215 protein-coding genes, 7 pseudogenes and 2 riboswitches (1 of these 224 only partly in view) are annotated in these 225,216 nt (G+C 68.3%); of the genes and pseudogenes, 104 read left to right on the plus strand and 118 right to left on the minus strand.

Features of this window, described 5'->3' with window-relative positions:
- Positions 1-136: 136 nt before the first annotated feature.
- A pseudogene (locus tag BRW65_RS32640) lies at positions 137-1,120 on the minus strand (PPE family protein); the annotation flags it as partial.
- A gap of 331 nt (positions 1,121-1,451) precedes the next feature.
- Between BRW65_RS32640 and BRW65_RS09645 the strand changes: the two are divergent.
- Together BRW65_RS09645 and BRW65_RS09650 are read left to right on the plus strand one after the other, a co-directional pair.
- Positions 1,452-2,627, plus strand: coding sequence for a glycosyltransferase (locus BRW65_RS09645; protein WP_073873951.1), 1,176 nt, complete (start codon positions 1,452-1,454; stop codon positions 2,625-2,627).
- 107 nt (positions 2,628-2,734) lie between these two features.
- Entirely contained in the window at positions 2,735-3,727 is a 993-nt protein-coding gene (locus tag BRW65_RS09650) for a class I SAM-dependent methyltransferase (RefSeq protein ID WP_073873953.1), read from the plus strand.
- Positions 3,728-3,736: 9 nt separating this feature from the next.
- On the opposite strand, the gene BRW65_RS09655 is transcribed toward BRW65_RS09650, so the two are convergent.
- A complete protein-coding gene (locus BRW65_RS09655; protein WP_073873955.1) occupies positions 3,737-5,248 on the minus strand; it encodes an FAD-dependent oxidoreductase in 1,512 nt (503 codons plus the stop codon).
- 59 nt (positions 5,249-5,307) lie between these two features.
- Complete coding sequence (locus BRW65_RS09660) at positions 5,308-6,132, minus strand: hypothetical protein (RefSeq protein ID WP_073873957.1); 825 nt, start codon at positions 6,130-6,132, stop codon at positions 5,308-5,310.
- Between the two features lie 6 nt (positions 6,133-6,138).
- Between BRW65_RS09660 and BRW65_RS31700 the strand changes: the two genes are divergently transcribed.
- The 4 genes from BRW65_RS31700 (at position 6,139) to katG (ending at position 10,349) form a co-directional block, all read left to right on the plus strand.
- Positions 6,139-6,288 carry a hypothetical protein gene (locus BRW65_RS31700; RefSeq protein WP_167374026.1) on the plus strand — a complete coding sequence of 50 codons (150 nt, stop codon included), beginning with the start codon at positions 6,139-6,141 and terminating at the stop codon, positions 6,286-6,288.
- Positions 6,269-7,549, plus strand: coding sequence for a L,D-transpeptidase (locus tag BRW65_RS09665; RefSeq protein ID WP_073873959.1), 1,281 nt, complete (start codon positions 6,269-6,271; stop codon positions 7,547-7,549). The genes BRW65_RS31700 and BRW65_RS09665 overlap by 20 nt, the downstream gene beginning before the upstream one ends.
- An 84-nt stretch (positions 7,550-7,633) precedes the next feature.
- Positions 7,634-8,074: a Fur family transcriptional regulator gene (locus tag BRW65_RS09670; RefSeq protein WP_073873961.1), complete on the plus strand. Its 441-nt coding sequence runs from the start codon at positions 7,634-7,636 to the stop codon at positions 8,072-8,074.
- A gap of 34 nt (positions 8,075-8,108) precedes the next feature.
- Positions 8,109-10,349 (plus strand): catalase/peroxidase HPI, encoded by a 2,241-nt coding sequence (katG, locus tag BRW65_RS09675; RefSeq protein WP_073873962.1) that lies wholly within the window; start codon positions 8,109-8,111, stop codon positions 10,347-10,349.
- Between the two features lie 165 nt (positions 10,350-10,514).
- On the opposite strand, the gene BRW65_RS09680 is transcribed toward katG, so the two are convergent.
- Both BRW65_RS09680 and BRW65_RS09685 read right to left on the minus strand, forming a co-directional pair.
- On the minus strand, positions 10,515-11,294 hold the full coding sequence (locus BRW65_RS09680) for a glycerophosphodiester phosphodiesterase family protein (protein WP_208611785.1): 780 nt from the start codon (positions 11,292-11,294) through the stop codon (positions 10,515-10,517).
- A 40-nt stretch (positions 11,295-11,334) separates the two neighbouring features.
- Positions 11,335-12,141, minus strand: a complete 807-nt coding sequence (locus BRW65_RS09685; RefSeq protein ID WP_073873964.1) for a DUF1906 domain-containing protein — start codon at positions 12,139-12,141, stop codon at positions 11,335-11,337.
- Positions 12,142-12,540: 399 nt separating this feature from the next.
- Between BRW65_RS09685 and BRW65_RS09690 the strand changes: the two genes are divergently transcribed.
- Genes BRW65_RS09690 through BRW65_RS09700 form a run of 3 tightly spaced genes read left to right on the plus strand, consistent with a single transcriptional unit; the run spans position 12,541 to position 15,621 of the window.
- Positions 12,541-13,806, plus strand: coding sequence for a glycosyltransferase family 4 protein (locus tag BRW65_RS09690; protein ID WP_073873966.1), 1,266 nt, complete (start codon positions 12,541-12,543; stop codon positions 13,804-13,806).
- Positions 13,800-14,558 carry a class I SAM-dependent methyltransferase gene (locus BRW65_RS09695; RefSeq protein WP_073873968.1) on the plus strand — a complete coding sequence of 253 codons (759 nt, stop codon included), beginning with the start codon at positions 13,800-13,802 and terminating at the stop codon, positions 14,556-14,558. Before BRW65_RS09690 ends, BRW65_RS09695 begins: the two co-directional genes overlap by 7 nt.
- Positions 14,545-15,621 (plus strand): prenyltransferase, encoded by a 1,077-nt coding sequence (locus tag BRW65_RS09700; RefSeq protein ID WP_073873970.1) that lies wholly within the window; start codon positions 14,545-14,547, stop codon positions 15,619-15,621. The genes BRW65_RS09695 and BRW65_RS09700 overlap by 14 nt, the downstream gene beginning before the upstream one ends.
- Here BRW65_RS09700 and BRW65_RS09705 read toward each other — a convergent pair.
- Positions 15,602-16,297 (minus strand): class I SAM-dependent methyltransferase, encoded by a 696-nt coding sequence (locus tag BRW65_RS09705; RefSeq protein ID WP_073874344.1) that lies wholly within the window; start codon positions 16,295-16,297, stop codon positions 15,602-15,604. The two genes, BRW65_RS09700 and BRW65_RS09705, sit on opposite strands and share 20 nt — an antisense overlap.
- A 102-nt stretch (positions 16,298-16,399) precedes the next feature.
- Here BRW65_RS09705 and BRW65_RS09710 point away from each other — a divergent pair, with 102 nt between their 5' ends.
- Entirely contained in the window at positions 16,400-17,071 is a 672-nt protein-coding gene (locus tag BRW65_RS09710) for a cutinase family protein (RefSeq protein WP_073873972.1), read from the plus strand.
- Between the two features lie 273 nt (positions 17,072-17,344).
- Here BRW65_RS09710 and BRW65_RS31250 read toward each other — a convergent pair whose 3' ends face one another.
- Entirely contained in the window at positions 17,345-17,551 is a 207-nt protein-coding gene (locus BRW65_RS31250; protein ID WP_139272971.1) for a hypothetical protein, read from the minus strand.
- 257 nt (positions 17,552-17,808) lie between these two features.
- On the opposite strand from BRW65_RS31250, the gene BRW65_RS09715 reads away from it, so the two are divergent.
- Positions 17,809-18,657: a glycoside hydrolase family 16 protein gene (locus tag BRW65_RS09715; RefSeq protein ID WP_073873974.1), complete on the plus strand. Its 849-nt coding sequence runs from the start codon at positions 17,809-17,811 to the stop codon at positions 18,655-18,657.
- Positions 18,658-18,663: 6 nt separating this feature from the next.
- Here BRW65_RS09715 and BRW65_RS09720 read toward each other — a convergent pair whose 3' ends face one another.
- A complete protein-coding gene (locus tag BRW65_RS09720) occupies positions 18,664-19,509 on the minus strand; it encodes a class I SAM-dependent methyltransferase (RefSeq protein WP_073873976.1) in 846 nt (281 codons plus the stop codon).
- 29 nt (positions 19,510-19,538) lie between these two features.
- The gene (locus BRW65_RS09725; RefSeq protein ID WP_244168053.1) at positions 19,539-20,201 is read right to left on the minus strand and encodes a hypothetical protein; all 663 of its coding nucleotides are present in this window, start codon (positions 20,199-20,201) and stop codon (positions 19,539-19,541) included.
- A gap of 61 nt (positions 20,202-20,262) precedes the next feature.
- On the opposite strand from BRW65_RS09725, the gene BRW65_RS09730 reads away from it, so the two are divergent.
- Both BRW65_RS09730 and BRW65_RS09735 read left to right on the plus strand, forming a co-directional pair.
- Positions 20,263-21,273: an NADP-dependent oxidoreductase gene (locus BRW65_RS09730; protein WP_073873980.1), complete on the plus strand. Its 1,011-nt coding sequence runs from the start codon at positions 20,263-20,265 to the stop codon at positions 21,271-21,273.
- A 170-nt stretch (positions 21,274-21,443) separates the two neighbouring features.
- A complete protein-coding gene (locus BRW65_RS09735) occupies positions 21,444-21,698 on the plus strand; it encodes a hypothetical protein (protein ID WP_073873982.1) in 255 nt (84 codons plus the stop codon).
- 68 nt (positions 21,699-21,766) lie between these two features.
- On the opposite strand, the gene BRW65_RS09740 is transcribed toward BRW65_RS09735, so the two are convergent.
- The 5 genes from BRW65_RS09740 to BRW65_RS09760 all read right to left on the minus strand — a co-directional run bounded on the left by BRW65_RS09740 (position 21,767) and on the right by BRW65_RS09760 (position 26,405).
- Positions 21,767-23,221 (minus strand): aldehyde dehydrogenase family protein, encoded by a 1,455-nt coding sequence (locus BRW65_RS09740; protein ID WP_073873984.1) that lies wholly within the window; start codon positions 23,219-23,221, stop codon positions 21,767-21,769.
- A gap of 146 nt (positions 23,222-23,367) precedes the next feature.
- Positions 23,368-23,778, minus strand: a complete 411-nt coding sequence (locus BRW65_RS09745; protein ID WP_073873987.1) for a VOC family protein — start codon at positions 23,776-23,778, stop codon at positions 23,368-23,370.
- A 4-nt stretch (positions 23,779-23,782) separates the two neighbouring features.
- Positions 23,783-24,229, minus strand: coding sequence for a helix-turn-helix transcriptional regulator (locus tag BRW65_RS09750; protein WP_073873989.1), 447 nt, complete (start codon positions 24,227-24,229; stop codon positions 23,783-23,785).
- A 9-nt stretch (positions 24,230-24,238) separates the two neighbouring features.
- Entirely contained in the window at positions 24,239-25,141 is a 903-nt protein-coding gene (locus BRW65_RS09755; protein ID WP_073873991.1) for an NAD-dependent epimerase/dehydratase family protein, read from the minus strand.
- Between the two features lie 79 nt (positions 25,142-25,220).
- Positions 25,221-26,405 (minus strand): acyl-CoA dehydrogenase family protein, encoded by a 1,185-nt coding sequence (locus BRW65_RS09760; protein WP_073873993.1) that lies wholly within the window; start codon positions 26,403-26,405, stop codon positions 25,221-25,223.
- Positions 26,406-26,539: 134 nt separating this feature from the next.
- On the opposite strand from BRW65_RS09760, the gene BRW65_RS09765 reads away from it, so the two are divergent.
- Positions 26,540-26,920 carry an NYN domain-containing protein gene (locus BRW65_RS09765; protein WP_073873995.1) on the plus strand — a complete coding sequence of 127 codons (381 nt, stop codon included), beginning with the start codon at positions 26,540-26,542 and terminating at the stop codon, positions 26,918-26,920.
- Entirely contained in the window at positions 26,917-27,864 is a 948-nt protein-coding gene (locus BRW65_RS09770) for an NAD(P)H-dependent flavin oxidoreductase (protein WP_073873997.1), read from the plus strand. Before BRW65_RS09765 ends, BRW65_RS09770 begins: the two co-directional genes overlap by 4 nt.
- On the opposite strand, the gene BRW65_RS09775 is transcribed toward BRW65_RS09770, so the two are convergent.
- Both BRW65_RS09775 and tpx read right to left on the minus strand, forming a co-directional pair.
- Positions 27,845-28,156 (minus strand): DUF4333 domain-containing protein, encoded by a 312-nt coding sequence (locus BRW65_RS09775; RefSeq protein WP_073873999.1) that lies wholly within the window; start codon positions 28,154-28,156, stop codon positions 27,845-27,847. The two genes, BRW65_RS09770 and BRW65_RS09775, sit on opposite strands and share 20 nt — an antisense overlap.
- Before the next feature lie 160 nt (positions 28,157-28,316).
- Complete coding sequence (gene tpx, locus BRW65_RS09780; protein WP_073874001.1) at positions 28,317-28,811, minus strand: thiol peroxidase; 495 nt, start codon at positions 28,809-28,811, stop codon at positions 28,317-28,319.
- A gap of 112 nt (positions 28,812-28,923) precedes the next feature.
- On the opposite strand from tpx, the gene BRW65_RS09785 reads away from it, so the two are divergent.
- Positions 28,924-29,883 (plus strand): GlxA family transcriptional regulator, encoded by a 960-nt coding sequence (locus tag BRW65_RS09785; protein WP_073874003.1) that lies wholly within the window; start codon positions 28,924-28,926, stop codon positions 29,881-29,883.
- Between the two features lie 17 nt (positions 29,884-29,900).
- Positions 29,901-30,638 carry a DJ-1/PfpI family protein gene (locus tag BRW65_RS09790; RefSeq protein WP_073874005.1) on the plus strand — a complete coding sequence of 246 codons (738 nt, stop codon included), beginning with the start codon at positions 29,901-29,903 and terminating at the stop codon, positions 30,636-30,638.
- A gap of 10 nt (positions 30,639-30,648) precedes the next feature.
- Here BRW65_RS09790 and BRW65_RS09795 read toward each other — a convergent pair whose 3' ends face one another.
- Positions 30,649-31,125, minus strand: a complete 477-nt coding sequence (locus BRW65_RS09795; RefSeq protein ID WP_073874006.1) for a nuclear transport factor 2 family protein — start codon at positions 31,123-31,125, stop codon at positions 30,649-30,651.
- 58 nt (positions 31,126-31,183) lie between these two features.
- Between BRW65_RS09795 and BRW65_RS09800 the strand changes: the two genes are divergently transcribed.
- Positions 31,184-31,954 (plus strand): SDR family oxidoreductase, encoded by a 771-nt coding sequence (locus BRW65_RS09800; protein WP_073874007.1) that lies wholly within the window; start codon positions 31,184-31,186, stop codon positions 31,952-31,954.
- A gap of 1 nt (position 31,955) precedes the next feature.
- Here the strand turns inward: BRW65_RS09800 and BRW65_RS09805 are convergent, their stop codons facing one another.
- The 5 genes from BRW65_RS09805 to BRW65_RS09825 all read right to left on the minus strand — a co-directional run bounded on the left by BRW65_RS09805 (position 31,956) and on the right by BRW65_RS09825 (position 37,813).
- Complete coding sequence (locus BRW65_RS09805; protein WP_073874009.1) at positions 31,956-32,729, minus strand: YqjF family protein; 774 nt, start codon at positions 32,727-32,729, stop codon at positions 31,956-31,958.
- Complete coding sequence (locus tag BRW65_RS09810) at positions 32,726-33,385, minus strand: hypothetical protein (protein ID WP_073874011.1); 660 nt, start codon at positions 33,383-33,385, stop codon at positions 32,726-32,728. The genes BRW65_RS09805 and BRW65_RS09810 overlap by 4 nt, the downstream gene beginning before the upstream one ends.
- A gap of 117 nt (positions 33,386-33,502) precedes the next feature.
- Positions 33,503-34,735: a serine hydrolase domain-containing protein gene (locus BRW65_RS09815; RefSeq protein WP_073874013.1), complete on the minus strand. Its 1,233-nt coding sequence runs from the start codon at positions 34,733-34,735 to the stop codon at positions 33,503-33,505.
- 71 nt (positions 34,736-34,806) lie between these two features.
- On the minus strand, positions 34,807-36,642 hold the full coding sequence (locus BRW65_RS09820) for a fatty acyl-AMP ligase (RefSeq protein ID WP_073874015.1): 1,836 nt from the start codon (positions 36,640-36,642) through the stop codon (positions 34,807-34,809).
- Positions 36,643-36,745: 103 nt separating this feature from the next.
- A complete protein-coding gene (locus BRW65_RS09825) occupies positions 36,746-37,813 on the minus strand; it encodes a serine hydrolase domain-containing protein (protein WP_073874017.1) in 1,068 nt (355 codons plus the stop codon).
- A gap of 157 nt (positions 37,814-37,970) precedes the next feature.
- On the opposite strand from BRW65_RS09825, the gene BRW65_RS09830 reads away from it, so the two are divergent.
- On the plus strand, positions 37,971-38,438 hold the full coding sequence (locus tag BRW65_RS09830; protein WP_073874019.1) for an SRPBCC family protein: 468 nt from the start codon (positions 37,971-37,973) through the stop codon (positions 38,436-38,438).
- A 22-nt stretch (positions 38,439-38,460) separates the two neighbouring features.
- Here BRW65_RS09830 and BRW65_RS09835 read toward each other — a convergent pair whose 3' ends face one another.
- From BRW65_RS09835 to aceA, 5 genes are all read right to left on the minus strand, one after another.
- Positions 38,461-38,799: a hypothetical protein gene (locus BRW65_RS09835; RefSeq protein ID WP_073874021.1), complete on the minus strand. Its 339-nt coding sequence runs from the start codon at positions 38,797-38,799 to the stop codon at positions 38,461-38,463.
- A gap of 74 nt (positions 38,800-38,873) precedes the next feature.
- Complete coding sequence (locus tag BRW65_RS09840) at positions 38,874-40,037, minus strand: LLM class flavin-dependent oxidoreductase (protein ID WP_073874023.1); 1,164 nt, start codon at positions 40,035-40,037, stop codon at positions 38,874-38,876.
- A gap of 181 nt (positions 40,038-40,218) precedes the next feature.
- On the minus strand, positions 40,219-40,617 hold the full coding sequence (locus BRW65_RS32015; RefSeq protein WP_208611778.1) for a hypothetical protein: 399 nt from the start codon (positions 40,615-40,617) through the stop codon (positions 40,219-40,221).
- Positions 40,618-40,774: 157 nt separating this feature from the next.
- Positions 40,775-40,966 carry a hypothetical protein gene (locus BRW65_RS31705; RefSeq protein ID WP_167374025.1) on the minus strand — a complete coding sequence of 64 codons (192 nt, stop codon included), beginning with the start codon at positions 40,964-40,966 and terminating at the stop codon, positions 40,775-40,777.
- Positions 40,967-41,391: 425 nt separating this feature from the next.
- Entirely contained in the window at positions 41,392-43,683 is a 2,292-nt protein-coding gene (aceA, locus tag BRW65_RS09850) for an isocitrate lyase ICL2 (RefSeq protein ID WP_073874025.1), read from the minus strand.
- 323 nt (positions 43,684-44,006) lie between these two features.
- Here aceA and BRW65_RS09855 point away from each other — a divergent pair, with 323 nt between their 5' ends.
- The gene (locus BRW65_RS09855; RefSeq protein WP_073874027.1) at positions 44,007-44,387 is read left to right on the plus strand and encodes a hypothetical protein; all 381 of its coding nucleotides are present in this window, start codon (positions 44,007-44,009) and stop codon (positions 44,385-44,387) included.
- Here the strand turns inward: BRW65_RS09855 and BRW65_RS09860 are convergent.
- Positions 44,384-45,106 (minus strand): MBL fold metallo-hydrolase, encoded by a 723-nt coding sequence (locus BRW65_RS09860; RefSeq protein WP_073874028.1) that lies wholly within the window; start codon positions 45,104-45,106, stop codon positions 44,384-44,386. The two genes, BRW65_RS09855 and BRW65_RS09860, sit on opposite strands and share 4 nt — an antisense overlap.
- A gap of 139 nt (positions 45,107-45,245) precedes the next feature.
- On the opposite strand from BRW65_RS09860, the gene BRW65_RS09865 reads away from it, so the two are divergent.
- The 3 genes from BRW65_RS09865 to BRW65_RS09875 are packed head-to-tail and all read left to right on the plus strand — an operon-like array spanning position 45,246 to position 47,391.
- Positions 45,246-46,250, plus strand: coding sequence for a zinc-binding dehydrogenase (locus BRW65_RS09865; protein WP_073874030.1), 1,005 nt, complete (start codon positions 45,246-45,248; stop codon positions 46,248-46,250).
- A 35-nt stretch (positions 46,251-46,285) separates the two neighbouring features.
- Positions 46,286-46,732, plus strand: a complete 447-nt coding sequence (locus BRW65_RS09870) for an SRPBCC family protein (protein WP_073874032.1) — start codon at positions 46,286-46,288, stop codon at positions 46,730-46,732.
- A 50-nt stretch (positions 46,733-46,782) separates the two neighbouring features.
- Positions 46,783-47,391 carry a YbhB/YbcL family Raf kinase inhibitor-like protein gene (locus BRW65_RS09875; RefSeq protein ID WP_073874034.1) on the plus strand — a complete coding sequence of 203 codons (609 nt, stop codon included), beginning with the start codon at positions 46,783-46,785 and terminating at the stop codon, positions 47,389-47,391.
- A 3-nt stretch (positions 47,392-47,394) separates the two neighbouring features.
- Here BRW65_RS09875 and BRW65_RS09880 read toward each other — a convergent pair whose 3' ends face one another.
- Positions 47,395-48,957, minus strand: a complete 1,563-nt coding sequence (locus tag BRW65_RS09880) for a phytoene desaturase family protein (RefSeq protein ID WP_073874036.1) — start codon at positions 48,955-48,957, stop codon at positions 47,395-47,397.
- Between the two features lie 110 nt (positions 48,958-49,067).
- Between BRW65_RS09880 and BRW65_RS09885 the strand changes: the two genes are divergently transcribed.
- Positions 49,068-49,667: a TetR/AcrR family transcriptional regulator gene (locus tag BRW65_RS09885; RefSeq protein ID WP_073874038.1), complete on the plus strand. Its 600-nt coding sequence runs from the start codon at positions 49,068-49,070 to the stop codon at positions 49,665-49,667.
- A 45-nt stretch (positions 49,668-49,712) separates the two neighbouring features.
- Here the strand turns inward: BRW65_RS09885 and BRW65_RS09890 are convergent, their stop codons facing one another.
- Positions 49,713-50,582, minus strand: a complete 870-nt coding sequence (locus BRW65_RS09890; RefSeq protein WP_073874040.1) for a LysR family transcriptional regulator — start codon at positions 50,580-50,582, stop codon at positions 49,713-49,715.
- Between the two features lie 94 nt (positions 50,583-50,676).
- Between BRW65_RS09890 and BRW65_RS09895 the strand changes: the two genes are divergently transcribed.
- The 7 genes from BRW65_RS09895 (at position 50,677) to BRW65_RS09925 (ending at position 55,710) form a co-directional block, all read left to right on the plus strand.
- Positions 50,677-51,069, plus strand: coding sequence for a tautomerase family protein (locus BRW65_RS09895; RefSeq protein ID WP_073874042.1), 393 nt, complete (start codon positions 50,677-50,679; stop codon positions 51,067-51,069).
- Positions 51,066-52,043 (plus strand): NAD(P)H-dependent flavin oxidoreductase, encoded by a 978-nt coding sequence (locus BRW65_RS09900; RefSeq protein WP_073874044.1) that lies wholly within the window; start codon positions 51,066-51,068, stop codon positions 52,041-52,043. Before BRW65_RS09895 ends, BRW65_RS09900 begins: the two co-directional genes overlap by 4 nt.
- Positions 52,044-52,349: 306 nt before the next feature.
- Entirely contained in the window at positions 52,350-52,832 is a 483-nt protein-coding gene (locus BRW65_RS09905; RefSeq protein ID WP_073874046.1) for a carboxymuconolactone decarboxylase family protein, read from the plus strand.
- A gap of 15 nt (positions 52,833-52,847) precedes the next feature.
- On the plus strand, positions 52,848-53,477 hold the full coding sequence (locus BRW65_RS09910; protein ID WP_073874048.1) for a nitroreductase family protein: 630 nt from the start codon (positions 52,848-52,850) through the stop codon (positions 53,475-53,477).
- A complete protein-coding gene (locus BRW65_RS09915) occupies positions 53,477-53,971 on the plus strand; it encodes an SRPBCC family protein (protein WP_073874050.1) in 495 nt (164 codons plus the stop codon). The genes BRW65_RS09910 and BRW65_RS09915 overlap by 1 nt, the downstream gene beginning before the upstream one ends.
- Before the next feature lie 94 nt (positions 53,972-54,065).
- Positions 54,066-54,683: a hypothetical protein gene (locus BRW65_RS09920; protein WP_208611780.1), complete on the plus strand. Its 618-nt coding sequence runs from the start codon at positions 54,066-54,068 to the stop codon at positions 54,681-54,683.
- Positions 54,684-54,726: 43 nt separating this feature from the next.
- Positions 54,727-55,710 carry an FAD-dependent oxidoreductase gene (locus BRW65_RS09925; RefSeq protein ID WP_073874055.1) on the plus strand — a complete coding sequence of 328 codons (984 nt, stop codon included), beginning with the start codon at positions 54,727-54,729 and terminating at the stop codon, positions 55,708-55,710.
- A gap of 4 nt (positions 55,711-55,714) precedes the next feature.
- Here the strand turns inward: BRW65_RS09925 and BRW65_RS09930 are convergent, their stop codons facing one another.
- Positions 55,715-56,116 carry a phage holin family protein gene (locus tag BRW65_RS09930; protein WP_073874057.1) on the minus strand — a complete coding sequence of 134 codons (402 nt, stop codon included), beginning with the start codon at positions 56,114-56,116 and terminating at the stop codon, positions 55,715-55,717.
- A 131-nt stretch (positions 56,117-56,247) separates the two neighbouring features.
- Complete coding sequence (locus tag BRW65_RS09935; protein ID WP_073874060.1) at positions 56,248-57,315, minus strand: amidohydrolase family protein; 1,068 nt, start codon at positions 57,313-57,315, stop codon at positions 56,248-56,250.
- 141 nt (positions 57,316-57,456) lie between these two features.
- Here BRW65_RS09935 and BRW65_RS09940 point away from each other — a divergent pair, with 141 nt between their 5' ends.
- The gene (locus BRW65_RS09940) at positions 57,457-58,740 is read left to right on the plus strand and encodes a sialate:H+ symport family MFS transporter (RefSeq protein WP_139272973.1); all 1,284 of its coding nucleotides are present in this window, start codon (positions 57,457-57,459) and stop codon (positions 58,738-58,740) included.
- 102 nt (positions 58,741-58,842) lie between these two features.
- On the opposite strand, the gene BRW65_RS09945 is transcribed toward BRW65_RS09940, so the two are convergent.
- Complete coding sequence (locus BRW65_RS09945) at positions 58,843-60,117, minus strand: competence/damage-inducible protein A (RefSeq protein WP_073874062.1); 1,275 nt, start codon at positions 60,115-60,117, stop codon at positions 58,843-58,845.
- Positions 60,118-60,226: 109 nt separating this feature from the next.
- Positions 60,227-60,532 (minus strand): MTH1187 family thiamine-binding protein, encoded by a 306-nt coding sequence (locus tag BRW65_RS09950; RefSeq protein ID WP_073874065.1) that lies wholly within the window; start codon positions 60,530-60,532, stop codon positions 60,227-60,229.
- A 51-nt stretch (positions 60,533-60,583) separates the two neighbouring features.
- Between BRW65_RS09950 and dtd the strand changes: the two genes are divergently transcribed.
- Both dtd and BRW65_RS32240 read left to right on the plus strand, forming a co-directional pair.
- On the plus strand, positions 60,584-61,015 hold the full coding sequence (gene dtd / locus BRW65_RS09955) for a D-aminoacyl-tRNA deacylase (RefSeq protein WP_073874067.1): 432 nt from the start codon (positions 60,584-60,586) through the stop codon (positions 61,013-61,015).
- A gap of 60 nt (positions 61,016-61,075) precedes the next feature.
- Positions 61,076-61,855: pseudogene (locus BRW65_RS32240) on the plus strand (SAM-dependent methyltransferase); the annotation flags it as partial.
- A 3-nt stretch (positions 61,856-61,858) separates the two neighbouring features.
- On the opposite strand, the pseudogene BRW65_RS09965 reads toward BRW65_RS32240, so the two are convergent.
- The 3 genes and pseudogenes from BRW65_RS09965 to BRW65_RS09975 form a co-directional block, all read right to left on the minus strand.
- Positions 61,859-63,017: pseudogene (locus BRW65_RS09965) on the minus strand (alcohol dehydrogenase catalytic domain-containing protein); the annotation flags it as partial.
- Positions 63,018-63,027: 10 nt separating this feature from the next.
- Positions 63,028-64,959: a flavin-containing monooxygenase gene (locus BRW65_RS09970; protein ID WP_073874074.1), complete on the minus strand. Its 1,932-nt coding sequence runs from the start codon at positions 64,957-64,959 to the stop codon at positions 63,028-63,030.
- Between the two features lie 108 nt (positions 64,960-65,067).
- Positions 65,068-66,435: an HNH endonuclease signature motif containing protein gene (locus tag BRW65_RS09975; protein ID WP_073874076.1), complete on the minus strand. Its 1,368-nt coding sequence runs from the start codon at positions 66,433-66,435 to the stop codon at positions 65,068-65,070.
- 221 nt (positions 66,436-66,656) lie between these two features.
- Between BRW65_RS09975 and BRW65_RS09980 the strand changes: the two genes are divergently transcribed.
- Entirely contained in the window at positions 66,657-67,121 is a 465-nt protein-coding gene (locus BRW65_RS09980; protein WP_073874079.1) for a hypothetical protein, read from the plus strand.
- A gap of 111 nt (positions 67,122-67,232) precedes the next feature.
- Complete coding sequence (locus BRW65_RS09985; protein WP_067276101.1) at positions 67,233-68,363, plus strand: nitronate monooxygenase; 1,131 nt, start codon at positions 67,233-67,235, stop codon at positions 68,361-68,363.
- 22 nt (positions 68,364-68,385) lie between these two features.
- Here the strand turns inward: BRW65_RS09985 and BRW65_RS09990 are convergent, their stop codons facing one another.
- From BRW65_RS09990 to BRW65_RS10000, 3 genes are read right to left on the minus strand one after another with little or no spacing between them, the layout of a single operon-like run.
- The gene (locus BRW65_RS09990; RefSeq protein ID WP_073874081.1) at positions 68,386-68,613 is read right to left on the minus strand and encodes a hypothetical protein; all 228 of its coding nucleotides are present in this window, start codon (positions 68,611-68,613) and stop codon (positions 68,386-68,388) included.
- A gap of 56 nt (positions 68,614-68,669) precedes the next feature.
- Positions 68,670-68,960: a hypothetical protein gene (locus BRW65_RS09995; RefSeq protein ID WP_073874083.1), complete on the minus strand. Its 291-nt coding sequence runs from the start codon at positions 68,958-68,960 to the stop codon at positions 68,670-68,672.
- Positions 68,961-68,971: 11 nt separating this feature from the next.
- Entirely contained in the window at positions 68,972-69,370 is a 399-nt protein-coding gene (locus tag BRW65_RS10000) for a hypothetical protein (protein ID WP_073874085.1), read from the minus strand.
- Positions 69,371-69,581: 211 nt separating this feature from the next.
- Here BRW65_RS10000 and BRW65_RS10005 point away from each other — a divergent pair, with 211 nt between their 5' ends.
- The 3 genes from BRW65_RS10005 to BRW65_RS10015 are packed head-to-tail and all read left to right on the plus strand — an operon-like array spanning position 69,582 to position 72,451.
- Positions 69,582-70,865, plus strand: coding sequence for a cytochrome P450 (locus BRW65_RS10005; RefSeq protein WP_073874348.1), 1,284 nt, complete (start codon positions 69,582-69,584; stop codon positions 70,863-70,865).
- Between the two features lie 10 nt (positions 70,866-70,875).
- Positions 70,876-71,889 (plus strand): alcohol dehydrogenase catalytic domain-containing protein, encoded by a 1,014-nt coding sequence (locus BRW65_RS10010; protein ID WP_073874087.1) that lies wholly within the window; start codon positions 70,876-70,878, stop codon positions 71,887-71,889.
- Positions 71,890-71,902: 13 nt separating this feature from the next.
- The gene (locus BRW65_RS10015) at positions 71,903-72,451 is read left to right on the plus strand and encodes a YceI family protein (protein WP_073874089.1); all 549 of its coding nucleotides are present in this window, start codon (positions 71,903-71,905) and stop codon (positions 72,449-72,451) included.
- An 11-nt stretch (positions 72,452-72,462) separates the two neighbouring features.
- On the opposite strand, the gene BRW65_RS10020 is transcribed toward BRW65_RS10015, so the two are convergent.
- The gene (locus BRW65_RS10020) at positions 72,463-73,563 is read right to left on the minus strand and encodes a DUF7159 family protein (RefSeq protein WP_073874091.1); all 1,101 of its coding nucleotides are present in this window, start codon (positions 73,561-73,563) and stop codon (positions 72,463-72,465) included.
- A 635-nt stretch (positions 73,564-74,198) separates the two neighbouring features.
- On the opposite strand from BRW65_RS10020, the gene ag85B reads away from it, so the two are divergent.
- On the plus strand, positions 74,199-75,191 hold the full coding sequence (ag85B, locus tag BRW65_RS10025; protein WP_073874093.1) for a diacylglycerol acyltransferase/mycolyltransferase Ag85B: 993 nt from the start codon (positions 74,199-74,201) through the stop codon (positions 75,189-75,191).
- 73 nt (positions 75,192-75,264) lie between these two features.
- Here the strand turns inward: ag85B and BRW65_RS10030 are convergent, their stop codons facing one another.
- Entirely contained in the window at positions 75,265-75,945 is a 681-nt protein-coding gene (locus BRW65_RS10030; protein WP_244168054.1) for a hypothetical protein, read from the minus strand.
- On the opposite strand from BRW65_RS10030, the gene BRW65_RS10035 reads away from it, so the two are divergent.
- From BRW65_RS10035 to BRW65_RS10075, 9 genes are all read left to right on the plus strand, one after another.
- On the plus strand, positions 75,938-76,519 hold the full coding sequence (locus BRW65_RS10035; protein ID WP_073874095.1) for a chorismate mutase: 582 nt from the start codon (positions 75,938-75,940) through the stop codon (positions 76,517-76,519). The genes BRW65_RS10030 and BRW65_RS10035 overlap by 8 nt on opposite strands.
- Before the next feature lie 93 nt (positions 76,520-76,612).
- Positions 76,613-77,062, plus strand: a complete 450-nt coding sequence (gene rpfC, locus BRW65_RS10040; RefSeq protein ID WP_208611781.1) for a resuscitation-promoting factor RpfC — start codon at positions 76,613-76,615, stop codon at positions 77,060-77,062.
- A 37-nt stretch (positions 77,063-77,099) separates the two neighbouring features.
- A complete protein-coding gene (locus BRW65_RS10045; RefSeq protein WP_208611787.1) occupies positions 77,100-77,573 on the plus strand; it encodes an SRPBCC family protein in 474 nt (157 codons plus the stop codon).
- A gap of 6 nt (positions 77,574-77,579) precedes the next feature.
- Positions 77,580-78,413, plus strand: coding sequence for an SDR family oxidoreductase (locus BRW65_RS10050; protein ID WP_073874101.1), 834 nt, complete (start codon positions 77,580-77,582; stop codon positions 78,411-78,413).
- A gap of 26 nt (positions 78,414-78,439) precedes the next feature.
- The gene (locus BRW65_RS10055) at positions 78,440-78,859 is read left to right on the plus strand and encodes a lipoprotein LpqH (RefSeq protein ID WP_073874352.1); all 420 of its coding nucleotides are present in this window, start codon (positions 78,440-78,442) and stop codon (positions 78,857-78,859) included.
- Between the two features lie 54 nt (positions 78,860-78,913).
- Positions 78,914-80,245: a cytochrome P450 gene (locus tag BRW65_RS10060; protein WP_073874103.1), complete on the plus strand. Its 1,332-nt coding sequence runs from the start codon at positions 78,914-78,916 to the stop codon at positions 80,243-80,245.
- Positions 80,246-80,321: 76 nt separating this feature from the next.
- Complete coding sequence (locus BRW65_RS10065) at positions 80,322-80,777, plus strand: nuclear transport factor 2 family protein (protein ID WP_073874105.1); 456 nt, start codon at positions 80,322-80,324, stop codon at positions 80,775-80,777.
- A 578-nt stretch (positions 80,778-81,355) separates the two neighbouring features.
- A complete protein-coding gene (locus BRW65_RS32645) occupies positions 81,356-81,490 on the plus strand; it encodes a hypothetical protein (protein WP_279627659.1) in 135 nt (44 codons plus the stop codon).
- Between the two features lie 33 nt (positions 81,491-81,523).
- Positions 81,524-82,633 (plus strand): DMT family transporter, encoded by a 1,110-nt coding sequence (locus BRW65_RS10075; RefSeq protein WP_073874109.1) that lies wholly within the window; start codon positions 81,524-81,526, stop codon positions 82,631-82,633.
- Here the strand turns inward: BRW65_RS10075 and BRW65_RS32760 are convergent.
- From BRW65_RS32760 to BRW65_RS10115, 8 genes are all read right to left on the minus strand, one after another.
- The gene (locus BRW65_RS32760) at positions 82,569-82,817 is read right to left on the minus strand and encodes a DUF3761 domain-containing protein (protein ID WP_073874111.1); all 249 of its coding nucleotides are present in this window, start codon (positions 82,815-82,817) and stop codon (positions 82,569-82,571) included. The genes BRW65_RS10075 and BRW65_RS32760 overlap by 65 nt on opposite strands.
- Positions 82,818-82,928: 111 nt before the next feature.
- Positions 82,929-84,914 (minus strand): adenylate/guanylate cyclase domain-containing protein, encoded by a 1,986-nt coding sequence (locus BRW65_RS10085; protein ID WP_208611782.1) that lies wholly within the window; start codon positions 84,912-84,914, stop codon positions 82,929-82,931.
- A 76-nt stretch (positions 84,915-84,990) separates the two neighbouring features.
- A complete protein-coding gene (locus tag BRW65_RS10090) occupies positions 84,991-85,425 on the minus strand; it encodes an SRPBCC family protein (protein ID WP_073874116.1) in 435 nt (144 codons plus the stop codon).
- The gene (locus tag BRW65_RS10095) at positions 85,425-86,258 is read right to left on the minus strand and encodes a lysophospholipid acyltransferase family protein (RefSeq protein WP_073874118.1); all 834 of its coding nucleotides are present in this window, start codon (positions 86,256-86,258) and stop codon (positions 85,425-85,427) included. The genes BRW65_RS10090 and BRW65_RS10095 overlap by 1 nt, the downstream gene beginning before the upstream one ends.
- Positions 86,259-86,289: 31 nt before the next feature.
- Positions 86,290-87,399 carry an amidohydrolase family protein gene (locus BRW65_RS10100; protein ID WP_073874120.1) on the minus strand — a complete coding sequence of 370 codons (1,110 nt, stop codon included), beginning with the start codon at positions 87,397-87,399 and terminating at the stop codon, positions 86,290-86,292.
- 10 nt (positions 87,400-87,409) lie between these two features.
- A complete protein-coding gene (locus tag BRW65_RS10105; protein WP_073874354.1) occupies positions 87,410-88,762 on the minus strand; it encodes a glutamine synthetase family protein in 1,353 nt (450 codons plus the stop codon).
- Between the two features lie 41 nt (positions 88,763-88,803).
- Entirely contained in the window at positions 88,804-89,694 is an 891-nt protein-coding gene (locus tag BRW65_RS10110; RefSeq protein WP_073874122.1) for a TIGR03854 family LLM class F420-dependent oxidoreductase, read from the minus strand.
- A gap of 142 nt (positions 89,695-89,836) precedes the next feature.
- Positions 89,837-90,331, minus strand: a complete 495-nt coding sequence (locus tag BRW65_RS10115) for a carboxymuconolactone decarboxylase family protein (protein ID WP_073874356.1) — start codon at positions 90,329-90,331, stop codon at positions 89,837-89,839.
- A gap of 34 nt (positions 90,332-90,365) precedes the next feature.
- Between BRW65_RS10115 and BRW65_RS32900 the strand changes: the two genes are divergently transcribed.
- The gene (locus BRW65_RS32900; RefSeq protein ID WP_432206414.1) at positions 90,366-90,680 is read left to right on the plus strand and encodes a hypothetical protein; all 315 of its coding nucleotides are present in this window, start codon (positions 90,366-90,368) and stop codon (positions 90,678-90,680) included.
- Positions 90,681-90,984: 304 nt separating this feature from the next.
- On the opposite strand, the pseudogene BRW65_RS10120 reads toward BRW65_RS32900, so the two are convergent.
- Positions 90,985-92,433 (minus strand): annotated as a pseudogene (locus BRW65_RS10120) (MDR family MFS transporter); the annotation flags it as partial.
- 83 nt (positions 92,434-92,516) lie between these two features.
- A complete protein-coding gene (gene bfr, locus BRW65_RS10125; RefSeq protein WP_007170080.1) occupies positions 92,517-92,996 on the minus strand; it encodes a bacterioferritin in 480 nt (159 codons plus the stop codon).
- Between the two features lie 358 nt (positions 92,997-93,354).
- Here bfr and BRW65_RS10130 point away from each other — a divergent pair, with 358 nt between their 5' ends.
- Entirely contained in the window at positions 93,355-93,540 is a 186-nt protein-coding gene (locus BRW65_RS10130; protein ID WP_068077255.1) for a (2Fe-2S)-binding protein, read from the plus strand.
- Between the two features lie 13 nt (positions 93,541-93,553).
- Here the strand turns inward: BRW65_RS10130 and BRW65_RS10135 are convergent, their stop codons facing one another.
- From BRW65_RS10135 to BRW65_RS10150, 4 genes are read right to left on the minus strand one after another with little or no spacing between them, the layout of a single operon-like run.
- Positions 93,554-94,306, minus strand: a complete 753-nt coding sequence (locus BRW65_RS10135; protein WP_073874126.1) for an enoyl-CoA hydratase/isomerase family protein — start codon at positions 94,304-94,306, stop codon at positions 93,554-93,556.
- A gap of 18 nt (positions 94,307-94,324) precedes the next feature.
- The gene (locus BRW65_RS10140; protein ID WP_073874128.1) at positions 94,325-94,768 is read right to left on the minus strand and encodes a TIGR03618 family F420-dependent PPOX class oxidoreductase; all 444 of its coding nucleotides are present in this window, start codon (positions 94,766-94,768) and stop codon (positions 94,325-94,327) included.
- Entirely contained in the window at positions 94,765-95,475 is a 711-nt protein-coding gene (locus BRW65_RS10145; protein ID WP_073874130.1) for an EthD domain-containing protein, read from the minus strand. Before BRW65_RS10145 ends, BRW65_RS10140 begins: the two co-directional genes overlap by 4 nt.
- A gap of 26 nt (positions 95,476-95,501) precedes the next feature.
- Positions 95,502-96,437, minus strand: a complete 936-nt coding sequence (locus BRW65_RS10150) for a hydrogen peroxide-inducible genes activator (protein ID WP_073874132.1) — start codon at positions 96,435-96,437, stop codon at positions 95,502-95,504.
- A gap of 101 nt (positions 96,438-96,538) precedes the next feature.
- On the opposite strand from BRW65_RS10150, the gene BRW65_RS10155 reads away from it, so the two are divergent.
- Genes BRW65_RS10155 through BRW65_RS10165 form a run of 3 tightly spaced genes read left to right on the plus strand, consistent with a single transcriptional unit; the run spans position 96,539 to position 98,987 of the window.
- Positions 96,539-97,126: a peroxiredoxin gene (locus BRW65_RS10155; protein ID WP_073874134.1), complete on the plus strand. Its 588-nt coding sequence runs from the start codon at positions 96,539-96,541 to the stop codon at positions 97,124-97,126.
- A gap of 39 nt (positions 97,127-97,165) precedes the next feature.
- Entirely contained in the window at positions 97,166-97,702 is a 537-nt protein-coding gene (locus tag BRW65_RS10160) for an alkyl hydroperoxide reductase (RefSeq protein ID WP_073874136.1), read from the plus strand.
- A 4-nt stretch (positions 97,703-97,706) separates the two neighbouring features.
- Positions 97,707-98,987 (plus strand): alpha-amylase family protein, encoded by a 1,281-nt coding sequence (locus BRW65_RS10165; RefSeq protein ID WP_073874138.1) that lies wholly within the window; start codon positions 97,707-97,709, stop codon positions 98,985-98,987.
- Here the strand turns inward: BRW65_RS10165 and BRW65_RS10170 are convergent.
- Complete coding sequence (locus tag BRW65_RS10170; protein WP_073874140.1) at positions 98,973-99,410, minus strand: DUF1810 domain-containing protein; 438 nt, start codon at positions 99,408-99,410, stop codon at positions 98,973-98,975. The two genes, BRW65_RS10165 and BRW65_RS10170, sit on opposite strands and share 15 nt — an antisense overlap.
- Positions 99,411-99,429: 19 nt before the next feature.
- Here BRW65_RS10170 and BRW65_RS10175 point away from each other — a divergent pair, with 19 nt between their 5' ends.
- The 8 genes and pseudogenes from BRW65_RS10175 (at position 99,430) to BRW65_RS10210 (ending at position 106,601) form a co-directional block, all read left to right on the plus strand.
- Positions 99,430-100,689 (plus strand): alpha-hydroxy acid oxidase, encoded by a 1,260-nt coding sequence (locus tag BRW65_RS10175; protein ID WP_139272979.1) that lies wholly within the window; start codon positions 99,430-99,432, stop codon positions 100,687-100,689.
- A gap of 186 nt (positions 100,690-100,875) precedes the next feature.
- Entirely contained in the window at positions 100,876-103,197 is a 2,322-nt protein-coding gene (gene lon, locus BRW65_RS10180; protein WP_073874142.1) for an endopeptidase La, read from the plus strand.
- Between the two features lie 66 nt (positions 103,198-103,263).
- Positions 103,264-103,751 (plus strand): annotated as a pseudogene (locus BRW65_RS10185) (hypothetical protein).
- 151 nt (positions 103,752-103,902) lie between these two features.
- Positions 103,903-104,391, plus strand: coding sequence for a hypothetical protein (locus BRW65_RS32245; protein ID WP_244168055.1), 489 nt, complete (start codon positions 103,903-103,905; stop codon positions 104,389-104,391).
- Positions 104,392-104,475: 84 nt separating this feature from the next.
- Positions 104,476-104,859 carry a nitroreductase family deazaflavin-dependent oxidoreductase gene (locus BRW65_RS10195; RefSeq protein WP_432206412.1) on the plus strand — a complete coding sequence of 128 codons (384 nt, stop codon included), beginning with the start codon at positions 104,476-104,478 and terminating at the stop codon, positions 104,857-104,859.
- Positions 104,860-104,867: 8 nt separating this feature from the next.
- Positions 104,868-105,200 (plus strand): TfoX/Sxy family protein, encoded by a 333-nt coding sequence (locus tag BRW65_RS10200; RefSeq protein ID WP_073874144.1) that lies wholly within the window; start codon positions 104,868-104,870, stop codon positions 105,198-105,200.
- A 43-nt stretch (positions 105,201-105,243) separates the two neighbouring features.
- A complete protein-coding gene (locus BRW65_RS10205; RefSeq protein WP_073874146.1) occupies positions 105,244-105,879 on the plus strand; it encodes an endonuclease in 636 nt (211 codons plus the stop codon).
- Entirely contained in the window at positions 105,876-106,601 is a 726-nt protein-coding gene (locus tag BRW65_RS10210) for a DUF72 domain-containing protein (protein ID WP_073874148.1), read from the plus strand. The genes BRW65_RS10205 and BRW65_RS10210 overlap by 4 nt, the downstream gene beginning before the upstream one ends.
- On the opposite strand, the gene BRW65_RS10215 is transcribed toward BRW65_RS10210, so the two are convergent.
- The 3 genes from BRW65_RS10215 to BRW65_RS10225 all read right to left on the minus strand — a co-directional run bounded on the left by BRW65_RS10215 (position 106,598) and on the right by BRW65_RS10225 (position 112,760).
- Positions 106,598-108,709, minus strand: coding sequence for an NAD-dependent epimerase/dehydratase family protein (locus BRW65_RS10215; RefSeq protein WP_073874150.1), 2,112 nt, complete (start codon positions 108,707-108,709; stop codon positions 106,598-106,600). The genes BRW65_RS10210 and BRW65_RS10215 overlap by 4 nt on opposite strands.
- A 110-nt stretch (positions 108,710-108,819) precedes the next feature.
- Positions 108,820-110,307 (minus strand): acetyl-CoA acetyltransferase, encoded by a 1,488-nt coding sequence (locus BRW65_RS10220; RefSeq protein ID WP_073874152.1) that lies wholly within the window; start codon positions 110,305-110,307, stop codon positions 108,820-108,822.
- A 59-nt stretch (positions 110,308-110,366) separates the two neighbouring features.
- The gene (locus BRW65_RS10225) at positions 110,367-112,760 is read right to left on the minus strand and encodes a CaiB/BaiF CoA transferase family protein (protein ID WP_167374027.1); all 2,394 of its coding nucleotides are present in this window, start codon (positions 112,758-112,760) and stop codon (positions 110,367-110,369) included.
- A gap of 158 nt (positions 112,761-112,918) precedes the next feature.
- On the opposite strand from BRW65_RS10225, the gene BRW65_RS10230 reads away from it, so the two are divergent.
- Positions 112,919-113,833 (plus strand): undecaprenyl-diphosphate phosphatase, encoded by a 915-nt coding sequence (locus BRW65_RS10230; RefSeq protein ID WP_073874156.1) that lies wholly within the window; start codon positions 112,919-112,921, stop codon positions 113,831-113,833.
- Between the two features lie 135 nt (positions 113,834-113,968).
- Here BRW65_RS10230 and BRW65_RS10235 read toward each other — a convergent pair whose 3' ends face one another.
- Positions 113,969-114,478, minus strand: a complete 510-nt coding sequence (locus BRW65_RS10235) for a GNAT family N-acetyltransferase (protein ID WP_073874158.1) — start codon at positions 114,476-114,478, stop codon at positions 113,969-113,971.
- Positions 114,479-114,576: 98 nt separating this feature from the next.
- Here BRW65_RS10235 and BRW65_RS10240 point away from each other — a divergent pair, with 98 nt between their 5' ends.
- The 3 genes from BRW65_RS10240 to BRW65_RS10250 all read left to right on the plus strand — a co-directional run bounded on the left by BRW65_RS10240 (position 114,577) and on the right by BRW65_RS10250 (position 118,946).
- Entirely contained in the window at positions 114,577-115,425 is an 849-nt protein-coding gene (locus BRW65_RS10240; protein WP_073874160.1) for an SDR family oxidoreductase, read from the plus strand.
- Between the two features lie 212 nt (positions 115,426-115,637).
- On the plus strand, positions 115,638-118,040 hold the full coding sequence (locus BRW65_RS10245) for a phosphoketolase family protein (RefSeq protein ID WP_073874162.1): 2,403 nt from the start codon (positions 115,638-115,640) through the stop codon (positions 118,038-118,040).
- A gap of 144 nt (positions 118,041-118,184) precedes the next feature.
- Positions 118,185-118,946: a CPBP family intramembrane glutamic endopeptidase gene (locus BRW65_RS10250; protein WP_073874164.1), complete on the plus strand. Its 762-nt coding sequence runs from the start codon at positions 118,185-118,187 to the stop codon at positions 118,944-118,946.
- Positions 118,947-118,952: 6 nt separating this feature from the next.
- Here the strand turns inward: BRW65_RS10250 and BRW65_RS10255 are convergent, their stop codons facing one another.
- The 5 genes from BRW65_RS10255 to BRW65_RS10275 form a co-directional block, all read right to left on the minus strand.
- Positions 118,953-119,981 carry a zinc-binding alcohol dehydrogenase family protein gene (locus BRW65_RS10255; RefSeq protein ID WP_073874166.1) on the minus strand — a complete coding sequence of 343 codons (1,029 nt, stop codon included), beginning with the start codon at positions 119,979-119,981 and terminating at the stop codon, positions 118,953-118,955.
- 49 nt (positions 119,982-120,030) lie between these two features.
- Positions 120,031-120,336, minus strand: a complete 306-nt coding sequence (locus BRW65_RS10260) for a GlsB/YeaQ/YmgE family stress response membrane protein (protein WP_073874168.1) — start codon at positions 120,334-120,336, stop codon at positions 120,031-120,033.
- Between the two features lie 134 nt (positions 120,337-120,470).
- A complete protein-coding gene (locus BRW65_RS10265; protein WP_073874170.1) occupies positions 120,471-121,517 on the minus strand; it encodes an alanine and proline-rich secreted protein Apa in 1,047 nt (348 codons plus the stop codon).
- Between the two features lie 108 nt (positions 121,518-121,625).
- Complete coding sequence (locus BRW65_RS10270) at positions 121,626-122,723, minus strand: sulfate/molybdate ABC transporter ATP-binding protein (RefSeq protein WP_073874172.1); 1,098 nt, start codon at positions 122,721-122,723, stop codon at positions 121,626-121,628.
- 8 nt (positions 122,724-122,731) lie between these two features.
- Complete coding sequence (locus tag BRW65_RS10275; RefSeq protein ID WP_208611788.1) at positions 122,732-123,529, minus strand: ABC transporter permease; 798 nt, start codon at positions 123,527-123,529, stop codon at positions 122,732-122,734.
- 127 nt (positions 123,530-123,656) lie between these two features.
- Between BRW65_RS10275 and BRW65_RS10280 the strand changes: the two genes are divergently transcribed.
- Positions 123,657-126,314: an ATP-binding protein gene (locus tag BRW65_RS10280; protein WP_244168056.1), complete on the plus strand. Its 2,658-nt coding sequence runs from the start codon at positions 123,657-123,659 to the stop codon at positions 126,312-126,314.
- Here BRW65_RS10280 and modA read toward each other — a convergent pair whose 3' ends face one another.
- Positions 126,315-127,085, minus strand: a complete 771-nt coding sequence (gene modA / locus BRW65_RS10285; protein WP_073874178.1) for a molybdate ABC transporter substrate-binding protein — start codon at positions 127,083-127,085, stop codon at positions 126,315-126,317.
- 234 nt (positions 127,086-127,319) lie between these two features.
- Between modA and BRW65_RS10290 the strand changes: the two genes are divergently transcribed.
- From BRW65_RS10290 to BRW65_RS10305, 4 genes are all read left to right on the plus strand, one after another.
- A complete protein-coding gene (locus tag BRW65_RS10290) occupies positions 127,320-127,997 on the plus strand; it encodes an SDR family oxidoreductase (protein WP_073874180.1) in 678 nt (225 codons plus the stop codon).
- A gap of 59 nt (positions 127,998-128,056) precedes the next feature.
- The gene (locus BRW65_RS10295; RefSeq protein WP_073874182.1) at positions 128,057-128,974 is read left to right on the plus strand and encodes an LLM class F420-dependent oxidoreductase; all 918 of its coding nucleotides are present in this window, start codon (positions 128,057-128,059) and stop codon (positions 128,972-128,974) included.
- 110 nt (positions 128,975-129,084) lie between these two features.
- Positions 129,085-129,456, plus strand: coding sequence for a DUF4189 domain-containing protein (locus BRW65_RS10300; RefSeq protein WP_073874184.1), 372 nt, complete (start codon positions 129,085-129,087; stop codon positions 129,454-129,456).
- Positions 129,457-129,663: 207 nt separating this feature from the next.
- Positions 129,664-131,052: an NAD(P)/FAD-dependent oxidoreductase gene (locus BRW65_RS10305; protein WP_073874186.1), complete on the plus strand. Its 1,389-nt coding sequence runs from the start codon at positions 129,664-129,666 to the stop codon at positions 131,050-131,052.
- 86 nt (positions 131,053-131,138) lie between these two features.
- On the opposite strand, the gene BRW65_RS10310 is transcribed toward BRW65_RS10305, so the two are convergent.
- Positions 131,139-131,537, minus strand: a complete 399-nt coding sequence (locus BRW65_RS10310) for a PaaI family thioesterase (protein ID WP_073874188.1) — start codon at positions 131,535-131,537, stop codon at positions 131,139-131,141.
- Between the two features lie 253 nt (positions 131,538-131,790).
- Between BRW65_RS10310 and BRW65_RS10315 the strand changes: the two genes are divergently transcribed.
- From BRW65_RS10315 to mbtN, 7 genes are all read left to right on the plus strand, one after another.
- Positions 131,791-132,210 (plus strand): BlaI/MecI/CopY family transcriptional regulator, encoded by a 420-nt coding sequence (locus tag BRW65_RS10315; protein WP_073874190.1) that lies wholly within the window; start codon positions 131,791-131,793, stop codon positions 132,208-132,210.
- Between the two features lie 14 nt (positions 132,211-132,224).
- Positions 132,225-133,175: a M56 family metallopeptidase gene (locus BRW65_RS10320; protein WP_073874192.1), complete on the plus strand. Its 951-nt coding sequence runs from the start codon at positions 132,225-132,227 to the stop codon at positions 133,173-133,175.
- A gap of 99 nt (positions 133,176-133,274) precedes the next feature.
- Positions 133,275-134,732 (plus strand): NADP-dependent phosphogluconate dehydrogenase, encoded by a 1,458-nt coding sequence (gndA, locus tag BRW65_RS10325; RefSeq protein WP_073874194.1) that lies wholly within the window; start codon positions 133,275-133,277, stop codon positions 134,730-134,732.
- Positions 134,733-134,774: 42 nt separating this feature from the next.
- Positions 134,775-136,211, plus strand: a complete 1,437-nt coding sequence (locus tag BRW65_RS10330; protein WP_073874196.1) for a GuaB1 family IMP dehydrogenase-related protein — start codon at positions 134,775-134,777, stop codon at positions 136,209-136,211.
- 54 nt (positions 136,212-136,265) lie between these two features.
- Positions 136,266-136,517 (plus strand): acyl carrier protein, encoded by a 252-nt coding sequence (locus BRW65_RS10335; protein WP_073874198.1) that lies wholly within the window; start codon positions 136,266-136,268, stop codon positions 136,515-136,517.
- Complete coding sequence (gene mbtM, locus BRW65_RS10340; RefSeq protein WP_073874200.1) at positions 136,510-138,066, plus strand: long-chain-fatty acid--ACP ligase MbtM; 1,557 nt, start codon at positions 136,510-136,512, stop codon at positions 138,064-138,066. The genes BRW65_RS10335 and mbtM overlap by 8 nt, the downstream gene beginning before the upstream one ends.
- Positions 138,067-138,109: 43 nt before the next feature.
- Entirely contained in the window at positions 138,110-139,252 is a 1,143-nt protein-coding gene (mbtN, locus tag BRW65_RS10345) for a mycobactin biosynthesis acyl-ACP dehydrogenase MbtN (RefSeq protein WP_432206415.1), read from the plus strand.
- Here mbtN and BRW65_RS10350 read toward each other — a convergent pair.
- Positions 139,219-139,845, minus strand: coding sequence for a GNAT family N-acetyltransferase (locus BRW65_RS10350; protein ID WP_073874204.1), 627 nt, complete (start codon positions 139,843-139,845; stop codon positions 139,219-139,221). The genes mbtN and BRW65_RS10350 overlap by 34 nt on opposite strands.
- A gap of 290 nt (positions 139,846-140,135) precedes the next feature.
- On the opposite strand from BRW65_RS10350, the gene BRW65_RS10355 reads away from it, so the two are divergent.
- The 6 genes from BRW65_RS10355 to BRW65_RS10380 all read left to right on the plus strand — a co-directional run bounded on the left by BRW65_RS10355 (position 140,136) and on the right by BRW65_RS10380 (position 149,568).
- The gene (locus BRW65_RS10355; RefSeq protein WP_073874206.1) at positions 140,136-141,500 is read left to right on the plus strand and encodes a hemolysin family protein; all 1,365 of its coding nucleotides are present in this window, start codon (positions 140,136-140,138) and stop codon (positions 141,498-141,500) included.
- Positions 141,497-142,537: a hemolysin family protein gene (locus tag BRW65_RS10360; RefSeq protein WP_073874208.1), complete on the plus strand. Its 1,041-nt coding sequence runs from the start codon at positions 141,497-141,499 to the stop codon at positions 142,535-142,537. Before BRW65_RS10355 ends, BRW65_RS10360 begins: the two co-directional genes overlap by 4 nt.
- 280 nt (positions 142,538-142,817) lie before the next feature.
- Entirely contained in the window at positions 142,818-145,022 is a 2,205-nt protein-coding gene (locus BRW65_RS10365; protein ID WP_073874210.1) for a malate synthase G, read from the plus strand.
- A gap of 108 nt (positions 145,023-145,130) precedes the next feature.
- Positions 145,131-147,185, plus strand: coding sequence for a substrate-binding domain-containing protein (locus BRW65_RS10370; protein ID WP_073874212.1), 2,055 nt, complete (start codon positions 145,131-145,133; stop codon positions 147,183-147,185).
- A gap of 227 nt (positions 147,186-147,412) precedes the next feature.
- On the plus strand, positions 147,413-148,666 hold the full coding sequence (kasB, locus tag BRW65_RS10375) for a 3-oxoacyl-ACP synthase KasB (RefSeq protein ID WP_073874214.1): 1,254 nt from the start codon (positions 147,413-147,415) through the stop codon (positions 148,664-148,666).
- 41 nt (positions 148,667-148,707) lie between these two features.
- Positions 148,708-149,568 (plus strand): haloalkane dehalogenase, encoded by an 861-nt coding sequence (locus BRW65_RS10380; RefSeq protein WP_073874216.1) that lies wholly within the window; start codon positions 148,708-148,710, stop codon positions 149,566-149,568.
- A 9-nt stretch (positions 149,569-149,577) separates the two neighbouring features.
- Here the strand turns inward: BRW65_RS10380 and gcvP are convergent, their stop codons facing one another.
- The 12 genes from gcvP to BRW65_RS10440 all read right to left on the minus strand — a co-directional run bounded on the left by gcvP (position 149,578) and on the right by BRW65_RS10440 (position 163,050).
- The gene (gcvP, locus tag BRW65_RS10385) at positions 149,578-152,403 is read right to left on the minus strand and encodes an aminomethyl-transferring glycine dehydrogenase (protein WP_073874218.1); all 2,826 of its coding nucleotides are present in this window, start codon (positions 152,401-152,403) and stop codon (positions 149,578-149,580) included.
- Between the two features lie 45 nt (positions 152,404-152,448).
- Positions 152,449-152,572: riboswitch (glycine riboswitch) on the minus strand.
- 2 nt (positions 152,573-152,574) lie between these two features.
- A riboswitch (glycine riboswitch) is annotated at positions 152,575-152,673 on the minus strand.
- 41 nt (positions 152,674-152,714) lie between these two features.
- A complete protein-coding gene (locus BRW65_RS10390; RefSeq protein ID WP_067757112.1) occupies positions 152,715-153,320 on the minus strand; it encodes a MerR family transcriptional regulator in 606 nt (201 codons plus the stop codon).
- Between the two features lie 280 nt (positions 153,321-153,600).
- The gene (locus BRW65_RS10395) at positions 153,601-154,095 is read right to left on the minus strand and encodes a bifunctional nuclease family protein (protein WP_046184273.1); all 495 of its coding nucleotides are present in this window, start codon (positions 154,093-154,095) and stop codon (positions 153,601-153,603) included.
- A gap of 105 nt (positions 154,096-154,200) precedes the next feature.
- The gene (gene ftsR, locus BRW65_RS10400) at positions 154,201-154,956 is read right to left on the minus strand and encodes a transcriptional regulator FtsR (protein ID WP_073874220.1); all 756 of its coding nucleotides are present in this window, start codon (positions 154,954-154,956) and stop codon (positions 154,201-154,203) included.
- Positions 154,956-155,417, minus strand: a complete 462-nt coding sequence (gene garA, locus BRW65_RS10405) for a glycogen accumulation regulator GarA (protein WP_276038948.1) — start codon at positions 155,415-155,417, stop codon at positions 154,956-154,958. The genes ftsR and garA overlap by 1 nt, the downstream gene beginning before the upstream one ends.
- 262 nt (positions 155,418-155,679) lie before the next feature.
- Positions 155,680-156,078: a glycine cleavage system protein GcvH gene (gene gcvH / locus BRW65_RS10410; RefSeq protein WP_073874222.1), complete on the minus strand. Its 399-nt coding sequence runs from the start codon at positions 156,076-156,078 to the stop codon at positions 155,680-155,682.
- 28 nt (positions 156,079-156,106) lie between these two features.
- Entirely contained in the window at positions 156,107-156,946 is an 840-nt protein-coding gene (locus BRW65_RS10415) for a DUF881 domain-containing protein (protein WP_073874224.1), read from the minus strand.
- A 66-nt stretch (positions 156,947-157,012) separates the two neighbouring features.
- Positions 157,013-157,345, minus strand: coding sequence for a small basic family protein (locus BRW65_RS10420; protein ID WP_007170008.1), 333 nt, complete (start codon positions 157,343-157,345; stop codon positions 157,013-157,015).
- 55 nt (positions 157,346-157,400) lie between these two features.
- On the minus strand, positions 157,401-158,327 hold the full coding sequence (locus tag BRW65_RS10425) for a DUF881 domain-containing protein (RefSeq protein WP_073874226.1): 927 nt from the start codon (positions 158,325-158,327) through the stop codon (positions 157,401-157,403).
- On the minus strand, positions 158,320-158,949 hold the full coding sequence (locus tag BRW65_RS10430; protein ID WP_073874228.1) for a CDP-alcohol phosphatidyltransferase family protein: 630 nt from the start codon (positions 158,947-158,949) through the stop codon (positions 158,320-158,322). Before BRW65_RS10430 ends, BRW65_RS10425 begins: the two co-directional genes overlap by 8 nt.
- 89 nt (positions 158,950-159,038) lie before the next feature.
- On the minus strand, positions 159,039-161,363 hold the full coding sequence (secA2, locus tag BRW65_RS10435) for an accessory Sec system translocase SecA2 (RefSeq protein WP_073874230.1): 2,325 nt from the start codon (positions 161,361-161,363) through the stop codon (positions 159,039-159,041).
- A gap of 34 nt (positions 161,364-161,397) precedes the next feature.
- Entirely contained in the window at positions 161,398-163,050 is a 1,653-nt protein-coding gene (locus tag BRW65_RS10440; protein ID WP_073874232.1) for an acetolactate synthase, read from the minus strand.
- 93 nt (positions 163,051-163,143) lie between these two features.
- On the opposite strand from BRW65_RS10440, the gene BRW65_RS10445 reads away from it, so the two are divergent.
- Positions 163,144-165,069: an ABC transporter ATP-binding protein/permease gene (locus tag BRW65_RS10445; protein ID WP_073874234.1), complete on the plus strand. Its 1,926-nt coding sequence runs from the start codon at positions 163,144-163,146 to the stop codon at positions 165,067-165,069.
- A 61-nt stretch (positions 165,070-165,130) separates the two neighbouring features.
- Here BRW65_RS10445 and BRW65_RS10450 read toward each other — a convergent pair whose 3' ends face one another.
- The 3 genes from BRW65_RS10450 to BRW65_RS10460 all read right to left on the minus strand — a co-directional run bounded on the left by BRW65_RS10450 (position 165,131) and on the right by BRW65_RS10460 (position 167,948).
- Positions 165,131-166,594: an FAD-binding protein gene (locus BRW65_RS10450; protein ID WP_073874236.1), complete on the minus strand. Its 1,464-nt coding sequence runs from the start codon at positions 166,592-166,594 to the stop codon at positions 165,131-165,133.
- Between the two features lie 49 nt (positions 166,595-166,643).
- Complete coding sequence (locus BRW65_RS10455) at positions 166,644-167,144, minus strand: VOC family protein (RefSeq protein ID WP_073874238.1); 501 nt, start codon at positions 167,142-167,144, stop codon at positions 166,644-166,646.
- A gap of 120 nt (positions 167,145-167,264) precedes the next feature.
- Positions 167,265-167,948, minus strand: a complete 684-nt coding sequence (locus tag BRW65_RS10460; RefSeq protein WP_208611783.1) for a TetR/AcrR family transcriptional regulator — start codon at positions 167,946-167,948, stop codon at positions 167,265-167,267.
- A gap of 113 nt (positions 167,949-168,061) precedes the next feature.
- Between BRW65_RS10460 and BRW65_RS10465 the strand changes: the two genes are divergently transcribed.
- Positions 168,062-168,517 carry a nitroreductase/quinone reductase family protein gene (locus BRW65_RS10465; RefSeq protein ID WP_073874243.1) on the plus strand — a complete coding sequence of 152 codons (456 nt, stop codon included), beginning with the start codon at positions 168,062-168,064 and terminating at the stop codon, positions 168,515-168,517.
- Positions 168,518-168,522: 5 nt separating this feature from the next.
- On the opposite strand, the gene BRW65_RS10470 is transcribed toward BRW65_RS10465, so the two are convergent.
- Together BRW65_RS10470 and BRW65_RS10475 are read right to left on the minus strand one after the other, a co-directional pair.
- Positions 168,523-169,203, minus strand: coding sequence for a hypothetical protein (locus tag BRW65_RS10470; protein WP_073874246.1), 681 nt, complete (start codon positions 169,201-169,203; stop codon positions 168,523-168,525).
- 94 nt (positions 169,204-169,297) lie between these two features.
- Positions 169,298-170,236 carry a sterol desaturase family protein gene (locus BRW65_RS10475; RefSeq protein ID WP_432206413.1) on the minus strand — a complete coding sequence of 313 codons (939 nt, stop codon included), beginning with the start codon at positions 170,234-170,236 and terminating at the stop codon, positions 169,298-169,300.
- Positions 170,237-170,330: 94 nt separating this feature from the next.
- Here BRW65_RS10475 and BRW65_RS10480 point away from each other — a divergent pair, with 94 nt between their 5' ends.
- Complete coding sequence (locus BRW65_RS10480) at positions 170,331-171,527, plus strand: NAD(P)/FAD-dependent oxidoreductase (RefSeq protein WP_073874251.1); 1,197 nt, start codon at positions 170,331-170,333, stop codon at positions 171,525-171,527.
- On the opposite strand, the gene BRW65_RS10485 is transcribed toward BRW65_RS10480, so the two are convergent.
- From BRW65_RS10485 to BRW65_RS10565, 17 genes are all read right to left on the minus strand, one after another.
- On the minus strand, positions 171,524-172,234 hold the full coding sequence (locus BRW65_RS10485) for an MgtC/SapB family protein (protein ID WP_073874362.1): 711 nt from the start codon (positions 172,232-172,234) through the stop codon (positions 171,524-171,526). The genes BRW65_RS10480 and BRW65_RS10485 overlap by 4 nt on opposite strands.
- A gap of 158 nt (positions 172,235-172,392) precedes the next feature.
- Positions 172,393-172,713: a DUF732 domain-containing protein gene (locus BRW65_RS10490; RefSeq protein WP_073874253.1), complete on the minus strand. Its 321-nt coding sequence runs from the start codon at positions 172,711-172,713 to the stop codon at positions 172,393-172,395.
- Positions 172,714-172,803: 90 nt separating this feature from the next.
- Positions 172,804-173,127 (minus strand): DUF732 domain-containing protein, encoded by a 324-nt coding sequence (locus BRW65_RS10495; protein WP_073874255.1) that lies wholly within the window; start codon positions 173,125-173,127, stop codon positions 172,804-172,806.
- 96 nt (positions 173,128-173,223) lie between these two features.
- Positions 173,224-174,636, minus strand: coding sequence for a PPE family protein (locus BRW65_RS10500; RefSeq protein ID WP_073874257.1), 1,413 nt, complete (start codon positions 174,634-174,636; stop codon positions 173,224-173,226).
- Between the two features lie 65 nt (positions 174,637-174,701).
- Positions 174,702-175,961, minus strand: coding sequence for a PPE family protein (locus BRW65_RS10505; protein ID WP_073874259.1), 1,260 nt, complete (start codon positions 175,959-175,961; stop codon positions 174,702-174,704).
- Positions 175,962-176,579: 618 nt separating this feature from the next.
- On the minus strand, positions 176,580-176,864 hold the full coding sequence (locus tag BRW65_RS10510) for a WXG100 family type VII secretion target (protein ID WP_073874261.1): 285 nt from the start codon (positions 176,862-176,864) through the stop codon (positions 176,580-176,582).
- Positions 176,865-177,268: 404 nt separating this feature from the next.
- Positions 177,269-179,101, minus strand: coding sequence for a type VII secretion AAA-ATPase EccA (gene eccA, locus BRW65_RS10515; protein WP_073874263.1), 1,833 nt, complete (start codon positions 179,099-179,101; stop codon positions 177,269-177,271).
- On the minus strand, positions 179,098-180,294 hold the full coding sequence (eccE, locus tag BRW65_RS10520; RefSeq protein WP_073874265.1) for a type VII secretion protein EccE: 1,197 nt from the start codon (positions 180,292-180,294) through the stop codon (positions 179,098-179,100). Before eccE ends, eccA begins: the two co-directional genes overlap by 4 nt.
- A gap of 19 nt (positions 180,295-180,313) precedes the next feature.
- Positions 180,314-182,161: a type VII secretion-associated serine protease mycosin gene (locus tag BRW65_RS10525; protein ID WP_073874267.1), complete on the minus strand. Its 1,848-nt coding sequence runs from the start codon at positions 182,159-182,161 to the stop codon at positions 180,314-180,316.
- Positions 182,139-183,650, minus strand: coding sequence for a type VII secretion integral membrane protein EccD (gene eccD / locus BRW65_RS10530; protein ID WP_073874269.1), 1,512 nt, complete (start codon positions 183,648-183,650; stop codon positions 182,139-182,141). The genes BRW65_RS10525 and eccD overlap by 23 nt, the downstream gene beginning before the upstream one ends.
- Positions 183,651-183,909: 259 nt before the next feature.
- Positions 183,910-184,812, minus strand: a complete 903-nt coding sequence (locus BRW65_RS10535) for an ESX secretion-associated protein EspG (protein ID WP_055405688.1) — start codon at positions 184,810-184,812, stop codon at positions 183,910-183,912.
- A gap of 87 nt (positions 184,813-184,899) precedes the next feature.
- The gene (locus BRW65_RS10540) at positions 184,900-185,184 is read right to left on the minus strand and encodes a WXG100 family type VII secretion target (protein WP_046184805.1); all 285 of its coding nucleotides are present in this window, start codon (positions 185,182-185,184) and stop codon (positions 184,900-184,902) included.
- Between the two features lie 50 nt (positions 185,185-185,234).
- A complete protein-coding gene (locus BRW65_RS10545; RefSeq protein ID WP_007168951.1) occupies positions 185,235-185,531 on the minus strand; it encodes a WXG100 family type VII secretion target in 297 nt (98 codons plus the stop codon).
- Between the two features lie 286 nt (positions 185,532-185,817).
- Complete coding sequence (locus BRW65_RS10550) at positions 185,818-186,117, minus strand: PE family protein (protein WP_047324320.1); 300 nt, start codon at positions 186,115-186,117, stop codon at positions 185,818-185,820.
- Positions 186,118-186,529: 412 nt separating this feature from the next.
- Positions 186,530-187,747, minus strand: a complete 1,218-nt coding sequence (locus BRW65_RS10555; protein WP_073874271.1) for a PPE family protein — start codon at positions 187,745-187,747, stop codon at positions 186,530-186,532.
- A gap of 342 nt (positions 187,748-188,089) precedes the next feature.
- Positions 188,090-189,328, minus strand: a complete 1,239-nt coding sequence (locus BRW65_RS10560; RefSeq protein ID WP_073874273.1) for a PPE family protein — start codon at positions 189,326-189,328, stop codon at positions 188,090-188,092.
- Between the two features lie 496 nt (positions 189,329-189,824).
- Positions 189,825-190,019: a ferredoxin gene (locus tag BRW65_RS10565; RefSeq protein ID WP_067748007.1), complete on the minus strand. Its 195-nt coding sequence runs from the start codon at positions 190,017-190,019 to the stop codon at positions 189,825-189,827.
- A gap of 251 nt (positions 190,020-190,270) precedes the next feature.
- Between BRW65_RS10565 and BRW65_RS10570 the strand changes: the two genes are divergently transcribed.
- Complete coding sequence (locus tag BRW65_RS10570; RefSeq protein ID WP_073874275.1) at positions 190,271-191,443, plus strand: cytochrome P450; 1,173 nt, start codon at positions 190,271-190,273, stop codon at positions 191,441-191,443.
- Positions 191,444-191,476: 33 nt separating this feature from the next.
- Here BRW65_RS10570 and eccCa read toward each other — a convergent pair whose 3' ends face one another.
- Together eccCa and eccB are read right to left on the minus strand one after the other, a co-directional pair.
- Positions 191,477-195,640, minus strand: coding sequence for a type VII secretion protein EccCa (gene eccCa / locus BRW65_RS10575; protein WP_073874277.1), 4,164 nt, complete (start codon positions 195,638-195,640; stop codon positions 191,477-191,479).
- Positions 195,637-197,154 (minus strand): type VII secretion protein EccB, encoded by a 1,518-nt coding sequence (gene eccB / locus BRW65_RS10580; protein WP_073874279.1) that lies wholly within the window; start codon positions 197,152-197,154, stop codon positions 195,637-195,639. Before eccB ends, eccCa begins: the two co-directional genes overlap by 4 nt.
- A gap of 426 nt (positions 197,155-197,580) precedes the next feature.
- Between eccB and malQ the strand changes: the two genes are divergently transcribed.
- The 4 genes from malQ (at position 197,581) to BRW65_RS10600 (ending at position 201,702) form a co-directional block, all read left to right on the plus strand.
- Positions 197,581-199,773: a 4-alpha-glucanotransferase gene (gene malQ / locus BRW65_RS10585; protein ID WP_073874281.1), complete on the plus strand. Its 2,193-nt coding sequence runs from the start codon at positions 197,581-197,583 to the stop codon at positions 199,771-199,773.
- 4 nt (positions 199,774-199,777) lie between these two features.
- The gene (locus BRW65_RS10590) at positions 199,778-200,659 is read left to right on the plus strand and encodes an LLM class F420-dependent oxidoreductase (protein WP_073874283.1); all 882 of its coding nucleotides are present in this window, start codon (positions 199,778-199,780) and stop codon (positions 200,657-200,659) included.
- Between the two features lie 4 nt (positions 200,660-200,663).
- Complete coding sequence (locus BRW65_RS10595) at positions 200,664-201,131, plus strand: nuclear transport factor 2 family protein (protein ID WP_073874285.1); 468 nt, start codon at positions 200,664-200,666, stop codon at positions 201,129-201,131.
- Positions 201,132-201,432: 301 nt separating this feature from the next.
- Positions 201,433-201,702 carry a hypothetical protein gene (locus BRW65_RS10600; RefSeq protein WP_073874287.1) on the plus strand — a complete coding sequence of 90 codons (270 nt, stop codon included), beginning with the start codon at positions 201,433-201,435 and terminating at the stop codon, positions 201,700-201,702.
- Between the two features lie 29 nt (positions 201,703-201,731).
- Here BRW65_RS10600 and BRW65_RS10605 read toward each other — a convergent pair whose 3' ends face one another.
- Both BRW65_RS10605 and BRW65_RS10610 read right to left on the minus strand, forming a co-directional pair.
- A complete protein-coding gene (locus BRW65_RS10605; RefSeq protein ID WP_073874288.1) occupies positions 201,732-202,160 on the minus strand; it encodes a type II toxin-antitoxin system Rv0910 family toxin in 429 nt (142 codons plus the stop codon).
- Positions 202,161-202,280: 120 nt separating this feature from the next.
- Positions 202,281-202,838, minus strand: coding sequence for a hypothetical protein (locus BRW65_RS10610; protein ID WP_073874289.1), 558 nt, complete (start codon positions 202,836-202,838; stop codon positions 202,281-202,283).
- Between the two features lie 199 nt (positions 202,839-203,037).
- Here BRW65_RS10610 and BRW65_RS10615 point away from each other — a divergent pair, with 199 nt between their 5' ends.
- Entirely contained in the window at positions 203,038-204,801 is a 1,764-nt protein-coding gene (locus BRW65_RS10615; RefSeq protein WP_073874290.1) for a DUF4407 domain-containing protein, read from the plus strand.
- Positions 204,802-204,817: 16 nt separating this feature from the next.
- Here the strand turns inward: BRW65_RS10615 and BRW65_RS10620 are convergent, their stop codons facing one another.
- Together BRW65_RS10620 and BRW65_RS10625 are read right to left on the minus strand one after the other, a co-directional pair.
- A complete protein-coding gene (locus tag BRW65_RS10620) occupies positions 204,818-205,627 on the minus strand; it encodes a DAPG hydrolase family protein (RefSeq protein WP_073874291.1) in 810 nt (269 codons plus the stop codon).
- Positions 205,627-206,967 carry an FAD-binding oxidoreductase gene (locus BRW65_RS10625; protein ID WP_073874293.1) on the minus strand — a complete coding sequence of 447 codons (1,341 nt, stop codon included), beginning with the start codon at positions 206,965-206,967 and terminating at the stop codon, positions 205,627-205,629. The genes BRW65_RS10620 and BRW65_RS10625 overlap by 1 nt, the downstream gene beginning before the upstream one ends.
- Before the next feature lie 67 nt (positions 206,968-207,034).
- Here BRW65_RS10625 and BRW65_RS10630 point away from each other — a divergent pair, with 67 nt between their 5' ends.
- Positions 207,035-207,781: an IclR family transcriptional regulator gene (locus BRW65_RS10630; protein ID WP_073874295.1), complete on the plus strand. Its 747-nt coding sequence runs from the start codon at positions 207,035-207,037 to the stop codon at positions 207,779-207,781.
- Between the two features lie 214 nt (positions 207,782-207,995).
- On the opposite strand, the gene BRW65_RS10635 is transcribed toward BRW65_RS10630, so the two are convergent.
- From BRW65_RS10635 to BRW65_RS10660, 6 genes and pseudogenes are all read right to left on the minus strand, one after another.
- Complete coding sequence (locus BRW65_RS10635) at positions 207,996-208,283, minus strand: ANTAR domain-containing protein (protein ID WP_073874297.1); 288 nt, start codon at positions 208,281-208,283, stop codon at positions 207,996-207,998.
- Between the two features lie 230 nt (positions 208,284-208,513).
- Positions 208,514-209,878, minus strand: a complete 1,365-nt coding sequence (locus BRW65_RS10640; protein WP_073874299.1) for a wax ester/triacylglycerol synthase domain-containing protein — start codon at positions 209,876-209,878, stop codon at positions 208,514-208,516.
- 117 nt (positions 209,879-209,995) lie between these two features.
- A pseudogene (locus BRW65_RS10645) lies at positions 209,996-210,211 on the minus strand (CoA transferase); the annotation flags it as partial.
- 70 nt (positions 210,212-210,281) lie between these two features.
- Positions 210,282-211,721: an amidase gene (locus BRW65_RS10650; protein WP_073874301.1), complete on the minus strand. Its 1,440-nt coding sequence runs from the start codon at positions 211,719-211,721 to the stop codon at positions 210,282-210,284.
- 92 nt (positions 211,722-211,813) lie between these two features.
- Positions 211,814-212,401: a TetR/AcrR family transcriptional regulator gene (locus BRW65_RS10655; RefSeq protein ID WP_073874302.1), complete on the minus strand. Its 588-nt coding sequence runs from the start codon at positions 212,399-212,401 to the stop codon at positions 211,814-211,816.
- Between the two features lie 166 nt (positions 212,402-212,567).
- Positions 212,568-213,160: pseudogene (locus BRW65_RS10660) on the minus strand (CoA transferase); the annotation flags it as partial.
- 305 nt (positions 213,161-213,465) lie between these two features.
- On the opposite strand from BRW65_RS10660, the gene BRW65_RS10665 reads away from it, so the two are divergent.
- Genes BRW65_RS10665 through BRW65_RS10700 form a run of 8 tightly spaced genes read left to right on the plus strand, consistent with a single transcriptional unit; the run spans position 213,466 to position 222,083 of the window.
- Complete coding sequence (locus BRW65_RS10665) at positions 213,466-214,329, plus strand: mycofactocin-coupled SDR family oxidoreductase (RefSeq protein ID WP_073874303.1); 864 nt, start codon at positions 213,466-213,468, stop codon at positions 214,327-214,329.
- A gap of 4 nt (positions 214,330-214,333) precedes the next feature.
- Entirely contained in the window at positions 214,334-215,317 is a 984-nt protein-coding gene (locus BRW65_RS10670) for a thiamine pyrophosphate-dependent dehydrogenase E1 component subunit alpha (protein WP_073874304.1), read from the plus strand.
- Positions 215,314-216,330 carry an alpha-ketoacid dehydrogenase subunit beta gene (locus BRW65_RS10675; protein WP_073874305.1) on the plus strand — a complete coding sequence of 339 codons (1,017 nt, stop codon included), beginning with the start codon at positions 215,314-215,316 and terminating at the stop codon, positions 216,328-216,330. Before BRW65_RS10670 ends, BRW65_RS10675 begins: the two co-directional genes overlap by 4 nt.
- Positions 216,323-216,559, plus strand: a complete 237-nt coding sequence (locus tag BRW65_RS10680) for a lipoyl domain-containing protein (RefSeq protein ID WP_073874306.1) — start codon at positions 216,323-216,325, stop codon at positions 216,557-216,559. Before BRW65_RS10675 ends, BRW65_RS10680 begins: the two co-directional genes overlap by 8 nt.
- A 20-nt stretch (positions 216,560-216,579) precedes the next feature.
- On the plus strand, positions 216,580-217,452 hold the full coding sequence (locus BRW65_RS10685; protein ID WP_073874307.1) for an enoyl-CoA hydratase-related protein: 873 nt from the start codon (positions 216,580-216,582) through the stop codon (positions 217,450-217,452).
- A gap of 8 nt (positions 217,453-217,460) precedes the next feature.
- A complete protein-coding gene (locus BRW65_RS10690) occupies positions 217,461-218,993 on the plus strand; it encodes an acyl-CoA synthetase (RefSeq protein ID WP_073874308.1) in 1,533 nt (510 codons plus the stop codon).
- Positions 218,994-218,997: 4 nt separating this feature from the next.
- Positions 218,998-220,389, plus strand: a complete 1,392-nt coding sequence (locus BRW65_RS10695; protein WP_208611784.1) for an aromatic ring-hydroxylating oxygenase subunit alpha — start codon at positions 218,998-219,000, stop codon at positions 220,387-220,389.
- Positions 220,386-222,083, plus strand: a complete 1,698-nt coding sequence (locus BRW65_RS10700; protein WP_073874311.1) for an FAD-binding protein — start codon at positions 220,386-220,388, stop codon at positions 222,081-222,083. Before BRW65_RS10695 ends, BRW65_RS10700 begins: the two co-directional genes overlap by 4 nt.
- 64 nt (positions 222,084-222,147) lie before the next feature.
- On the opposite strand, the gene BRW65_RS10705 is transcribed toward BRW65_RS10700, so the two are convergent.
- Both BRW65_RS10705 and BRW65_RS10710 read right to left on the minus strand, forming a co-directional pair.
- Positions 222,148-222,984, minus strand: coding sequence for an enoyl-CoA hydratase-related protein (locus BRW65_RS10705; protein WP_073874313.1), 837 nt, complete (start codon positions 222,982-222,984; stop codon positions 222,148-222,150).
- Positions 222,985-223,083: 99 nt separating this feature from the next.
- Entirely contained in the window at positions 223,084-223,644 is a 561-nt protein-coding gene (locus BRW65_RS10710; RefSeq protein ID WP_073874315.1) for a class I SAM-dependent methyltransferase, read from the minus strand.
- A 102-nt stretch (positions 223,645-223,746) separates the two neighbouring features.
- Between BRW65_RS10710 and BRW65_RS10715 the strand changes: the two genes are divergently transcribed.
- Entirely contained in the window at positions 223,747-224,310 is a 564-nt protein-coding gene (locus BRW65_RS10715) for a TetR/AcrR family transcriptional regulator (RefSeq protein WP_073874317.1), read from the plus strand.
- A 34-nt stretch (positions 224,311-224,344) separates the two neighbouring features.
- On the opposite strand, the gene BRW65_RS10720 is transcribed toward BRW65_RS10715, so the two are convergent.
- Positions 224,345-224,581, minus strand: coding sequence for a hypothetical protein (locus tag BRW65_RS10720; RefSeq protein ID WP_073874319.1), 237 nt, complete (start codon positions 224,579-224,581; stop codon positions 224,345-224,347).
- Positions 224,582-224,684: 103 nt separating this feature from the next.
- Between BRW65_RS10720 and BRW65_RS10725 the strand changes: the two genes are divergently transcribed.
- On the plus strand, positions 224,685-225,216 hold the 5' portion of the coding sequence (locus BRW65_RS10725; RefSeq protein WP_073874321.1) for a TetR/AcrR family transcriptional regulator. Its footprint extends 140 nt past the window's final position; only the first 532 of its 672 coding nucleotides appear in the window; the start codon lies at positions 224,685-224,687; its stop codon lies beyond the right edge, outside the window.

A 225,216-nucleotide genomic window follows, 5' to 3' on the forward strand; every position in this document is an offset into this window, starting at 1 on the left:
AAATAGAAGAGAAAAACAGAAACAAGCAGAAAGCAAGAGAATAAGAAAGAGAATGATACCAGATATATTAACAAGAAGAAGAAGGCATACGAGATGACGTAGAGCACAGTGGGGTCGAAGATGAGAATAAGAGACAGGTCCAAGCGGGCGGCACCGTCAATGCGCCGACGGTGTTGGCCTCGCCGAGGGCGGCCGTCGCCGCCGAGCCCCCCGCTTCATTGGTGATGACCGGGAAAGGCGTCGGGGGTACGGGCGCCCAGCCGGGCCAAGACTGAACCCCGGCCCAGCCGCTGACGATGTCGTCGGTGTGGAAACCGGTCAACGCGCCGGAGACGTCGTAGGGAAGCGCCACGATTGCGGCGGCAAGCCCCGCGCTCCCGACTTCTGGGTCGATGAACACCGCACTCAGGTCGGCCGCCAGCCCCAGCAGGTCCCGCCCGCCGAAACCGAAGTCGAGGGGGCTCGCGAGGTTGAGCAGCGCATTGGGCGCTGCGGAGAAGGCCTGCTGTGTCGACGAGAGGGCGTTTTGCACCTTTCCGGCCGACGTGCCGGCAGCCTGGGTGAGCGCGGCGGCCTGCCGCACCGATCCGCCCGAATCGGTGCTCGGCTCGGGCGCGGCGAACGGCGTCAGCCTCGTTGCCGACGCTGACGCCGCCGCGTAGGCGTACATGGCCCCGGCGTCTTGGGCCCACATCTCCGAATACTGCGCCTCCGTTGTCGCGATCGCGGGCGTGTTCTGACCGAAGATGTTCGTCGCGATCAGGGACACGAGCAGGGTGCGGTTGGCCGCGACGACCGGCGGCGGCACCGTCTCGGCGAACGCGGCCTCGTACGCCGCCGCGGCGGCTTTGGCCTGGTTGGCGGTCTGTTCGGCCTGCGCCGCCGCGGTGCGCGTCCAAGTCACGTAAGGGGCGGCCGCGGCCGCCATCGCCTCCGCGGCCGGCCCGAGCCACGGCCCGCCGGTCAGCGCTGCGACCTCCGCCTGGTAGGAGGTCGCAGCGGAATGCAGCGCGCCGGCCAGCGCGTCCCAAGCCATCGCGGCGGTGAGCAGCGGCGCGGCCCCGGGGCCGGTATACATCCGCGCGGAGTTGATCTCCGGAGGCAGTGCTGCGAAGTCCATGTCGTCGTTCCCTCCGGACGGGTTAACGGGTAGCCACGGCGTTAACGGCTCATTGCAGGCGGTAGGGGGATTGCCCAACGGACAGCAAACAAATCTCGTTTCCTTTTAGTAGTACAGGTTCGGCACCGGCGCATAACCGAGTGCCGCCCCCTCGCCCCCGCAGTGTCCGTCCCAAGAACACCGATAAATTACCCCCGCAGCGCAACGGAGCCTGCCAACGCCACGGAGCGGCCTTCGGAGCCTTCCCGTGCGAGCTCGGCCAATCGGAGCGGACCGTCCCCCGTCACTTGGTCTGCTTGGATCGACTCCATCACCGCGAGTTAGGTCGTCCATGAAATTTGTGCTGGCAGCCTACGGAAGCCGGGGCGACGTCGAGCCGTGTGTCGCCGTCGGCCGCGAGCTGCTCCGCCGAGGCCACGACGTGCAGATGGCGGTTCCGCCTGACAGGTGCCGATTCGCTGAATCGGCCGGACTCGCCGCCGCCGGCTATGGCCCGGACACGCGAGAGCAGATACACCAGGCCACGGAATTCGTTCGCCGCGTCCAGGATCCGATGAGCGCGCTGCCGCAAGTCACGGAGCAAGTCACCCGGGTGTGGGCGGAGAAGAGCACGGTGCTGGCTGCTTTGGCAGAGGGCGCCGACCTGCTGGTGGCCGGCATGAACGAGCAGCGGCTGGCCGCCAATGTCGCGGAGTCCTGCGGCCTGCCGTTCGCCGCGCTGCACTTCTTTCCCGCGCGCGTCTTGGACCTCGGCGTTGCCCAGGCGCATGTCACGAGCGTGGCCGAGCGCGCGCAACGCTTGGCGCTTGGCTTGCCGGAAGGCGGTCGGTCGTCGAAGAGCCCGACGCTGGAAATCCAGGCGTACGAAGAGTTCTGCATGCCCGAGCTCGCGGCCGAGTGGGCGCGACCTGGGTACCGACGGCCGTTCATCGGTTCGCTGACGTTGGAAATGCCGACCGATGTCGACGACGAGGTGCTGTCGTGGATCGCCGACGGACCGCCGCCCATTTACTTCGGCTTCGGTAGCACTCCGATCACCTCGCCCGCTGAGACGGTCGCGGTGATCAGCGGGGCATGCGAGCAGTTGGGCGAACGAGCCTTGATCTGCAGCGGGTCCAACGATTTCGCCCGCCTGACCCGCTCGGGTCATACGAAGATTGTGGAGGCGGTCAATCACAGCGCGGCCTTTCCGGCATGCCGCGCGATCGTGCACCACGGAGGCGCGGGTACGACCGCCGCGGGCATGCGAGCCGGAGTCCCCATGCTGGTGCTCTGGCTCTGGCTCGATCAGCCGATCTGGGCATCCGCGGTAAGCCAGTTGGGCGTCGGCATCGCAAGGGCATTCTCGGAGTCGACCTACGATTCACTGGTCGCGGACCTGCGCGCCCTGCTCGCCGCGGATTACGTCACGGCAGCAGCCCGAGAGGTGGCCGCTCGGATGACCAAACCCGCCGAAAGCGTTGCCAAGGCCGCCGATTTCCTCGAAGACGCCGCTCGCTCAGGGTGATCGGCGCGTGGAATCGATCGGTGGTGCAAATCCGCCGGGTCGTGTAGAAGGTTCTGGTGCAGGGTCCGCCTTCTGAGCCTCTCGATCCGTCGATCCGCTACGAGGCAATGATCAGGCGGTGGTATCGCCGGACGTCGGCCGAGGGGCACATCAGAGTGCCGGCCGTCCCGAGCCTGATCGACGAGTACGTACAGTTGTGCGGCAACATCTGCGCCACCCTGGGCGTCTGGCACACGCCCGAACAGTCCGCTCAGCTGCGGAGCTCGCTCGAGACCGAGCTGGCGAAGGGCTTCAAGGCCTCCCCCCGCTCGGACATCCTGATCTCGTTCGACGCCCCCTTCGGGACGAGCGTCAACATCCGCGTCAAGGCCGAGTGGCGGACGCTAGACGCCGACTACGACGAATGGGTGGCCGTGCGCCCGGCGCCGCTGTTCGGCAACGAGCCCGATGCGCGGGTGCTGGCTCTGGCCGCCGAAGCGCCCGACCCGACGGCCTACCGCGTGCTGGATGTCGGGGCGGGCACGGGGCGCAACGCGCTACCGCTGGCCCGGCGCGGCCACCCGGTGGATGCGGTCGAGATGGCCGCGAAGCTTGCCGACGTCATGCGCGCGGAGGCGCAGAGGGAATCGCTGGCCGTGCGGGTGATTCAGAGCGACGTCTTCACCGCGATGGAAAGTGTCCACGACGAATACCAGCTGATGGTGCTCTCCGAGGTGGTGCCCGACTTTCGCACGGCCCAGGAACTGCGGGGCGTGTTCGAACTGGCGGCCGAATGCCTGGCTCCCGCAGGACGATTGGTCTTCAACACGTTCCTGCCCCGCGGTGGTTACGTGCCCGACGAAGCCGTGCTGCAATTCGGTCAGCAGTGCAACACCATGATCTACACGCACGACCAGATGGCGAGCGCGGTGGCGGGACTCCCCCTCGAACTCGTCGCCGACGATTCCGCGTACGAATACGAAAAGGCGCACTTGCCCGCGGGCGCCTGGCCGCCCACCGGCTGGTTCGAGGGTTGGGCCAGTGGGCTCGACGTCTTCGACGTCGACCGCGAGCACTCACCGATCGAGTTGCGCTGGCTCGTCTACCGCAAGACGGACTGAGCCCCCCTTCTAGGCGGACACGGACAAGTCGCGGGTGGCCGGCCCCTCCAGCAGGGTGCCGTCCGGGGCGAAGCGCGACCCGTGCAGCGGGCATTCCCAGGCCTTGTCGGCGTCGTTCCAGTTCACAATCCCGCCGAGGTGGGGGCACACCGGCGAGACACGATGCTCCGTGCCGTCGACGCGGCAACGCGCCTCCAGATGCCACGGTGGTCCGCTGACCACGCCGCCCTCGTCCGCGCCGGGGCTCCGGCGGCCCGCGCGCAGCAGTGGGGTGATCCAGCCCTTGGCCAGATCGAATCCGACCTCGGCGTTGAACTGCATGGCGGTCGGCAGCCCGGACAACTCGTGGGGGCTCCAGCTGGCGAACGCCTTGGCCCAATCCATCCGCCCGCCCAGGATGCGGCTCGACAACGCCAACGCCGCGGCGGCGCCGTTCGTCATCCCCCACTTATTGAATCCGGTTGCGACAAAGATGGTTTGGGTGTTCGGCAGGATGGGCCCGACGTAAGGCAACTGATCAATGGGGGTGTAATCCTGCGCCGACCAGAAATGCGTCTGCTCGGCCCCCGGGTAGTGCGTGCGGGCCCATGACGCCAGTTCCTCGAGCCCCTTGGTCGGGCTCTTCTTGCGACCCACCGTGTGGCCGGCGCCGCCCACGATCAGCCGCTCCCCGTCCGCGACCGGCGCATAGCGCACGGAGCGGGTCGGCGAGTCGGTCGAGATCATCATCGGTCTGGTGATGTTGCCGGGGACCTTGAACGCTAAGCAATAGGACCGGCTCGGCTTCACGCGCGCGAAATATCCCCCGCGGTCCAGGATCGGGATGCCGGTGGCGAGTACCAGCTGCGCGGCCACGAGTTCCACGTCTTGCTGAGCGGCGTCGTTGACGTGCACACGCACGCGGTCGCCGCGGCTGGATACCCGCCGGACCCGCGTGTGCTCGACGAGGCGGCCGCCGCGGCCGAGCAGCTCCGTCGCCAGCGCGTCCAGGAAGGGCATGGGATCGAACTGCGCCTGATCGGGCAGCCGCACCCCGCCGTGGTACGGGAACGGCACGCCGGCGTCGTCGTCCCAGACCGCGGGCAGCCCGACCGCCCGGCAGGCCTTGAGCTCCAACTGCGCGGACGGCACCCCCTTGGCGGACTGCGCGTAGGTGTAGGCGTCCTCGCGCTGCACGGCGATGCCATGCGACTCGCAATAATCGACCACCCAGTCCTGGCCTTCGCGGTTCCCGTCCACGTAGGCACGGGCGAGGTCCCTGCCATGCCTGGGCACGATCTTCGACAGGTGAGTGCCCTGCAGCAGGCTGATCTTCGCGGTGGTGTTCCCGGTGGCGCAGGCCCCCACGGTCCGAGCGTCGAGCACCAGCACGTCCTTGCCGGCGCGGGCCAGCAGCACCGCGGTCATCAGCCCGGTGATGCCGGCACCCACCACGATGACATCCGCGGAGCGGGGTCCCTGGTCAAGCTGGCTCGCGGCCCACGGCTGTTCGCCTCGATTGGCCAACCATAAAGACGTCACGGCTGGGCTAATACCCCTGCCCACCCCAGGGAAACACCGACGCGGCCCGGCGGCCGGCGTCAGCCGCGCCTCAGCTGCGCTTTCGCCTCCCTGACCGCCTCCTCCGCGGCGCGGCCGGCTCGCTTCGCGCGGTCGTAGCCCGCTTCGGCGCGTTCGAGTTCCCGCTCGGCGGTCCGCAACGCCGCGCGCGCCTCGTCGCGACGCTCTCGGGCCGCATCCCGCTCGGCGCGGCGCGCGGCCAGCGCGGCGTCGGCCTCGGCCCCCTTGCGCTCGGCGGCCGTCACCGCCGCCGTCAGTTTTTCGAGACGCCGCTGAGCGGCGGCGTCGCGCATGGACCGCTTGGCCGGCCGTGGGCGGGACTTCGCCGCCGGCTCGTTGGACTTTGCGGTGCGGGCGGAGGCCGTCGCTACCGTGGTCGCGGCGCCGAAGTCACCGAAACCCGACCACTGTTCGGGCCGGGCCAACCGGCCGAGCCGCTGCCTGACCTCCGGTTCGGCGATGGCGGCTTGCAGCGTGCTGGTGATGTCGTCGCGCATGGTCGAGGACGGCTGTTTGACGTCGGCGGCGTGGAATGCGGCCCGCGTGAGCTCGTCGATGAGCCGGTGCTGCCGGGCCGACAACTCCCGGATGCGGGCGCCGTCCATCGCGGCGTGCGCGGCGCGCAACTCATCACCCAACTCCGCCAGGCGCTCCGCGGTGTCCCGGTGCCGCAGCGCGAGCCGGTTGACGATCCACGCAGCCGTAGTTGGCTTGTTGCAGGAGGAAATTCGCTTGGCCGCCGCGTCGTCCCCGCGGCGTTTGGCCGCGGCGGTCAATCTGGCGCGCTCGGCGGTGAATTCCTTCGGCGGGGCCCAAAAAAGACTGTCGAGTTCGTCGTCGGCCATGACGCCATGATCCACGCGCCCGGCACCGCCGGTTTAAAAACCGCACCTCTGTGGCACCTGAAGGACAACATCGTCGCGCCGGGGCAGCAAGCGATTTCGACCCGGCACCAACAGAACGCAAGGATCCGCCAGATCAATGATGTCCAAGAGCAGTGATCGGCCCGTCCACCGGATCCTGCGGGATCGCCGGTTACTGATCGCCGTGGTGGTGGTCGTCGCGCTGGTCGGCGGAGTCCTGATCGCGGCGTCCCTCGGTTGCTTCGGCGGCGGGTGCGGTCACCGCGGCGCCTCGTCCAAGGCGTCGGGGCCGGCGCAGGTGACGATCACGCCTGGCCCCAACGCCCATGACGTCGATCCGGTCGCCCAGGTGATGGTCAAGGCCGACACCGGAACGCTGACAGAGGTCCGGATGGTCAACGAAAGCGGCAGGTCGGTGCAGGGCGTGATGACACCCGACAACACGGTATGGAAGCCGACCGTCCCCCTGGGTTACGGCCGCACCTACACCCTGACGGTGACCAGCCGGGGCCCCAATGGCATTGCGTCAAACCAGGTTTCGTCCTTTTCGACGGTGAAGCCGTCCAACCAGACCAAGGTGTCGTTCACCACCACGTCGGAGGCCGCGCTCAAAGAAGGCGGCACCTACGGGGTCGGGACGGTGATCGTGGCGCACTTCGACGAACAGATCGCCGATCGCGCCGCCGCCGAGCGTCAGCTGGCGGTGAGCACCAACCCCCGAGTGGAGGGTTCGTGGTACTGGGTCGACGACCAGAACGCCCACTGGCGCCCGGAGCGCTACTACGCGCCGGGCACGACCGTCACGGCCGAGGCCAAGATCTACGGAATCTCGTTGGGAGACGGCCTATTCGGGCAGGACGACACCAAGGTGTCGTTCCGGATCGGCGACGCCCACGTCTCCGTCGCCGATGACGCGACCCATCAGGTCAGCGTCTTCGACAACGGAGCCCTGGTCCGCACGATGCCCACCTCGATGGGGATGGGCGGGACCGAAGACGTCGGCGGCAAGAGCATCTCGCTCTGGACTCCCCCGGGCGTCTACACCGTGCTGGACAAGGGCAACCCCGTCGTCATGGACTCCTCCACGTTCGGGCTGCCGAAGAACTCCCGCCTGGGCTACCGCGAGACCATCAACTGGGCCACCAAGATCAGCACCGACGGCATCTACCTGCACGAGCTGGACGCTACGGTGTGGGCTCAAGGCCATCAGGACACCTCGCACGGATGCCTGAACCTCAACGCCGACAACGCGAAATGGTTCTACGACTTCTCCGTACCCGGCGATGTGGTGGAGGTCCGCAACAGCGGCGGCCCGCCGCTGACCCTGGCGCAGAACGGTGACTGGACGATCAGCTGGGACGACTGGCGCAAAGGTAGCGCCCTGAAGCCGCAGACGTGACGCAGCTCATTCGTCACCAGCGATTGTGCCCCAGTTCACAGTAAAGTCTTGACTCGTTCCAAATAAGTGCGTCATATTGGTGCGGTGTCATCGACGGCCGATTACGCGGAACGACTGCGCATGGCCGATCTCCGGGTGACCCGGCCCAGGATCGCGGTGCTCGAGGCCGTCGACGCCCATCCCCATTCCGACACCGAGACGATCTTCTCGGCCGTCCGCGTGGGCCTGCCCGACGTGTCCCGCCAGGCGGTATACGACGTCCTGAACGCGCTGAGCACGGTCGGGTTGTTGCGCAGGATCCAGCCCTCCGGGTCGGTGGCCCGCTACGAGTCGCGCGTCGGCGACAACCACCACCACGTGGTGTGCCGTGTTTGCGGCGTGATTGCCGACATCGACTGCGCCGTCGGCGAGGCGCCCTGTCTCACCCCGTCCGACGACAACGACGTTCTGGATGGCTTCGTCCTGGACGAGGCCGAGGTCATCTACTGGGGCGTCTGCCCCGACTGTTCGACTGCAGGTTCCTAGATCGCAGCCCATCACCCCCCAAGAAAGGAATGCTGTGTCTTCCGATATCTCCCAAGGCCGGCCGCCCCACGAGGACAGCAAGACGGCTAGCAGCAGCGAGAGCGAAAACCCCGCAATCCCCTCGCCCAAGCCGAAATCGCACGCGCCGCTGACCAACCGGGACTGGTGGCCCGATCAGGTCGACCCGTCGACGCTGCAGCCGCACAACCCGCGGTCCAACCCGCTCGGCGACGACTTCGACTACGCCGCGGAGTTCGCCAAACTCGACGTCGACGCGCTCAAGGCGGACGTCATCTCGGTGATGACCACGTCGCAGGATTGGTGGCCCGCTGACTACGGCCACTACGGCGGCCTGTTCATCCGGATGAGCTGGCACGCCGCGGGCACCTACCGCATCTTCGACGGCCGCGGAGGCGGCGGCCAGGGCATGCAGCGGTTCGCCCCACTGAACAGCTGGCCGGACAACGTCAGCCTCGACAAGGCCCGCCGGCTGCTGTGGCCGGTCAAGAAGAAGTACGGCAACAAGATCTCCTGGGCCGACCTGATCATCTTCGCCGGCAACTGCGCCCTGGAGTCGATGGGCTTCAAGACCTTCGGCTTCGCCTTCGGCCGCGAGGACGTCTGGGAGCCCGAGGAAATCCTCTGGGGTGAGGAGGACACCTGGCTGGGCACCGACAAGCGGTACTCGGGCAAGCGTGACCTCGCCCAGCCGTACGGGGCGACGACGATGGGTCTGATCTACGTCAATCCTGAAGGGCCCGAAGGCAAACCGGACCCGATCGCGGCGGCCATCGACATCCGCGAGACGTTCGGCCGGATGGCGATGAACGACGAGGAGACCGCGGCGCTCATCGTCGGCGGGCACAGCTTCGGCAAGACCCACGGCGCCGGCCCCGGCGACCTGGTCGGGCCCGAGCCGGAGGCCGCCCCGATCGAACAGCAGGGGCTGGGCTGGAAGAGTTCGTATGGCACCGGCGTGGGCAAGGACGCCATCACCAGCGGCCTCGAGGTGGTGTGGACGCCCACCCCGACCAAGTGGGACAACACCTTCCTGGAGACGCTGTACGGCTACGAGTGGGAGCTGACCAAGAGTCCCGGCGATGCCTGGCAGTTCGTCGCCAAGGACGGCGCCGGTGCGGGCACCATCCCCGACCCCTTCGGTGGGCCGGGCCGCGCGCCGACGATGCTGGTCACCGACATCTCGATGCGAGAGTCCCCGATCTACCGGGACATCACGCGCCGTTGGCTGGACCATCCCGAAGAGCTGACCGAGGCGTTCGCCAAAGCCTGGTACAAGCTGCTACACCGCGACATGGGGCCGATCAGCCGCTACCTCGGGCCGTGGATCCCCGAACCGCAGCTCTGGCAGGACCCGGTTCCCGCCGTCGACCACGAGCTGGTGGACGACAACGACGTCGCGGCGCTGAAGAGCAAGGTTCTCGAGTCGGGCCTGTCGGTTTCCCAACTGGTCAAGACCGCCTGGTCGGCGGCCGGCAGCTACCGCAACACCGACAAGCGCGGCGGCGCCAACGGCGCGCGGCTGCGCCTGGAGCCGCAGCGAAACTGGGAATGCAACGAGCCCTCCGAGCTCGACAAGGTGTTGCCGGTCCTGGAGAAGATCCAGCAGGACTTCAACGGCTCGGCGTCCGGCGGCAAGAAGATCTCGCTGGCCGACCTGATCGTGCTGGCGGGGTCCGCGGCGGTCGAGAAGGCGGCGAAGGACGCGGGCTACGAGATCTCCGTGCACTTCGCGCCCGGTCGCACCGACGCCTCCCAGGAGAACACCGATGTGGAGTCGTTCGCGGTGCTCGAACCGCGGGCCGACGGATTCCGTAACTACATCCGGCCCGGCGAGAAGGCTCCGGTGGAACACCTGCTGATGGAGCGGGCGTACCTGCTGGGCGTGACCGCCCCGGAGACGACGGTGCTCATCGGTGGGCTGCGTGTCCTCGGCGCCAATCACGGCGGCACCAAACACGGGGTGTTCACCGACCGGACCGGCGCGTTGACCAACGACTTCTTCGTCAACCTGCTCGACATGGGTACCGAGTGGAAGCCGTCGGAGACCGGCGAGAACGTCTACGAGGGCCGCGACCGGGCCTCGGGCGCGGTCAAGTGGACGGCGACCGCGAATGACCTTGTCTTCGGGTCGAATTCGGTGCTGCGCGGGCTGGCCGAGGTCTACGCCCAGGATGACAACCAGGGGAAGTTCGTGGAGGACTTCGTCGCGGCGTGGGTGAAGGTCATGAACAGCGACCGGTTCGATCTGAAGTAAGACCGGAATATCGAGCGGCGCCCCGCGGGCCATCGGCTCGCGGGGCGCCGTGCGTCAGGTCGGCGCGCGGATACGGGCCCCCCGTTCCGCGACACATAAACCACGTACCCGACGCGCGAACGATCGCCAAGGTTTATGTCTCGTGTTCGTCGACGGCGTCAAGCATCAGTTGGCCTGGCGCGGTCGCCACTCGTTGCGGGCGACTAGAACCTCACGGAGAACATCGGCCCGATCCGTGATGATGCCGTCGACGCCGATATCGAAAAGTGCGTGCATGGTCTCCGGGTCGTCGACCGTCCAGGCGTGCACCTGACGTCCGGACTCATGAAGGGCCCTGACCAGTCCACGCGTGATGATCGGTAACCGGCCTAGCCGTGGCGGCAGTTGCAGGCAGTCGCTGTCACGCAACACCTGCCAGGCGTAGGCCCGGCCGGCGGGCGTCTGCGCCGCCGGCAACGCCAGGAACGCGCCGAGACCCGCCGAGCTGGCGACCCGTCTGGACAGCAGCCTCAACGCACGACGCCGACGGCGTTCGGAGAACGATGTGATCAGCACCCGGTCGTGCGCCTTCATGCGCTCGATCACGTCGACGGTGGGAACGACGGCGGACGGCGATTTGATATCGATGTTGACCCGCATGTCCGGCAGCGTCTCGAGGAGTTCCTCCAGGGTCGGGATCGATTCTCCCGCACCCAACTGCAGGTGGCGGACCTCGCGCCAGTGCCGGCGGTCGATGGCGCCGGCTGCCCCCGATTCCGACCGGAAGTTGCGGTCGTGCAGGATCACCGCGACGCCGTCGCGTGTCGCCCGGACGTCGGTCTCGACGTAACGAAACCCGAGCTTGGCCGCCTCGCGGAACGCCCCCATGCTGTTCATCGGCCATTTGACCGACGTAAATCCCCTGTGCGCCATGGCGATTCGCCCGGCGTCACGCAGAAACTGCACGGTGGATACGCCGCGATCAGCCATCAGCCGCCCGCTCGGCTCACCGATCCAGGCTCCACTGGCCATAGTCGGCGGCCAGCACCTCGTCGATGTCGACGTTGATCCCGCCGAGGAGCGGGCTGGGGTTGGCCGGGCTGTTGACCACGGACTGGTAGAGCACCGCTGCGGGTTCGCGCGCGCCGCGCGACCACGACTTCGTCTGCCACGCCCACCGGTGCCCGGGCGTGGTCGAGTTCCCGACGACGCCGTCTCGGATCGCCCAGCCGCACGCGTTGGCATGCCCATAGATGCCGGTGCGGCCCACGCCCAGTGCCGAGTTGATGCCCCGAAACCATTGCACCGCAATGCTGTTCCAGGTGTTCTCGTCGATGTCGTCGTCGACGCTGAAGAATATCGGGGCCGAGCCGGGGCCCCCGGCGGCGGCGTGCAACCGCTGCGCCGTCCGGGCATCCGCCATCCCGCCGTCGTAACCGCGGGTGTAGTCCGACGGGTCCGGCCACCCGGGTTTGCCGTACTGGAAATTACTGACGATCTGCAGACCCGCCGCGCGCAGCGCGTCGGCGTACTCGCGGGTGATCGGCTTCGCCTCGAAATTCGCGCCCGGCCGCGACTCGGAGACGTAATTCACCACCCCGGCATAACCCGCCGCCTTGATCTCGTCCGGCGAAATCCTGCGCTCGGCGAAATCGATCAGCCGCACGTCGGCGGCGAACGCCGTCGGCGCCGCGGAGTTGGCGGCCGACGTCACGAAGCTGAGGAACGCGGGCGCCACGGCAAGTTTCAGGACGTCGCGTCGCGACGCCGATCGCCGTCCGCGGCATGCGCCTGACGCAGCCGAACCCTGCACCGCGCGATGGTAACAAAACAGCTCAGAACTGGTGGTCGGCCTTCTACGACCTGGGCGGTGCACTCTCGCGGTCGGCTTCGGTCGCCGGCAGCGGGCCGCGCTAGGTTCGGCAGCCGGGCGACGACGACGCCGACCCGGCGTACGCCGGTTGCGCGGGCGGGTGGCCGAACGGTTCAACTCAACGCACTTTTTGGCCGGGTGGCATGATCCTTGGATGCCGGATTTCCGCGAGACCGTTTACGCGGGGGCCGGTGATGTCCGAGCTCGTTGCGCTCGATTAGGTGATCGAACTATAGTCTGGACACATGTCCAGTTTGCTGTCACGGAGTTCGGGAGTCCGTTGACCGCGATGGGTTCGGCGCTGTTCCGCGGTCATTCACCAGCAAAGAAGAGTTGAGTATGCGAATTGCCTTGCTGTCCTACCGTAGTAAGACCCATTGCGGCGGACAGGGCGTCTACGTGCGCCATCTCAGCCACGGGCTGGTGGAACTCGGTCATGACGTCGAGGTGTTCTCCGGCCAGCCCTACCCCGATCTGCTCGACCCGCGGGTGCGGCTGACCAAGGTGCCCAGCCTGGACCTGTATCGCGAGCCCGACCCGTTCCGTGTGCCGCGGCCCAGCGAGATTCGTGACTCGATCGACCTGTTGGAACTGCTCACCACGTGGACCGCGGGGTTCCCGGAACCGCGGACGTTCACCATGCGCGCCGCCCGGCTGCTGGCGGGCCGGACGGCGGATTTCGACGTCGTCCACGACAACCAGAGCCTGGGCACCGGACTGCTCACGATCGCCGGCGCGGGCCTGCCGGTGGTGGCCACCGTGCACCACCCGATCACCCGCGACCGGGTGCTCGACCTGGCCGCCGCGCGGTGGTGGCGAAAACCGTTGGTGCAGCGATGGTATGGGTTCCTCGGCATGCAGCAGCAGGTGGCGCGCCAGGTTCCTGACCTGCTGACGGTCTCCTCGTCGTCGGCCGCGGACATCGTCAGCGACTTCGGCGTTTCCCCCGATCAGCTGCACGTCGTGCCGCTGGGCGTGAACACCGAGCTGTTCAAGCCGGGCCCGCGGCCCCGGCAGGCCGGACGGATCATCGCGATCGCCAGCGCCGATACCCCGCTCAAGGGTGTGCGCACCCTGCTGCACGCGGTCGCCCGGCTGCGCACGAGCAGGGATCTCGAGCTGCGCCTGGTGGCCAAGGTGGAACCCAACGGTCCCACCCACAAGCTCATCGCCGAGCTCGGCATCTCCGACATCGTCCACATCACCAGCGGGCTTTCCGACGCCGAGCTCGCCGCGCTGTTCGCCTCGGCCGAAGTCGCCTGCATTCCGTCGCTCTACGAGGGGTTTTCGCTACCCGCGGTGGAGGCCATGGCCAGTGGGACGCCGATCGTGGCCAGCCGGGTGGGTGCGCTGCCCGAAGTCCTCGGCACCGACGGCGCATGCGCCGAACTGGTGCCGCCCGCCGACGTCGACGCGCTCACCCGCGCCCTAGGTGACCTGTTGGACTCACCGGAGAAGCGACGGAATCTGGGCAAGGCGGGACGCGCCCGCGCCGTCAGCGTCTTCAGCTGGGAAGCCGTGGCCGCTCAAACGGTTCGCGTGTACGAGCGGGCAATCGCTCGCAACGCTGCTTCGGCGGCGACCGAGGGGGAAGCGCAGTGCTGACAGTCGATTTCGACCGGCTGCGGATCGGGCCCGCGACCAAGGTCATCGACGTCGGTTGTGGGGCCGGCCGGCACGCCTTCGAAGCGTATCGGCGCGGTGCCGACGTAATCGCGTTCGACCGCGACGAGGCCGAATTGCGTTCGGTGGACACCATTTTGCGCGCCATGGCGGAAACCGGTGAGGCGCCCGCCGGGGCGTCGGCCAAGGCGGTGCTCGGTGACGCGCTGAAGTTGCCGTACGCCGACGAGACGTTCGACTGCGTGATCGCGTCCGAGATCTTGGAGCACATACCGCACGACGACGCCGCCATCGCCGAGCTGATCAGGGTGCTCAAGGTCGGCGGCACCCTGGCGGTCAGCGTGCCGCGTTGGCTTCCGGAGCGGGTGTGTTGGTTGCTGTCCGACGAATACCACAGCAACGAGGGCGGCCACGTGCGCATTTACCGGGCCAGTCAATTGCGCGCCAAGATCCTTGGTGGCGGGATGGAATTGACGCATGCCCACCATGCTCACGCGTTGCATTCGCCATTTTGGTGGTTGAAATGCGCCGTGGGAGTGTCGAACTCCGAGCACCGTGCCGTGTCCGCCTACCACAAGCTCCTGGTGTGGGACCTGATGCGGCGTCCGAAGGTGACGCAGCTGGCGGAATCGCTGCTCAATCCGCTGGTCGGCAAGAGCGTGGCCATGTACTTCGTCAAGCACCCGGCGGCGCAAAGCCGGGCGACGGTGGGATATTCAGTTGCGTCGGTCTAACCCACCATCGGTCGCGGGCGTCCTAACCCCCGAGCAATGCCGTCAAACCGCGCTGTCCATCGCTGCCACACAGGAACCCTCGGGAGCCATCCCGTGGTCCGAGGGCGGTCACACCGATCCGTGGGACCACGTGGAATGCGCGATGGCGCTCACCACCGCCGGACTGCTCGAACCGGCGCGCGCCGCGTTCGACTGGAGCCGTCGCACCCAGCGGGCCGACGGATCCTGGCCTATCCAGTTCCGCGACGGCGTCGTCGAAGACGCCAACAGCGACAGCAACTTCTGCGCCTACATCGCCACCGGCGTCTGGCACCACGTGCTCGTCACCGGTGACCGGCGCTTCGCCGCTCGGATGTGGCCGGTGGTGCACAAGGCGATCGACTTCGTCATCGACCTGCAGGTCGGCTATGGCGAGATCTGTTGGGCCCGAAGCGAAGCCGGTCCGTTGGAGGAAGCCCTGCTGACCGGTTGCGCGAGTGTGTTTCACAGCATCCGGTGCGCCCTCGCGCTCGCTGCCCTGGTCGGCGAGCCGCAGCCGGAGTGGGAACTGGCGCTGGGCCGGCTCGGCCACGCGATAGTCGCACACCCCGAGGCGTTCACCGAGAAGGAGCGCTACTCGATGGACTGGTATTACCCCATCCTCGGCAGCGCCTTACGCGGACCCCAGGCGGCCGCGAGAATCAAACAGCGCTGGGACGACTTCGTGGTCGGCGGCCTGGGCATTCGCTGCGTGGCCGACCGGCCCTGGGTGACCGGCGCAGAGACATGCGAACTGGTGATGGCGCTGGACGCCATCGGCCAGCGGTCGGCCGCCTACCGGCAGTTCGGCGCGATGCAGCATCTCCGCGAGGGGGACGGCTCGTACTGGACGGGTTTGGTGTTCGCGGACGGGAAACGGTGGCCCGAGGAGCGCACCACCTGGACCGGAGCGGCGATGATCCTCGCCGCCGACGCGCTGTCGAACACTACTGCCGGCGCCGGGATCTTCCGCGGTGAGGGCTTGCCGATGGGCCTGCAGACGGACTTCGACTGCGAATGCGTCGCTACCGGCCCCGGTTGGTGACCTGAGTGTCTGGTTGGATCGGCGCGCCCGGCTCGCCCCCGACCCGTTCGAGCACCCGCAGCGACCCGGTGGCCGTAACTTCCCGGAACTGGCCGGAAGCGAGCGCTCGGCGGTAGATGTAGTAAGGTGGCCGCCCGCCATCCCGGGGATCCGGGAACACGTCATGGATGGCCAGCGCTCCGCCGACGGCGACCCACTTCGCCCAGCCGTCGAAATCCTGGTTCGCCGCCGCCTCGCTGTGGCCGCCGTCGATGAACAGAAACCGCAGCGGCGTGCGCCAACCGGCGGCCACGACCGGCGACTTGCCCACGATGGCGACGACGTGGTCGTCCAGCCCCGCGGCGTCGAGTGTGCGACGAAACGTCGGCAGGGTGTCGAACATGCCCGTGACCTCGTCGACCAGCGAGGCGTCGTGGTACTCCCAGCCGGCCTGGTGTTCCTCGGAGCCGTGGTGGTGGTCGACCGTGTAGAGCACGCTTGCGGTTTGTTGGGCTGCCGCACCGAGCAACAGCGTGGATTTGCCGCAATAGGTGCCGATCTCGACGCCGACGCCGCCGCCGAGATACCGCAGCGCGGCGTCGTAGAGTGCGCGCCCCTCGTCGGCGGGCAGGAAACCCCGCACCTGCTCGGCCAAAGCAAATAGGCGCTCGGTTGAACCGACGTCGGTGTGACTCACACCGAAGAACCTATCGGTAACCGGCCTCGCCCGATCGGCGTGGTCGATGGTGGCCGGCAACGTTGACCAGCGGCCGAGTCGCGATCGCTCTACGATCATGCTGTGTTCGCCCGCAGACTCGGTGGCATCGCCCTGGCGGCGGTTCTGGCCGCGGCCGCGCTGGCGCTGCCCGCTGCGCTGCCGTCGCCCGCAATTCCCAACGCCACGGCCGCCAACTGTCCCCCGGTGCAGGTGGTGTTCGCCCGCGGCCGAATGGAATCGCCAGGAGTGGGAACGCTGGGCAACGCGTTCATCAGCGCGCTCCGGTCCAAGGTCAACAAGAACATCGGTGTCTATGCCGTCAATTACCCCGCCGACACCGAGGTCGCTCAGGGCGCCAACGACATGAGCCGCCATGTTCAGGACATGATCACCAATTGCCCGGACACCCGGCTGGTGCTGGGCGGCTACTCGCTCGGCGCGGCGGTGACCGACGTGGTGCTCGCCGCGCCGATCAGCGCGTTCGGCTTCGACAGCCCCCTCCCGCCGGGCGCCGACCAGCACATCGCCGCCGTGGCGCTATTCGGCAACGGCAGCCAGTGGGTGGGCCCGATCACGAACTTCAGCCCGATCTACAACGACCGGACCATCGAGCTGTGCCACGGTGCCGATCCCATCTGTAACCCGGCGGACCCGAACACCTGGAAAGCCAACTGGCCCCAACACCTGGCCGGTGCATACATCGATGCCGGGATGGCCAACCAGGCCGCCGACTTCGTCGCCGGCAGGCTCTGATCCGTCGGGCGACGCACCGCTGCGCCAGCGCACGGGCGGTGTGCGGGCGGAAACCGATTGTTGGCCATCGCTTCTCGCGACCGACTTCGCTTCCGAACGCAAAAAAGGCGACGGGCGGCAATGCGAAAAATCGCGGAACGCGAACGGGCTTCGAGCGACCGATGGGTCGTGCGTCGAACGGGCAGCGTTATCGGATCGTTTTTGCGTGGCCATTAACTCGGCCGGCGAGTAAGACCGCTCGGCACTTTTGAAGCAATTTGCGGCCGGGAATTCTCAGGCCGGCGTGTTCGTGCTCGAGTACAGCTTGAAGTCGCGCACGAGCGGGACCACGTCGCCGCCCGACGCCGCGGCGCGCTGACGGGCGCGGAAGGCGGGATGGCGGCGCATCGCCTCGTTGCGTTCGCGCTCCTGGCGCTGGGCCGCAGTCCATAGCGGGTGGGACTGAAGGAAAATAACCGTCGCTCCCGGTGTATTAGCCACGATCGTTAACTCCTCTCAGCGCAACCCGCAAAAGCTCTACGACTTGTGGTTATCGGCTTGTGATTCCAGAATGCCCGGACGATCCTGAGACCAAACCATCCACAAAGTTGAGAATTAGCCATGAATTTGACTAATCCTTCAGCCGCTTCACGCCGCCGTCCGCGCTGGCCCGCCGGCGATCCGAAACGTTAGCGGCAGCCACCGACAACAATTCCCGCTTCGGCCGCCGGGGCGGCGGCTGCTATGGTCCCTTGCGTATGCCCAAGATGGATCGCCGCCGCATGATGTTGACGACCGGGATCGGCGTGCTGGCCGCCGCGCTGCCTGCGCCGGAAGCCCGGGCCCGCCCCTCGGGACGGGACCTGCCGGCGGATCGCCCGCCCGCTCCCGAGGCGCCCAGCGGCCAAGCCGGCACCTACATTTTCCAAGATGAATTCGAGGGCCCAGCCGGCTCGGCGCCCGACGCGTCGAAGTGGGCGGTGGCCAAGGCCCGCGAGACGATCAAAGACCCGACGTACTGGGAGCAGCCCGAGCGGATCGGGCAGTACCGCGACGATCGCCGCAACGTCTTCCTGGACGGCAACTCCAACCTGGTGCTTCGGGCGGCGAAGGACGGACCCACCTACTACAGCGGCAAGGTTCAAAGCCTCTGGCGCGGCGGCGTCGGCCACACCTGGGAGGCCCGCATCAAGCTCAACTGCCTGACCGCCGGGGCGTGGCCGGCGTACTGGCTGGGCAACGACGACCAGGGCGAGATCGACGTCATGGAGTGGTACGGCAACGGCAGCTGGCCCTCGGCCACCACCGTCCACGCCAAAGCCAACGGTGGAGAGTGGAAGACCCACAACATCGCGATGGACAGCGGCTGGCACACCTGGCGAACCCAGTGGGATGAGGCGGGCATCCGGTTCTGGAAGGACTATGCCGACGGCGCACAGCCCTACTTCGACGTGCCGGCCAGTTCCCTGCCGGACTGGCCGTTCAACGGGCCCGGCTACACGGTCTACCCGGTGTTCAACCTGGCGGTGGCGGGTTCCGGTGGCGGCGATCCCGGGCCGGGGAGCTATCCCGCTGACATGCTCGTCGACTGGATCCGCGTCTGGTAAGCGCGCTCAGCGCGTGAGCAGGGCCGTGGCACTCCACGCTCTGCCGCCGGGATGCCGCGGGTTCGGCGGGGGCAGCCAGGTGAGTGGGCGCATCCACACCGGCAAGCGATGGAACCGGTGGGCGGCGAGATAGAGCGCCTGCACGTCGACGGTGCGCCAGCCCAGGTTTTCGAAGTAGGCCAACCCGTTCTCGGGTGCGAATTTGAACGGCGCGTTCTGCAGCATGCCGGCCATCTTCTTGTTCATCATCTTCTTCAGTCCCGGGCCGGCGAAGTCCAGCATCCACCACCCGACCTCGGGTCGCGTGATCGCCGCTGAAAGCGCGGCGACGTCACCGTCCTCCAGGTACATCAACAGGCCTTCGGTCAGCACCAGGGCCTTGGTTGCGCCGGCCAGGGCCTCGTCCAGGAAGGAACCCCGGGCCGCGGGGTCGGCCAGGTCGACGGCCATGCGCGTCAGCCGGCAGCGGGGCATCTCGTCGGCGAGCAATTGCGTCTTCTCGGCGAGCAACGCCGGCAGATCGGCCTCCACCCAGGTGAAGTCGGCGGGCAGGTCCAATCGGTAGGGGCGGGTGTCCAGGCCGGCGGCCAGGTTCAGCACGCGGTCACAGCCGGCGGCGATGGCTTCGGCGATGGCGTCGTCGATGATCTTGGTGCGCGCGACGAGCCACCAGCCGTTGCGGGTGGACCGCGGCACGTTGGCGACGATCTCGCGGCCGTGTTCGCCCGCGAGGCGCTCGGCCAGCGGGTCGTTGAAAAGCGCGTCGGGACGGGCGGTTTCGGTCGCCCGGTGCAACGCGGTCCAGCGGGCGGTGTCCGAAACGTGGGTGATCGTGCGTCTGGGGGCTGACATACGTGCGTTATAGCAGCACCCGCGCCGGCCTATTGGCCGGCCTTGCCTCCGGCGAACCACGCTTCCGCCACCGTCCGGGTTTGGGGCGGTGGAAAGGCGGTGCCGGGCGCGCCCAGCTGGCCGACCTTGACGGTCCATGCCGCCGACGAGCGGTCGATGCACGTCCCCGGACCCTGGCTGGGCAGCCACAGCACCGAAAGGTTTGCGTGCGGGTCTCCGCACCAGTAGGCGCCCTCGTAGCCGTCGGCGCGCGAGCCCCATGCGCCGCCGTTGCGGAGCTGGCAATGGGTGCCGTCGTCGAGGCTCAGCGCGAACGGGTCCGGGGTCGCGGTCGGATGCACCGGCGGGAGAGAACCCACGTAGTTCGCCCGATGCAGCCGCCGCTCCCACGGGTCGTCCACGCACAGCAGGGAGCCGGGCGTCGAAGGCCAGCACGTGCCGGCGCCGGCCGCACTGGGCGAGCAGGAGTACACGTTGTCGTCCACCGCCGACGGCGATGCCGTGTCGCAGGTGACGGTGACGATGTTGCCCTCCGGGGGCGACTCCCGGTAGCCGTTGATCGGTTGGCCATCGGGACCGACTGCCATGACGGTGATCTGCTGGGTGGGGGGCGGATCGGCAGTGGCCGACCCGGGCGGCGATAGGGCCGCGACGGTCAGCGCGGCGACAGGGACAGCGACGATTCGCGACATCACGTTCACCGTGCAAAACCCTTCGTTCGGCGGGCCCCTTGCTGAAGGGTACGGTGCGCATATGGCCGATCGAAACCGCCGTTTCCTGCTTCGCGAACGCCCCGCCGGCCGCATCGGCCCCGGCACATTCGAACTGGGCGAAGAGGCGATCCCCGAGCTCGGCGACGGTGAGGCGCTGGTGCGCGTCGACTGGATTTCGCTCGATCCGACCAACCGCACGTGGATCAACGACACCCCCACCTACCTCCCCCCGGTCGGGCTCGGTGAGGTCATGCGCGCCGCCGGGATCGGCGAGGTGGTCGCGTCCAAGAGCCCTGCCTACCCGGTCGGGCAGCAGGTGCAGGGCCTGCTCGGCTGGCAGGAGTACGCGGTCATCACGGACACGTCGATGGTGAACCCGGTGGACGTGGCACCCGGTATCTCGCCGAGCGCCTACCTGGGCGCGCTCGGGATGACGGGCCTCACCGCGTGGGTCGGGATCCGCGACATCGGCAAGCCCCGGCCCGGTGAGACCGTCGTCGTCTCGGCGGCGGCCGGCGCGGTGGGCTCGGTCGCCGGGCAACTCGCCAAGGCGGCCGGCGCTCGTGTCGTCGGGATCGCCGGTGGTCCCGAGAAGTGCGCGCTGCTCACCGACAAGTTGGGTTTCGACGCGGCAGTCGACCACCGCGCCGACGATTGGGCCGCCCAGCTGGCCGCGGCCACACCGAAGGGCATCGACGTCGACTTCGAGAACGTCGGCGGCGACCTGATGGACGCCATCTTCACGCGCCTCAACATCGGCGCCCGCGTCGCACTCTGCGGCCTGATCTCGGGCTACAACGCGCAGGACCCCCCACCCGGTCCGCGCGCGTTCGGGAACCTGCTCATCCAGCGGGCGACCGTGCAGGGCTTCATCGTCCTCGACCACTTCGGGCGCGCGCCGGAAGCGATCGGCGAGATCGCCGGCCTGATCGAGGCGGGAAAGCTCACGCCGCTCGAGACCGTCGTCGAGGGGTTCGAGCAGTTGCCGACAGCGATCAACATGCTGTTCGACGGCAAGAACGTCGGCAAGCTGGTGGTCAAGGTCGGCTGATCAGCCGAAGCCCGGGGTGTCACCCGACCCGTGCCTCTCACCGCGGGGTTTAAGGGTGACGCCATGCCTTCATCGTCGGACAACGTTGGGATCGGTAGCCCGCGCCGCGGTTTGTACTTGGCGCAACGACGACGCCAATCCGGCGGCGCGCCCACGAAAGGAAGTCAGAAATGAAGATCGTCCCGGCCAGCATCGAAGACCAGATCAATCGAGTCGACCGGCAACGCAGCCTCTACATCGGACTCAGCGCCGGCGCGGTTGCGCTCTGGAGCGCCTACCGGCTGATCTGGGCCCTCTACATCGGGATGACATTCGGCTGGCTCTTCGGGTCGATGGTCTTCCAGCTGGTGCTCTGGGGCGTGATCGGCGCTGTGTCGGCGGTGGCGGCCTTCGGGTTCCTGACCCGCTACGCCAAGGGCTCTTGAACGCGGACGTGAGCTGACGAAAAGCCCCGAACCCGTTGCGGTTCGGGGCTTTTCCGTGTCCGGAAAAGTCAGAGCTGAGCCCAGACCGACTTCGTCTTCAAATACATGTCGATGCCCTCGCGGCCGAACTCGTGTCCCCAGCCGGACTGCTTGTGACCGCCGAAGGGCACGTCGTGGTCGAACACCAGCTGGCAGTTCACCTGGACGCTGCCCGCCTGCAACCGCTTGACGATCCGGTGGGCGCGGCCGACGTTCTCGGTCCAGGCGGTGGCGGCAAGGCCGTAAGTGGTGTCGTTGGCCATGGCCACCGCTTCGTCTTCGTCGTCGAACGGCAGGATGCTGACCACCGGCCCAAAGATCTCCTGCTGGTAGAGCCGCATCGCGGGGTCGACGTTGGTCAGCACCGTCGGATGAACGAAGTAGCCCTTGCGGTCGAGGCGGTGGCCGCCGGTGACGACCTCGACGCCGTCGCGTCTGCCCTCGTCGATGAAGCCCATCACGCGGGTGAGCTGCTTCTGGCTGATCAGGGGGCCGCTGACGCAGCCCTCCTCCCCCGGGCCGCCGAGCTTGAATGTGTTCGCCATCATGGCGATGCCTTCCACCACCCGCTCGTAGACGCCGCGCTGCGCGAAGATTCTTGAACCGCACACGCAGCCCTGGCCGGAGTGCACGAAGATGCCCAGCGACGCCATCAGGATGGCCTTGTCCAGGTTCGCGTCGTCGAAGATCAGCACCGGCGACTTCCCGCCGAGTTCGAGCGTGACCTTCTTCAAATTGCCCGCCGCCGCCCGCACGATCTCCTTGCCGACTTCGGTCGACCCGGTGAAGGCGACCTTCTCGACATCGGGATGCGCCGTGATCGCCGCGCCAGCGGTGTGGCCGTAGCCGGTCAGCAGGTTGACCACGCCCTCGGGCACGCCCGCCTCGTGGACCAGCCTGTCGAGCAAGAGCGCCGACAAGGGAGTTTCCTCGGCGGGCTTGACGAGCATGCTGCAGCCGGCGGCCAGCGCGGGCGCCAGCTTAGCGCTCGCGTTGAAGATCGGGCCGTTCCACGGGAAGATCAGTCCCACCACGCCATACGGCTCCTTCAGTGTGTAGGCGTGCATGTTGACGAAGGCGTCCGTCGCGATGCCGTCGGTCTTCACGTCGTACGCAACGCCGTTGATCTTGGAACACCAGCCGGCGTAGTAGCGGAAGAATTCCGAGCAGGTGGACATCTGCAGCTGCGCCTGCAGCAATGGCATACCGGTGTTGAGCGAGTCGAGCTGGGCGAACTCTTCGGCGTGTTCGTCGATCAAGTCCGCGATGCGCCACATGATCTTGGCGCGTTCGCGGCCCGGGAGCTGAGACCAGATGCCCGACTCGAAGGAATCCCTGGCCCGCCCGACGGCGTCGTCGACAGCCGCCTCGCCGCAGTCGCTGAATTCGGTGATCGTGTCCTCCGTTGCGGGGTCGATGACCGTGATGACATCCCCCGTTCCCGGGCGCTTGCGAATGTCCTCCAATACCGTCTGCAGCGTCATCTGATCCCTTCCGAGTCGCGGGGCCATTCGGCCGGAACCCCCCAATGCTGAGCACTTGCTTAGCATTGGGGGTGCGGCGCGGTCAAGGCCGCGGTCACGGATGGGTTCGACGCACGGGGCCGCGAAAACGGCCGCTACCCAACTGCCTAGCGCAGCTGTTGGATGCGGATCAGGTTGCCGGCGGGGTCGCGGACCGCGCAGTCGCGCAGCCCGTACGGCTGGTCTGTCGGCTCCTGGACGACGTCGACGTCGTCGGCCTGCAACCGCTCGAAGGTGCGGTCGAGGTCTTTGGTGGCCAACAGCAACGTGGCGTAGCTGCCCTTGGCCATCATCTCGGCGATGACGCGCCGCTCCTCGTCGGTGATGCCCGGGTCGGCAGCCGGGGGGTTCAGGACGATCGAGGTATCCGGCTGGTTCGGGGGGCCCACGGTGATCCAGCGCATCTTGCCCTTTCCGACATCGAGGCGAACATCGAAGCCGAGCGTGTCGCGATAGAACGCGAGCGAGGACTCCGGGTCGTCATGCGGCAGGAAGCTCGAGTGAATCGTGATGTCCATGGGGTCAGGCTAGGTGCGGCCCAGTGACCGGTGCTTCTCGATTCCTGACCGGTCTGGTCACCTGTCTCGCCACGCACGGCGGCAGTCCGGCCAGCGCGTCCACCGCCCGGCGTCGGTAGGTGCTCGGCGGCACGCCGACCAGTTCGGTGAAGCGCGTGCTGAAGGTGCCCAACGAGGAGCAGCCGACGGCGAAGCACACCTCGGTGACGCTCAGGTCGCCGCGGCGCAGCAGCGCCATCGCGCGCTCGACGCGTCGGGTCATCAGATAGGAGTACGGCGACTCGCCGTAGGCACGGCGGAACTCGCGACTGAGGTGGCCCGCCGACATGTGCACCTCGCGGGCGAGCGCCTCCACGTCGAGAGGCCGCGCGTAGTCCCGATCGATCCGGTCACGTACACGTCTGAGCAGCGCGAGCGCGCGCAGCCGCGCCTGATCGGATTCTGGGCGCATTCGTAAGCCCTACGCGCCGACCAACTCCGGATGGAACTTGGCGGCCATGCGGCGCAGTCCGTCACGCCAGTCGACGGTCGTGCCGCCGATCAATTCGTGCATCCGTTCGCTGGCTGTGGGATTGCCGCGCAGCGCCTGCGCGCTCACCTCGAAAACCGGCTCCTTGCCGACCAGCGAGCCGAGGTAACCACACCAGTCCTGAATGCTGACCGTCTGATCGCCACACCAGTTGACCGTCGTGGCGGGGACCGAGGCCACCTCGAGCAACTTCGGGATGGTCGCGATGATGTCGTCCTCGTGAATCGGGTTGTACTGGGCCGATTCACCGGGCGGGACCGGGATCGGGATGCCCGCCAGCATCATCTCCATGTGATAGAACGGCCACCCGCCGTTGTCGCCATAGGGAACGTTGAGCCGGGCGATGGTGGTGGGAATCCCGAGAACCCGCGCCGTCGACCGGGCGACGACCTCCCCGGCGATCTTGGAGATGGAATAGGTGGGAAACAGGCACTTGTGGTTGTCGCCCAGGGCGGCGGCCTCGGTGCGGGGAAGGTCGTCCGGCGGGTCGTAGACCGCGGCGGAGGAACAGTGCAGGAAGGCCTTCGCGCCGCGGCAGTGCGCCATGAGCAGGCCGACCGACTCCGCGTTGGCCGCGAGGTCGGTGTCCCAGTTCCCGCTCTTGGCGACCGCGAGGTTGAGGACATACTCGAAATCGCTTGGCAGAGCGCTGAAGTCGCCGGCAGCTAAGTTAACCGTCTGGCAGTGGACGCCGGCCTTCTCCAGGCCCTCACGCGCGGCGGGATCGGTGAAGCGGGCGATGCCCCACACCTCGTTGTCGGCCGCCAGCGCCCGGGCGATGGGGGTTGCGAGTTGCCCGGTCGGGCCGGTGATCAGGATCTTTGAACCGCGCACGCGCTGATAGTAGGCGACGTTGGGACAACGCCCGGGCTTTCAGGGTTCATCGGTCGGATGGCCGCCGCCGGGCGGCCCTTCACAACCCCGGCTGGTCCTCGATGATGCCGAGCCAAATCTGCGCGACGTCGATCGCCACTTTCTCGCTGATGAAGGCGTGCTGCGTGCCGGTGTAGATGTCGCGGAAGGCGCGCTCGAGCCGGCTGCCCTCCCGGATCGAGCTGGTGCCCGCGACCAAGTGGGCCCACTCGGCGCAGCCGCGGGCCGTGTCGGTCGCATAGACGGCGGCCACCCGCATGTCCGCGCGCAGGGTGGGCGTCAGGTCCTCCCCCGCCGCGACCGCGGCCTCGGCGGTGGTGAACGCGTCGAGCACCAGCAGACGCGCGGCGCGCCACGCCGCTCGGTGGTGCGCCAGTCCTTTCTGGAAGGTCGGTCGGCTGGCCAGCGATGCCATGTCGCTCATGCGGAACTTCGTCGCCGCCAGCTCCTGAACGTCATCCAGCATGCTCTTGGCGACGCCGAGCGCCCAGGACGCGTGGCCGGCGGCGGTGACGGGCATCAGCCCCATCCGGGTGGCCGGCGATGTCCCCCGGTACGGCCGGCGCACGAAGAGCTCGAAGGTGCGGCTCGCCGGCACGAACACCTCCTGGACGCTGTAGTCATAGGACCCAGTCCCCTTGAGGCCCTGCACAAACCAGCCGTCGTCGAAACTGATCTGCTCCCGGGGAATCACCGCCACCCGCATCTCGGGGAAGCCCTCGCTGATCCAGCGCATTTCGCCGTCATCCATCGGCAGGAAACCTGCGGCGACGTACTGCGAGTGACCGATGCCCGAGCCGAAACTCCACGACCCGCTCACCAGGTAGCCACCGTCGACCGCGGCCCCCTGCCCGTTGGGGAAGAATTGGCCGCCCATGGTGACGCGGTTGTCGTGCGCCGCGAACACCTCCGCGAAACCCTCGTCGGGCAGATACGCCGCGGCGGCGAACGAGGACGGCAGGTTGGCGATGCCGACCCAACCGAAAGAACCGTCCTGCCAGGCCATTTCGATCCACGTCTCGATCATCTCGGTGAACGACGGCTCGACACCGCCGGCCTCGACGGGGTTGAACGCGGACATCAGCCCGCTCGCCCACATCTCGTCGACGACCGCGGGAGTGAGCGTGCGTGCCCGTTCGGATTCGGCGGCCTCGGCTCGCACCAGTTCGCGCATTCCGCGGGCCAGCGAGACAACCCTGTCGGCGGTGTCGGCTATCGACGTCATTCACCTGTCCCATCGTTGCGACGGCATCAGCGGGGAACTGATATCGGTGACCGTACCAACCGCTTAGCGTTGAAAAGAATGAAATTCGCGGGTGAGCGTGAGCGCGCATGAGCTGCCGCCTTACCGTAGGGGTCGTGCGGTGGATCGTGGACGGTATGAACGTGATCGGGAGCCGCCCGGACGGTTGGTGGAAGGACCGCGGCCGCGCCATGGTCGCGCTGGCCGACCGCCTCGACCGCTGGGCCGCCACCCACGGGGACCGCGTGACGGTGGTGTTCGAGCGGCCGCCGTCGACCGCCATTCCCGCATCGATTATCGAGATCGCGTACGCGCCCAGGGCGGCCGCGAACTCGGCCGACGACGAGATCGTCCGGCGGGTCGAGGGGGACCCCAGTCCGCACGAGATCCGGGTGGTCACGTCGGATAAGGGGCTCAGCGACCGCGTCGAGGGCCTGGGCGCGTCGGTCTATCCCGCCGCCGGGTTTCGCGACCTCATCGACCCGAGGGAATCATGAACACGACCAACCGGGTCTGCGAACTGGCGCGCATCGACATCCCGATCATCCAGGCGCCGATGACCTACATCGCCGGTGCGCAACTAGCCGCGGCGGTGTCCAACGCGGGCGGGCTGGGCATCATCGAGACGACGTCCGACCGGGGCCGGGCCGATCTGCGACGGGTGCGTGACCTCACCGACCGGCCGGTGGGCGCGAACATCGCGCTGATCATGAACCGCGACCCGGCCACGGTGGATCTGCTGGCGGCCAACGATATTCGCTTCGTCACCACCTCGGCGGGCGATCCGGCGCTGTTCACCGACCGGCTGCACGACGCCGGCATCACCGTCTTTCACGTGGTGGGCACGCTGGCGGCGGCACGCAAAGCCGTCGACGCCGGAGTGGACGGGCTCGTGGTCGAGGGTGTGGAGGGCGGCGGGTTCAAGAACCGATTCGGGGCGTCGACCATGGTGGTGCTGCCCCTGGTGGCCGCACATGTCGACGTCCCCATCGTGGCCGCGGGCGGTATCTGCGACGCGCGCTCGATGGCGGCCGCTTTCGTCCTCGGGGCCGAAGGTGTGCAGATGGGCACCCGGCTGCTGGCCTCGGCCGACTCGCCGGTGCACGGCAACCTCAAGCGGGCGGTCGTTGCGGCCGACGAGACGGCGACCGTGCTGCTGCCGCTCGACGGCAAACGGATGATGCGCGTCATCCGGACGGACGCCGCCGAAAGGCTGGACGCGGCAACGTCTTCCGCCGAGGGCGCCGCGGCACTGCAGCGCGTGCAGCGGCTCTACTTCGACGGGGACATGGACGCCAGCGTCGCCAACACCGGTCAGGTGGCCGGACGGATCGCGGACCTCCCGCCGGCCGCCGCCATCATCGAGGGAATGTGGGCGGGGTGCCGCGAGGTGCTGGCGGCCACCGCGGACCGGCTAGGGCCTAGCTTGGATGGGTCTTGACGTCGAACTCGACCCGCTCGCCGTCGACTTTGGTGATGCGCATGTTCGCGGTGTACTGCACGCCTTCGGGCCCGGTGAAATGACAGTCGAACTGCATTCCGACTTTGGCTTCCACCCCGGACCGGCAGTGCACATCGGCCGGACGGAAACCGGTCTGTTTGGAGACCACGTCGACCACCGATTGCTCCGCGCCGTCGGGCTTGATGGTGGGCTTGGAACTACAGCCGGCGAGTTGCAGGCTCACCACACTCACCAGCACCCCCGCGACAACACCGACCTTGCCGCCGTCCATCGCCGGTACTCCTTTGCCGCCGACCATTCCACCGCCCGTCCGGCGGAATGGTCAGGCTAACACGTTCGGCGGGCGACAGGCAGCTCAACGCGACGGGCGCCGGCACATCGCAAACAACCGAGCTGCCGAAGCGCTCGGCGAAAAGGCGGTTAGCTGAGGGTCAGCCCGCCGCGGCCAGCGCCGCGTCGTAGTTGGGCTCCTGGGCGATCTCCGGGACCAGCTCGGTGTAGGCGACCTTGCCGTCGGCGCCGACCACCACAATGGCCCGGGCCAGCAGACCCGCCATCGGGCCGTCGTTGATGGTGACGCCGTAGTCCTCGCCGAAGCTGCTGCGGAACGCCGAACCCGTCTTCACGTTGTCGATGCCCTCCGCCCCGCAGAACCGGGCGAACGCGAACGGCAGGTCCTTGGACACGCACACCACCGTGGCGCCGCTGGCGGCGGCACGCTCGTTGAACGTCCGGACGCTGGTCGCGCACACCGGCGTGTCCACGGACGGGAAGATGTTGAGCACCAATGCCTTACCGCCGAGCTGGTCGCTACTCACCTCCCCCAGGTCGCCGCCCGTCAGGGTGAAGGCCGGCGCCGGCGATCCGACGGAGGGAAGCTCGCCGACGGTGTTGATCGGGTTTCCACGCAACGTTATCTGTGCCATGTCGCACAGTCTGCCAAGCCCGCCGCGGCCGCTACGGGCCAGGTCCCCGTGTCCTAATTGGTGGGGTGCATGACGTAGACGACATGCCGGGTTGTGCCGAAAACTTAGGTCCATGACTCGCAGGGTGGTCATCGCCGGTTTCCCCGGCGTGCAGGCGCTCGACGTGGTGGGGCCGCACGAGGTCTTCACCGGCGCGTCGCTGCTCACCGGCGGCGGGTACGACGTCGCCCTGGCCTCCATCGGCGGCCAGGCGGTCACCACCCCGACGGGGCTGGCCTTCGTCGCGGCCCCGCTGCCGGACCCGGGCGAACCCGGCGAACAGATCGACACGGTGGTGTTGCCCGGCGGCGGCGGTGTCGACGCCGCGCGGTCGGATGCCGAGCTGATCGGCTGGATCAAGGCCGTCGCCACGACCGCCCGCCGCGTGGTCACGGTGTGCACGGGCGCGTTCCTGGCAGCCGAGGCGGGCCTCCTGGACGGGCAGCGGGTGACCACCCACTGGGCTTTCGCCGGGCGGCTGGCCCGCGAGTTCCCCGCGATCGACGTGGACCCGGATCCGATCTTCGTCCGCAGCTCGGACACCGTGTGGACCGCGGCGGGTGTCACCGCGGGCATCGACCTGGCGCTCTCGTTGGTGGAGGACGACCACGGCACCGAGGTCGCGCAGACCGTCGCGCGCTGGCTGGTGCTGTATCTGCGCCGCCCCGGCGGGCAGACACAGTTCGCGGCGCCGGTGTGGATGCCGCGGGCCAAGCGCAACTCGATTCGCGCCGTGCAGGAGGCGATCGAGGCCGAGCCGGGCGGCGAGCACAGCATCGACGAGCTGGCCCGTCGCGCGGCGATGAGCCCCCGGCACTTCACCCGGGTGTTCACCGCCGAAGTCGGCGAGGCGCCCGGCCAGTACGTCGAGCGGATTCGCACCGAAGCCGCGCGCCGGCAGTTGGAGGAAACCGACGACACCGTCGTCGCCATCGCCACCCGCTGCGGCTTCGGCACCGCGGAGACCATGCGGCGCAACTTCCTTCGTCGGGTCGGCATTCCGCCGGACCAGTACCGCAAGGCTTTCGCCTGAGAGGAAAGGACGACACCATGACCCAGATCGCGATCGTGAGCTATCCGGGCTTCACCGCGCTCGACATGATCGGCCCGTACGAGGTGCTGCGCAACCTGCCGGACGCCGAGGTGCGGTTCGTCTGGCACCGGGCGGGGCCGATCACCGCCGACTCCGGCGTACTGGTCATCGGGGCGACCCACTCGCTGGCCGAAACCCCTTCGCCCGACGTGGTTCTCGTGCCGGGTGGCCCGTCCACCCCGGTGCACGCCCGCGATGAGGCGCTGCTGGACTGGCTGCGCCAGGCGCATCGAAACGCCGCGTGGATGACATCGGTGTGCTCGGGGTCGGTGATCCTAGCGGCCGCCGGCCTCCTCGAGGGCCGCCGCGCTACGTCGCACTGGCTGACCGTTCCGGCGTTGAAGGCGTTCGGCGCGGTGCCGGTGGGCGACGAGCGGATCGTGCACCAGGGCAACATCGTCACGTGTGCGGGGGTGTCGGCGGGACTGGACCTGGCGCTCTGGCTCGCCGGGGAGATCGGCGGCGAGGGCCGCGCCAAGGCGATTCAGCTGGCGATCGAATACGACCCGCAGCCGCCCTTCGACTCCGGCCACCTGTCGAAGGCGTCGACGACCACCAAGGCGGCGGCCACCGCGCTGCTGTCGCGGGACAGTATGAAGCCGGCCAACATGAAGGCCGCCACGATGCTGGCGTGGGAGCAGGCGCTGGCGGCGGTCAGGTCGCGGCGGCGGGGTCGGCAGCCGGCGTCCGTCTAGTCCCGGGGGCTCAGGCGCCCGGCTGCAGGATCTCGTCGCTCTCGAGCCGGCCGCCGGCCTGCAGCCAGGCCGTCACGACGCCGGGTGCGTCCCGGTTGGGGTTGTAGATGTCCTCCTCGCTGGAGAACAAGCCGTCGCCGGCGTAGACCAGCCGGGTCCAGTTCGGGAACCAGAAGGGCTCACCTTTTGGATCCGTCGGGTGGTCGAGCAAGTTCTTGATCATCACCACCACGGCGTCGTTGTCCTCGTCGTAGGCCGTCCAGTCGGACGGAAATCGCATGTGCGGGAAGGGCGCCATGACGGCGACGATCCAGTCCCGCACCGCCTCGCGGCCGTGAAACACTCCGTAGTGATGTTCGGTGTAGACGACATCCTCGGTGAAGAGATCGGCGAACGGACGCCAGTCGCCCGAGGCGCTGCACCCCTCCACCACCCGCGTGTAGTTCTCGACCGCTTGCTCGATTTCTGCCCTGGTGAATTTGCCCATGGCGGACACACTAGAACGTGTTTCGGTTGTTGGTCGCTCGTCTGGATGGGGATCTCGCATGAACGTCTTGAAGTTGTTTGATCTGCGCGGCAAACGGGCGTTGGTCACCGGGGCATCCAGCGGCATCGGCAAGAAGGTGGCGCAGGCGTATCTGCAGGCCGGTGCCGACGTGGCGATCGCCGCGCGGCGCGCCGAGGACTTGCAGGAGGTGGCCCGCGAGATCGCGGCGGACGCCGAGGGCAGGGTGGTGCCGATCCCCTGCGACGTTACCCGGCCCGACCAGGTGACCGCGATGGTGGACCGGGTGACCGCGGAGTTGGGCGGGGTCGACATCGCCGTCTGCAACGCCGGCATCATCACCGTGACTCCGATGCTGGACATGTCGCCCGTAGAGTTCGAACGCATCCAAAGCACCAATGTCACAGGCGTTTTCCTCACCGCCCAGGCGGCGGCCAGAGCGATGGTCCGGCAGGGTCACGGCGGCAGCATCATCACCACGGCCTCGATGTCCGGCCACATCATCAACATCCCGCAGCAGGTGGGTCACTACTGCACGTCGAAAGCGGCGGTGATCCACCTGACCAAGGCCATGGCCGTGGAGTTGGCGCCGCACAACATCCGGGTCAACAGCGTCAGCCCCGGTTACATCCTCACGGAGCTCGTGGAGCCGATGACGGAATATCACCGGCTGTGGGAGCCGAAGATCCCGCTCGGCCGGATCGGTCGCCCCGAGGAACTTACCGGCCTCTACCTCTACCTGGCCGGCGAGGCCTCCAGCTACATGACCGGATCTGACCTCGTCATCGACGGCGGATACACCTGCCCATAGGTCATGCGACGACGACGCGGCGGCCGAAACGGGTTCGCACGCCGGGCGAGAAGAGCGCTCGCAAGCGCTCGCCGGCGGGGCGCACCATGGCGGCCGCCACCAGCTCGTCGTCCAGCTCGACGATGTCGGCCGCGCGCAACGGCCAGGGTTCGTGTTCGTTCGGTATCCACCAGGTTCGGCCGGCCGTGCGGGTGTGTGCGCCCCACCGGGCGGTAAGCCAGACCTCCAGCGGCGTCGGGTCCACCGCGGCGCCGACGGTGATCGCGATGCTGCTGCGCAGGCCGCGCCGGGGCCACAGGCGCACGCTGTGGTACGTGACGCGGTCGCCGTCCCGGCTTGTCCGCATTCGCGCCCAGGTATAGGGCACGCCGAGGCCGGCCCGGACGACCGGCACGACCGCCAGCCGAGCCGTTTCCAGCGACCGGAACAGCACACCGTGCCGGCCGGAATCGTCGACGGAATAGAGCCGCACGTTGGTCTCCGGGAAGCTGCCGAAGTATGGAAGAGGAAGGGCGGAACCAACTTTGGTGCCGTCCATGACGAAGGGGATCAGACCGACGTAGGTCATCCCATCGGAGAAGACGTCCGGGCGGGTGCCGGGCGGGTACATCGTTGCGACGGTCTCGGGCCGGACCGGCCAATGGATGAAGGTCAGGTCACGCCACCGCTGATCGAAGGTGACGGGGCCGCGAAGCGGCGGCGGCGTGACCGAAAATCCCGCGAGAGGTGGGTCCCCGCCGGGTTCGGCGACCGGCGGGTCGGGCGTCGCGGTCATCCCTCCAGCTCCCCGAAGGCCCTGCGCTCGATGGCGGCTTGCGTGGTCGCCGGCAGGACGAGGAGGCCATCGAGTTCCTGACGGGCCAACTCGTAGGCGCGCCGTCGTTCCTGTGGTGCCGCGGCGGGGTCCGACGCCACGCGCAGCAGGTTCTGGGCGCGCGCGATTCGCTGCTGGTCCGAGCTGGAGAAGTCGCTGCGCCGCCTGCGCTTCGCTTCTGTCTCCGCGGTGTTGAAGGCGGTCACGTAGTCCTCGACGGCGGACCGGTATTGCGCGGCGGCTTCCCGGTCGTCGAGGAGGTCTTCGGCTTTGACCGGGCGCAGGAAATCGGCCCGCAGCTTGGCCTTGTGGAAGGCGACCGTCAGCGGATCGCGCATGTCGGTCATCATCGGGAAGTCCAGAAGCTTGGCGACGTCGAGTTCATAGTCGAGCCATCGGGTGTCGGTACGGCTGTGCTCCTCGACGACCCGGCGCAGCGACCGCCACTGCGCGACGTGATTGTCGCCGGTGTCCGGCGGCGCTTCCGCCCGGTCGGTGACCGGCGGTTGCTCGGCCGCGCGCCGGTTGGCGCCGAACGAGCGGACAACGGCGACGGCGGCACCCGCCAGGGGCAGGATCACGATCAACAGCTCCGCCAGCCGGATGAGCAAACCCACACGGCCAGGATGCCACCCGCGGCCGACCGACATGCCGTCCAACGTGGGGCCTATGCACGGATCGAGGGCCGTTTTCGTGCGTAGGTCCCACACTCGGCGGCCCGGGGGCTGGGATCGTCACGTCTGCGGTCGCACCCCGAGGACGTCGCGAAACAGCGCCTGCCGCAACGCCAGTTCGCGCGGGTCGCTCCACAGGTGAAAACCCAGCCGGTTCATCACGTAGGCGAACCCGACGCCGGTGTCCGGGTCGGCGCAGCCGAACGACCCGCCGAAGCCGGGCGTCCCGAAGGCCCTGCCCGAGGAGCCGAATTCGAAGTGGGGCACCGGTTTACAGAAGCCGAGTGAATACGCCACGTCGACGTTCATCACCTTGTCGCGCACACCCTGGCTGGGCGGTTGCGCCGGCGCGGCCAGCGCCTCGAGGGTGTCGGCGCGCAGGCCAAGCTCGGCTCCCCCGGTGGCCGCGCTGCCGTACATGCGCGCCACCGACCGGGCCGTGCCGATGCCGTTGGCCGACGGGATCTCGACCGCGCGCACGTCGTCGCGGTTGTAGTCGCCGTTGAACGCGTTCACGCCGCGCGGGACCCCGACGGCGCGCGCCGTCAGGCCGACCGGGTTGAGCGAGGCGCCCACGAACCCGGCCGGCATCACGTTCAGGTGCAGCAGCGTTTCCGCGCGCGCCCAGTTGTGGACGTGCGCGACCCGGTCGCGCTCGACCGAGTCCGGCAGGCCGATGTGCAGGTCGAGACCCAACGGCCGGACGATCTCGTCGGCCATGAACCGGCCCAGCGTGCGGCCGGCCGGATCGGTCCGGCGGATCAATTCGGATTCGTACCAACCCAGCGTGATCGCGTGATAGCCGTGCCGGGAGCCCGGGCGCCACGCCGGTGCCTGGCCCGCCAGGATCGGCGAGAGCCGGGCCGGATCGGCGACGTCGGCGAGCGTCGGCCGTGGTCTGAGCGCGCACAGCCCGGCCTGATGCCCCAGGAGTTGACGGACCGTCACGTCGCCTTTGCCCGCCTGCCCGAATTCCGGCCAGTAGTCGGTGACCTTGGCGTCGTAGGAGATGAGCCCGCGGGAGACCGCGGCCGCCACCACCAGGGCGGCGACGCCTTTGGTCGTGGAGAACATGTTGACCATCGTGTCGGGCCGCCACGGCTGTTTCGCCAGCCCGTTGCGGTAGCCGCCCCACAGGTCGACGACCTTGACCCCGTCGCGGTACACGGCGACGGCCGCACCCACCTCCGCGCCGTCGCGGAAACTGGCGCGAAAGGCGTCGGCGACCTTTCCGTAGCCGGCATCCACGTCGCCGCCGATCAGGTCAGCCGACACCGCAACCTTGAGAACCATCGTCCTGCCTTCCGCATGGAGACTAAGTCAGCCGAGGGGGCCACGGCCGATTTTCCGGCCGTCCGCCCGAATCAGTGCGCGCCCAGGCCGCCGCTCAGGTACTGGGCGCGGCAGGCCCGGCGAGCGAGCTTGCCGCTGGTGGTGCGCGGGATGGCGCCGGCCGGCAGGAAACACACGTCGGCGACCGGCAGCCCGTGGCGGCGCATGACGGCGGCCCGGATCGCCTCGATTGCCGGCTGCGGATCGACCCGGCTGGTGCCCGTCGCGCGCTCGGCGATGATCACCAGCTGGGCATCGGATTCCCCAGCCGGCACGGCGAAAGCGGTTACGTATCCGCGCCGGACGATCGGGGACGCTTCGGCGACGGTCGCCTCGATGTGCTGCGGGTAGTGGTTGCGTCCGGCGACGGTGACCATGTCGGCGATCCGACCGGTGACGTAAAGCTCGCCGTCGAGATAGGTGCCCAGGTCCCCGGTCCGCAGCCACGCGCGGTCGACGGCCGAACCCGCCGCGTGACTGCCCTCGGCCAACCGAGACCGCAGCCGGCCGCCGAAGGCGCGCTTCGTGTCGTCGGGCAGCCCCCAGTAGCCCCGGCCGACGTTGTTGCCCTGCACCCAGATCTCGCCGACGCGACCGTCGGGCAGTTCGTCGCCGCCGTCCGGGTCGACGATGACCGCCCATTCGCTGCGGCCCACCTGGCCGCAGGACACCTGCGCGACGGCCCCGGGGGCGTCGGCCGCCACCCGCACCGCGCGACCGGCGCCCAGCTCCTCGCGGTCGAAATAGGTCGGGGTCGCCTCCGCTTCGGGCGCGATCGTCGCGACGAACAGGGTTGCCTCCGCGATGCCGTAGGAAGGCTTGAAGGCCGTCGGCGGTAGACCGTACGGGGCGAACGCCTTATTGAAAGCGCTGATCGCGTCGATGCTGACCGGTTCGGATCCGATGATCAGCACCACATTGCTTAGGTCGACGGCCTCACCCGGCGCGGGCAGCCCCCGCTGGGCGGTCCATTCGTAGGCGAAGTTCGGCGCCGCGGTGACCGCCCGCCCCGCCTCGGCCGACAAGGCTTTGATCCAGCGCTGCGGCCTGCGCACGAACGCCGCGGGCGACATCAGGGTGGAGTGTCCCCCGTACACCGCCGGGAAGCCGATCATCGACAGGCCCATGTCGTGGTACAGCGGCAGCCAGCTCACACCGTGGGTGTTGCGGTCCAGCAGGTCGATCGAAAGGATCATCTGCACGAGGTTGGTGCCCACCGCCCGGTGCGTGATCTCGACGCCGACCGGGGGCCGCGTCGAACCCGACGTGTACTGCAGGTGGGAGACGTCGTCGTGGCGCAGCCCGGTGGGGGTGAACGATTCCCGCGCCGAATCGGGTATCTCGTCGATGATGATGACCCGCGGCCGCCGCAGCTGCGGGAGCGTGCTCAGAAAGTTCTCGACCGCTCCCCTGGCCGCCACCGTCGTCAACACGGCCGTCGGCTGCGAATCGCGCAGGGCCGTGTCCAGGCGTTCGGCGTGGCCGGGCAACTCCGGCGCGAACAGCGGCACCGCGATGGTGCCGGCCTTGATGGCCGCGTAGAAGCCCATCACATAGTCCAGGCTCTGCGGCGCCAGGACGGCGACCCGCTCGCCATGGCCGGCGGCCTCCTGGACGCGCGCGCCGATCGCTTCCAGCCGGACGCCGAACTGCTTCCACGTCACCTCTTCCGCCACCCCGTCGGCCGAGCGGTTGTAGTCCAGGAAGCGGTACGCCACGGCGTCACCGACGTTCGCGATGTTGCGATCGATGAGGGAGATCAGCGTGACGTCCGGCGGCGGCATGATGTTGCCCTCGGCGTCCAGGCAGTCCTCGATCTTGAGCATGCCGGGGACACCGTGGGCGTGTCGCCCGGAACCGAACTCCATGAACCCCACTGTAGGCAAGGCGATGCGGCAACCCGTCGTGCCGCGAACGTGATCATCGGCACGCCGCACGCGAAGGCCGTTGTCTGCGAACCGAATACGTGAGCTACATCCAGAGTTTTCCCAGCGCGTCCGCGAGGGCTTCCGGATCTTGCTTGTCGCTGTTGCAGCTAATGGCCAGCGACGTAGCCCGATCCTTGCTGACCCGGAAAGCCGTGACGAACCCGCCCCACGATCCATCGTGATCGAGCGTGCCGTTCGCGAACAGGTAGACCCCGGCGCCGTAGCGGTCACTCCCGCCCGGCTCGGTCGGCACGGCTCCGGCCAATTGCGCACGGAGCAGCGCGGGACCGCCCACGCGGCCGGTGCGGTAATTGTCCGCCCAGCGGACGAGTTGGCTCGGTGTGGTTTGGATGCCGCCGTCACCGACCTGCTCCCAGCCGGACGCGACCACGTTGCCGTCCTTGTCGTAGCCGACGGCCTTACCGGGAATCGACCCGGTGGGATCGACGATCATGTTCAGTCCGAGGGGGCGAAAGAAGTGGCTGGAGAGGAAATCCGGCAACGGTGAGCGCGCGGTGCGGTGAACGATCTCGCCGAGCAGCAAGTAATTGGAGTTGGAGTACTCGAACCGCGAACCGGGTTCGAACTCGAGCTGGTCGACGCCGGCCAGCGCCCGCAAGGCCTGCTCCTCGGTCGTGCGGTCGCCGACCTGGGACCCCTGCGCCTCGAGCAAGCCGACGTAGTCGGGGATCCCGCTCGTCTGGTGCATCAGCTGTTCGAGGGTGACGGTGCTCGCCCACGCCGGCAGCTCGGGCAGGTACCGGGAAACGGGGTCGCCCAGCGTCAGCTCACCGCCGTCGACCAGCAGCAGCACCGCGCCGGCGGTGAACTGCTTGGACACCGACGCGATGTCGAACACGGTGTCGGGCGTGATGGCTTCGTGCGTCGAGACGTCCGCTACGCCGCGCACACCCGTCCAGGCGACTTTGCCCTCGACGCCGACAGCGGCCGAGCACCCCGGCTCGCGTGCGCCGATGGCGTCGTCGAGGACCCGCTGACCGCGGACGTGGGCGTCGGGGCGGCCGGCGGTGGAGGTCGCGCGGGCACCGTCGTGGCCGCCGCACGCGCCGAGCAAGATCGTGACGGCAAACATGAACAGCGCCCGCCGCATTCGCCGATTCTAGGCAACCTCGGAGGGGCCGCCGGGTGCTTTCGCCGCGCCGCCAGTGGAGGGGCCGGCGAACCCCGCCCCGCACGGGCGCGGTGTGGGCGGTAGCCTACGCGCGAGCGGCCGGCAGGGTCGGGGACGAGTTACCGGGGAGTGGGTCATGTCAGGCAGGACGCATTCGTTCGAGGTCGCCCGCACCAGCACCGCGCCCGCCGCGACGCTGTTCCGCCTCGTGACCGACGGCGCGAACTGGTCGAAGTGGGCCAAGCCCATCGTCGTCCACTCGAGTTGGGCCCGGCAGGGTGATCCCGCGCCGGGCGGGATCGGGGCGGTCCGCAAGCTCGGGATGTGGCCGGTGCTCGTGCAGGAGGAAACCGTCGAATACGAGCCGGACCGGCGGCACGTCTACAAGCTCATCGCGCCGTCGACCCCGATCAAGGACTACGTCGGCGAGGTGGTCCTGACGCCGAACCCGGCCGGCGGCACCGACCTCCGCTGGACCGGCTCGTTCGTCGAGGGCGTTCGCGGGACGGGTCCGGTGCTGCGGGTCGCGATGGGTGGAGCGGTCCGGTTCTTCGCGCGCCGGCTGGTGGAGACGGCCGAGCGCGAGTCGAACTCCCAGCCCTAACCGCCTGCGCCCAAGGCGGGCGCTATGGGTTGTTGGCCTGCTGCTCGTCGAGCTGAGCCTGCTGCATGCTCTGTTCGAACTGCTGCTGCGCCTCTTCGTTTTGCTGTTCGGCCTGCTGCATGGACTGCTGCAGCTGCTGCTGAGCAAGCTGCTGCTGCAGTCGAGCCTCGTCGTCGCCGTCATCGGCGGCGAAACCGCTCCCGCCGGAGAGGTTGGGCGGTGTCTGTGGGAAGGCCGTCGCGTCGGTCGGGCGCGCCGATGCCTGCGCCGCGTCGACCAGGGTCAGCAGCGCGACGGCCGCGGCCGCCGCGAAGAAGAGCCGCGCAATCCGGCGCCTGGGATGGTGAGGGGTGGTGGTCATCCCACAGTTGTGCGCCGAGACCCTAGCTGCCGGCTGGGAAGCGGCTGTCGCCGGAATATGAAGCCTGCGGATCGCTACTTGGCGTCGACTTCGTCCTGATACTTCTTGGTCATGTGCGCGACCGCATCCAGCTGAGATTGCGCGAGGCTCTCGCGGGCCTGTCCGGCCCGGGCGGCGGCGTCCAACGTCGGCTGCGCCTGGCCCTGGAAATGCGGCATCACTTCGGCGGCGAACAGTTCGGCGGACCGCCGGGTGGCGGCCGGGTTCGCCCACTCGTGGCCCATCTGCAGCATGCAGCCGAACCCGCCGGATTGATCCCATAGCCGCTGCACCTGTTCCCGTGCCCGCTCCGGCGTGCCGATCACACCCGCGCCGTTGTCGTTGATGACGTCGATCATCTCGTCGAGCTGCTCGCCGGGCATCGTCATCTGCGGGAACGCGGCCACCTTCTGGAAGTACCGGAACCATGGCTCGATGCCGAACTTCACCTCTTCGCGCGCCTGCTTCTCCGTTTCGGCGAGATGGAACAGGCCGACCAGGCTCCAGTTCTTGCGGTCGACCTGCGTGCCGAAGGCCGCCGCCCGCTCCTCGACGATGCCCCAGTGATAGGACAGCGCGTTGAAACCCTCGACGGTCAGCGTCGCGCCGATGGACAGCAGGCCGATGCCATGCTTGCCGGCCAGCCGCGCGCCTGTCGGCGACGCGACCGCGGCCACCGACAGCGGGATCCCGCCGTCGGAATAGGGGGCGAGCTGCAACCTGGCGTCGAACAGCTGGTGCGTGGCCGTCTTGGCGCTCACGGTTTCGCCCGCGAGCAAGCGGGCGACGATATCCAGGTTCGTCTCGAGCAGCTCACGGGTGTCGGTCGGAGTGAGCCCGATCATCGACGAATCGCTGGGCAGGGAGCCGGGCCCCACACCGCCGATGATCCTGCCGTGGGTGAGGTGATCCAGCAGCATCAGCCGGTCGGCGACCCAGAGCGGGTTGTGGTACGAGAGCGAAATGACGCCTGTGCCAAAGCGAATGCGCTTGGCGCGCTCGGCCGCCGCGGCGATGAAGATCTCCGGCGAACTGATGATCTCGCTGCCCGCCGAATGGTGTTCGCCCAGCCACACCTCGTCGAAGCCAAGGGCGTCGAGGTGCTCGATGAAGGACAGGTCGCGCTGCAGCGCGAGCGTGGGGTTCGTGCCCGCCCGATGAAACGGCGCGATGAAGTATCCAAACCTGAGTTTCGTCATCGAGATCCCCTTGCAGCCGAGTTGGCCAGAACCATAACTCGAATGCGGTGTCCGGCCTAGGCCGTTACGCCAGAACGCTCGGTGTGCGAGAAGTTTTCAGCCGGCGGGGCCGGGGATACCAGCCCCGCCGACTAGGGAGCAAGTCTGTGTTGTGGTGCGTTGGCGCCGTTTCGGCGAGATGTCAGTAGCCGCCGCAGACGTTGCCGACGCAACCTCCCCCGCCACCCGGGCCGCCGCCACCACCCCCGACACCGGGGATGCTGCCGCCACCGCCGCCCGGGCCGCCGCCACCCGTGGGGCCGCCGGGCACGCTGCCGCCACCGCCGCCGGGTCCTCCACCGCCGGTGGGGCCGCCGGGGACGCTGCCGCCACCGCCGCCGGGCCCTCCGCCGCCCGTGGGGCCGCCCGTGGTGCCGCCGCCTCCGCCGGGCGTGGACGGGGCCACGCTGGACGACGGCGTGGTCGTCGGCGTGGTGGTGCTGCTGTTCGGTCCCTTGTTGCCGCCCCCGCATCCGACGGCGAGCACGAGCATGGCCGCACCGCCGAAGAGCGCGACCGAGTTTCTGGCTGCAGATCTCATCTCGAAGTTCCCCAATCCCCACTTGCACCAGGTGCAACTGGTCCACTTGGCATTACCCCGGTGCGCGCCCGGGCAAACGGGATGCGCCACAGGGGCTTCGAGGCCCAGAAAGGCGGATGGCCCATCACCGGGATGGGCCATCGGGAAAACGCTTCGACTAGCAGTCGAGACCGGACACGCAGCCGGCCAGGGTGGCCGGGTGGCCGCCGGACGCAACCGAAGGTGCCGACGTGATGGCGGACGGCGAGTGTGTCGCCGCGGCGCCGGTCGGGCTGACGCCCAATCCGCCGAATCCGACCGCCAAGGCCACCGCGGCCATTCCGCCGAACACCGCAACCGCCGTCCTCATTTGCGCCCTAATCGGCCGATCCTTTCTCTCGTAGCGCGTCGGGAGGTGGCGCGCGTCCATAAGGCAAATTCTACACCTGTGCAACTGTTGCTACAAGATAGTGTTGGGGTCGCCAGACGGCGACCGAGGGCGCGCCGAGCCGGCGGCAATGGACTAAGGCAAAACGAGTGGGCGCGAAGCGGGGGTCGCGGTGGGCGGCCGGGGCGCCTTAGGAGCCGATGGCCCATCTCGGGCTAATGGACCATCGGCGAATCAAATCGTATCCGCGGACAACTGTGGCTATGCGGGATTCTGCTGACGCCGCGGTAAGAAATTTTCTTATTCGTAAATTGGATAGTCCATCCGCGGCACGACGCGACGTCGCTCTTCGAAGCGGTGGTGCGGGCGAAGCTCGAGCGAACCGGGGTTCGCTCGAGGGCCGCCCCTTAGTCTTCCTTGGTGATCAGCTTCCGCAGCGCCACGCGGTCGGGCTTCAGCAGTTCCTCGATGCGCGGGCGGTTCACCTCGGCGACGATGATCTCGCCGACCTCCTGATTCACCTCGCTGAAGATGCCGTGGGACTTCATCTTCGACGTTTGATACTGGTTGTCCTCGGTCGGCGTCACGTAATAGACCGCGTCGGCCTTGAAGCGGTGCACCAGCCACAGGTGGATCAGCGTCATCAACCGCTTCTGGCGCAGCTTTTCGGCGAACGTGTTCTGGTCGCGCACCGTGAGGATGCTGCGGCCGTGCCGGTCCTTGATCGGATCGAACACGACGTTGGCCAGCTGTTCGTCCCCGCTGCCGTGGATGCCCAGCACCAGCACGTCCGAGCCGGGCCGCCGCGGCCGCAGCTGCACGCGCAGCTTCTCGCCGAGCTGGTAGTGCTCGCTCCACAGCGCCAGCCACTCCTCCAGCAGCTTCTTGGGCACCTCGGTCTGCACGAGATGCTGGTGCTGGGTCGAACCCTTGCCCATGGCCTTGGTGGTGGCCGTCCGCCCGGAGGACGCCTGCAGCGCCGCGTCGCTGCGTGGCCCGCCGACCAGCGTCTGCGGTGTGCGATAAGGCGACTCCACCAGGCGCATCTTGCGCTGCAGGCGAGCCAGCGCCAGCATGCCGTCCTGTTTGAGGGAGGCCGCGAACTCCTCGGCGGCGACGCCGTCGATCTGGTGGCCGCCGTAGGTGATGAAGTTGAAGACGAAGCCCATCTTGCCGAGCTCCTCGGGGAAGCGCTTCATCTGCTCATCGGTCATGCCGGTGGTGTCCCAGTTGAACGATGGGGACAGGTTGTAGGCCAGCATCTGATCGGGGAACTCGGCGTGGATCGCCTCGGCAAACTGCCGGGCGTCGGCGAGATCGGCCGTCTTGGTCTCCATCCAGAGGACGTCGGCGAACGGCGCCGCGGCCAGCGACTTGGCGATCGCGTAGGGAATGCCGCCGCGGATCTGGTAGTAGCCCTCCGGCGTCTTCGCCAACTCGCAGTCCCACGGCGGGTCGACGCCCAGCTGCTTCGCCTTCTCCCGTGCGGCGTAAAGCGACGCGCGCTGGGCGAATTGCCGCCACTCTGCCGGGCTCATGCCGACGGGCTCGTCTTCTTCACTCTCGCTGAATTCGAGCACCTCGGCGACGGCCTCGCCATAGGTCATCAGGCCGGCGTCGTCCTCCCAGGCGGCCACGAACCGCGACTCCACCTGGTCGAAGAGGTCGTCGATCGAACCCTGCCCGTCTTCGCGCCGGGCGTTGACGGCGTCGGAGATCAAGCCCTGGATGCCCTGGCGTTCGAGCCAGGCGGTGGCCGCGGCGTACTCCGAATCCGGGAGCGCATAGAGCAGATGGCCGTTGAGTTCTTTGACGCCCAGCTCGTAGAAACGCCGGAGCATCGCCAGGAAACAGGCCTTGTACGACGGGATGTTGAGGTTGGTTGCGCCGAGCAGGAACGGCTGGTCGCGCTCGTCGGCCCGGCTGTCGATCAGGTTGGCCGCCTCGGCATCGGTGCGGGCGACGATGATGCCCGGCACCCGCATGATGTCGAGCTGGAAGCGAGCGGCGTTGAGTCGCTTGATCTGTTCGTCGGAGGGCACCAGGACCTTGCCGCCCTGGTGGCCGCATTTCTTGGTACCCGGGCGCTGGTCCTCGATGTGATAGCCGGCGACGCCCACCTCGACGAAGCGGCGGACGAGGTTGCGCACGTGCGGATCACCGCCGTGCCCGGTGTCCGCGTCGGCGATGATGAACGGGCGGTAATCGTACGCGGGGGTGCTGGCTCGCTGCGCCTCGCTCATGTTCAGCCGCTGGTACTGCTGGTTGCGGTCGGCGGTCAGCAGGGCGCGCACCAGTACCGCAGCGTCGTCGGGCACCTGGCTGAGGGGATAGCTCGCCAGGTCCGGGCCGGGGTCCTCGGTGGTGGAGCCCTTGGCCGAGGTGGCCCAGCCGCCGAGATAGATGCCCTCGATGCCCATCCGCTTCATGGCCACGGCCTGGCCCGGCGAGTAGGGCCCGAACGTGGTGATGCTCTTTCTGGTGGCGAACAGCTCGCGTAGCCGGTCGTAGAAGGCGGCCGCCGCTTCGCGCGCCACGATGTAGTCGGTGGGGATCGTGCCGCGTTGTTCCACCACCTGGCGGGCCGTGTAAAGACGCGTGATTCCGGCGAACCGCGGGCCGTCCATGTATCGCTGCGTGGCGGCGATGTCGTCTTCGTACGAGGTCCGGACTTCAGTGTCCGAGTCAATGATGGCCATGGCCCTACGCTCCCTGTTCGGCACGATTCCCTTGAACGTGAGTCTATCCCCGGGGGTGACGGTTGAATCAGGGGTCAAAAGACCCGTGCCAAAACTGTTGCCAATTGCCCTCCTCCGGCCCGCGCCGGCGGCTTGAGCCCGGCGGGCACACGAGACCGTTGTTATCGACGGGCGGGCGCCGAACCGGCGCGGGCAATTCGGATTGGATGGATTCCGTTGCACGGCAGCGCATTTCAAAACCATCGAGAGCGTGCCAGACCGGCCGCCCGAACGGAAATGCGAAAAACCGGCGAACTCAGCAAACAAGAGGTACGGTCAGTGCCGTGCAAACGGAATTGCGCTATGCCCGGTGGTATCTACCGCTTTCGGTTCCTGTCGGACTGGGACCCAAACGCAGCCAACTCAGGGTGGACGCCGGCACCCTGCACGTCAAGATGGGTTGGGCATTCGACGCCCAGATTCCCTTGGCGTCGATCACCCGCGCCGAGCGGGCGAACGACCGGGTCCTCACCTTGGGGGTGCACTACTCGAGTGGGCGCTGGCTCGTCAACGGGTCGGGTAAGGGCCTGGTGGCGTTGACGATTGACCCACCGGTGGACGCGAAGGCCGTGGGCCGATCCATCTCGCTGCGCGAGTTGTGGGTCAGTGTCACCGACCCGGACGCCCTAATCGCTGCCTGCACCGGCACCGGTCCGCGCGTTTAGGCCGGGTCGGCGCCCGCGCGTCGGGCCAGCCAATCCCGCTGGCGACGGACGAATCCGCCGTCGACGACGCGTCCGTGGCCCGGCACGTAGATGGCCTCGGCTCCGCCGATCGCGAGTACCCGATCGAGGGTCGACGGCCAGGCCGCCAAATCGGAATCGGCGTCGATATCCGGGTCGGCGGACTCCTCGACGAGATCACCGGTGAAGACGACGACCGGGTCGCCCTCGCCGTCGGCGCCGGGCGCGATGACGACCAGGTCCGCGGTGGTGTGTCCCCGGCCCGGGTGGGTGACCGTCACGGTGCGATCGCCCAGGTCGACAACGGCGTCGTAGACACCGCGCTGTGGTGGCTTCAACGCCGCGATCGCGCGGTCGACCTCCGCGGGGTCCGCGCCATAGCTCATGGCTTCCGAACGGAGGTGACCGGCGTCCGACAATAAATACTCGACAACCTCTGGGGCGCAAAGGATTTCGGCTTCACCAAACGTCGAAGAACCCAGGACGTGGTCGAAGTGCTGGTGCGTCAACACGACATGCGTGACCGGCCGCCCCGCCAGCCGGCGCGCGTCGGCGGCGATGGCGTCCGCGTCGACCAGCGTGGTGCCGGTGTCGACGAGCAACGCCCCGGTGCGGCCCCCGACCAGACCGACGGTGACATCGCAGAACGCCAAGCGGCAGCGGTGAACGGTGGGCGTCAGCCGCTCCCAGGCGAAATGCATAATCCGGAAGATAGTGGTAAGCACGGCCCGAGGTCAGCGCTCGTCCGGGATGGTTGACACGTCGGAAATCTCCGGCGTCGGCCTCCCCCGCCTCGCCGACGCCGTCAACCAGGCCTGAGCGGCCGGGAGGAAGCTGCAGATGCGCGCAGTCGTCATCACCAAGCGCGGCGATCCATCGGTGCTGCGAGTGCAGCAGCGGCCCGATCCGCCGCCACCGGGCCCCGGGCAGCTGCGGGTCGCCGTGCGGGCCGCGGGGGTCAACTTCGCCGATCACCTCGCCCGCGTGGGCCTGTACCCCGATGCGCCGAAACTGCCGGCGGTGGTCGGCTACGAGGTCGCCGGGACGGTCGAGGCCGTCGGCGAGGGTGTCGATGCCGGACGCGTGGGCGAACGAGTCCTGGCGGGCACCCGGTTTGGCGGTTATGCCGAGGTCGTCAACGTGGCGGCGAGCGACTCCGTGCCGCTGCCGGCCGAGATGAGCTTCGAACGGGGCGCCGCCGTCCCGGTCAACTACGCGACCGCGTGGGCCGCGCTGCACGGATACGGGTCGCTGCGCGCCGGTGAGAGGGTGCTGGTGCACGCCGCGGCGGGCGGCGTGGGCATCGCGGCGGTCCAGTTCGCGAAGGCCGCCGGGGCGGAGGTGCATGGCACCGCATCGCCCACGAAGCATCAGAAGCTGGCCGAACTGGGGGTGGATCGGGCGATCCATTACCGGCGCGACGGCTGGTGGGAGGGCCTGGAACCGTACGACGTGGTGCTCGACGCGCTGGGCGGAACTTCCTTGCGGCGGTCCTACGCGCTGCTGCGGCCGGGCGGAAGGCTTGTGGGATACGGGGTTTCGAACCTGCAGCACGGCGAGAAACGCTCGCTGCGGGCGGCGGCCCCACACGCCCTGGCGATGCTGCGTGGGTTCAACCTGATCGACCAACTCTCGGAGTCCAAGGCCGTGATCGGCCTGAACATGCTGCGGCTGTGGGACGACCGCGGCACCCTCGAGCCGTGGATCACCCCCCTGACCAAGGCCCTCGAAGATCAGACGATCGCGCCCATCGTCCACGCGGCGGTGCCGTTCGACGAAGCGCCGGAGGCGCACCGCATCCTGGCGGCCCGCGAGAACGTCGGCAAGGTGGTCCTGGTGCCGTGAGTTTTTAGCGGCCCCGCAGTGGTTATCTATCCCCCATGGCTGTCACCGAATCCCGCGAGGTCGTCATCGAAGCGACACCGGATGAGATCATGGATGTGCTGTTCGACATCGAATCGCTGCCCGAGTGGTCGTCGGTTCATCAAAAGGTGGAGGTTCTCGAGCGGGACGATCAGGGCCACCCCACCAGGTCGAAGCAAGTGGTCAAATTGGTCGGCGTCAGCGACGAGCAAGAGTTGGCGTACACGGTTCACGACGACGGCGTGAGCTGGACCCTGGTCAACGCCAAACAGCAGCGCGCGCAGGACGGCCGCTACACGCTGACGCCCGACGGCGACTCCACCCGGGTGAGCTTCGATCTGACCGTCGACCTGTTGATGCCGGTGCCCGGGTTCTTGATCAAGCGCGGGTCCAAGAGCCTGATGGACACCGCCACCAAGGGGCTGCGCAAGCGCGTGCTCGACGTGAAGAAGCGCGACTCCTAGCGGCGCTGCGGCACTACCGGACGGCCGCCGCGCGGTCCACACTGTCCGTTATGGAATCGACGACGCCGCGCGGCCCTCGCCGGATCGCATCGATCATCGGCGGGCTCGCGATCATCGCCGCGCTGGTCGGCTGCGGCGGCCACGGTGACACCCGGGTGACGTCGCCGTCGACGCCGAAGGTGACGACCCTGGGGCGCACGGTCGCGGCCGCGCCCGCCGGGGCGCCGTTGACCATCAGCAGCCCGGCGTTCGGCGACGGCGCCCCGATTCCCGTGCAGTACACATGCAAAGGGGCCGACATCGCGCCGCCGCTGGCATGGTCGGCACCATTGGGGGCGGCGCTCGTGGTCGACGACCCGGACGCCGTCAACGGGCTGTACGTGCACTGGGTCGTGGTGGGCATCGCGCCGGGATCCGGCAGCACCGCCGATGGTCAGACGCCCGCCGGGGCGGCCACGCTGCCGAACACGGCCGGGCAGGCCGCCTACAAGGGTCCGTGCCCGCCGGCGGGGACCGGCACGCACCACTATCGGTTCACCCTCTACCAGCTGCCCAACGACTACCAGCTCCCCGGTGGCCTCGCCGGCGTGCAGGCGGCGCAGACGATCGGCGGCGCCGCGACCGCCCAGGCACAGCTGACCGGAACCTTCGCGGGCTGAGCGTCAGGCCATGTCGTCGAGCGCCTGATAGCCGGCGTTGTAGCCGGGCGTGAACGTGATGCCCGGCCCGCCATGGCAACCCGCGCCGCCGAGGTAGAGACCGTCGATAGGGATCGGGAAGTCGAGGAACCCCTTGGGGCCCGGCCGGTTCGGGCCCATCAAATCCGGATGCAGCAGGCCGTGGCAGAAGTCGCCGGCGGGCGCGCCGAACATCGTGTTCATGTGGTAGGGCGCGAACGTGATGTGGCGGATCACGATGTCCTTGAAGTTCGGGGCCAGCCGGGTGATCTTGTCGATAACGCGTTGCGCCATCACGTTTTTGAGATGACCATGGTCCTGGCGGTCGACTTCGACCGGGAACGCGTACGCGTAGGCGCTGGCGGCGTGCTTACCGGGCGGCGCCATGCCCGGATCGTGCACGGACGGTATCTGCATTCCCATCGAGGGGTTGTCCGGGACGATGCCCCGACGGCAGTTCTCCCAATGCAGTTGTTGTTCTTCGGGATCGCCGAAGATCCCGACCGATTGCTGCATGCCTTCTTCGTTCAAGAACTCATACGGTGCGGCGAACTCCGGCAGTCCGTCGAGGGCGAAGTGGATCTGCACGAACGAGGCCCGGTGGTCGCGGCCGGACAGCCGCGAGACCAGCTCCGGCGGCACGTGTTCGGAGTCGATGAGCTCGGTGAGCGTGACGTCGGGCGCGAGGTTGGAGACGACGATCGGGGCGGAGATGGTGGAACCGTCGCGTAACCGCACCCCGGCCACCGCGCCGTGCTCGACGAGGATCTGGTCCACCTTGGCGCGGTAGCGGATCTCACCGCCGTGGGAGACGAACAGCTCACGCAAGTGTTCGGTGAGGGCGCCGATCCCGCCCTTGAGTTTGGTCATCATCGCGGTGGAATCGTCGGGTACCGCCAGCGCGAAGGCCAGGCACGTCGCGCTGCCCGGGGTGTAGGGCCCACGGTAGGTGGAGTTGACGGCCAGGAACGCGAGCATTCCCCGGATGACCGCATGCCTGTCCTTGTCCGGCAGGTAGCGGTCGATGACATCCATCGCCGACCCGAACAGCATTTCGTGAATGGCCCGGCGCTCCGCGTCGTTGGCCGCGCAGGCATACATCTCGTCGAGGGTCTTGGGGGGTGTGCGGACGTCGAAGCGCCCCAACGCCTTTGCCGGCCCCTGGCTCCACCCGATCAATTCCGCCATGCCGGTGACGGCTGCCATGCCGTGCTTGTCGCCCAGGTGCGTCATCAGCTGCATCGGGTCGCGGTAGAAGATCATCGGCTCCTCGCCGTGGTCGCCGATGTTGGTCGACATCACCTCTGGCTCCACCGTGGGCAGGGTGTCGAGCCCAAGGTCTTTGGTGATCTGGCTCGCGGTGGGAAACTGCACCGAACCGGCGATCTCGTAGCGGAAGCCGTCGATCAGTTCGACGGTGGCGGCCATGCCGCCCGCATAGGTGTTGGCCTCCAGGCACAGCGTGCGCAGGCCCGCGCGCTGCAGCACCGCGGCCGCGGTCAATCCGTTGTGTCCGGCTCCCACGACGATCGCGTCATAGTCCGACATGGCTTCCTCCCTCGGGTCGGCGCGCGTGGACAAGAATATGTCAGTACTGACATAATTGGAAGATGTCAGCCCTGACGACTTCCGGCCGGCTGGGATACCATCTCGATGGGATGAGCGCGCCGACGAACCGCCACGAGCTACGCCGACGATCGACGCACGAGGCACTGCGCCGAGCGGCCTTGAAAAGCTTCGCGCACAAGGGATTTGCCAACGTCACGGTGACCGAACTGGCGCGGGAGGCCGGCGTCACGGAGCGAACCTTCTTCCGGCACTTCCCCACGAAGGAGGCGGTGCTCTTCCAGGACTACGAGACGCAGCTGGAATGGCTGGCCGAGGCGCTCGCCGGCCGCCCCGCCTCCGAGTCGCTCTTCGATGCGGTGCTGGCGAGCGTCGCGGCGTTCCCGCATGACCTCGAAGTGGTCCGCCAGGCCGCGACGGCCCGCTCGGAGCTGATCAGCGCGGAGCGCATCGCCGGTCACCTGCGCGTCGTGCAAGCGTCGTTCGCGCAAGTGCTGACCGACTTCGTCAAGGGCCGCAACGTGGGAGTGGCGAACATCGATCTGCTCGCCGAGGTCGCGGGCTCGGCCCTGGCCGCGGCCCTCGTTGTGGCAGTGGAGAATTGGGGCCGCAACGGCTGCGCGGGGGATCTCGGCGAACGGGTGGCGTCCAGTCTGGATCTGCTGCGCTCGGGCTTCGCGCCGCTCGCCTGACCCGTTCCACGGTGGCGACCCCGGGCAACGCGGCCGCGCGCAGGCTCAAACGTGCTGCGCGCTCTCGATGGCGGCCTCGACGAAGCGGCGCAGCACGGCGTTGCGGGGGCGCGGCAGAAACGCCAGGGCGACCGGGCTCTCGGGGGCGCCACGCAGCGCGACGAACCGGACGCCCGGGTGGATGTTGCGGCGGACCGCTACGTCGGGGATCACGCCGATGCCGCGATCGGCAGCGACGGACTCGAGCCACTCATCGAAATTGGTTGTCTCCACAATTGTTTTCGGTCCCTCCCCCGGCGGCCACGACCATGGCCCGGTGGTCCCGCTGGCGGTGTTGACGACCAACGGCCATCGCGGGACCTCGGCCCAATCCAATTCCGATCGGGACGCCAGCGGCGAGTGCACCGAACACACGGCCACTCGTTTCTCGTCGAACAGATGCACCACCCGCACGGCGGTCGGCGTCACCTGTCCGCGGACCACGGCGACGTCGACCCGGCCCTGTTGCACGGCACTGAGCGCATCGTCGGTGCGGACCAGCCGGACCGTCGTCCCGGTGGCTCGTTCGAAACGGGCGACGGTGTCCTGCGCCCACGGGTCGGGCAGCAACCAGCTGAATCCGAGCCCGATGCTGGCCTGCCGACGCACGGCGCCGAACGCCCGCTCCAGTTCGGCGAGCACCCGCTCGACATGCTCGAGCAACGTCCGCCCGGCCCGGGTCGTCTCCACGTGCCGCGAACTGCGGTCCACCAGCGTCACGCCGAGCGCGTCTTCGAGTTGCCGGATGGTCCGGCTGAGCGCCGGCTGGGTGATGCGAAGTTCGTCGGCGGCCTGGGTGAACGACGCGAGTCGCGCCACCGCCTCGAACGCCCGGAGGTGGCGCAATTCGACTCGACCACCATCGAACGCGCCCATGCCTGACGAGCATAGATCGATTACAGCAGGCATTTCACAGTCGATCCGGGCGGACCTAACGTCGTGGCTAGGACACAGATCGTAAGGAGACACCATGCCGCTGCTGTACATCGACCTCGTCGAGGGCCGCACGCCGTCGGAGGTGCGCGCGTTGCTCGACGCCGTGCACGAGTCGGTCGTCGAGGCGTTCGGGGTGCCACCGCGCGACCGTTACCAGGTGGTGCGCAGCCATCCCGCCCACGAAATCATCGCGCTGGACACGGGCCTTGGCATCGCGCGGTCGGCGCAACAGGTGATCGTCCACGTGGTGAGCCGCCGGCGCACGCGGGCGATGAAGGAGAAGTTCTACGAACTGCTGGCCACCAACCTGGCGGAGCGGTGCGGGCTCGACCCGGCTGACCTGATCGTCTCGATCACCGAAAACGGCGACGAGGATTGGTCGTTCGGCCACGGCCGGGCGCAGTTTCTCACCGGGGAGCTCAAATGAGCCTCGACACTCGAATCACGAACCTGCTCGGGATCCAACACCCCGTCGTGCTCGCCCCGATGGCGATGATCTCCGGGGGGCGGCTGGCGGCGGCGGTGGCCGCGGCGGGCGGCCTCGGCCTGATCGGCGGGGGCTACGGCGACGCGGAATGGCTGCGGCGCGAATTCGAGCTGGCCGAGGACGCGAATGTCGGCTGCGGTTTCATCACCTGGAGCCTGGCCCGGCAACCGGAGCTGCTCGACGTGGCCCTGGAGCGGCGGCCCGCCGCGATCATGTTGTCCTTCGGCGAGCTGCAGCCGTTCGCCGATCGCATCCGCGCCACCGGCGTCCCGCTCATCGCGCAGGCGCAGACGCTCGACCACGCGCGCCGGGCCCTGGACGCCGGCGCCGATGTCGTGGTGGCCCAGGGCGGCGAGGCGGGCGGACACGGGATGACCGCCCGGTCCACCTTCACGCTGGTGCCCGACGTCGTCGACCTGGTCGCCGAACGTTCGCCCGGCACGCCGACGCTGGCCGCGGGCGGGGTCAGCGACGGGCGCGGCCTGGCCGCCGCGCTGGCGCTCGGCGCCGACGGGGCGCTGGTGGGCACCCGCTTCTGGGCGACGCCGGAGGCGCTGGTGTCGCCGCGCGCGCACGAGCGGGCGCTGGCGGCCTCCGGTGACGAGACGGTTCGCACGCGCGCCTACGACCTTGTGCGACGGCTGGATTGGCCGGCCGAATACAACGCGCGGGCGCTCGGCAACGCGTTCCTCGACACGTGGCATGGCCACCAGGACGGGCTGGCGGCATCGCTGCCCGACGCGGTGGCCGCCTACGAAAAAGCCGTCGCCGCCGAGGATTTCGACACCGCCGCCATTCTTGTCGGCGAGGGCGTGGGCCTGCTCCGGCGGGTCCGGCCCGCGGCCGACATCGTGACCGACATGGTCGAGCAGGCCGCCCGGATCCTCAACCGACCGGCCTCAGTACAGCGGTGACCAGTCCGACGTCCGCAGCAGCCGGCTCTGCCACTGGTCGCGGTACTTGAGCGCGTCGAACATGTAGCTGCCGGAACGCGGCCTCGACGTCGTCTTCACAGCGTCCGCGGGCGTTGTGCACCTCGTGCATGAACAGCATGCCGAGACCTCCCACCGAGGGCGCTCGGCCTTGAGCGGCCCCGTCCAACGGACGCTAACGCCGACCGGTTGGCCGTGTCCATGGGCGGCTTTGCGCGGCCCTGGACAGGTGGGGGGCGAACTGGTTTGCTCGACTCAGTAATTACCCTCACCGGGCAGGAGTCGCCGATGGCCCGTCTCACCGTGCCGGATGGCCCGGGCGGCGAAGCCGCGATGATCTGGACGCTACGGCCGCAGCTCGGCGACGTGGTGGAGCGGATGATCCGCGGTGCCTACCAGCAGAGCGTGTTGCCTGCCGACGAGCGCGAGCTGGCCAGGATGCGCATCGCGCAGATCAACGACTGCGCCGCCTGCTCCGGCTTTCGGGCCCAGTCCGTGCTGGACGCCGGCGTGCCGCCGGAGCTCTACGACAACGTCGCCGCGGACGCCAGCTACCCGGGCTACACGCCGCGCCAGCGGCTAGCCATCGAATTCGCCGAGCGCTTCGCCACCGACCATGCGTCGTTGGACGACGCATTCTTCGAGCGGCTGCGGGAGTCGTTCTCCGACCCCGAGATCCTCGATCTCACCCTCTGCGTCGCGGTATTTCTCGGCCTGGGCCGTTCGCTGACCGTGTTGGGTGTCGATCAGTCCTGCGCGATCGATCTTTAGTGAGGAACACACCGGATGGACCTGGCCAGCGTCGACGAACTGCTGACGACGACGCGGGCGGTGCGAAAGCGCCTCGACCTGAACCGCCCGGTCGGTCGCGACGTGATTCTCGAATGCATCCGGCTGGCGATGCAGGCGCCCACCGCGAGCAATACGCAGGACTGGCGGTGGCTGGTGATCACCGATGCCGACAAGCGCGCCGCGATCGCCGAGATCTACCGCAGCGTAGGCGCCGAGTATCTGGCTCGTGCCGCCGAGGAGGCGTCGGACCCGCAGACGCGGCGCGTATACGCCGGCGCGTTCGCCCTGACCGAAACGCTGGGCAAGGTTCCCGTCCACGTGATCCCCTGCCTGGCGAACCGCATCGACAACTCCACCCTGTTAACCGCCGCGTCGGCTTGGGCGTCGATCATCCCGGCGGGCTGGAGCTTCCTGCTGGCCCTGCGGTCTCGGGGGCTGGGTTCGGTGTGGACGACGATGCATCTGGCCAAGGAGCGGGAGGTGGCCGAGCTCCTCGGCATCCCCGACACGGTCACGCAGGCCGCGCTGTTTCCGGTGGCCTACACCATCGGCACGGATTTCCGGCCCGCCGCGCGGCCGCCGGCGGAGACAGTCACGTTCTGGGATAGCTGGGGAGACGGCTGATGCAGTCCTACACCGTGCGGTTTCATGTCGACGCGCCACCGGCGAAGGTGTGGCGGGTCCTGCATCCGCCGGCGCCGCCCGACGCGCCCCGGCCCCGAGTCCTCGAATGGCCCGGCGGCAGCATGGAGATCCTCAACGAGGGCAACGAGGCAGGCGAGGGTCTGGTCCGCACCTGCGTCTACGAGGTGCCGAAGTACCTGCTGTCGGGCGGCCGGGCACGGTCGTGGGAGACCGTCACGGAGGCCGAAAAGAACAAGCTGTCGCGGTACGTCGCCGTCGGCGCGCCGCTTTGGTCCCGGGCCGAGGGCTACCACCGGCTCGAGGAGCAGCCGGACGGGACCACCGTGCTGACCTTCCACGAGACCTACCACGCCTACAACCCGGTGTTGCGGTTCCTTCTCGAACGGCCGGTACACGCGAGGATTTCCCGCGACAACCTCAAGACGTACGAGCATGCGCTCGGCTATGCCGGCCGCGTTCGGCGCCTGACTTAGGGGTCGCCGACCAGGGTTTACGTGCCCGACGAGGGCAACCGCCGTATGCCGCGTTGTGTGATTTACGGTGCCCACCCCGGTACGCTGGCGTGCTATGGGGTTTGAGGCTGGTGTTCCTACCGCGGCACGGCTGGCCGTCGCGGGACTGATGATCGCGGGTTGGACCGCTTCGGCGGGTTTCGCGGGGGCCGACCCGGACCAGACGCCGGCGCCGTCACCGTCGCCGGCGGCCTCGCAGGGGCCGCCACCGGGCCCGCCGCCGACGTCCGCCTCGCCGGCGCCCTCGCCGGCCGCCTCGTCGCCCTCACCCGGCGCTTCGCCGTCGCCCTCACCCGGCGCTTCGCCGGCCGCCGCACCGGGACCGGGACCGAAGACGACGATCGACAAGGACGGCCTCTACAACGTCGGGTCCGACATCGCGCCCGGCATCTACAGCTCGGGCGGTCCCGTCAACAACGGCACCTGCTATTGGAAGCGGACGGGCAACCCCGACGGCAACATCATCGACAACGCGATGAGCAAGAAGCCGCAGGTCGTGCAGATCGACCCGACCGACAAGGCGTTCAAGACCTCGGGTTGTCAGCCCTGGCAGCTGACCCCGGATGCTGTCCTACCGCCCACCACCCCGCCCGCTGGCGTGCAGGGCACGCTCGGGGTCCTCAACGGGCTGCTCGGCGGGCAGGGCGGCGGGCAGCAGCCTCCCCATTCCTGACGGGCGCTGACGGGGTTCCGCCCGGTTTCGTTACGGTGGCGCCGTGGCCAGTGCGCAACAGATTGTCGTGGTCGGTGCCGGAGTCAGCGGGCTGACGTCGGCCGTGCGCCTGGCCGAGGCCGGCTGGCCGGTGCGGGTCTGGACGGCCGCGCTGCCGCAGCAGACGACCTCGAAGGTGGCGGGTGCGGTGTGGTTGCCGCCGCGGCCCGCGGGGCGTGCCGGCGACACCCTGGAGTGGACGGAGCACTCGCTGCGGGTCTTCGGCGAACTCGCCAACGATCCCGACTCCGGCGTCCAACTCGCGCCGGCGCTCGCCGCCGGTGAATTGACCGCGGCCGAGGCGATGTCGTCCGCGGCGGCGCTGATCCCCGGCCTGCGGCCGGCCGATCCGTCCGACCTCCCCGAGGGCTTCGGCAACGGCTTCCGCGCCACGCTGCCGATGATCGACATGCCGCACTATCTCGACTACCTGACCCGGCGACTGGCCGCGGCCGGCGGCGACATCGAGGTGCATCCGGTGCGCTCGCTGGCCGAGGCGGCCGACGCCGCCCCGATCGTGGTCAACTGCACCGGCCTCGCCGCGGGACAGCTGACCGGCGACGAGACCGTGCGCCCGCTGTTCGGCCAGCACGTCGTGCTCACGAATCCCGGCCTGCGCCAGCTATTCCTGGAGATCGACGGCGGTCCCGAATGGACCTGCTACTTTCCCCATCCCCAGCGGGTGGTGTGCGGAGGTGTCAGCGTCGCCGGCCGCTGGGACACCGCCGCGGATCACGCCGTGACGGAGCGAATCCTGCGGCGCTGCAGGCAGATCGAGCCCAGGCTCGCCGAAGCCGAGGTGATAGAGATCATCACCGGCCTGCGGCCCGACCGTCCCACGGTGCGCGTGGAAGCTGAGCCGCTGGGTCGGGCCCGGTGCATTCACAACTACGGTCACGGCGGCAACGGCGTGACCCTGTCATGGGGTTGCGCGCGCGACGTGGTCCGACTGGTGGGTCAGGGGGCGGCGCGCAGGCGGGGCCGCTGAGCCTTCAGGCCCGGGTGCGGCGGCCGACGTCGCGAATCACCAGCGACAGCAGCCAGCTCACGATGGACAACACGATCGCCGCCCAGATCGCCGTCCACCAGAAGTGATCGATCTGCAGACCCCAGTGCGTGGTGTGTTCGGTGATCCGGGCGGTCAGCCACAACATCAGCGCGTTGACGACGACGTGGAACAGCCCGAGCGTGAGGATGTAGAGCGGGATCGACAGAATCTGGACGATCGGCTTGATGAACGCGTTGACCAAGCCGAAGATGACGGCGACGACGAAGATGATGCCTACCCGCTCCAGTTTGGTGTCGCCGCCGACGAAGGTGATCCCGTGCACGAACTTGGTAACCAGCCATAGCGCGAAACCGGTCAGCGCGGCGCGCAGCAGAAAGGGGCCCATGCTCACGATCCTCCCACCACCGGTGCGCTAAGGGCAGCCTTTTCCGCTCACCGCCGGACGCTAGCTAAGCGTCGCCGCGCCGCCCCTCAGCCAACGACCGAGACCGGCTGCCAATCATCAACCCCGAGAACCTAATTCAGGTTGTAGAAGCGCTGCGCGTTCAACCCACCGATCTTCTCGCGGGCCTCTTCGCTGATATCCGGACGCGTCCGCAGGTGCTTGGTGCTTTCCGGCCATTCGCCGTCCCAGTGCGGGTAGTCGCTGGCGAACATGATGAAGTCGGCGCCGAGCACGTCGATCACCCCGGGCAGGATGGGTTCCTCCGGCTCGCACGTCACCCAGATGTTGCCCGCCGCCAGGTATTCGTGCGGGTCGCGGCGCCAGCCGCGTTCGACCCAATCGCCCCGCTTCTCGTAGTGCTCGTGCAGGCGATCCATGAAGAACGGGACCCAGCCCGCGCCCGCCTCGAGGAAGGCGACGCGCAACCGCGGGTGGCGCTCGAAGACGCCGCCGGACACCAACGCCGTCATCGCCGTCATCTGGTCGAACGGGAAACTGATGCAGTGCACCTGAATGTAGTTGGTGAAGCGGTCCACGCCGATCTTCGGCAGGTGAATGCCCGGGGCGCCGTGGATGCCCAACGGCATCTCCAGGTCGACCGCTGCGGCGTAAAAGGGGTCGAGGTCGGGGTGGTCGAGGTTACGCGTCTTGAGCGCCGGCGGGACCAGGGTAGCCACCAGCCCAAGCTCTTTCGCTTCGGTCATGACGTCGATCGCCGCCTGGCCGTGCTCGATCGGGGTGACGGCGACGCCCCGTAACCGTCCATCCGACGGGGCGCAGTAATCCGCGATCCACTGGTTGTACAGCCGGGCGAACCCGGCGGCGAACTCCGGATCCTCGAGGGTAGGCGCACACAGGCCCAGGCTCGGATACAACACCATCGTGTCGATGTGGTCGCGGTCGGCGTCGCCCAGCACGCCCTCGGTCGATCGACAGTTGATGTCGGGCGCCTTGCTGATGCCGTGCTCCGGTGGACACCCCGCACCCGGGCCCTGGTCCTCCGGATAGTTGCGGCCTTCGAACGTCAACCGCATCCGCCCGTCGGTGCTGGGCTTGACGTACTGCGGCCAGCGTTTGATCGCTTCGATTGCCAGCGAGGGATTCTCGGCGACGTGACCATCGGCGTCGATGATGCGCATGTATCCGGAACTTACTCTCGCGAATTGCGTGTTGAAACGGCTCACGCGAACTCTTTCGGACAGCCCCCGCGGACGACTCCGATCGACATAGCGCACGCGCGCGGGCAGAAGGGCTCGCCTTCGCGCGCCCGGTAGGCCACGATGCTGAACGTGAGAACACAAAGTCCTCGAAACAAGCTGACCGCCGATCAGCGGAACTCGTTCATCGCGGCCTTGCTGGGCTGGACGATGGACGCCTTCGACTATTTCATCGTCGTGCTGGTCTACGCCGACATCGCCAAGACCTTCCACCACAGCAAGGCTGAGGTCGCGTTCGTCACCACCGCAACGCTGATCATGCGTCCCGTCGGCGCGCTGTTGTTCGGGCTGTGGGCCGACCGCGTCGGGCGCCGGCTCCCACTGATGGTCGACGTGATGTTCTACTCCGTGGTGGGCTTCCTGTGTGCGTTCGCGCCCAACTTCACCGTGCTGGTGATCCTGCGCCTGCTGTACGGCATCGGCATGGGCGGTGAGTGGGGACTGGGCGCCGCGCTGGCGATGGAAAAGGTTCCCGTCGAGCGACGTGGCTTCTTCTCGGGGTTGCTGCAGGAGGGCTACGCGTTCGGCTACCTGTTGGCGAGCGTCGCCTCGCTGGTGGTGATGAACTGGCTCGGGTTGTCGTGGCGGTGGCTCTTCGCGCTGAGCATCGTTCCCGCGCTGGTCAGCCTGATCATCCGCTATCGGGTGGAGGAGTCCGAGGTGTGGGAAGCCGCGCAGGACCAGATGAAACTGACCAGCACCAGGATCCGCGACGTGCTGCGCGACGGCGCGATCATCCGCCGGTTCTTCTACCTTGTGCTGCTGATGACGGCCTTCAACTGGATGAGCCACGGAACCCAGGACGTCTACCCGACCTTCCTGACGTCGACGGCCAACCACGGCGCCGCCCTGTCCAGCGCGACCGTGAAGTGGATCGTCATCGTCTACAACGTGGGCGCCATCATCGGCGGGCTCGTCTTCGGCACGCTGTCACAGCGGTTCAGCCGCCGCTACACCATCATCTTCTGCGCCATGCTTGGCCTGCCGATCGTGCCGCTGTTCGCCTACTCGCGAACCGCGGCGATGCTGTGTCTCGGTTCCTTCCTGATGCAGCTGTTCGTGCAGGGCGCGTGGGGCGTGATTCCCGCGCACCTGACCGAGATGTCGCCGGACGCCATCCGCGGCCTCTACCCGGGCGTCACCTATCAGTTGGGAAACCTGTTGGCGGCGTTCAACCTACCGATTCAGGAGCGCCTGGCCGAGTCGCACGGGTACCCGTTCGCCCTGGCGGCGACGATCGTGCCGGTGCTGATCGCGGTGGCATTCCTGACGCTGATCGGCAAGGATGCCACGGGCATTCGCTTCGGAACTGCCGAAAGCGCTTTCCTGCCAACCGAAGTGACGTGATTCACGGCTTCGGTACGTCGAGATTGCCGAGTGCAGCGAGATTGCCGTGAAGGCTGTGATTGGACGTCGATCGCGACCATCGCGGCGATCTCGAAATCGCTCCTAGTCGGCGGCGCTGAGCAGGCGCAGCAGCAGGTGCATCGCCACGGTCGTGGAGCGCTCCCGGATGTCCGAGCGGTTCCCCGGCAGCCGCAACGTGCGGGTGTCCTTGCGGCCGTCGGCAAGGGCAACGCTGAAACAGACCGTCCCGACGGGTTTTTCGGGTGTACCTCCGCCAGGGCCGGCGATGCCGGTGATCGCGACGGCGGTGTCGGCGCCGAAGCGGCGGATGGCGCCGGCCGCCATCGCCTCGGCCACCGGCTCGGACACCGCCCCGCGCGCCTCGATCAGCGCCGGGTCGACGCCGAGCAGCTCCGCTTTGGCCTCGTTGGAGTAGGACACGACCCCGCCGGCGACGTAGTCCGACGATCCCGGCCGGTCGGTCAGCCGCGCGGCCAGCAACCCGGCGGTGCAGGATTCGGCCGTTGCGATCCGGCGGCCGGCCAGCGCCCGGGCCACCAAATCGTCGACCGTGGAACCGTCTTCGGAGAAGAGCTGCTGGGAATGCCGGTCGCGCACCAGCTGCATGAGTTTCGCGTAGCTGGCCGCGGCGTCCGGCTCGTAGCGCGTGACCATCTCGACCTCGCCCCGCCGCAGGCAGGTGGTGATCTCGAGCGACTCGAAGCCCGGCACCGACGTCTCGGCCTCGCGCAGCGTCTCGGCCAGGCCCGATTCGGGCAGCCCGAACATTCGCGCGGTGTCCTGCCGGTAGAGCGTTCGGCCGGCGATCGCCTGCTGCGCCGCGGGTGTCTCGATGGCCCGGCCCCACATCGGCTGCAGCTCGCGCGGCGGCCCGGGAAGCACGATCACCGTCGGCTTGCCGGGGACGACCACACCGGGCGCGGTGCCCACCGGGTCGAGCACCTGCGCCCCGGCGGGAATCATCGCCTGCTTGCGGTTGGCGGCGCGCACCGCGTCGAAGTCGACGCCCTCGAAGCGGGCCATCAGCTTCTTGAGGATGTTCGCGATCTTGTTCTCGGTCTCGTCGTCCAGGATCAAATCGCGCCCGCAGAACCGCGCCACCACCTCGACCGTCATGTCGTCGGCCGTCGGCCCCAGGCCGCCGCTGGTGACGATCAGGTCCATGCCCTGGTCCGCCATGAAGCGCAGCTGCGCCTCGATGTCGGCGGGACGGTCGCCGCAGATCGTGATGTGCGCCAGCTCGACACCCAGCTCCAGGAGGCGATCCGCGATCCAGGGGCCGTTCGCATCTTGGACGCGTCCGGTAAGGACTTCGGTTCCGGTGACGACGATGCCTGCACGTGCGCTCACCGCCATGAGCCTACGCACCAGCCGAACCCGATCAGGGCCGGCTCCTGGCGCGTTGTACGCGGGGCGCGGTTCACGGCGATGCGGCCGAGCGCGCGTTCCGGGAAGGCGTTCGGGGCTAGCCGCCTTCGAGGTAACGCTCGACGGTGGCGACCTTCTGCGTCATCGCGTCGCTGACCCCGGCCCGCCAGTCCGCCTTGATCACCGTGCTGACCCGGGGCGCGCGGGCGGCGACCGCCTCCACCGCGCGCTGCACGACCGCCATCACCTCTTCCCAGGTTTCGCCCTCGATGACGGTGAACATCGAATCCGTCTGGTTGGGCAGGCCGGAATCACGGACCACCCGAACCGCCTCGGCGACGATCTCGCCGACGCCCTCACCCACCCCCATCGGGGTGACGGAGAACGCGACGAGCACAGACACCCAACGAGCCTACCCAAGCTGTTCGCGGCCGGCCTGGCAGCATCAAAGCCCATGCGTGTTCTGGTGCAGCGGGTGACGTCGGCGGCGGTGTCGGTCGACGGAGACGTGGTGGGGGCCATCCGGCCGGAGGGTCAGGGCTTGCTGGCCTTCGTGGGTGTCACCCACGGCGACGACCTCGATAAGGCTCGGCGGCTCGCCGAAAAGCTCTGGTATTTGCGGATTCTCGATGACGAACGGTCGGCCGCCGACGTCAAGGCGCCCATCCTGGTCGTCAGCCAGTTCACCCTGTACGCCGACACCGCCAAAGGTCGACGCCCGTCGTGGAACGCGGCCGCGCCGGGCGCGGTCGCCGAGCCGATGGTCGCGGCGTTCGCCGAGGCGCTGCGGCGGCTGGGCGCCGAGGTCCAGACCGGGGTGTTCGGCGCGAACATGCAGGTCGACCTGGTCAACGACGGTCCCGTCACGGTGCTCCTCGAACTGTGAACCGACGGGTAGGTTGGAGACGTCGCTTGCCGTGGCCGATCGTTGATGGGAGGGGCGATGATGAGCCCGACGCCTGAGTTTGGGTCGCTCCGTTCCGACGACGACGATTGGGACATCGTCAGCAGCGTGGGTTACACCGCGTTGCTGGTTGCGGGATGGCGCGCGCTACACGCGCAGAGCCCGCGGCCGCTGGTCCGCGACGACTACGCCAAGGTTTTCATCGAAGCGTCGCGAGACCCGTATCTGGCGGCCAAGCTCGCGAACCCGGGGACCTCCGAAGACGAAATGGCCTTTCCGCGCCTCTACGGCGTGCAGACGCGGTTTTTCGATGACTTCTTCGTCGAGGCGGGCGCCGCCGGCATTCGCCAGGCGGTGATCGTCGCCGCCGGGTTGGACTCCCGCGCATACCGGCTCGAATGGGTCCAGGGCACAAGGATTTTCGAGGTCGACCTGCCGAAGGTGCTGGAATTCAAGGCGCATGTGCTCGCCCAGCACGGCGCCAAACCCAAGGCGCCCCGGGTCGAGGTCGCGGCCGACCTGCGCGCCGACTGGTCCAGAGCTCTGGAGGACGCCGGCTTCGACGTGGAGCGGCCCAGCGCCTGGTCTGTGGAGGGAGTGCTGCCCTACCTGAGCGACGAGGCCCAGAACACCCTCCTCACCCGCATCAGCGGGCTCAGTGCGCCCGGCAGCCGAATCGCCATCGGCGCGCTCGGTTCTCGCCTGGACCACGACCGACTAGAGGCTCTGGAGACGGCCCATCCCGGCGTCAACCTGTCCGGCGACGTCGACTTCTCCGCCCTGACCTACGAGCCACAGACGGACCCCGCGGAACGGCTGGCCGCCCATGGTTGGTCGGTCGAGCCCGTCCGTAACACGCTCGACCTCCAGGCCCGTTACGGGATGACACCGCCGGACGTCGACGTCAAGATCGACAGTTTCATGCGGTCCCAATACGTAACGGCGACACGCTAGCCGGCTAGGGCGTCAGCAGGATCTTCACGTCGTCGCCCGACCGCGACGCGGCGGTGGCGTAGCCCTTCGCCGCGTCCTCCAACGGCAGGGTGGTCGTGAAGATGCCGTCGACGTCCAGTCGCCCGGACTGCAGCAGCGGGATCAATTCGGGCCAGGTGCGCTGCACGGGGGCGGTCGTCATGCGCAGGGTGATGCTGCGGATCAGGCAGCCCAGGGCGTTGAGCGGAAACGGATTCATGTCGTGCACACCGACAACCGAGACGGTGCCGCCGGGCCGCACCGCGTTGAGCGCGTCCGTCAGCGACGCGTCCGTGGCGACGGCGTCGATCACCGCGTCCGCTCCCCGGCCTCCGGTGGCGTCGAGAATCGCCCCGACCGCGGGCGCCTTGAGCGGCGTTGCCCCCCACTTGGCGGCGCGGTCCAGCCGCCCGTCCACCTGGTCGACCGCGAAAACCGTTGCGGCGCCTTGGAACAGCGCGCTGCGCAGCGAACATAGCCCGACCGCGCCCAGGCCGATGACCGCGACGGTGCCGCCGAACGGAATGTCAGCGCGTTGCGCCGCCGCCCAGCCGGTGGCGAGGTTGTCGGTGAGCAGCAGCGCCTGTTCGGTACTGATCGCGTCCGGCATCTTGAGCAGCTGGAAGTCGACCGCGGGCACGGCCAGCAGATCGGCCTGCGCCCCACCGAGCATGCCTCCCCCAAAGATCTGGAAGCCGTTGTGGCACATGACCGGATCGCGCGTGGCGCAGCCCGCGCAGGCGCCGCACCCGGTCACCGACGACACCATGACGAGGTCGCCCACCTCGACGGTATGCACTTGCGGTCCCGCCTCGACCACGGTGCCGATCGCTTCATGCCCCAGCGCAATCGGCTCGGGCATCGGGAAATCGGCCTCGTAGAAGTGCAAGTCGGATCCACAGATGCCGGCGGCGGTGACCTCGACGATCGCCCCGTCGGGGCCGGGAAGGGCGGGATCGGGCCGGGTGTCGACCCGGATGCTGTGGGGCCCGTCGACGACTACCGTACGCATATTGGCGTGCTCACTTCCCTTGCCGCACCACGAATTGAGACCAGTCGGGCTCGCGCACCGCGGCCCAGTACTCGTTGAGCCGCCACGGACTGACGGTATGGATCTCACCGTCGGCGTTCTTGAAGTAGGAGTGTTTGACCGCGGGGTGCGCCCACACCATCTTCTTGATCTGGGTCTGCGTCCGCTCGTGCCACGCGGTCGCCGCGTCGGGCTTCGGCTCCAGTGAATGCACACCGGCCTGCGCCAGCCGCGCCAGGCACTGGTCGATGTAACGCATCTGCAGTTCGGACTGGAAGATCAGGCTGCCTCCGTGGGCGAGGTGGGTACCGGGCCCGTAGATGATGAACAGGTTGGGGAACTTCGGGACGGTGACGCCGAGGTAGGCGTACGGACGGCTCCCCCACATCTCGCGCAGGTCGACCCCGTCGCGGCCGGTGATCTTCAGCGGCCACAACACGTCGGTGTGCCGGAATCCCGTGGCGTACACGATGATATCGGCGTCGTGCGTCTCGCCGTCCTCGGTGACGATGCCGCGCGGGGTGATCCGCCGGATGGGCGTGCGCACCAAATCGACGTTGTCGCGTTGCAGCGTCTGCAGCCAGCTGCCGTTGTCCTGCAAAGTCCGTTTGCCGCAGGCGGGGTAGTCCGGCATCACCTTGCTCAACAGCTCGTGCCCTTCACCCACCTGGCTGGTGATCCATTGGGAGAACATCATCTGGGCGGCGGCGTTGATGTCGCTGACGGCGTGGTCCTGGTCGGCGTAGTCCGGGTCGCTTTCCGCCGCGTCCAGGCCCTTGTCGGACCCGGGCCAGAGGACCAGGAAGCGGTACCACCGTCCGTAGAACGGCAGGTGGCGCATGGCCCAGCGCATCCCCTCGCCGACCTCGTCGTGGTACATCGGGTTGGGGAACATCCACTGCGCGGTCCGCTGAAAGACGGTGAGGTGCCCGACCCGCGGGGCGATGGCGGGGGCGATCTGGAAGCCGCTGGCGCCGGCGCCGATCAGCGCGACCCGCTTGCCGCTCACGTCGACCGAGTGGTCCCAGGCGGCGGAGTGGAATGAAGGCCCCGCGAAGCTGTCAGCCCCGTCGAAGGGGGGAATGTTCGGACGGTTGAGCTGGCCGACCGCGGTGATCAGGGCGCGGGCGCGCACGGTGTTCGTCTGGCCGTCGGCGCCGCGCAGCCGGATGCTCCAGGTGGCGTCGTCGTCGACCCACTCGGCGGCCAGCACCTCCGTGTTCCATAGGACGTGTTCGGCCAGGTCGTGCTTCGCCATGACCTTCGTGAAGTAGTCCTGCAGTTCGTGCTGCTCGGCGAAGAAGTGTGTCCAATCGTTATTGGGTTCGAAGCTGTAGCAATAGAAGTGGTTGGCCACGTCGACCCTGGCACCGGGATAGCTGTTCTCCCACCAGGTTCCGCCCGGCCCGGCGTTCTTCTCCACGATGGTGAACGGCATGTTGGTCTGCTTGAGACGGATCCCCGCGAGGATGCCTGATTCGCCGCAGCCGACGACGAGGACCGGGATCTCCGCCGCGCTCTCGGCCGGCAGGGCATGCGGGCGGCGGGGATCGACGCCGTCGAGGTCCATCTCTTCCAGGATCAGTGGCAGGTAATCGTCGGTCACGTGCTCGCAGGCGGCCCAGTCCATCATCTCGCGAATGAGGTCGAGGCTCAAAGGCTTTGGCTCGGGGCAACCGCGGTCCCGATAGTCGATGATCGCCGGCAGGGCCGCCGCGCGCGCCCGCGCCTTGTCCTCCTCGGACATGAACCCCTGAATCTCGTTGAGGAAGACCCCCATCTGCTTGAAGTCGCGGATGAATCGGGGGTCTCCGGTGATGTGCACCAGCGACAGCAACAGCGTCGGGATGCTGACGTCCGCGAGGGCGGCCTCGATCTCCGCCGTGGACGTGGTGAAGGGATCGCCGGCGTAGGCGCTGCGCATCGAGCCGATCCTCTCGGTGACGGGGGTTCCCAATTACGCGACGTACCGTGTCGTAATTGGCAGCACTACGCTACCCGCTGGCCACGGAGCGGATCAATAGTGTGGCCGCTACGGCGGGTCGTCGTCCTCGTCCCCGCCTGACATCAGCTTCTCGGGGTGGTGGAAAGTGTTGGTGCGCGGTCGCCCGCGGTCAAGGTGTGGTGGTGGTATCCATTCGGTTTCGCCGTCGGCACGTCTTCGGGTGGTCCAGCCCTTCTCGAGGAGCCGGTGGTGCGGTCCGCAGGCCAGGGTGAGTTGGTCGATGTCGGTGCGGTGCGTGTCCGCCCAGACTTGGACGTGGTGGACTTCGCAGTAGTAGCCCGGTACATCACAACCGGGATGGGAACAGCCGCGGTCCTTGGCGTACAGGACAATTCGCTGGCCGGGCGAGGCCAGACGCTTGCCGTGATAGAGCGCCACCGCTTCACCCTTGTCGAAGACGGCCAAGTAGTGATGGGCGTGGCGGGCCAGGCGGATCACGTCGGACATCGGCAAGATGGTGCCCCCGCCGGTCAAGCCCTTACCGGCGGCGGCTTCCAACTCGGCGAGAGTGGTGGTCACGACGATGGAGGCCGGCAGGCCGTTGTGCTGGCCCAGTTTGCCGCTTGCCAGCGTTGCTCTCAATGCGGCGTTGAGGCCGTCGTGGTTGCGCTGTGCGGCCGTGCGGGTGTCCCGCTGCACCGCCTCTTCGGGCGGGGCGCCATCGATGACCGGGGTGTCGTCGTCGGGGTTGCACATGCCGGGTGCGGCGAGTTTGGCGAGCACCGCCTCCCAGGTGGCGCGGGCTTCGGGGGTCAGCCAACCGCTGAGGCGCGACATGCCGTCGCCGTCCTGGGTGCCCAGGGTCAGGCCGCGGCGGCGCGCGCGGTCTTGGTCGGTGAACTGTCCGTCGGGGTTGAGGTAGCAGGTGATGCGATCGGCGACTTTTCGCAGGCCTTCCGGGCGCTGCACGCCGGCCCAGCGGGCGAGGTCGGCCTCGGCGGCTTCGCGGGTGGGGTCGTCGACCCAGCTCGGCAGCTCGTCGAAGAAGCGGTGGATGACCGTGAGGTGGGATGCGCCGATATGGCCGGCGCGTTGGGCCGCCGCGGTGGCCGCATACCGCGGCGCGAGTGGTTCGCCGGTCAGTGTGCGCCGTGCGCCGAGGGTGCGGGCGTCAGCGATCCGGCGATGGGCTTCGCCGCGGGTGATCCGTAGCCGGTCGGACAGCACGTGGGCGAACTTGCCGCCGAGTTCGGCCGGGTTGGCTTGGCTGTCGATCTGGTTGATCAGCTCGTGGCCGGCCGCGGGTAGCCGTCGCACTTCGCGTTCCAGCAGTTCGAGGTGGGCGAAGCGTTCCGGGGTGGTCAGCGCATCGTAGGAATGGCCGAGTACGCGGGAGACGGCGTCACTCAGCGCGGCGTAATCCGCGGCGATCTCCTCGCGACTACTCGAACGCATGTTCGAATGATATGCCTGGCCACCGACAACTCCCCGGGCCAAGCGACCGAGGAGGGGTGGTGGAGGGCCCCGAATGAGACCGTCGCGGTTGCCCCGCCCTGCCCCGCGCCACACCCCTGAAACTGAAGTGGCAGAAGTGATTCCATTTCGACGCGGCGCTGGGAAACAATGGGGTCCACGTCGACGCGTGCTCCCAGCGAGCCGCAGATGGAGGAATCGTCATGGCCTCGGTACTCACGGCCTGCGCCGGATTCCTGCTCGCCGTCCTCTGGATGGATCTGATCTTCGACGTGCAGGTGCTCCGCTTCCGTTCCGCGCCAATGGATCTGCCTGAGGAGGTGCTCGCCTCCATCGCGGCTTACTACCATCGCGCGACCACCACGTCTCGCCCGATGAGCCGGCTGATCGCCGTCGTGATGGTAATTCTATTGGGGGCGTTGACCTACGAGTCCGCCCGTGGGCTGGAACCGTGGTGGCTGCTGGTGCTGTCGGCCGGGCTCGCCGGGCTTGCGATCATGCTGGCGCTGACCCAGACCGTCCCCGACGCCGTGCGGCTCGGGCGACGGACGGACGGTCCGCCCGAGCAGACCCGGCTGGCGCGCTCCGTTTGCCGGGATCACCTGGTTTGCGCCGGCTGCATGTCCGCGTTCGCGCTGCTGTGGGTCGCGCGCAGCGTGGCGGTTTGAGCGGCCGACGGGTCGTAGTGACAAAACGCAGGTCAGGACCCCCTGGCCACGTCAATGCCGTGCGTACTAAACTAGAACACGTTTCAATTCGGCCGCGCCCCAGGAGTAGGCATGCACACCGCCATCTGCGATGAGCTTGGTATTGAGTTTCCGATTTTCGCGTTCACCCACTGTCGTGATGTCGTGGTCGCGGTCAGCAAGGCCGGGGGGTTCGGGGTCCTCGGCGCGGTCGGCTTCACGCCCGAGCAGCTGGAGATCGAACTCAACTGGATCGACGAGAACATCGGCGACCACCCCTATGGCGTCGACATCGTCATCCCGAACAAGTACGAGGGCATGGACTCGCACCTCTCGGCCGAAGAACTCGCCGAGACGCTGCGCAAGATGGTGCCCCAGGAGCACCTCGACTTCGGCAAGAAGATCCTCGCCGACCACGGCGTGCCGATCGAGGACAGCGATGGCGACAGCCTGCAGCTCCTCGGGTGGACCGAGGCGACGGCCACGCCCCAGGTCGAGGTGGCGCTCAAGCACCCCAAGGTGAAGATGATCGCCAACGCGCTCGGCACTCCCCCGGCCGACATGATCAAGCACATTCACGACGCCGGGCTCAAGGTGGCGGCGCTGTGCGGCTCGCCGTCACAGGCCCGCAAGCACGCGGACGCGGGCGTCGACATCATCATCGCCCAGGGCGGTGAGGCCGGCGGCCACTGCGGTGAGGTGGGCTCGATCGTGTTGTGGCCGCAGGTGGTCAAGGAAGTCGCCCCGGTGCCGGTGCTGGCGGCCGGTGGTATCGGCAGCGGCCAGCAGATCGCGGCGGCGCTGGCGCTGGGGGCCCAAGGGGCATGGACCGGCTCGCAGTGGCTGATGGTCGAGGAATCCTCGAACACCCCGGTTCAGCAGCAGGCCTATGTCAAGGCGGGCAGCCGGGACACCGTCCGCAGCCGGTCGTTCACCGGTAAGCCGGCGCGCATGTTGCGCAACGACTGGACCGAGGCGTGGGAGCAGCCGGACAACCCGAAGCCGCTCGGTATGCCGTTGCAGTACATGGTTTCCGGCATGGCGGTGCGGGCCACCAACAGGTACCCCAACGAGAGCGTGGACGTCGCGTTCAATCCGGTCGGTCAGGTCGTCGGTCAGTTCACCAAGGTGGAGAAGACGGCGACGGTCATCGAGCGCTGGGTCCAGGAGTACCTGGAAGCGACCAACCGGCTGGACGAGCTCAACGAGGCCGCCTCCGTCTGACGTCTGACGTCTGACGGCGGGACTAGACCTCGTCGTCGTCGAGCGCGTCGCGGCCGCTGAACATCTCCCTCGTCCGGTCGACGGCGTACGTGCCGATCTCGATCGAGTTCTGAACGATCCCACTGGCGCCGCCGGAGATGTCACCGCGGATGATGTCGCTGGCGTGTTCGACGATGTCGGAGGCCTTTTCGACCGCGTTGGTGGCGATGTCCCTGGCCGCGTCGACCGCATCCTTCGGGGTGAAGCCCATCTCGATCTCCTCTAGTCGCAGGACGGTTGCTATGACTCTAGCCGGGCTGCGCCGGGCTAGTAGTTCACCAGGCTGCGCCAGTAGTCCTCGGGGATTTCGGCCCCAGACCGCAATATTCGCGCCAGGCCGACGGCCATCGCGATCCCCAGCAGGCCGAGCCACAGCCCGGTTATCCCGATGATGCCCCACAGCACCGCGGTGACGGCGGGCCACGGCGACAGCACCGCGAGGACCGGAGCGAAAAAGAATCCCGTCCCGACGTACCACGCCGAGCCGGCACGATCGGACGCGAGGACGAACCGCAGCCAGCGCGGGACGAGGTTGTCGCCGGGCCGGCCGTCGTTCATGATTCAGCGACTCATCCGGCGGGAGGGAAGAATCCCGCCCCGGTGAACCAGCCCTCCTGCCACCCCCGCTCGCCCAGGCAGAGCATGGGCAGCCCGCGATCAGACTGCGCCGCCGCCTGCGGCCCAGGGCACTTCGCGCCGGCCTGCTGCACCCCGTACAGCGGATAGGAGATCACCCAATATCCGGTGGTGGCCGCCGGGAACTGGTTGGGCGGAGGAAAGTGGCACGCCTCGGCCTGGCCGCTGGGGCCCCGGCCGAAGATAAAGCTCTCATAGTTGTCGCACGGCGCACCCAACGACGCCTGGTAGTTCATCCCCGGCACATCGCCGTCGTATCCGGCGGCGGCGCTCGGCGCCATGCCAATCGCAATGCCCGCTACCGAAGCCGCGCTGAGCAGTTCCCGAATCATGTTCCACCCCGCCTGTCGTCGCCGGTGACCTGCACCAAAGCATATCCATCGGGCCGCCGGCCACAAGACCGTATCGGCCGCGCGGCCCGGGAACGAGGAACACGTTCCAATTTGTGCTCGGCGATCTTGTGCCAACGCTTCCCAACCGTGGTGCGGCAATGGTTTATTTGCACAAAGACGACTAGACCACTTCGTGATCGAGGAGCGGGCCATGCCAACCGTCGAACCAACCGCCAAGCCGGTCCCGAATCTCCCGCCCGGATTCGACTTCACCGATCCGGACGTCCACGCCGAGCGGTTGCCGGTCGAGGAACTGGCCGAACTGCGGCGGACCGCGCCGATCTGGTGGAACGAGCAGCCGACGGGGGCCGGCGGATTCGACGACGGCGGCTTCTGGGTGGTGTCCAAGCACAAGGACGTCAAAGAGGTCTCGCTGCGCAGCGACGTCTTTTCCAGCCTGGAGAAGACCGCGCTGCCGCGCTATAAGGACGGCACGGTCGGCGAGCAGGTCGAACGCGGCAAGTTCGTCTTGCTCAACATGGACGCCCCGCAACACACCCGGCTGCGCAAGATCATCTCGCGGGCATTCACCCCCCGTTCCATCGAGCGCCTGCGCGGTGACCTCGCCGAGCGCGCCCGGCGCATCGTCGAGGAGGCCGCCGCCCAGGGTCGCGGTGACTTCGTCGAGCAGGTCTCGTGCGAGCTGCCGCTGCAGGCCATCGCCGGGTTGATGGGCGTGCCACAGGAAGAACGCAAGAAGCTGTTCCACTGGTCCAACGAGATGGTCGGCGACCAGGACCCCGAGTTCGCCAACAACGACGCCATCACCGCTTCCGTCGAACTCATCATGTACGGCATGCAGATGGCCGCCGACCGTGCGAAGAATCCGGGCGAAGACCTCGTCACCAAGCTGGTGCAGGCGGACATCGACGGGCACAAGCTCTCCGACGACGAGTTCGGCTTCTTCGTCATCCTGCTGGCCGTGGCCGGCAACGAAACCACCCGCAACTCCATCACCCAGGGCATGATGGCCTTCACCGACTTTCCCGATCAGTGGGAGCTGTTCAAGTCCGAGCGCCCCGCCACCGCGGCCGACGAGATCGTCCGGTGGGCCACCCCGGTGACGTCGTTCCAGCGCACCGCGCTTCAGGACTACGAATTGTCCGGCGTGCAGATCAAGAAGGGCCAACGGGTGGTAATGGTCTACCGCTCAGCCAATTTCGACGAGGACGTCTTCGACGACCCGTTCACCTTCAACATCCTGCGCGACCCCAACCCGCACGTGGGTTTCGGTGGGACCGGCGCGCACTACTGCATCGGCGCGAACCTGGCGCGCATGACCATCGACCTGATGTTCAACGCCATCGCCGATGGCATCCCTAACCTGGAATCGATCGGAAAGCCCGAGCGGCTGCGGTCCGGCTGGCTCAACGGGATCAAGCACTGGCAGGTCGACTACCACACCGACGGCGCGAAATCCCCTGCCGCACAGTAGCCTCAACTGCATGGCAACCCATCGAGCTGTTCACGTAAAGTCGGCCGGGGCACCGTTGGAACTGGTCGATGTCGAAACCAAGCCACCGGGACGCGATGAGGCGCGGATAAACGTCACCGCGTGTGGAATCTGCGGCACGGACGTACACTTCGTCGCCGGTAGTTTCCCGGGGATGGCGTGGCCGTTGACGCCCGGGCACGAAATCGCCGGAACGATCGCCGAACTCGGTGCGGGAGTCGAGGGTTTTGCCGTCGGCGATCGCGTCGCGGTCGGGTGGTTCGGCGGGTGCTGCTACCACTGCGACGAATGCCGCAAAGGCCACTTCATCCATTGCGAGAACGGGAAGGTCCCGAGTTACCAATATCCGGGCGGATATGCGGAATCGGTGACCGTCCCGGGCAGTGCGCTTGCCCGGATACCGGAAGGGCTTTCCGACGCGGAAGCCGCTCCGATGGGCTGCGCCGGCGTTACCACCTACAACGCGCTGCGTCATACCAAGGCGGTGCCCGGCGACCGGGTCGCCATCCTCGGTGTCGGCGGGCTCGGCCACCTGGGGGTGCAGTTCGCCCGGGCGATGGGTTTCCAGACCATCGCCATCGCTCGCGGCGGCGACAAAGAGGAGGACGCCCGGAAGTTGGGCGCCCACCACTACATCGACTCCACCGCCGGCGATCCCGCGGAAGCGCTGCGGGCCCTGGGCGGAGCGTCGGTCGTGCTGGCGACCGCCGGCAACTCGCCGGCGATGGCCGCCACCGTCGGCGGGATCTCGCCACAGGGCGAACTCGTCACGATCGGCGTCACCCCAGAACCGTTGCCGATCCGCCCCGTCGACCTCATCGGCCCGGGGATCAGCATCGTCGGTCATCCCTCCGGAACGGCGAAAGACGTTGAAGACACGATGCATTTCGCCGTCCTGTCCGGGGTACGGGCGTGGATCGAGGAGCTGCCGCTCTCGCAGGCCGCCGAGGGGTACGCGGCGTTGGAGCAGGGACGCGCGCACTACCGCACGGTCCTGACGATGTGATTACAGTCGGCCTATGACCGGCGAGTGGAGCTTGAACGCGTCCGACGGCGAACTGCTGCTCGCCACGGGAGTCCAAGGCCGCGCCGCCCGGATGGGTCACCGACTCACGATCGCGATGACCCGCTGGCACGCCACCGTGAGCTGGGCCGGTTCCGAACCGGCCACCGTCGAGCTTGTGGTCGAGACGGACTCGCTAGAGGTGCTGCGCGGCGAGGGCGGCGTCAAGGGACTGTCTGCGCCCGAGAAGGCCCTGGTGCGGTCCAACGCCTTGAAGTCGTTGGATGCCAGCCGGTTTCCGGAGATCCGCTTCGTCACACGGGCCGTCGACAAGACCGGCGACGGGTACCGGCTCAACGGCGAACTCACCGTGCGGGGAAAGACGCGGGACCACGTGATCGAGTTGCGCACAGAGGATCTCGGGGACGCGTGGCGCATGTCCACCGAGTCCACGGTCCGGCAGACCGACTACGGCATCAAGCCGTACTCACTGCTGATGGGTTCGCTGCAGGTCGCCGACGACGTTGCGTTGTCCTTCACCGCCACTCACGCGAAGGACGCCTGAGCGGCGCGACGTCAGGGCTGCGGCTGCACGGGGGCTTGTGGCGCCGAGTCGCCCGTCGGCTCACCGGCGTCGGCCGGTATGTGCTCGAGAACCCTGGTCAGGTAGGGCTGCGGGGTAGCGGCGTCGGGCTGCTGGACCTCCGGGGCGGCGGATTCCGTAATCGGTTCTCCCGCGGGAACCTTCGCCTGCGGGGTCAGCGGCGCGACGACCGGGGGCGGCGCCACGGCTTCGGCGATTTGCGGTGTGGGCGGCTGCACCGCGTGTCGAGGCGCCGGCTGGCTGGCCGGGGCCAGCTGCATACCCACGGCGAGCGATAACGAGGAGACGAAGGTGACCACTCCGGCGGCCAGGGTGGTGACGGCGCCGGCGTACGAGAGCTTGCGCGGTGGTGCGGGCGCGGCGGGTGCACTGGTGTGCTCCACCAGCTGCTCGTCGGTGAACTCGGTGCTTCGGGCGGCGGTCAGCGCCGCGCCCCGCGCGATGGTTACCTGCGCCATCGTTTGCACGAAAACCGGTACGGGCAGCGTCTTTTCGAGTTGCCAGGAGAAACCGTCGTCGCAGTGCGGGCCGACGACGACAACCCCGCCCGGCTGCCAGCCAACGCGGTCGAACATGCCGCGCAGCCAGCGGGTCAGGCCGTCGAGACCACCGCCCACCTGCTTGGTGACTGTCCGCGTCTCCCCGTTGTGGGTGTCGACCATGACAACGGTCGTCCCGTCGCGTTCGAGGAGACAGACGGCGGTCTGCTCGTAGCCGATGACCGGCGCGATGGCCTGCGCCAAGGTCTCGACGGCGTCGAGCGCACGGACCGGTACGACGTTGTCGAGGCCCGCGTCGGTGAGCGCTTCGAGCACCAGCGCTGCCTGCGCGGACGCGTCGTCGTTCCAGGTCACTCCGACGACCCGCAGCCGGTGATCGCTGGCGGCCGCCTGCGCTTCCACCCGCAATACCTCGTCGGCTACTTGCTCTGCGGTACTGAGGGATCGCACCCCGCGACCGGCGTCCAGTGCCAGCTCTCGGTGGTCCAGGATGGTGCCGTCCGCGCCGTGTCCTTCAGCGAGGACCCAGCCAATGGCGGTCGGCGTCACTGATAGCCCAAGTACCGTGTCCAAAACTTATGCCCCAATCGGTCCCGGGCCTCCGACACCCTCACCCAAACCGACGCGCACCAGTGAATCCCCTGGTGAGGTGGTTCGTGAGAGCCGGAACGGACCGAGAAAATGTGGTCTCCATCGGCTTGCTCCGTGAGAGCCTACGCGGTCGGTGCAAGTCCGGCTGCCCCGGTTCGGCCTTCGTTGGACGCCCGCCCGGGACGACAACCACCGATGCTGCCCGGGACGCGCTGGTGAGCGACGGCCCACCGCGCCGGGAAACCCCCGGATGCGTTCGCGGCGATAAAGGTCGTGGACTGAATCGGTCTTGGCTACTGAATCGACTTTCCCCGGCAGTTGGGCCCCGTGGAAGGGGGCGGAAGGGGTTTGCCGTACTGGCGGGACCGGAAAATGGGGCTTTGTGCACTGAGTTAAAACCGGTCCTGGGACCGCTGCCAGGCGTTTTGAGCCGGGCGCTGGTGGCGCGGGTGGTGAACCGGCCGGCGGGTACTTCTGCGGTGCCCTTATCCCGGCCGCGAAATTGACGGCGAAAAAGCGATACCAAATCGGGATGTCCTCGCGTCCCGATCGACATTCGGCCTATTCACCCGGTAAATTCCTGCTGAGACCGCCATCACATACGACAAGGGGCAGGTATGACAGAAGTGCGCGAGAAGGTCCGGGCCTGGGGGCGCCGGCTATTAGTCGGTGCGGCAGCGGCTGTGACGCTGCCGGGCCTGATCGGTCTTGCCGGCGGCGCGCCTACCGCGGGGGCGTTTTCGCGCCCGGGTCTGCCCGTCGAATACCTGCAGGTGCCATCGGCGGGTATGGGCCGCAACATCAAGGTCCAGTTCCAAAGCGGCGGCAACAATTCCCCCGCGGTCTACCTGCTCGACGGGTTGCGGGCCCAGGACGACTACAACGGCTGGGACATCAACACGCCCGCGTTCGAGTGGTACTACCAGTCGGGCCTGTCGATCATCATGCCCGTCGGTGGTCAGTCCAGCTTCTACAGCGACTGGTACAGCCCGGCCTGCGGCAAGGCGGGTTGCTCCACCTATAAATGGGAAACCTTCCTGACCAGTGAGTTGCCGCAGTACCTGGCCTCCAACAAGAGCGTCAAGTCCACGGGCAGCGCCGCGGTCGGCATCTCGATGGCGGGCTCCTCGGCGCTGATCCTGGCCGCCTACCACCCCAACCAGTTCGTCTACGCCGGTTCGCTGTCGGCCCTGATGGACCCGTCGCAGGGTATGGGCCCGTCGCTGATCGGCCTCGCCATGGGTGACGCCGGCGGCTACAAGGCCAGCGACATGTGGGGCCCGTCGAGCGACCCCGCGTGGCAGCGCAACGATCCCACGCTGCAGATTCCCAAGCTGGTCGGCAACAACACCCGCCTCTGGGTCTACTGCGGTAACGGCACCCCGTCGGAGCTGGGCGGGGCCAACATGCCCGCCGAGTTCCTGGAGAACTTCGTGCGCAGCAGCAACCTGAAGTTCCAGGACCAGTACAACGCGGCCGGGGGCCACAACGCGGTGTTCAACTTCAACGCGAATGGCACGCACAGCTGGGAGTACTGGGGAGCTCAGCTCAACGCCATGAAGCCGGACCTGCAGGGCACCTTGGGTGCCACTCCCGGCGGCGGCGGATAACCTCACCTGCCCCGAGGTCGCTGCTGCGCCCGACGACGACGCCGTCGGGCGCAGTAGTGCGTTATGGGCCCGATCAGCTCGGCCTGGCGAACTCGCCGGTGATGTCCGTCCAGGCCGTCGCGTCCGCGTGATGATCGGTCATGTTCCGGCATTGGCCGTAGACGCGGAGCACGCCCACGTTGGGCTCGTCGTCGTGCCGGTAGACGATCACCGTGACGGCGTCCTTGGTAAGCGTCTTGGCGAAGGCGTGATTGTTGGGCGGTAGGCCCTCGGTCCAGCCGTGGTCGGTCAGCGTGGCGGCGATTCGGGCGAAGTATGTGTCGGTCTGCGTTGCGGTCGGCACCGAGAACGTCAGGTAGACCGCGCCTTGATACGGCGGGTCGTCGCGGTTTTTGCAGGACATCAGCGAGTAGCCGGCCGACGACGTCCGCAAGGCCGCCGCGGCGACGACGCCCTGCGCCGACTGGACGACTTGAGCCCTCGACTGGTCGTCACTCACCGGGCTGGAGGGATGGTCGAGCGTGTCGGCGGGCGTCGAATGCAGGCGATCGAGCATCAGGATCGCCGCACCCAGCAACATGGGGACCGCCAGCGCAGCCGCGATCAGCGCCCGAATCTGCTTCGAACGCAACGACTTTCCGCGCTTCCCGCCTACGCGCTGCGGGCCGCGACTGCCCATGGTCGACGACATCAGCACTTTCAGGCTAACTCCGAAGTGCCCATCCGCCCGCGACTGCCGCAGAATCATGGTCATGACCGGCCGCCGCGTCACGCTGACTGCGCGCTGCGGCGTCGTCGTCGGCACGTTGGCGGTGCTGGTTGCCTCGCCGGCCGCGGCCGACGACTCCGGTGCGCTCACCGAGTTGGTCGACGCCGCCGCGCGGCGGTTACAAATCGCCGAGCCGGTGGCCGCGTTCAAGTGGCACACGCACGGACCTATCGAAGACCCAGACCGCATCCAGCAAGAACTCGCCAACTTGGCAAACCAGGCTTCCGCCCGGCAGGTCGACCCCGACTACGTCACCAAGGCGTTCGGCGACCAAATCAGCGCCACCGAGGGCATCGAATACAGCCGGTTCGCGGATTGGAAGCTCGATCCCGCGGGCGCGCCGACCCAGTCGGCGGACCTGACGGCGTCACGGTCGGCGATCGACGACCTCAACCAGACGATGCTGAACCAGATGGTGGCCAACTGGGACCTGCTGCATTCGCCGGCCTGCCCCGCGCAGCTCGACCTCGCCAGGGGCGGCGTCGTCCGTACGCGGCGGCTGGACGCCCTCTATCAGCGGGCGCTGGCGTTAGCAACCCAGTCATATTGCCAGCAATAATTTATTTTTTCCTCATCGGTTTCTAACATTTTCTTTCTGCGCCGCAATAAGGCCATTTCCGCAGCTGGAAGGCATATCTCGCACCATTTTCGAATGGGTAACGCTTTGGCCACGGCGGCCGAAATCCATCACATGAAAATTCTCTGCAAGTCTCTCGTCAAGTCCCTGGCGGTCGGCGGGTTCGTTGCAGCGTCGATAGCTTCGTCCACCGGTATCGCCACCTCCGCCCCCACCCCAAACTGGGACGCGGTCGCTCAGTGTGAGTCCGGTGGCAACTGGCACGCCAACACCGGGAACGGTGAATACGGTGGGCTCCAATTCAAGCCGGCCACCTGGGCCGCATACGGCGGTGTCGGCAACCCGGCGGCCGCAACCAGGGAGCAGCAAATCGCCGTGGCCAATCGGGTTTTCGCCGACCAAGGCGTGGAGGCGTGGCCGAAGTGCGGCGCGCAGTCGGGCCTGCCGATCGGTTGGTACTCGCACCCCGCGCAGGGCATCAAGGAGATCATCAACGGGCTGATCCAGGCGGCGGCTCCGCACTGACGATCAACACCGTCGCGGTCTATGACCGCGCGGGAAGCTGTGTTTGGATCAGCGCATGGAAGGTTCGGCGACTGTTCATATGGCGGCGCCCGCGGACAAGATCTGGGATCTCATCGCGAACGTTCGCAACATCGGACGGTTCTCCCCGGAAGTATTCGAAGCCGAGTGGCTGGGTGATGCAAGCGGCCCGGCCCTCGGCGCCAAATTCCGCGGGCACGTTCGGCGCAACGAGATCGGGCCGGTGTATTGGACAACCTGCGAGGTCACCGCATGCGAACCCAGTCGTGAGTTCGGTTTCGCGGTGCTGCTCGGTGATCGGGCGGTCAACAACTGGCACTACCGGATGGCGCCCAGCGGCGGCGGCACGGACGTGACCGAGTCGTTCCGGCTCAGCCCCGCGCCGTGGCTCGGCCTCTATTGGCTGTTCGGCGGTTTTCTGCGCAAGCGCCGCAACGTCCGCGACATGACCAAGACGCTGAACCGGATCAAAGATGTGGTCGAGGCGGGCTGACGCGCCGTGAAATCGGTCTTCATCACCGGCGCGGGCAGCGGCATGGGGCGCGAGGGCGCAAAACTCTTCCACGCCAAGGGCTGGCGGGTCGGTGCCGTGGACCGCAACGAGAACGGGTTGGCGACGCTCCAACAGGAACTGGGCGGCGACCGGCTGTGGACGCGCCAAGTCGACGTCACCGACAAGGCGGCCCTGGAGGGCGCCTTGGCCGACTTCTGCGCCGGCAACACCGGCGCCGGCCTCGACATGATGTGGAACAACGCCGGCATCGGCGAGTCCGGATGGTTCGAGGACGTGCCCTACGAGGCCGCCATGCGCGTCGTCGACATCAACTACAAGGCCGTGCTGACGGGCGCCTACGCGTCGTTGCCGTATTTGAAGAAGACCCCGGGCAGCCTGATGTTCTCGACGTCGTCCTCGTCGGCGACCTACGGCATGCCGCGCCTCGCCGTGTATTCGTCGACCAAGCACGCGGTCAAGGGCTTGACCGAGGCGCTCAGCGTCGAGTGGCAGCGACACGGGGTCCGCGTCGCCGACGTGCTGCCCGGTCTGATCGACACCGCCATCCTGACCACGACGACGAATCACTCCAACGACGGCCGCGCGCCGATGACGGCGGAGGAGCTGCGTGCCACCGCGCCCAAGAAGGGCATCCTCCGGTTGATGCCGGCAAGCAGCGTGGCGGAAACCGCGTGGCAGGCTTATCACCACCCCAAGCGGTTGCATTGGTATGTGCCCAAGGGCATTCGGTTGATCGACTTGTTCAAGGGCCTGAGTCCGGAGTTCGTGCGACGCAGCATCGTCAAGTCGCTACCCAGGATGATGCCGGATCGGCAATGAAGATCGGCAATGAAGGAGGTGCACCGGTGCGAAACCGGTTACTCGCGGTCGTCTTCCTCGTGATCGCCGGTGTCGGCCTCGCGGGGTGCGGTCAGGCGCAGACCACGCCGCGCAAAGCGGCCCGCCTGACCATCGACGGCGCCACGCACAGCACACGACCACCGTCGTGCAGCCAGAACCAGCAGTACCGGACCATCGACATCAAGGACCACGACGGCGGCGTCGAGGCCGTGGTGCTCACCAGTGGTTACCGGGTGATGCCCCAGTGGGTCAAGATCCGCAACGTCGACGGGTTCACCGGCAGCTTCTGGGAAGGCGGGGTCGGCGACGCGCACGCCGAGGTCACCAACGACGCGTACACGATCACGGGCAGCGCCTACGGCATCAACAGCAGCAACCCCAACAAGGTCGTCACGACCGAGTTCAAGATCAGCGCCGAGTGCTGACCCGATCGGGGGTGGCGGCCTACGCTCGAAAGACATCGATCGACGGAGGGGCCGGTGAAGGACCGACTGCACTGGTTGGCGATGCACGGATTCATCCGCGGCGTCGCGCGGCTCGGGGTCCGGCGGGGAGACCTACATGCCAGGCTGATCGCCGACCCGGAGGTGGCCGCCAATCCCGTGGCCTATTACGACGAACTGCGGGCCGCGGGGCCGCTGGTCAAGGGCCGCGTCAGTTACCTGACGGCCGATCATGCGCTCGCCCATGAGCTGCTGCGCTCCGACGATTTCCGCGTGGTGATGTTCGGCGCGAATCTGCCGGGGCCGTTGCGGTGGCTGGAGGGCCGCACCCGCGACGACCTGCTGCACCCGCTTCGCGCGCCCTCGCTGCTCGCCGTCGAGCCGCCGGACCACACCCGTTATCGCAAGACGGTGTCGGCGGTGTTCACTTCCCGGGCGGTCGCCGCGTTGCGAGACCGCGTGGAGCAGACCGCCACCGACCTGTTGGACCGGCTGGCCGCCGAATCCGGCGCCTCCCCGGTCGTCGACATCGTGGGACGGTACTGCTCGCAGCTTCCGGTCGCGATCATCAGCGACATCCTCGGCGTGCCCGAGCCGGACCGGCGGCGGGTGCTGGAGTTCGGTGAGCTCGCCGCGCCGAGCCTCGACATCGGGCTGACGTGGCGGCAGTACCGCAGCGTGCAGCGAGGGCTGGCCGGCTTCAGCTCCTGGCTCGCCGAGCACCTGAGCCGGCTGCGACGCGACCCGAGCGACAACCTCATGAGCCAGTTGATTCAGATAGCCGAAAGTGGCTCCGCCGAAACGTATTTGGACTCCAACGAGCTTCAGGCCATCGCCGGGCTGGTGTTGGCCGCCGGATTCGAGACGACGGTCAACCTGCTGGGCAACGGCATTCGCATGCTGTTGGACGCCCCCGACCGCCTCGACACCCTGCGCCGCCGCCCCGAGCTGTGGCCCAACGCCGTCGAGGAGATCCTGCGGCTGGAGTCGCCGGTGCAGCTGACCGCGCGGATGGCGTTGGGCGACGTCGAGCTTGCCGGCGCGCGGCTCCGGCGGGACGATCTGGTGCTGGTCTATCTGGCCGCCGCCAACCGCGACCCGTCCGTCTTCGACGATCCGCACCGCTTCGACATCGAACGACCCAACGCCGGAAGGCATCTCGCGTTCTCGGGCGGCCGGCACTTCTGCCTGGGCGCCGCGCTGGCGCGCGCCGAGGGCGAAGTGGGCCTGCGCACGTTCTTCGACCGCTTCCCCGAGGTGCGCGCGGCGGGCGCGGGCAGCAGGCGCGACACCCGCGTGCTGCGGGGCTGGTCGTCGCTGCCGGTGACGCTGGGCCCGGCGCGGTCGATGGCTCACGTCAACGGCTAGGGATCGGCGGCTAGGGATCGGCGCGGTTGACACCCGTCCGGTAACCGAGTTTATTTGCGCTATGACAGACGTATCTATGATCTCGGTCGAGGAAGTCGTTCTCGGGCTGTGGCAGGCGCTCTCGCGGCGGGACTGGGAGGCGGTCAAGACGTTCCTGTCCGATGACTGCCTCTATGTCGACATGCCGGTGCCGGCGCTGTCGGCGCGCGGACCCGAAGACATCGTCAAGCGGCTGAAGATGGGTCTTGAGCCGTTGGCGGGCTACGAGAATCACGACGGCGTGCTGGTGTCCAACGGTTCCGACGTGCTCTACGAGCACTCCGAGACATGGACATTCACGACGGGCGAACAAGGTGTGCTGAGGTTCGTGACGGTCCACAAGGTCGCCTTGCAGGAGGGCGGGGCCAAGGTCACGGTCTGGAAGGACTATTGGGACATGAACTCGTTGGTGGCCTTCGCTCCCCCGAACCACTTCGAGAACCTCGCGAATGCCGACACCAGCTGGGTTTTCGACGCGAGCGCCTTGGTCTAGCAGACTCGTTCACTCATTTCTCTCCTGGTGTGAGCGCACAAGCACTCCCCCAAACTGACGAAGCGGAAGGTCCAGGGCCGGCTAGCCAGACTGAGAAACGCTTCGGCGCCACCAATCACGTTGTCGCCGTGGCAGGTTGGACAACCGCTTTCAAGTATGTCGGGTCATGGCGGAGGAGGGCGAGATCTCTTCCGATCCGCTTCCTGGGTGCACTGGTTCCGTCTAGCCAATGAGGCCCCGGCGCGGGGCGGGTCACGCTCGCGATGCTGCGCGATGGCGGTACTCGCGACGAGTAACTGCGGCGCCAAAAAAATCAGAGGTTTCGGGTGCGGTCGTCTGACGACTTCAGGCCGGGCGCGACAACCGAAGCTGGTTGCACTCGATCACGCGATGCTTACCAAATGGATAGGAAACTCTATCCCCCGAGGCAACCCAATCTGGCTTCCCGGTCATTCCGGAAGAGTGCTTCGTCGATCACCATTTCCTTCATGACTCGTCATGGATTAGGCAACGACAATGCCATGACCGCCAGTAGGTTCCACCGGTCGACTGCCGTCGACCAGCAGAACCCTCTCCGCGTGGCGCTCTCCAGGAGCTTCCGGGCCGCCTTCATCGTGGCTGTGACTGGGGGCACCTTGGCTGGGACCGCGCTGGTCCTGTGGCTGTTGAAAGCGCTCGCGACGAGTAGCTACGGCGTCTACTTCGGGGTCTAGCCCGAAGTGATCTCGGCATCTTGAGGAGGTCCCGTGTTGAAGTCGGAGATCGCGGTTGTGCTCGCCCTGTGCGCCGCGCTGGCATCCGCGATCGGCGCCGTGAGCCGTCAACGGTCCGCGCATGAGGTCGCCGACGAACCAGTCGGCCACTGGGAATTGTTCCGCATGTCGTTGCGCGACACCCGGTGGTGGATTGGCGGCGGGGGAGCCGTTGCCAACTACAGCCTGCAAGCCGCCGCGCTGGCGGTCGGGTCGGTGATGTTGGTGACGGCGCTGCAGGTGACGGCGCTGCTATTCGCCTTGCCGGTGAATGCGCGGCTGACCCATCAGCGGGTGACCCGCCGGCAGTGGATGTGGGCGACGGTGCTCGCCGTCGCTTTGGCGGTGGTCGTCACCGTTGGAGACCCGAAGGCCGGACAGTCGCAGGGGTCGCTGACAACCTGGACTGTGGTGGCCCTGGTGTGGGGTCCGCTACTGGTGTTCTGTGTCCTGGGTGCGCGCATTTGGCCCGGTCCGCGTGCGGCGGTACTGCTGGCGGTGGTGGCCGGTTCGTCGCTGGCCCTGTTCGCGGTGCTAACCAAAGCCGTCGTCGCGGCGGCCGGACATGGTTTCGGGGCGCTGCTGTGCGCGCCGGAATTCTATGTCTGGATACTGGCGGCGTTGGCGGGGATGGTCTTTCAGCAGTCCTCGTTTCGCGCTGGTGCGCTGACCGCCTCAATGCCGTCGGTGACCGTGGCCAAACCAGCCGTGGCATCGGTTCTGGGCATCGTGGTGCTCGGCGAGACCCTCAAGGCCAATGGTGTGGGCATGATCGTCATGGCATCGGCGGCGATAGTGGTGATTGTCGCGATAGTGGCTCTAGCCCGCGGCGAGGCCCACACGCGGACGTTCAGCGAGCAAAACGCGGACACCTCGCCGATGCCGACACCAGCTGGGTTTTCGGCGCGACGGCCTTGGTCTGACGTTAATCCCCTTGCACTACAAGATGTTCGGCGATGCCGGCGCTTGGCATCCGGGTGGTCACCCCTCGTCCTTCGTCCATCCGGTCGCTGCCAGCGGCGCCGGTCATCGCCGATCGCTACAAGTACTGCTGGACTCCCCCGTGTCCATGACACGTGCCGCCTGAATGCGGGTGTTCGCTGAACGACCAGCTGCCGTCCACGCATTGCGCGGTGGCACCCGGCGGCTGTGACGGGCCCTGCTGCGGATACGGCACGCAGTCACCGGAACTGGCGATATAACAGCCGGGAGACGAGTAGGCCGGTGCCGCCATCCCACCGGCGGCTGCCGCGACGGCCGCGGCGACAAGAGTTGCTCGGAACAACATGCCCCCAAACCCTTTCCTGTTTGATGTGTTTGGTGACGTTGCCCGATTCGTCGATCGGAGCGTATGCCGACGGGCAGTTGATCACATCGGGAATTGAAGAAATTCCCGGGATCAGTCCGCCAGTCCATGCAGCACGAAGACCTCGACCGCGTCGCGCTTGCCCTTCACCTGCACTGAACCCCGGCTGCTGACCCGGGCGGCGCACCCAAGCGCCGCCGCGGTGCTCGCGCCGAGTATCACCTGGCCGGGCTCGGCGAGGCTCTCCAGCCGCGCGGCCAGGTTCATGGCGTCCCCGATAGCGGTGAAGCTTCGCATCTGCGGGGCGCCGATGTTGCCTACCAGCGCCGGCCCGGTGTTGACGCCGACCCGAAAGCGTGGCCAGTCGGGATGCCCGGCGGCCGCCTCCTCGACGGCGGCGTGCAGGGCAATCGCGGCGTGGGCGGCCCGCATCGCGTGATCGGGTTGGCGCATCGGAGCGCCCCAGAGCGCCATCACCGCGTCGCCGACGAACTGCAAGACGGTGCCGCCGCCGTCGAGGATGACCGGAACGATCGCCCCGAAGTAGGTGTTCAGCATCGTGACCACCCGGTCGGGTGAGGTGGCTTCGGCGAAGCCCGTGAACCCGTGCAGGTCCGCCATCAGCACCGTCACCTCCGTGATGGCACCACCCAGCCCCGCCTGATCCGGATCGGCCAGCAGCGCGGTGGCCACGGCGGGCGACATGTAGCTGCGGAACAAGCCGTCCAGATCGCGATAGAGCCGGGCGTTTTCCAATGCGATGGACGACTGGGCGGCAAACGACCGCAGCAGCGCGACGTCGGCTTCGGCGAACTCGCCGCCCGGTCGATACGCCTCGATCACGCCGGCGACCTGACCCTTGACGAGTAGGGGAAGCTCGAGCGCGCCGTCGTCGGCCGCGTCGTTTGGAAAGGCGAGGCCGCCGGAACGCATGAGCCCCAGCCGAAATCGGTCACCCGGGAAGGCGTCCGCGATCGCCGCCATCACCCGCTCGAGGAGCGCGTCCTCGTCCTGAATGATGCTGGACGCCTGACCCAGATCGACGAGTGCGCCGAGCTTGCGGACACGCTCACGCTCGGAGCCGAGTGCTTCCGCGCCGCGTTTGAGCACCGCAACCTGTTGCTCGGACAGCTCGAACCTGTCGGCGAGCGCGGCGGCCGCGGCACCCGGCGCCACCGGTTCGCCATGTTCCCTGCGCTGCAGAATGTCGACCATCGCCTCCAATGCGGCTGCGTAGTCCTGGCGGAGGGCGGCGATGGTCTGCTGGGTGGCCAGCGCATCGAACAACCCCGTTGTCGAGCCTTCGCGGCGGAACTGGACACGGGCGCTGTAGGCGATGAAGCAGAAGGCCGTTGTCATGAGCAGGTGCCACAGCCACCAGGAGGCATGCCAACTCATCCCGAACGCCAACGCCACAGCCGCCTCGGCCAGCAGGACGAAGGCGGTCAGCACCGACATGACGACCACCGCGGGGCGCCGGCGGTAGAGGGGAAGGTACGCGAGTGCGGCCAAGGCGAACAGCGCGCTGCCGGTCAGGGCGGCGAGCTGTTCCACCCGCTCGACCAGCAGCTGATCCGGCAGTCTGTCGAGCAGACCGGACCCGATCACCACTGCGCTTGACGCCATCAATGCCCACGTCAGCAGCGACAACGCGCGACGCGACGACCAAAGCGTGGCGCTTCTGGCCGGGGTGAACTTGATCGCCGACGCCAGCGCCACCGCCCCCGACAACACCAGACCCAGGCGGGTCGGCAGCATGAACTCGGCATCGGAGGTGTTCAGCAGTACACCGGGCGTGACGAGGGCGTGCACCCCGAAAAAGCCGGCGGTCGTCGTGAACACGAGTGACACCAACCAAAGGCGAGCGTCGTCCCGAGCGCGAGCCGCCCGGGAGATCAGGACGCCCAACACCACGCTGACCACGGAAGCGGTCAGTACCAGGACGAAGTGCGCTACCCGGTTGTCCCATTCCAGATCGACCCTCGGTTGATCGAGCAGCAGCCACAGCGCCAGCATCGGCAACGCCATGTGCATGAGCCAGTTCGCCGTGCGCACCCGCGATCCGCGGCGTGAGTCCACACTTGGCTTCGTACGGTCCATCGGCCGTACCAACGCAACCAGTGACCGCATTTATTCGGCTATGACTCGTATTCGGCTATGACTCGGACAGTTCCCTGAGGCGTTTCAGCGTTTCGGCGAGCCTGCGTCCCACCTGCCGCACGGCGATCCGGTCGGCGATGTACCCGACGATGCCCCCGGGCGCCTGATACGACAGCCGGAACGTGACCTTCGTGCAGCCTTCGCCCGCGTCGCGCAACCGAATCCGCCCGCGCAGCGTGACGCCGGTGATGCCGACCCAGGCCAGATCGCGACCGTCGTCGAACTCGACCACCTCGATGAGACCGCCCACCGGAACCGAGCCGATCTTCCAGTGCACCGTGTAGCGGGCGCCGACCCCCGGCGGCGCGTCGTTCGACGACTCCCAGCGCTCCAGGCTGCTCATGAACGACGGGTAGCAGTCCGGGTCGCTGACGATCTTCCACACGGCGGACCGGTCGGCCTTGATGACGCAGCGGCGTTCGACGCGCATCAGCCGATCACCGGGAATCGCCGTTCGGCGGCCAGTCGGTCGACCCCGCCCTGCAGGCTGGCCATCACCTTGTCGTGCACCGCCTGGTCGTCACCGTCGACCTCGATCGGGTGTTGGACCTCGATCACGATCTTGGTGGGCAACGGGATGTGGCCCGCCAGGTCGCTGATGTTCAGTCCCCAGGGCAGTGCCAGCGATATCGGGACGCTCTTGAGGCGAAGCAGCTTGTCGGCCATCAGCAGTTTGGCCAGCCACTGCCCACGGTTCAGGAATAGCGCGCTTTCCTGGCCGCCGACGCTGGCGACCGGCACGATCGGCACCCCGGCCTCGCGGGCCAGCCGCACGTAGCCCATCCGGCCGCCGAAGTCGACCTTGTGGCGCTCCCACGAGGGCCGGAACACCTCGTAGTCGCCGCCGGGGTAGACCAGCAGCGCGGCACCGGAATCCAGCGCGAGGCGCGCGTTCTCGGGGTTGGCGGCGACGGTGCCGAATTTGCGCAACCAGCCCAGGGGCGGTGCGGAGACGACGAGGTTGTGGGCCAACTGGTAGAAGGGCCGCTCGACGCCGAAGTAGGAGCAGAACGCCAGCGTGAACACGAAGGTGTCGGGTGGCACGTTGCCGCCGCTGTGGTTGCCGACCAACAGCACCGGGCCCTCGGCCGGGATGCGGTCCAGGCCCCGCACGTCCGCCCGGAAGTAGAACGACGCCAGCAGCCAGGTCCCGGGCAGCTGGTCGCGGATGTAGTCGGGGTCCCGCTGATCGAGGTCGGCCTTGGGCACCCACGACACGACCTTGTCCCGGGCCCACTCCAAGACGCCCTTCACGGTCGCCATAATCGCCCGTATACCCCGGTGTCACCGGGGGTCAAACGCGGTACAGGCCTGCGGCGTTGTCGTGCGCGATCAGGTCGACCACCCGGATGGCGTCGGGCTCGCTCCAGTCGCCGTCGACCACGAATTCGCGCACCACGCGATGAATTGCCCTGCGCCACAAGGCCGCACCGAGAAAGTGGAGTTCCGCGGGACCGAACCCGTCCGACGAGTAGAGAACCTTGTCGAAGGGAGCCAGTTCCAGCAGCCGCGCGACGAACGCCGGCGACCGAGCCCCCAGCTGGTTCACGCTCAGCCCGCCGTCGACGTAGACGTGGTTGAAGGCCTGCGCCAGGTACCCGGCCTCGCGCTCGTAGGGGTAGCAATGCAGCAGCACGATCGGGGTGTCCCCGGACTGCCGCAGGAAGTCGAGCAGCAGCAGCGGGTTGGTCTTGTGCAGGTCGCAGTCCCGGTCGCCGAGGCCGACGTGGAATTGCAGGGGCTTGCCCAGTCGCAGCGCCTGATGCAGCCCGAACCGCAGCAGCACACGGTCCTGTAACCGGGTGCCACCCCGATCGCGCCACCGGCCGGCCGCCTCGGCGACCTGAGCCGGCTCCGGCTCGCTCAGGTCGCCGTCGAACCCGCCCCGGTAGGCCAGGATCGACTTGGTGGCGACGGCCGTCGCGGCGCGCCGGTGCAAGATGTCCTCGAACGCCGTCGCGTAGTCGCCGGACGCCCGCGCGGCCTGCTCGGCGACCTGCTCGAGGCGGATCACCTCGTGAGCGCGGTTGCCGGACAACTCGGCCATGTCGGCGGGGTCGGCGGTGTCCACGCCGATCCCGGTGTCCACCAACCAGTCGCTCACCCCCGCGGCCGGCAGGAACCTGTGGGCCAGTTCCGCCTCGCCCAACTGGCCGCGGCGCTCCCAATATGAGTGCGGGTCAGCGTGTTTCGGGAGACCGAGGATGGGGCCGCAGTGGGCGCGCACGGCGAAGCCGAGTTGAGTGTCGAATCCGGAGCCGACGATGGGTTCGGTGTTGGCCTCGTTGAGCGCGTTTTCGAACCGATGCCGGTCCCCCGCGGTCGTCCAGCAACCATGGACGTGCTGATCGATCAGGGTCACGTTGTCGATGTGCTCGGCCAGCGCGCGAGGATCGGAAGCCATGGGGCGCCTGTCACAGGCTCCAGGCCATGCGGAACTTGTCCGCCAGTTGCTCGGGGTCCAGGTCGCCGTATCGCTCGTGCTCGAGCGTGCGGACGGCGACCACCATGTCGACCGCGGCATTGCCGAGGAGTTTTCGCATCAGCTTCGAATCATTCAGGGCGGCAATCACTTCGGCCTGGTCTCGATGCAGGCTCAGGATGCCGTCGCGTTCGCGTTCGGAGGCGGCGAGGTCCGCCGGGTCGATCGTGACCTCCGGGGGCAGCTGTGCTCGGCGTTCGATTCCATCCAGCGCCAGCCCCAGGATCGCCGCCGACGCCAGGTAGGGGTTCGCGGAGGGGTCGACGATCTTCACTTCGACGTTTCCGCCGCGCGGGTTGCCCGGCCCACCGGTGATGAATCGGACCGCGGCCTCGCGGTTTTCGGTTCCCCAGCACGCGTACGCGCCGGCCCAGTTGCCGGGATGCATGCGCAGGCCGGACACGATCGACCCGCACAGCACGCCCTGCGCCTCCGGTAGCCCGTGCACCACCCCGGCAACCGCGTTCTCCCCCACGGCCGTCATGCCCCGGGCGCCGGCGCCGTCGGAGAACAGCGGCTCGTCGGACATCGTCAGCGAAAAGTGTTGATGGGCACCGGAGCCCACGCCGTTGGCGAAGGGCGCCGGCGACAGGCTGATGCGCAACCCGTGGCGGCGGGCCACCCGCCCGATGACGAGGCGCAGCAGCACCAGCTGGTCGGCGGCGGCCACCGGTGGCTGCGGCGCCACGGACAGCTCGAATTGGTTGGCCCCGTACTCGGGGTGGAACTGCTCGATCGCGATGCCCGCCGCGCCGGCCGACCGGGTGACGTCGCGGACGAACGCCTCATGTTCCAGGACGCCGGCAAGGCCGTACTGCGCCCACAGCGTCGACGGGAGGCGCTCACCGTCGGGGGCCACCAGCAGGAATTCGACCTCGTGCCCGACCACCGCCTCGACTCCGGCTTCGGCGAGCGCGGTTTCGACCCGGCTCAGCGTGCCGCGGGCGCAGGCGGGGACGGGCGCGCCCTCCTGGGAGAAGAATGCGGCGGGCGCCCACGCCAGGCCGTCGCCGACGATGCGCAGGGCGGACAGGTCGATGCGGAGCCGCTGGTCGCCGATCACGCCGACATCGCGGGTGAAGGCGATGCCGCTCTGATCGATCGCGAAGGCGTGCCACGAGGGGCTGGCCCCGAGGCCGGGATCGGCGAAGGTGTTGGTCCGCCGGATCGGGACCGTCTTGGCCAGGGTGAGCCCGGCGGGATTTACGACGGTGCCGACGACGGTGTCGACGCCCTCGGACTCCAGCTGGGCGATCGCCGCGGCGGCAAGCGGTGTGCCGGTCATGGCAGTCATTGTGCAGGGTCGGGAGGCCCGGGCTCGCCAATTCAGTTCTGGCGGGCGGTCAGCTCGCTGACGAACCGGTTGAGGAAGTCGTCCAAGGGCGCGCCAGCTGCGGGCCGGATGACGAACTTCGTCAATCCGGCGTCGATGTAGGCGTCCAGCTGCCGGTGCAGCCGATCCCATCCGACGGCGATCAGCTCATAGGGGTCGACGTCCGGGCGGCGGTTGCGGGCGGCCGCGGCCAGCGCCGCGGGCATTTCGCCGTCGGCCGCGTCCACGATGGCCAGCGAGATCCCGAAGTGGTCGGGTTCGATCCGCCGGCCCGCTTGCGCCGCGGCGCGTTCGATTGCCTCGCGGCCGGTCCGTGCCTCGGCGGGCGTCAGGAAACTGCCCAGCCAGCCGTCGGCCAGCGCACCGATGCGCCGGAACGCCGCCGGCGCCGAGCCGCCGAGCCAGATGTCCAGCGGGGGTTGTGGCCTGGGCAGGACGGTGGCCCCGCTGACGGTGAAGTACCGGCCGTCATAGTTCGCCGAGTCCTCGGTCAACGCCGAGCGCAGCACCCGCAGCGACTCGTCGAAGACCGCGGCCCGTTCGCCGTCGGGGACCACGAACACCTCACGCTCGGCCGGAATCGCCGACCGCAGACCGAAGACGGGGAGCACCCGCTTCGGCGCGACGGCCGCCAGCGACGCCAGCTGCTTGGCGACCAGGACCGGATGCCGCCCGGGCAGCACGGCAACCGAGGTGCCGACCTTCAGCCGGGTCGTCCTGGCCAGTGCGTACGCCATCCCGACCACCGGGTCCACCGCCGGCGAGTACACCAACTCGGAGAACCACAGGGAGTCCACACCGTTGGCCTCCAAATGATCAACGATGGGTGCCAGTCGATCTGGCGCGGTGTCCGCACCGAGCCCGACGCCGAAGCGAATCTTCACAGCTAGGCCAACGCGGTGACGCGGCCTTTTGTGCCCACCAGATATAACCGGCCGCGACGCCTTTCGGGGCGGATTCAAGCAGCGTTTCGGTGCAGCCGGTTATGTGTCGCGGTGTGACCGAAGGCGGGTGCGCCCGTCGCGGTTATGCGCGGCTAGGGATGGTGAGCTTGCAGGCTTGGCCGATGTCGAGCGTCCGCAGGACGCGACCCATGCCGACCCACAGCGCGCACGAGAGGGCAAGGTCGGCCAGCAGCTCGTCGGAGAAGTGTTCGGAACACCGGCTCCAGAAGTCCTCGTCGTCGCGCAGACCCGTGTGATCGCTCGCGAACCGGTCCGCGAACTCGGCGGCCAGCCGTTCCTGATCGCTGTAGCCCGGCCAGGTGCGCCACTGAAGGGCGTGGTCGTACAACTCCTCGTCGACGCCCGCGGCGGGCCCGTCCTCGTCGCGGGTGTTGACGCAGACGACGCATTCGTTGCGGTGCGCGATCACCGCGCGCGCCAGCTCGCGGGTGCGCAGCGGCAGCCGGTTCTTGGTGTAGACCGCGTTGCTGAAGCCGCCGAGCGCGCCGCCGATGTCGGGGGATTTCACAAACCAGCCGGCCAGGTCGTCGTCAGCAAAAGTTCCGATTCGGCTCATGGCGTGATGGTACGCCCGCACCGCCCGCTTCAGGGTGTGGACGCCGGGATCTTGGCGGTGGGACGGTCGTCGGTCCAGTCCCGTTGCGCCAGAACGCGGCCCGCGACTCGATTCAGCGCCGCCTCGACCACGCGCCGATCCGGCCGCCCGTCGAATCCGGGTGAGCGGGCGAGCTTGTCGACCAGCCAGCCCACCAGCAGCGAGTGCACGTAGTCCACCTGCTGGGCCCCCGCGGGCGTCAGCCACAGCTGGTCGCCGTCGCCGCGCGCGTATCCGGTCGCGATCAGCCGTGAAAAGGTGGGCTCCAAGACCTCGAACGGTATGCGTAGGTAGTCGGCGATGTCGGTGAGCCGGGCCGTCCCGTTCAGCTGCCCGTAGCGGTTGATGCGCAGGACGCCCCACAATCCGGCAACGTCGAGTCGGCAGTCGGGTCGCATGGCGATGCTGCGCAATCGCATGCCGGGCACACCGCGCAGCATCCGTTCGACCGCGCCCTCCAGCATCTGATCCGGGGTCTCGGTGTTGGGCATGCCGAACGCGTCGCCGAGATCGATTGTGCTGTCGTGCATTTCCCGCAGCGGGACCTGCCGCAGGAACAACGCCAGGACGAACCCCACCAGCGCGACCGGAACCGCCCAGCCAAACACGTGGGTGAGCGACTCGGAGTAGGCGGCGACGATCGGACTGGCCGTCTGACGGGGCAACCGGTGCAACGCCTCCGGTGACGCGGCGGCCGCGGCCGGCGCGCGGCTGGCCACCAGCGCCGGGCCGATGCGGCTGTGCAGGAAGTTGGTGAACAGTGAACCGAAGATCGCGGCGCCGAACGAGCTGCCGATCGTGCGGAAGAACGTGACGCCGGAGGTCGCGACGCCGAGGTCGTCGAAGCCCACGGTGTTCTGCACGATCAGGACCAGGGTCTGCATGCACATCCCGATCCCGGCCCCGAGGATGACGAGGAACAGCGATTGAACCAAAACCGATGTCGACGGGTCCATCCGCGACATCAGAAAGAACGCCACCGCCATGGTGGCGGTGCCGGCGACGGGGAAGACTTTGTATCTGCCCGTGCGGCCGACGATGACACCGCTGCCCATCGAGGTGGTCAGCATCCCGATCACCATCGGCAACGTGCGCAGGCCCGAGGTGGTGGCCGAGACGCCGTCGACGAACTGCATGTACGTCGGCAGGAACGTCAGGGCGCCCAGCATCGCGAAACCGACCACGAAGGACAGGACGCAACACACCGTGAACACCGGACTGCCGAACAGCCGGGTCGGCAGGATCGGCGCGGCGGCGCGGTTTTCCACCCAGGCGAACAGGCACAACGCGAGCACCGAGGCGGCGAACAGGCCGATGATCGTGGGCGATCCCCACGCGTACGTGGTCCCGCCCCAGCTGGTCGCCAGGGTCAGCCCGGCGGCGCCGAGACCGACCAACAGGATGCCGGTGTAGTCGATCACCGGTTTGGTTTGTTCGGACAGCGCCGGGATGGCGGCGGCCGCCACGAAGAACACCACGACGGAGATCGGCACGTTGATCCAAAACGCCCAGCGCCAGGTGAAGTGGTCGGTGAAGTAGCCGCCGAGCAAGGGACCGATCACCGTGGTGACGCCGAATACCGCGCCCATCGCGCCCTGGTAGCGGCCGCGGTCGCGCAGCGGGATCACCTCGCCGATCAGCGCCATGGCGGTCACCATGAGCCCGCCGCCGCCGATGCCCTGCAGCGCGCGGGACGCCACGAGCATGCCCATCGAGCTCGAGAGCCCACACAGCACCGATCCCGCGACGAAGATCACGACGGCCGCCTGGAACACCCGCTTGCGGCCGAACAGGTCACCGAACTTGCCGACGAGGGCGGTGATGATGGTCGAGGCGAGCAGGTAGCTGGTGACCACCCACGATTGATGGCCTGCGCCACCGAGATTGGCGACGATGGTCGGCAACGCGGTCGCCACGATCGTCTGATCCAGCGCGGCCATCAACATGCCGAGCAGGATCGCCACGAAGATGAAATTGCGGCGCTGCGGGTCGACCGCGACGTCCCCGGGTCCGGAATCCGAAGCGTGGCCGGCCGGAGCCGCCGCTGGTGTCGCCCTCGTCATGCCCGCCTTCCCACGGCCTTCGATGGTAGTGAGTGCCCACGGTCAACCCGTGGCAACCAAAACCGCGAAGGGCGTGGGCGGGGTCAGCTCGGCGGACGCGAGACGCACTGCGCGGAGTAGAGCTCCACGCCGAGCTTGTCCATCAGCTCCAGCTGCGTTTCGAGGTAGTCGATGTGCTTTTCCTCGTCCGCAACGATCTCTTCGAGCAGGTTGGCGCTCGTGGTGTCCTGCTTCTCGCGGCACATGATGATGCCGGGCTTGAGCCGGTCCATCACTTCGTACTCGATGGCGAGGTCGGCCTCGAACTGCTCGCGCAGCGTCTGGCCGATGCGCAGCGAGAACAGCCGCTGGTAGTTCGGCAACCCGTCGAGCAGCAGGATGCGGTCGGTGATCGCCTCGGCGTGCCGCATCTCGTCGAAGGACTCCTCCCGAGTGTGCTTAGCGACCTCTGTGAAGCCCCAGTTGTCCTGCATCTTCGAGTGCAGGAAGTATTGGTTGATCGCGGTGAGCTCGCCGGTCAACTGCTCGTTGAGCAAGCGCAAAACATCCGGATCCCCTTGCATGATCACTCCCCTACGGTGACGGTCTGAAACGGTGGTCATTCCTGACATTGGCCGGGTGCGCCCGGGCTGCGGGCACCACGCCGGGCCGTAGTCGCACTTTGCCATGCCGGGGTGCAATCTGCCAGCAAGGTATGCCTGTGCTCAGTGTGTGTCCTGCGCGCTTCGATGGTCCGACGTTGCTGGCGAGTAAGGTTAGACTGCGCTAACGAACTTAGGTTAGACTCAGCTAATATGGCGATCGGTTCGGCATTTTTCCGGGAATCCCGATGAGACGGGACACCGAGAGGGAGGGCGAATTGAGCTCGCGTGGACAGGCCGTCGAGGACGGGAACGTCGCTCGCATGCAGGGGATGCGCTGATGTACGTATGCCTGTGTGTCGGCGTGACCAACCACACGGTCTCCGAGGTGGTCGCCCAGGGCGCCTCCACCTCCAAGGAGATTGCGGCCGCGTGCGGGGCCGGCGGCGACTGCGGGCGCTGCCGAAGGACGCTGCGGGCGATCATCGCCGCGTCGGCGAACCTCGAGACCGCCCCGTCGCTTTAGTATCGGCGCCCGCTCAGCGGGCCTTGTTGAAGTCCGCCAGGGCCGCTGCATTCGCCTGCGCCCCCATCAATTCGGCGAAGTGCGCGTTCTCCCGTGCGGTGGCCGCCGCGATCTCCGGCCGGACCGGTTCCACCATGGTGTGCTTGACCGCCATCAGGCTCGAAATCGGGCGGCTGGCAAGAATTTCCGCGTGCCGGCGCGCTTCGGGCAGCAGATCGTCGGGCGCGCAGACCCGCCAGACCAGGCCCATCCGCAACGCCTCCTCCGCGTCCACCCACTCCGAGGACATCAGCAACCAGGCGGCGTTCTGCCGGCCCACCAGCTGCGGCAGCAGGTACGACGACGCCGCCTCCGGCGCCACCCCCAGGCTGGTGAACGGGCACTTCAGCCGGGCGGTCGACGACATGAAGGCCAGATCGGCGTAGCCAAGGATGGTGGCGCCGATGCCCACCCCGACGCCGTTGACCGCGCAGATGAGCGGCTTGGGGAACCCGCTGAGGGCATCGATGAGGCCGATGAAGCCGTGCTTGCCGGGGGTGAAGTCCGGATCGACGATGCGGGCCTGCATTTCGGCGAGGTCGGTGCCGGCGCTGAAGCCGCGGCCCGCGCCGGTCAGCAGCACCACGGCGACCTCGGGATCCTCGGCCGCGGCCAAGAGCGCCTCCGCGGTGGCGTCGTAAAGTGCCTCGTTGAATGCGTTCAGCGCCTCGGGCCGGTTCAGCGTGAGGGTGCGCACCCGCTTGTCGTCGTCGATCTGCAGCGTCACGGCTGCAGCCTAACCAGGTCAGCCGTTGCTGTAGACGCGGGTGGGCGCGATGAGCACGACGGCGCGCCGCTCGCGGGCCATGACGCGGTCGTAGGTGTCCCAGTCGTCGTGCGTGCCGCCCGCGGCGGTGAAGACGTCGCGCAGCAGCAGTCGCAGCTGGTCGTCCGAGGTCAGCCAGGGCTGGGCGTCTTCGGGGCCGGCCAGCTCGGCGCGGCCCTCGACGGTGGCCCATTGCCAGCCGTTGCGGAAGGTGACCGCCAGCTGCGGCCGGGCGCGCAGGTTGGCCAGCTTGACCTTGCCGTAGGTGGTGAAACCCAACACCTCTGCACCGGTGTCGGGGTGCGGCAACAGTCCGACGTTGACCAGCGACGCCTGCACCGTTGCGTCGGCGCGCACCGTGGAGACCACGGCGAGGCCACTTTCGGCCGCGGCCAGGGCCACGGCGTCGCTCAGAGTTGTCATGTGCGTTCCTCGATGAACGGTGTCTTGAAGACGTAGCGGCTGGTGGGGACGGTGTCGATGTTCTCGTTGGCGCCGAACGCCGTGGTGCTGGCGACCATTCGGCCCAATCGGTCCTGCAGGTCCTTGTCGTCGGCGGCACCGAAAAACGCCTTGAGATCGGTGATCGCCTCCTCGGGGAACAACTCCTCGACGATGCCCGCGATTCCCGGCGCGTCCGGGGTGAGGGCGCGCACTACCCAGTTCTGGGTGTAGCCGAAGGTCGACTGCGTCTCGATGGCCACCGAGGTGTGGTCACGCTGCCACCGGTTCAACCAGCTCGCCTGGTCGAGGCTCTCGGGCCGGCGTAGCAGCGCGATGTTGGCCAAACCCGTTGTGCGCGAGCCCGGTTCGCTTACCGGCGCCCTGAGCGGGACCGATTCGGTCACCAGGTAGGCGGCGAGCTGCTCGCATTCGTCCGCGAGCAGGGTGAGGGCCGCCGCCATCCGCTCTCCGTAGCACTGCTGGGTCCACATGCTCACCACCGCGGCGACCGGCGGGTCCAGCGTCGTGAGCGTCATCAGCGAATGGCGCACCGCGTCGTCGCGAACGTTGACCGCCAGCCCCGGCAGGCCCAGCTCCAACAGGGCGTCGGCGACGGGGCCACGCTGCCGACCGCACCACTTCTCGTCCGAATCGGCGCGCATGAGCACTGCGATGACCTTTTCCATGGGCTGAACCTACCGTCGAGGTAGCGCTATTTGACCAGCCGTACGGGGTGGTCGTCGCTGATCAACTTGCCGATCATGTGCGCCAGCTGCCGGTAGGACTCGTCGCGACCGCTGGACGAGCGGTACACCAAACCGATGCGCCGCCCGGGGCGGGGTGCGGCGAACTGCGCCAGGCCGAGGCGGCTTCTCGTCGCCTCGACCGGCACCGCGCTCTGCGGGATCAGCGTCACCCCCAGCCCGCCGGTCACGCATTGCACCGCGGTGGCCAGCGACGCCGCGCGGGTGTTGGCGAGCTCCGCTCGCACCCCGGCCTTGTGGCACACGTCGAGCGCCTGGTCGCGCAGGCAGTGCCCCTCGTCCAGCAGCAGCAGCGGCAGGTCGGCCAGCGCCGTCACCGGGACTCGGCGCTTGCCCGAAAGCGGATGCCCAGGCGGCAGCGCGAGCACGAAATCCTCGTCGTAGATCGGGATTGCGCTGATGCCGCGGGCGTCGACGGGCAGGGCGAGGAGCGCCGCGTCGAGCGCGCCCTCGCGCAGTACCGTCAGCAGCCGTTCGGTCTGGTCCTCCGTCACCCGCAAAGTCATTTCGGGGAATCGCTCGGCGAGACCGGCCAGCACCGTCGGCAGCACGTAGGGCGCGATCGTCGGAATGAGGCCCAGCCGCATGCCGGCCCGCAGCGGATCCGACGATCCGGCGGCCGCGGCGCTGAACGCGTCGACCGCCGCGACGACGGCCTGGGCGCGCGGGAGCAGTTCGGCGCCCTCCGTCGTCAAGAGGACACGCCGTGTCGACCGCTCGAGGAGCTGGGTGCCAAGCCCGGTCTCCAGCGCCGCCAGCGCCTGCGACAGGGTGGACTGACTGACGCCGAGAGATGTTGCGGCACCACTGAATTGACGCTTTTCAGCGATCGCGACGAACGCACGCAGGCCGGCGATCGTCGGCTGATAACTCTTATCGGGCATGCCGATAAGTATAGTGGGAAATATCACCTTTACTTTAGACAGCGTCAGCGGGCACCATGACAGGGAAAGCTAATCTTGAGTAGATCCAAATTAGGAGAGCCATGCCTTTGCTGACCATCGGCGACCAATTCCCCGCCTACAACCTGACTGCGCTGATCGCGGGCGATCTGTCCAAGGTCGACGCCCAGCAGCCCGAGGACTACTTCACGACCGTCACCAACGAGGACCACGAAGGCAAGTGGCGCGTTGTGTTCTTCTGGCCCAAGGACTTCACCTTCGTGTGCCCGACTGAGATTGCCACGTTCGGCAAGCTCAACGACGAGTTCGCCGACCGCGACGCGCAGGTGCTGGGCGTCTCCATCGACAGCGAGTTCGTGCACTTCAACTGGCGCGCCCAGCACGAGGACCTGAAGAAGCTGCCGTTCCCCATGCTCTCGGACATCAAGCGGGAGCTGAGCCTGGCCACCGGCGTTCTCAACGCCGACGGCGTCGCCGACCGGGCGACCTTCCTGGTGGACCCCAACAACGAGATCCAATTCGTCTCGGTCACCGCGGGATCCGTCGGACGCAACGTGGAGGAAGTGCTGCGAGTCCTCGACGCGCTGCAGTCCGACGAGCTCTGCGCCTGCAACTGGCGCAAGGGCGACCCGACGCTCAACGCCACCGAGCTGCTCAAGGCTTCGGCTTAGTCCGGGCCTGGGCGGGTACAGGGCCTGATAGGAGGCGAGATGAGCGTAGAAAACCTCAAGGAAGCGCTGCCGGAGTACGCGAAGGACCTCAAGCTCAACCTGGGCTCGATCACTCGCACGACCGAGCTCGACGAGGAGCAGCTGTGGGGCACCCTGCTGGCTAGCGCCGCGGCGACCCGCAACACCCAGGTGATCAGCGAGATCGGCGCCGAGGCGGCCGACGTCCTGTCGGCCGAGGCGTACAACGCCGCGTTGGGAGCCGCGTCGATCATGGGTATGAACAACGTGTTCTACCGGGGCCGCGGCTTCCTCGACGGGAAGTACGACGATCTGCGCGCGGGATTGCGGATGAACATCATCGCCAATCCCGGTGTGGAGAAGGCGAACTTCGAGCTGTGGTGCTTCGCGGTGTCATCGATCAACGGGTGCCCGGACTGCGTGGCCGCTCACGAGCACACGCTGCGCGAGGCGGGTGTGACCCGGGAGACCATCCAGGAGGCGTTGAAGGCCGCGGCCATCATCGCCGGCGTCGCCCAAGCGATCGTCGCCTCCCAAACCCTGGCCACCGTCGGCTGACGCGGTGACGGCACCAGCCTGGGTAGAACACGCGATCTGGTGGCAGGTCTATCCGCTGGGGTTCGTCGGCGCCTTTCCCGCGTCCTCGGAGCCGCCGCAGCCGGACGAACACCGGCTGCGGCGGCTCGTCGACTGGTTCGACCACGCGATCACCCTGGGTGCCTCGGGGATTGCGCTGGGCCCGATATTCGCTTCGCGCACACACGGTTACGACACCACCGACCACTACCGCATCGATCCCCGGCTCGGTGACGACGGCGACTTCGATTACCTGGTCGCCGAGGCCCGTCGCCGCGGGCTGCGCATCCTGCTCGACGGCGTGTTCAACCACGTCGGGGTGGATTTCCCCCGCTACCGGGAGGGCGCGCCCGGATGGTTCACGGGGGGGACGTTCGAGGGCCACTCCGAGCTGATCACGCTCAACCACGACAACCCCGAGGTGATCGCCTACACCGCGGACGTGATGGCGCACTGGCTCGAGCGCGGCGCCGACGGCTGGCGCCTCGATGCGGCTTACACGGTGCCCGAACGGTTCTGGGCGTCGACCCTGCCGCGGGTCCGCGAGCGCTTCCCGGACGCCTGGTTCGTCGGCGAGCTCATCCACGGCGACTACGCCGCCGTCGTGCGGGCCGCGACCTTCGACTCGGCCACCCAGTACGAGCTGTGGAAGGCGATCTGGAGCAGCCTCAACGACGGCAACTTCTTCGAGCTGGACTGGGCGTTGCAGCGCCATGCCGAGTTCCTGGCCGGCTTCGCCCCGCTCACCTTCATCGGCAATCACGACGTCACCCGGATCGCCAGCCGACTGGAAGACCCGCGGCACGTGGCGCACGCGCTGGTGCTGCTGCTGACCGTCGGCGGCGTGCCCAGCGTGTACGCGGGCGACGAACTGGGATTCCGCGGCGTCAAAGAGGAGCGCTACGGCGGCGACGACGCCGTCCGCCCTGAATTCGCTTCTCCCCCAATAGAATTGGATGCTTTCGGGACGGAAATCTGGGCGTTGCATCAGTTCCTCGTGGGGTTGCGCCGCCGTCACCCGTGGCTGCACCGGGCGACGACCAGCGCGCTGCGGCTGGAAAACCGGCACTACGTGTACGAGACCCGCAACGGCGACCACGCGCTGCTGGTCGCACTGAACATCGGCGACGAGCCGATGCGCGTCGCGCTCTCGGAGCTGGGCACCACCCACCGCCGGGTCATCGGCGGATCCTCGGCGCCGCCGCAGGAGGTCCTCGACGCGGTGGAGGTCGAGCCGCACGGCTGGCGGATCCTAAGCCCCGCCTAGGCGCTCCAGCGTGAGTGCGTCCTGGCGACCGTCGTAGTACTTGTCGAGCAACGCGACGAAGTCCCCGTTGTCGTCGGTCGCGTGGGTGAACAGCGTCATCGACGAACGCAACTTCAGGTCGTCGGGCGAGCCGAAGATGTCGCCGACCGACCGGCCCTGCACCTCGTTGACCAGCCGGGCGCACTCGCGCAGTCGCGGCCCGAGCAGCCCATGGCGCAGGTAGGCGCGGGCCTCATCGAGCGACGAGATGCCGTAGTGCACGGCGGTCGGGCTGCCGCCCAAGCCGCGCAACTGCGGGAAGACGAACCACATCCAGTGACTGCGCTTCCGGCCGGCGCGCAGCTCTTCGACCACGTTGCGGTACACCGGGGCCTGCGCGTCGACGAAGCGCTGGAGGTCGAAGGGGTCGCTCTCCGGTTCCATGTGACTACGATTGCACACTGTGGAATCCAAAAGGTGGAAGGCCGCCCGACGAGTGCCCAAGGTGCGCGATCTCGCGCCGCTGATCAAGTTCAAGCGACCGCAGCTCGACGCGACCAAGCGCCGCCTCGACGCCGCGTACACCGTCGAGGATCTGCGACGCATCGCCAAACGGCGCACGCCCAAGGCGGCGTTCGACTACACCGACGGCGCCGCCGAGGACGAGATTTCCATTCGGCGTGCTCGAGAAGCCTTCCGCGACATCGAGTTTCACCCGACTATCCTGCGCGACGTCACCAACGTCACCGCCGGCTGGAACGTACTCGGCCAACCCGTCGTCCTGCCGTTCGGCATCGCGCCGACGGGCTTCACCCGGTTGATGCACACCGAGGGCGAGATCGCCGGCGCGGCGGCGGCGGCCAAGGCCGGCATTCCGTTCTCGCTGTCCACGCTCGGCACCTGCTCGATCGAGGACCTGGCGACCGCTGTTCCCCAGGGTCGGAAGTGGTTTCAGCTCTACATGTGGCGCGACCGCGAACGCTCGATGGCGCTGGTGCGGCGCGCGGCCGAGGCGGGTTTCGACACCCTGCTGGCCACCGTCGACGTCCCGGTGTCCGGCGCGCGGCTGCGCGACAACCGCAACGGCATGACCATCCCACCGACGCTGACCCTGCGCACCGTCCTGGATGCGGTCCCGCACCCGAAATGGTGGTTCGACCTGCTGACCACCGAGCCGCTGGCGTTCGCGTCGCTGGACCGCTGGCCGGGCACCGTCGCCGAATACCTTTCCACCATGTTCGACCCCAGCCTCACTTTCGACGACCTGGAGTGGATCAAGGCCCAATGGCCGGGCAAGGTGGTGGTCAAGGGCATCCAGACGCTCGACGACGCCCGAGCCGTCGTCGAGCGCGGAGTCGACGGCGTGGTGTTGTCAAATCACGGTGGGCGGCAACTGGATCGGGCGCCGGTGCCCTTCCACCTGCTGCCGACGGTGGCGCGCGAACTCGGCAAGGACACCGAGATTCTGGTCGACACCGGCATCATGTCGGGCGCCGACATCGTGGCGGCGATCGCGCTGGGCGCGCGGTGCACGCTCGTCGGGCGGGCCTACCTGTACGGGTTGATGGCCGGCGGCGAGGCCGGCGTCACCCGCGCGATCGACATCCTCGCCGACGGCGTGATCCGCACGATGCGGCTGCTGGGCGTCACCTGCCTCGAGGAGCTCTCCCCCAGGCACGTGACGCAACTGCGGCGCCTGCGCCCCGTAGAGCCGCCAGTGTGATGTGGCGCTGGCCGCACGCCCGTTGCCGGAGCGCGGCGGTGGCCGTTCCCCGCCGAGCGTGCGGCTGGCCGCACATTCGCCCTCGACTGTGCGGCTGGACGCACATTGGGCAGGGGAAAGCGTGCGCGGGAACAAACCGGCGACGGGCTGGGTTGAGCGCATCAGACTCAGATTTTTGGAGGATTGATGGCTGAAGCCAAATCGGTGCCGGTGCTCTTTGTCACCGACACCATCGTGTTGCCCGGAATGGTCGTGCCGATCGCGCTCGACGAGACCGCGCGGGCGGCGATCGACGCCGCTCAGGCGAGCGAATCGGGGCAGCTGCTGATCGCGCCCCGGCTCGACGACCGCTACCCGTCCCACGGTGTGATCGCGAAGATCTTGCAGGTCGGCCGCATCGCGGGCGGCGGCACCGCGGCCGTCGTGCGCGGCGAACGCAGGGCGCAGATCGGGACCGGCGCGTCCGGGCCCGGCGCGGCGCTGTGGGTCGAGGTGACCGAGGTGCCCGAGGTCGAGGCGACCGACGAGATCAAGGCGCTGACGGCGGAGTACAAGAAGTTGCTGCTGGCCATGCTGCAGCGGCGCGAGGCCTGGGAGATCATCGACTACGTCAACAGGCTGACCGACCCGTCGGCGTTGGCGGACACCTCCGGCTACGCGTCTTACCTGTCCAGCGAGCAGAAGCGGCAGCTGGTCGAGACCGTCGACGTCGCCGAACGGCTGCGCGTGCTGATCGACTGGACCAGCGCGCATCTGGCCGAGGTCGAGGTCAACGACAAGATCGCCGAGGACGTGCGCGAGGGCATGGAGAAGACGCAGAAGGAGTTCCTGCTGCGCCAGCAGTTGGCCGCCATCCGCAAGGAACTCGGCGAGGGCGAACCCGATGGGTCCGACGATTACCGGGCCCGCGTCGAGGCCGCCGACCTGCCCGAGAAGGTTCGGGAGGCCGCGCTGCGCGAGGTCGGCAAGCTGGAACGGTCCAGCGACCAGAGCCCGGAGAGCGGCTGGATCCGCACCTGGCTCGACACCGTGCTCGACCTGCCCTGGAACGTCAGGACCGAGGACTCGACGGACCTCAAGGCCGCGCGCGGCGTCCTGGACGCCGACCACCACGGGCTGGACGACGTCAAGGACCGCATCGTCGAGTACCTGGCCGTGCGGGCGCGACGCGCCCAGCGGGGGCTGCAGGTCGTCGGCGGCCGCGGCTCCGGTGCCGTGATGGTGCTGGCCGGTCCCCCCGGCGTCGGCAAGACGTCGCTGGGTGAGAGCGTGGCCCGGGCGCTGGGCCGCAAGTTCGTGCGGGTCGCGCTGGGCGGTGTGCGCGACGAGGCCGAGATCCGCGGGCACCGGCGCACCTATGTGGGCGCGCTGCCGGGCCGGATCGTGCGGGCCATCGGCGAGGCGGGATCGATGAATCCCGTTGTGCTGCTGGATGAAATCGACAAGGTCGGCTCCGACTATCGGGGCGACCCGAGCGCCGCGCTGCTCGAGGTGCTCGACCCGGCGCAGAACCACACCTTCCGCGACCACTATCTGGACCTGGACCTGGACCTGTCTGATGTGGTGTTCCTGGCCACCGCCAACGTCATCGAGAACATCCCGTCGGCCCTGCTGGACCGCATGGAACTGGTGCAGATCGACGGCTACACCGAGGACGACAAGGTCGCCATCGCGCGGGACTACCTGCTGCCCCGCCAGCGGGAGCGGGCGGCGCTGACCGAGGACGAGGTCACGCTGACCGACGCTGCGCTGCGCAAGATCGCCGCCGATTACACCCGGGAGCCGGGTGTGCGCCAGTTCGAGCGCCTGCTCGCCAAGGCGCTGCGCAAGGTGACGACCAAGCTGGCGGAGACGCCGGAGCCGATCACCGTCGACGAGCCGGATCTGGTCGACTACCTGGGCCGTCCGCGGTTCACTCCCGAGTCGGCCGAACGCACGGCGGTGCCGGGCGTGGCCACCGGCCTGGCCGTCACCGGCCTGGGCGGCGACGTGCTCTACATCGAAGCCGGCGCGACGGACGGTGAGGCGGGCTTGCAGCTCACCGGTCAACTGGGTGACGTCATGAAGGAGTCGGCGCAGATCGCACTCTCCTACGTGCGCTCCCACGCCACCGAGTTGGGCGTCGACCCAAAGGCGCTGGACCGGCGCATCCACGTGCACGTGCCCGCCGGGGCGGTGCCCAAGGACGGCCCGTCGGCCGGTGTCACCATGGTGACCGCCCTGGTGTCGATGGCCACGGGACGGCAGGTGCGCTCGGACGTCGGGATGACCGGGGAGGTCACGCTGAACGGGCGGGTGTTGCCGATCGGCGGCGTGAAGCAGAAGTTGCTGGCGGCCCAGCGGGCCGGCCTGTCGACGGTGTTCATCCCCGCGCGCAACGAGCCGGACCTCGATGACGTGCCCGCCGAGGTGCTGGACGCGCTGACGGTCAAGCCGATGACCGACGTTGCCGAGATCGTCGCGCAGGCGCTGGAACCGGTGGCGCAGGGCGCCGCGGTCGCCGCTTGATTTGAGCTTGGCCGGGATGCGCAGCAAACTCGCGCGCATCCCGGCCAACCGCATTAAGGTCTGTGGATGGCCGTGATCCTGCGCAGATTGCTCCGTATCGGCAACCTTCCCGCCGACATGCGGGCGGAGGTCGAACCGGAGGGCATCCTCCATCTCGCGGAGTTCGTTCCCGTCACGTTCCGGTTCGACGGCTCCGTGCCGGGCTTCGTCTCCAAGGGCAGCGTCCGCAGTTATGTCGGCTCCCTGGTGCTCACGTCCCAACGGGTCCTCGGCACGTTGTCGACGGTGCCCAAGCTCGCCGGGCGGGCCATCGACCAGCGCTGGGACGCGCCGCAGGACGGCCCGGCGAAAGCCGAGATCTCGTCGAGCGGCGTTACGGTCAACCTCGACGTCGGCCGAGTGGATCCCGCGTTCTCCGGTCAGCTGTCACTGCACTACAAACCGCGATTCCGGAGCCGGTACTGACCACCCTCCCCCGCCGTTCGCTGGCTTTCTCCGTCCCGCGTGAGTGGGTGTTACGGGCCGTCGGCGTGCCCGCGCCCCGGCCTGCGTGAGGCGCGAGGAGGTTTCCGGCGCCCACCCGTCGGGTATCTAGCGGTTGGAGGTTCGACTGCCCGATTGAGGGCGGTGGGGTGAGCGAATCACCAAGTCAATTGGTTCAGCTGCTGTTCAGGCAGCCAAACTGCACGACAAGGGGGTTCACTGATGAATCTGAACAGGATCGCAGCCGGCGCGGTAATGGCCGGCACCATCACGTCCGCGGCGTTGGGAATCGGCGCCGGCATCGCACAGGCAGACCCGAATGGCCCCAATATTCCGGGGCCGAACGTGCCGGGCCCGAATGTGCCCGGTGGCGACCGGGATGTGCCGGGTCCGGGCCAATACGTGCCGGGACAGCCGATTTGTAACCCCGGGGCGCCGGGCGCTAACTGCAACGTGCCGGGCAGCCCGCTTCCCCCGGGACAGAACGGGTTCCCGCCGCCGGGGCACTACAACGACCCGGTCCGCTACGGGCTCCCGGCCACTTGGGTCCCGCCAGTCGGTGACCCCGACGGGACCCAACTCCCGGTCGTTTTCAACCCGCAGCTCGGCCAGTGGGGCGTCAACACGTCTACCGGCTTCCAGGTGTTCACGCCGGCAGGCGGGACCTCGGGCTCGGGCCAGGTCAACGGCGGGATTAACCCCGGGACCTAAAACGGCACCACGAAGCAGCCGCCTCCTGTCCGGGGGCGGCTGTTTTCGTTGCCCGGTGACATCACCGCGAGCCTGGCGTTGAATATGACCGTGAGTCTCAAACGCCAAGTGGTCCATCGCGTGCAGCGGTTGCTGGTCAACCCGGTGGGCCGGCAGATGCCCGGAATCATTCTGGAAACCACCGGCCGAAAGAGCGGCAAGCCGCGACGCACCGCCGTGGGCGGACGCCTGGTCGACAACCAGTTCTGGATGGTCTCCGAACACGGCGAGCACTCGGACTACGTCCGCAATATCAAGGCCAATCCCGCCGTTCGCGTCCGCATCGGCGGTCAATGGCGTAGCGGCACCGCGCATCTGCTGCCCGACGACGATCCGCTGCGGCGGCTCGGCGACCTGCCGCGGCTCAACAGCGCGGTGGTGCGCCTGATGGGCAGCGACTTGCTGACCATTCGGGTGGATCTGGACTGACCCGCCGCATGGCCTACGACGAAAACCTGGCGAACGAAATCCGCGAACTCGTGGCCGCCGAGCGTGGCATCGAGGAGAAACGCATGTTCGGCGGTCTCGCCTTTCTGGTCAACGGCAACATGTCCGTCGCGGTGAGCGGCCAGGGCGGTCTGCTGGTCCGGGTGCCGAAGGACGACCTCGACAAACTGCTACAGCGAAACCACGTCAGCCCCATGGTGATGGCGGGCCGCGACGCCCGCGGCTGGGTGCGGGTGGACGCCGCCGGTGTGCGCACCAAACGCCAGCTTCAGGGTTGGGTGACACGCGGCGTCGGCTACGCGCGCAGCCTGCCCGCCAAGTGACGGGCGCGGTTTGCTGACACCCGGCGCGGGTACGTGATCGGGTATGCCCAACCGCGAGCGACTGGTGCGGCGACTGCTCGACGTTGCCGGCACCACTTATGCAGCCGAGGCGCGAATCAGGCTCGGCGACAAGCCGATGCCGCTGTTTCAGCTGCTGGTCGTGTGCATGCTGGCCAGCAAGCCGATCGATGCGGCCATCGCCATGGGGGCCGGGCGCGAGCTGTTCAAGGCGGGTCTGCGCACGCCCAAGGCCGTGCTGGAGGCCGACCGGCAGACCATGATCGACGCCTTCGGCCGGGCCCACTACGTACGCTACGACGAAAGTTCGGCCACCCGGCTCGCCGAGATGGCCCGGCGCGTGCGCGACGAATATTCCGGGGATCTGCGCGCGCTGGCTGAACGTAGCCAGCACGACGTCGCCGCAGCGAAACGATTGCTCAAGCAGTTCAAGGGGATTGGGGACACCGGCGCCGATATCTTCTTGCGGGAGGTGCAGGACGTGTGGACCTGGCTGCGGCCGTATTTCGACGACCGCGCCACCACGGCGGCCAAGCAATTGGGCCTGCCCGCGCAACCGGCGAAGCTGGGAGCCCTTGCGCCGCAAGCCAATGCGCGGCTGGCCGCCGCGCTCATCAGGGTGGCGCTGGATGACGAGGTACGCCGGCAGGTGACCGGTTGACCGTCCGGATTGGCACCTCCGGGTGGTCCTACAACCATTGGGCGGACGTGCTGTACCCGACGGGCCTGCCCGCCGCGCGTCGGCTGGCTCGCTACGTCGAGGTGTTCGACACCGTCGAGCTGAACGCGAGTTTCTACCGCTGGCCCAAGGACACGACGTTCGCGGGATGGCGCGACAAGCTGCCGGACGGCTTCAAGATGTCGGTCAAGGCGCACCGGGGACTGACGCACTACCGTCGCCTGGCGTCCGTCGGGCCGTGGATCGAGCGCTTCGAGCGGTGCTGGGAACTACTGGATGATCGACGCGGGGTGCTGCTCGTCCAGCTGCACCCCGAACAGCAGCGCGACGACGCGCGCCTGGACGCGTTTCTAGGTGCCGTGCCGGAGTCGATCCGGGTGGCCGTCGAGCTGCGCCATCCGTCCTGGAACGACGAGGGCGTCTACGAGCTGCTCCAACGACGCCGCGCCGCCTACGTGGTGATGAGCGGCGCCGGGCTGGCGTGCGTGCCCCGCGCCACCACCGACCTGGTGTACGTCCGCATGCACGGTCCGGACCAGGACGCGATCTACGCCGGCTCCTACTCGAACGACCAGTTGCGGGTGTGGGCCGAGCGAATCGCCGCGTGGAGCGGGGACGGGAAGGACGTATGGATTTACTTCAACAACGACCTGGGTGGTCACGCGGTGCGCAACGCGCTGCACCTGCGCGAACTGCTGGGTTAGTCGGCGAGCTGGTCGATGGGGGTCCACGCCCCGTCGATGACCTCGGGCGGGCGCTGCGCCTGCAACCGGTCCCGCTCGGCGCGGCGACGTTTGATCCGCAACCGGGCGTCGCCGGGCATGGCGACCAGCTCGTCACAGGTCAGGTAGTACACGTCGTCGCCGACATCGAACAGGTCCGCCGCGACTCGGCGAGATCCCAACTCCCGCAATGTGATTCGAAGCTGATGGGTGTACCGCAGGGTGGCGTCGTGGGCGAGCTCGCGGGAGTCGCGGGCGTTGGTGGTGAGCCGCTGGGCCAGCGTCGGCGGCGGCGGTTCGGTCGACGCGGCCGCGGCCACGGCGACTTCCCCGGCCGCCCTGAGCAGCATCGTCGGGTCGTCGGCGTACGTCTGGCTGGCCAGCTCCGCCTCGCCGGGCCCGCGATGGCCGATGCGGGCGATGGCCGCGTCCACGGCGGCCGCGGTGGTGGGAGACAACGCGCGAATGCTGGCGAGGTTGCCATCCTGGGCCAGCGCGCACAGCGGCGGGTCGGCCCGAAGCACCGCGGCCAGTTGCTCGGTCTCGGCCGCCACCAGGCTGCTCTCCAGGATCATGCCCACCCCGGGCACACCCCGTGCCGCCTTGCCGCGCTCCAGCGCCGCCGCGGTGACACCGCTGTCGATCAGCCACAACCCGGTCAGGATCCAGCCCTGGTGGATGCGGTCCCGCAGCAAGCCGATCCGGGCCTCCAGGCCGGCATCGGGCAGCGACGCCAGCTGCGCCGCGTCGAGGTGTTCGGTTCCGGCGGCGGCGCTGTAGGCGCGGGTGTCGGACTTGAGATGGCGGAGCAACGCCAGCGACCGGCCCGTGGCGACGGCTTTCGCGACGGACCCGAGCGCCCCGCCCGCGAGCGCGGGCTCGCCGAACGGCAGCAGGTCGCCCACGTGTGGCCGGCCTAGCAGCGCCTCGCGGGCCACGGCGTCCTGATCCCAGCCGGGCAGCTGTGCGGCGGCGACCATGTTCACCGACACCCCGACGTAGGGCCGGTGGCCGAACACGGCGATGGCCCGGTTCCCCCACTCGTCGCCGACCACGCCGCCGAGCGCCAGCACGTGGCTCAGCGCCCGATTCGCCGCGCGCAGCCCGCTCAGCTGGACGTCCAGCGTGATGGGGGTGAGCGGTCCGGGCAGCGCCTCGGCGAGGTTGGCCGCACTGAAGATCGGAAAGCGGGGGTCGATCCGATCGTCGAATTCGCCCTCCACGCCCTCGGGCGCCGCGCTGCGCTCCTCGCCGGAGGGGCCGGAGCGCGGGATCACCTCGACCGGAATCGCGAGTTGGCGACCGTGGCCGGTGGCACCCGCGGGGGCGATCTGGCGGCCGACCAGACCGCGGGCGGTGTCGGCGACCGCATCGAGCGCCTGCCAGCCGAACTCGAACGACCAATCCTCTTGCACCCCAGCGATGTCCATAGCCGGGATGAGCTGCGGCCAGCTTCGCACGCGGTTCAACCGGGACCGCGGGTCCGCGGACCGCAGCATTCGCCACGCGGTGACCACGTTGACGGTGTCCGGCGAGGCGAGGTCCACCACGCCCGTGCGGTCGGTGTTCAGCGACGCCACCAGGAAGCGCACCAGGTCCTCGACGTGCAGCACCCGCATCGGTTCCGCCGAGACCTTGGTGCGCAGCAGCGTGGCGACGGTGCGGCAGACCATCCAGTCGAGCTGGCGGCCGACCGGCGGGGCGATGCGCACGACCAGGCTGGGACCCCAACTGGTGGCCACCAGGTCCTCGGCCGGCCCGTACAGCTCGGGCGGGCCGGCGGCTTGGGACACGAACAGCAGCCGGGCGCCGGCGCGGGCAGCGACGTCGGTCACGTGCGCGAGGCCGTCGATCTCGACGCTGCCGGGGGCGCTGGTGTCGACCGGGGCCAGGTGGACCACCGCGTCGGCCTCGCCGGCGAGCTCACGCAGGACGGGGTCGCTCAGCGATGCGCAAACGAATTCGACGTTCGTGTGTAGGCAGGGATGCGGGCGCTCAGCGATGCCGCTGACCGTGTGCCCGGCAGCGATGAGTTGCCGTGCAACCAGCCGCCCGAGTGCGCCGGTGGCGTCGGTAACCAGGATCTGCACCTGGGCTCACCTCCCCCGACCTCAAACTAAACAATAGGCAGACGGCATCACCTATGCGACCGTTACTGAGCAAACGCCAACCTGCGCCGGCGAGGACCGCTTTCGGGCGGTTATTGCACCGCGGCACTGCCGTCGGCGGAGACGGCAACCTTGGCGCCGCCGATGTCTTCCTGCACGGTGGCCTGCGCCGCGGCGCTGTCGGTGATCACCGCCAGGGTCCGCGAGCCGTCGGGCGTGCGCACGGCCAGGAAGGCCTTTTCCGGTCGTCCCTCGCGGTCGAACGGCGTCGTCCACGCCTCCACCGTGCCGACGCCTTCCCATTCCACCAGGCCGGCACGGGTGGGCTCGCGGTCGACCGCCGGTTGCGCGTCGTCCCACCGGAATTCGGCGGGCGGCGGCTCGGTGCCGTACACGCCGAAGCTGTGCTTGGTCAGGTAGCCGCCGTTGGCGGTGATCAGTCCGCGACGCCCGGGGTTGGCCGCCAGCAACTCCGCCATGGTGGCGATGGAGTGCATCACATAGTTGCTCCACGGGCCGCCCGCGAACGTCAGCCCGCCGGTGACGGTGAGCGGGCGGGTGGGGTCGTCGACCGGCAGCCCGAGTTCGGCCGCGGCGACCTGGACGGCCGACGGGAAGCAGGAGTACAGGTCCACGTAGTCGACGTCGTCGATGCCCAGCCCCGCGAGCTCCAGCGCCCGGCCGCCGGCGATCCGGATGGCCGGCGAGCGATGCAGCTCGTCACGCTCGGCGATGGCCGAGGTGTCGTGCGCGTCGGTGCCCGCCTGCGGGTAGATCCAGCGGTCCGCGGGGACCCGCAGTCGCCTGGCCTGCTCCACCGAGGTCAAGACGAGCGCGGCGCCCTGGTCGACCATGTTGTTGGAGTTCATCAGCTTGGTGTAGGGCCAGCTGATCATCCGGTTCTGCGGACCGGGCTCGCAGATCTGCGCGGCGGTCACCGGCTTGCGGATCCAGGCGTGCGGATTGTCGACGGCGACGGCGTTGAAGCGGGCCCACAGTTCGCCGATGCGCCTGCGGTGGTGCTCGACGGACTCGCCGTTCGCGATCCGCAACGCCTGCTCGAAGAGCGGGTAGACGTAGGCCGGCCGGTCCAGCCGGATCCTGATCTCCGCGTCGCCGGCCATCGGGACGTCGTCGCCGCTGACCTCGGCCATCGGGACGGAATTGTCCTGAACGGTCCACTCGAGCTTGCCGCCCCTGGCCCGCAGCCCCCGACGGGTGCGCCAGGTCTCGGCGCCGGCGAGCAGCACCACCTGGGCCCGGCCCCGCTGGATGTCCAGGCAGGCCTGGTTGACCAGCGACTGCGGCACGTTGCCGCCGACCGGGCTGTACAGGGTGGTGAAGTCGCTCGCGCCGATCCGCTGCCCGAGCAGCAGTCCGGGGTCGCGGTACTGCGCCGAGAGGATGTTCACCACGCGGATGGAATCCACTGCCTCGATCACCCGCGCATCGGCGGCCTGCCGGGCGGCGGCCGCCATCAGGTCCATCGGTTCCACGGACCGCTTGTCCGGGTCGATCTCGTCACGGTGGTTGACCTGGCCGTAGCCGATCAGCACCGGTGTCCTGGGGTCGACGGTCATGGGACGAACCTAGCGGGGCTATCGATCCGTTTGGTCGCGTGGGGCGCGTTCGCAGCGCGTCAGGGCGGCCCGAACAGCACGCCCTCGGCGATCAGCCGGTCGATCTCCTGCGGGCTCATGCCGAGCACCCGTCGGCAGACGTCGACGGTGTCCTGGCCCGGCACGGGCGCCGGGCGCTGCGGGGCCGGCGGGATGTGCTGGAACGGCGCCGGGCCGGTCTCCGCGGGCAGCGGACGTTCGACGAGGGGATGCAGCATCTCGGCATAGAGTTTCCGCTCGATCAGCTGCGGGTCCTCCAGAACGTCGGGCGGCCGGTTCATCGGCCCGGCCGCGACCCCCGAGGACTGCAGCAGTTGGGCGGCCCGCATCGGGGTGCGCGTCCGGGTCCAGGCCGACACCAATTCGACCAGCTCGGCCCGGTTCTCCAGCCGCGCCTCGCCGGTGGCGAAGCGCGGGTCGTCGGCCCACTCCGGGTGATGGAAAACGCCAGCAGCGCAACGCCATTCCTCGTCGGAGCCGATCGAGATCGCGCACCATTCGTCGTCGCCGGCACACGGATAGACGGCATGCAGGCTGGTGTCGGCGGAGATTCGCGGCACGCCCGCGGCCAGCGCGGCCTGCGCGACGTACAGCGTGTCGAGTTGATTGACGACGGCCTCGGCCTGCGAGATGTGCACGTGCGACCCGCCGCCCGAGCGATGGCGGTGGATCAGCGCCGCCAGCGCCGCGATCGCGGTGATCCGTCCGACCACATGGTCCGGGAAGATCGTGGTCGCATCGTAGAAGTGGTGCCGGGCGGCGCCATCGTGTGCCTCCGGGTCGTCGGCCGTCCACAGCCGGGTCACGCCGGTGGCCGCGCGAACCAGGGGGCCGTAGCCCATCCGTGTGCTCCACGGACCGCGATCGCCGTACGCGCTGCTCTCGGCGAGCACGATGCGCGGATTGATCGCACGCAGGTTGTCGTAGGAAAAGCTAAGTGCGGTAAGCGTTCCCGGCTTGAAGTTGGCGAAGACAGCGTCGGACTCCGCGACGAGCCGAGTGAAGATCTCCTTGCCGGCGGCGCTGCGCAGGTCCAGGCCCATCGCCAGGTGGTTGCGGTGCGTCCAGGCGAACGACTCGCTCATGGCGTCGCCGACGCGCGCCTGCCGCAGCCCGTCGGGGTACTCGGCGCTTTCGATCTTGATGACCTCGGCGCCCAGGTCGCCGAACAGGCGGCTCAGTTCGCCGCCGGCCACGATGATGCCCAGATCCAGGATGCGCACGCCGGCAAACGGATAGTCGCCGATGCGGCCCGACGGTGACTGCACCACCGCGGGATTTCCGCGCCAGCCCGGTCCGTCCTGCCCCGCCGCCGGGGCCGGGCTGCGGAACCCCGCGTGGTGGCCGTCGACGACGAAATAGCCGGTCGGCACGCGAGTGCGCACCCCCGGAACCAGCTCCGCCTCGGTGACTGCGCCCACCGCTTGGAAATGCTCGGAATCCATCACCCACGACGGCGTCAGCACGGCGGCGATCGGAACGCCGTGGGCCTGTCCCGCCGTCACCAGATCCTTCATGGTCTGTCCGGCGAACAGCGCCTGGACCAACTCGCTGATCTGAGGCCACGCGGCGAAGCGCGCGCCGATCACGTCATACTTGGGGTCTTGGAAGTCGGCGGGCTCCCCCAGCCAGCGCCGCAGGCCCCGCCACTGGCGCGGCGCCATCACGCACAGCCGGACGTAGCCGTCCTGGCAGGGGTAGATCGGGTAGGCGTCCTGGTTCTTCGGGCGTCCCCGCCACTGTCCGGTGTGGCGGATGCCGGCGGCGACCTGCCCGTGCGCGCCGAACGCCGGATCGAGCGCCATGACCACGGCGTCGAACCGCGAAAAGTCAATGAATTCACCTGTGCCGCAACGTAATCGGTTGTAATAGGCGACGAGGGCCGCCCAGGCCGCCTGGACGGCGGCGGTGGACGACGCGATCCCGTCCGGCGGCAACACGGGGGTGCCGGTGGTGGGCCCGGATCGCGACAGTGAGCCGGACATCGCGTAGAACACCGGATCGGTGGCCCGCCACAACGATCGGGGCCCGGTCGCTCCGAAGTCGGTGATCGACAAAACCACCAGATGCGGGTGCTGGGCGGCCAGTTCCTCGACCGACGTCCCGAAGATCGGGGCCTCCCCGTAGAAGCCGTCGTCCACGACGATGTCGGCCTGCGCGGCGAGGTCGAGGAAGGCGCCGCAGGCGTCCTCGTCGAACGGGTCCAGCACCACGCTGCGCTTGTTGGCGTTGTGCACGGCGAAGGGAATGCTCGCACCGGCGATCGTCGGCGGCGCATCGCGCGCCGGGCTTCCGGTCGGGGGTTCGACCTTGAGCACGTCCGCGCCCAGGTCGGCGAACAGGCGGGTCACCGCGTCGCCGTTGCCGCTCGACAAGTCGAGGACGCGCACGGCGTCGAGGAACCCGTCGGACATCAGCACACCGTACCCGCACGTGCCGGATCCGGCCCGGCCCGGCGTTGCGCCAAAAAGCCAACTGGGCAAGCTGATTGGGTGGGCGCGTCCGCCGTCGGCTATCGTCACAGGCCGATCGGCGAGGCCATGGGCGAAACGATCCGACGGAGGCATCCACTATGAGCGCGCACCTGACCTACATCGAGGCCGTGGTGGTCGGGGCGTTCCAGGGCGTCACCGAGCTGTTCCCGGTGTCCAGCCTCGGGCACGCCGTCTTGGTGCCCGCGGTGGTCGGCGGTCGATGGGCCCGGGATCTGAGCGTCTCCGCCCCCGAATCGCCCTACCTCGCCTTCATCGTCGGACTGCACGTGGCCACCGCGGCCGCGTTGCTGGTGTTCTTCTGGCGCGACTGGCTGCGCATCGCGACCGGATTCGTGTCGTCGCTGCGGTATCGACGCATCCGGACCCCCGACGAGCGGCTGGCCTGGCTCATTGTGGGCGCCACCATCCCGGTGGGTCTGGCGGGGCTGGCCCTGGAGCGAACGTTCCGCACCACCCTCGGCAAGCCCATCCCGGCCGCGATCTTTCTCTTGCTCAACGGCGTCGCCCTCTACGCGGGCGAGGTGCTGCGCCGACGCGTCTCCCCCGCGCCCGACGATCAGACCGGTGGGCAAGAGCCCGCGCACACCGGCGAGGCCGTCGACAACCGCCTGGCTCAACTCCCCTTGCCCCGCGGCATGCTGATCGGCGCCGCGCAAATCCTGGCCCTGCTGCCCGGCATCAGCCGCTCCGGCATCACCATGGTGGCCGGCCTGTGGCGCGGGTTGTCGCACGAGGACGCCGCGCGGTTCTCCTTTTTGTTGGCGACGCCGATCATCCTGGCAGCCGGGGTCTACAAGATCCCGGAACTGTTCGGGCCGCGCGCGGCCGGGATCGGCGGCCAGGTGCTCGCCGGCAGCGTCGCCTCATTCGTGTGCGCGTACCTCGCCGTGCGGTTCCTCACACGCTACTTCCAGACCCGCACCCTCACGCCGTTCGCCATTTACTGCGCGCTGGCCGGTGGCGCCAGCCTGGTGTGGCTCGCCGTCGGGTGACGCATACACGATTTCGGTGACCGGGCTTCACCCAAACGGCAACTGCTGGCTGTCGATTCGCGCAAGGACATGGGCGGGCGGCGTGGCGTAGCGCACCCGCGACGGAGCAAATGCGGGGCGTCTCAACCACAGACGCTACACCGGCTCTAGCCGATAGCGCACCAGTCGCGCCGTTTGATTACCGAAATGCCTTGTGCGGCATGCCCCGTCGGGGCGCCAGCCACCCCGTTCGTAGAACCGCCGGGCGCGGGTGTTCGCGTCCAACACCCACAACACGGCGTCGGTCACGCCGACCGCCCGCATCCGCGCACGGGCCGCCGCCAGCAGCAGGGTGCCCACGCCCGCGCCCACATGTGCCGGGTCGACGTAAAGGGCCATCAGCTCACCGGAATTCGGCAACTCACCGTCGCGACACAGACCCGCGGTGGCGAAGCCGCGAATCGCGGGGCCCTCGACGGCGACCAGGGTGGACGGCACCCGCAACCCCACGCGGCCAAAGGTGTACCGGTCGACCACCGCCTCCGGGGTCAGGTTGTCCAGATAGTCCGGGGCGATCAGACCGCGGTACGCCGACTGCCACGACCGCACGTGCAGGCGGGCCACCTCGTCGGCGTCAGCCGCGACCGCCGCCCGCACCTCGGTCATCGTTGCAGTATCCACGGTTGTTGCGCAGGCCGACGCCGAGTGCTGTGCTTACCAGGTTGCCCTGTTGACACCCGTCAAGAATCCGGAGGGTAGGGAGAATGGCAGACACGGCATCCGTCGGGCGCAAGGTCCGCGGCAAGGTCATCGTGATCACCGGTGGCGCGCGGGGAATCGGGCTGGCCACCGCGACCGCCTTGCACAACCTGGGCGCCAAGGTGGCGATCGGGGACGTCGACGAGGTCCGGGTGAAGGAATCCGGCGCCGCGCTCGGCCTGGATGTGTACGGCAAACTCGACGTCACCGACCCGCATTCGTTCTCGGACTTCCTGGACGAGGTCGAGCGCCAGCTCGGCCCGATCGACGTGCTGGTCAACAACGCCGGCATCATGCCGCTCGGCCGGATCGTCGACGAGCCGGACGCCGTCACGCGGCGCGTCCTGGACATCAACGTCTACGGCGTGATCCTGGGCAGCAAGCTGGCGGCCCAGCGCATGGTGCCCCGCGGATCCGGTCACGTCATCAACATCGCCTCGCTCGCAGGGGAGACGTACATCGCCGGGGCGGCCACCTACTGCGCCAGCAAGCACGCGGTCATCGGCTTCACCGACGCCGCGCGGATCGAATACCGCCGGGCGGGCGTGAAATTCTCGGTCGTCATGCCGACATTCGTGAACACCGAGCTGATCGCCGGCACCTCCGGAGCCAAGGGCATCAAGAACGCCGAGCCGGCCGACATCGCCGAGGCGATCGTCAACCTGGTGGCGCATCCCAGGCCGCGAGTGCGGGTCACGAAGACGGCCGGGGCGATCATCGCGTCGCAGAAGTTCCTGCCGCGCGCGCTGTCCGAGGGGCTCAACCGCGCGCTCGGCGGCGAGCACGTCTTCACCGACCACGTCGACGCCGAGCAGCGCAGGGCCTACGAGTCGCGGGCCCGCGGCGAGGAGTAGTCGGCGATCGCGAGTGCGGCGGAGCCGGGCGATGCGGGTCGCCGCCATCGGGTAGTCGGCGATCGCGAGTGCGGCGGAGCCGGGCGAAGCGGGTCGCCGCCATCGGGTAGTCGGCGATCGCGAGTGCGGCGGAGCCGGGCGATGCGGGTCGCCGCCATCGGGTAGTCGGCCGCGTCGGGCGCCGTTCACCGCAAGCGCGGACAATCGGCGGAGTGAGCCTAGAAACCCAGACAACCGCTCCCCTTGCCGACGACGAACTCGACCTGATCAACGCGTACTGGCGTGCCGCCAATTACGTTTCCGTTGGGCAGATCTACCTGCTGGACAATCCGCTGCTGACCGAACCGCTGTCGCCCGAGCACGTCAAACCGCGGCTGCTGGGACACTGGGGCACCACCCCGGGCCTGAACCTGATCTACGCCCACCTCAACCGGATCATCCGCGAGCGCGACGCCAGCGTCATCTACGTCACGGGGCCCGGCCACGGCGGCCCGGCTCTGGTCGCCAACGCCTATCTCGAGGGCACCTACAGCGAGGTGTACACCGGCATCGAGCAGGACGCCGAAGGGTTGCGAAAGCTGTTCCGGCAGTTCTCTTTTCCCGGCGGCATCCCCAGCCACGTCGCCGCCCAGACGCCTGGCTCCATCCACGAGGGCGGTGAACTCGGCTACGCGCTGGTGCACGCCTACGGCGCGGCCTTCGACAACCCGGATCTGGTCGTGGCCTGCGTAATCGGTGACGGCGAGGCCGAAACCGGGCCGATGGCGGCGAGCTGGCACTCCAACAAATTCCTCAACCCGGTCACCGACGGCGCGGTGCTGCCCATCCTCGCGCTCAACGGCTACAAGATCGCCAACCCGACCGTGCTGGCGCGCATCCCGCACGCCGAACTCGAGGCCCTGCTGCGTGGTTACGGCTACCGGCCGATCACGGTCGCCGGTGACGACCCGGCGAACGTGCACCAGCAGCTGGCCGCCGCCCTCGACGACGCGTTCGCCGACATCGCGGCCATCCAGAGCGCGGCGCGCAGCGGCGACCGGACCGAGCGGCCGGTGTGGCCGATGATCGTGTTGCGCACGCCCAAGGGCTGGACCGGCCCGAAGGTGGTGGACGGCAAGAAGGTGGAGGGTACCTGGCGGTCGCATCAGGTTCCGCTGGCCGAGACGCACGACAACCCGCAGCACCGCGCCCAGCTCGAGGAGTGGCTGCGCAGCTATCGGCCCGAGGAGCTGTTCGACGGCGACGGCAGGCTGCGCGCCGAGCTGCGGGCGCTGGCGCCCAGCGGTGATCGCCGGATGAGCGCGAACCCGCACGCCAACGGCGGCCTGTTGCTGCACGACCTCGACCTCCCGGATTTCCGTGACTACGCGGTCACGGTGTCGCGGCCCGCGGCCACGACGCACGAGGCGACCCGGGTGCTCGGCACCTTTCTGCGGGACGTGATCGCCCGTAACTCCGACCGGTTCCGCCTGATGGGGCCCGACGAGACGGCATCCAACCGGTTGGACGCCGTCTACGGATCGACTGACAAGGTGTGGCTCTCGGAGATCGAGCCCGACGACGAGCACCTCGCGCCAGACGGCCGCGTGATGGAGGTGCTCTCCGAGCACCTGTGCCAGGGCTGGCTGGAGGGCTACCTGCTGACCGGCCGGCATGGCCTGTTCAACTGCTACGAGGCGTTCGTCCACATCGTCGACTCGATGCTCAACCAGCATGCGAAATGGCTCGCCACCAGCCTGGAGCTGCCGTGGCGGCGGCCGATCGCGTCGCTGAACTACCTGCTGTCCTCGCACGTGTGGCGCCAGGATCACAACGGCGCCTCGCACCAAGACCCCGGCTTCATCGATCTGGTGGCCAACAAGCGGGCCGAACTGACCCGGGTGTACCTGCCGCCGGACGGCAACACGCTGCTGTCGGTGGCCGACCACTGCCTGCGCAGCCGCGACTACATCAACGTCATCGTCGCCGGCAAACAGCCGGCGCTGGCCTACCTGGACATGGACCAGGCCATCGCGCACTGCGCGCGCGGCGTTGGCATCTGGCCGTGGGCGAGCACCGGTGGATCTTTAGACGCCGAACCCGACGTGGTGCTGGCCTGCGCCGGGGACATCCCGACGCTGGAAACCCTGGCCGCGGCCGACATCCTGCGCCGCGACCTCCCGGAGCTGGCGGTCCGGGTGGTCAACGTCGTCGACCTGATGCGGCTGCAGCCGGAATCCGAGCACCCGCACGGTTTGCCGGACCGGGAGTTCGACGCGCTGTTCACTCGCGACAAGCCGGTGATCTTCGCCTACCACGGGTACCCGTGGCTGATCCACCGGCTCACCTACCGGCGCACCAACCACTCGCACATCCACGTGCGCGGGTTCAAGGAGCGCGGCACCACGACGACTCCGTTCGACATGGTGATGCTCAACGATCTGGACCGCTTTCACCTGGTGATCGACGTCATCGACCGGGTGGACGGGCTGGCCAGCAAGGCCGCGGTGCTGCGCCAGCGCATGGTCGACGCCCGGCTCGCGGCGCGCATCTACACCCGCGAGCACGGCGAGGACGACCCGCAGATCGCCAACTGGACCTGGGAGCCGAGCGAGCAGAACGAGCGCAGTGAGTGAGTGATGGGAGCGAGACGACCGAACGACCTGGGGGTCCACCTGACGCCGAGATTGCCGTCACGGTCGCGGCCCGGGCGCCAACCACAACCGTGACGGCAATCTCGTTGAAGTCACGCTGCCTTGGCTCACCGGTAAACTGGCCAGATGCTCGAGGCTCCCGCGATCGCTGACACCCACCCGGTGCTCGCGCAGCTGTCGGCGCTGCACAGGTTTCGGATCCACCTCGATATCGCCGTCGTCGTGCTGGTGTTGGTGCTGACCAACCTGGTCGCGCACTTCACCACCCCCTGGGCCGGCATCTGCGTCGTTCCCGCCGCGGCCGTCGGGCTGGTGTTCCTGATGCGCGCCAATGGTCTGGACTGGGCCGACTTGGGTCTGGGGCGCGAACATTGGAAGTCGGGCTTCGGCTACGCCGTGGTCGCGGTGCTGGTCGTGGCGTCCGTGATAGCTGTCGGGGTGCTGCTGCCGATGACCCGGCCGATGTTCCTCAACCACCGCTACGCCACGGTCTCCGGCGCGCTGATCGCCTCGATGGTGATCATCCCGCTGCAGACCGTGATCCCGGAGGAGCTGGCGTTTCGGGGCGTGCTGCACGGCGCGCTGCACCGTGCCTGGGGCTTCCGCGGGGTCGCGCTGGCGGGTTCGCTGCTGTTCGGGCTGTGGCACGTCGCGACGTCGCTCGGGCTGACCAGCAGCAACGTCGGATTCACCCGGCTCTTCGGCGGCGGCATCGTGGGGATGTTGGCGGGGGTCGCCGGCGCGGTGCTGGCTACCGGCGCGGCCGGCTTCGTCTTCAGCTGGCTACGCCGGCGCAGCGGCAGCCTGATCGCACCGATCGCGTTGCACTGGTCGCTGAACGGGCTTGGTGCGCTGGCCGCCGCGCTGGTGTGGCACCTGACCCGCTGAGGACGCTCACACCAGCAGCACCGCCGCGCCGGCGATGCGGCCCGCGCTGAGATCCGCCAGCGCACGATCGGCTTGGTCCAGCGGGTATTCCGGCGTGGTCACTTCGATATGGTGCTCGCCCGCGAAGTCGAGGAACGCCCGCGCGTCGGCCCGGGTGTTGGACGTGACCGAGCGGACCTGGCGCTCCTGGAACAGGTGGCGCTGGTAATTGAGGACCGGGATGTCGGACAGGTGGATGCCGGCGATCGCCAGGGTGCCGCCGCGGTCCAGCGCCTCCAGCGCGGGCAGCACCAGCTCCCCGACCGGGGCGAACAGGATCGCCGCATCCAGCGGCACCGGCGGCGGATCGGCCGCGCCCTGCGCCGACGCGGCGCCGAGCTGCATGGCCAGCTCACGCGCCTCGGCTCCCCGGGTCATCACGTGCACCTCGGCGCCCTGCGCCAACGCGACCTGCGCGGTGATGTGGGCGCTGCCGCCGAAGCCGTACAGCCCGAGCCGCCCGCCCGGCGGCAGATCGGCACGGAGCAGCGAGCGGTACCCGATGATGCCGGCGCACAGCAGCGGCGCGAGTTCGCTATCGCTGTATCCGCCGGGCAGCGGATGTGCGAAAGCGGCCGGGACCGTGGCGAATTCGGCGTACCCACCGTCGGCGTCCCAGCCGGTGTAGCGGGACTGCGGGCACAGGTTCTCGTCGCCGCGGCGACAGTACTTGCACACCCCGCAGGTGTGGCGTAGCCAGGCGATGCCGACCCGGTCTCCAACCCGAAACGCGTCGCCCGCCTGTGCGCCCAATTCCACGACCTCGCCGACCACCTCGTGGCCGGGCGTCACGTGCTCGCGGTGCACGGGCAGGTCGCCCTCGGTGACGTGCAGGTCGGTGCGGCACACGCCGCAGGCCCGGACGGCGACCAGCAATTCCGACGGCCCGGGGCGCGGCACCTCGGAAGCGACTTGCTCGAGCGGGGCGGTGTCCATGGGGCCGGGTTGACGCACCCGCCATGCGCGCATGGCCGCGGTGGATAGCGGTGCAATCATTCGTCAATCATGCCGCCAACCGCCACGGCCGCAACGCGTTAACTGTTGGTTAGGTTCTGCGCAGCAGTCGCGAGATCCACAGCAGCACGACTGCGCCAGCCAGGGCGACAAAGAATGTGAACCAATACCCGCCGCTGTTAACGTCGACACCCACGAGGTTGAGCACGAGGCCTGCAACGAATGCCCCGACAACTCCGATCACGATGTCCATCAGGATGCCGGAGCCGCCGCCCTTAACGATTTTGCTCGCTAGGAGACCGGCTATGCCACCGATGATGATGTATCCAATCCACCCGATACCGGTCTTTCCATTTAGGTTCAGGGCCAGATATTCGGTAGCTGCCATGACGTCCATGCGGGTCTCCTTGCATTCGCTGGCAAAGCCCAGCGAATTGCTGGGCCGTCAGTTCGGTATACCCGCTTTGCGTAACGGAAAAGGCTCGGGTTCGGCGACCCTTCGCCCACCATCCCGGCGCCCTGATCAGGGGGTCAGGTCGATTGCGTCCGCTGTGGTGACGGCGCCGGGGTAGGGCTAACCTCCCCGGCCGGCGCCGGGGCCGGCGCCGGCGATGGCGTTGCCGGTGCCGCCGGTGCCGCCGGTGCCGGCTGGCCCCCTGGTGCAGGTGCCGCCGGGGCCGGTTGGGCTCCCGGAGCCGCCGGGGCTCCGGCGGCGGGTGCGGGCGGGCCCGCCCAGGGCTGGATCGACTCGGCCAGCGCCTTGGCCGCGCCCTTGTCCACCGGATCGTTCGCCGTGCCGAGCCACACGACGAACCAGCGTTGCGGCGGTGCGCCGGAGGGCGTGTTCGCCGCGGGCAGCCCGACCACGCCCGTCCAGATCTGACCGTTGGGCTTAGACGTGTCGCTGAACTTGACCTCGTAGTAGGACGCGCTGCCGGTGACGCCGTTGGCCCCGGTGAGCGGGGTCGCCTCCTGGTTGATCCGGGTGCCGGGGTACGGCAGGAAGAACTCACCCATGTCCGAGCCGAGCCGCACGGCGGCCTTGGCGTCATTGGCTTCTGCGCTGGCGTAAAGCTTCTGGTCCAACCGCCCCATCACGATGCGGGTGTCGTTGGCGACCGGCGGCGGCTGGTCGGGCAGCGGCGGCGGTCCCGTCGTCTTGCTCAGCAGCGCCGAGCCGTAGTCGAGGTGGGACGCGTCCGATTCGACCCAGCCGGGGGGAAGGACGTAGCTGAAACCGCCCACGGCGTTGGCGACCCGCCCGGCGTTCGGGTCGACGGGCGGCGGCGGCGGTGCGTTCGGGTCGACCGGCGGCGGTGGTGGCGCGTTCGGGTCGACCGGCGCCGGCGGCGCGCCAGGCGCCGGGGAGGCAGGCGCAGCAGTGGTCGCGGGGGCCGCGGGGCCGGCTGCCGGCGGCGGTGCCGTCGTCGTCGGGGGCACCGGGGTCGGCACCTCCGGATCGGCGTTCGCGGCCGCCGGCAACGCGATGGTGACGGCGCTGGCGCTGGTCACTGTGGCTATCGCCAGCGTCGCCCAGAGGCCTTTGCGACGTGTCGAGTTGGGATCCACCTGCTCCATGGCGACGAACCTACCGTGTTACCGCTGTGACGCAAGGAACCTTGCGGACAATTGCATCGTCGTTTTGCCGATGTTGCCGATGTGCGACCGGGCGCCCAATTCCACGGCTCAGTGCGCCGCCGGATACAACGCCACCTCGTGCGCTTTGACCGAGAACCACACCCTTTCGCCGGGCGCCAGCCGCAGCTCCGATGCCGCGTCGACCGTGATCTCCGCGGCCAGGCCGGGCGCGCCGTCGGGTTGCTGCTCGCCGCGCACCAACACCGCCGCCCCGCGGATGTCGAGCTCCGCGACCGTCACCTCGACCGTGTTGCGTGGGCTGCCGTGCGGTCGCTCCCGATAGACCGCCACCGCGGTGGGCGGAAAGACCGCGATCGCATTCCGCCCGGCGGCCAGCTCGTCACCCCCCGGGGCGGCGTGCCAGCGCATGCCCGAACGCGCGTGCAGCGCGGCGTCGGCGGCGGCTGTCCCGTTGACCAGGTTGATGCCCGCGATCCGTGCTCCGAAGTGACTGCGCGGCGCCGTCAGCACCGCCGAAACCGGGCCGATCTCGGCGATCCTGCCCGACTCCAGCACCAGCACCCGGTCGGCCAGCGTGAACACGTCCAGCAGGTCGTGCGTTATCAGGACGACCGCGCAGCCGGTGCGGGCAACCACGCGTCGCAGTACCGCGCGAATGCCCGCGGCCGCCGCGACGTCGAGACCGTTCAGCGGCTCGTCGAGCAGCAACACGTCCGGCTCGGCGGCCAGCGCCCGAGCGACCGCCACGCGCTGGGCTTGCCCGCCGGACAGCTGCCGCGCCTTGCGGTCGGCGAACCGCTCGGCGTCCACCTCGCGCAGCCAGCGCAGCGCCGCCGCCCTCCCCGCGGCCCGTCGAGGGCGCAGCCATCCGTCCCGGCTGCGCGGCCCGAAGGCCACGTTGGCGGCGACGCTCATGTGGGGGAACAACAACGGGTCCTGCAACAGCAAGCCGACGCGGCGGTCATGCGTGGCCACGTTCACCCCGGCCGCGGTGTCGGTCAGCACCCGGTCGCCCAACCGCACCACCCCGTGGTCCGGGCGAACCAGCCCGGCGATGACATGCAGCGCGGTCGACTTGCCCGCGCCATTGGGCCCGAGGACCGCGAGCACTTCGCCCGCCGACACGGAGAACTCCACGTCCAGGCGGCGATCCGCGACGACGGCGCGCAGCTGCAACTCGCTCATGGCCTCGGCTATCTCGCCGTGTTTCCGGTCAACCGGCCGGCGCCGAGCCCCAGCACCACCAGCGCCGCCACGGCGACCAACAGGATCGACAGCGCGACCGCCGCGTCGGCGTCGGTGACCCGCTGCAGGTATATCTCCAGCGGCAACGTGCGGGTGACCCCCTGCCGGGACCCGGCGAACGTCAGCGTGGCACCGAACTCCCCCAGCGAGCGCGCGAACGCCAGCACCGCCCCCGACGCCAGGCCCGGCAGCAGCAGCGGCAGGGTGATTCGCCACCAGACGGTGCTGGGACGCGCTCCCAAGGTCGCCGCCACCACCTCGAAGTCGGCGCCGGCGGTGCGTGCGGCACCCTCCAGGGAAATCACCAGGAACGGCAGCGACACGAAGGTCTGCGCCAGCACCACGGCGGTGGTACTGAACGCGATGGTGACCCCGGCGGCCTCGAGATACCGACCGAGCAACCCGAGCCGGCCGAACGCATACAGCAGCGCGATCCCGCCCACGACCGGCGGCAGCACCAACGGCAGCAGGATGAGCGGCCGCAGCAGCCGCACCAGTCGCGCGGTGCTGCGGGCCAGCACCAGGGCCATCGGGACGCCCAGCAGCACGCAGAGCGCGGTGCTGGCCGCCGCGGTCTTGAGGCTGAGCAGCAAGGCCGTCCGCGACGAGGGGCTGGTGATCAGCGACCAGAAATTCGGCCAGTCGACCTTGATCGCGATGGCCAGCAGCGGCAGCACCACGAACCCGGTCCCCACGACGGCGGGCACGTACACCCACCGCGGTAGATCCGCACGACGCTCGCTAATACGGACGCTCCTATGGTCGGGAGACCTTTACCGCCTCAACCTAGCGCTGCGCGATCGCCAAGCGGGTAGAGCGCGTGGTTTCCGGATGTGCCAGTTCAAGGCGCGTGCGTTGTGAGATTCTGCAGAGGTGCCAGCGCCTTCGGGTGTCGTGACGTTTCTGTTCACCGACGTCGAGGGTTCGACGCGTCGGTGGGAGGCCGACGCGGACGCGATGCGGGTCGCCCTCGCCGCCCACGACGGCGCGTTGCGCAAGGCGATCGAGGCGCACGGGGGCTGGTTGTTCAAGCACACCGGTGACGGTGTGTGCGCCGCGTTCGCCTCGCCGCGCGCGGCGGTGGACGCCGCAGTGGCCGCGCAGCGCGCGCTCGAGTTGCCGGTCCGGATGGGGCTGGCGACCGGCGAGGCCGAGCTGCGCGACGGCGACTACTTCGGCGCGGTGCTCAACCGCGCCGCACGCGTGATGGCCGCGGGCCACGGCGGCCAGGTGTTGATCGCGGACTCCACGGCCGGTCTGCTCACCGGAGTGGATCTGGTCGACCTGGGGCCGCGGCGGTTGCGGGATGTGCCCATGCCGGTCGGCGTGTTTCAGGTCCGAGCCCCCGGGTTGCGCTCGAGCTTTCCGCCGCTGCGGGCGCTGGATAGCACTCCCGGAAATCTGCGGCCGATGGGCACCAGCTTGGTCGGACGCGAGGCCGCGATCGCCGACATCGAGGCGGCGGTCAAGGCGCGTCGATTGGTGACGCTGACCGGAGTGGGTGGGGTCGGCAAGACACGCCTCGCGTTAGAGGTGGCCGCGCGGTTGGCCGATGAATTCCCCGACGGCGCTTGGCTTTTCGAGTTGGCCGCGGTCACCGATCCGGCGGCGGTGCCCGACGCGGTCGCGGCCGTGTTGGGCATCACCCAGCAACCGGGCAAGACCGTCGGCGCGTCGGTGGCCGCCGCATTGGAGGATCGGGTCCGGCTCCTGGTGTTCGACAACTGCGAGCACATTCTCGACGCCGCCGCCGACCTGATCGAAGCCATCCTGGCGCACTCGACGACGGTGCGAATCCTGGCAACCAGCCGCGAAGGACTCGGAATCCCCGACGAGCAGGTCTGGCCGGTGCGCCCGCTGGATGCCGCGGCGGGAATCGACTCCGCGGCGGTGGCCCTGTTCGCCGAACGCGCACAAAGCATCTCGGCGGGATTCACGATGACCGACGGCGGTGAAGCCGCCGCGGTCACCGAGATCTGTCAACGGCTCGACGGCATTCCCTTGGCCATCGAGCTGGCGGCCTCGCGGATGGCGTCGATGACGGCCAGCGAGGTCCGTGACCGTATCGATCACCGGTTCAGACTTCTGGTCGGCTCGCGGCGCGGCCTGGAACGCCACCACACGCTGCGCCACGCGGTGGCCTGGTCCTACGACCTTCTCGGCGATGCAGAAAAGACGGTGCTGGACCGGTGCTCGGTGTTCGCGGGCGGATTCGACCTGGAAAGTGCCTGCGCCGTCATGGGTTCCGATGACGACTACGTCATCCTGGACCTGCTCGACGCCCTGGTGCGCAAGTCGCTGCTGATCGCCGACCGGTCTTCGGGGCGCACCCGGTTTTCGATGCTCGAGACGATCCGCCAATTCGCCGAGGAGCAACTCGTCGCCTCCGGCACTGCGGAGGAGGTACGCGACGCGCATGCCCGCCATTTCGCGGGGCGTGAGGCCGGCATCATGGCCCTGTGGGACAGCCCGCGCCAGCGCGAGGCGTACGCCTGGCTCACCGTCGAGTTGGCCAACCTGCGCACCGCCTTTCGCTGGGCCACCGACCACGACGACCTGGACGCGGGCGCCGCCATCGCCGCGTATGCGGGATTACTCGGTCCGTTCCTCGAGAACTACGAACCCATCGCCTGGGCCGAGGAACTGGTAGGAGCCCTCCGCGCCGTCGACCACCCGCGCCTCGCGGCCGTATGTGTGAGCGCATCGCTGTGCGTTCTCGTCGGTCGGTTCCAAGAGGCCGTGCGCTACAGCGAGGTCGGTCAGACAGTTATCGCGGCCGCCACCGACAAGGTGTCGTACTTCGGTGAGCCGTTTCTCGGCAGTGCGTACCTGTTCGTCGGGCAGCCCGAACGGTATCTCGAGCTGTGCCGTGCCCAAGTGAGGCGCAGCGGCGACGCGAACACGTTTGGCATGGCGAACCTGGTGTTCGCTCTCGCCGTCTGCGGTGCGGCTGACGAGGCGATGGCAACCGGCGTCGGCCTCATCGATGCCGCCGAAGCCACCGGGAATCCCTGGGTGCTTGCCTACGCGCTTTTCGCGTACGGGTACGCCGTCCGGGCCACCGATCCGACTACGGCCCTCGCGGCGCTGCGCCGTACTCTGCTCGTCGCGCGGGACAGCGGCAACCGGTTCTTCGAGACCCAATTCCCGTACTGGGCGGCCGGACTAGTGGCCGAGCAGGGGGACCCGGGGGCGGCGGTGGACCACCTCGCGGTGGCCATCCGCAATAACCACGAGTCGGGCAACATCGGCATGTTGTTCAACGCCCTGGGTGTCCTTGCCGTGGTCCTCGACCGGCTCGGACGCTACGAACCGGCTTCCACCATCGCCGGTTTGGCAGCGGTCAGTCCCATGGCAGCAACCACCTTGCCCGAACTGGGCGCAATGATCGCCCACCTTCGCAAGGTTCTCGGTGACCAAACCTACGAAACGCTCGCCCGCGAGGGCGAGAAAATGACCACCGCCGAGATGGTGACTTACGCGTACGACCAAATCGACCGGGCCCGAACGGAATTCGAACAGCCCCGCTGATCAGGGTTTGGCGAAGCCCGACTGGGCCAGGATGTCTTGACCGGTGGCACCCGTCACCATGGCCACGAACGTCTGCGCCAACGTCGCCTGCGCGGCGTTCTTCAACACCGCGATCGGATAGACGTTGACGGCGCCGGCGGCTTCCGGGAAGCCGACCGTCGTCACCTTGTTCCCGGCGCTGTGGGCGTCGGTGACGTAGACGAGTCCGGCGTCGGCCTGGCCGCTGGTGACCTTGTTGAGGACGTCCGTCACGCTCAGCTCCTCGCTCACCGGGTTCAGGTGGACGCCGGTGCTGTCCTCGACGCGCTGCGCCGCCGACCCGCACGGCACCGGCATCTGGCAGATCACCACGCTCAGCCCCGGCTTGGCGAGGTCGGCGAAGGACCCGACCTTCTTCGGGTTGCCCGGCGCCGTGACGATGACCAACGTGTTCGAGGCGAAGTTCGTCGGGTTGCCGGTCAGCAGCCCCGCATTGGCGACCGTGTCCATCTGCGCCGTGTCCGCCGACGCGAAGACGTCGGCGGTGGCGCCCTGCGCCAGCTGGATGGCCAGCTCGGACGACCCCGCGAATTCGAAGTCGACGCTGCTGCCCGGGTTCTGGGCCTTGAACTGCGCACCGATCTGGATGAATGCCGGCTTCAGCGAGGCGGCGGCGAACACCACCACCTTCCCGGACGCCGAGGCCGGCGAGGCCGATTTCGAGCCGCACCCGATCAGGGTCGCCATCAGCATCGTCGACACCAAACCGGCCAGCAGCCCGATCCGAGGCATGGATCACCCTAACCCGCCGATGATGCGGTCCGATTTGAGGGTTAATCGGCGCAAAAGAGGGACGGCCGAATAGTTACCCAAATGATCCGCGAGTCGCGGCGCCAACAATTTCGCCGAATAGCTACTGTCCAGTAACATGTACGCATATTGATGCCATAGCGCGCTGAGATCCCAGGCCGGTGTTTCGAGCGATCCCCGCCAGGATCTGGGTTCAACGTTGAACACGAGGAGGTCATGGCAGTGGAAGTATTGGTCACCGGTGGGGACACCGAATTGGGGCGCACAGTGGCCGAAGGCTTCCGCGATGACGGTCACAAGGTGACCCTCGTGGGCGCGCGGCGCAGCGACCTGGAGATCGCCGCCAAGGAGCTGGACGTCGACGCGATCGTCTGCGACACCACCGACCCCGCGAGCCTGACCGAGGCCCGTCCCCTGTTCCCCCACCATCTGGACACCATCGTCAACGTCCCGGCGCCCGCCTGGGAGGCCGGCGACCCGCGCACGTACTCGATCGCCGACACGGCCAACGCGTGGCGCAACGCCCTGGACGCGACGGTGCTTTCCGCCGTGCTGACGGTGCAGACCGTGGGTGATCACCTGCGTTCGGGCGGTTCCATCATCAGCGTGGTGCCCGAGAACCCGCCCGCCGGAAGCGTCGGCGCCGCGATCAAGGCCACCCTGTCGAATTGGGTCGCCGGACAGGCGAGCGTCTTCGGCACGCGCGGCATCACGGTCAACGCCGTGGCCAGTGGGCGCAGCGCGCAGCCCGGTTACGACGGCCTCTCCCGCACGCCTCCGTCGGTGGCCGCCGAGGTGGCCCGGTTGGCTCTGTTCCTGACGACCCCGGCGGCCCGCCACATCACCGGCCAGACGCTGCACGTCAGCCACGGCGCGCTCGCGCAATTCGGCTGAGGGCGTAATCGGAGCCCGAGCCGTACCCTCGCGCGCGGAGCCGCACTACCGTAGATCGCGTGGCTATTCGACTCGGTCTGCAGATTCCCAACTTCTCCTACGGCACCGGGGTGGACAAGCTCTTCCCCACGGTCATCGCCCAGGCCCGCGAGGCCGAATCCGCCGGTTTCGACTCGGTGTTCGTGATGGACCACTTCTACCAACTGCCCATGCTCGGCGACCCCGATCAGCCGATGCTGGAGGCCTACACCGCCCTGGGCGCGCTGGCCACCGCTACCGAGCGAGTCCAGTTGGGCACCTTGGTGACCGGCAACACCTACCGCAATCCCGCGCTGCTGGCGAAGACCATCACCACCCTCGACGTGGTGAGCCAGGGCCGCGCCATCCTGGGCATCGGAACCGGCTGGTTCGAACTCGAGCATGACCAATTGGGTTTCGAATTCGGCACTTTCACCGACCGGTTCAACCGGCTCGAGGAGGCGCTGCAGATCATCCTGCCGATGCTCAAGGGCGAGCGGCCGACCTTCTCCGGCAACTGGTACCACGTGCGCGAGGCGGTGGCGAATCCCCGCTTCCGCGACCACATTCCGCTGATGATCGGTGGTAGCGGTGAGAAGAAGACGATCCCCCTCGCCGCGCGGCATTTCGATCACCTCAACGTCATCGCCGGGTTCGACGAATTGGCCGGCAAATTGGACGTCGTGCGGCGGCGCTGTGAGGAGATCGGCCGCGACCCGGCGACGCTGGAAACCAGCACGCTGACCACGGTGCTGGTCGACGAGAACACCAAACCCGACCAGATTCCAGCCGAGATGACCCAGCGCATGGTGGTCGGCAGCCCCGAGTCGGTCGCCGACCAGATCAAGAGCAAGGTGGTGGACGCCGGGATCGACGGCGTGATCATCAACCTGCCGTTCTACACCCCGGGCGTGATCAGCGCCGTCGGCGAAGCGCTGCGCCCGGTCGTCGGCCGGTAACCGCGAGGCCCGTGCGGTCGCGGATTGGCGGCGCGGCGGTAATACTTCCGGGTAGCAGCGTTTACCTGCGCCACCCGGGCGCATCGCGGAAGGAAAGGGGCGGAACGGCCATGAACAAACTAGTCCTGGCGGTCGTCGCGGCCGGCGTGGCGTTTGTCGCACCCCCGGTCGCGCAGGCCGGCGGCGACGCGATCGCGATGGCGATATCGGACTCCACCGGCCACATCGACATAGCCGACGGCGCCTCGAACGTGGGTGCAGCCGAAAAGGCGGTCATGGAGACGTGCCGCAAGACGATCAGCGACTGCCGCCTGCTGGCCAGTGGGCAGGGTGGGTGCGTGGCGCTGGTGATGAACGCGTCGAAGACTAAATACTTCGGGGGCTGGGGGCCGACGCCCGAAGAGGCGGAGGCGCAGGCGCTCTCACGCGCCCCCGGCGGAACGATCCAGGCGGGCCACGACCACTGCGTGGGCGGGGGCTAGACCCGCCTACCGGCGACGGCGCCCCTGCGGGTGACAACCTGATAGCTGCGCCACAGTGACCGCCGTCCACCAGGGTTTTCGGCTCGCGAACCGTTAGTGTTGCAAACAACACACGCTGACCAACTAGGTTTCCGGGTATCCGCCTGACTAGCGTTGTGGCTAACTGCAGTCGCGTGTCCAAAAGCCCCCGTCAGGAGCAGCGGAAACATGAGCCCCCCACCAGAAACCACAGCTGGAACCGAACGGCGCCACCGGGTCGTCATCATCGGTTCGGGATTCGGTGGGCTCAACGCGGCAAAGAAACTCAAGCACGCCAACGTCGACATCAAGCTGATCGCGCGCACCACCCACCACCTGTTCCAGCCGTTGCTGTATCAGGTGGCGACGGGCATCGTGTCCGAGGGCGATATCGCACCGCCCACCCGTGTCGTCCTGCGCAGGCAGCGCAACGTCCAGGTGCTACTCGGCGACGTGACGCATGTCGATCTGGACGGGCAGTTCGTGGTGTCCGATCTGCTCGGCCACACCTACGAAACCCCTTACGACAGCTTGATTATCGCCGCCGGCGCGGGGCAGTCCTACTTCGGCAACGACCACTTCGCCGAATTCGCGCCGGGCATGAAGTCGATCGACGACGCACTGGAGGTGCGTGGTCGCATCCTGAGCGCGTTCGAGCAGGCGGAGCGGTCGCGCGATCCCGAACGACGGGCCAAGCTGCTGACGTTCACCGTCATCGGCGCCGGCCCCACCGGCGTCGAAATGGCCGGCCAGATCGCGGAATTGGCGGCTCACACGCTGAAGGGCTCGTTCCGTGGCATCGACTCCACCAAGGCGCGGGTGATCCTGCTCGACGCCGCGCCCGCGGTGTTGCCGCCGTTCGGCGACAAGCTGGGGGCGCGGGCGCGGGCCCGGCTGGAGAAGATGGGCGTGGAGATCCAACTGGGGGCGATGGTCACCGACGTCGACCGCAACGGCATCACCGTCAAGGACTCCGACGGCACCATCCGCCGCATCGAATCCGCCTGCAAGGTGTGGTCCGCGGGCGTGCAGGCCAGCGGGCTGGGCCGGGACCTCGCCGAACAATCGTCGGTGGAACTGGACCGGGCCGGCCGCGTCAAGGTGCTGCCCGACCTCTCGGTCCCCGGCCACCCGAACGTGTTCGTGATCGGCGACATGGCCGCCGTCGAGGGCGTTCCGGGGGTGGCGCAGGGCGCGATTCAGGGCGCCAAGTACGTCGCCGGCACGATCAAGGCCGAACTCGGCGGCGCCGATCCGGCCGAGCGCGAGCCGTTCCAGTATTTCGACAAGGGCTCCATGGCCACGGTTTCGCGGTTCTCCGCGGTGGCAAAGGTGGGCCCGCTGGAATTCAGCGGCTTCATCGCCTGGCTGATGTGGCTGGTGCTGCACCTGGTCTACCTGGTCGGGTTCAAGACCAAGGTCAGCACGCTGCTGTCGTGGACGGTGACCTTCCTGAGCACCCGCCGCGGCCAGCTGACGATCACCGAGCAGCAGGCCTTCGCCCGCACCCGCCTGGAACAGCTGGCGGTGCTCGCCGCCGAAGCCAAGGGGCCGGCGGCCGCCAAGCGAGCGAGCTAACCGGCTAGCCGGAACACGGCCCGAACGGCGATCACGGCGCCCGCGAAAGTCGTTGCCAATTGCCGCAATACGCCGTCGGGGTGGGTCTAGAGGTTCTGCAGGCGCACCTGGCCGCGGGCGACCACCCTATCGTCGTCGTCGGTGATGGTGACCAGCCACAGCTGTTGGCGCCGTCCGCGGTGGATCGGTTCGGCGGTGCCGTACACCATGCCCGCTCCGATGGAACGCAGAAAATCGGTGTTGTTGTTGACGCCCACGACGTTCCCGCCGCCGCGACTGGCAAGCCAGGTGTAGGCGGCCACGCTGGCCATGCTCTCGATGATCGAGCAGTAGACCCCGCCGTGCACGAGGCCCATCGGCTGCAACAGTTTGGGAGTGACCTCGAGCTGGGCGCGGGCGCCGTCGGGGCTGAGTTCGGTGAATTGCAGCCCGATCTCCTGATCGAAGGGCGCGATGAAATCCGGCGGCTCGGGAGGCTGTGGCACGTGTTGTGTTTACACCATCGCCCGGAAACGGCTGAGCCCCGTGCCACAGGGGCACGGGGCTCGCCGATCGAGTAGACCGGGGGTCACTGCAGCCCTCAGGACTCTGCCGCGGTCGTTGTTCGCTCGACTGGGTTAGCATAGGCAAGGCTGCCCTAATTTCGCAAGCGCCTATCCGGGGCGGGGCGAGAAACTTCGGTACGACCGTCCGTAGTAATCGGAGTACGATGGTGTCGACGTCAGGAGAGAACGCACTATGGCGAAGCTGACCCGGCTGGGGGATCTGGAACGCGCCGTGATGGACCACTTGTGGTCCACACCAGAACCTCAAACGGTCCGCCAGGTCCACGAGGCGTTGTCCGCGCGGCGCGACCTCGCCTACACGACGATCATGACCGTCCTGCAACGACTGGCCAAGAAGAACCTGGTCTCGCAGATTCGCGACGACCGTGCCCACCGGTACGCTCCCGTGCATGGCCGCGACGAACTGGTCGCCGGGCTCATGGTCGACGCGCTGGCCCAGGCCGAGGATTCGGGCGGCAGGCAGGCCGCGCTCGTCCACTTCGTGGAGCGGGTCGGTGCCGACGAGGCGGATGCGCTTCGGCGGGCGCTCGCCGAACTTGAAGCCAATCAACGCAATAACGCGCCATCCGCTGGCGCGTTGCCGGAGGACTGAGGGAGACTGACAGCGTGTCCGCGCTGGCCTTCACCATCCTCGCGGTGCTGCTGGTCGGTCCGGTGCCGGCTCTGTTGGCACGCGCGAGCTGGCCGCTGCGCGCCCCCCGCGCCGCGATGGTGTTGTGGCAGGCCATCGCGCTGGCCGCCGTCCTCTCGGCGTTCAGCGCCGGGATTGCGATCGCCACTCGGCTGCTCATGCCCGGTCCCGACGGGCGGCCCACCGCCAGCGTCCTTGGCGCCGCCGGCCGCCTCGGCTGGCCGCTGTGGGCCGCCTACCTCGGCGCCTTCGCGCTGACCATGCTGGTCGGCGCCCGGTTGACGGTGGCCGTCGTTCGGGTGGCGATCGCCAACCGGCGCCGGCGCGCCCACCACCGCATGGTCGTCGATCTGGTCGGTCTCGGCCACGGCGGGGAGCTTCCCCAGCCTTGCGCCCACACGCGCGATCTTCGCGTGTTGGACGTGCCGCAGCCGCTCGCCTATTGCCTGCCGGGGGTCCGCAGCCGGGTGGTCGTCAGCGAGGGCGCGCTGAGCACGCTCGCCGACGCCGAGGTCGCGGCCATCCTCACCCACGAGCGGGCCCACCTGCGGGCCCGGCACGACCTCGTCCTGGAGGCCTTCACCGCGGTGCACGCCGCGTTCCCGCGCCTGGTGCGCAGCGCGAACGCGCTCGGCGCGGTGCAGCTGCTCGTCGAGCTGCTCGCCGACGATGCCGCCGTGCGCGCCGCGGGTCGCGCTCCCCTGGCTCGCGCGCTGGTCGCGTGCGCATCCGGGCGCGCGCCGTCGGGCGCATTGGCCGCCGGTGGTCCCAGCACCGTGGTCCGCGTCCGCCGGCTGGGTGGGGGCGGCAACAGCCTGGCGCTGGCCGCGGCCGCATACCTGGCCGCGGTCGCCGTGTTCGTCGTACCCACCGTCGCGCTGGCCGTTCCGTGGCTCACGGAGCTGCGGCGCCTGTTCAACCTCTGAAGCGCCGGGGAGCCATCACCCCGGGCGGACACCTGTCCCCTGTGCCACAGTGTGACGGAAAGCTTTTGGGCACAGTTCTCCGACTCGAGAGGCGAAGACATGGGTTCGTCGGAATCAAAGACCGCTACCGCGCAGATCGGCGTCACCGGACTTGCGGTGATGGGCTCGAACATCGCTCGCAATTTCGCCCGGCACGGCTACACGGTGGCGCTGCACAACCGGTCGATCGCCAAGACCGACGCGCTGCTCAAAGAGCACGGTGACGAGGGCAAGTTCGTGCGGTCGGAGACCATCGCGGAGTTTCTCGACGCCTTGGAGAAGCCGCGGCGGGTGCTCATCATGGTCAAGGCCGGCGACCCCACCGACGCCGTCATCAACGAGCTCGCCGACGCCATGGAAGAAGGCGACATCATCATCGACGGCGGCAACGCCCTCTACACGGACACCATTCGTCGCGAGAAGGCGATGCGCGAACGGGGCCTGCACTTCGTCGGCGCCGGGATCTCCGGCGGCGAGGAGGGCGCGCTCAACGGCCCGTCGATCATGCCGGGCGGCCCCGCCGAGTCCTACACCTCCCTGGGTCCGCTGCTCGAGGAGATCTCCGCACACGTCGACGGCGTCCCGTGCTGCACCCACATCGGCCCGGACGGCGCGGGCCATTTCGTCAAGATGGTGCACAACGGCATCGAGTACTCCGACATGCAGCTGATCGGCGAGGCGTACCAGCTGCTGCGCGACGGCCTGGGCAAGACCGCTCCCGAGATCGCGGACGTGTTCGCCGAATGGAACAAGGGCGACCTGGACAGCTTCCTCATCGAGATCACGGCCGAGGTGCTGCGTCAGACCGACGCCAAGACCGGTAAGCCGCTCGTCGACGTCATCCTCGACGAGGCCGAGCAGAAGGGCACCGGACGCTGGACGGTGAAGTCGGCGCTGGACCTCGGCGTCCCGGTCACCGGCATCGCCGAGGCCGTGTTCGCCCGCGCACTCTCGGGCTCGGTGACCCAGCGCAAGGCCACCACGGGACTGGCGTCGGGCGAGCTGGGCGCCAAACCGGCCGACGCGCAGCAGTTCGTCGAGGACGTGCGTCAGGCGCTGTACGCGTCGAAGATCATCGCGTACGCCCAGGGGTTCAACCAGATCCAGGCCGGCAGCGCCGAATACGACTGGGGCATCACGCCGGGCGATCTGGCCACCATCTGGCGCGGCGGCTGCATTATCCGGGCCAAGTTCCTCAACCGCATCAAAGACGCGTTCGACGAGGACGCCGACCTGCCGACGTTGATCGTCGCGCCCTACTTCCGCAGCGCGATCGAGGCCGCGATCGACGGCTGGCGCCGCGTCGTGGTGACCGCCACGCAGCTGGGCATCCCGATTCCCGGCTTCTCGTCGGCGCTGTCCTACTACGACGCCCTGCGCGCCGAGCGGCTGCCCGCGGCGCTGACCCAGGGCCTGCGCGACTTCTTCGGCGCCCACACCTACGGCCGCATCGACGCGGACCCGGACAAGCGCTTTCACACCCTGTGGAGCGGAGATCGCAGCGAAGTTCCCGCCTAGCCGGGTACTACTGATAGGACACGAGGGGGCACGGCGACCGCGATGAGATTCCTGGATGGGCATGGGCCCGGCTACGACCTGACCTACAACGACGTCTTCGTCATGCCGAACCGCTCGGAGGTCGCGTCGCGCTTCGATGTGGACCTGTCCACCCAGGACGGCTCGGGCACCACCATCCCGGTGGTGGTCGCCAACATGACGGCGGTGGCCGGGCGGCGGATGGCCGAGACGGTCGCCCGGCGGGGCGGCCTGGTCATCCTGCCGCAGGACATTCCGATCACCGCGGTGCAGCAGACGCTGGACTTCGTCAAGAGCCGCGATCTGGTCCTCGACACCCCGGTCGTGCTGGGGCCCGACGATTCGGTGTCCGATGCGATGGCGCTGATCCACAAGCGCGCGCACGGGGTCGCCGTCGTCGTCTTCGAGGGCCGGCCGATGGGGCTGGTGAGCGAATCCTGCTGCCTGGGTGTGGACCGCTTCGCCAGGGTGCGGGACGTCGCGATCACCGACTTCGTCACCGCCCCCGTCGGGACCGAGCCGCGCAAGATCTTCGACCTGCTCGAGCACGCCCCGATCGGCGTCGCCGTCGTGACGAACGCCGACGGCACGCTGGCCGGCGTGCTCACCCGAACCGGGGCCGTCCGGACCGGCCTGTACACCCCGGCGGTCGACGGCGACGGGCGGCTGCGGGTGGGCGCGGCCGTCGGCATCAACGGCGACGTGGGCGCCAAGGCGCGCTCGCTGGTCGAGGCGGGTGTCGACGTGCTCGTGATCGACACCGCACACGGGCATCAGGTCAAGACGCTCGAGGTGATTCGGACGGTGTCCTCGCTCGAACTCGGTGTGCCGCTGGTGGCGGGCAACGTCGTCTCCGCGGAGGGCACCCGCGATCTGCTGGGTGCCGGGGCGAACATCGTCAAGGTCGGCGTCGGGCCCGGGGCGATGTGCACCACCCGGATGATGACCGCGGTGGGGCGCCCGCAGTTCTCGGCCGTCGTCGAATGCGCCTCGGCGGCAAGGCAATTGGGTGGGCATGTGTGGGCCGACGGCGGGGTCCGCCATCCGCGGGACGTCGCGCTGGCGCTGGTGGCCGGTGCGTCCAACGTGATGATCGGATCGTGGTTCGCCGGCACCTACGAATCGCCCGGGGACCTGATGCGCGATCGCGAGGACCAACCCTACAAGGAGAGCTACGGCATGGCGTCCAAGCGGGCGGTGGTCGCCCGCAGCGCCGCCGACACCGCATTCGACCGCGCGCGCAAAGCGCTCTTCGAGGAAGGCATTTCGACGTCGCGCATGGGCCTGGACCCCGACCGCGGCGGCGTCGAGGATTTGATCGACCACATCACCTCGGGCGTGCGCAGCACCTGCACGTATGTCGGCGCCGCCAACCTGACGGACCTGTACGAGCGGGCCGTCGTGGGGGTGCAGTCGACCGCGGGCTTCGCCGAAGGGCATCCGCTGCCGCTGGGTTGGTGACGTTGGATTAAGTAAGGCTAGCCTAGCCTAAGTGTCGATGTTAGCCTCTCCGGCATGACTTCCTTCCCCGCTGTGAGCCAGGCCGTGCTGAGCATCCTGCGCGACGACCTCAACGTCGACGTGACCCGCGTGACCCCTGACGCCCGGCTGGTCGACGACGTCGGAATGGATTCCGTCGCGTTCGCCGTCGGGATGGTGGCGATCGAAGAACGGCTCGGTGTCTCCCTGTCTGAAGAGGAACTGTTGACGTGCGAGACGGTCGGGGAGCTGCAGGCCGCGATCGCCGCGAAATCCACCGATGAGTGAGCTCGCCGCGGCGCTCACGCACTCGATGCGGACCGCCACCAGCGAGCTGGTCGTCCTCGATCGCGAGACCGCGCGGTGGCGGCACCACCCCTGGCCGGAGGTGCACGGCCGAGCCGAGAGCGTCGCGGCCTGGTTGCTCGACCACGGTCGGCCGGACGTCCTGGGTTTGGTCGGGGAGCCGACGCTCGAACTCGTCGCCGCGATCCAGGGCGCATGGCTGGCCGGTGCCGCCGTGTCGATCCTGCCCGGGCCGGTGCGTGGCGCCGATGGTCGCCAATGGGCCGAGGCGACGCTGATGCGGTTTCGCGGCGTCGGGGCGACGACCGTCCTGGGCAACGGGGCGCAGCTCGGTGCGCTGCAATCGATCGACGCGGCCGGCGTCGACGTCGAGGACCTGACCGTCGCGGCTGACCCGGCTCGCTCGCTTTCCGGCGCGCCCGCCAAAAGCCGTGGTGCCGCAATCCTGCAGGGAACCGCGGGGTCTACCGGGGTGCCCAAAACCGCCGTTCTCTCGCCCGGCGCGGCGCTGGCCAACCTGCGCGCGCTGGGCGAGCGCCTGGCCCTGGGCGGCTCGGACACCGGGTGCTCGTGGCTGCCGCTCTACCACGACATGGGGCTGGCCTTCCTGCTCACGGGAGCGTTGACCCAGATGTCGATCTGGCTGGCGCCCACCGCGGCATTCTCCGCGTCGCCGTTTCGCTGGCTGGGCTGGCTGTCAGAGAGCCGCGCGACGGTCACCGCAGCGCCCAACTTCGCCTACAACGTCCTTGGTAAGTACGCGCGGCGGGTGTCTGACGTCGACCTCGGCGAACTGCGCGTGGCCATCAACGGCGGGGAGCCGGTCGACTGCGACGGTTTCGAGAGATTCATCGACGCAATGGCTCCCTTCGGTTTCGACGCCGGCGCCGCCGCGCCGTCCTACGGGCTCGCCGAATCCACATGCGCGGTGGCGGTGCCGGCTCCGGGCACCGGGCTGCGCGTCGAGAAGGTCACCGACGAAACCGGGTCGTCCCGGCATGCGGTCCTCGGCGACCCGGTTCCCGGTACCGAAATCCGGATCTCCCCCGTCCGGGGCGTGCCGGGTGAGATCGGCGAGATCGAGATCCGTGGGGCGTCGATGATGGACGCCTACCTCGGCCACGACGCGGTCGGACCCGACGACTGGTTCCCCACCGGCGATCTCGGGTTCTTCGGCGCCGGCGGCCTCGTGGTGTGCGGCCGGGCCAAGGAGATCATCTCGATCGCGGGTCGCAACATCTTCCCAACCGAGATCGAGTCGGTCGCGGCGCAGGTCCGCGGCGTGCGCGAGGGCGCCGTGGTGGCCCTCGGCATCGGCGAGCGCTCTGCGCGCCCTGGCCTGGTTGTCGCCGCGGAGTTCCGCGGGCCGGATCAAGGGGGTGCCCGCGCCGAGGTGATCGAGCGCGTCGCCTCCGTGTGCGGGGTCGTCCCGGCGGACGTGTTGTTCATGGCGCCGGGCTCGCTGCCCCGGACGTCGTCCGGCAAGTTGCGTCGCCTCGAAGTGCGGCGCGCATTCGAGGCGGTGGACTGAGGTGACTGTAACTCCGGATGCCATCGCGCCCACCGGCACCGGGCTGGCCGCCTACCGCGCCCTGCTCGCGCGCGCCTTCGACAAGCGGGTCGTAGCGTGGACGGCCGAAGCCGAAGCCCAGCAACGCTTTCCGCGCGAACTCATCGAACACCTGGGGGCCCACGGGGTTTTCAGCGACAAGTGGTCGACGGGCCAGCTTCCCGATGTCGGCAAGCTGGTCGAACTCGCTTTCGCGCTCGGCCGGCTGTCTTCGGCGGGCATCGGCGTGGGCGTGAGCCTGCATGACTCGGCGATCGCCATCTTGCGCCGCTTCGGCAAGTCGGATTACCTGCGCGACGTCTGCGATCGCGCGGTTCGGGGGGAAGCGGTGCTGTGCATCGGGGCATCGGAGGAGTCCGGCGGATCCGACCTGCAAATCGTCGAGACCGAGATCGCCTCCCGGACGGGCGGTTTCGCTGTCCGCGGAATCAAGAAATTCGTGTCGCTATCTCCGATCGCCGACCATGTCATGGTGGTGGCGCGCAGCGTCGACCACGACCCCACCAGCACACACGGCAGCGTCGCCGTCATCGCGGTGCCGACCTCCCAGGTCAGCGTGCAGCGGCCTTATGGCAAGGTCGGTGCCGGCCCGCTGGACACCGCGGCCGTTCACATCGACACCTGGGTGCCGGCCGACGCGCTCGTCGCCCGGGCCGGCACCGGGCTGGCGGCCATCAGCTGGGGCCTGGCGCACGAACGGATGTCGATCGCCGGGCAGATCGCCGCGTCATGCCAGCGGGCGATCGGAATCACCCTGGCGCGCATGACGACTCGACGTCAATTCGGCCGCACGCTGTTCGAGCACCAGGCGCTGCGCCTGCGGATGGCGGACCTGCAGACGCGGGTCGACCTGCTGCGGCATGGGCTGCACGGACTCGCGGCCCAGGGGCGATTGGACCTGCGCGCGGCGGCGGGCGTCAAGGTGACGGCAGCGCGGCTGGGCGAGGAAGTGATCTCCGAGTGCATGCACATCTTCGGCGGCGCAGGGTATCTCGTCGACGAGACACCGCTGGGCCAATGGTGGCGGGACATGAAGCTCGCTCGCGTCGGCGGCGGCACCGACGAGGTGCTGTGGGAACTGGTCGCCGCGGGAATGGCGCCCGACCACGAGGGCTACGCGTCGGTGGTCGGGCGTCCCAAAGCGTAAAGCGACATGCGCCGGTTCCCCGTGTCGTGCTCGCCAAGGAACGCGCACCCCACGTACTCGCACAGACGCCGTGCCGTGGTGTTGCGGTGATCGGGGTCGAACATGATGCGCCGGCAGCGCGGCTCCGCCGCGAAGGCGCTGCCGACGATCCGCGGCAACAGCATCGGACCCAACCCCCGGTTCACCAGGGCCGGGTCGGCGATGGCGGCGTGCAGGCCCAGGTCATACGGCTCCGCATCGTAGTAATGCGATATGAGATCCTTTGCCCCCCAATATAGTTCGAGGTAGGCGCAATCCTTGCCACGGACGCTGCCGAGCAGCGGCAGCGAATACGTTCCGTCCAGCTGCGCACCGAGGTGCCGTTCCCACCGCGGGGCCGGCCAGTCGTATTCCCAGGCCGCCGCCAGGTGCGGGCGGTTCATCCACTCCGCCACCATGCCCGCGTCCTGGCGCCGCGCGACGCGCAGGGCGAAGGGCGGGTCGAGCGCGGGGGTCGGCGGCCGCCCTGTGCGGGCCACCTCGTCGGAGATGTCGAAGCGCTCGCGCGGAAGCACTTGGGCCGGTTCGGTTTCGGGTGGGGCCTCGGACTCCATAGTGCGCCACCCTATCGAGTAAGGTTAGGCAACCCATACTCGGGCCGGGTCGGGGCGGCCGTCGTCGAAAACGGTCGCCGACCGGATTGGGGCGGACCGGGCTACGATAAATCGGCAAAGACGGAGGCGACCGCGTCCGCACCGGTTTCAGGCAGCGAAGGGATTGACGTGCCGCAGGCACCCGTGCAGCCCATGGGCTTCCGGGCGCGGCAGCCGTCGGACGAGCCGCCGGATGCGGAGCCTTCCCCGGCGACCCGGGCCACACGAGCGGCGCGCGGGCGCCGTCATCGATGAACGTCAGTGTCGCCGTGACCAGCGTCCTGGCCATCGCGGTGCTCATCTTCGGCAACGCAGTCTTCGTGGCGGCCGAGTTCTCGCTGACCACGCTGGACCGCAGCGCGGTGGAGGCCAACGCCCGGCGCGGCGGCCGTCGCGACCGGGCGATCCGGCGCGCCCACCACAAATTGTCGTTCCAGCTGTCCGGTGCTCAATTGGGCATCTCCGCAACCACACTGGCGGCCGGTTACCTGACCGATCCGATGCTGGCCGACCTGCCGCACCCGTGGTTTGACGCGATCGGAATACCCGACCCGGCGGCCGACGCGATCATGGCGTTCGTGGCGCTGGTCATCGTCACCTCCGTGTCGATGGTGTTCGGCGAGCTGGTTCCGAAATACCTCGCCGTGGCCCGGCCGCTGTCCACGGCGCGCGCCGTGGTGGGCGTTCAGCTGTTGTTCTCGCTGCTGTTCACCCCGGCGATCCGGCTCACCAACGGCGCGGCGAACTGGATCGTGCGCCAACTGGGCATCGAGCCGGCCGAGGAGCTGCGATCGGCCCGGTCACCGCAGGAACTGCTGTCCCTGGTGCGGTCGTCGGCGCGCAGCGGCTCCCTGGATGCGGCGACGGCGTCGCTGGTGCGGCGCTCGCTGCAGTTCGGCGCCCTGACCGCCGAGGAACTGATGACGCCCCGATCCAAGATCGTCGCGCTGCAGACGGACGACACGGTCGCCGACCTGGTGGCCGCGGCCGCCGAGTCCGGGTTCTCCCGCTTCCCGATCGTCGACGGCGACCTCGACGAAACCATCGGGATCGTGCACGTCAAACAGGTGCTGGCCATCCCGGCTGCCGACCGGGCGCGCACGGCGCTGACCACGGTGGCGCAGCCCGTCCCGGTGGTGCCCTCGACGCTGGACGGCGACGCGGTCATGGCCGAAATCCGCGCCAACAGCCTGCAGACCGCGATGGTCGTCGACGAATACGGCGGCACCGCGGGCATGGTGACCGTCGAGGACCTGATCGAAGAGATCGTCGGCGACGTCCGCGACGAACACGACGACGCCACCCCGGATGTCGTCGCGGCCGGCACCGGCTGGCGCGTCTCGGGTCTGCTGCGCATCGACGAGGTGGCCACCGCCACCGGCTTCCGCGCCCCCGAGGGGCCCTACGAGACCATCGGCGGGCTGGCGCTGCGCGAGTTCGGCCACATCCCGGTGGCGGGCGAGACGGTGAAGTTGCCGGCGCTGGACGCCGACGGGTTGCTGGACACCTCGCTGCGCTGGCAGGCGACCGTGATCCGGATGGAGGGGCGCCGGATCGATCTGCTCGAGCTCAACGAGCTACAGGGCGACGGCGACGACCCGGGGAGTCAGCGATGAGCGATCCCCTGGGCGTGATCCTGGCGATGCTGCTGATCGGCGTCAACGCGTTCTTCGTCGGGGCGGAATTCTCGTTGATCTCGGCCCGCCGCGACCGCCTGGAAGCGCTGGCCGAACAGGGCAAGGCGCGCGCGGTCACGGTGATCCGCGCCGGCGAGCAGCTGCCGGCCATGCTGGCGGGGGCCCAGCTCGGTGTCACCGCCGCCTCGCTGCTGCTGGGGCGGATCGGCGAGTCGGCGGTCTCCAGCCTGTTGCGCTCGGCGCTGGGGTTGACCAGCATTCCGCCGACGCTGCTGCACACGTTGTCGTTCGCGATCGCGCTGGCGATCGTGGTGACGCTGCACGTGCTGCTCGGCGAGATGGTGCCCAAGAACATCGCGCTGGCCGGCCCCGAGCGCACGGCAATGCTGCTGGTGCCGGCCTACCTGGCCTACGTGCGAGCCGTCCGGCCGTTGATCACGTTCTACAACAAATGCGCCAGCGTGGCGGTCCGGGCGCTGGGCGTGGAGCCCAAGGAAGAGCTCGAGCTCTCGGTCTCCCCCGTCGAGCTCAGCGAGATGATCGCCGAATCGGAATCCCAGGGTCTGCTGGACCGCGAGGAACACACCAGGCTGACCCGGGCGCTGCAGATCGGCACCCGCGTGGTCGGCGACGTGGCGGTCCCGCTCGCCGACGTGCGCGCGGTGCCGGTGGCCGCGCCGGGGTCCGGCCCGACGGTCGGCGCCGTCGAGCAGGCCCTGGCCCAGACCGGATACTCGCGGTTCCCCGTGGCGAACGCCAACGGCGACTTCATCGGCTACCTGCACATCAAGGACATGCTGACCCTCGGCGACGATCCGGGGACCGTGATCGACCTGGCGATGGTGCGCCCGCTTCCGCGGCTCCCCAAGTCGCTGCCGTTGGCCGACGCGTTGTCGCGGATGCGCCGCAGCAACAGCCATCTGGCGCTGGTGACCGGCGCGGGCGGCGAAGTGGTCGCGATGGTGGCGCTTGAAGACCTGGTTGAGGACCTCGTCGGCACCATGCGCGACGCGTAGGGGTACCGGGTCGCCGAGGAGGGCTCCGGCGAGCCCGTATGATTTCCATCGGCTGCCAGTCAAGAAAGTGCTGGAGGGCGCAGGATCTCAGGCGCGCTGACGCGTTGCTGTAAATCGATCCCCGGGCTCGCCGCAGCGGCATGGTTTGGAGCTGTCAGCGCGGCCTGACCTGGTGTGGCGGGTCGGGCGGATACGCTCACCAGGCTGCTGCTCGGTACGCTGAAGGCATTGCCGCTCCGAGCCAATGCGGCTTGGTGAGGCTTCATTATGGAGGAGAAACATGACTGATCGCGTGTCGGTGGGGAACCTGCGCGTCGCCCGAGTGCTCTACGACTTCGTGAACAACGAGGCCCTGCCCGGCACCGACATCGACCCGGACAGCTTCTGGGCGGGAGTCGACAAAGTCGTCACCGACCTGACGCCCAAGAACCGGGACTTGCTGAACCGCCGCGACGAGCTGCAGGCCCAGATCGACAAGTGGCACCGGCAACGCGTGATCGAGCCCTTCGATGTCGATGCCTACCGCCAATTCATCACCGAGATCGGTTACCTGCTGCCCGAACCCGAGGATTTCACGATCACGACCTCGGGTGTCGATGACGAGATCACCACCACCGCCGGCCCGCAGCTGGTGGTGCCCGTGCTCAACGCCCGCTTCGCGCTGAACGCTGCGAACGCGCGGTGGGGCTCGCTGTACGACGCCCTCTATGGCACCGACGTCATCCCCGAGGATGACGGCGCCGAGAAGGGCAGCAGCTACAACAAGGTCCGCGGCGACAAGGTCATCGCCTACGCCCGCAATTTCCTCGACCAGGCGGTGCCGCTGGAATCGGGCTCCTGGGCCGACGCGACCGGGTTGTCGGTCGAAGACGGCCGGCTGAAGGTCGCGACCGGCGACGGGTCGGTCGGCCTGGCCAGCCCGGAGAAGTTCGCCGGCTACACCGGCGAGCTCGGCTCCCCCGCCTGGTCGGTGCTCCTGGTCAATCACGGCCTGCACATCGAGATCCTGGTCGACCCGGAGTCGCCGATCGGCAAGACCGACCGCGCCGGCATCAAGGACGTGGTCCTGGAATCGGCCATCACCACGATCATGGACTTCGAGGACTCGGTGGCCGCGGTCGACGCCGACGACAAGGTGCTCGGTTACCGCAACTGGCTGGGGCTGAACAAGGGCGACCTGTCCGAAGAGGTCGCCAAGGACGGCAAGACCTTCACCCGCGTGCTCAACCAGGACCGCACCTACACCACGCCCGACGGTGAGGGCCAGCTGACCCTGCCCGGCCGCAGCCTGCTGTTCGTGCGCAACGTGGGTCACCTGATGACCAACGACGCCATCGTGAGGAGCGAAGGCGACGGAGAAACCGAGGTGTTCGAGGGCATCATGGACGCGCTGTTCACCGGCCTGACGGCGATCCACGGGCTCAAGACGGGCTCGGAAAACGGGCCGCTGGCCAACAGCCGCACCGGGTCGATCTACATCGTCAAGCCCAAGATGCACGGCCCCGACGAGGTCGCCTTCACCTGCGAGCTGTTCAGCCGCGTGGAAGACGTCCTGGGCCTGCCGCAGGCCACCCTGAAGGTCGGCATCATGGACGAGGAGCGCCGCACCACCGTCAACCTCAAGGCCTGCATCAAGGCCGCGGCCGACCGGGTGGTGTTCATCAACACCGGATTCCTGGACCGCACCGGCGACGAGATCCACACGTCGATGGAGGCCGGCCCGATGATCCGCAAGGGCGCGATGAAAAGCACCGCGTGGATCAAGGCCTACGAGGACGCCAACGTCGACATCGGCCTGGCCGCCGGCTTCAAGGGCAAGGCGCAGATCGGCAAGGGCATGTGGGCGATGACCGAGCTGATGGCCGACATGGTCGAGCAGAAGATCGGCCAGCCGAAGGCTGGGGCCACCACCGCGTGGGTGCCCTCCCCGACGGCGGCCACCCTGCACGCGATGCACTACCACTACGTCGACGTCGGCGCCGTGCAGGAGGAGCTGGCCGGCAAGAAGCGCACCACCATCGAGGAACTGCTGACCATCCCGCTGGCCAAGGAGCTGGCCTGGGCCCCCGAGGAGATCCGCGAGGAGGTCGACAACAACTGCCAGTCCATCCTGGGCTACGTGGTGCGCTGGGTCGCCCAGGGCGTCGGCTGCTCGAAGGTGCCCGACATCCACGACGTCGCCCTGATGGAAGACCGTGCGACGCTGCGGATTTCGAGCCAACTGCTGGCGAACTGGCTGCGCCACGGTGTCATCACCGAGGAGGACGTGCGAGCCAGCCTGGAGCGGATGGCGCCGCTGGTCGATGAGCAGAACGCCAAGGACGCGGCGTACAAGCCGATGGCGCCCGACTTCGACGACAGCCTGGCCTTCCTGGCGGCCCAAGACCTGATCCTGACGGGAACCCAGCAGCCCAACGGCTACACCGAGCCGATCCTGCATCGCCGTCGGCGCGAAGCCAAGGCCCGCGCGGCGCAATCACATTGAGCCGGTGCCTCGATCGGGCTCGGCACGCATCGATGCCGCTGGTGACTAAGATCAGCGGCGGGTTCACAACGAGTCGGATCGACCGACAGAAAGGCGACGGACACCGCTATGGGTAGGCACAGTTTGCCCGACCCTGAGGACTCCGTCGACCAACCGTACGAAAGCGGCGAGGCGGACGACGGCCGGCGCGACGCCGTCGGCGAGGACGACTGGGACGCGGGCCGCCACCCCGCCGAAGACGATTTCGCGGACGCGGACGACTTCTCCGCCGGCGAAGAGCCTTACGGCGCCGAGGACGCGTTCGCGGGTGACACCGCCGACGAATACCCGGAGTTTCCGCCGCGCCAGCCGGGCCCGCCCGCCTCGGAGCCGCCGGCCGCGTCGCCCTCGCTGTTTCGCGGCGGGCACCGGGGACTCGGCGATTGGCGGGGCGGCCACCGCAGCGAGGCCGGGCGCCGGGGGGTCAGCATCGGCGTGATCGTGGCCCTCGTCGCCGTCGTCGTGGTGGTGGGCACCGTGATCCTGTGGAGCTTCTTCGGTGACGCGTTGTCCAACCGCTCACACAAGGCCGCTGGGCGCTGCGTCGGCGGCACGGCGATGGTCGCCGTCATCGCCGACCCGTCGATCGCCGACTCCGTGCAGCAGTTCGCGCAGAGCTACAACTCCTCGGCCGGCCCGATCGGTGACCACTGCGTGCAGGTCAGCGTCAAACCGGCCGGCTCGGACGCGGTCCTGAACGGCTTCATCGGCAAATGGCCCGCCGAGATGGGCGGGCAGCCGGCGTTGTGGGTTCCCGGCAGCTCGGTCTCGGCCGCGCGGCTCGCCGGGGCCACGGCGCAGAAGACGATCACCGACAGCCGCTCGCTGGTGACGTCGCCGGTGGTGCTCGCCGTCCGGCCAGAACTCGCGTCAGCCCTGGGCAACCAGAACTGGGCGGCGCTGCCCGGGCTACAGACCAACCCGAGCGGATTGGCCGGCGTGAACCTGCCGGCCTGGGGACCGCTGCGACTGGCCGTGCCGACGAACGGCAACGGGGACGCGGCTTTTCTCGCCGGGGAAGCGATAGCGGCCGAGTCGGCCCCTCCCGGCGCACCGGCGACCCAGGGCACCGGCGCGGTGCGCGCGGTGCTGAACGGGCAGCCCAAGCTGGCGGACAATTCGCTGACCGAGGCGATGAACACCCTCCTCAAGCCCGGCGACGCGGCGGCCGCGCCGGTGCACGCGGTGATCACCACCGAGCAACAGCTGTTCCAGCGCGGCCAGTCGCTGTCAGACGCCAAGGGCGCGTTGGCCTCCTGGCTGCCGTCGGGCCCGGTGCCGGTTGCCGACTACCCCACCGTCCTACTGAGTGGCCCGTGGCTGAACCAGGACCAGACCGCCGCCGCCAGTGAATTCGCTCGCTACATGCACAAGCCCGAGCAACTCGCCAAGCTGGCCAAAGCCGGTTTCCGGGTCAACCGGGTCACGCCGCCGAGCAGTCCGGTCACCACGTTCCCGGCGCTGCCCGCGACGCTGTCGGTGGGTGACGACGCGATGCGCGCGACGCTGGCCGAGGCGATGGCCGCCCCGTCGAGCGGGCTGGCCGCGACCATCATGCTCGACCAGTCGATGCCCGGCCAGGAGGGCGGAAAGACCCGGTTGGCGAACGTGATCGCCGCGCTTCAGGACAAGATCAAGGCGCTGCCGCCCACGTCGGTGGTGGGCCTGTGGACGTTCGACGGTCACGAGGGCCGCTCGGAGGTGCCGGGCGGCCCGCTCGGCGACCCCGTCAATCCCACCAGTGGCCAGCCGCGCTCGGCGGCGCTGGCGGCGGCGCTGGACAAGCAATACTCGTCGGCCGGTGGTGCGGTGTCATTCACCACGCTGCGCATGATCTACCAGGAGCTGCAGGCCAATTACCACGCCGGCCAGACCAACTCGATCCTGGTCATCACCGCGGGCCCGCACACCGACCAGACCCTCGACGGGCCCGGGCTGCAGGACTTCATCCGTAAGAGCGCGGACCCGGCCAAACCGATCGCGGTGAACGTCATCGACTTCGGCGGCGACCCGGACCGTGCGACGTGGGAGGCGGTCGCCCAGCTCAGCGGCGGCGGCTACCAGAACCTGGCCACCTCGGCGTCCCCCGACCTGGCCGCGGCACTCAACGCCTTCCTCAGCTAAGGGTTAGGCTCGCGTGCGGGGGGCGAGCCAACGTTGCGGCGGCGTCTTCGCCGTCCGGACCGCAAGTTGCGGCTAGGCTTCGACCGAGGTTGATTCCACGGCCGACGCTATGGGGAGCGGTGCGAAGGCATTCGGTTGAGCGCCTTCCACTCCATCTGGAGGGTGCCCCGATGTACGCGCGGCCGTGACGACGGCCGGGGCGCCGCGAAAGGATGATCCAGACAGCAATGACGAAACTGATTACCGGACAAGCGCTTCCAGACGTGGTGGTCACCGGGTTCGCCATGACCACCGCGTTGGCCACCGACGCGGAGACCACCTGGAAGCTGCTCCTCGACTGCCAGAGTGGCATCCGCGAGCTCGACGACCCGTTCGTGGAGGAGTTCGACCTGCCGGTCCGCATCGGCGGGCATCTGCTGGAGGAATTCGACAGCGAGCTCAACCCCGCCGAACTGCGCAGGACGGGCTACCTGGCGCGGATGTCCGCGATCGTCAACCGGCGGGCGTGGGACCACGCCGGCTCACCCGACGTCGACCCGAACCGCCTGTTGGTCTCGATCGGCACCGGTTTCGGTTCCGGCGAGGAGCTGGTGTTCAGCCTGGACAATTTGCGGGCCCGCGGCGTGAAGGCGGTCTCGCCGCTGGCCGTCAGCAAGTACATGCCCGATGCCGCCGCCCAGGCGGTCGGCCTGGAGCGGCGCGCCAGGGCCGGCGTGATGACGCCGGTGTCGGCGTGCGCGTCGGGGTCGGAGGCCATCGCCCGGGCCTGGCAGGCGATCGTGTTCGGTGAGGCCGACGTCGCGATCTGCGGCGGCGTCGAGACCAGGATCGAGGCGGTGCCCATCGCCGCCTTCGCGAACATGCGGATCGTGATGTCGACGAACAACGCGAATCCGGCCGGTGCCTGTCGCCCGTTCGACAAGGACCGCGACGGTTTCGTGTTCGGCGAGGCGGGGGCGCTGATGGTCCTCGAGACCGAGGAGCACGCCAAGGCGCGCGGCGCGCGCATCCTGGCCCGGCTGATGGGGGCCGGGGTGACGTCCGACGGATACCACATGGTGGCGCCGGACCCGAGCGGGAGCCGCGCCGGCCAGGCGATGACGCGCGCCATCCAGCTCGCGGGTCTCACGCCCGACGACATCGACCACGTCAACGCCCATGCCACCGGGACGCAGATCGGTGACCTGGCCGAGGGCAAGGCCATCAACAACGCGCTCGGCAGCAACAAGCCCGCGGTGTACGCGCCGAAGTCCGCGCTGGGGCATTCCGTCGGCGCGGTGGGCGCGGTGGAGTCGATCCTGACCGTGCTGGCGTTGCGCGACCAGATCGTCCCGCCGACGCTGAACCTGGAAAACCTGGACCCCGAAATCGAATTGGACGTGGTGTCGGGAAATCCCCGGCGCGGCAATTACCGGTACGCCATCAACAACTCGTTCGGGTTCGGCGGGCACAACGTCGCGCTGGCCTTCGGCCGGTACTGACGTCGCGGGCCTAGCATCATGAGCGCGACCGAAGGAGCGCCATGAGCATCGATTTCACCCCGGACCCGCGGCTCTATCCGTTCCAGTCGCGCTGGTTCGACAGCTCGCGGGGACGCGTGCACTACATCGACGAAGGCGCCGGGCCCCCGCTCGTGCTGTGGCACGGCAACCCGACCTGGAGCTTCCTGTATCGCAACATCGTCCTCGGGCTGCGTGACCGGTTCCGCTGCATCGCACCGGATTACCTGGGGTTCGGGCTATCCGACCGGCCCGCCGGGTTCGGGTACACCATCGAGGAGCACGCCGGGGTGCTCGGCGAGTTCGTCGACCACCTAGAGTTGGAGAACTACCTGACGATGGGTCAGGACTGGGGCGGCCCCATCAGCATGGCGGTCGCGACGGAGCGGGCCGAGCGGGTGCGCGGCGTCATCCTGGGCAACACCTGGTTCTGGCCCGCCGACGTATTCACGACGAAGGTGTTCAGCCGGGTGATGTCCAGCCCGCCGCTGCAATACGCGATCCTGCGCCGCAACTTTTTCGTCGAGCGACTGATTCCCGCCGGGACCCAGCGCCGCCCGAGCGACGCGGTGATGGAGCACTACCGCGCCGTGCAGCCCAGCCCCGAGGCGCGCAGGGGCGTCGCCGAAATGCCCAAGCAGATCCTCGCCGCCGAGCCCCTGCTGGCGCGCCTGGCCCGCGACGTGCCGGCGAAGCTCGGCGCCAAACCCGCCCTGTTCGTCTGGGGCATGAAGGACTTCGCCTTCCGGCCCGGCCCGACCCTTCCGCGCATGCGCGCGACTTTTCCCGACCACGTCCTGGTCGAACTGCCCAACGCCAAACACTTCATCCAGGAGGACGCACCGGAGGAGATCGCCGAGGCGATCGTCGAGCGTTTCGGCTGACCGGAGAACTTACGCGAAGGCCTCCACCGGCGGGCACGAGCAGACCAGGTTGCGGTCGCCGTAGGCGCCGTCGATGCGCCGCACCGGCGGCCACACCTTCGGCCGGAAGTTCTTGCCCAGCGGATAGGCGGCCTCCTCGCGCGTGTACGGGTGCTTCCAATCGGAGACCAGCAGGCATTCGGCGGTGTGCGGCGCGCCGCGCAGCGGGTTGTCGTCCACGGGCCACTCCCCCGTGCCCACCCGGTCGATTTCGTGGCGGATGGCGATCATCGCTTCGCAGAAGGCGTCGACCTCGGTCAGGGTTTCGCTCTCGGTGGGCTCCACCATCAGCGTGCCGGCAACCGGGAAGCTCATCGTCGGCGCATGAAAACCGTAGTCCGCCAAACGCTTCGCGACATCGTCGACCGTCACGCCGGTCGACTTGGTGATGCCGCGCAGGTCCAGGATGCATTCGTGGGCGACCATCCCGTTCTCCCCGGTGTAGAGCACCGGGAAGTACTCGTCGAGGCGGCGGGCGATGTAGTTGGCCGAGGCGATGGCGGTCAGCGACGCGGCCCGCAGGCCGCTAGCACCCATCATCCTGATGTAGGCCCAGCTGATCGGCAGGATCGAGGCCGACCCGTAGGGCGCCGAGGACACCGGATGCCCCTGGGGCAACTCGGGAGCATGCGGGTGCCCGGGCAAGAACGGGGCCAGATGCGATCGCACCGCGACGGGTCCCACGCCCGGCCCGCCGCCCCCGTGCGGGATGCAGAACGTCTTGTGCAGGTTCAGGTGGCTCACGTCGCCGCCGAACTTCCCGGGCCGGGCCAGGCCGACCAGCGCGTTGAGGTTGGCCCCGTCGACGTAGACCTGGCCGCCGGCGTCGTGGACGGCCGCGCAGATCTCGGCGATGTCGTGCTCGTAGACGCCGTGGGTGGACGGATAGGTGATCATCAGCGTCGACAACTCGTCACCGTGCTGGGTCACCTTGGCGCGCAGGTCATCGAGGTCGACGTCGCCGTTGTCGTGGCAACGGACTACCACCACTCGCATGCCGGCCAACGCCGCCGACGCCGCGTTGGTGCCGTGCGCGCTGGATGGGATCAGGCAGATGTTGCGGTGCGGTTCACCCCGGCTGGCGTGGTAGTCGTGGATGGCCAGCAGCCCGGCGTATTCGCCCTGCGAGCCGGCGTTGGGCTGCAGGGACACGGCGTCGTAGCCGGTGATGTGCACCAGCCAGGTCTCCAGGTCACTGATGAGCCGACGCAGTCCCGGGGTGTCCGACGCCGGCGCGAACGGATGCTGGCGGGCGAATTCCGGCCAGGTGATCGGCTCCATCTCGGCGGCGGCGTTCAGCTTCATCGTGCATGAGCCGAGCGGAATCATGCTGCGGTCCAAGGCGATATCCTTGTCGGCCAGCGTGCGCAGGTAGCGCATCATCGCCGTTTCGGTGCGGTACTGCGTGAACGCGGGGTGGGTCAGGAACTCCGAGGTGCGGGTCGCGACGTCGATCGTGGCGGGCTCGGCGGCCGCGACCCCGAAGGCTTCCAGTACCGCGGCCACGTGGGCGTCCGTGGTGGCTTCGTCGCAGGCCACCGACACGTGATCGGCGTCGACGCGCCACACGTTGACGCCGTTTGCCTTGGCCGCCGCCACCACCGCGTCCGCGCGTCCCGGAACCCGGGCCAGCACGGTGTCGAAGAAGGTGTCGTGCACCAGCGCCTCGCCGAGCGCGGCGGCGATCGCCTCGGCGTGGCCGTGCACCCGGCGGGCGATCGCGGTCAGCCCTTCGGCGCCGTGATAGCTGGCGTACATGGCGGCCATCACGGCGAGCAGCACCTGTGCGGTGCAGATGTTGCTGGTCGCCTTGTCGCGGCGGATGTGCTGCTCGCGGGTCTGCAGCGCCAGCCGGTAAGCCGGGGACCCGTCGGCGTCCAGCGACACCCCGACCAGCCGGCCGGGCAGCTGACGGGCGTGCTTGGCGTGCACCGACAGGTATCCGGCGTGCGGGCCGCCGAATCCCATTGGCACGCCGAATCGTTGCGTCGTTCCGAACGCGACGTCGGCGCCGATGTCACCGGGCGGCGTGATCAGCGTGCACGCCAGCAGATCGGCGCCGATGGCGATCAGCGCGCCACGGTCGTGGGCCTCTACCACCAGGGCCGCCCAGTCGGTGATGCGGCCGCTGGCCCCGGGCAGCTGGGTGACGACGCCGAAGAAGTCGCCGTCGGGAAGTCCACGGCTCAGGTCGGCGGTGACGATCTCGATGCCCAACGGCTGGGCCCGCGTCGCCAGGACGGCCGCGGTCTGGGCGAACAAGTCGGCGTCGACGGCCAGCCGGTTCGAGCTGCCGCGGGTCGCCCGGTGCATCAGCGTCATGGCCTCGGCGGCCGCGGTGCCCTCGTCGAGCATCGAGGCGTTGGCGACTTCCAGCCCGGTCAGGTCGGCCACCATCGTCTGGAAGTTCAGCAGCGCCTCCAGCCGGCCCTGGCTGATCTCCGGCTGGTACGGCGTATAGGCGGTGTACCAGGCCGGGTTCTCCAAGACGTTGCGCAGCAACACCGGCGGGGTGAGCGTGTCGTAGTAGCCCTGCCCGATCATCGAGACGGCCACCGTGTTCGCCTCGGCCAGCGCCCGCAGCTCGGCCAGGGCCTCGGCCTCGGTGGCGGCCGGCGGCAACTCGTCGAGGCCCGGTGCCGCGCCGCCGCCGGTGAGCTTGTCGAGGATGCCCGCGGGGACGGCCTTGGCGGCCAGCTCGTCCAGCGAATCGACACCGATGACGGACAGCATCGCCGCGACGGCTTGGCCGTCCGGGCCGATGTGCCGGGCTGCGAAGGTTGATTGGTCGGGCACTGGCGAACTCCTGGCTTGGCATCGACAAAGGCAGAGGACTAGCGGCCCTCTCCCTCTGTCTTCACCCGTTCGCCGGGCGCCTGAGAGATTCGGCGCCGAGCACTGCCCGCGCGCCTTTCCCCATCGGCGGGTGTCGACCGCTGCAGCCGGCACCGCTTTCCAGAGGCATCGTTAACCCGCGCGGTCCCGGGTGCCTGAGAGGTTAGCGGAGAGGTGTTGCTCCTTCGGCGTCCGTGACTGGCCGTCACGAAACTCTCCCGCACGAGTGCGATGCAGCGTCCAGTTTACCCGGCCCGGTGGCGCGGGTGCGCTTAACCGATCTTGCGGTCGCGGTGCTTGCGGCGCGAGGCCAGCTCGTCTTCCGGGGCGGCGATCGACTCGCCCCCGTCGGCCCGCTCGCCGGGGAAGTCGGCGATCACGCCGGTCAGCTCCCGCATGGCGCCCGACACCGCGATGCCGAACACGCCCTGGCCGCCCTGCAACAGGTCGACGACCTCCTCGGCCGACGTGCACTCGTAAACCGTGGTGCCGTCGGAGAACAACGTGATGTTGGCCAGGTCCTGCACGCCGCGCTGGCGGAGGTGATCGACCGCAACCCTGATGTTGTGCAGCGAGATTCCGGTGTCGAGCAGCCGCTTGACGATCTTGAGCACCAGGATGTCTTTGAACGAGTAGAGCCGCTGGCTGCCGGAGCCCGCCGCGCTGCGGATCGACGGCACCACCAGCGAGGTACGCGCCCAGTAGTCCAGTTGACGGTAGGTGATTCCGGCGATCTGGCAGGCGCTCGGGCCGCGGTAGCCGACTAGCTCGTCCGGCACGGAGTCGTCGGGAAACAGCCCGGGCTGCACGGGCGCTTCCGGCGCGGCGGTCGCGTGGTCAGCTAGATCCAGCTGTTCTTGGCGTGGCTGCTCGCTCACGGTGCTTCCTCTCGCCGATCGCGCGTTCGTTTCCAGCTGCGTACTGGCTGCGTCGCAGCCACGTTTGCTCAGGCCCGAGTGCTTGAGAGCTTACGCTGTTCGATAGCTACCGTGCCCTTAAGTCGTGATCAAAGTATGGCTGGCGCCGGGCAAAGTGAGGGCGCTATCCGCCAGGCGTGTCGACATCCCGGTGGTAAGTGAGATGGATCCGTGATGTCGGTGCCCAGGGTAGTCCCCGTCGACGGGGTTCGCGAAGCCGCTGGAAGGGGCCCGAAAGGGGTTAGGTGGCCTTGAAATCGTCGGGCGAGACGCTGTCGAGAAACTCCTTGAACTTCTCCACCTCGTCCTCGCGGACGGCGGTGCCGCCCTCTTCGTCGGTCTCGTCGGGGATGAGCAGGCCGGCTTGGGCCAGCACGGCCTCCTCGACGTAGATCGGGACGCCGACGCGCAGCGCTATCGCCACCGAATCCGAGGGCCGCGCCGACACCGTGATGTTGCGGTCGAAGACCAGGTCGGCGTAGAAGGTGCCCTCTTGGAGGTCAACGATCCGCACCTCTTTCAGCGAATGGCCAAGCGCGGCAATGACATCCCTGATCAGATCGTGCGTCAGCGGGCGCGGCGGCTCGACGCCCTGCTGCTCGAGCGCGATGGCAGCGGCCTCCGATTGACCGATCCAGATCGGCAGGTATCGGTCGCCGTCGGTTTCGCGCAGTAACAGGACCGGCTGGTTCTGCGGCTGCTCCACGCGAATGCCGACAACACGAACTTCACCCATTTGTGTCTGCCCTCCGCATATGCTGCCGTGTCGGTTCTTGGCGCAACGGCGGCGCCGAATTTCCGCCGTGCCGCTGAAGACCAAGCTATCGACGAAGTCTAGTCCTCAGCGGTGCAGAACGTCGCGAACGGCGGATTTGATCAGCGACGTGTGCAGGGTGATCGCAAGGGCCGCCACCTCGCGCGCCAGGTCGTCGGCGCGGTCCCGGGCCCCGGTCTTACCGGCTTTCCCTATCGGCCCGGCGATTTGGGCGATCAGGTCCGATTGCCGGTCCGCCGCCGAGCGGAACGCCCGCAGGTGCCGCGGCTCGACACCGTATTCCGACAGCGCCCGCGCGCACTGCAGGATGACGACGGCGTGTTCGTCGAAGAAGCCGCCCGGGCCGGTGGTGATCACCCCCGCCTTGACCAGCGCCGTCAACAGGTTCTCGCCCACCCCCGAGCGCTCCAGCAGGTCTTCCCGGCTCAACCGGATGCTCGACGGTGCGACGGCGGCCGCATCGGATGCGGCGCCGGGCTCGGTGCCGTTCTCCCCGACTCCCGCCACGGACACCAGTCGCGGGGCGGCGTACGGCGACCCGAAGGGCGGCAACTCGCCGTCGGGTTGCGCGTCCAACTGCGCCCGGATGACTTTGAGCGGTAGGTAATGATCGCGCTGCGCGGTGAGGATGAACCGCAGCCGAGCGCAGTCGTAAGCGGTGAATCTCCGATAGCCCGAGGCGGCGCGCTGCGGCGTCACCAGTCCTTCGGCCTCCAAGAAGCGAATCTTGGAGATCGTGACATCGGGAAAGTCCGGCCGCAACAGTTCCAGGACCGCCCCAATCGACATCCCGGCCAGTGCCGGGCTATCGGGTGCGCTCACTAGCCTCCGGATCCTCCGTCCTCACCCTGCTTGGGTCCGGTCAGAAACACCAAGCGGAACTTGCCGATCTGCACCTCGTCGCCGTTGGCGAGCACCGCCGAGTCGACGGGCTCCCGGTTGACGTAGGTGCCATTGAGGCTACCGACATCCACGACGTTGAATTCGTTGTTTTCCAACCTGAATTCGGCGTGGCGGCGGCTGACGGTGACGTCGTCGAGGAAGATGTCGCTGTCGGGATGCCGGCCGGCCGAGGTTATGGGCTGGTCGAGCAGGAATCGTGAGCCGGCGTTGGGTCCCCGTTTGACGACCAGCAGCGCCGAGCCGGCGGGAAGGCCCTCCACCCCGGAAACCGCGCTCTCGGTGCCCGCCTGCGCGGGCGCATCCAGTTCGTTGAGGAAGTCGGCACGGAAGACCGAAGTCGTCTCCACCGTGACTTCGTCAGAGGTCTGGTCGTTGTCCATGTCCGTCACGCGCTGCTCCTCACTGGCCGCTGTGGCGTTGTCTGACCGGGCCGCTCGGCCGGCTGCTCACTGGGTTTACTCGCCCGGTACTGCCGATTGCTAAGACTGCTGCCTTCAAGTGTCGATCTGTCGACGGTACCGCGCATAGGTCTGCAATGTGCCCCCCACCCGACGATCGGCGGACCGATCGCCCGCCTTTCCCCCGCCCACCTTCCGTGCCGCTCGCGTCGCCGCGCGGGGCTGGCAGGCAGATTAGCAATCGTCATTCGGTCAGTGTTCCGCGGTAGGCCTCGGCGTCAAGCAGCGACGAGATGGCCGACTCCAGCGCGGCGACGTCGGACACCTGGACATCCAGCAGCCACCCGGCCCCATACGGGTCGGAGTTGACCAGCTGCGGGCTGCCTTCCAATTCGGCGTTGACCGCGGACACCGTGCCCGACACCGGCGCGTACAGATCCGACACCGATTTGGTCGACTCGACCTCGCCGAAAGATTCACCCGCGGTCAGTTCGGCGCCGACGTCGGGCAGCTGAACAAAGACGACATCGCCCAGCGCCGACTGCGCGAAGTCGGTGATCCCGACCCGAACGACGTCGTCGCCGCTGCGGCGAACCCATTCGTGTTCGGGGGTGTAGTGCAGATCGGGCGGGATATCGCTCACGAGTAATCCTGTTCTGTTGCGGACGTGCTCACTTGACGGGCTGAGCGTATTGGTGCGGTTTTGGTTGTCGCAAGGTGGTCACGTCCACTCGGTCGGCCTGCCGCACCGACATCCGCGCACCGACGCGCTTGATGCTGTCCTCGGCGCCGCCCGGAATGTTCATCGCTGCGGCCAGGGTGGGCGGATCACCAATGGCCAGAATCGAATACGGGGGCGCCAGCGTCTTGGTGTCGATGGTCAGCGAGCCGGGCGTGCCCACCACCCAGGTATCGACACCCACGCGCACGGACTGGCGTGCATCGTTGATCTCGATCGCCTCGGCGCCGGCGGCCCGCAGTTCGTTGATCACGTCCAGGATCACCTCCGGCGACACCCCGGGCCCGGGATCGTCGATGGTGACCGTGACGCCCGGCCCGGTGGCGCCCACCGCGCCGGCCAGGATGGACAGGGCGGCCAACCTGGCCTGCGCGGCCTGGATGGCGGCCTGGTCGTTGTTGCCCGACGCCTGCAGCGAATTCAGCGTGTTCTGCAGTTCGTTCACTTCGGCGTTGAGGGTGGCCTCGCGCTGCCGCAACGAATCCAGGAGCACCAATAGATCCGCGGGGCGCGCCGTTTCCAGCGAATCACCCGACTCGTTTTGGCGCACCTGCGTGACGATGGCGATGCCAAGCAGCAGACACAACAGCGCCGCCAACGTCCCGAACGCCATCCGGGAACGGCCGCCGCGGATCATGGCCGACAGTCCGGTGCGGCGCACCGGACCGATCTCCGGACGTGGGCGCCTGGACGGTAGTTCGTGCCGGCCGTGCGGCGCACGGCTTTCCGCTGCACCGCTTTCGGCGGCGCCGCCTGGCGGTTCCTCGCTCACGCTGGCCCCACCTTGGCCATGGCGCCGCTCCCCTTCATCGCTTCGTCCACATCGTCGCGTCGCCCGTCACGCCCCGAACAGCCGGCGGCGCAGCGCGGCGGCATTGCCGAAGATGCGGATGCCCAGCACCACGATGATCGCCGTGGACAGCTGCGTGCCCACGCCCAATTGGTCTCCGACATAGACGATCAACGCGGCCACGAAAACGTTGAACACGAACGAGATCACGAAGACCTTCGGGTCGAAGATCCGCTCCAGGTAGGCGCGCAGCCCGCCGAACACGGCGTCGAGCGCAGCGACCACCGCGATGGGCAGGTACGGCTGGACAACCTCGGGCACCGCGGGGTGGAACACCAGGCCGAGCACGATCCCGATCGCCAGCGCCGCGATGCCGATCATGCTCGGTTTCCCTTCCGTGACTCGCACCGGCGGAGATGTCTGCCGAGGACGTTTCTCACTGTGGCCCAATCTGTTTGGCGAACCTGATATCCCGGATCGATCCGGCGGGAAGCGTCAGCCCGTCGGCGTCGTCCACCGTCACGACGACGCCGTAGGAGACCTCGAGGAGCTTGAGACGCTGCCGACCGGAGCTCTGGTCGAAGACGTCCCGCATCGCGCGGGGCGGGCCCACCGCGAGGATCGTGTACGGGCTGCTGGTGGGGTTGTTGTCGACCAGGATCGCCCCGCCGGCTTGCCGGATCGTCACGTTCGGCCCGACGCGAACGCCGCCGACCGAGATCGCTTCGGCCCCGCTCGCCCACAACGAGTTGACGACCAGCTGCAGATCCCGGTCCAGGATGATCTGCCTGCTCCCGCTGACCCGTTGCTTGGAGACGTCGGAAAGGTTCGGGCCGGCACCGGGATCGGTCACGGTCACCTTCAGGCCGGGACCGATCACGGGCCGGCTCGCCGCCGCCAGGCCGAGCTCATCGAGACGAGCCAACAGCCGCTGCCCTTCGGCGTCGTCGGCCAGTGCGCGCCGCTGCACCTCGTCGACTCGAGAGGACAGCTCGCTGCGCCGCTGGGCGAGTTTGGCGGCGGTGCTCTCCGTCGAACGCACATTGCCGAGCAACAGCTGCTGCGCGGAGCGCACGCCGGGGGCGACCGAGCGCGCCTGCGCGACGGCGGCGGCGAAGACGGTGGCGATCAGCAGCGCCGCCAACGCCTGCCAGACCCAGCCGAAGGCGCGTTCGCGCCCGGTCGCCGGCGTGGCGGCGTCGCGCCGCCGCTCGGCGGCCGCGGCGTAACCGGGATCGAGGTGCTCGGAGAGCAGGGCGCGCAGCAGGGACGGCACCGGGATGAGCGTCGGCCGCGACGCCACGTGTGCGCTGCGGCCGGCGTTGGGGTCGTAGCCGCCGAGCAGGCGGTCCGGGTCAGCCACGATCGACCGCCTTGGGGGTGGCGGGCGGGCGCCGACCGTGGTGGAGCCGGGGCATCCGGCGAACGACGAGCGTCATCTGCACCACGTACAGCGCGAAGGCCCACAGGTAGCCGTACATGCCCCAGATCAGGAAGGCCCAGCCGCAGGCCCCGACCACCCGGCTCCACAGGGCATCCCACGTACCCAGCAGCACCAGCGGAAAGCCCGACATCAACGCGAACGTGGCGGCCTTGCCGATGTAGGTCACCGGCAGCGCGGACAAGCCTCGGCTCCACAGCAACGGCAGCGTCGCCGCCAGCAGACCGTCGCGCGCCAGCAGGATGCCGACGAACCACCACGGCACGATCCCGCTCATCGCCATCACGACGGGCACGCAGATCATGTAGAGGCGATCGACCGCCGGGTCGAGCAGGACGCCGAGCCGCGAGGACTGGTCGAGCAGCCGGGCGATCTTGCCGTCGGCCCAGTCGGACGCGCCGCTGAACATCAAAATCCCGACCGCCCACCCGTTGGCGTGGGCGAACAACAGGGCATAGACGAATACTCCGATGAGCACCAGGCGGATGGCGCTCAGCGCGTTGGGCACCGTCAGCACCCGGTCGGGTGGAAGCGCCGGCTCCATAAGCCGTGACCTTAGTCGACCGCCGAACGCGCGGCTGGCAGCACGCTCGAGCACCAGCGTGCGGCTGGCCGCACACTCGGCGGCTCAGCTCAGCGGAAGACCCCGGGCAGGCTGAGTGTCGACAGCGTGTCGTCCGACAGCGGGTTGTCGTTGACCATGTAGGTCCACGTCGAGGTCGGCCGGGCCAGCTTGGACAGATCCAGGCCCTGCTCCTCCTCGAGGACGTTCGCCGTCTCGAACGTCTGCTGCGCCGCCTCGATCGCGTCCGCGGCCAGCGACGCGAACGCGTCGACCGCCAACCGGTGGAACTCGTCCAGCGGGTTCTGCCGGCCCAGCGCCCGAAGGTGGATGCTCTCCCGGATGTCGGCTAGGTACGCCAGGTGGTCGGCCCACCCGCGGTCGAGGTGGTAGAGCATGATCTGCCGGCAGATCTTCTCCAGCCGTTCTTCCGGGATGTCCTTGGAGAGTTCCTTGTACCGCTTGGGCGCCAGTTCGGCGAGTTCCTCGCGCGCGGTTGCGGTGCGCAGCAACGTGTTACGGCGATCGACGATGATGGCGCGCTGCTGGGCGATCAGCTGGTTGTAGCGCCAGGTATTGGCGTGCACGTCCAACATCCGGCCCTCGGCGACCCGCTGCGCGTGGTCGAGCAGCCCGGCCGCCTTGGGGCTGACGATCCGGCCGTCCTCGTCGGTTTCCATCGGCAGCTTGTTGTGGTCGAGGTTGGCCGCCACGACGTCGTCTTCCCAACTCGAGAAGAACACCGACGAGCCGGGGTCGCCCTGGCGGCCCGCGCGCCCGCGCAGCTGGTTGTCCAGCCGCTCCGTGTGATGCCGCCCGGTGCCCACCACGTGCAGACCGCCGAGCTCGGCGACCCGGTCGTGGTCGGCTTCGTCGGAGCCACCGAGCCGAATGTCGGTGCCGCGCCCCGCCATCTGTGTCGAGACGGTGACCACCCCGAACTTGCCGGCCTCGGCGATGACCTCCGCCTCCTCGGCGTCGTTCTTGGCGTTGAGGACCACCGCGGGCACGCCGCGGCGCAGCAGCCGCTCATGCAGTTCCTCGGATTCGGCGACATCACGGGTGCCGACCAGCACCGGCTGGCCCGTCTCGTGCACCTCGGCGATGTGCTCGACGATCCCGTCGTTCTTGGCTGCGGCGGTGATGTACACGCGGTCGGACTCGTCCTCGCGAATGTTGGGCTTGTTGGAGGGAATCGGCGACACACCGAGCTTGTAGAACTGGCGCAGCTGCTCCCCGGCGGCCAGCGCGGTGCCCGTCATCCCGCACACGGTTTCGTAGCGGTTGATCAGCGCCTGCACCGTGATGGTGTCGAGCACCTCCCCGGTTTCGGTGGTCTCGATCCCTTCCTTCGCCTCGACCGCGGCCTGCAGGCCGTCGGGCCAGCGCTGCAGTTGCGCGATGCGTCCGCGGGAGGCGTTGATCAGGTGCACGGCGTCGTCGCGGACGATGTAGTGCACGTCGCGCTGCAGCAGCACGTGCGCGTGCAGCGCGACGTTGACTTCGGTCAGGGTGGTGCCGACGTGCTCCTCGGAGTACAGGTCGATGCCGCCGAGCGCCTTCTCCACTTTGCGCGCCCCGACGTCGGTCAGATGGACGTTGCGGCTGTCCGAGTCCGTGTCGTAATCCGTTTCCGGGGACAGTTCGCCGACCAGCTTGATGATCTCCAGCCGGGGCGTCTCCCGGTGCGTCGTGCCCGCCAGCACCAGCGGCACCAGGGCCTCGTCGACGAGCACCGAGTCGGCCTCGTCGATCAGGGCCACGTCCGGGTTGGGCGACACCAGGTCCTCGACGTCGACCACGAGCTGATCGCGTAGGACGTCGAACCCGATTTCGTTGACCGAGGCGTAGGTTACGTCGCAGCCATAGGCGGCGCGACGCTCCTCGCTGGTCGACTCGGCGGTGATCCAGCCGACCGTCAGCCCCATCGCCTCGATCAGCGGGCCCATCCACTCCGCGTCGCGGCGGGCGAGGTAATCGTTGATCGTCACCACGTGCACGTGCCGCCCGGCGAGGGCATAGCCGGCCGCCGCGATCGCCCCGGAGAGCGTCTTACCCTCGCCGGTGGCCATCTCGATCACGTCGCCGGCGAGCATGCGAAGCGCACCCAGGAGCTGGACGTCGAACGGGCGCAGCGTGGTCGCCCGTTCGGCCGCCTCCCTGGCGATCGCCAGGAATTGCGGGACGTCCTCGGATTCGGCAAGGTCGTCGAGCTTGAGCAGCTTGGCGGCCTTGCGCAGTTGCTCGTCGGTGAGGCCCGCGGCCTCCTCGTCGTAGTCGGACGAGTCGGTGACCTGGGAAAGGGAGCGGTTGCGGTTCTTTTCGGTGCTGGCGCCGAGCAGCCGCCAAAATCGGCTGCTCAGGCGGCCGGGCTGCGCGCGGATGGTCTTTGGCACAGGTCAACGGTACGCGGTGAGCAGCGATGACCCGTCAAGCGAGGTTGGATCGGCGTGGATAAGCGACGGCGGGATCGGTGAGCACATTGACCACCGAGGGCAGGCCGCTGGCGAAGGCGCGTTCCAGCGCCGGACGCAGCTCGGCCGGCGCGGAGACCAGCTCGCCGTGGCCGCCCAGGGCGCGCACCACCTCGTCGTAGCGGGTGCCCGGCCGCAGTTCCGCCACGACCGAATAGCCGTACAACGCCTCCATCGGATGTTTCTCCAGCGCCCAGATCCCGTTGTTGCCGATCACCGAGACGACGGGCACGCCGTGCCGGACCAGGGTGTCCCATTCCATGCCGCTGAACCCGAAGGCGCCGTCGCCCTGCAGCAGGACCACCTGACGGTTCGGCCGGGCCAGCTTGGCGGCCAAGGCGTAACCCGGCCCCGAACCGAGGCAGCCGAAGGGCCCGCTGTCCAGCCAGCAGCCCGGTTGGTAGCTGTCGATCACCCGCCCGGCGTAGGACCCGAAGTCGCCGGCGTCGATGACGACGATGGCGTCGCGGTCCAGCATCGGCGCCAGCTCCGCGTACACCCGCATGGGATGCAGCGGCACCCGCTCGTCGGCGAGTTCGCTCTTTTCCGTTGCGCGCGCGGCCGTCTCGGCGGTGCGCAGTTCGCCGATCCAGTCGCGGTGGTCGGTCCCGCCACCGGACGCGAGGCCCGCGAGGATGGACAACAGGTCGCCGTAGAGCTCGGCCTCAACCGGGCGGGGATGCTTGCGTTCGGGTTCGGCGCGGTCCACCACGATGAGCCGGGTCTGCGGCCCGAACACCCCGCCAAAGCCCAGCCGGAAATCCATCGGGACCCCGACGATCAGCGCAACATCGGCCTCACCCAACGCTTTTCCCCGCACCCGGGAGAAGGCCAACGGGTGGTCGGCGGGCACCGCACCACGGGCCATCCCGTTCATCAGCACCGGGATCTGTAGTTCCTCGGCGAGGCGCAGCAGGGCCGCCTCCCCGTGCCCCCACCAGACGTTGGTGCCCGCCATGATGACCGGCCGTTTGGCCCCCGACAGCAGGCTGGCGGCGCGGCCCAGGGCGGCGCCGTCCAGGTCGTCGACGCCGGGCCCCGGCGGCAGGTCGGTGAGGGCACCGGGACGCCCGTGATCCTCGGACATGGAAAACACGTGGTCCATGGGGAAGTCGACGAAGCCGACCCCCGACGGTGCGCCGACCGCCGCCCGCAGCGCCTCGTCGACGAGCCGGCCGGCGTCCTCGGCGGACTGCGCCGTCGCGGCGAAGCGGGCCAGCGGCGCCACGAACGGCACGTGGTCGACCTCCTGCAGCGAGCCCATGCCCCAGCGCCCGGCCGGTGCCCGGCCACCGAGCACCACGAGCGGCGACTGGTTCTGCTGCGCGGCCGCCATCGCGCTCATCCCGTTGGTCACGCCCGGTCCCGCGGTGAGCGCGGCGACGCCGGGCACCCTCGTCACTTTCGACCACCCTTCCGCGGCGAAGGCCGCGGTCTGCTCGTGGCGGGTGTCGATCAGCCGAATCCCCTCCTCGCGGCAGCCGTCGTAGACCGAAAACAGATGGCCGCCGGACAACGTGAAGAGGGTGTCGACACCGCTGGCCCGCAGGCGCCGCGCGATGAGCCGACCGGCGTGCAATGTTTGTGTGGGGATGGCGTCGGTGCTCATAACCGCAGCCTATCCAGATCCTTCGGGTACCTTCGCCGGAGGATTTGAAGTCCCAGCCAAGTCCAGCAGCTCGACCGTGAGGAGACAGCGACCATGGGCCCGAAGCCGTTCAAGCCCTCGATCAACTGGTCGGCGGCAGCCGTGGATTCCTTGCGGTGGGTCGCCATCGCGTGGCTGATCAGCGCCGTCTGCCTGTTCGTCGCGCTGGTCCTGTTCAGGTATCTCACGCCGTGGGGCCGGCAATTCTGGCGCATCACGCGCGGGTATTTCGTCGGGACGCGCAGCATCGGGGTGTGGGTGATGCTGGGCGTGCTGTTGCTGTCGGTGTTGCTCTCGGTGCGGCTGATGGTGCTGCTCAGCTACCAGGGCAACGACCTGTACACCGCGGTGCAGAAGGCGGTCCAGGGCGTAGCGGCCGATGACGACGCGGTCAAACAGTCGGGCATTCACGGCTTCTGGATGTCCATCGCGATCTTCAGCGTGCTGGCCACCCTCTATGTCATCCGGTTCATGATCGACATCTATCTGACGCAACGGTTCATCATCGCCTGGCGCATGTGGCTGACGTCGCATCTCACCGACGACTGGCTCGACGGGCGGGCCTACTATCGCGACCTGTTCATCGACCACACGATCGACAACCCCGACCAGCGCATCCAGCAGGACATCGACATCTTCACCGCCAATGCGGGCGGCACCCCGAACATCCCGTCGAACGGGACCGGCAGCACCTTGCTGTTCGGGGCCGTCAACGCGGTGGCCTCGGTCATCTCCTTCGCCGCGATCCTGTGGAACCTGTCCGGAAATTTGAACGTGCTCGGCGTCGAGTTACCGCGCGCGATGTTCTGGACCGTCCTGGTCTACGTGTTGATCGCCACGCTGGTCGCCATCTGGTTGGGGCATCCGCTGATCTGGCTCAGCTTCAACAACGAGAAACTCAACGCCGCCTTCCGCTACGCCTTGGTGCGACTGCGCGACGCCGCGGAGGCCGTGGGCTTCTACCGCGGTGAAAGAGTCGAGCGGGCGCAGCTGTGGCGGCGGTTCACCCCGATCATCGACAACTACCGCAAGTTCGTGCGCCGGACCATCATCTTCAACGGCTGGAACTGGTCGGTGTCGCAGGCGATCGTCCCGCTGCCGTGGGTGATTCAGGCGCCGCGGCTGTTCGCCGGGCAGATCGACTTCGGCGACGTCGGCCAGAGCGCGACCGCCTTCGGCAACATTCACGATTCGTTGTCGTTCTTCCGCAACAACTACGACGCCTTCGCGGCCTTCCGGGCGGCCATCATCCGGTTGCACGGCCTGGTCGACGCGAACAGTCAGGGCCGTGCGCTGCCGACCATGCTGGTCAAGCCGAGCGAGGAGACGGCGGTCGAGCTGCGCGACGTCGAGGTGCGCACCCCGGCCGGCGACCGGCTGATCGATCCGCTGGATGTCCAACTGGCCGAGGGTGATTCGCTGGTCATCACCGGGCGCTCGGGCGCCGGCAAGACCACCCTGCTGCGCAGCCTGGCCGAATTGTGGCCGTACGCGTCCGGGACCCTCTGTCGTCCCGACGGCGAGAACGCGACGATGTTCCTCTCACAGTTGCCGTACGTGCCGCTGGGCAGCCTGCGCACGGTGGTGTGCTACCCGAACTCGCCGGACGGCGTATCCAATGACGAGTTGCGTGAGGTACTCACCAAAGTGGCCCTGGCCCCGCTGCTCGACCGGCTCGACGAAGAGCGGGATTGGGCCAAGGTGCTCTCCCCCGGCGAACAGCAGCGGGTCGCCTTTGCCCGCATCCTGCTGACCAAGCCGAAGGCCGTCTTCCTGGACGAGGCCACCTCCGCGCTCGACGAAGGCCTGGAATTCGCGCTCTACCAACTGATTCGGACCGAGCTACCGGACTGCGTGGTGGTCAGCGTCAGTCATCGGCCCACGGTCGAGCAGCACCACGAACAAGAACTGCAATTGCTCGGAGGTGGCCCCTGGCGGTTGGGCCCCGTGGAGGAGAAGAAAGAGCCCGCGGGCGTCTAACGCGCCTACGCGCCCCCGGCGCCTCGCGCCGCGTGCGCTCCGGCGCGGTGTCGTAACGCGCCTACGCGCCCCCGGCGCCTCGCGCCGCGTGCGCTCCGGCGCGGCGCCCAAAGAACGAGCCCTCCCCCAGCTGCGTCCCGCTGGCGTAGCCCTTGCCGTCCTGGGCGATGTTGGAGGCGCAGGCGCCGGCCGCATACAGCCCCGGCACGACGGTTTTGTCCTCGCGCAGTACCTCACCGTCCACGGACGTGGCCAGACCACCGATGGTGAAACCGGCGTACATCGCCTTGCCCAGTGACATGTCGAACGCGCCCCAGGGGCCTTGATCCTGCGCCGCAAGGAATTCGGGCTGCTTGTGAAAGTCGGGATCCTCGCCGCGGGCGGCGTTGGCGTTGTAGCGGTCCAGCGTCGCCACCAGGTTGCCCGCCGGAATGCCAAGTGCCGCTTCCATTTCCGTGACGGATTCCCAGCCGTCGATCAGCGGAACCAACGGCATCTTCGGGTGCTCCAGGTGCGCCTCGTCGACGATGAGGAACGCCGCGCTGTCCGGCTGGTCCATGATGAACCCGGACGTCCTCGAGTGGTAGGAATCCTCGGCGACGAAGCGCTGGCCGAGCTTGTTCACGATGATCCCGGTCAACAGGATGGACGGCGGGTAGGGCGGGGCCGTGATGAAGATCTGGTCCATGTGTTCGGTTGCGCCGCCCGCCGATACGCCCAGGCGGATCCCCAGGCCATCGTCGTAGGTATTGCCAAGCACGAACGGCTTCTCGGCCAGCTTCGGCGTGTATCGAGCGACCATCTCCGGGTTCATCACGAATCCCCCGGCAGCGATGATCACCGACTTTGCTTTGATCGCACCCGTTTCGGCGAATTGCTTCCACCTGACACCGCGTACCGCGCCCGAACCGTCCACGATGAGCTCGGTGGCTCCGGTCTCGTACCGGATCTGCACACCCAGGCTGGCCGCCCGTTTCAGCAGGAGATCGATCACCATGCTGGCACCCCCGGTGTCACCGGGCACGGGAACCTTGTGGCCGCGCGGCGCGGGCACGGCCTTCTCCAGGAACGGCCACACCTTTTCGTTACCGGTGAACATCAGGCCTTCGGTGTTGGGCTGGATGACCGCCTTGCCCGGGAAGTAACTGCGCTCGAACTGAAAGCCCAAGTCTTCCAGCCAGTTGAAATGCTCGACGCTGCCCTCGCAGTAGGCGCGGATCTTCTCGTGGTCCGGCTGCCGGGACACGGCCACCAGGTACTTGTACATCTCCTCGGGCGAATCGGGGTGGCCGGTCGCCTGCTGGACCGCCGTGCCCCCACCGAGGTAAAAGTGGCCGCCCGCAAGCGAAGTCGTGCCGCCCGCCACGGCGGCGCGCTCGACCACCAGCACCCGCGCCCCGGCGGCCGCGGCGCTGACGGCCGCACAGCCGCCCGCGATGCCGAAGCCGACCACCACCACGTCGACTTCATCGGACCACGACGCGACGTCGTCCGCGTTGACCGTTGCCGGAATGTCGGTGCTCACTGGCGCCACTTCCCTTCATCGCTGTGCAGCGCATCGTCGCCGACGCGGCTCACCGCTGCTCCTGTTTGATGTAGTCGTAGAACGCCCTCATTTCGGGCGTTATGTAGGCGATTTCCACGAACGGCACCGCCGCTTGCGGGGCCGACACATAGGCGAACTGGATCCCGCCGGGCATCACGCCTTGCTGCACGACCGACGCCCCGAATGCGCCCGCCTCCGCCAACGCCGCGTCGAATTGCTCGGGGCTCTCGGCCTCCATGCAGATGTGGTGCAAGCCCTGCCCGGAGTCGCGCAGAAAGTCACTATAGATGTTCTTTCCGCGCACCGGCTGGATCAGCTCCAGCTGCATGTCTCCGAGATAGCTCAGCGAGATGCTGGCGACGAAATCGGCGGGCTCGCCGAGGTAGCTGCAGGACTCCGGAGCAAAGTGCACCTCGGGTATCCGCACCCACTTGCGCACACCTAACAGGCCGGTGAGGGCGGTTTCGGTGGCATCGAGGTCGGTGGTCACCCACGCGATCTGCGTCGGGGACTGAACGGAGAGGGTCATCGTCTCGCAGGATAGTCCAGTGCGGCGGCCGCCAGAAAGGGCCACGAATACTTTGCCCACTGGGCCCCGGCTTAATCCCCGAGAGCTCGGTGAACACGTTCTAGTTCCGGTCCGGGGTGGTCAATGCTGACTCAGCATGCCCACCAGCAGTCGCAGTTGCGCGTCGAACACCGCCTCGGGGTCGGTCAGGGTGTCGCTGCCGTATTGCCCGAACACCTCGAGGCTGATAGCGCCCAGCACCCCCGCCCACAGCAGAAAGCACTTGGCGACCACCTGGTCGTCGCCGGGAAATCCGAACTCGTGGCGAATCCGCTCGAAGTCCGACGACATCGGTTGGGGGGCAACGACATCGGTCAGCCTGATGTCCCCCGTGGCGATCCCGGATGCGACGGCGTCGAAGAAGGCCGCCACCACCCGGGTTCCCACGGCCACCGTGCGCTCGGGCGGTGCGTGGTACCCCGGCACCGGGCTGCCGTACAACAGGGCCCAGCGGGCGGGGTGCGCCACGGCCCACCGCCGGGTCGCCCGGGCGATCGCGATGACGTCGTCGCTCCAGAGTTCGCCGACCGTCTCGCGTGCGCGGTCCACGGCGTCGGCCAGGTCCGAGTAGGCGTCGACCAGCAGCAACGTCAGCAACTCGTCGCGGCTGGACACATACCGGTACACGGCCGACGACACCATGCCGAGCTCCCGGGCGATCGCCCGCACAGACAGCCCGGCCGCCCCGCGCTCCACCAGCTGCCGGCGGCCCAGCTGGATGATGCGCGCCTCGGTCTGCTCCCGGGTGTCCTGCCGCTTGCCCACGCGGTCAGTCTGGCACAACCGAGATCACCGCTCTTGCTTTCCGGCCAGGACTATGGCAGTGTCGCGAGCAAAGAGAGCACTGCTCTCGTTAGGTTTGCGAGAGAGGACGCGACATGGCTACGCGATACGACGAACCGAACCGGGCCGCGCGGGCCGCCAACGCGGTGATCCGCTGGCTCGCCGAGATGGGTGTCAGCATCGCCGGCACTCGTGCGCTGCGGGTCCGCGGGCGCAAGAGCGGTAAGCCGCGCGCGGTGGTCATCAATCTGCTGACCGTCGACGGAGTGGACTACCTGGTCTCCCCCCGCGGCAACACCCAATGGGCGCGCAACGTGCGCGCCGCGGGCGTCGTCGAGACGGGCCCCCGGTGGCGCAGGCGGCGCGCCCGGGTCAGCGAGGTGGCCGACGCGGCCAAGCCGGAACTGCTGCGACGCTATCTGGACCGCTGGTATTGGCAGGTCAAGGAGTACGTCGCCGGGCTGACCCCGGACAGCACTGAAGAGCAGTTCCGCGCTGCCGCGCCCACCATCCCGGTGTTCGCTCTGGCCGAGGCGGACGCGATCCGCTGACTGACCTACCGGACGCCCCGCGCCACCCCGAGATCCTCACGGACTTCCTCGGACGTCGCCCGCCACGACACCGCAGCCGGAAAGTCGCCCCAGACGCTGTTGAAGATCCCCACGAGCAGCCCGGGGCCGGCGCTCGACGGCAGGTACACCGGGCCGCCGGAGTCGCCGTTGTGGCTCTGCACGCCGTGCGACATGGTGAACCAGCCGTTGTTCACGCTCTCCACCGTCCCGCACGTTTCACCGGTGCTCACGCCGAAATGGCAGATCGCTTGCCCGGGTGCCAGCGCGGCCGCCGGATTCGAGATCAGTTGCCGCCCGCCGGGCAGGACGTTGTTCGCCATGACGCCGTTGTCCAGCACGATCGCCTCATAGTCGGTGATCAACTGGTCGGTGGCCACCGTCGTCCCGCTGGGAGTGTTGTCCCGGAAGGCGGCCAGGCGCCCGATGACCGCTCCACCCCGGTCGGTGACCACCCCCTCGCCGCCCCGGCAGTGCCCCGCGGTGAAGGCGATCTTCAGGCCGGGGTCGACGTAACCCAGCGTGCAAACGCGGTTGCCCTGATGGATCTCCATGCCCGGATAAACCATGACGGGATCGGCTTCGGCCGGCGCAGGCGGCAGCGCTTGTGCGAGCGCGGCGACGGCGATCGACGCGGTGATCGCGCGCAGTGCCAGGCGACGCACCATGAACTCCGATCCGTCCGGGCCAAATCTCGACCGATCTGAGATTACGGCGTGACTTTCCGTTACGCAGAAGTCTTCGCGCCGTCCGCCATCGGCGTTACGGCGAGGTCGCCACCGGAACGGCCGCCTCGATCCGGTCCGCGGTGCGCGGCGCCCAACCGGGCGGCCCGAAAACGTAGCCCAACCGATCGCGGAGCCGAGTCGCCGAACGCCAGTCACGGGCGATCGCGACGTATTCGCGGGACTGCAGCTTCCAGATGTTGAATGTGTCGACCCGCTTGGTGAGCCCGTAGTGCGGCCGGAACAGCTCGGCCTGGAAGCTGCCGAACAGCCGATCCCAGATGATGAGGATGCCGCCGTAATTCTTGTCGAGGTAGATCTGGTCCATCCCGTGGTGCACGCGATGGTGCGACGGGGTGTTGAAGACGAACTCGAACGGCCGGGGCAGCTTGCCGATCCGCTCGGTGTGCACCCAGAACTGATAGATGAGGCTGATCGAGAAGCTGAAAAACACCATCCACGGGGGGATCCCCAGCAGCGGCAGCGGAACCCACATCAAGATCTCGCCGCTGTTGTTCCACTTCTGCCGCAGGGCAGTGGCGAAGTTGAAGTATTCGCTGGAGTGATGCGCCTGGTGCGTCGCCCAGATCAATCGGACCCGGTGCGCGATCCGGTGATAGGCGTAATACAGCAGGTCGACGCCCACGAGCGCGATCACCCACGTGTACCATCGGCCGACCGAGAGATGCCAGGGCGCCACATACGTGTACAGGGCGGCATAGCCCAGCAACGCCAGCGTCTTCCAAGCGGCGGTGGTGCCCACCGAGACGAGCCCCATCGAGATGCTCGCCAGCGAGTCGCGGGTGAGGTACGCGCCGGCGGCCGGCCGGGCGTCGGCGACGATGCTTTCCAGCTTGCGGGCCGCCGCCCATTCCAGGGTCAACAGCAACAAAAAGAAGGGAATGGCGAGCAGCACCGGGTCCCGCATCTGCGGGGGCAGCGCGGACACGACATCTGAAAGCGCACTCACAGGCATAAGACTACGACGACTGACCGGGAGACCGGGTCGCCTTGGTCCGGCATGCGGCCCACACTGTGGGGACGGATCGACCGACGTGAGGTGTCGAGCAGTGAGCGCGGTGGTGGTGATCGGTTCGGGGTTCGCCGGACTGTGGGCGGCACTCGGGGCCGCCCGCCGGCTCGACGAACTCGCCATCCCGGCGGGCACGGTCGACATCACCGTGTTGTCCGCGCAACCCTTCCACGACATCCGGGTGCGCAACTACGAGGCGGACCTGGCCCCCTGCCGCATCCCGCTGGCCGACCTGCTGGACCCGGCCGGGGTGGCACACGTCGCCGCCGAGGTGACCGGCATCGACACAGCCGCCCGCACCGTCACCGCCTCGGGCGGTGTTACGTACGCCTACGACCGGCTGGTGCTGGCGTCGGGCAGCCGCGTGGTCAAACCCGCCCTACCGGGCCTGCGGGAGTTCGCCTTCGACGTCGACACCTACGACGGAGCGCTGGCGCTGCGCGACCACCTCCGCGGGCTGGCCGACGGTGCGCCGACGGCCGCGGCCGGCACGGTCGTCGTGGTCGGGGCGGGGCTGACCGGGATCGAAGTGGCCTGTGAACTGCCGAACAGATTGCGGCGGCTGTTCGCCGCGAGTGGCGTCGACCCCCGGGTGGTGTTGCTGGATCGCGGCCGCATCGGCTCCGACATGGGCGCCTCGGCGCGCCCGGTGATCGCAGAGGCCCTGTCGGCCAACGGCGTGCAAACCCGGGCCGGGGTGGGCGTCGCCGCGATCGACGAGGCCGGTGTGTCACTCACTTCGGGCGAGCGCCTGGCGGCGGCCACCGTGGTGTGGTGTGCCGGCATGCGGGCCAGCCCGCTGACCGAGCAACTGCCCGCGACCCGCGACGCCCTGGGGCGCGTGCCCGTCGACGATTGTCTGCGCGTCGTCGGGGTGCCCGGGGTCTTCGCCGCGGGCGACGTCGCGGCCGCTCGCATGGACGACGACCACCTCTCGGTGATGTCGTGCCAACACGGCCGACCCATGGGCCGCTACGCCGGATACAATGTCATCAGCGACCTGTTCGGACAGCCCCTGCTGCCCCTCCGAATCCCTTGGTATGTCACGGTTCTCGATCTCGGGCCGGCGGGCGCGGTCTATACCGAAGGGTGGGATCGGGTGGTCGTATCCAGCGGCGCGCGGGCCAAGGACGCCAAGCGGACGATCAACACGAGGCGGATCTACCCGCCGCTGACCGGCAACCGTGCCGACCTGCTGGCGGCGGCCGCGCCGGAGCTGCAGTCGCGTCCCTAGCGGTCTGGCTGGACTTCGTCGCCGGCGTACCACTGCACCGCGCGGACTCCCGGCTGCAGGGAGAGCTCGGCCACCAGGCGCTCCAGCCGGGCCGGGGCGTCCCCGTCCATGAGGAGGTGAGCGGTCAACGTGGCCTCGTCGTCGCCGGCGTGCGCGGTGTGGATTCCGCGCAGCGTGATGTCGTTGCCGCTCGCGTGCTGCACGATCTGGGCGCGCGCGTACTTCTCGTGCTTCGGGCGGGCGACCACCTGCACCAGGTAGGGCCGCAGACCTTCGTCTTCGTCGCCGGTGTTGTCGCGGTCGATCAGGCGGCCCAGCGGGCGCCCCAACACGTGAATGCCGATGACGGTCCCCGTGCCGATCAACGCGAAGACCAGATGCCCGGAAGCTGCCAGGACGCCGATGGCCGCCGAGCACCACAGGGTCGCGGCGGTGTTGAGGCCGCGGACGTTGACTCCCTCGCGCAGGATCACGCCACCGCCGAGGAACCCGATGCCGGACACCACATACGACGCGACCCTGGTGGGGCTGCTGTCGGTGGTGGCCGCGGCGTACAGCACGAACAACGTCGCGCCGCCGGCCACCAGCGCGTTGGTGCGCAGGCCGGCCCGGCGCGCCCGCCATTGCCGCTCCAGACCGATCAGGGCGCCGCAGCCCACTCCGACCGCGAGCCGGAGCGCGAAGTCGGCGACGCTCAGCGTGTCCATCGGCACTCCTTCCCCTCATCACCCTGTGGGCGCAGCCGCAGCTAATCAGGCCGAGGTAAACAGCGGGTGGACCCTAACCGAACCGGATGCGATGCGGCAACGCGCGCGAAACCTTCGGTGCGCCTTGGCGTTGCGCCGCGGTCACGACGGGCGCCGCGTTATCGTGCGATGAGCTTCTGAGGGCAATAGTATTTCGCGGCGATCGCCAGGAACGACGTCGCGTGATCGGCGGTGAGTCCGGGGTTCTGGGCCTGCAATTCGCTGACCATCTGGGGTCCGAACTCGCCGCTGTTCATCGACTCGCACACGGCCCTGGCGAACTGGACGGCCGCGTCGGGCGTCTTATAGGTGATGCCCGCGCTTCGCAGCGAGGCGAGGAAGCTCGCCTGGTCGACGGCACCGGTATCCGGATCCGCGTAGGCCGGCGCGGCGAGCCCGATCACCGTCCAGACGCCGATCAACGCCACCAGCAGCCTCATAGCCGAGGATTGTCCCACGACGGCCGGCCGAGCGCAGCGCGGAATCGCGCCCGAATCGCCTATCATTCAGCTCAACTCGGCCGGCGCGGCTCAGGCTTTGCTGAGATGGTGCGGGCAGTAGTACTTCGCGGAAATCATCGCGAAGTTGGAAGCCATCTCCATGTCCATCCCCGGGTTGTGCGTCTTCACGTCGTGCACTAGCTCCAGGCCCGACTCGCCGTTGTTCAGACACGAGCACACGGCCCGGCCCGCCCCGACGGCAGCGTCCGGGCTGGCGAAGGTGAAGCCGGCTTGATGCAGGGCGGAGAGGAACGCGCCGTCGTCACCGTCAGGCTCCGGCGGCGGACCCGCGTATGCCGGTGCGGCCAGGCCGATTGCGAGGGAGGCGCCCACTAGCGCCAGTAGTCGTTTCATTACCTACCTTCTTTCATCGCGGCGGCAAGAGGACCGGAGAGGTGGCACGCCAAACCGTTTGACGGACCACACCTAGATATCGAATGACCTTGCCCCTCAACCCAACTGGGCGTCGGCGGGCAGGACCTTGGACTTGTCTCCCTTCTTCAGGTGCACCGCGTGGATGCCGGGCTTCTTCGCCAGCTGCTCGAGCAGGGCGTCGAGTCCCTCCTGGTCGACATTGTGGTGCTGGACGGTTTCGGGTTTTTCCGATATCTGCGCGACCAGACGTTTCAGTTGTTCCGGCGATTGCTTGTCTTTGAGGTCCTTGATCGGCTTCATCCGGTTGCGCACGCTGGCGCCCACCACGGTCGGTCCGCCCGCGCCCAGCGCGCTGCCCAGCATTCCCGCCATCCCGATCGAACTGAACAGGCTGCCCTCGCCCAGGGCGGCCGCGGGTACGGCGTCAGGTCCGGCGGCCGACAATGCGGCGGCAACCGTCCTGATGGCCGGTGTGGCCGACGCCCAGCTGGGCGGAACGGTCAACTGCCCCACCAAAGTGCCACGCGCGAAGCCCGCCGCCGGGCTGATCGCGTCGTACAGCGTCCCCCGGCCGAAGCCCAGCACCCCGAGGCCGGCCCCCAGCGCATCCTTCGGCAACGCCCCATACGCGATAGGTGGGGCGAATTTGAGCCACTGCGACAGGGGGAAGTTGATCAGCAGCCCGACGTCGTTGAATTGCGTGGTCAACCCCAGCGGCACCTTGACCGCGTTGTACATGGCGGTGATCAGCGGGGTGCCGCCCGGCGTGGTGCCGAAGCCCTTCAAGAAGGTCGTGAGGGCGGTGTTGTATTGGGTGGCGAGCTGCGAGAGCCATGCCAGGATCGGATTGCCCGGGCCCGCGGTGAGCGAGGTCGCCGCCGCGTTGATGGTCGACCCCACGCTGCCGGCCGACGTGCCCGCGGCTTGGCTCATCGCGGCCGCTTGCATCGTGTTGCCCGTGCCGGTGGTGGTCTGCGGCGGCTCGGCGAACGGCGTCAATCGAGTGGCCGCCTCCGACGAACTGGCGTAGGTGTCCATGGCCACGGCGTCTTGGGCCCACATTTCGCCGTATTGGGTCTCGGTGGCGGCGATCGCCGCCGTGTTCTGCCCGAAGAGGTTGGTCTCCATCAGCTGTGCCAAGAGGGCGCGGTTTTCCGCGATCACCGGTGGCGGCACGTGGGCGGCGAACGCCGTCTCGTAGGCCGCGGCCGCCGCGGACGCTTGGCTCGCGGCTTCCTGGGCCTGGGCGGCGGTCTGCTGCATCCAGGCGACGTAGGGGTACGCCGCGGAAGCCATGGCGATCGATGACGGACCCACCCACGGCCCGGTTGTCAGGCTGGAGATCACCCCCGAATAGGCGGTGGCGGTGGACTGCAGTTCGGTGGCCAGGTTCTCCCAGGCCGTCGCCGCGGCCACCAGTGAACCCACTCCCGGCCCGGTGTACATCCGGCCCGAGTTGAACTCGGGCGGAAAGGCTCCGTAAAACATTGCTGTCCCCTTACTCAGGCGCTTGGGTCGACGTTGCTGGGCTGCTGTGGGTGGTGGTCATCGCATCACTCCTCGATGTAAGGGATGACGATGATAGTGGCCGCGGCGGGGTCGGCCTCGGCGACCGCGCCGCCCAGTGAGCCGGCCGCCGCGGCGGTGCCACCGACGGAGTGGGTCGCGCTGGCGGCGATCGCACGTCCCGCCAAGCTGGACAGGGCCATTTGACTGAAGACGCCCTCTTCGCCGGCCAGAGCGGCGGGTGCGGCGGCCAGATTGGTCGGCAGCACCTGGGCGATCGTTCGAATCGCCGGAGCCGCTTGCGTCCAGCCCTGTGGCACCGACATGCTCCCGATCACGCGCGCCTCCCCCATGGATCCGGACACCGGCCCCACGGCCGAGCTGAGCATCGGCTTCACCGCACTCGAGCCACTGGTCAGCGGGGCGAGAGCGCCAGAGATCGCTTTGGGGCCGGACAGGTACGCAGCGGCGCTCTGGCCGTTCTGACCCCACGCATACGCCTGACCGAACGACAGGAACGGACCGCCCGGGACGCTGGTCCACGACTGGGGGGAATACGGGCCCGTCAGCACCGACCAGATGTTGTTCCAGTAGTCGAGGTTCTGCCCGATTCCGGTGGTGAGGCCGGTCCCGGTTGTTCCGGCGTTCGGCGCCGCGTTGCCGGCATTCACCGCGGTCTGCATCGTCGTGCTCAGCTGGGACAGCTGCGTGGCGGTGTTGGCGCCCGACTGCGCGCTCGACTGGGTGACGGCGGCCGCCTGCGTCGGCCCGGCCGACTCGTTGGTGGTCTGGGGCGGCTCGGCGAAGGGTGTCAGCTGCGATGCGGTCGCCGACGACGCCGCGTAGCCGTACATCGCGGCGGCGTCCTGCGCCCACATCTCCATGTACTGCGCTTCGGTGGCGGCGATCGCTGGGGTGTTCTGCCCCAGGATATTCGTCGCGATCAGGGCCGCCAGCAGGGCGCGATTGGCCGCGATCACCGGCGGCGGCACCGTGGCCGCGAAGGCCGCCTCGTAGGCGCCCGCGGCCAGTTTGGCCTGGGCGCCCGCCACTTCCGCCTGGGCGCCAGTCGCGTAGATCCACGCGACGTAGGGCGCCGCGGCGGCGGCCATCGCGATCGACGACGGGCCCGTCCAGGGCCCGGTCGCCAGCTCCTCGACCGTCGCGTTGTACGACGTGCCCGCAGCCTGCAGCTCCGCGGCGAGCTCGTCCCAGGCCGCCGCAGCGGCCAGCAGCGGACCCGAGCCCGCACCCATATACATCCGCCCCGAGTTGACCTCCGGCGGAAGTGCTCCGAAATCCAGCATCTACTACCTCCGGTCCCGCAAGTGGCCGCCATGGTAGGCGCGGCTTTGCTGCCTCGGCCGCATCCGCGCCGCGGTTCTAAGGAAACACATGCAATCGACTACAGAAGCCACGGGTTTATTTCGCATATCGCACACAACAGGCCATTCTCTCCCTTGGCTGATATCCCCCGGCGCGATCGGCACCCGCCTAAATCCATGGCGCTCGATCAATATGGAATCATCGTGAGCGAAAAGTATTCGGTCAGCGTTCCCATCGCGCTAACGGAATGTAAACAGTGAATGTCACTGCGCCGTTGACTCCTGTGAGAACTTTGTGCAACCGACTATGCAATACCGTGGCATTTGACCAGGTGATCTGCGTTACAGAGATAACAGAGCGACGGTTCACGACGGATTAGTAAACCGTAATATCTGAGCATGGATTAATTCCCGGAATCCGCGTATCAGGGATTTCGATGAAAAACTTTAATTAATGCGAGAGAGTGTAAGCGATGAACCTCCTCGACGCATATCGAAGAACACAACAATGTCCGCGAAATACCACAAATAAGCGGGCCTACCCGCTCGCCCCGCCGTTCGCGCGCCGGCTCGAAGTGGTTACCTCGGTCGCAGACGCAATTAAGCCCAACTCGAACCGACGGCGCTGTCGGTACTGGCCATGTTGCTGCCGGCGCTTTGCACCTTCTGCCCGTGGGCGTTGGCCTGCTCGTAGATCACCTGGAAGTTGCGCCCCAACCGGGTGATGAACTCCTGGCAGGCCACCGAACCCGCGCCGCCCCAGAAGTCACCCGCAGCAAGCACATCGCGAACGATGGCCTGATGCTCCGCCTCCAAAGACGCGGCCTGGGCGCGAATCGTGGCGCCGTGGGCGTCGACATCGCCGAACTGATAGTTAATTGCCATCCCGTACCCCTACTGTTCACCCTCACGAAGGGTAAATCGAGTAAACTGCGCCGCCGCTGATTAGCTGCTGGCAGTTTCCTGGGAAGCCGTTTCCCCTGCTCATCGCCAATGCGCGGCTGGCCTGACCGCCCGGATCCGACGGCAGCGAGGTTGCCGAGGGACGACATTTCTCGCCGACGCTCCGTTAGGGAGACCCGCCGGCAGCCCAGCTCCTTGGTTTGCCCGCCCTATGTCAGCCCAGTGGCCGCGGACACCGGATTCCCGCCGCCGTGGCCGCCGGATGCCCAAGGAGTTTTTCGCCCAATGCGGCGCGCAGATGCCAAATCACTTGTGCCAACGACCATTCCGGCGGACGGCTCATACGTGCGGCTCGGGCAATCCCGCGCGGCAGCACCGGGACCGAACTACGTCGACTTGTTCTCGGCGACCGCCGCACTCAGGCCTTCTGCGAGATCCTCTTCGGTCAGCTCTTTGAACCGCAGCAGTTGACGCTCGCTGAACTCGGTGACGTCGCTGGCCAGCACAGCGTCGAGGTCCTCGTCATCCAGGCGGAAACTGCGGTGATCGCGGGCCTTCTCCACCACGTTGCGCACGAAGCCGGCATTTCCGAGGGTGTCGATTCCGCGGATCAGGTCGCCGTCTTCGGAGTAGCTCTCGTCGAGATAAAACCTGGTGTAGGAAGGCAATAGCGAGTGGGCGGCTTCCTCGGTGATGACGTCCTCGTTCTCCTGGCCCATCAACCGGGTCAACGCGACCAGCTCGTCCGGGGTATAGCTGAAGAACTCGATCACGGTCGAAAACCGCCGGCGCAAACCCTGGTTCACGTCGAGCATCTTCTCCATCGCCTTCGCGTAACCCGCACCGAAGACGACGAGTTCGTCGCGATGGTTCTCCATGTACAGCAGCAAGGTGTTGATGATCGCGTTGCCGTAGGGGTCGCCCTGCTGGTAGCCCTTCTCGTGCAGCGTGTGCATCTCGTCGAAGAAGACCGCCCCGCCGAGAGCTTCCTCGAGCATCTCCTCGGTGTTTTTCTCCGCGTCGGCCATGTAGCGGCCCAACAGCTTGGTCCGGCTGGTTTCCACGACCACCGGCTTGCGCAGCACGGTCAAGCCGCACAGCTGCTTGGCGAAGGCCCGCGCCACCGACGTCTTACCGGTCCCGGGCGGACCCAACAACAGGGTGTGGCGCGACGTAACCGGCACGGGCAGACCCATTTTGGCGCGCGCCAGGTTCACCTTCGTCGTCGACTTGATGAGCTTGATCTCCCGCTTGGCGCGTTCCATGCCCAGCATCGCGTTGAGCTCCGCGTCACCCTCGGCCAGGTACTTCGCGGCCTCCTCCGCGTGACGAGCGGCCTCCGTCTCGGCGCGGGTCGGGGCGCTGTCCGGGTCCCACGGATTCGTCCGCGCCTCAATGGTTTCCGGGTCCGTCAAGACCAGTCGATAGTTCGGATTGTCCAGCGCTTCCCGGGCCGGGCCGAACTTCGGATCGCGCGAATACACCCGGCGCAGCAGTTCGACGGCCTCATCCTCGCGGCCCAGATGGCGCAGGCACATGCCCTGGGTGTACAGGGCGATGTTGGCCGCGCCGGGCACCCGGTCGCCCTCCACGGCGTCCTTGCCGCGTCGCAGTGCCTCCTCGAAGACGCCGAGCGATGCCAGCGCCGTCGTCGCCATCGCTGCGCCGGCGGCCTTCAGCTCCGGCTGACGCCAGACCTTGCCTTCGGGGAACTGGTTGAGCACATCCGGCCACCGTCCAGTGCGGAAATACAACACGCCCCGCGCGTAGTCGACCAGTTCCTGCTCGAAGGGCTGTCGCGGTTCGACCCCGTCGAGCAGTTCCGACGCCTCCTCGTAGCGTTTGGCCTCCGCCAGAACGACCGCGTAGGCACACGCCAATGACTCGGCGCTGGTGACGGCCAGCTGCAAGAACAGCCCGTCGGACACCTGCGGACGGAACTCCAGGTCGGTGACGCCGAGCCTTCGGGTCTCCCATCCGAGTGTCCGGATGGACGCCCATGCGCCGGCAAGCACCTCGATGCTGCGCTCGCCCGCCAGCAGTCGCGCCAGCCATGCGTCGCACATGCCGGGGTCCAGGTTGCTCGCCGTGGCGAACATCTGCGCCGCAACCTGGGGGTTGTGACTGGGTTGCAGCCCGTTGACCGATATCCCCGATGCCAGCAGGCCGGCGACCATTGCGTTGCGGGCGCCCTCAGCGGTCGATTGCGGCCGCGTCATTGCGCCACAGGCACGCCCGCCGGGCTCTCTCGCAACTGACCGACGGACAGCGTGAGCTCGTCGTCGTCACGCACGGCACGGCTCGGCACGACCAGCGACGCGTGGGTCGCGGGGGCGGGCAAGCTCGCGCGGACCGCGGCCAACTGCCGTCCGGTGAGGCGGTTGAGGCCGGCGGAGATGTCCCGGGGCAGCCGCTTCTCGGTGTGGTAGCGCACCCACGCCGACACCTGCGGCCGGCCCGCGGGGGCGGTGAGCCGGACGGTCAGCACCGTGGCGACCGTGTCCGCCTGCCACAACTCGTCGATCGTGTCGGTGGTGATGTCGGCGGGCGTCACCCAGAAGCTGGTGGTGAATCCGTTGAAGTGCTTCAGGTGGCGCCAGCCGGGCCGGCTCCAGGTGGGCTCCAGATCCGCGAGCACCGCGCGGTCCACCTCGCTGATCTCCTCGGCGGTCAAAGGCTTTGCGGCGCAGGTGAGTCCGTCGAGATCCTGGGCCAGCCGCTCGGTGGCGGCCACCAAAGTGGAAGCCAGCGAATCGCGGACCGCGACCGCGGCGATGTTGCGCTGCGGGTTCATCCGCAACACCAGCCAGGTGCGGCGAACGTAGGAGGTGGGCTCGCCGTTGGCCACCTCCCACTCCTCGGGGCCCCAGTCGTCGAGCTTCGACAACTCCGCGGCGTTGCCGCCGCGGCGCACCTTGACCGACACGATGTCGATGTTATCGAGGTGAATGTCGAACTGCCGCAAGCCATCAGCCACCGCCTGCACCAGCAGGGTGGGCGACGAGTTCCGGTGCCGGTGGCGCGACGACGGGTCGTCGTCGCCGCCGTTCACCGCGATGACCGAGACCAGCTGGCCCTCGTACTCGCGCACGCCGACCTTGTCGCGCCCGAACCTGCGCTGGTAGTCGAGCACCGGCGTGCAGCCGGCGCCGAGCGCGGTGCCCGGATCGGCGGACCAATCCCACAGCCACGTGGCCAACGCCGAGGTCACTGTGACGCCGTGGTAGGTGACCAGGGAGAACAACGCGACCAGCACCGCGAGGCCGACACCCACCCAGAACGCGATGCGATAGGTGCCCTGCCAGGACTCCGGGCAGTGGCTGCCCACCACCAAGATGGCGATGTCCACCAGGAACACCGCGGTGACCCGTGGCCACGACAACGACAACCCAAGTTTGCGCTGAGCTTTCATGACTGTTACCGCTCCGCCCTTATTGCTGCTTCCGCGATCGCTTCATCAGCATCGCCGTACCAAACACGCCCCCACCGATCAGCAACGCCGCGAGCAAGCCTCCGCCGGCCACCCACACCGGCACCATATCCCGGTTCGGGGCGGGCTTCGGAATGTTCAGCGGGGCTGAAAGTTGCTGCGGCGGCTTCAACGGTCCTTCGGGTACGTCCCACGTCAGTGCCGCGACCGGGTCGACGATTCCGTGGCCGATCTGGTTGTCCACGCCGCGCGCCGGTGCGCGGGCGGTGCGAGTCAACCGGTTGATGACCTGGTATGCCGACAGCTGCGGGAATTTCGCCCGGACGAGCGCGGCGATGCCGGACACGATCGCGGCCGAGAAGCTGGTGCCGGACGGAACCAGCAGCGTGTTGTCCGGTCCGTCGATCGCGTTGATGACGCCGTCGTCGCGCGGGGACAGCCCGACCACGTCGGTACCCGGCGCGGCGATGCCCACCCACGGACCGGCCACGCTCGTCGAGCCCTGACCCTGACCGCCGGTCTGCGGTCGGCCGTCTTCGTCGACCGCCCCCACCGTCAGGACGTAGTCGCTGAACCAGGACGGCGTCACGACGGTGGTGACGGCGTTCCAGTTCCGAGGATCGTTGGGCTGCAACGGATCATGCGGCGGGTTCTGCTTGCAGTCCTTCTTGTTGGTGTCGCCCGCCGCGGCCACGATGACGACGTTCTTGTCGACCGCCGCGTAGCGCACCGCCGCACCGAGCGCGCGCTGATCGACGATGTTGCGCGCGCTCATGCAGGTGACATCCGAGATGTTGATGACCTGGGCGCCCATGTTGGCGGCGTGCACGATCGCCCGGGCCATCGTCTGAACACCGTCGATCTTCGCCCGCGTCTGCGGGTCCTCGTCGCCGGTGTAGGCGTCCTTGAGGCCGAAGGCCTGGCTGGACTGGCGGATCGCGATGATGTCGACATCGGGCGCGACACCACTGAACGCATCGGGGCCGGCCGACGGCGCCGGTGGCGGAGGGGGCGGCGGAGGCGGCGGGTCCAACGGGCGCGGGTAGTCAACCCCGACCACGTGGCTTCCACCCGAGAAGCTCGGGATCGTCACCGTGCCACCGCCGTGACTGGCCGCCGGGGCCTGGCCACCGGCCTGCCCCGCGGGGGCCTGCCCGGCCGGCGGCCCCGGGGCTGGTCCCGCGGGTTGCTGCGGTGATGGCGGCGGGGCCGCCGGGGGCAGCCCGAACGGTCCCGGAGCCGGCGGCTCCTCGGTGGGCGGAACCATCGTCACGGTCTGCGGCAACGGCGACAACGTCACCGTCTGTGGCGGCGGCGCTTTCGGTGGCGGTTCGGTGGTGGGGATGGTGACCGGCCGCCGTGGCGCAGCCGGTGGCACCCCCGCGCCGTTCGCCGGAGCGGCGCCGATCATCGACGCCACGATCGTGCCGTGCGCATCGCAGTCCGACAGTCCGTCACCGCCCATGACGTAGTCCCCGCCGGGGATCAGGTGCGGAAACCTCGGGTGCGGGCTCACCCCGGTGTCGATGACGGCCACCTTCACGCCGGCACCGCGCCCGAACTGCCACGCCTCCTGCAGGTTCAGCATGTCCATGTACTTCGGCTGCAACCGGAAGTCCGTGCCGGGCAGGACCCCGACCTCAGTGCAGTACGAATTCTGCTTCATCGGCGCCGGCGGCCCGGGCGGGCCGTCGGGCGGCACCGCTCCGGGATCGATCGTCGGCGGTGAGATCGCAGAGGCGGGCGGCAAGCCGGCCAATGCTCCTGAGGCGAGCAAGATTGCGGCGAGGGCCGCAGCGGATGCGCGCCCTCGCCACAACTTGCTACTACCGGTAGCGGATTGCTGCATAGACATTCATCAACCACAATGCCAGCGGGAAAATCGGCATCAGGCAGAGGTATTCGATCCATTCCACGAACTTGCGGAACAGCGGGCTGTAGATGGTGTTGGGCACCACGGCCGCGGACGTAAGGCCGGCCGCCGGCAGCAGAACCAGGATCGCCGCGCTGATCGACACGGCCAGGGGCGACTGCAACACGAGCGCATAGCGCACCACGACCGCACCGACGATGAGGACGGCGGTCACGGCCAGGGTGATCGCCTGCCAACGGTCGACGTACGAGCGCCCGCGCAGCATCAGGAACCCGGCGCTGAATCCGGCCAGCAGGAGCGGTAGCCAGCGTTGACCGGTGTGCGGGTCCGACAACGCCGTCAACGAGACGACCATCAACACGCCGAGACCGATCAACAGGCCGGTCAAGAAGGAGCGGGCGCGTTCGGCCTGCACCAAGACGTCGCGGACGGACGCCGGACCCTCGAGGACCGGGGGCCCACCGTCGGAGCGGACCACCGTGGTGGGCAGGTCGGGCCGGGCCTCGAACACCCACCGGCTGGTCGCCGAGGGGAACACCGGCAGACGGATGCCCGCCAACCGTCGCGAGAGGGCGGGCGCGGTGTGGTAGACCAGCACGCTCAGCAGCACCACGCTGCTCAGCAACGTCACGGCGCCGGTCATCGCGACCATCCGCGCCAGCGCCGCGATCGCGGTGACCACGCTGACGGTGATGAGGGCGGTGTAAAGCCCCAGCCGCCGACCGGTGAAACGCAGCGCGAGCATGGCAGCGATGGTCAGAACGCCGAAGCCGAGCACCGCATGGGGGGACCCCACCCCGCCGGGCGGGGCCGCGGCGGCCGAGACGGTGAGTGGCGCCAGGCCGCTCAGCAGCATGATGTCGGCGATGCGGCGGTCCTGGTCGGTGCGCGCCCGCATCAGGAGCATCAACGAGACGCCGAGCACCACCGCGGCGATCACCGCGGAGTACGCCGTCGGCAGCCAGGAGTTGTGGTGCCACCGGTACCAGAGCAGCAAGCCCGAGGCGGCGGTCACCCCGGCCGCCACCATCGACGCGCCGACCTGCACCGCGGCGGCCGGGTCGATGGCGGCGAACCGCTTACTCAGATTTGCCGCGACAGCGGTGGAGATGTGCTCGATCACCTGCGAGCGGTGCTCGGTGTCCTGGATGAACCGGATCCACAGCCGGTCGCCGTCGTAGACGTCCTGTTCGGTCAGGGACTGGGTGGCCCGCAAGGGACTGCCGTCAACCAGGCAGAGCGCCCACCTGCCACGGCCCGTAGCCTCCAGCGGCGTCTCGCCGAGCTCCCTGAGCCGGCTGTTCACCACCTTCAGCAGCGGCTCGGTCATCACCGAGACGGGGGCGTTGGCGTCCAGCAGGACGCCGATCTGTACGCCCGCCCCGGCCATAACGCCGACCACGACCGCCCGAGGCTGCGAAATACCCTCAACGTCAGGCTGTAGCGCTTCAACTACCGCAGTCATCGCCCTGAACCCCTTACCGTCGTGAATGTGTAACCCCGTGCCGCCGACCGGGCGGGAGTCTGCGCCGGCCGACTCTCCGGGGCGCTGCGGCCCCCGGGAAAGCGCAGCTCGACTATTCCGAATTCCATCTACCCCGCCTTGCGATTAAAACTTCGGTTTGACAGTGGTTTGAGATTTGCTGAATCTCTGAGGGAAGTATGCCGTGTTGGCATCTCAACCGCATGTTGAGTGCAAAGTCATTGGTGAACTTTATGTTTCGTCAGACCCGGCTGTGGGTTTTCCACTCGCCGTACGGCAACGTGTCCAGCACCGTCTTGACGCCCACCTGCACCAGCTGGGGGGTTGCGGGGCAGATGGCCAGCCAGGCCTCCCCCGAACCGGCCGTCCTCGCCTGCTGGTAGAGCGCGATGCGGCCACCGGAACCGTCTTTGAGCGACAGCACCGACGCGCTCGGGCCCTTCGCGTCATCCCGATATTGACGCGCATACACCGCGACCTCGGCCGCCGGGTCCGACAGGGCCTGTCCCAGCGCGGCCACCGTGGCGGCGCTGATGCCCATTCGCCGCAGGTCGCCGCCGGAAAATACGTTGAAGCCCGACTCCTGCCACGACTTGGTCGCTTCCAGCATCTCTTCCAGCGGCACGTTGACCGCATTGATGGCCGCGGGCTCCGCGTGGTGGATCGACTCCAGCGCATCCAAGACCAGGGAGGCGATCGAGGCGCTGTCGGCGATGGCGACGTCGTCGACGGTGATGTCGCCGCCCACCCGAACCGCCGAGACCCAGTGCTGGCCGCGGCGGGCCAGCACCACCCGGAACTCGTTGTCGGGGATGTCGCGCGACCCGGGCGGCTGGTTCTCGTCGTCGACGACGCCGTAGAGCAGCTTGCCCCGCGACAGCAGGGCGATGACCTCGAGGTCCGGCGCGGCCAGCACCCGCATCCGAGCGGCCACATGCTCGTTCACCTGATCGTTTTCGACGATGCCCTGCTCACGCATCACCGCCATGCCGGGATGCTCGTTGAGCCAGTCGCTCGAGTCGGTAGAAACGAATGGCCGGCACCGCAATTCCGGTGCGACGTGCCGGATGTCCAGGAGGGCCTGGAGCATCCAGAAACCGTCGACGTTAACGGTGATGTCGGTGCGGGCGGTCTGTTGGTCCATCAATACCTCAAGGGTTCAAAGTGCACGGTAACCGCAGGACGCGGCAGCACACCGATGTCTGGTGTGCTGCCGCGCCTGAAGTTGGGGTTAGGCCCAGCTGGACCCAACGGCGCTGTCGGTGCTGGCCATGTTGTTGCCGGCGCTTTGCACCTTCTGCCCGTGGGCGTTGGCCTGCTCGTAGATCACCTGGAAGTTGCGACCCAACTGGGTGATGAACTCCTGGCAGGCCACCGAACCCGCGCCGCCCCAGAAGTCACCCGCAGCAAGCACATCGCGAACGATGGCCTGGTGCTCAGCCTCCAAAGACGCGGCCTGGGCGCGGATCAAGGCACCGTGGGCGTCGACATCGCCGAACTGGTAATTGATTGTCATAACGGTGTTCTCCTAATGTCTGGAATGGTACGCAGCCGCGGTTTTTAGCGCTAGCTGCTGAGGATTTGCTGCGAGGCCTGCTCTTGCTGCTCGTAGTTGTTGGCGTCGCGGATCAGCCCGTCGCGCACTCCGTGAAGCATGTTGACGATGTTGCGGAAGGCCTGGTTGACCTGACCCATGGTGTCGTACGAGGTCGCCTGCGCCTGGCCACTCCAACCCGAGCCGGCGATGTTCATCGAGGACGCCCACATCTTGCGCGCCTCGTCCTCGACGGTCTGGGCGTGCACCTCGAAGCGGCCCGCCATCGCCCGCATCTCGTGCGGGTCGGTCATGAAACGTGTTGCCATCTGGCTTTCTCCTTAATAAGTGTTTACTCAGATACCTGCTGTGGTGACGACGATGGCCGGACCGGTTACGCGCTGGCGAACCGCCGAGCCGAATACAAAAGGATGATCCCCCCTTCCCGTCAGCCGGCGGCCACCGGTCGCTGTAACACGGTGAGACGGACGTCAAACCCGAACTCCGGCGTTTGAGTTGTCCGGCCGTCAGCCCCCGAGATCATCGGTAGCTGGGCGGTCAGGTGGGAGCGCACGCCGAAGACGTCCCGTCCCAAACCCCGAACCGCCAACCCAATCAGCCCGCAGCAGCTGCGTTGATCGCCTCGGTCGCAGCGTACGAGCCAGAGCTGGTCGACAGCGTGTTCACGAACGCCTCGTGAATGGCGGCGGCCTGCGCGCTGACCGCCTGATACATCTGCGCGTGGGCTGCGAACTGCGCCGCCGTCAGCGCCGACACCTCGTCGGCAGCCGCGGGCACCACCCCGGTGGTGGGGGCGGCGGCAGCCGCGTTCTGGGCGCTCAGCGTCGAGCCAATGGCCTGCAAGTTTCCGGCCGCCGCAGCCAGAGCCTCGGGCTGTGTGGTCACGAACGACATACTTGGTTCCCTCCTAGTTCAATCCCCGACTTTGCAGAGACTAGATGACGACGGCCACTGAAGCTGTTCCTGAAGCCGCCAGTTTGCAACTGTTCACGTGACGGTACGACGAATTCACTTTTAGTAACGTCAGAGTAACAGCGTGCCGCCCTGATCGCCTCCCCTTACAGCAAACTGTGACCAACCCGGTCGCCAAAGTGGCTGGTACGCGTTTCTCCGGGTGCCGCCGCAGGGCAGGACCGGAAAAAATCTCGCCGCCGATAATTTGCCGGCGTCCGGCTAGCAACCGGTGTGTGCGCCGCCCGCGGGCGCACGACCCCCCTCCCCAAGCCCCGTCGGTCGCCCGCGACCGAAGCCGTGCGTATCCCATCCCGTTAAGCCTCTGACCGTGCCACCGAACGACCGACGGTGGTTATCCGGCGAAGGGTGGGCGGGCCATGACGGTGGGGCGGAATCCGTAGCGGGGGCCGGCGCCGGCGTGGGTGCCGTTGCCGACTCCGGCCAGGGGCATGCCGCCCAGGAGGTTGCCCGGTCCCCCGGCTGCCTCGGGTGCGGCGCTGATCGCGCTGACTGGGACCGCGGTGTGGCCCATCGCCGGCAGTGCCGGGGCGCCGGTCCAGGCCACCGGCACCGACAACTTGCCACCGATGGAGGCCGCACCACCGATGGCCGCCGCCGGGTGCACCGCCCCGGCGCCACCACCGAGCAGGCCACCGAGCCCACCCAGGCCGGGCAGCGCCTTGGCCGCCGCCGGAGCCGCACCACCGATCGCGCCGACCGACTTGGCGATCTGGGTGAAGGTGTTGGCCATACCGGTACTGAAGTACGGCAAACCCTCGGTGTTATAGAACAAGCCGGCGAACGGGCTATACCCGTTGACGAGAGTGCCCAGGTTGGTGGGGATGGTGGTCTGGCCGGTCAACAAGAACCACAACTCCTGCAGCGGGTTCGTCGTCTGTTGAGCGGCCGCGGCGGCTTGCGGGGCCGCGGTGGTAGCGGTCGTGGTCGCCGCCTTTTGCGCCGCATTGGCCGCGTTGCCGGCGGTGGTGTTGGCCGCCGCGTTGGCCACCGTGCTGGACTGGGTGGCCGTGCCCGCGTCGTTGGTCACCTTCGGCGCGGCCTGGAACTGCGTGATGCCCTTGGTCGCCGCCGTGGACTGCACCGAGTAGTTGGCCATCGCACCGGCATCCTGGGCCCAAAACTCGCCGTACTGGGCCTCCAACTGCGCGATCGCCCCGCTGTTTTGCCCAATCACGTTGGTGGCCTGCAACTGCTGCACCAACGCCCGATTGGCCGCGATCACCGGCGGTGGCACCACCGCGGCGAACGCCGCCTCATAGGCCGCCGCCGCCGCGCTGGCCTGCACAGCCGCCTGCTCGGCCGAAGCCGCCGTGGTCGCCAACCACTCCGCATACGGCGTGGCCGCGGCCGCCATCGCCGCCGAAGCCGTGCCCGCCCACTCCTCACTGGCAAGCTGAGTCACCACATTCTGATAGCTCAACGCAGCCGACTGCAGCTCCGCGGCAACCGCATTCCACGCCGACGCCGCCGTCATCAACGACCCCGACCCCGGACCGGCATAAATCCGCGCCGAATTAACCTCCGGCGGAAGCGCCCCAAAATCAAACACGAATTACTCCTTAACCTTGGCCGCTTGGCTCGAGTATTGAATGACGATAAATGGGTGACGGCGGGCCGCCCGGCGCCCGGCGCCGGTTACGTCGACGGCCACCGGGTGCGCGCACGACGCGGGGCGTTCCGGCGGCGCGGCGCGGCAAGATTTGGGCAGTCAACGGGCGGGCGGCGGCTTGTCGGCTATGAGCTGGAGCAAGACTTCCGTCGATACCGCCCGCTGCGGTCACGTGGTCCAGCCCGAGCCGCAGTGCCGTCCCCGGCGCGGGATTTGGCCGTGGCGGGCGCCGAATAAAATCCCGCCGCGGATAAGTGAAATGATCAGCCTCCATTTCGCCCCCTATCCGGCCGATGGTGGGCGGGTTAGGACGCTGTAGCGGAAGCCGTATTTGTGGGAGTAGCCCGCGGCGGCGCCGGCGCGGCGGCCGATGACCCCGGTGGGCATGCCGCGCAGCAGCGCGTTGCCCGGGGGGTTGGCGGCGCCGGCGGTCTGCACCGGCAGCGCCTCGGCCTCGGCGTTGGCCGGGCCGACCGCCGAGGTCAGCGTGGCCCACTGCTGGGGCACCGACAGCGACCCGACATGAACGGCTTGACCGGCCCCGGCCGACACCGCACCACCACCGATGTTGCCCAGGTTGCCCAACCCCAACTGAGCAAACTGCGGCGTGGGATACCAGGCACCACCGGCGCCGGCGGTACTACCACCAGGACCCGACACCAACTGCTGCGCCAACTGCGACCAAAACGCCACGATCCCGTTGGAGAAATAGGCCAGACCGGTGTTCTGCTTGAGCATCACGGTGTAAAACGTCGGGCTCAGCCCCAGGTAATTGTTGGTCGGGGTGGGCAGCCCACTTTGGCTAAAGTTCTGGATCGCACTGGTCAACCAGGTAAACGGCCCGGTCTGCGACGGCGCCGCGCTCACCTGCGGTGCCGCGGTGCTGAGCACCTGCGTGCCCGCCAACTGCGAAGCGACCGTCTGGGCGGTGTTGCCCGCGGGCTGCTGAGCGGCCTGGGTCACCGCCAACGCCTGCTCGGCCACCCCATCAGGAGCCGTGGTATTGGGCGGGGCCTCAAAAGGCGCCAACTGCGAGGCCGCGGCCGAGGCCGCCGCATAGCCATACATCGCCGCCGCATCCTGAGCCCACATCTCCAAATACTCGGCCTCGGTCGCCATGATCGCCGGCGTGTTCTGCCCAAAGAAATTCGTCGCCACCAACGTCGCCAACAACACCCGATTAGCCGCAATCACCGGCGGAGGCACCGTCATCGCAAACGCCGCCTCAAACGCCGCCGCCGCCGCCCGACCCTGACTGGCCGTCTCCTCCGCCAACCCCGCCACCGCAGAAAGCCAACCCACAAACGGCACCACCGCGGCCACCATCGACGACGACGCCGGACCCACCCACGGACCCGACGTCAACTCCGCAACCACCGACCCATACCCACTAGCCGCCGCAGCCACCTCAGCAGCAACCTCATCCCACGCCGCCGACGCCGCCATCAACGAACCCGAACCCGGACCCGCATACATCCGACCGGAATTAATCTCCGGCGGTAACGCCCCGAAGTCAAACACCTGTTCTCCTCAGTTGTCCGGGATCGCTGGCGATCCCGGCAGTCGCATCGGATCAGTGGTGGCCGTGGTCACGGCTTCGTAAGCATTCGCCACCCGTAAGTCGCTGACCGCCAGGAATCACCGACTCGGACCTCTCGGTCCGCCACCCCAGTCGGCGGGCTGGCCGGCGCATCCTGTCAATCCCTTGCCTGACGCCCAAATGTGGCGTGCCACCACGCTTCTCGGACATCCGGTCAGGAACAACGCGCACCTTTAGCCTCGATTGAACCCCTGCTGTCAGCAACCGAGCGACAGTTCGCGGTATTACCGAACTGTCGCTCGTGAATGAGATTAGTTCGTTATCGGAGGCGCGCCGACACGCGACGCCAACTGTTCATTCCAGGCCAGCCATTGTTCATTCCCCGTCGACCACAGTTCATTTGTGGCAACTGTTTGTTCATCCGGGGTTTGCTTTCAGATCGTTGTAAATGCCGCCCCCAACGGCACGTCGCACCGGTCAGTCCTCTTCGAGGATCAGCGCCATTTCGGGGCAGGAAGCGACGCCGTCACGGGTCAGCTGCTCGTCCTCGGGCCGCACCTCATGCTCCTCGAGGATCGAATAGCCCGATTCGTCTATCGGGAACAAGTCTGGATCGACGGCGTAGCACTGGGCGTGGCCCACGCATCTGGCTTGTTCGAGACGAACCCTCATGAGGTTCCCTCCCTACCGGGCTTTGCAGCATAAACAACATCGCGTCAACGAATCGAGCGGCATTCATCGCTGGCTAGAGTGTAGAAGACGGTCGCTTCATGAAGCCGTGGACCGGAAACCACCGGCTTTGGCAAGCGATCGGATTCGTGTCCCATTGCGGCACATGCGATATTGGTGTGCCAGCTGGAAACGGTGCCGACGAAGCCCCCGCCGCAGCGGTGAGCAGATCGAGATAGACAAGCGGAGAGCCCATGAGCACTCCTGGCCAAGGCCAGCAAGGCACGTTCCACCTACCGCGCCTCGACTTCGAGAAGTTGCCGATGGGCGAGGACCGGGGCGTCGGGTGGAAGGCGTTGCGCGACGCCGGGCCGGTGGTGTTCATGAACGGTCACTACTACATCACCCGGCGTGAGGACGTGCTGGCCGCCCTGCGCAATCCCAAGGTGTTCTCGTCGACGATCCTGCAGCCTCCCGGTCACCCACTGCCCGTGCTGCCCCTGGCATTCGATCCTCCGCAGCACACCCGGTACCGGAAGGTGCTGCAGCCCTTCTTCAGCCCGCTGGGTCTGAGCAAATCGCGCCCGGTGCTGGAGCGCCACGCCGCCGAAATGATCGCGGCGCTTGCGGGCCAGGGCAAGTGCGAAGTGATGGCGGACTTTGCGCACCTGTACCCGTTCCAGGTGTTCATGGACCTTTACGGCCTGCCGATCCAGGATCGCGACCTCTTGATCGATTGGAAGGACTCGGTCGTCAGCGACAAGCCCTTCGTCACCCAGGCCGACATCGAGAAGAGCCAGCAGCTGTTGGCGTACCTGGCCGATGCGATCCAGCAACGTCGCCAAAACCCCGGCTCCGACATGCTGTCGCAAGTCATGGCCAGTGACGGTGACTTCACCGATCTGGAACTGCTGGGCATGAGTCACCTGCTGATTCTGGCGGGCCTGGATACGGTGACCGCGGCGATCGGGTTCTGCCTGTTCGAGCTGGCGCGCCGGCCGCAGCTGCGTGATCTGCTTCGCGACAACCCAAGGCAAATCAGGGTTTTCATCGAAGAGATCGTCCGGCTGGAGCCCTCGGCGCCGGTGGCGCCGAGGATCACCACCCAATTCGTCGAGATCGGCGGCATGACGTTGCCGCCCGGCACATCGGTGCGGTTGTGCATGGCCGCTGTCAACCGCGACGAGAGCGATGCCACGTCCGTCAACGAGCTCGTCATGGACGGAAAGGTCCACCGGCACTGGGGGTTTGGCGGCGGACCGCACCGCTGCCTGGGCTCTCATCTGGCCCGGATCGAACTGACGGTCATCGTCGGAGAATGGCTGCGGCAGATACCCGACTTCGAGGTGCCGGCGGACTATGTCCCCGCGATCAACTACCCCTCAAAGAGCTTCGCGCTCAAAGAATTACCGCTGCGCTGGGGCTGATTCGGCCAACCCCAACGCAGCGGTATATCCCTCTTACTTGCGCAACTCCGTCGCCGCCACCTGGACGAACACACCGGTGTCCTCGGCCATCAGCAGGCCTCGACCGCGGGGCAGCGGCCCGCCCTTCATCTTGCCGCGGATGAAGCCCTCGTCCGGGTCGGCGTCCATGACCAGCAACGGCGCATTCGCCTGGGCCAGCGCTCGCAACATCGGGTCGCTGCCCGCCGAGGACCAGCCACCGAAGGTGCGCGTGACGAGCACGTGCAACCCGACGTCGGCGGCCCTGGTCACCCACGGGGCGGCCTTGTGCAGCGGCGAGTCGAAACCGGCCGGCAGCTGCTGGATGTCGTCGACGATCAGGAAGATCTCCGGACCGCTCCACCACGACCGCGACAACAGCTCCTCGGCGGACAGGCCCGGCGGCGGCTCGCGCCCGGCCAGGACCGCCGCCAACTCGCCCATCATCGCCTGGACACCGTCGAGGTTGTACGCGAACTTCTCGACATAGTCCGGACCCAGCGTGGTCAGCAGCTGACGCCGCGGGTCCACCAACCAGACCTGCGCGGACGGCTGGCCGGGCGGTGGCGTGGGCGCGCTGCTGGCTCCCGGCGCGTAGAGCCGGCCAATCTCGGACATGATGGTGGCCAGGGTGGTGGTACGCCCACATTCGCGTCGACCCGTCACCATCAGGTGCGCATTCTCGCCGAAGTTGAGGTACACCGGCGACAGGTCCAATTCGGAGATGGCCCAAGCGATTCCGCCCGCACCGACGCCCTGCCGGGTGTCCCGTGCGGCCAGCTCCCGCAGTTGTTCCACGTCGAACCGCGCCGGGAGGCGGCGCACCGGCGGGGCCTGACCGCTCGTCAGGCGGCTCACCGCGTCGATGACGCTGTCGGACTCGAACACGTAGTCCGGCGTGGCGCCGAGCGCGGGGCGGGCCACCAGCGTGTGCAGGCCGGCCTGCGGGTCGGAATCGAGGCGGACGTAGTTGACCGCGACCATGCCGCGGCCCGGCTTGACCGGAACCTCCTTGGCGAACCGAGACCGCACCAGTTTGGCGTCCTCCACGGCGGCCAGCCGCAGCTCGACCCGGGAGCCGAACCCGCTGCGCACCGGCGGCCGCAGCTCCGATTCGCGGTCGGCCGTGACCACCACGTGGACCCCGAACGACGGGCCCTGGTTGATGATCAGGTTCACCTGCTCGATCAGCACCTCGTTCTCTTCGGCCAGCGCCCGGTAGTTGTCCACCACCAGGTAGACGTCGCCGAACCCGTCGTTGGGGACCGGGCCGGGTTCGCCGCCGAACTTGCGCCGACGGAAGACCTCCATGGAGGCGATCCCGTACTCGAGGAAGGTGCGCTTGCGGTCGCGGACCAGCGCCAGCAGCTCGGCCACCGTTCGGCGCACGCCGTACGGATCGGTCGGGCCGGCCACCTCACCCACGTGCGGCAGCCGGGCGACCGTGGTCAACGCCGTGCTGCTGTAGGCCAGGCAGTAGAACTGGACCTGCTCGGGCGTGTGGGTCAGCGCCGCCGAGCAGATGAGCGTCTGCAGTGCGGTCGTCTTGCCCGAGCCGCCGGCACCCAGGATCAGGACGTTGGCGCCCGGCCCCGACGTGTCGACCGTCCACGGCGGCTGGTCGTGCTTGAAGGGCCGGTCGATGATCCCGATCGGGAACACCAGGTCGCGGGCCGTGCCGTAGTCCTCCTGCCACGGGTGGCCGAGGAATCGGTTGACCAATTCGTCGATCGGGACGGGTTGGTTGAGCGGCGGCTGCCACAACCGGTACGGCTCGAAGTCGATCTTGCGCAGCTGATCGATGATGACCGTGCCGACCTTCGGAACCCTGATGCCCTCGACGTCGTCGTCGCCCGCCTCGTCGGCATCGAGGGATTCGCCGTTCGTGATGGCGGCCGGGGTGAGTTCCGGGCCGCCCACGCTGACCTCGAGCGGGGTGAACGAGTTGGTGAACAGCTGCGGGCGAACGTAGTCGATGCTGTGCACCAGCGCCGGCGCTTCGTCGCCGTCATCGGTGAGGCCGCGGGGGAAGTAATCCCGCCACAGGAACTCGGCCTGGAACCGGACGATGTCCTCCAGGCTGCGGCGGAAGTAGCCCAGGCCCGCCTGCGCCGGCAGGTTGACCGCGTTCGGCACACCGGCCGCCTGTGCCGCACCGGCGGTGCGCGCTTTCAGCACCAGCCGGTAACCCATGTTTTCCATGAGCTTTTCGGCGCGGCTCTCGATGGTCTGCGACGCCATCATCAGGTGGATCCAGTAGGCGCGGCCCTGCCGGCCGATCGAGTCGAGCACGTCGACCGCGGTCGGCATGATGCGGAACCATTCGTAGAACTCGTCGATGACCACGACGAGCATCGGCAGCGGAGCCATGTCCTGGCCGCGTGCCTGCATCCGGAGCCGGACCGAGTTGTACTCCTTGGCGTCGTCGACGCCGGCGCTGTCGCAAATCGCCTTGCGGCGGGCGATCTCGCCCCAGAGGGCGTCCAGGAAGCGCTCCATCAGCGCCTGGTCCTCTTCCAGGTCGGTGATGATGCGCGACACGTGCGGCACCCCGGCGAACGGCTTGACCGCCGACCCACCCTTGAGGTCGGCCAGCACGAACTGCAGCTCCTGCGGCGGGTGGCTGAGCATCAGCGACTCGATCACGGTCCGCACCAGGGTCGACTTACCCGAACCCGTCGTTCCGGACATGACGCCGTGCGGACCGTCACCGCCCTCGTCGAGCGACTTCATGTCCAAGAACAGCAGTTCGCCGTTGTCGGAGCGGTTGCCGAACGGTGCCCGCAATCGCGATCGGCCCATCGTGTCGGTGCGCGCGCCCCACAGCGCCTCGAAGTCGATGTGGCCGGGGTCGTCGATTCCGTAGTAGGCCATGATGTCCCGGGCGCCGATGTGGGCCACCCGCTGGCCGATCTCCTCGTAGGCCTCGGCGAGGCGCCAGCGAGCCAGCGCCTGTGCGAACTCCTCCGCCTCGGCGACGCTGATGTGGTCGGTCAGCGCGAAGAACCACGGCTTCTCGTCGATCACCATCCAGGTGTCGCGGTCGCGGGGCAGGGCCTCGATGATGCCCTTGTCGTCGAACCGCAAGGTGCGCTCGGGAACCGACGTCCACATCGAGGAGCCGGTCAGGTCGAAGAACGTCACCCCGTCGATGCCTTCGGCGCTGATCACGAACTCCCACTGGGGGTCGACGACGTCCGCGACGATCACCGTGTGCGGCGTCGGCGTCTGCGCCGACGAGCTGGCGTGCCGGGGCGTGAAAGAGCCACGCCCGGCGAACAATTCGGCCTGCTCGGCGGCGAACTCGCGCACCGAGCTGTACACCATCCGCGCGTTGCCGGCGGCGTCCTGGCGCCGCGGGTCGCCGAAGTGCGGAAGCCACTTGACCCAGTCCCACTCGTCCAGGTCGGAGGTGACGACGACCATCTGGACGTGGTCGGGGCCGTGTGAGAACGCCAGCTGGCAGATGATCGCCCGCATCAGTCCCAGTGCCTGCTCGCGTTCCCCGTTGAGCGCGTACCAGGGCTCGACGAGCAGGGAGATCATCTTGGGCAGGTTGTAGACGACGCTTTGGTAGCGGCCGAATTCCTGCAGCGCCTTACCGGTCACCGGCTCGAGCTCGATGTCGGTCGGCATGTTCTGGGGCTCACCCCAGGTCACCTCGGGGCGGGTCATGCCGACGCCGACTCGGACCACGCCGAAGTTGAGGTCCTTGCCGTCGGGCTTGCGCTCCCACATGCGTGAGCTGCCGACCGCTGCGGCCAGCGTCGTGGGCGCCGGGTGGTACCACCGGTAGTTGGCGTCCATGCTGTCGGCCGACTCGTGGGCGGTCTCGCGCAGCATGTCCAGCATCAGCATGAACTGGGCGCGCATCGCGTCCAGCTTGGGCCGGCTCATCTGCTGCTGGCCGCCGAACCGGCCGCCGAACATCATCATCGCGACGCCACCGATCATGAAGATCGGGAAGATCGCACCCGCGCCGCCGAAGACGCGTGAGCCACTGCCGAAGACCATCGCGACCATGCCGATCAGCAGGCCGATCACCAGGACGCCGACGATGATCAGCCACACGGGCTTGCCCTCGGGCGGCGGAATGCTCAGGGGCGTCGGAAGGACGATGTTCTCCGGCTTGATGACCGGAGGCTTCTCCGGTGTCGGCCGTGCAAACCCGCGTTTCACTTAGGTACCGCCAATTCTCCTGGGGACATATCCATCGGTAGGGTGTCGTGCTCCACGAGCGCGTCCGCGCGCGACAAGGTCGGGCCTTGCGGGAGCAGCCGCAGCGCCACCCATGGCGCCAGGCTCGGCTTGGTCTTGAGGCCCAACGCCTCACGCACGTCGCGCGTGTCGTCGACCCCGAACCGGGCGCCGGCGTCCGTCACCCACCACAGCGATTCCGTCGTCTTGGCACCCGGGTCGTTGCCGGTGACGGCCACGAAGTTTCCGTAGTCGGGCCCGAAGAAGACCTGGTCGGCCACCCGGCCCGTCGTGTCGGCCTTGACCAGCGAGACCACCTTGTTCTCATCCTTGGCCGCCACCGGAATGGTCGGGCCGGACACGACCTGGATGCGGGCGCGGTTTTCACCGGAGGTCTTCTGCCACCACCAGCAGGTCGACGGGTTCTCGCGGATGTCCGAGACGTTGAGCGGGGCGTCCGGGTAGGAGGACAGGTCCAGCTTGTTGACGACGGGCATCTTCGCCAGCGCGGACGGCTCCACGGTCACCGGTTTGGTGTTGCCCGGCCCGGCGTTCTGCAGGATCTGGGCCACCAACGGCGGCAGGGTCTGCACGCCGTCGGCCAGCACCAGGGAATATTGTTGCGGCCCACTGATCTGCGGCGTGACGATCACCGTGCCGATCGGGCCGGGCGCGTTGGGGAACGACGCGCCGGCGCCGGCGTTCGGGATCTGCGGCACGGTCAGTTCCGGGCCCACCGGCAACGCGTCGAACAGGGCGCGGCTCATGGGTTTGGCCTGGCCCACCTGCTCGGGCGTCAGGCCCAGCGGCAACAGCACCGATCGGTTGGTCGCGTCGATCCGGGACCGGCGTCCCTCCCGAATCACCCAGGCGTCGCCGCCGTAGTTCAGCACCACCGCGTCCGACCCGTTCAGGACGCGCCGGTGGTTGCTCAGGTCGGGGTTCCCGTCGATGACGGTCACCGTCACCCCGGACGGCGCGCCGACCCCGGTCGAGGTGGCGACGGTGTCACACACCAGCCACGACGACGTGGTCGGGCTGGTGGTGTGGAAGTTCGACGGCGCGCCCGGGATGCCGACCATCGGGCCGCGCGGCAGGCTGGCGATCTGGTTGGACTTGACCAGGTGCGGGTTGTCCGGGCGGCCGGTGATCAGGCGCGCGGAAGCCAGGTTCAGCGCCGGGTACAACCGGTCACCCACGCGGACATACAGGGCGCCGGAGTCGCGGTCGGCGATGATCGGCGAATCCCCGACCTGGCCCGCCGGGCTGAGGAAGGAGTACAGCAGCGCGCCCAGGCAGATGACCAGCGCCGCCGAGACCGAGGCCACCACGGCGAGTGTCTGACGCCGTCCCGGCTCGACCTCCATGCGGACGCGCCAGCGGGTGAGCGCCATTGCGGTGCGGCGAGCGAGGAACTGGTAGCCGGTCACCTGGGTGCGCGTCGACAACCCGAGGCCGTACCCCGACCCGCGTTGCCCGCGACTCTCTTCCGCCACTTAATTCACCATCCGGTCTGCTAGAACGCCTGGATATTGTCCCTGAAAATTTCCGCTGCGCGAATTACATCGACAACCGTAAGGCACCGGTACCGGCCTCGCCACGCGGCGACGACGGCGTTCGCTGCTGCATCTGTTCATTTGCGGGGTGGTCCGGTCGTGGGCAGCTCGCCGGGGCATCGGCGCGCGCGACGTGCCAGGCGCCGTTGAGCTGGCACTTTTTGATTCCCCGCCGATTCCCGCCCGGACCGTTCATTTCTCTCAGGGCATCGTAATGGCGAACGGGTCACTCGTCCTGTCGAACGTGCGCCCTCAGCGAACGGCGCGACGCAGCGCCGGCCGGCGAACCGGGCGGTGTTGCCCGGGTCGAAGTCGCGCCTCTCCCCGATTGGTCGGCGGGTGATTTCTGGCACCAAGATGAGCGGTATGAGTGAGCTCGCGCCGTCGCTGGTTGAACTTGCCAGGAGGTATGGCATCGCGACCGAGTATCAGGACTGGACCGGGCGGCGGGTGCTCGTTTCCGAGACCACGCTGGTGGCCGTTTTGGCCGCGCTCGGCGTGGCGGCCGGCACCGAGCAGGAGCGCAATGTGGCGCTGACCGCCAAGCTGAGGTCGCACTGGGCGCGGCGGCTGCCTTCGACCATCGTCGGCCGGACCGGTGAGCAGGTCCGGTTCTGGGTGCATGTGACCCACGGCGATCCCGCCGAGGTCTGGTTGCAGCTCGAAGACGGCACCGTGCGCGGCGGGATCCAGCAGGTGGACAACTTCACCCCGCCGTTCGACCTCGACGGGCGCTGGGTGGGCGAGGCCAGCTTCGTGCTGCCGTCCGACCTGCCGCTGGGCTACCACCGGGTACACCTGCGGTCCGGCGACGGTGAGACCAGCACCGCGCTGATCATGACGCCGGATTGGCTCGGGCTGCCGGAACGGCTCGGCGCCCGGCGGGGCTGGGGCCTGGCCGCCCAGCTCTACAGCGTGCGGTCCAGCCAGTCGTGGGGGGTCGGCGACCTGACGGACCTGACCGACCTGGCGGTGTGGTCGGCGTCGCGGCACGGCGCCGACTACTTACTGGTCAATCCGCTGCACGCGGCCGCGCCGACGGCGCCCATGGAGCCCTCGCCCTACCTACCGACCTCGCGGCGCTTCGTCAACCCGATTTACCTCGATGTCGAGGCGATCCCCGAATTCGCCGAGCTGCCCAAGCGCAGTCGGGTGCGGCGGCTGCGCTCCGATGTGCAACAGCGGGCCGCTCGGCTGGACGCGATCGATCGCGACAGCGCGTGGGCGGCCAAGCGCGCCGCGCTCGAGCTGCTGCATCAGGTGCCGCGGTCGGCGGGCCGCGAACTGTCCTACGCAGCCTTTCGCGCCCGCGAGGGAACCCCGCTCGACGACTTCGCCACCTGGTGCGCCCTGGCCGAGAGATACGGGTCGGATTGGCATTCCTGGCCGAAGAAGCTTCAGCATCCCGAGGCGGCCGGTGTCGCCGCCTTCGTCGAAAAGCATTCCGAGACGGTCGATTTCCATCGGTGGCTGCAGTGGCAACTCGACGAGCAACTCGCCTTGGCGCAGTCGCGGGCGGTCCGGGCCGGAATGGCGCTGGGCGTGATGCACGACCTGGCGGTCGGGGTGCATCCCAACGGCGCCGACGCGTGGGCGCTGCAGGATGTGCTGGCGCTGGGTGTCACCGCCGGCGCGCCGCCGGACGAGTTCAATCAGCTCGGCCAGGACTGGTCCCAGCCGCCGTGGCGGCCGGATCGGCTGGATGCGGAGGAATACCGGCCTTTTCGGGCGTTGATCCGCGCGGTACTGCGGCATGCCGGCGGCGTGCGCATTGACCACATCATCGGGCTGTTCCGGCTCTGGTGGATTCCGGTGGGCGCACCGCCCACCCAGGGCACCTACGTGCGCTACGACCACGAAGCGATGATCGGCATCGTCGCGCTGGAAGCGCACCGGGCCGGGGCGCTGGTCGTCGGCGAGGACCTCGGCACGGTCGAACCCTGGGTGCGCGATTACCTGCTGCTGCGCGGGCTGCTCGGCACGTCGATCCTGTGGTTCGAGCTCGATCGCGACGACCCGAGTGCAGGCGGAGCTCCACTCCGTGCCGAGCGCTGGCGGGAGTATTGCCTGTCGTCGGTGACCACCCACGATCTGCCGCCCACCGCCGGCTACCTGGCGGGCGACCACGTGCGGCTGCGCGAATCGCTTGGACTGCTGACGCGCCCCGCCGAGGACGAGCTTGCCGCCGACCGGGCCGAGCTCGCGGCGTGGCTGGCCGAGTTGCGGCGGGTCGGGCTGCTCGACGACGCCGACGACGCCGCCGCCGCCGACGACGACGACGACGAAAGCATCATCCTTGCGCTGTACCGGTATCTGGGGCGGACCCCCTCGCGCCTGGTGGGCGTGGCGCTGACCGACGCGGTGGGTGATCGGCGGACCCAGAACCAGCCGGGCACCACCGACGAGTACCCCAACTGGCGGGTGCCGCTGACCGGTCCCGACGGCCGGCCGATGCTGCTGGAGGACGTGTTCACCGACGTCCGGACGGCCACCCTGGCCGAGGCCGTGCGCACTGCAATCGCGCCCACGGCCGTCGAGAGCGCGCCTGTTAGCTTCTGAGGCCATGAAGGTCTCAGTCATGGCCCCGGTTGCCGCCGGCGTCACCGCGGATCCGGAATGGATGGCGGCGTTCGCGGGACACCTGGAGCGGTGCGGGTTCGAGTCGATCGTGGTCGTCGAGCACACCGTGCTTCTCACCCGCTACGACAGCGTCTACCCGTACGACAGCTCCGGCCGCGTCGGGCTGGCCGCCGACTGTGCCATCCCCGACCCGCTCGATCTGCTGGCCTTTCTGGCCGGCCACACCAGCACCCTCGGGCTGGCCACCGGCGTGCTGGTGCTGCCCAACCACCATCCGGTGGTACTCGCGAAGCGGGCCGCCACCGTCGATGCGTTGTCGGGCGGGCGGTTGCGGCTGTGCGTCGGCGTGGGGTGGCTCAAGGAGGAGCTTGAAGCGTGCGGCGCCGACTTCGACGCTCGCGGCAGACGCGCCGACGAGCAGGTGGCCGTCCTGCGGGCCTTGTGGGCCGACCAGCCGCGGGGGGTGTCGCACCACGGCGAGTTCTTCGACTTCGACAACGTCATGTGTTATCCGAAACCCATTGCGCGCGAACGGCTTCCGATCCATATCGGCGGGCACAGCCGCGCGGCGGCCCGCCGCGCCGGCCGCGTGGGAGACGGTTTCCAACCGCTCGGTGTCGCCGGTTCCGAGCTCGCGTCGTTGATCGCCCTGATGCGCGCCGAGGCGTCGTCGGCCGGGCGGGATCCGGCGGCCCTGGAAGTGTCACTAGGCCACGCGGTGAACAAGATCGACGCCGATCGGGCGGGCCGCCTCGCCGATCAGGGCGCCGACCGCCTGGTGCTGGCCATGCCGCCGACCGCCGACATCGAACGGGCCAAGGACATGCTCTCGGCCTGCGCGCAACGCCTCGCGCTGATCGCGTGACGCGATGACCCTGTCAGCCGACGACCGATCCGCCCTCAGTGACCTGGTGCACCGGTACGCGGCCCTGGTGGACGAGCGCCAATTCGACTCGGTCGCAGCGCTTTTCACCGACAGCGCCGCGCTGGAGGTACCCGAACCGCCGAGAGCGCTGCAACCGATCCATGCGCATCGCGGCCGGGACGCCATCGCCGCGGCGGTCGCGTCCGTCGCGGCGGTCGTCCGCACCGAGCACGCCATCGTCGGCGAGGTCTATGACGAGGCCACCCGGCCGGGTGCCGCCCGCGGGCGCGTTGCCTGCATCGCGCACCACTGGGACCGGCGCGGCGACGAACTCGTCGACGTCGTGTGGCATCTGCGCTACGACGACGAATACGAGCGTGCCGACCGCTGGCGCATCAGCAGCAGGGCGCTGACCATCAATGCGATCGAAACCCGGGCCGCGCGGCGGTTGCGGCCGCACGACCCGGCCTAGCGGCGGGCTGTTCCGCGCGGTCGTTAACTGGGGCAGACCTGCTTGACCCAGCCGTCGACGGTCTTGTTGTTTTTGGTGTAATCCGGGTCCGACGGTGGTGGCGGCCGGCTTAGCGCTCGAGGACCCGATGGCGCTGCCCTACCACGAGCAGATCAGCCAGCACTTCTGCAGCGCGGCCTCAAACTCGTCAAGTGGACCAAGGGCAGCGGGCGTCAGAGCTGTAGGCGCCTCGTTTGTCCCGACGGCATTCGGGGTAGCACCACCTAAGCGGCCCAAAGGAATTGACCAGAGGAGACGCCCCATGAGGCACAGCCCCGATCATGCTCGGACCAGTCGCCGGGAGGCGGCTGCGGATGTCGAACGCACGCCCGGGCTCGTCATCGTCGGGGCGGCGGCCCTGGCATTCGTGGTGTGCGTGTCCACCTTCGCCCTCGGCGAGGCCGGTGCCGGCGTGGCCGCGGCGATCGTCGCCCTGCTGGCGTTGGGTGCCGGACTGGCCTGGCTTGCCATGGACGGCAGGCGGATTCGGCAGGCGGAACGGGAATGGCCGATCGGCCACGCGGCGCGGTAGCACCTCGCCGTCGCACCACGCGGTAGCGCCTATTGCAGGGCGGCCAGGTTTTTCACGGACTTCTCCACGTCCGAGCGGAGCACCCGGGCCACCAACCCGCCGATGGGCCCGCTGAGCAGTCCGCCGCGCAGGTCCGCCGTGAGGTGAAAGTCGGTGCCGGGATCCCTGCTCGTGACCGTCATGGCCACGCCGAGGCGAATCCCCCCGCGACCGCGACCTTGCAGCTCAATCGCTTTCGGCTCGTCGTAGCGGGTGACCGTCCAGTGGATGACGTTGCGGAACCCCTTGACCCGCACGCACGACGAGACGCAGGTGCCCTCCTCGATCGTGTCGGGAACGGGTCCGCGCCAGCCCGCGAAAATCGTCATCCACTCGTCGAATCGACTCAGGTCGGACGCCAGCTTCCAAGCGGCCTCCGGGTCCACCTCCGACGACACCGAGACATCCACACGTGCCAACTTCCCCGCTCCTCCCCCAACGATGATCGCGGTCGGCGCCGGCACGGCAGCACAGGCGAACGGCGCGCAACGCGCACTGAATACCCGCGGACGAGCGGGGCTATGCGTCGGGCGGGGGCCCTACGGCCAGGCCGCCTGCAATTGCTGCGCCACGTCGATGATCTGGGCGGCTTGCGACTGCGGCGAGTCGATCTCCTCGGCGACGTACTGGGCGACGAATCGGCGGATCTCGCCGTCGACCCCGGCGAGGATGCGCAGCACCTCCCCGCGGAAGGACTTCGAGGACACGTTGACGGTGATGTCGGAGGGCCGGGGCTTCGCGACGTCGACGATCAGCAACAGCGGCTCGGCGGCTCGCGCCGTGGCCCGCAATGCGATGTCCCCGGAGACGACGAACCGCTGCTTGTCGAGCCGGAGGTCGAGCAGCAGGTCGATCGACAACGGGATGTGGATGACGAACGTGATGCTGTCACCGAGGCGGCGTGTGACCTTGGGCTCGTGGATCTTGACGTTGGCGCTGACCTTGGCGATTCCGCCTGGGCCCTGAGCGATGGGCTCCATGGCGAATTCGTTGCCGGCGATGTCGGCGAACGCGGCGGCGACACGCTCGGGAGTGACAGCGACCTCGAAGAATCGGCGACCGAACTCTTCGTAGGTGACAAAATCGTGAGTCTCCATAGGCTTATACCGTCTCACGCCGGTCGCCGGAACCGTCGCTGATCTGCCCGCGTCGCAGAAATCGCCGACCGCCACGCTCCCGCGCCGGAATCGGCGGGCAAACCGCCGGCGTTGTGAAGCACGCCACAGCCCGGTGGCTTCGATTCGATCCGGCGGGCGGTGGCCTGGGAGGCTTGTTGGCTTGGGAGGTGTTTTTTCGATGTGCGCCCAGGAAGTTACCCAGAAGCGCTCGGCGTCGTGGCCTGCCGGCCTGCTCACGTGGCTGGGCGGCGGGCAATGGGGCGAGCGCCACGAGCGGACCGCGCACGCCGCCGAGACCGGGGCCGGCGCGGTGGTGTTGTTCGGGGCGGTGCTGGCCTGGCTCGTCGCGACCGTGGCGGTCAGCGAGACGGGCCGCTGGTCACTCCCCTTGGTACTGCCGCTGACGGCGGTTTTCGGCCTGCTGGTCGCCGCGGTTGCCCGCGCCACCACGTCGGGGTCCCACCGCGGCCGCGCCGGCGTGGCGGGACGCGCGCTGGTCGCGACCGCGCTCGGGGTCGTCGTCGGCGAACTGGCCGCACTCGCCCTGCTTTCCGGATCGATCGACCATCGCCTCGACGAACGCGCCCTGCGCAGCGCCGGCTCGGCGCCGGCTGTCGCGCAGGCGTCGGCGTCCCTGCAACAAGCCAGGGATGCGCGGGCCGCGCTCGACAGCGCCGTCGACGGCGCTCACCAGCAGCAGGATCGGGCCCTGGTCATCGCGCGCTGCGAATACCATCCCACCCCCGCCTGCCCACAGACGCGCATCACCGGCGATCCCGGTGTCGGGCCCGAAACACGAACGGCGAACGAGCTTCTCGCGGACGCCCAGCACGAGTTGGACAACGCGCTCGCGGTTCGGGATCGCCAGGCCCCCGAGCTGGACGCCAAGATCTCCCGCGAGCAGCAAACCCTCGACGAGGCGCGTCGCGGCGCGGTCGCGGGCGCCGATCGCGGCCTGGGCGCCCGCTGGGTCGCGATGAACGACCTGACCCGCAACGACGCCGGCGCGCTGACGTTGCGGCTGCTGACGATCGCGTTCTGCGTACTGCTCTACCTGCTGCCGCTGATCCTGAGGCGGTGGCGCGGCGAGACCACCCAGGACCGGCGTGCACAGGCACGCGCGGAGCGCGAACGCGCGGAGCTCGAGGCCGACACCGCAATCGCGATCAAGCGGGCCGAGGTCCGCCGCGAGGCGGAAATCATGTGGGCCGAGCACCAACTCACTCAGGCCCGGCTCGCCATCGATGCCCAGACCGAGATCGACCGGGAGCAACAGCGTCGCCGAATCGCGGACGCCATCGAGTCGCCGCTGCGGGCGTCGTCGCAACGCCCCATCGAACCGGCTGACGAAGATATCTATTTGCCCATCGCCGCGGAGGCCGAGGCGGCCAGCCGGGCGATTGTCGGCCTGCCCGCCCCGGCGCCGCAGGCCGCCGACGTGGAGAACCTGCCCGCGCCCGTCCAGCGCGAGGTGGTGGCGCACGAAGAACCCGGCCCGTCGCTCATCGGATCGATTCCGGACGCCACCAAGGCCGCCGCGCGGTGGATTCGTCCGTTGGTGCCCCCGTTTGTGGGGCGGGTGATCGACACCACGACCGCACCGCTGCGCACCGCGCGTCAGGTCTTCGAAGAGGTCGAGGAGATCACGTTCGCGTTCAGGCGCACCCACAAAGTGACGGTCGACTCCGAAAGTTCCGAGGCCGGCGAACGTCCCGGGCGGTCCTCCGCTACCGGCGAATCCCCTTCCCCTGCACGCGGTTTCATCGACTCGGCCCGCGACGATGCCGGCCGGTCCGCCCACCCGCGGCTGGGCGGTGCGGGCCGTCACGCGACGTCGCTGGAGAAGTCCCAGCGAAGCGGCGAACGGGAACTGACCAAGCGGGACGGGCCGGCCGAGTTGGATTCACCCGAAGGGCCGCACCAGCTTCCGCCGGCGCAATAAAGCGGCGCCCACGCACCTATTCGTCGCCGAATGCTTCGTGGAGTTCCGGCAGAAATGCCGCCAGGTGGTTCATCTCCTGGGCGCAGTGCACCATGAGATTGCGCGCGCTGGCCTCGGCGTTGCCGAGCACCCGCGCGGCGATGGGGCGCACGGCCCGCGATGCGACGCCGGGGACGTTGCGCACCTCGATGTGCCGGCCGCCCATCCAGAACCGTGACCGCATCTCGGCCCCGTCCGGGGTCGATCGGACGTGGTGGATGAACCAGCCGACGTCCACCGGGGCCTCGCTGGATCCGAGCCGGGCGCAGATCGCCACCGCGCGATCGTCGTCGGGCGGGCAGCCCATGCTCGCCGGGTCGACGAATTGGATCGCGCCGTTGAGCATTGTCGAGCCGATGTACTCGCTGATCAACGACCAACGGCCGACGTAACGCGCAGCCCCCCGACGCCCCGTGTCGTCGCCGTCCTTCCAGGCAGCGCACAGGTGCGCGCGCGGATGCCACAGCTTGTACCGACGGGTGTCGCAGCCGTGCCAGCCGAACCACCAGGACCACATCGCCGGGGTGACACCCGGCATGTCGGTGCGCACCGACACCTGATAGCCGCCGTCGCCGAGCACCCCGTAGCCGTTTTCGGTCTGCTGGTACCCGTCGTCCGCGACGCGCGCGGCATCGTCGAACGACGGCAGCGCCATGGCGCCTTGCGGCCCGTGCTCGAGCGCCTCGACGACATGGCGTGGCAGCGCGGCCATCTCGGGTGTGAAGAACTTGGCGAACGGCGTGTTCGCGTCGTCGTCGCGGTAACCGAGGTAGAGGTCGCCGGCCATCAGAGTCGTCCCATCCAGCTGTTGAACAAGCCGTCGGGGTCGTACTCGGCGCGCACGCGGTCGAGCTTGGCCATGGCTGCGTCGCTCGCGAACCGCGCGGGACGCTGGCCGAGGTTCTCGTCGGCAAGCTGAATGCCGATCGCGTGTTCGGCCATCGCGGCCATGTTGGACCGCGCCCAGTCGGCGTACTTCGCCTCGTCGGCGGGGTCCTTCCACGAACCGTAGAGCGCGAGGTAGATGTCGCCCTCGATGCTGTAGGCCATGTCCTGGCGGGGAGGACAGGGGCCCCAATTCAGCCAGAGGAAGTGCGCGGGATGCGGGGGCATCGTGTCCAGGATCGTCCGGATGCCCGGCAGCAGGTCTTCGGCCGACGCCGACGTCCACATGTTGTCGACCGCGTAGTGGTGATCGGACAGGTAGTGGCTCATCGCGACGTCGTACCAGGTCGGTAAATCGGTTGGCATGTAAGGGATCTTGACGAGCGCCCGATCGGCGACCGGACAGGTGCCGAACAGGGCGAGGGCCTTTTCGGCCTCCTCGTCGGAGTCCGCGAAGGCGGGCGACGCCAGCGAGATGACCGGGGTGTCGATCCCCATGTTCGGCTCGCCGCGCGAGGCCACGGCCTGCAGCTCGACGCGAGGGTCCACTTCGGCGCCGACCGCGCGGGTCCAGGTGAAAACCTCGTCGGCCAGCTCGAACGGGTAGACGTAGACGCTGGTGCCGCAGGCGCCGGGTCGCGGATAGAGCTTGAGGTAGAACGACGTGACCACACCGAAGAAGCCGGGGCCGGCACCGCGGGCGGCCCAGTACAGGTCGGCGTTGTTGCTGGCGTCGCAGTGGATTTGTTCGCCCTCGGCGGTCACGACGTCGAGGCCGATGACGCTCTCGCAGGCCGGCCCGAAGATGCGGCTGTTCCAGCCGTACCCGCCCTGCAGCAGGTAGCCGCCCAGGCAGACGCCTTTGCAGTGACCGCCGGGAAAGAACAGGCCTTGCGCCTCGAGGTCGGCCATCAGCAGGCTGCCGCCCTTGCCCGGGCCCACCTGGGCGAGACGCTTCTCGGCGTCGATGACGGCGTGGTCGAGCCGGCTGACGTCCAGCAGCACGGAACCGTCGCGCAGGTGGCTGGCCGCGAAGCTGTGTCCCCCCGAAACGATGCTGACCTTGAGCCCGTGGGCCGAGGCGTAGCGGATACCGGCGACGATGTCGTCGGCGTCGACGGCCTGCACGATCACTTCGGGGTGGCGGTCGGGAACTCGCTGGTGCCATACGGTGCCACGGCGGGCCTCCTCGTAGCCGTCGTCGCCGCGAAAAAAGTGCCGTCCGGCCGGTAGCCCGCCCATCGAAGATCTCCCTTGATTCGTAATTCGGATCTTTGTGATCCGGGATGCGGAACACTATAGTGGAGGAATGCCGTCTCCGGGGGAAAATTTGCCAACTGGTCGCGACGAAGGCATCCAGGTGTTACGCCGGGCGGCCGCCGCGCTGGACGAGATCGCCGCCGAGCCCGGGCGCCTGCGTCTGGTCGACCTCGGCGAGCGGCTTGGGCTGGCCAAGTCGACGGCCCGCCGGTTGCTGGTCGGTTTGGTCGAGGTGGGGTTGGCCAGCGTCGACCCGCAGGGCCGCATTTCCCTTGGCGACCGCCTGCTGGGATTTGGCAATTCCGACGGGGCGCACATCTCGGCGGTTTTCCGCCCGACGATCGAGCGGGTGGCGCGCGCGACCGACGGCGAGACCGTCGACCTGTCGGTGCTGCGGGGGCAGCGGATGTGGTTCGTCGATCAGTTGGAATCGTCGCATCGCCTGCGCGCGGTCTCCGCGGTCGGCGTCCGGTTCCCCCTCGAGTCGACGGCCAACGGCAAGGCCGCGCTCGCGGCGTTGGACGACGCCGACGCCGAGTCGGTCATTTCCCGATTCGGTCCCGAGGTCGCCGCCCGACTCCGCGCCCAGGTCGCCGAAATCCGGCGCACCGGAATCGCGTTCGACCGCGACGAGCACACCCCGGGGATCTCGGCGGCGGCCATCGCGCGACGCACCGTGGGCGACAACGTGGTCGCCATCTCCGTGCCGGCGCCGTCCGAGCGGTTCGGCGAAAAGGAGCAGCGCATCGTCGACGCATTGCGCGCGGCGGCCGAATCGCCGGCCTGGTCGCGCTAGCGTCAGCGGATCAGGTTGATCCCGTAGTCGATTTCGGGTGCGGGTTGATTGGTCGCGCGATTCCGCCGAGACCACCGGATCCCCCGCCGGCGGGTCGGCCACTGCAACCGCAGCCCAAAAGCGCCACCCTCCGCGCGCGGTTTTGCGTCGTTGTGGCTGGGGACGGCCGGGTTACCCCTCGAAAGCTCGGCCGTCCCAACGGCCCGATCCCCACTCAACAGGTCACGGCGGCCGAAGAGAACAGGCGTCCCCATTCGTGCCGGGCCGCGGATTGCGCGTCGGTGAAGCTCGGTGTCTTCTCTCCATCGCCGGCCAGGTGCACCAGCGCCCAGGCCATCGCGAACACCGGCACCTTGTGGCGCAAGGCCGCGCTGTGCAACTCGTCGAGGGCGGCTTCGGACGGGCACCGGCGCAGGCCGATCAGGATGCCCCGCGCGGTGTCGAGGATGCGACCAGAATTCGGGCCGCACGAAGCCTGGCCCGGGACCCAGTTCGCCGTCATATTGCGGATACCTCCTGCGGCGCCGTCACGAATCCGCCACCTGGCGGACGAGGAATTCCTGCGCTACGCGTCGTCGCGGCCGCAAACCTCTCAAAGGCGCCCTGTGCCATGATTTGTCGATTGATGGCGTTGTGCCAGACAACCGCGGGGATTGATATCGCCCCGTGACCCTTTCGGGATCGTCTGCTAACCAAAGATTCTAGTGTTACCCCTGATTGCAGGACCCCGAATTAGCTTGCCAAGGAGAGTAATTCGTCGAAGCCTCCGACGATCGCATCGCGGAAGAGGTCGTAGTCCGGAATCGCGGTGGTGTCGACGTTCAAGCCGAGCCCACACGTGTCGACATAGGTGAGCAGGGTGACGTTGACCGCAGAGCCGATGGTGGGGCCGAATGCGTATTGCGCGCGCACCGCGGCGCCGCCGAGAAAGACCGGCACCGGGACACCGGGGACGTCGCTGGCCACGAAATCCACGTGGCGCAGCACCGAGCCGATGTACCAGCGGGGCGCCAGGTTGAGCATCCCGGCGATCAATTGCGTGTGGGGCAAGGATCTTTCGTTGCGGACGGCCGCGGTTCGCCGCCGAATCGCTTGGATGCGCTTCGCCGGATCGGCCTCGCCGACGGGCACGTCGAAGCGCATCAGCGTGATCCGGTTTCCACCCATGCCGTCGTCTTTGGTCCGTAGGCTGATCGGCATCGTGATGTGCAAGTCGCCCACCGCGACGCCGTGCTTCTCGTGGTAGAGCCGCAGCCCACCCGCCACCCCCGCGACGAAAGCGTCGTTCAACGCCGCACCGCAGCGGTGCGCGGCCTCCCGGAGCGGGCGCATCGGCACCTGATGCACCCCGAGCCTCCGCGTCAGGCCCCGTTCCGTCGCCAACGGCGACCCGGTGCTGTTTATCGGCCGGACGGTTCGGTAGACCGATGCGGCGGTGCTGGCCGCCGACCGGATCGTGTCGACGGGCCGTCGGACCCCGTCGTACATCAACCGCGGCACCCGGGTGGCCGCCCCCGTCAGGGCGCTGCCGAGCAAGCCGGTGTCATAGCGCACCGCATCGCGGTAACCGCCCAGCAGGCCCGGCTCCGCCACCTCGGGCTCGGGCGGCAGGGGCTCGACGCGCGACATGTCCTCGGAGAGGTCGAACAGGTGCATCGCGATCTGGACTCCGCCGACGCCGTCGGTGAGCGCGTGGTGGAACTTGCAGATCACGGCGGCCCCGCCGTTGGCCAGACCGTCGACGAACGTCGTTTCCCACAGCGCACGGGCCCGGTCGAAGTCCTGCATCTCGGCCACGCGCGCCATCTCGAGCACGTCGTCGAGCGTCCCGGGGCCCGGAATGCTCGCGCGCCGCAGGTGGTAGTCCAGGTCGAAATCCCGGTAGTGCTCCCAGCGCGGCGGGGCCGGCGGGGGCGAGTGCACCACGCGCTGCCGAAACATGGGTAGCTTGCGGCTGATCAAGTCGAATCGTCTCCGCACTTCCTCCCAGTCCGGCGACCGGTCCAGAAGTACGACGCTGACCACGGTCGATCGCAGCCGCGGGTCGCTTTCCATTGCCCAGGTGAACGCGTCGCTGGCGCGCATGAATGCAGTCATGTCCGTGCTCCTTTGCACAGAACGTACGGCTGCCGGCGCCCTGGGTCACCGGGTTATCGGCACGCGATGACTTTGGTCCCCACAGATAGCGTCTTTCGTCGACTGGCTGCGCGGCTTTTACAGAATCGCCCCGAGGTCCTTGCTCTTGGCGATGTCGTCCCAATCGACGCCGAGCTCCAGCAGGATCTCTTCGGTGTGCTGGCCGTGTTCGGGCGCGCGCGCCGGTTTGGGCGCCGTTTCGTCGAACTGCACGGGCGCCGCGACGATCCGGTACTTCTCGCCATGGTCGTCGACGTTGGTCACCACATATCCGTTCGGCTCGACCTGAGGCTCCTCAAACTTTCTGTCCATTTCTCAAACGAAATGTCCACGCGATGTCCAGTTGGACATGGGAGTGAGAATTTCACCCGGCAGGAGTCCGGAGTGTGCCGTCAAACAACAGTGTTGGGTGAAGGTCGCGGACGGGACTGAGGCCCTCGAGTGTGGTGGCGACGTGGAGGACCGTGGATTCTGCGTGCCAGTTGCCGGCGATCTGAATTCCGATGGGGAGGCCGTCGCTGCTGGTGCCGAAGCGCATCGACAACGCGGGTAGACCGGTGATGTTGAATTGGACGGTGAACGTTTGAATGTGCGTGGCGTCGACCGTTTCTCCGTCGATGACAAACTTCGTCAGGCCGTGCCGGTGGGCGGGGATCGGGAGTACGGGTAACAGTAGCGCGTCATAGCGGGTGAAGAATCCGGCGTAGCCGTCGCGGATTCTTTCGAAGCCCTGCTCGGCGGCGATGTAATCCTCCATCGAGGTGTCGGGGGTGTTGAGCATCGACGTGGACATCACGAACATCTTCGCCTCGCGGCCCTTGGTCACTGCGGCCATCGCCGGTTTGAGTTCCATGACGTGCTCCAGGTTGAACAGTGCTAGCGGGTTGTCGCGTTCGAGCGCGGGGATTCTGACCTCCTCGACGTGTACGCCGGTGCTTGCGAGGGCGTTTGCAGCGTCACGGACGGTGGCTGCGACTTCCGGATCGACGGGTCCCAGACCGGAGTCGACGAGCCAGCCGACGCGCACGGGACGGTTCGGGCTGTCTCCGAGGCCGCTGTCGAAGGCTTTCGGTGTCACCGCGAAGCCGTCCGCGCCGTCGGGTCCGGAAAGCAGCGAGTAGGTCAGGGCGATGTCGCGCACGGTTCGAGCCATGGGGCCGACATGCCAGTCTCGACGCGGTACGCGGGGCCAGACGCCGGTCATCGGGATGCGGCCGTGGGTGGGTTTGAGTGCGACGATTCCGGTCTGGGCGGCGGGGCCGCGCACGGATATGGCGAGGTCGGTGCCGAGGCCGAAGGGGCTCATGCCGGCTGCGATCGCCGCTGATTCGCCGCCGCTGGATCCACCGGGGGTGCGTTCAAGGTTCCAGGGGTTGTTGGTCCGCCCGGTGAGCAGATTGTCGCTTTCGGTCGAGTACGAGAATTCCGGGAGGTTGGTCTTAGCCAGTAGGATTCCGCCGGCGTTCTTGATGCGGGCCACGCTGGTGGCGTCGGTCGGGGGGATCCGCCCGGCGAAGATCGGCGAGCCTCGCTGGGTGAGCACGCCTTCGGTGTCGATCGAGTCCTTCACCGTGAAGGGCACTCCGTGCAAGGGGCCGACGTCGTGGCCCGCGGCCAAGTCCGCGTCGGCGGCGCGCGCGACGTCGAGCGCGTCCTCGGCGATGGTCACGATGGCGTTGATGGCCGGGTTCGTGTCCTCGATTCGTGCCAGGTGCGCACGCACCAGGTCGACCGATGACACCGCCCCGGTGCGGATCAGCTCCGCCATGGACGTGGCGTCGTTGTAGATCAGTTCGTCGGACATGATTCCTCCATTGAGAGTGATAGTAGACCGGTCGACTAGCACCGACAGACAGCTGGGGGGTTGTCGAGATGGCTAACGTGCGGGAACGGTTGTCAGATGTTCAGCATCTGCCGGGTGTAGGCCATCACGGTGTCCAGCTGCTCGGGACTGCGGTTGACCTTGGCGAGGACGCTCGCGCCGATCCACGCGCTGTAGAGCGTGTTCGCCGCGACGGCGGGGGTGACGTCCAGTGACACGGACCCGTCTTCGATGCCGGCGGCCAGCATTCGTTCGAGGCGTTCGAGGATGCCCGCGGTGCCCTGCTGCAGGATCAGTCTCATTGGTTCGGACAAGTCGGAGACCTCGGCGGCCAGTTTCACCACCAGGCAACGGCCTTGGCACTCGTCGACGGTTTGTTTGTCGTAGAACTGCTGCCAGTAAGTCATCAGCTGCTGTGCAGGGCTGGCGCCGGGCGTGGCGATGATGCGGTTCATGTTGGCCAGGTAGCCGGTGAAGTAGTTCTGCAGCATTGCCTCGCCGAACGCGTCCCTGGAGTTGAAGTAGTGATAGAAGGAGCCTTTCGGAACGCCGGCTGTGGTCAGTACCTCGGTGAGCCCGACGGCCGAGTAGCCCTTCTGCACCATCAACCGTTCGGCGGTGTCGAGGATCGTTTGCCGGGTGTCGGTCTTCGCCGTTGTCACGGTTCGACCCTAGCGTCGAGTAGACCGGTCGTCTAGTCGTCGATTCATCGCGCAGGAATGCCGATTGGCGGCGCGGCTCTTATGGCCTCCGCTCGCTACCACGGACAAGGCGCCGGGCCAGGCACAGTCCCCGACTGCTGAGCCTTTGACGAGCGGGTTGATGGCCAGGCCGGGCGGTGCGCTCGCGGCGGAACAGCGCGGCGCAGACGCCCCCGGCCAGCGTCGCCCCACCCTGAAGGTCGCCGAACCCAGGACCCTGCACCGCGGGCGTGTCGGTGCCGAACGGCGTGAGCGTATAGGCGACGCCGCCGCGCGCGAGATAGGTGGCCGCGTCGAACCCGCCGCGATCACGGTCCGGGCCCGCACCCCCAGCCCGGTGCCGCGCGCGATGATGATCTTCGGATTGAACGAGCGGATGTCGTCCACGGTCAGCCTGGCCCGCTCGAGCGCACCGGGCAGCCAATTGGTAAGGAACACATCCGCACTGGCCAACAGGCGGCCGAACAACTCCCGGCCGGTCTCGGACTTGATGTCGATGGCGATGCTGCGCTTACCGCGGTTGCCCAGCTCGAGAATGAAGTCGGCGTCCGGGCGGGCCGCCTGCCGGGTGAACCCGCCGACGACTAACGCACGCCCCGGATCACCGGAGGCGACGCCTTCCACCTTGATCACGTCGGCGGCCCAGTCCGACAGGGCCGCACTGGCCGACGGCACGTAGGTCCACGACGCCAACTCGATGACCCGTACCCCGTGGAGCACACCCCGCGCACGCCGGACATCGCCGACTCCGTCGGTCGACCGCCATTCCTTGCTATTTTAGATATTCTAGTTAGTCTAGGGCGTAGCGGTAGACCCGCTGCAGGTCAGCGCAGTTTTTCGTGGAAGAGATGCGATGGATCCGACCGTCGGCCCGATTCCGACGCCCGCCGGTGTGAACGCGCGCCGCCTTCCAGAGCGGGCGGTCGGGCCGGCCGACTCGTTTCCGCGTGGCCGCCAGCGATGCCGCCAAATGTGTTGCGGGCCAAGGCCGCTCGCGACCTAGCCACAGGGACGAAGGACGGGCGATGGGCAGGGTAGCGGGCAAGGTGGCCGTGATCAGTGGCGCCGCGCGCGGTCAAGGCCGTTCGCACGCACGGATGCTGGCCGCGGAAGGCGCGGACATCATCGCGGTGGACCTGTGCGCCGACATCGAGACCAACGAGTATCCCCTGGCCCGCCGGGAGGACCTGGACGAGACGGCCCGGTTGGTGGAGAAGGAGGGGCACCGCGTGTTCACCGCGGTCGCCGACGTCCGCGACCGCGCCGCCCTGGCCGCGGCGATCGATGAGGGCGTTGCCGAGTTCGGCCACCTCGACGTCGTCGTCGCGAACGCGGGCATCTGCCCGCTCACCGCGGGACTGCCGCCGCAGGCCTTCGCCGACGCCGTGGACGTGGATCTGGTCGGGGTGCTGAATCTGGTGCACGCGAGCCTCAAGCATCTGCAGGCGGGCGCCTCGATCATCGTGATCGGTTCCAACGCCGCGTTCATGTCGTCGATGAACACGACGGGTATCGACGGTGGCCCCGGCGGGGCCGGGTATGCCTTCGCGAAACTTGCTGCCGCGCACTACGTCAACGACTTCGCCCTGGCGCTCGCCCGGTTCTCCATCCGGATGAATGCGGTGCATCCCACCAACGTCAACACCGATATGTTGCACAGCCCGCCGATGTATCGCGCGTTCCGTCCGGACCTGAAGGATCCCGCCCGCGAGGACGCCGAACCGGTTTTCCCGCTCGTGCAGGCGATGCCGATCCCCTACGTCGAACCCGAGGACATCAGCGAGGCGGTGTTGTTCCTCGCCTCCGATGCGGCGCGGTACATCACCGGGCAGCAACTCCGTGTCGACGGTGGGGGCTTCCTCAAGGTCAAGCCCTGGTTCGGCGCGTGATCGCATGAGCGAGCCGACACCGGGCCTCGAGCGCCGCCTGTACGAGCTGATGGTGCTCATGAAGGCTGCCGACGATCGGTTGTCCAAAGGCATTGGCACCGGCGAGTTCATGTGCGTGTACTGGCCCTCGCGCGGCCAGGAGGCCATCGCCGCGGCGATGGGTGTCGCGCTGCGCCCCGACGACCAGCTGGTCACCACCTACCGCGGCCTGCACGACCTCATCGGCAAGGGCGTCCCGCTAGAGGAGATCTACGGCGAGATGATGGGCCGCACCGTCGGCGCCGCCCGTGGCAAGGGCGGCACCATGCACATCGCCAAACCCGAGAAGGGCGTGATGCTTTCGACCGGCATCGTCGGGGCCGGACCGCCGGTGGCCGTGGGGTTGGCGATGGCCGCGAAACGCAGGGGCTCCGACCGCGTCACGGTGGTCAGCTTCGGCGACGGAGCCACCAACACCGGGTCCTTTCACGAGGCGGCGAACATGGCCGCCTTGTGGGACCTGCCGGTGGTCTTCGTCTGCCAGAACAACCTGTACGCCGAGATGACGCCGACCGTCGACACCATGAAGATCGCGCACGTCGCCGACCGGGCGCTGGGCTACGGCATGCCCGGAGTGCGCGTCGACGGAAACGACCCGCTGGCGGTCACTTCGGCGCTCGACGACGCGCTGCGGCGGGCCCGCGCCGGCGAAGGCCCCACCTTCATCGAGTGCGTGACGTTCCGGTTCCGCGGCCACTACTTCGGCGACAGAATGCCCTACATCCCCAAGGAGCAACTGGCCGCGGCGATGGAAGCCGACCCGGTCCCGGCGTTCCGTAGCCACCTGGCCGAAGCGGGCCTCTGCGATCAGGGCGAGCTCGACCGCATCGACGCCCAGGCGCTGGCCTCGGTCGAGGCGGCGCTAAACACCGTGATGCGCGCGGATTCCCCGTCGATCGACGAACTCGACTCCGACGTGTACGCGACCCCGATCGGGTTCCCGTCATGAACACAGAAGAAGAGGAGTTGACCATGCGCGAGGCGCTCAACCTCGCGCTGGACCAGGCCCTTGCGGCCGACGACAGGGTGTTCCTGCTCGGTGAGGACATCGCCGATCCCGGCGCGTCCGGGCCGACCGCGGGGCTGTCGACGAAGTACGGCCACGACCGCGTCCTGGACACCCCGATCTCGGAGGCGGCGATCGTGGGTGCGGCGATCGGCGCCGCCATCGACGGCCTGCTGCCGGTGGCCGAGATCATGATCATGGATTTCATCGGCATCGCCGCCGACCAGCTGATCAACAACGCGGCCAAGTTGCGGTTCATGACCGCCGGACGCACGTCGGCGCCCATCACCATTCGCACCCAGGTCTACGCCGGGCTGGCCACCGGCGCCACGCATTCGCAGAGCCTGGAGGCGTGGTTCATGCACATCCCCGGGATGAAGGTGATCGTGCCGTCGACGCCGCGCGACGGGAAGGGCCTGCTGACGGCGGCGATCTTCGACCCCGATCCGTGCCTGTTCGTCGAAACGATCCGGTTGCAGGGCAAGAAGGGTCCCGTTCCCAAAGACCCCGGTTTCTCGATCCCGTTGGGCCAGGCCGACATCAAGCGGCCCGGCACCGACGTGACCCTGATCGGCTACGGACGCTGCGTGCACGACGCCCTGAGCGCGGCGGCCGCCCTGCACGAACAGGGGGTGAGTGCCGAGGTCGTCGACCTGCGCACCCTGGTGCCGCTCGACGTCGAGACCATCGTCGCCTCGGTGCGCCGCACCCGCCGGGCCGTCGTCATCCATGACGCGGTCCAATTCGCCGGTCCCGGAGCCGAGATCGCGGCGATCCTGCACTCGGAGCTGTTCTCCGAGCTGGCGGCGCCCGTCGAACGGGTGGCCGCCCGATTCGTCCCCAACCCGGCCGCGGCGGCGCTCGAGGCGCAGGTGTATCCCTCCCCGGAGCGGATCGTGGCGGCCGCGCAGCGGACCCTCGACAAGACCGGCGCCGGAGCGAGGGCGCATGGCTGACTTCATCATTCGCATTCCGCGGGTCTCAGTGGCGGTGTCGGAGGCCGAGCTGACCGGCCTGCTCGTCGACGGTGGTCAGCACGTGGAGGCGGGCACGCCGATCTATGTGATCGCGACCGAGAAGGTGGAGCAGGAGATCGAAGCGGGCGCGTCGGGCACCGTGCGGTGGACGGGCCAGGTCGGGACGACCTACGACATCGGCGCCGAAATCGGTGTCATCACTTCGTGAATCAGGAAAGGTGAGCACGTATGGATCTCAACGAGACTCGCGAGAGAATCATCTATCAAAAAGAGGGGCCCATCGCGCGCGTCACGCTGAACTGGCCGGAGAAGGCCAACGCCCAGGACCAGAAGCTGGCCGAGGAGGTCGACGCCGCGCTACTGGACGCGGACCGCGACTACGACATCAAGGTGCTCGTGCTCAAGGCCAACGGCAAGGGTTTCTGTTCGGGGCACGCCATCGGCAACAACGCCGTGGACTACCCGTCGTTCGTGGAGAACTCCATGGTGACCGGCCATCCGTGGAAGGCCCAGTCGGACCTGTTCGTCAAGCCGACGCTGAATCTGTGGGAGTTCTCCAAGCCCACGATCGCGCAGGTGCACGGCTACTGCGTCGGCGGCGGCACCCATATGGGCCTGACCACCGACATCGTCATTGCGTCCGAGGACGCCTACTTCTCCTACCCGCCGCTGCAGGGCTTCGGCATGCCGTCGGGCGAATGTTCCATCGAGCCTTGGGTGTTCATGAACTGGCGCCGCGCGGCCTACTACCTGTTCACCGCCGAGGTGATCGACGCGAAGAAAGCGCTGGAGGTCGGCCTGGTCAACGAGGTCGTCCCGCGTGATCAGCTTGACGACCGAGTCGAGGCCATTGCCCGGCACATTGCCCAGGCGCCGTTGACGACGCTGATGCTGACCAAGGCCAACCTCAAGCGGGCCTGGGAACTGATGGGCATGCGGGTGCACTGGCAGAGCTCCAATGATCTCGTCGCGCTGGCCTCGATCAGTAAGGATGTGCAGCAACTGATTCAGACGGTGTTCAAGGACAAGGTGCTGCCGTCCGAGCACGCCCGGCGCCAGGCCGCAGCGGCCGCTCACACTGACGGCGCCGCAGCCACTTAGGCCCGCCGGTGAACATCGCCGATCACGCGATCGCAGCCGCTTCGTCGCCGGCCCTCATTGCCGACGGCCGGGCGATCTCGTTCGGCGAACTCCACAAGCGGAGCCAACGCGTGGCCGCCGCGCTGCACGGTGCCGGTCTGCGCCCGGGCGACGGCGTGGCGCTGATCCTGCCGAACCGGCCGGAGTTCCTCGAAATCACCTGGGGATGCCAGCTTTCCGGCCTCTACTACACCGCGGTCAACACCCACTTCACCCCGGACGAGGTCGCCTACGTCATCGACGACTCCGACGCCAGGGCGGTGTTCGTCGACGCCGCCATGCCCGAGCTGGCCGCGCACGTCCGCGCGACCAACGCCGCCGTCACCGTCCAGCTGGTGGTCGGTGGCGAGCTGCCCGGCTGGCACGCGTACGAGGACGCGTTGGCGAAGGCCGGCGCCGCGCCGCCGGTGTCCGACGGGTCGGAGATGCTGTACTCGTCGGGCACCACGGGGCGGCCCAAGGCCGTCCGACGACCCCTCCCGGCCGACGGCAATGGCTCGTGGGCGCAGGCGGTGCTGGAGCTGGCGCTTACCCACAAGTACGGGCTGAGCTCCTCGAGCTTGTACCTGTCCCCCGCACCGCTCTACCACGCCGCGGGCGTGAACTACACCATGGCGGTCAACCGCGTCGGGGCGGCGGTGATCCTGATGCGCAAGTTCGACGCCGAGGCCGTCCTTTCCCTGATCGAGACCCACCGCGTCACGCACGCTCAGTTCGTGCCCACCATGTTCGTGCGGATGCTCAAGCTGCCCAAAGCGGTTCGGGAGCGCTACGACGTTTCGAGCCTGCGCTGCGTCATCCACGCGGCCGCGCCGTGCCCGGTCGACGTCAAGCACCACATGATGAAGTGGTTCGGACCGATCATCCACGAATACTACGGGGGCACCGAGGGATTCGCGGGGACGACGATCGGTCCGGAAGAGTGGCTCGCCCATCCCGGCTCGGTGGGTAGGCCCATGTCACCGGTGCACGTCGTCGGCGACGACGGCGTCGAGCTGCCGGCCGGGCAGGCCGGCGAGCTGTTCTTCGAGGGCGGACCGGATTTCGAGTACTTCAAGGACCCCGCGAAGACCGCGTCGGTGTCCAACGACCGCGGCTGGCGCACCCTTGGGGACATGGGCTTCCTCGACGAGGACGGGTACCTCTACCTGACCGACCGGTCCACGTTCATGATCGTCTCCGGCGGGGTGAACATCTACCCGCAGGAAATCGAGAACCTGTTGATCATGCATCCCAAGCTGGTCGACGCGGCCGTCTTCGGGGTGCCCAACGACGAGTTCGGCGAGGAGGTCAAGGCCGTCGTGCAACCGGCCGACGGTGTCACGCCGGGGCCCGACCTCGAGGCCGAGCTGATCGAGTACTGCCGTGCACACGCCGCCGGCTACAAGTGCCCGCGCACCGTCGAATTCGTTCCTGAGTTGCCGCGGGACCCGAACGGAAAGCTGTACAAGAGGCGCATCCGTGAGCGTTACTGGCAGGGGCGGGCATCGCGGATCCTATGAGGGGATGAGAATGGTCACCACCCAGAGCACCCATGACAGCCAACTGAACTGGACGCCGCTTCCGGTGCCGTGGGCGGTCCAGACGGTGGATCGCATTCCCAAGCAGCGCTACTACGACCCGGAGTTCTACGCGCTCGAAACCGAACTGCTCTGGCCGCGCGTGTGGCAGATGGCCTGCCGCCTGGAGGAGATTCCCAAGCCCGGCGACTACGTCGAATACGAGATCCTTGACGAGTCGATCATCGTGGTCCGCCTGGACGCGGACAACATCCGCGCGTATCACAACGCGTGTCGCCACCGCGGGGTAAAGCTGGTGGAGGGCAACGGAAACCGACGCACGTTCGTCTGCCCGTTCCATGGCTGGTGTTGGGGCATCGACGGGCGCAATACCAACGTGGCAAGGCCCGAGGAGTTCGACGATCACAACCTCGACGCGGACGATCTTCGCCTGGTCTCGGTACGGTGCGAGGTCTGGGGCGGATGCGCGTGGATCAACCTCGACGACGATGCACCGCCATTCCGTGACTGCTTCGAGCCGTTCGCGTCGATCTACGACGCATGGAAAGTCGAGTCGCTGCGCGTCGAGTGGTGGCAGTCGTGCCGGCTGCCGGTGAATTGGAAACTGGCGACCGCCGCCTTCATGGAGGGCTATCACGTCCCGCAAACCCACCCGCAACTGCTGCCGTCCAGCATGCCGAAGCGGCCCGACGCCGCCAAACCACCCGGATTGGCCCAGACCAACCTGTATTTCATGCGCACCTTGGGTGAGGGCATGGCCGGCATGACGCACGAGAACGACGTCCGCATCGCCGAGGGCCTGCAGGACATGGAACTGCCGGCCGACCCGGCCGAGGCGATGGCCGTGTGGCGCAGCGCGCTCAACGACGCCATCGTGCACTGGCATCGAGCCCGGGGCTGCGACATCCCCGACCTCAACGAGTTGCAGCGGCGCGGCATCGACGAGGCGATCAATTTCGCTTTCCCGCACTACTTCCTGCTGCCCCAGTACAGCAGCGCCTCGTCCTACCGGATCCGGCCGCTCGGTCCCGAGGAGACGTTGTTCGAGATCTGGTCACTCACCCGCATCCCGCCGGAGCAGAGCACGCCCAAGCCGACGCCGCCCGTACCCATGGCGCCCGACGACCCACGCTGGCCGCCGATACCGGCCCAGGATTTCTCCAATCTGCCGAGGCAACAAAAGGGACTGCACTCCAAGGGTTTTGAATACATGCGGTTGTCCAGCCGAATCGAGGGCTTGATTTCCAACTTCGAACGCGTGATTGACGGCTTCCTCGCCGGCCTGCCATACGACGCCCTGGTGCCCGCCATCCAGCGGACCAACACCACCATCGACGTCCCCGTCGCCGACCTGGGTTTCAGCACGGGGGCACGATGACCGCCCGGTGGGACCGCTCGGTCGATCTGCTCATCGCGGGCAGCGGCGGGGGCGGCATGGTCGCGGCGCTGGCGGCGCTGGACTCCGGCATCGAACCCCTGGTGGTCGAGAAGCAACCCCTGGTCGGCGGATCCACCGGGCTGTCCGGTGGCATGGTGTGGCTGCCCAACAACCCGTTGATGCGCGCCGACGGAATCCCGGACTCGCACGAGGACGGACTGGCCTATTTCGACGACGTCGTCGGCGACATCGGCCCGGCCTCGTCGCCGGCGCGGCGCGAGATGTTCCTCACCGCGGGCTACGAGATGATCAACTTCCTGACCCGCAAGGGCGTTCGGTTCGTGCGGTGCCCGGGCTGGAGCGACTACTACCCGAACCACAAGGGCGGCAACGAAGCCGGCCGCGCCATCGAGTGCGTCCCCTACGATGCGGCGGCGCTGGGGAGCTGGGGCGGCAAGGTCCAGCCCTCGATGGCCAAGAGCTATGGCGGGTTCGTCCTGAAGACGAACGAGTTGCGGTCGGTGCAGTACTTCAACCGGTCGCCGCGGGCCTTCGCGGTGGCCATGCGGGTGTTCGCGCGCACCAGGGCGGCCAGGCTCCGGGGCCGCGACATGCTGACCAACGGCGCATCCCTGATCGGGCAGCTGCTCAAAGCGCTGATCGACCTGCGGGGTGAGCCGCCGATCTGGACCGGCGCCGCGATCGAGGGCCTAATCGTCGAGGACGGCCGCGTCGTCGGCGCGCGCGTCTCCCGCAACGGCTCCGCGCTGAACGTCGAGGCCCGCAAGGGCGTCCTGCTCGCGGCGGGCGGCTTCAGCCGCAACGCGGACATGCGCCGCCGCTACAGCGGGGACCAGCCCAACGAAGGACACTGGTCGATCGCGAACGCCGGCGACACCGGCGAGGTGTTGCAGTCCGCTATCGGGCTCGGCGCGAAGACCGACCTGATGGACGAGGCCTGGTGGCTGCCATCGGTTTTCATCGCCGACGGCGGTGACGCCGCGAGGGCGCTGGGCAGCGGCCGCCAGCGACCCGGCGCCATCTACGTCGACGGAACGGGCCGACGGTTCTGCAACGAGTCCAACTCCTACGTCGAAGTCGGCAAGGCGATGTACGCGAACAAGGCCGTGCCGTGCTGGATGGTCTTCGACGAGGGCTACATCACCCGATACGTTTCGGGGGCCAACCCGTTCAAGAAACGGCGCCTCCCCGAAGAACTCATCACGCGCGGCGCGGTCGTCCGGGGCGAGACCATCGGCGACCTCGCGCGCCAGATGGGCGTCCCCCCCGACGCGCTCGAGCAGACGATCAAGCGTTTCAACGGGTTTGCGGCCAAGGGCCTGGACCCGGACTTCGGGCGCGGCCAGTCGGCGTACAACGACTGCCTGGGCGACCCCGGGTATCGCCCCAACGCGGCGCTCGGCCCTCTCCAGCGGGCGCCCTACTACGCCACCAAGGTCGTTCCGGCCGATGTCGGGACGTGCGGCGGCGTGATCACCAACGAGCACGCGCAGGTGCTCGACGAGGACGACTGCGTGATCGACGGCTTGTACGCGACAGGCAACATCACGGCAACGGTGATGGGCCGAAATTATCTGGGCGCCGGTGGAAGCATCGCCTACACGATGGTTTTCGGTTATGTCGCCGCCCGCCATGCCGCGGGTCGCAGGGTCGCGGGCGAGAGAAGCCGCTGACCCGCGAGCAGACACAAAATCGCCCGATTGAGCGCCGAAATATGTGACTTTGCGTCTGCTCGCGCTAAGAGTCCTCGTCATGGCCGACGAACTCGCGCGGCTTCATGCCCGACTGCTTCAGCTCGGCCCGCCGGGCCTGCACGTCGGTGGCGGCGCCCACCATGTTGGTCAGGATGTGACTGACTTGCAGGTGGACCCGCATCCCCATCAACTCCCACGCGCGCTTCACGTTGTTCTTCACCGCCATCAGCGTCGTCAACGGGATTTGGCCGATCTTGCGTGCCATCTCCTCGACGGTGTCGTCGAGATCTTCGCGCGGCACCACCTTGTTGAGCAGCCCCCAATCGAGAGCTTGTTGGGCGGACAGCGTCGGGGCCAGCAGCAGCCAATCCATGGTGCGATGCCAGTTCATCAGCAACCACGGCTCGATCATGGTGTGGCCACCGGGCTCACCGAGGCTTTGGGCGAGCGGCATCTGGAAGTACGCGTCCTCGGATGCGACGCAGAAGTCGGTCAGCAGGCCGAGGTAGATCCCACCGCCCATGCAGTAGCCGTGAATCGCGGAAATGGTCGGCTTCGGGAATTCCCACAGATACAACGTCGGCCACAAGAACAGATCGGCCGTGCCCTTGTACAGGTCTTCGAAGGTCTCACCGAAGTCCGGGTACGGATTTTCGTCGGGGCCCCAGCGGGCCACGTGTCCCCCGCAGAAGCCTTTTCCGTTCGCCTTGAGGATGACGACCCTGATCTCCTTGTCGCGGTCGGCCTCGTGCAGGCACGCGTCGACTTCGGTGACCAGGACCGCGTCCTTCGTGTTGGCCTTGTCGACCCGGTTCAGGATGATCCGCGCAATCGGCGGCTCGCGTTCGTAGATCACCGCTTCGAGGACGCGCCGCTCCATGCGCGTGACATTACCTGCAGACCGCCGGGCCGGACGCCGATTCGCCCAGCTCGGTCGCCAGCGCGCCGGGCGCCACGTCGCCTGCAGCGAAAAGGCTTGCTACTCAGCGGTGTTGGCTGCGCGCGCCAGCAGCCACGCGCAGCCCGCACCCTCACCGGCGGCGAGCACATCGAGGTCGGCGAACGCCGCGGGCAGCTCGCCCGCGACCGCGCGAAACGGCCCCGGGGAACCGCCGACTTCGCTCAGCACGGCCATCGCCAGCAGCCCGCCGGGCGCCAGGCGCTCGACGATCGCGCGGTCGAGGCGACGGTCCCGGAATCGGTGGCAGAGGATGACATCCACGCGCGGTCCGGCCGGCAGCCCGCCGTCGAGGTCGACGACCTCGAACCGGCACCGGTCGCCGACCCCGGCGCGCTGAGCCAGGTCACGGGCCTGGGCGACCGCCACCGGCGAGACGTCCACGCCGCGCACGGTGAGCCCGCGCGTCGCAAGCCACACTGCCGCCAGCCCCGGACCGCACGCGAGATCGAGCGCCCTTCCCGCGGCGGGAAGGAGCTCGGCATGGGGCGCCAGGAATTCGGGCGGCCCCACCGCCTCCACCGCCGGCGGCGCCTTCGTCGCGTACCGCTCGTCCCAGCGCCGCCGGTCCGCCTCGGCCATAGGCGCAACTCTAGATTGTTCTGGACAGCTGTCCGCTAGACGCCGCCCGCACCGGGCAGGTCGCGCTGCCGCGCGGGCGCAACGCCTTCCTACACTGGACGGGTGTCTAAAGATGCGGCGCGCAGGTCCGACCGCAGACCGGGGCAGACGATCCGCAAGGTCCTCGACGCCGGGCTGGAGGAGTTGCGCGAGTCGTCGTACGCCAATCTGACGATGCGCTCGGTGGCGACCCGCGCCGGGGTTTCGCCGGCCAGCGCCTACACCTACTTTCCGTCGAAAAGCGCCCTGGTGGCGGCCGTGTATCTGCGCTTCCTGCGCGAGCTGCCACTGCATACCGACGTCAACGAGACGACCAAGACGCGGGTCAGCGCGACGCTGCGAGACATGGCCGTGGTGGTCGCCGACGAGCCGGAGCTGACCGCCGCCTGCGGCGCCGCACTGATGGCCGATGACCCGGCGGTGCGGCCGATTCGGGAGCAAATCGGGCAGGAGGTGTCGATGCGGATCGGGGCCGCTCTGGGACCCGGCTGGCCGCGCGCCGTGAAGTCCACGCTGCAGATCACCTTCTCCGGCGCCCTGATGACGGCCCGGTTCGTCAGCTTCGACGAGATCGAGGGGCAACTCGATGAGGCCGTCAACCTCATCCTGGGCGCCTCCGTCGCCTGACCGACTGTGCGGCAACGGATTAGGTGTCGACGGTTCACGCCACCGGCGTCAGGCTGGCGGCTTCCTGACCGGCCCGCAGGAACTCGGCGCCCGTCGTGTCGAGCGGTTCCGGGCTGACGGTGGCGACCCGGCCGTCGCGCACGCCGATGTTCCTGCGCGCCGAGGGAGCGCCCGTCCCGTCGAACCAGCGGCCGTTCGTGATCACGGTGTCGTAGTGCAAAGTTCGGCCTTCCTGCCGCGCGGCACCCCACTGTTCGTGGTGATCATACATAATGGCGGAAGTGTCCGGTCGTGTTAACCAGCGCCGGTCGCGGGCCCCCAGCCGCTATGATCCGGCTGTGGGGATCGACGACTACGGGTTTGCCGGTCGATAGATGCGCAGTCACGGTTGGTCAGGAGACACGCCCGCCTCCGACGAGGAGGCGATCGAGCGCATCCTTGACGCAGCCGACCGGATCATCGACGAACGCGGCTCGGCGATGCGGATCGCCGACGTGGCGCGGGCGCTCGGGGTGACCCGACAGACCGTTTACCGCTACTTCCCCGGGACGCAGGCGCTGTTGGTGGCATCGGCGATGCGGTCGGCCGACGGGTTCCCGGATCGGATGGCCGCCCACCTCGAGGGCGTCAGCGACCCGGTCGTGGCGATGACCGAAGGGATGGCGTTCGCCATCGAAGAGTTGGCGTCGGACAACCAGGTTGAATTCGTGCTGAGTCAGCGCCACCGGGGCGGCCAGCAGGTCTCGATCATCTCCGATACCGCCCTGGCGTTCGGACGGGCGATGCTGCACCGCTACGACATCGATTGGGAGAGCTACGGTTTCGACGAAGCCGGCCTCGACGAGCTGAATGAATTCAGCCTGCGGGTGCTGCACTCCTTCCTCGCCGACCCGGGGCGGCCGCCGC

The organism is Mycobacterium paraffinicum, assembly GCF_001907675.1.
GTDB classification, from domain to species: domain Bacteria; phylum Actinomycetota; class Actinomycetes; order Mycobacteriales; family Mycobacteriaceae; genus Mycobacterium; species Mycobacterium paraffinicum_A.

Bases quoted from the DNA above. Each gene is read 5' to 3' on its own strand.
- BRW65_RS09645 (WP_073873951.1), top strand. From the start codon at position 1,452: ATGAAATTTGTGCTGGCAGCCTACGGAAGCCGGGGCGACGTCGAGCCG.
- BRW65_RS09650 (WP_073873953.1), top strand. From the start codon at position 2,735: ATGATCAGGCGGTGGTATCGCCGGACGTCGGCCGAGGGGCACATCAGA.
- BRW65_RS09660 (WP_073873957.1), bottom strand. From the start codon at position 6,132: ATGGCCGACGACGAACTCGACAGTCTTTTTTGGGCCCCGCCGAAGGAA.
- BRW65_RS31700 (WP_167374026.1), top strand. From the start codon at position 6,139: ATGATCCACGCGCCCGGCACCGCCGGTTTAAAAACCGCACCTCTGTGG.
- BRW65_RS09665 (WP_073873959.1), top strand. From the start codon at position 6,269: ATGATGTCCAAGAGCAGTGATCGGCCCGTCCACCGGATCCTGCGGGAT.
- BRW65_RS09690 (WP_073873966.1), top strand. From the start codon at position 12,541: ATGCGAATTGCCTTGCTGTCCTACCGTAGTAAGACCCATTGCGGCGGA.
- BRW65_RS09715 (WP_073873974.1), top strand. From the start codon at position 17,809: ATGCCCAAGATGGATCGCCGCCGCATGATGTTGACGACCGGGATCGGC.
- BRW65_RS09720 (WP_073873976.1), bottom strand. From the start codon at position 19,509: ATGTCAGCCCCCAGACGCACGATCACCCACGTTTCGGACACCGCCCGC.
- BRW65_RS09725 (WP_244168053.1), bottom strand. From the start codon at position 20,201: ATGTCGCGAATCGTCGCTGTCCCTGTCGCCGCGCTGACCGTCGCGGCC.
- BRW65_RS09730 (WP_073873980.1), top strand. From the start codon at position 20,263: ATGGCCGATCGAAACCGCCGTTTCCTGCTTCGCGAACGCCCCGCCGGC.
- BRW65_RS09735 (WP_073873982.1), top strand. From the start codon at position 21,444: ATGAAGATCGTCCCGGCCAGCATCGAAGACCAGATCAATCGAGTCGAC.
- BRW65_RS09740 (WP_073873984.1), bottom strand. From the start codon at position 23,221: ATGACGCTGCAGACGGTATTGGAGGACATTCGCAAGCGCCCGGGAACG.
- BRW65_RS09745 (WP_073873987.1), bottom strand. From the start codon at position 23,778: ATGGACATCACGATTCACTCGAGCTTCCTGCCGCATGACGACCCGGAG.
- BRW65_RS09750 (WP_073873989.1), bottom strand. From the start codon at position 24,229: ATGCGCCCAGAATCCGATCAGGCGCGGCTGCGCGCGCTCGCGCTGCTC.
- BRW65_RS09760 (WP_073873993.1), bottom strand. From the start codon at position 26,405: ATGACGTCGATAGCCGACACCGCCGACAGGGTTGTCTCGCTGGCCCGC.
- BRW65_RS09770 (WP_073873997.1), top strand. From the start codon at position 26,917: ATGAACACGACCAACCGGGTCTGCGAACTGGCGCGCATCGACATCCCG.
- BRW65_RS09775 (WP_073873999.1), bottom strand. From the start codon at position 28,156: ATGGACGGCGGCAAGGTCGGTGTTGTCGCGGGGGTGCTGGTGAGTGTG.
- tpx (WP_073874001.1), bottom strand. From the start codon at position 28,811: ATGGCACAGATAACGTTGCGTGGAAACCCGATCAACACCGTCGGCGAG.
- BRW65_RS09785 (WP_073874003.1), top strand. From the start codon at position 28,924: ATGACTCGCAGGGTGGTCATCGCCGGTTTCCCCGGCGTGCAGGCGCTC.
- BRW65_RS09790 (WP_073874005.1), top strand. From the start codon at position 29,901: ATGACCCAGATCGCGATCGTGAGCTATCCGGGCTTCACCGCGCTCGAC.
- BRW65_RS09795 (WP_073874006.1), bottom strand. From the start codon at position 31,125: ATGGGCAAATTCACCAGGGCAGAAATCGAGCAAGCGGTCGAGAACTAC.
- BRW65_RS09800 (WP_073874007.1), top strand. From the start codon at position 31,184: ATGAACGTCTTGAAGTTGTTTGATCTGCGCGGCAAACGGGCGTTGGTC.
- BRW65_RS09805 (WP_073874009.1), bottom strand. From the start codon at position 32,729: ATGACCGCGACGCCCGACCCGCCGGTCGCCGAACCCGGCGGGGACCCA.
- BRW65_RS09815 (WP_073874013.1), bottom strand. From the start codon at position 34,735: ATGGTTCTCAAGGTTGCGGTGTCGGCTGACCTGATCGGCGGCGACGTG.
- BRW65_RS09820 (WP_073874015.1), bottom strand. From the start codon at position 36,642: ATGGAGTTCGGTTCCGGGCGACACGCCCACGGTGTCCCCGGCATGCTC.
- BRW65_RS09825 (WP_073874017.1), bottom strand. From the start codon at position 37,813: ATGCGGCGGGCGCTGTTCATGTTTGCCGTCACGATCTTGCTCGGCGCG.
- BRW65_RS09830 (WP_073874019.1), top strand. From the start codon at position 37,971: ATGTCAGGCAGGACGCATTCGTTCGAGGTCGCCCGCACCAGCACCGCG.
- BRW65_RS09835 (WP_073874021.1), bottom strand. From the start codon at position 38,799: ATGACCACCACCCCTCACCATCCCAGGCGCCGGATTGCGCGGCTCTTC.
- BRW65_RS09840 (WP_073874023.1), bottom strand. From the start codon at position 40,037: ATGACGAAACTCAGGTTTGGATACTTCATCGCGCCGTTTCATCGGGCG.
- BRW65_RS32015 (WP_208611778.1), bottom strand. From the start codon at position 40,617: ATGAGATCTGCAGCCAGAAACTCGGTCGCGCTCTTCGGCGGTGCGGCC.
- BRW65_RS31705 (WP_167374025.1), bottom strand. From the start codon at position 40,966: ATGAGGACGGCGGTTGCGGTGTTCGGCGGAATGGCCGCGGTGGCCTTG.
- aceA (WP_073874025.1), bottom strand. From the start codon at position 43,683: ATGGCCATCATTGACTCGGACACTGAAGTCCGGACCTCGTACGAAGAC.
- BRW65_RS09860 (WP_073874028.1), bottom strand. From the start codon at position 45,106: ATGCATTTCGCCTGGGAGCGGCTGACGCCCACCGTTCACCGCTGCCGC.
- BRW65_RS09865 (WP_073874030.1), top strand. From the start codon at position 45,246: ATGCGCGCAGTCGTCATCACCAAGCGCGGCGATCCATCGGTGCTGCGA.
- BRW65_RS09870 (WP_073874032.1), top strand. From the start codon at position 46,286: ATGGCTGTCACCGAATCCCGCGAGGTCGTCATCGAAGCGACACCGGAT.
- BRW65_RS09875 (WP_073874034.1), top strand. From the start codon at position 46,783: ATGGAATCGACGACGCCGCGCGGCCCTCGCCGGATCGCATCGATCATC.
- BRW65_RS09880 (WP_073874036.1), bottom strand. From the start codon at position 48,957: ATGTCGGACTATGACGCGATCGTCGTGGGAGCCGGACACAACGGATTG.
- BRW65_RS09885 (WP_073874038.1), top strand. From the start codon at position 49,068: ATGAGCGCGCCGACGAACCGCCACGAGCTACGCCGACGATCGACGCAC.
- BRW65_RS09890 (WP_073874040.1), bottom strand. From the start codon at position 50,582: ATGGGCGCGTTCGATGGTGGTCGAGTCGAATTGCGCCACCTCCGGGCG.
- BRW65_RS09895 (WP_073874042.1), top strand. From the start codon at position 50,677: ATGCCGCTGCTGTACATCGACCTCGTCGAGGGCCGCACGCCGTCGGAG.
- BRW65_RS09900 (WP_073874044.1), top strand. From the start codon at position 51,066: ATGAGCCTCGACACTCGAATCACGAACCTGCTCGGGATCCAACACCCC.
- BRW65_RS09905 (WP_073874046.1), top strand. From the start codon at position 52,350: ATGGCCCGTCTCACCGTGCCGGATGGCCCGGGCGGCGAAGCCGCGATG.
- BRW65_RS09910 (WP_073874048.1), top strand. From the start codon at position 52,848: ATGGACCTGGCCAGCGTCGACGAACTGCTGACGACGACGCGGGCGGTG.
- BRW65_RS09915 (WP_073874050.1), top strand. From the start codon at position 53,477: ATGCAGTCCTACACCGTGCGGTTTCATGTCGACGCGCCACCGGCGAAG.
- BRW65_RS09920 (WP_208611780.1), top strand. From the start codon at position 54,066: ATGGGGTTTGAGGCTGGTGTTCCTACCGCGGCACGGCTGGCCGTCGCG.
- BRW65_RS09930 (WP_073874057.1), bottom strand. From the start codon at position 56,116: ATGGGCCCCTTTCTGCTGCGCGCCGCGCTGACCGGTTTCGCGCTATGG.
- BRW65_RS09935 (WP_073874060.1), bottom strand. From the start codon at position 57,315: ATGCGCATCATCGACGCCGATGGTCACGTCGCCGAGAATCCCTCGCTG.
- BRW65_RS09940 (WP_139272973.1), top strand. From the start codon at position 57,457: ATGCTGAACGTGAGAACACAAAGTCCTCGAAACAAGCTGACCGCCGAT.
- BRW65_RS09945 (WP_073874062.1), bottom strand. From the start codon at position 60,117: ATGGCGGTGAGCGCACGTGCAGGCATCGTCGTCACCGGAACCGAAGTC.
- dtd (WP_073874067.1), top strand. From the start codon at position 60,584: ATGCGTGTTCTGGTGCAGCGGGTGACGTCGGCGGCGGTGTCGGTCGAC.
- BRW65_RS09970 (WP_073874074.1), bottom strand. From the start codon at position 64,959: ATGCGCAGCGCCTACGCCGGCGATCCCTTCACCACGTCCACGGCGGAG.
- BRW65_RS09975 (WP_073874076.1), bottom strand. From the start codon at position 66,435: ATGCGTTCGAGTAGTCGCGAGGAGATCGCCGCGGATTACGCCGCGCTG.
- BRW65_RS09980 (WP_073874079.1), top strand. From the start codon at position 66,657: ATGGCCTCGGTACTCACGGCCTGCGCCGGATTCCTGCTCGCCGTCCTC.
- BRW65_RS09985 (WP_067276101.1), top strand. From the start codon at position 67,233: ATGCACACCGCCATCTGCGATGAGCTTGGTATTGAGTTTCCGATTTTC.
- BRW65_RS09990 (WP_073874081.1), bottom strand. From the start codon at position 68,613: ATGGGCTTCACCCCGAAGGATGCGGTCGACGCGGCCAGGGACATCGCC.
- BRW65_RS09995 (WP_073874083.1), bottom strand. From the start codon at position 68,960: ATGAACGACGGCCGGCCCGGCGACAACCTCGTCCCGCGCTGGCTGCGG.
- BRW65_RS10000 (WP_073874085.1), bottom strand. From the start codon at position 69,370: ATGATTCGGGAACTGCTCAGCGCGGCTTCGGTAGCGGGCATTGCGATT.
- BRW65_RS10005 (WP_073874348.1), top strand. From the start codon at position 69,582: ATGCCAACCGTCGAACCAACCGCCAAGCCGGTCCCGAATCTCCCGCCC.
- BRW65_RS10010 (WP_073874087.1), top strand. From the start codon at position 70,876: ATGGCAACCCATCGAGCTGTTCACGTAAAGTCGGCCGGGGCACCGTTG.
- BRW65_RS10015 (WP_073874089.1), top strand. From the start codon at position 71,903: ATGACCGGCGAGTGGAGCTTGAACGCGTCCGACGGCGAACTGCTGCTC.
- ag85B (WP_073874093.1), top strand. From the start codon at position 74,199: ATGACAGAAGTGCGCGAGAAGGTCCGGGCCTGGGGGCGCCGGCTATTA.
- BRW65_RS10035 (WP_073874095.1), top strand. From the start codon at position 75,938: ATGGTCATGACCGGCCGCCGCGTCACGCTGACTGCGCGCTGCGGCGTC.
- BRW65_RS10030 (WP_244168054.1), bottom strand. From the start codon at position 75,945: ATGACCATGATTCTGCGGCAGTCGCGGGCGGATGGGCACTTCGGAGTT.
- rpfC (WP_208611781.1), top strand. From the start codon at position 76,613: ATGGGTAACGCTTTGGCCACGGCGGCCGAAATCCATCACATGAAAATT.
- BRW65_RS10065 (WP_073874105.1), top strand. From the start codon at position 80,322: ATGATCTCGGTCGAGGAAGTCGTTCTCGGGCTGTGGCAGGCGCTCTCG.
- BRW65_RS32760 (WP_073874111.1), bottom strand. From the start codon at position 82,817: ATGTTGTTCCGAGCAACTCTTGTCGCCGCGGCCGTCGCGGCAGCCGCC.
- BRW65_RS10090 (WP_073874116.1), bottom strand. From the start codon at position 85,425: ATGCGCGTCGAACGCCGCTGCGTCATCAAGGCCGACCGGTCCGCCGTG.
- BRW65_RS10095 (WP_073874118.1), bottom strand. From the start codon at position 86,258: ATGGCGACCGTGAAGGGCGTCTTGGAGTGGGCCCGGGACAAGGTCGTG.
- BRW65_RS10100 (WP_073874120.1), bottom strand. From the start codon at position 87,399: ATGGCTTCCGATCCTCGCGCGCTGGCCGAGCACATCGACAACGTGACC.
- BRW65_RS10105 (WP_073874354.1), bottom strand. From the start codon at position 88,762: ATGACCGGCACACCGCTTGCCGCCGCGGCGATCGCCCAGCTGGAGTCC.
- BRW65_RS10115 (WP_073874356.1), bottom strand. From the start codon at position 90,331: ATGAGCCGAATCGGAACTTTTGCTGACGACGACCTGGCCGGCTGGTTT.
- bfr (WP_007170080.1), bottom strand. From the start codon at position 92,996: ATGCAAGGGGATCCGGATGTTTTGCGCTTGCTCAACGAGCAGTTGACC.
- BRW65_RS10130 (WP_068077255.1), top strand. From the start codon at position 93,355: ATGTACGTATGCCTGTGTGTCGGCGTGACCAACCACACGGTCTCCGAG.
- BRW65_RS10140 (WP_073874128.1), bottom strand. From the start codon at position 94,768: ATGACAACTCTGAGCGACGCCGTGGCCCTGGCCGCGGCCGAAAGTGGC.
- BRW65_RS10145 (WP_073874130.1), bottom strand. From the start codon at position 95,475: ATGGAAAAGGTCATCGCAGTGCTCATGCGCGCCGATTCGGACGAGAAG.
- BRW65_RS10150 (WP_073874132.1), bottom strand. From the start codon at position 96,437: ATGCCCGATAAGAGTTATCAGCCGACGATCGCCGGCCTGCGTGCGTTC.
- BRW65_RS10155 (WP_073874134.1), top strand. From the start codon at position 96,539: ATGCCTTTGCTGACCATCGGCGACCAATTCCCCGCCTACAACCTGACT.
- BRW65_RS10160 (WP_073874136.1), top strand. From the start codon at position 97,166: ATGAGCGTAGAAAACCTCAAGGAAGCGCTGCCGGAGTACGCGAAGGAC.
- BRW65_RS10170 (WP_073874140.1), bottom strand. From the start codon at position 99,410: ATGGAACCGGAGAGCGACCCCTTCGACCTCCAGCGCTTCGTCGACGCG.
- lon (WP_073874142.1), top strand. From the start codon at position 100,876: ATGGCTGAAGCCAAATCGGTGCCGGTGCTCTTTGTCACCGACACCATC.
- BRW65_RS32245 (WP_244168055.1), top strand. From the start codon at position 103,903: ATGAATCTGAACAGGATCGCAGCCGGCGCGGTAATGGCCGGCACCATC.
- BRW65_RS10195 (WP_432206412.1), top strand. From the start codon at position 104,476: ATGACCGTGAGTCTCAAACGCCAAGTGGTCCATCGCGTGCAGCGGTTG.
- BRW65_RS10200 (WP_073874144.1), top strand. From the start codon at position 104,868: ATGGCCTACGACGAAAACCTGGCGAACGAAATCCGCGAACTCGTGGCC.
- BRW65_RS10205 (WP_073874146.1), top strand. From the start codon at position 105,244: ATGCCCAACCGCGAGCGACTGGTGCGGCGACTGCTCGACGTTGCCGGC.
- BRW65_RS10220 (WP_073874152.1), bottom strand. From the start codon at position 110,307: ATGACCGTCGACCCCAGGACACCGGTGCTGATCGGCTACGGCCAGGTC.
- BRW65_RS10225 (WP_167374027.1), bottom strand. From the start codon at position 112,760: ATGTCCGACGGGTTCCTCGACGCCGTGCGCGTCCTCGACTTGTCGAGC.
- BRW65_RS10230 (WP_073874156.1), top strand. From the start codon at position 112,919: ATGAGCGCGCACCTGACCTACATCGAGGCCGTGGTGGTCGGGGCGTTC.
- BRW65_RS10235 (WP_073874158.1), bottom strand. From the start codon at position 114,478: ATGACCGAGGTGCGGGCGGCGGTCGCGGCTGACGCCGACGAGGTGGCC.
- BRW65_RS10240 (WP_073874160.1), top strand. From the start codon at position 114,577: ATGGCAGACACGGCATCCGTCGGGCGCAAGGTCCGCGGCAAGGTCATC.
- BRW65_RS10250 (WP_073874164.1), top strand. From the start codon at position 118,185: ATGCTCGAGGCTCCCGCGATCGCTGACACCCACCCGGTGCTCGCGCAG.
- BRW65_RS10255 (WP_073874166.1), bottom strand. From the start codon at position 119,981: ATGATTGCACCGCTATCCACCGCGGCCATGCGCGCATGGCGGGTGCGT.
- BRW65_RS10260 (WP_073874168.1), bottom strand. From the start codon at position 120,336: ATGGACGTCATGGCAGCTACCGAATATCTGGCCCTGAACCTAAATGGA.
- BRW65_RS10265 (WP_073874170.1), bottom strand. From the start codon at position 121,517: ATGGAGCAGGTGGATCCCAACTCGACACGTCGCAAAGGCCTCTGGGCG.
- BRW65_RS10270 (WP_073874172.1), bottom strand. From the start codon at position 122,723: ATGAGCGAGTTGCAGCTGCGCGCCGTCGTCGCGGATCGCCGCCTGGAC.
- modA (WP_073874178.1), bottom strand. From the start codon at position 127,085: ATGCCTCGGATCGGGCTGCTGGCCGGTTTGGTGTCGACGATGCTGATG.
- BRW65_RS10290 (WP_073874180.1), top strand. From the start codon at position 127,320: ATGGCAGTGGAAGTATTGGTCACCGGTGGGGACACCGAATTGGGGCGC.
- BRW65_RS10300 (WP_073874184.1), top strand. From the start codon at position 129,085: ATGAACAAACTAGTCCTGGCGGTCGTCGCGGCCGGCGTGGCGTTTGTC.
- BRW65_RS10305 (WP_073874186.1), top strand. From the start codon at position 129,664: ATGAGCCCCCCACCAGAAACCACAGCTGGAACCGAACGGCGCCACCGG.
- BRW65_RS10315 (WP_073874190.1), top strand. From the start codon at position 131,791: ATGGCGAAGCTGACCCGGCTGGGGGATCTGGAACGCGCCGTGATGGAC.
- gndA (WP_073874194.1), top strand. From the start codon at position 133,275: ATGGGTTCGTCGGAATCAAAGACCGCTACCGCGCAGATCGGCGTCACC.
- BRW65_RS10330 (WP_073874196.1), top strand. From the start codon at position 134,775: ATGAGATTCCTGGATGGGCATGGGCCCGGCTACGACCTGACCTACAAC.
- BRW65_RS10335 (WP_073874198.1), top strand. From the start codon at position 136,266: ATGACTTCCTTCCCCGCTGTGAGCCAGGCCGTGCTGAGCATCCTGCGC.
- mbtM (WP_073874200.1), top strand. From the start codon at position 136,510: ATGAGTGAGCTCGCCGCGGCGCTCACGCACTCGATGCGGACCGCCACC.
- BRW65_RS10350 (WP_073874204.1), bottom strand. From the start codon at position 139,845: ATGGAGTCCGAGGCCCCACCCGAAACCGAACCGGCCCAAGTGCTTCCG.
- BRW65_RS10355 (WP_073874206.1), top strand. From the start codon at position 140,136: ATGAACGTCAGTGTCGCCGTGACCAGCGTCCTGGCCATCGCGGTGCTC.
- BRW65_RS10360 (WP_073874208.1), top strand. From the start codon at position 141,497: ATGAGCGATCCCCTGGGCGTGATCCTGGCGATGCTGCTGATCGGCGTC.
- BRW65_RS10365 (WP_073874210.1), top strand. From the start codon at position 142,818: ATGACTGATCGCGTGTCGGTGGGGAACCTGCGCGTCGCCCGAGTGCTC.
- BRW65_RS10370 (WP_073874212.1), top strand. From the start codon at position 145,131: ATGGGTAGGCACAGTTTGCCCGACCCTGAGGACTCCGTCGACCAACCG.
- kasB (WP_073874214.1), top strand. From the start codon at position 147,413: ATGACGAAACTGATTACCGGACAAGCGCTTCCAGACGTGGTGGTCACC.
- BRW65_RS10380 (WP_073874216.1), top strand. From the start codon at position 148,708: ATGAGCATCGATTTCACCCCGGACCCGCGGCTCTATCCGTTCCAGTCG.
- BRW65_RS10395 (WP_046184273.1), bottom strand. From the start codon at position 154,095: ATGGGTGAAGTTCGTGTTGTCGGCATTCGCGTGGAGCAGCCGCAGAAC.
- garA (WP_276038948.1), bottom strand. From the start codon at position 155,417: ATGGACAACGACCAGACCTCTGACGAAGTCACGGTGGAGACGACTTCG.
- BRW65_RS10420 (WP_007170008.1), bottom strand. From the start codon at position 157,345: ATGATCGGCATCGCGGCGCTGGCGATCGGGATCGTGCTCGGCCTGGTG.
- BRW65_RS10430 (WP_073874228.1), bottom strand. From the start codon at position 158,949: ATGGAGCCGGCGCTTCCACCCGACCGGGTGCTGACGGTGCCCAACGCG.
- BRW65_RS10440 (WP_073874232.1), bottom strand. From the start codon at position 163,050: ATGAGCACCGACGCCATCCCCACACAAACATTGCACGCCGGTCGGCTC.
- BRW65_RS10445 (WP_073874234.1), top strand. From the start codon at position 163,144: ATGGGCCCGAAGCCGTTCAAGCCCTCGATCAACTGGTCGGCGGCAGCC.
- BRW65_RS10455 (WP_073874238.1), bottom strand. From the start codon at position 167,144: ATGACCCTCTCCGTTCAGTCCCCGACGCAGATCGCGTGGGTGACCACC.
- BRW65_RS10465 (WP_073874243.1), top strand. From the start codon at position 168,062: ATGGCTACGCGATACGACGAACCGAACCGGGCCGCGCGGGCCGCCAAC.
- BRW65_RS10470 (WP_073874246.1), bottom strand. From the start codon at position 169,203: ATGGTGCGTCGCCTGGCACTGCGCGCGATCACCGCGTCGATCGCCGTC.
- BRW65_RS10475 (WP_432206413.1), bottom strand. From the start codon at position 170,236: ATGCCTGTGAGTGCGCTTTCAGATGTCGTGTCCGCGCTGCCCCCGCAG.
- BRW65_RS10485 (WP_073874362.1), bottom strand. From the start codon at position 172,234: ATGGACACGCTGAGCGTCGCCGACTTCGCGCTCCGGCTCGCGGTCGGA.
- BRW65_RS10490 (WP_073874253.1), bottom strand. From the start codon at position 172,713: ATGAGGCTGCTGGTGGCGTTGATCGGCGTCTGGACGGTGATCGGGCTC.
- BRW65_RS10495 (WP_073874255.1), bottom strand. From the start codon at position 173,127: ATGAAACGACTACTGGCGCTAGTGGGCGCCTCCCTCGCAATCGGCCTG.
- BRW65_RS10500 (WP_073874257.1), bottom strand. From the start codon at position 174,636: ATGTTTTACGGAGCCTTTCCGCCCGAGTTCAACTCGGGCCGGATGTAC.
- BRW65_RS10505 (WP_073874259.1), bottom strand. From the start codon at position 175,961: ATGCTGGATTTCGGAGCACTTCCGCCGGAGGTCAACTCGGGGCGGATG.
- BRW65_RS10510 (WP_073874261.1), bottom strand. From the start codon at position 176,864: ATGGCAATTAACTATCAGTTCGGCGATGTCGACGCCCACGGCGCCACG.
- eccA (WP_073874263.1), bottom strand. From the start codon at position 179,101: ATGACGCGGCCGCAATCGACCGCTGAGGGCGCCCGCAACGCAATGGTC.
- eccE (WP_073874265.1), bottom strand. From the start codon at position 180,294: ATGAAAGCTCAGCGCAAACTTGGGTTGTCGTTGTCGTGGCCACGGGTC.
- BRW65_RS10525 (WP_073874267.1), bottom strand. From the start codon at position 182,161: ATGCAGCAATCCGCTACCGGTAGTAGCAAGTTGTGGCGAGGGCGCGCA.
- eccD (WP_073874269.1), bottom strand. From the start codon at position 183,650: ATGACTGCGGTAGTTGAAGCGCTACAGCCTGACGTTGAGGGTATTTCG.
- BRW65_RS10535 (WP_055405688.1), bottom strand. From the start codon at position 184,812: ATGGACCAACAGACCGCCCGCACCGACATCACCGTTAACGTCGACGGT.
- BRW65_RS10540 (WP_046184805.1), bottom strand. From the start codon at position 185,184: ATGACAATCAATTACCAGTTCGGCGATGTCGACGCCCACGGTGCCTTG.
- BRW65_RS10545 (WP_007168951.1), bottom strand. From the start codon at position 185,531: ATGGCAACACGTTTCATGACCGACCCGCACGAGATGCGGGCGATGGCG.
- BRW65_RS10550 (WP_047324320.1), bottom strand. From the start codon at position 186,117: ATGTCGTTCGTGACCACACAGCCCGAGGCTCTGGCTGCGGCGGCCGGA.
- BRW65_RS10565 (WP_067748007.1), bottom strand. From the start codon at position 190,019: ATGAGGGTTCGTCTCGAACAAGCCAGATGCGTGGGCCACGCCCAGTGC.
- BRW65_RS10570 (WP_073874275.1), top strand. From the start codon at position 190,271: ATGAGCACTCCTGGCCAAGGCCAGCAAGGCACGTTCCACCTACCGCGC.
- malQ (WP_073874281.1), top strand. From the start codon at position 197,581: ATGAGTGAGCTCGCGCCGTCGCTGGTTGAACTTGCCAGGAGGTATGGC.
- BRW65_RS10590 (WP_073874283.1), top strand. From the start codon at position 199,778: ATGAAGGTCTCAGTCATGGCCCCGGTTGCCGCCGGCGTCACCGCGGAT.
- BRW65_RS10595 (WP_073874285.1), top strand. From the start codon at position 200,664: ATGACCCTGTCAGCCGACGACCGATCCGCCCTCAGTGACCTGGTGCAC.
- BRW65_RS10600 (WP_073874287.1), top strand. From the start codon at position 201,433: ATGAGGCACAGCCCCGATCATGCTCGGACCAGTCGCCGGGAGGCGGCT.
- BRW65_RS10610 (WP_073874289.1), bottom strand. From the start codon at position 202,838: ATGGAGACTCACGATTTTGTCACCTACGAAGAGTTCGGTCGCCGATTC.
- BRW65_RS10615 (WP_073874290.1), top strand. From the start codon at position 203,038: ATGTGCGCCCAGGAAGTTACCCAGAAGCGCTCGGCGTCGTGGCCTGCC.
- BRW65_RS10620 (WP_073874291.1), bottom strand. From the start codon at position 205,627: ATGGCCGGCGACCTCTACCTCGGTTACCGCGACGACGACGCGAACACG.
- BRW65_RS10625 (WP_073874293.1), bottom strand. From the start codon at position 206,967: ATGGGCGGGCTACCGGCCGGACGGCACTTTTTTCGCGGCGACGACGGC.
- BRW65_RS10630 (WP_073874295.1), top strand. From the start codon at position 207,035: ATGCCGTCTCCGGGGGAAAATTTGCCAACTGGTCGCGACGAAGGCATC.
- BRW65_RS10635 (WP_073874297.1), bottom strand. From the start codon at position 208,283: ATGACGGCGAACTGGGTCCCGGGCCAGGCTTCGTGCGGCCCGAATTCT.
- BRW65_RS10640 (WP_073874299.1), bottom strand. From the start codon at position 209,878: ATGACTGCATTCATGCGCGCCAGCGACGCGTTCACCTGGGCAATGGAA.
- BRW65_RS10650 (WP_073874301.1), bottom strand. From the start codon at position 211,721: ATGTCCGACGAACTGATCTACAACGACGCCACGTCCATGGCGGAGCTG.
- BRW65_RS10665 (WP_073874303.1), top strand. From the start codon at position 213,466: ATGGGCAGGGTAGCGGGCAAGGTGGCCGTGATCAGTGGCGCCGCGCGC.
- BRW65_RS10670 (WP_073874304.1), top strand. From the start codon at position 214,334: ATGAGCGAGCCGACACCGGGCCTCGAGCGCCGCCTGTACGAGCTGATG.
- BRW65_RS10675 (WP_073874305.1), top strand. From the start codon at position 215,314: ATGAACACAGAAGAAGAGGAGTTGACCATGCGCGAGGCGCTCAACCTC.
- BRW65_RS10680 (WP_073874306.1), top strand. From the start codon at position 216,323: ATGGCTGACTTCATCATTCGCATTCCGCGGGTCTCAGTGGCGGTGTCG.
- BRW65_RS10685 (WP_073874307.1), top strand. From the start codon at position 216,580: ATGGATCTCAACGAGACTCGCGAGAGAATCATCTATCAAAAAGAGGGG.
- BRW65_RS10695 (WP_208611784.1), top strand. From the start codon at position 218,998: ATGAGAATGGTCACCACCCAGAGCACCCATGACAGCCAACTGAACTGG.
- BRW65_RS10700 (WP_073874311.1), top strand. From the start codon at position 220,386: ATGACCGCCCGGTGGGACCGCTCGGTCGATCTGCTCATCGCGGGCAGC.
- BRW65_RS10705 (WP_073874313.1), bottom strand. From the start codon at position 222,984: ATGGAGCGGCGCGTCCTCGAAGCGGTGATCTACGAACGCGAGCCGCCG.
- BRW65_RS10710 (WP_073874315.1), bottom strand. From the start codon at position 223,644: ATGGCCGAGGCGGACCGGCGGCGCTGGGACGAGCGGTACGCGACGAAG.
- BRW65_RS10720 (WP_073874319.1), bottom strand. From the start codon at position 224,581: ATGTATGATCACCACGAACAGTGGGGTGCCGCGCGGCAGGAAGGCCGA.